The sequence below is a fragment of the Rheinheimera sp. ATLC3 genome, assembly GCF_059429535.1.
Genome location: NZ_CM182103.1, coordinates 2,996,554 through 3,224,522 on the forward strand (window position 1 = coordinate 2,996,554; position 227,969 = coordinate 3,224,522).

224 protein-coding genes (2 of these 224 only partly in view) are annotated in these 227,969 nt (G+C 49.3%); 119 read left to right on the forward strand and 105 right to left on the reverse strand.

The features are described 5' to 3' along the window. The 9 genes from murD to lpxC all read left to right on the forward strand — a co-directional run. Positions 1–524: the 3' end of a UDP-N-acetylmuramoyl-L-alanine--D-glutamate ligase gene (gene murD / locus AC5SV9_RS13775; RefSeq protein WP_475149480.1), read on the forward strand. 820 nt of this gene lie to the left of the window's left edge; the window shows 524 of its 1,344 coding nt (coding positions 821–1,344); the start codon falls outside the window, past its left edge; the stop codon is at positions 522–524. Beyond that, positions 521–1,732 carry a putative lipid II flippase FtsW gene (gene ftsW / locus AC5SV9_RS13780; protein ID WP_134052279.1) on the forward strand — a complete coding sequence of 404 codons (1,212 nt, stop codon included), beginning with the start codon at positions 521–523 and terminating at the stop codon, positions 1,730–1,732. Before murD ends, ftsW begins: the two co-directional genes overlap by 4 nt. After that, positions 1,725–2,825 (forward strand): undecaprenyldiphospho-muramoylpentapeptide beta-N-acetylglucosaminyltransferase, encoded by a 1,101-nt coding sequence (murG, locus tag AC5SV9_RS13785; RefSeq protein ID WP_475149479.1) that lies wholly within the window; start codon positions 1,725–1,727, stop codon positions 2,823–2,825. The genes ftsW and murG overlap by 8 nt, the downstream gene beginning before the upstream one ends. Further along, positions 2,822–4,291, forward strand: coding sequence for a UDP-N-acetylmuramate--L-alanine ligase (murC, locus tag AC5SV9_RS13790; RefSeq protein ID WP_475149476.1), 1,470 nt, complete (start codon positions 2,822–2,824; stop codon positions 4,289–4,291). Before murG ends, murC begins: the two co-directional genes overlap by 4 nt. After that, on the forward strand, positions 4,288–5,217 hold the full coding sequence (locus AC5SV9_RS13795) for a D-alanine--D-alanine ligase (protein WP_475149475.1): 930 nt from the start codon (positions 4,288–4,290) through the stop codon (positions 5,215–5,217). The genes murC and AC5SV9_RS13795 overlap by 4 nt, the downstream gene beginning before the upstream one ends. A gap of 2 nt (positions 5,218–5,219) precedes the next feature. Then, positions 5,220–5,972 (forward strand): cell division protein FtsQ/DivIB, encoded by a 753-nt coding sequence (locus AC5SV9_RS13800; protein ID WP_495473516.1) that lies wholly within the window; start codon positions 5,220–5,222, stop codon positions 5,970–5,972. Further along, positions 5,969–7,204, forward strand: a complete 1,236-nt coding sequence (gene ftsA, locus AC5SV9_RS13805) for a cell division protein FtsA (RefSeq protein ID WP_134052269.1) — start codon at positions 5,969–5,971, stop codon at positions 7,202–7,204. Before AC5SV9_RS13800 ends, ftsA begins: the two co-directional genes overlap by 4 nt. Before the next feature lie 27 nt (positions 7,205–7,231). Then, the gene (ftsZ, locus tag AC5SV9_RS13810) at positions 7,232–8,392 is read left to right on the forward strand and encodes a cell division protein FtsZ (RefSeq protein ID WP_134052267.1); all 1,161 of its coding nucleotides are present in this window, start codon (positions 7,232–7,234) and stop codon (positions 8,390–8,392) included. Positions 8,393–8,535: 143 nt separating this feature from the next. Beyond that, positions 8,536–9,447: a UDP-3-O-acyl-N-acetylglucosamine deacetylase gene (gene lpxC, locus AC5SV9_RS13815; RefSeq protein WP_134052265.1), complete on the forward strand. Its 912-nt coding sequence runs from the start codon at positions 8,536–8,538 to the stop codon at positions 9,445–9,447. Positions 9,448–9,476: 29 nt separating this feature from the next. On the opposite strand, the gene AC5SV9_RS13820 is transcribed toward lpxC, so the two are convergent. Next, positions 9,477–9,950, reverse strand: coding sequence for a DciA family protein (locus AC5SV9_RS13820; protein WP_475151407.1), 474 nt, complete (start codon positions 9,948–9,950; stop codon positions 9,477–9,479). Positions 9,951–10,148: 198 nt separating this feature from the next. Here AC5SV9_RS13820 and secA point away from each other — a divergent pair, with 198 nt between their 5' ends. Next, entirely contained in the window at positions 10,149–12,866 is a 2,718-nt protein-coding gene (secA, locus tag AC5SV9_RS13825; RefSeq protein WP_475151406.1) for a preprotein translocase subunit SecA, read from the forward strand. 65 nt (positions 12,867–12,931) lie between these two features. Continuing rightward, positions 12,932–13,348 carry an 8-oxo-dGTP diphosphatase MutT gene (mutT, locus tag AC5SV9_RS13830; protein WP_475151404.1) on the forward strand — a complete coding sequence of 139 codons (417 nt, stop codon included), beginning with the start codon at positions 12,932–12,934 and terminating at the stop codon, positions 13,346–13,348. 10 nt (positions 13,349–13,358) lie between these two features. Here the strand turns inward: mutT and yacG are convergent, their stop codons facing one another. The 10 genes from yacG to AC5SV9_RS13880 form a co-directional block, all read right to left on the reverse strand. After that, positions 13,359–13,586, reverse strand: a complete 228-nt coding sequence (gene yacG / locus AC5SV9_RS13835) for a DNA gyrase inhibitor YacG (protein ID WP_475151401.1) — start codon at positions 13,584–13,586, stop codon at positions 13,359–13,361. A gap of 29 nt (positions 13,587–13,615) precedes the next feature. Further along, positions 13,616–14,362: a cell division protein ZapD gene (gene zapD, locus AC5SV9_RS13840; protein ID WP_475151399.1), complete on the reverse strand. Its 747-nt coding sequence runs from the start codon at positions 14,360–14,362 to the stop codon at positions 13,616–13,618. Between the two features lie 44 nt (positions 14,363–14,406). Next, positions 14,407–15,015 (reverse strand): dephospho-CoA kinase, encoded by a 609-nt coding sequence (gene coaE / locus AC5SV9_RS13845; protein ID WP_475151397.1) that lies wholly within the window; start codon positions 15,013–15,015, stop codon positions 14,407–14,409. Next, complete coding sequence (locus AC5SV9_RS13850) at positions 15,015–15,890, reverse strand: prepilin peptidase (protein ID WP_475151395.1); 876 nt, start codon at positions 15,888–15,890, stop codon at positions 15,015–15,017. The genes coaE and AC5SV9_RS13850 overlap by 1 nt, the downstream gene beginning before the upstream one ends. Further along, entirely contained in the window at positions 15,890–17,119 is a 1,230-nt protein-coding gene (locus AC5SV9_RS13855; protein WP_475151392.1) for a type II secretion system F family protein, read from the reverse strand. The genes AC5SV9_RS13850 and AC5SV9_RS13855 overlap by 1 nt, the downstream gene beginning before the upstream one ends. A 71-nt stretch (positions 17,120–17,190) precedes the next feature. Further along, entirely contained in the window at positions 17,191–18,888 is a 1,698-nt protein-coding gene (gene pilB, locus AC5SV9_RS13860; RefSeq protein WP_475151389.1) for a type IV-A pilus assembly ATPase PilB, read from the reverse strand. A gap of 222 nt (positions 18,889–19,110) precedes the next feature. Beyond that, positions 19,111–19,548 (reverse strand): pilin, encoded by a 438-nt coding sequence (locus AC5SV9_RS13865; protein WP_475151387.1) that lies wholly within the window; start codon positions 19,546–19,548, stop codon positions 19,111–19,113. Positions 19,549–19,840: 292 nt separating this feature from the next. Then, positions 19,841–20,500, reverse strand: a complete 660-nt coding sequence (locus tag AC5SV9_RS13870; RefSeq protein WP_475151385.1) for a DUF1294 domain-containing protein — start codon at positions 20,498–20,500, stop codon at positions 19,841–19,843. 106 nt (positions 20,501–20,606) lie between these two features. Further along, entirely contained in the window at positions 20,607–21,476 is an 870-nt protein-coding gene (gene nadC / locus AC5SV9_RS13875) for a carboxylating nicotinate-nucleotide diphosphorylase (RefSeq protein ID WP_475151419.1), read from the reverse strand. A 42-nt stretch (positions 21,477–21,518) separates the two neighbouring features. Further along, on the reverse strand, positions 21,519–22,052 hold the full coding sequence (locus AC5SV9_RS13880) for a retropepsin-like aspartic protease family protein (protein ID WP_226766659.1): 534 nt from the start codon (positions 22,050–22,052) through the stop codon (positions 21,519–21,521). A 66-nt stretch (positions 22,053–22,118) separates the two neighbouring features. Between AC5SV9_RS13880 and ampD the strand changes: the two genes are divergently transcribed. The 9 genes from ampD (at position 22,119) to AC5SV9_RS13925 (ending at position 32,414) form a co-directional block, all read left to right on the forward strand. After that, a complete protein-coding gene (ampD, locus tag AC5SV9_RS13885) occupies positions 22,119–22,685 on the forward strand; it encodes a 1,6-anhydro-N-acetylmuramyl-L-alanine amidase AmpD (protein WP_475151384.1) in 567 nt (188 codons plus the stop codon). Positions 22,686–22,697: 12 nt separating this feature from the next. Next, positions 22,698–23,549 carry a regulatory signaling modulator protein AmpE gene (ampE, locus tag AC5SV9_RS13890; protein WP_475151381.1) on the forward strand — a complete coding sequence of 284 codons (852 nt, stop codon included), beginning with the start codon at positions 22,698–22,700 and terminating at the stop codon, positions 23,547–23,549. Positions 23,550–23,881: 332 nt separating this feature from the next. After that, positions 23,882–24,640 (forward strand): pyruvate dehydrogenase complex transcriptional repressor PdhR, encoded by a 759-nt coding sequence (gene pdhR, locus AC5SV9_RS13895; RefSeq protein ID WP_226766665.1) that lies wholly within the window; start codon positions 23,882–23,884, stop codon positions 24,638–24,640. Between the two features lie 61 nt (positions 24,641–24,701). Next, positions 24,702–27,368 (forward strand): pyruvate dehydrogenase (acetyl-transferring), homodimeric type, encoded by a 2,667-nt coding sequence (gene aceE / locus AC5SV9_RS13900; RefSeq protein ID WP_475151378.1) that lies wholly within the window; start codon positions 24,702–24,704, stop codon positions 27,366–27,368. Between the two features lie 11 nt (positions 27,369–27,379). Next, positions 27,380–29,014 carry a pyruvate dehydrogenase complex dihydrolipoyllysine-residue acetyltransferase gene (aceF, locus tag AC5SV9_RS13905; RefSeq protein ID WP_475151377.1) on the forward strand — a complete coding sequence of 545 codons (1,635 nt, stop codon included), beginning with the start codon at positions 27,380–27,382 and terminating at the stop codon, positions 29,012–29,014. A 152-nt stretch (positions 29,015–29,166) separates the two neighbouring features. Further along, complete coding sequence (gene lpdA / locus AC5SV9_RS13910; RefSeq protein ID WP_475151376.1) at positions 29,167–30,579, forward strand: dihydrolipoyl dehydrogenase; 1,413 nt, start codon at positions 29,167–29,169, stop codon at positions 30,577–30,579. Between the two features lie 137 nt (positions 30,580–30,716). After that, on the forward strand, positions 30,717–31,013 hold the full coding sequence (locus tag AC5SV9_RS13915; protein WP_475151374.1) for a hypothetical protein: 297 nt from the start codon (positions 30,717–30,719) through the stop codon (positions 31,011–31,013). Next, positions 31,010–31,555, forward strand: coding sequence for a hypothetical protein (locus tag AC5SV9_RS13920; protein ID WP_475151372.1), 546 nt, complete (start codon positions 31,010–31,012; stop codon positions 31,553–31,555). Before AC5SV9_RS13915 ends, AC5SV9_RS13920 begins: the two co-directional genes overlap by 4 nt. A 481-nt stretch (positions 31,556–32,036) precedes the next feature. Then, positions 32,037–32,414 (forward strand): T6SS amidase immunity protein Tai4 family protein, encoded by a 378-nt coding sequence (locus AC5SV9_RS13925; RefSeq protein ID WP_475151369.1) that lies wholly within the window; start codon positions 32,037–32,039, stop codon positions 32,412–32,414. 182 nt (positions 32,415–32,596) lie between these two features. Here AC5SV9_RS13925 and AC5SV9_RS13930 read toward each other — a convergent pair whose 3' ends face one another. Then, a complete protein-coding gene (locus AC5SV9_RS13930) occupies positions 32,597–33,454 on the reverse strand; it encodes a hypothetical protein (RefSeq protein ID WP_475151366.1) in 858 nt (285 codons plus the stop codon). Positions 33,455–33,863: 409 nt separating this feature from the next. On the opposite strand from AC5SV9_RS13930, the gene AC5SV9_RS13935 reads away from it, so the two are divergent. Further along, the gene (locus tag AC5SV9_RS13935; RefSeq protein WP_475151417.1) at positions 33,864–34,304 is read left to right on the forward strand and encodes a nuclease-related domain-containing protein; all 441 of its coding nucleotides are present in this window, start codon (positions 33,864–33,866) and stop codon (positions 34,302–34,304) included. A gap of 16 nt (positions 34,305–34,320) precedes the next feature. On the opposite strand, the gene AC5SV9_RS13940 is transcribed toward AC5SV9_RS13935, so the two are convergent. Then, on the reverse strand, positions 34,321–34,803 hold the full coding sequence (locus AC5SV9_RS13940; protein ID WP_475151363.1) for a hypothetical protein: 483 nt from the start codon (positions 34,801–34,803) through the stop codon (positions 34,321–34,323). Then, entirely contained in the window at positions 34,773–35,408 is a 636-nt protein-coding gene (locus AC5SV9_RS13945; RefSeq protein ID WP_475151361.1) for a hypothetical protein, read from the reverse strand. Before AC5SV9_RS13945 ends, AC5SV9_RS13940 begins: the two co-directional genes overlap by 31 nt. 199 nt (positions 35,409–35,607) lie before the next feature. Here AC5SV9_RS13945 and AC5SV9_RS13950 point away from each other — a divergent pair, with 199 nt between their 5' ends. Then, a complete protein-coding gene (locus AC5SV9_RS13950; protein ID WP_475151360.1) occupies positions 35,608–35,955 on the forward strand; it encodes a T6SS amidase immunity protein Tai4 family protein in 348 nt (115 codons plus the stop codon). A 47-nt stretch (positions 35,956–36,002) separates the two neighbouring features. On the opposite strand, the gene AC5SV9_RS13955 is transcribed toward AC5SV9_RS13950, so the two are convergent. From AC5SV9_RS13955 to AC5SV9_RS13980, 6 genes are all read right to left on the reverse strand, one after another. Then, entirely contained in the window at positions 36,003–36,548 is a 546-nt protein-coding gene (locus tag AC5SV9_RS13955; RefSeq protein ID WP_475151357.1) for a hypothetical protein, read from the reverse strand. A gap of 235 nt (positions 36,549–36,783) precedes the next feature. Continuing rightward, entirely contained in the window at positions 36,784–37,335 is a 552-nt protein-coding gene (locus tag AC5SV9_RS13960) for a DUF1240 domain-containing protein (protein WP_475151356.1), read from the reverse strand. Positions 37,336–37,347: 12 nt separating this feature from the next. Then, a complete protein-coding gene (locus AC5SV9_RS13965) occupies positions 37,348–37,923 on the reverse strand; it encodes a DUF1240 domain-containing protein (RefSeq protein WP_475151353.1) in 576 nt (191 codons plus the stop codon). Positions 37,924–37,943: 20 nt separating this feature from the next. Further along, positions 37,944–38,378 carry a hypothetical protein gene (locus AC5SV9_RS13970; protein WP_475151350.1) on the reverse strand — a complete coding sequence of 145 codons (435 nt, stop codon included), beginning with the start codon at positions 38,376–38,378 and terminating at the stop codon, positions 37,944–37,946. Positions 38,379–38,431: 53 nt separating this feature from the next. After that, the gene (locus tag AC5SV9_RS13975; protein ID WP_475151348.1) at positions 38,432–38,983 is read right to left on the reverse strand and encodes a DUF6843 domain-containing protein; all 552 of its coding nucleotides are present in this window, start codon (positions 38,981–38,983) and stop codon (positions 38,432–38,434) included. After that, positions 38,983–39,813: a hypothetical protein gene (locus AC5SV9_RS13980; RefSeq protein WP_475151345.1), complete on the reverse strand. Its 831-nt coding sequence runs from the start codon at positions 39,811–39,813 to the stop codon at positions 38,983–38,985. Before AC5SV9_RS13980 ends, AC5SV9_RS13975 begins: the two co-directional genes overlap by 1 nt. A gap of 84 nt (positions 39,814–39,897) precedes the next feature. Between AC5SV9_RS13980 and AC5SV9_RS13985 the strand changes: the two genes are divergently transcribed. From AC5SV9_RS13985 to AC5SV9_RS14000, 4 genes are all read left to right on the forward strand, one after another. Beyond that, the gene (locus AC5SV9_RS13985) at positions 39,898–40,446 is read left to right on the forward strand and encodes a hypothetical protein (RefSeq protein WP_475151344.1); all 549 of its coding nucleotides are present in this window, start codon (positions 39,898–39,900) and stop codon (positions 40,444–40,446) included. A 132-nt stretch (positions 40,447–40,578) separates the two neighbouring features. Continuing rightward, positions 40,579–41,967: an ADP-ribosylglycohydrolase family protein gene (locus AC5SV9_RS13990; protein WP_475151342.1), complete on the forward strand. Its 1,389-nt coding sequence runs from the start codon at positions 40,579–40,581 to the stop codon at positions 41,965–41,967. 124 nt (positions 41,968–42,091) lie between these two features. Continuing rightward, positions 42,092–42,682, forward strand: coding sequence for a YqaA family protein (locus tag AC5SV9_RS13995; protein WP_475151341.1), 591 nt, complete (start codon positions 42,092–42,094; stop codon positions 42,680–42,682). A 92-nt stretch (positions 42,683–42,774) separates the two neighbouring features. Continuing rightward, on the forward strand, positions 42,775–43,959 hold the full coding sequence (locus AC5SV9_RS14000) for an NERD domain-containing protein (RefSeq protein ID WP_475151339.1): 1,185 nt from the start codon (positions 42,775–42,777) through the stop codon (positions 43,957–43,959). An 8-nt stretch (positions 43,960–43,967) separates the two neighbouring features. Here the strand turns inward: AC5SV9_RS14000 and AC5SV9_RS14005 are convergent, their stop codons facing one another. From AC5SV9_RS14005 to AC5SV9_RS14030, 6 genes are all read right to left on the reverse strand, one after another. Beyond that, positions 43,968–44,696 (reverse strand): PepSY domain-containing protein, encoded by a 729-nt coding sequence (locus AC5SV9_RS14005; protein WP_475151338.1) that lies wholly within the window; start codon positions 44,694–44,696, stop codon positions 43,968–43,970. Between the two features lie 106 nt (positions 44,697–44,802). Further along, positions 44,803–45,024, reverse strand: a complete 222-nt coding sequence (locus tag AC5SV9_RS14010) for a hypothetical protein (RefSeq protein ID WP_475151336.1) — start codon at positions 45,022–45,024, stop codon at positions 44,803–44,805. A 175-nt stretch (positions 45,025–45,199) separates the two neighbouring features. Beyond that, a complete protein-coding gene (locus tag AC5SV9_RS14015; RefSeq protein WP_475151334.1) occupies positions 45,200–45,889 on the reverse strand; it encodes a hypothetical protein in 690 nt (229 codons plus the stop codon). 184 nt (positions 45,890–46,073) lie between these two features. Next, positions 46,074–46,802, reverse strand: coding sequence for a carbonic anhydrase (locus tag AC5SV9_RS14020; RefSeq protein WP_475151332.1), 729 nt, complete (start codon positions 46,800–46,802; stop codon positions 46,074–46,076). Between the two features lie 63 nt (positions 46,803–46,865). Beyond that, the gene (locus tag AC5SV9_RS14025; protein WP_475151329.1) at positions 46,866–48,125 is read right to left on the reverse strand and encodes a sensor histidine kinase; all 1,260 of its coding nucleotides are present in this window, start codon (positions 48,123–48,125) and stop codon (positions 46,866–46,868) included. Next, positions 48,103–48,798: a response regulator transcription factor gene (locus AC5SV9_RS14030; protein WP_475151327.1), complete on the reverse strand. Its 696-nt coding sequence runs from the start codon at positions 48,796–48,798 to the stop codon at positions 48,103–48,105. The genes AC5SV9_RS14025 and AC5SV9_RS14030 overlap by 23 nt, the downstream gene beginning before the upstream one ends. A gap of 180 nt (positions 48,799–48,978) precedes the next feature. Between AC5SV9_RS14030 and glsB the strand changes: the two genes are divergently transcribed. Next, positions 48,979–49,905, forward strand: coding sequence for a glutaminase B (glsB, locus tag AC5SV9_RS14035; RefSeq protein ID WP_475151325.1), 927 nt, complete (start codon positions 48,979–48,981; stop codon positions 49,903–49,905). Positions 49,906–49,915: 10 nt separating this feature from the next. Here glsB and AC5SV9_RS14040 read toward each other — a convergent pair whose 3' ends face one another. Further along, positions 49,916–50,416, reverse strand: a complete 501-nt coding sequence (locus AC5SV9_RS14040) for an LURP-one-related/scramblase family protein (RefSeq protein ID WP_475151323.1) — start codon at positions 50,414–50,416, stop codon at positions 49,916–49,918. A gap of 271 nt (positions 50,417–50,687) precedes the next feature. Here AC5SV9_RS14040 and AC5SV9_RS14045 point away from each other — a divergent pair, with 271 nt between their 5' ends. The 5 genes from AC5SV9_RS14045 (at position 50,688) to AC5SV9_RS14065 (ending at position 55,218) form a co-directional block, all read left to right on the forward strand. Next, positions 50,688–51,473, forward strand: coding sequence for a substrate-binding periplasmic protein (locus tag AC5SV9_RS14045; RefSeq protein ID WP_475151321.1), 786 nt, complete (start codon positions 50,688–50,690; stop codon positions 51,471–51,473). A gap of 144 nt (positions 51,474–51,617) precedes the next feature. After that, positions 51,618–52,265: a TetR/AcrR family transcriptional regulator gene (locus AC5SV9_RS14050; RefSeq protein WP_475151318.1), complete on the forward strand. Its 648-nt coding sequence runs from the start codon at positions 51,618–51,620 to the stop codon at positions 52,263–52,265. Then, entirely contained in the window at positions 52,258–53,196 is a 939-nt protein-coding gene (locus AC5SV9_RS14055) for an HlyD family secretion protein (protein ID WP_475151316.1), read from the forward strand. Before AC5SV9_RS14050 ends, AC5SV9_RS14055 begins: the two co-directional genes overlap by 8 nt. Continuing rightward, positions 53,193–54,125 carry an ABC transporter ATP-binding protein gene (locus AC5SV9_RS14060; protein WP_475151313.1) on the forward strand — a complete coding sequence of 311 codons (933 nt, stop codon included), beginning with the start codon at positions 53,193–53,195 and terminating at the stop codon, positions 54,123–54,125. The genes AC5SV9_RS14055 and AC5SV9_RS14060 overlap by 4 nt, the downstream gene beginning before the upstream one ends. Beyond that, on the forward strand, positions 54,103–55,218 hold the full coding sequence (locus AC5SV9_RS14065) for an ABC transporter permease (RefSeq protein WP_475151312.1): 1,116 nt from the start codon (positions 54,103–54,105) through the stop codon (positions 55,216–55,218). The genes AC5SV9_RS14060 and AC5SV9_RS14065 overlap by 23 nt, the downstream gene beginning before the upstream one ends. 36 nt (positions 55,219–55,254) lie before the next feature. Here AC5SV9_RS14065 and AC5SV9_RS14070 read toward each other — a convergent pair whose 3' ends face one another. Both AC5SV9_RS14070 and AC5SV9_RS14075 read right to left on the reverse strand, forming a co-directional pair. Next, positions 55,255–56,412 (reverse strand): GGDEF domain-containing protein, encoded by a 1,158-nt coding sequence (locus AC5SV9_RS14070; RefSeq protein WP_475151310.1) that lies wholly within the window; start codon positions 56,410–56,412, stop codon positions 55,255–55,257. A 106-nt stretch (positions 56,413–56,518) separates the two neighbouring features. Further along, positions 56,519–57,034 carry an aldolase/citrate lyase/malate synthase family protein gene (locus AC5SV9_RS14075; protein WP_134052167.1) on the reverse strand — a complete coding sequence of 172 codons (516 nt, stop codon included), beginning with the start codon at positions 57,032–57,034 and terminating at the stop codon, positions 56,519–56,521. Positions 57,035–57,294: 260 nt separating this feature from the next. On the opposite strand from AC5SV9_RS14075, the gene AC5SV9_RS14080 reads away from it, so the two are divergent. Then, positions 57,295–58,797 carry a DUF3612 domain-containing protein gene (locus AC5SV9_RS14080; RefSeq protein WP_475151308.1) on the forward strand — a complete coding sequence of 501 codons (1,503 nt, stop codon included), beginning with the start codon at positions 57,295–57,297 and terminating at the stop codon, positions 58,795–58,797. 139 nt (positions 58,798–58,936) lie between these two features. On the opposite strand, the gene AC5SV9_RS14085 is transcribed toward AC5SV9_RS14080, so the two are convergent. Genes AC5SV9_RS14085 through AC5SV9_RS14095 form a run of 3 tightly spaced genes read right to left on the reverse strand, consistent with a single transcriptional unit; the run spans position 58,937 to position 61,430 of the window. Next, positions 58,937–59,431, reverse strand: coding sequence for a GDYXXLXY domain-containing protein (locus tag AC5SV9_RS14085; RefSeq protein ID WP_475151306.1), 495 nt, complete (start codon positions 59,429–59,431; stop codon positions 58,937–58,939). Next, a complete protein-coding gene (locus AC5SV9_RS14090; protein WP_475151303.1) occupies positions 59,428–60,459 on the reverse strand; it encodes a DUF4401 domain-containing protein in 1,032 nt (343 codons plus the stop codon). The genes AC5SV9_RS14085 and AC5SV9_RS14090 overlap by 4 nt, the downstream gene beginning before the upstream one ends. Continuing rightward, on the reverse strand, positions 60,456–61,430 hold the full coding sequence (locus AC5SV9_RS14095; RefSeq protein ID WP_475151302.1) for a DUF2157 domain-containing protein: 975 nt from the start codon (positions 61,428–61,430) through the stop codon (positions 60,456–60,458). The genes AC5SV9_RS14090 and AC5SV9_RS14095 overlap by 4 nt, the downstream gene beginning before the upstream one ends. A 153-nt stretch (positions 61,431–61,583) precedes the next feature. On the opposite strand from AC5SV9_RS14095, the gene AC5SV9_RS14100 reads away from it, so the two are divergent. The 3 genes from AC5SV9_RS14100 to AC5SV9_RS14110 all read left to right on the forward strand — a co-directional run bounded on the left by AC5SV9_RS14100 (position 61,584) and on the right by AC5SV9_RS14110 (position 67,152). After that, positions 61,584–63,656, forward strand: a complete 2,073-nt coding sequence (locus AC5SV9_RS14100; RefSeq protein WP_475151301.1) for a M13 family metallopeptidase — start codon at positions 61,584–61,586, stop codon at positions 63,654–63,656. Between the two features lie 400 nt (positions 63,657–64,056). Next, positions 64,057–66,654 carry a bifunctional aconitate hydratase 2/2-methylisocitrate dehydratase gene (acnB, locus tag AC5SV9_RS14105; RefSeq protein WP_134052155.1) on the forward strand — a complete coding sequence of 866 codons (2,598 nt, stop codon included), beginning with the start codon at positions 64,057–64,059 and terminating at the stop codon, positions 66,652–66,654. A gap of 108 nt (positions 66,655–66,762) precedes the next feature. Continuing rightward, positions 66,763–67,152 carry a YacL family protein gene (locus AC5SV9_RS14110; RefSeq protein WP_397471883.1) on the forward strand — a complete coding sequence of 130 codons (390 nt, stop codon included), beginning with the start codon at positions 66,763–66,765 and terminating at the stop codon, positions 67,150–67,152. A 5-nt stretch (positions 67,153–67,157) separates the two neighbouring features. On the opposite strand, the gene AC5SV9_RS14115 is transcribed toward AC5SV9_RS14110, so the two are convergent. Next, entirely contained in the window at positions 67,158–70,472 is a 3,315-nt protein-coding gene (locus AC5SV9_RS14115; RefSeq protein WP_475151298.1) for a two-component regulator propeller domain-containing protein, read from the reverse strand. A 361-nt stretch (positions 70,473–70,833) separates the two neighbouring features. Here AC5SV9_RS14115 and glnK point away from each other — a divergent pair, with 361 nt between their 5' ends. Together glnK and AC5SV9_RS14125 are read left to right on the forward strand one after the other, a co-directional pair. After that, positions 70,834–71,172, forward strand: a complete 339-nt coding sequence (glnK, locus tag AC5SV9_RS14120; RefSeq protein WP_027672351.1) for a P-II family nitrogen regulator — start codon at positions 70,834–70,836, stop codon at positions 71,170–71,172. Positions 71,173–71,184: 12 nt separating this feature from the next. Beyond that, on the forward strand, positions 71,185–72,459 hold the full coding sequence (locus tag AC5SV9_RS14125; protein ID WP_226766717.1) for an ammonium transporter: 1,275 nt from the start codon (positions 71,185–71,187) through the stop codon (positions 72,457–72,459). Positions 72,460–72,641: 182 nt separating this feature from the next. On the opposite strand, the gene AC5SV9_RS14130 is transcribed toward AC5SV9_RS14125, so the two are convergent. From AC5SV9_RS14130 to AC5SV9_RS14160, 7 genes are all read right to left on the reverse strand, one after another. Next, positions 72,642–74,273 carry an amino acid ABC transporter ATP-binding/permease protein gene (locus AC5SV9_RS14130; RefSeq protein ID WP_475151295.1) on the reverse strand — a complete coding sequence of 544 codons (1,632 nt, stop codon included), beginning with the start codon at positions 74,271–74,273 and terminating at the stop codon, positions 72,642–72,644. Further along, positions 74,260–76,020, reverse strand: a complete 1,761-nt coding sequence (gene cydD, locus AC5SV9_RS14135) for a thiol reductant ABC exporter subunit CydD (protein WP_475151292.1) — start codon at positions 76,018–76,020, stop codon at positions 74,260–74,262. Before cydD ends, AC5SV9_RS14130 begins: the two co-directional genes overlap by 14 nt. Beyond that, entirely contained in the window at positions 75,986–76,099 is a 114-nt protein-coding gene (gene cydX, locus AC5SV9_RS14140) for a cytochrome bd-I oxidase subunit CydX (protein ID WP_134052141.1), read from the reverse strand. Before cydX ends, cydD begins: the two co-directional genes overlap by 35 nt. Positions 76,100–76,123: 24 nt before the next feature. Next, a complete protein-coding gene (gene cydB / locus AC5SV9_RS14145; protein ID WP_475151290.1) occupies positions 76,124–77,260 on the reverse strand; it encodes a cytochrome d ubiquinol oxidase subunit II in 1,137 nt (378 codons plus the stop codon). 1 nt (position 77,261) lies between these two features. Further along, complete coding sequence (locus AC5SV9_RS14150) at positions 77,262–78,821, reverse strand: cytochrome ubiquinol oxidase subunit I (RefSeq protein ID WP_475151287.1); 1,560 nt, start codon at positions 78,819–78,821, stop codon at positions 77,262–77,264. A gap of 139 nt (positions 78,822–78,960) precedes the next feature. Further along, positions 78,961–79,821: a MurR/RpiR family transcriptional regulator gene (locus tag AC5SV9_RS14155; RefSeq protein WP_134052135.1), complete on the reverse strand. Its 861-nt coding sequence runs from the start codon at positions 79,819–79,821 to the stop codon at positions 78,961–78,963. 145 nt (positions 79,822–79,966) lie between these two features. Continuing rightward, positions 79,967–82,723 carry a TonB-dependent receptor domain-containing protein gene (locus AC5SV9_RS14160; protein WP_475151285.1) on the reverse strand — a complete coding sequence of 919 codons (2,757 nt, stop codon included), beginning with the start codon at positions 82,721–82,723 and terminating at the stop codon, positions 79,967–79,969. 201 nt (positions 82,724–82,924) lie between these two features. Here AC5SV9_RS14160 and AC5SV9_RS14165 point away from each other — a divergent pair, with 201 nt between their 5' ends. Beyond that, positions 82,925–84,127, forward strand: coding sequence for an anhydro-N-acetylmuramic acid kinase (locus AC5SV9_RS14165; RefSeq protein ID WP_475151283.1), 1,203 nt, complete (start codon positions 82,925–82,927; stop codon positions 84,125–84,127). Positions 84,128–84,210: 83 nt separating this feature from the next. On the opposite strand, the gene AC5SV9_RS14170 is transcribed toward AC5SV9_RS14165, so the two are convergent. Then, on the reverse strand, positions 84,211–84,456 hold the full coding sequence (locus AC5SV9_RS14170) for an EF-hand domain-containing protein (RefSeq protein WP_475151281.1): 246 nt from the start codon (positions 84,454–84,456) through the stop codon (positions 84,211–84,213). A 260-nt stretch (positions 84,457–84,716) separates the two neighbouring features. Between AC5SV9_RS14170 and AC5SV9_RS14175 the strand changes: the two genes are divergently transcribed. Further along, positions 84,717–85,226, forward strand: a complete 510-nt coding sequence (locus AC5SV9_RS14175; protein ID WP_475151279.1) for a cupin domain-containing protein — start codon at positions 84,717–84,719, stop codon at positions 85,224–85,226. A 31-nt stretch (positions 85,227–85,257) separates the two neighbouring features. Here the strand turns inward: AC5SV9_RS14175 and AC5SV9_RS14180 are convergent, their stop codons facing one another. Then, positions 85,258–85,698 carry a helix-turn-helix domain-containing protein gene (locus AC5SV9_RS14180; RefSeq protein ID WP_475151277.1) on the reverse strand — a complete coding sequence of 147 codons (441 nt, stop codon included), beginning with the start codon at positions 85,696–85,698 and terminating at the stop codon, positions 85,258–85,260. A gap of 102 nt (positions 85,699–85,800) precedes the next feature. Here AC5SV9_RS14180 and AC5SV9_RS14185 point away from each other — a divergent pair, with 102 nt between their 5' ends. The 6 genes from AC5SV9_RS14185 (at position 85,801) to AC5SV9_RS14210 (ending at position 89,812) form a co-directional block, all read left to right on the forward strand. Continuing rightward, a complete protein-coding gene (locus AC5SV9_RS14185; protein ID WP_475151275.1) occupies positions 85,801–87,231 on the forward strand; it encodes an MFS transporter in 1,431 nt (476 codons plus the stop codon). Between the two features lie 122 nt (positions 87,232–87,353). Next, positions 87,354–87,587: a hypothetical protein gene (locus AC5SV9_RS14190; RefSeq protein WP_475151273.1), complete on the forward strand. Its 234-nt coding sequence runs from the start codon at positions 87,354–87,356 to the stop codon at positions 87,585–87,587. Positions 87,588–87,618: 31 nt separating this feature from the next. After that, a complete protein-coding gene (locus AC5SV9_RS14195) occupies positions 87,619–88,077 on the forward strand; it encodes a hypothetical protein (RefSeq protein ID WP_475151271.1) in 459 nt (152 codons plus the stop codon). 263 nt (positions 88,078–88,340) lie between these two features. Then, positions 88,341–88,679 carry a YkvA family protein gene (locus tag AC5SV9_RS14200; protein WP_417704003.1) on the forward strand — a complete coding sequence of 113 codons (339 nt, stop codon included), beginning with the start codon at positions 88,341–88,343 and terminating at the stop codon, positions 88,677–88,679. A 126-nt stretch (positions 88,680–88,805) separates the two neighbouring features. Next, positions 88,806–89,477: a hypothetical protein gene (locus AC5SV9_RS14205; RefSeq protein WP_417704005.1), complete on the forward strand. Its 672-nt coding sequence runs from the start codon at positions 88,806–88,808 to the stop codon at positions 89,475–89,477. Continuing rightward, entirely contained in the window at positions 89,477–89,812 is a 336-nt protein-coding gene (locus AC5SV9_RS14210; RefSeq protein ID WP_417704007.1) for a hypothetical protein, read from the forward strand. The genes AC5SV9_RS14205 and AC5SV9_RS14210 overlap by 1 nt, the downstream gene beginning before the upstream one ends. 273 nt (positions 89,813–90,085) lie before the next feature. On the opposite strand, the gene AC5SV9_RS14215 is transcribed toward AC5SV9_RS14210, so the two are convergent. From AC5SV9_RS14215 to AC5SV9_RS14255, 9 genes are all read right to left on the reverse strand, one after another. Further along, positions 90,086–90,565, reverse strand: coding sequence for a hypothetical protein (locus AC5SV9_RS14215; RefSeq protein ID WP_475151269.1), 480 nt, complete (start codon positions 90,563–90,565; stop codon positions 90,086–90,088). Between the two features lie 56 nt (positions 90,566–90,621). Then, positions 90,622–91,002 (reverse strand): hypothetical protein, encoded by a 381-nt coding sequence (locus tag AC5SV9_RS14220; protein WP_475151267.1) that lies wholly within the window; start codon positions 91,000–91,002, stop codon positions 90,622–90,624. Continuing rightward, positions 90,987–91,415: a hypothetical protein gene (locus AC5SV9_RS14225; protein WP_475151265.1), complete on the reverse strand. Its 429-nt coding sequence runs from the start codon at positions 91,413–91,415 to the stop codon at positions 90,987–90,989. The genes AC5SV9_RS14220 and AC5SV9_RS14225 overlap by 16 nt, the downstream gene beginning before the upstream one ends. Before the next feature lie 2 nt (positions 91,416–91,417). Then, positions 91,418–91,837 (reverse strand): hypothetical protein, encoded by a 420-nt coding sequence (locus AC5SV9_RS14230; RefSeq protein WP_475151262.1) that lies wholly within the window; start codon positions 91,835–91,837, stop codon positions 91,418–91,420. 42 nt (positions 91,838–91,879) lie between these two features. After that, positions 91,880–92,182 (reverse strand): hypothetical protein, encoded by a 303-nt coding sequence (locus AC5SV9_RS14235; RefSeq protein WP_475151260.1) that lies wholly within the window; start codon positions 92,180–92,182, stop codon positions 91,880–91,882. Between the two features lie 102 nt (positions 92,183–92,284). Next, complete coding sequence (locus tag AC5SV9_RS14240) at positions 92,285–93,136, reverse strand: ADP-ribosylglycohydrolase family protein (protein ID WP_475151258.1); 852 nt, start codon at positions 93,134–93,136, stop codon at positions 92,285–92,287. Positions 93,137–93,148: 12 nt separating this feature from the next. Further along, a complete protein-coding gene (locus tag AC5SV9_RS14245) occupies positions 93,149–93,853 on the reverse strand; it encodes a hypothetical protein (protein WP_475151256.1) in 705 nt (234 codons plus the stop codon). A gap of 81 nt (positions 93,854–93,934) precedes the next feature. Further along, positions 93,935–94,558, reverse strand: a complete 624-nt coding sequence (locus AC5SV9_RS14250) for a hypothetical protein (RefSeq protein WP_475151254.1) — start codon at positions 94,556–94,558, stop codon at positions 93,935–93,937. 258 nt (positions 94,559–94,816) lie between these two features. Next, positions 94,817–95,095: a hypothetical protein gene (locus tag AC5SV9_RS14255; RefSeq protein ID WP_475151252.1), complete on the reverse strand. Its 279-nt coding sequence runs from the start codon at positions 95,093–95,095 to the stop codon at positions 94,817–94,819. Positions 95,096–95,271: 176 nt separating this feature from the next. Between AC5SV9_RS14255 and AC5SV9_RS14260 the strand changes: the two genes are divergently transcribed. Then, positions 95,272–95,808, forward strand: coding sequence for a YqgE/AlgH family protein (locus AC5SV9_RS14260; RefSeq protein WP_475151250.1), 537 nt, complete (start codon positions 95,272–95,274; stop codon positions 95,806–95,808). Positions 95,809–95,861: 53 nt separating this feature from the next. Here AC5SV9_RS14260 and AC5SV9_RS14265 read toward each other — a convergent pair whose 3' ends face one another. The 3 genes from AC5SV9_RS14265 to AC5SV9_RS14275 all read right to left on the reverse strand — a co-directional run bounded on the left by AC5SV9_RS14265 (position 95,862) and on the right by AC5SV9_RS14275 (position 98,799). Further along, on the reverse strand, positions 95,862–96,386 hold the full coding sequence (locus AC5SV9_RS14265) for a hypothetical protein (RefSeq protein WP_475151247.1): 525 nt from the start codon (positions 96,384–96,386) through the stop codon (positions 95,862–95,864). 2 nt (positions 96,387–96,388) lie between these two features. Then, complete coding sequence (locus AC5SV9_RS14270) at positions 96,389–97,747, reverse strand: hypothetical protein (RefSeq protein WP_475151246.1); 1,359 nt, start codon at positions 97,745–97,747, stop codon at positions 96,389–96,391. A 134-nt stretch (positions 97,748–97,881) separates the two neighbouring features. Beyond that, positions 97,882–98,799, reverse strand: coding sequence for a LysR family transcriptional regulator (locus AC5SV9_RS14275; RefSeq protein WP_475151243.1), 918 nt, complete (start codon positions 98,797–98,799; stop codon positions 97,882–97,884). A gap of 157 nt (positions 98,800–98,956) precedes the next feature. Between AC5SV9_RS14275 and AC5SV9_RS14280 the strand changes: the two genes are divergently transcribed. Continuing rightward, on the forward strand, positions 98,957–100,144 hold the full coding sequence (locus AC5SV9_RS14280; protein WP_475151242.1) for an MFS transporter: 1,188 nt from the start codon (positions 98,957–98,959) through the stop codon (positions 100,142–100,144). Positions 100,145–100,197: 53 nt separating this feature from the next. Here AC5SV9_RS14280 and AC5SV9_RS14285 read toward each other — a convergent pair whose 3' ends face one another. After that, positions 100,198–103,200 carry a di-heme oxidoredictase family protein gene (locus tag AC5SV9_RS14285; RefSeq protein ID WP_475151240.1) on the reverse strand — a complete coding sequence of 1,001 codons (3,003 nt, stop codon included), beginning with the start codon at positions 103,198–103,200 and terminating at the stop codon, positions 100,198–100,200. 265 nt (positions 103,201–103,465) lie between these two features. Between AC5SV9_RS14285 and AC5SV9_RS14290 the strand changes: the two genes are divergently transcribed. From AC5SV9_RS14290 to AC5SV9_RS14305, 4 genes are all read left to right on the forward strand, one after another. After that, complete coding sequence (locus tag AC5SV9_RS14290; protein ID WP_475151237.1) at positions 103,466–104,074, forward strand: LysE family translocator; 609 nt, start codon at positions 103,466–103,468, stop codon at positions 104,072–104,074. Between the two features lie 15 nt (positions 104,075–104,089). Next, positions 104,090–105,538, forward strand: coding sequence for an aminotransferase-like domain-containing protein (locus tag AC5SV9_RS14295; RefSeq protein WP_475151235.1), 1,449 nt, complete (start codon positions 104,090–104,092; stop codon positions 105,536–105,538). Between the two features lie 50 nt (positions 105,539–105,588). Continuing rightward, complete coding sequence (locus AC5SV9_RS14300; RefSeq protein WP_475151232.1) at positions 105,589–106,182, forward strand: TetR/AcrR family transcriptional regulator; 594 nt, start codon at positions 105,589–105,591, stop codon at positions 106,180–106,182. A 95-nt stretch (positions 106,183–106,277) separates the two neighbouring features. Then, positions 106,278–106,982: an SDR family oxidoreductase gene (locus AC5SV9_RS14305; protein WP_475151230.1), complete on the forward strand. Its 705-nt coding sequence runs from the start codon at positions 106,278–106,280 to the stop codon at positions 106,980–106,982. Between the two features lie 29 nt (positions 106,983–107,011). Here the strand turns inward: AC5SV9_RS14305 and AC5SV9_RS14310 are convergent, their stop codons facing one another. The 9 genes from AC5SV9_RS14310 to AC5SV9_RS14350 form a co-directional block, all read right to left on the reverse strand. Continuing rightward, positions 107,012–108,430 carry an NAD(P)(+) transhydrogenase (Re/Si-specific) subunit beta gene (locus AC5SV9_RS14310; RefSeq protein WP_475151228.1) on the reverse strand — a complete coding sequence of 473 codons (1,419 nt, stop codon included), beginning with the start codon at positions 108,428–108,430 and terminating at the stop codon, positions 107,012–107,014. A gap of 3 nt (positions 108,431–108,433) precedes the next feature. Continuing rightward, entirely contained in the window at positions 108,434–108,748 is a 315-nt protein-coding gene (locus AC5SV9_RS14315; RefSeq protein WP_475151225.1) for an NAD(P) transhydrogenase subunit alpha part 2, read from the reverse strand. A 26-nt stretch (positions 108,749–108,774) separates the two neighbouring features. Next, positions 108,775–109,902 carry an NAD(P) transhydrogenase subunit alpha gene (locus tag AC5SV9_RS14320; RefSeq protein WP_475151224.1) on the reverse strand — a complete coding sequence of 376 codons (1,128 nt, stop codon included), beginning with the start codon at positions 109,900–109,902 and terminating at the stop codon, positions 108,775–108,777. A gap of 220 nt (positions 109,903–110,122) precedes the next feature. Then, entirely contained in the window at positions 110,123–111,076 is a 954-nt protein-coding gene (gene dusC / locus AC5SV9_RS14325; protein WP_475151222.1) for a tRNA dihydrouridine(16) synthase DusC, read from the reverse strand. 7 nt (positions 111,077–111,083) lie between these two features. Then, positions 111,084–111,227, reverse strand: a complete 144-nt coding sequence (locus AC5SV9_RS14330; protein ID WP_134052099.1) for a DUF2256 domain-containing protein — start codon at positions 111,225–111,227, stop codon at positions 111,084–111,086. A gap of 2 nt (positions 111,228–111,229) precedes the next feature. Next, positions 111,230–112,102: an HDOD domain-containing protein gene (locus AC5SV9_RS14335; RefSeq protein ID WP_475151218.1), complete on the reverse strand. Its 873-nt coding sequence runs from the start codon at positions 112,100–112,102 to the stop codon at positions 111,230–111,232. A gap of 105 nt (positions 112,103–112,207) precedes the next feature. After that, the gene (locus tag AC5SV9_RS14340) at positions 112,208–112,672 is read right to left on the reverse strand and encodes a hypothetical protein (RefSeq protein ID WP_475151216.1); all 465 of its coding nucleotides are present in this window, start codon (positions 112,670–112,672) and stop codon (positions 112,208–112,210) included. Positions 112,673–112,782: 110 nt separating this feature from the next. Then, complete coding sequence (locus tag AC5SV9_RS14345) at positions 112,783–114,630, reverse strand: M48 family metallopeptidase (protein ID WP_475151213.1); 1,848 nt, start codon at positions 114,628–114,630, stop codon at positions 112,783–112,785. A gap of 10 nt (positions 114,631–114,640) precedes the next feature. Then, positions 114,641–115,231 carry a LemA family protein gene (locus AC5SV9_RS14350; protein ID WP_134052091.1) on the reverse strand — a complete coding sequence of 197 codons (591 nt, stop codon included), beginning with the start codon at positions 115,229–115,231 and terminating at the stop codon, positions 114,641–114,643. A gap of 174 nt (positions 115,232–115,405) precedes the next feature. Between AC5SV9_RS14350 and glpE the strand changes: the two genes are divergently transcribed. Together glpE and glpG are read left to right on the forward strand one after the other, a co-directional pair. Further along, positions 115,406–115,732: a thiosulfate sulfurtransferase GlpE gene (gene glpE, locus AC5SV9_RS14355; RefSeq protein ID WP_475151210.1), complete on the forward strand. Its 327-nt coding sequence runs from the start codon at positions 115,406–115,408 to the stop codon at positions 115,730–115,732. Then, a complete protein-coding gene (gene glpG, locus AC5SV9_RS14360) occupies positions 115,725–116,558 on the forward strand; it encodes a rhomboid family intramembrane serine protease GlpG (RefSeq protein WP_475151208.1) in 834 nt (277 codons plus the stop codon). Before glpE ends, glpG begins: the two co-directional genes overlap by 8 nt. On the opposite strand, the gene AC5SV9_RS14365 is transcribed toward glpG, so the two are convergent. Further along, complete coding sequence (locus tag AC5SV9_RS14365) at positions 116,552–116,962, reverse strand: flagellar basal body-associated protein FliL (protein WP_475151205.1); 411 nt, start codon at positions 116,960–116,962, stop codon at positions 116,552–116,554. The genes glpG and AC5SV9_RS14365 overlap by 7 nt on opposite strands. A gap of 179 nt (positions 116,963–117,141) precedes the next feature. Between AC5SV9_RS14365 and AC5SV9_RS14370 the strand changes: the two genes are divergently transcribed. The 3 genes from AC5SV9_RS14370 to AC5SV9_RS14380 are packed head-to-tail and all read left to right on the forward strand — an operon-like array spanning position 117,142 to position 119,033. After that, entirely contained in the window at positions 117,142–117,666 is a 525-nt protein-coding gene (locus AC5SV9_RS14370; protein WP_475151203.1) for a chorismate--pyruvate lyase family protein, read from the forward strand. After that, a complete protein-coding gene (gene ubiA / locus AC5SV9_RS14375) occupies positions 117,666–118,535 on the forward strand; it encodes a 4-hydroxybenzoate octaprenyltransferase (RefSeq protein WP_475151202.1) in 870 nt (289 codons plus the stop codon). Before AC5SV9_RS14370 ends, ubiA begins: the two co-directional genes overlap by 1 nt. Continuing rightward, entirely contained in the window at positions 118,536–119,033 is a 498-nt protein-coding gene (locus tag AC5SV9_RS14380; protein ID WP_475151199.1) for a DUF192 domain-containing protein, read from the forward strand. It abuts the gene before it with no gap. 57 nt (positions 119,034–119,090) lie between these two features. Here AC5SV9_RS14380 and AC5SV9_RS14385 read toward each other — a convergent pair whose 3' ends face one another. The 7 genes from AC5SV9_RS14385 to AC5SV9_RS14415 all read right to left on the reverse strand — a co-directional run bounded on the left by AC5SV9_RS14385 (position 119,091) and on the right by AC5SV9_RS14415 (position 126,778). Further along, positions 119,091–122,201 (reverse strand): efflux RND transporter permease subunit, encoded by a 3,111-nt coding sequence (locus tag AC5SV9_RS14385; RefSeq protein ID WP_475151197.1) that lies wholly within the window; start codon positions 122,199–122,201, stop codon positions 119,091–119,093. Positions 122,202–122,212: 11 nt separating this feature from the next. Further along, complete coding sequence (locus AC5SV9_RS14390; RefSeq protein ID WP_475151195.1) at positions 122,213–123,478, reverse strand: efflux RND transporter periplasmic adaptor subunit; 1,266 nt, start codon at positions 123,476–123,478, stop codon at positions 122,213–122,215. 64 nt (positions 123,479–123,542) lie between these two features. After that, a complete protein-coding gene (locus AC5SV9_RS14395; protein ID WP_475151193.1) occupies positions 123,543–123,920 on the reverse strand; it encodes a hypothetical protein in 378 nt (125 codons plus the stop codon). 19 nt (positions 123,921–123,939) lie between these two features. Then, on the reverse strand, positions 123,940–124,572 hold the full coding sequence (locus AC5SV9_RS14400; RefSeq protein WP_475151191.1) for a 2OG-Fe(II) oxygenase: 633 nt from the start codon (positions 124,570–124,572) through the stop codon (positions 123,940–123,942). 127 nt (positions 124,573–124,699) lie between these two features. After that, positions 124,700–125,599: a hypothetical protein gene (locus tag AC5SV9_RS14405; RefSeq protein WP_475151188.1), complete on the reverse strand. Its 900-nt coding sequence runs from the start codon at positions 125,597–125,599 to the stop codon at positions 124,700–124,702. Then, entirely contained in the window at positions 125,596–126,243 is a 648-nt protein-coding gene (locus tag AC5SV9_RS14410; protein ID WP_134052068.1) for a hypothetical protein, read from the reverse strand. The genes AC5SV9_RS14405 and AC5SV9_RS14410 overlap by 4 nt, the downstream gene beginning before the upstream one ends. Further along, positions 126,218–126,778: an RNA polymerase sigma factor gene (locus AC5SV9_RS14415; RefSeq protein ID WP_475151186.1), complete on the reverse strand. Its 561-nt coding sequence runs from the start codon at positions 126,776–126,778 to the stop codon at positions 126,218–126,220. The genes AC5SV9_RS14410 and AC5SV9_RS14415 overlap by 26 nt, the downstream gene beginning before the upstream one ends. A 137-nt stretch (positions 126,779–126,915) precedes the next feature. Here AC5SV9_RS14415 and AC5SV9_RS14420 point away from each other — a divergent pair, with 137 nt between their 5' ends. Next, positions 126,916–127,500: a DUF3833 domain-containing protein gene (locus tag AC5SV9_RS14420; RefSeq protein ID WP_475151183.1), complete on the forward strand. Its 585-nt coding sequence runs from the start codon at positions 126,916–126,918 to the stop codon at positions 127,498–127,500. Positions 127,501–127,527: 27 nt separating this feature from the next. Here AC5SV9_RS14420 and AC5SV9_RS14425 read toward each other — a convergent pair whose 3' ends face one another. From AC5SV9_RS14425 to AC5SV9_RS14435, 3 genes are read right to left on the reverse strand one after another with little or no spacing between them, the layout of a single operon-like run. Continuing rightward, positions 127,528–128,121, reverse strand: a complete 594-nt coding sequence (locus AC5SV9_RS14425; RefSeq protein ID WP_475151182.1) for a DUF4136 domain-containing protein — start codon at positions 128,119–128,121, stop codon at positions 127,528–127,530. A gap of 16 nt (positions 128,122–128,137) precedes the next feature. Beyond that, positions 128,138–129,664: a DUF3369 domain-containing protein gene (locus AC5SV9_RS14430; protein ID WP_475151181.1), complete on the reverse strand. Its 1,527-nt coding sequence runs from the start codon at positions 129,662–129,664 to the stop codon at positions 128,138–128,140. Positions 129,665–129,683: 19 nt separating this feature from the next. Then, a complete protein-coding gene (locus AC5SV9_RS14435) occupies positions 129,684–130,073 on the reverse strand; it encodes a DUF2721 domain-containing protein (RefSeq protein WP_319004171.1) in 390 nt (129 codons plus the stop codon). Positions 130,074–130,288: 215 nt separating this feature from the next. On the opposite strand from AC5SV9_RS14435, the gene AC5SV9_RS14440 reads away from it, so the two are divergent. The 3 genes from AC5SV9_RS14440 to AC5SV9_RS14450 are packed head-to-tail and all read left to right on the forward strand — an operon-like array spanning position 130,289 to position 132,519. Next, the gene (locus AC5SV9_RS14440) at positions 130,289–131,572 is read left to right on the forward strand and encodes a coiled-coil domain-containing protein (protein ID WP_475151179.1); all 1,284 of its coding nucleotides are present in this window, start codon (positions 130,289–130,291) and stop codon (positions 131,570–131,572) included. A gap of 1 nt (position 131,573) precedes the next feature. Beyond that, on the forward strand, positions 131,574–131,927 hold the full coding sequence (locus AC5SV9_RS14445; protein ID WP_134052056.1) for a putative signal transducing protein: 354 nt from the start codon (positions 131,574–131,576) through the stop codon (positions 131,925–131,927). Continuing rightward, a complete protein-coding gene (locus tag AC5SV9_RS14450; RefSeq protein ID WP_475151176.1) occupies positions 131,908–132,519 on the forward strand; it encodes a YjaG family protein in 612 nt (203 codons plus the stop codon). The genes AC5SV9_RS14445 and AC5SV9_RS14450 overlap by 20 nt, the downstream gene beginning before the upstream one ends. Positions 132,520–132,536: 17 nt before the next feature. Here the strand turns inward: AC5SV9_RS14450 and rsmD are convergent, their stop codons facing one another. Then, positions 132,537–133,160 carry a 16S rRNA (guanine(966)-N(2))-methyltransferase RsmD gene (rsmD, locus tag AC5SV9_RS14455; protein ID WP_475151174.1) on the reverse strand — a complete coding sequence of 208 codons (624 nt, stop codon included), beginning with the start codon at positions 133,158–133,160 and terminating at the stop codon, positions 132,537–132,539. Positions 133,161–133,242: 82 nt separating this feature from the next. Between rsmD and ftsY the strand changes: the two genes are divergently transcribed. The 4 genes from ftsY to rpoH all read left to right on the forward strand — a co-directional run bounded on the left by ftsY (position 133,243) and on the right by rpoH (position 137,025). Further along, the gene (gene ftsY, locus AC5SV9_RS14460; RefSeq protein ID WP_475151172.1) at positions 133,243–134,379 is read left to right on the forward strand and encodes a signal recognition particle-docking protein FtsY; all 1,137 of its coding nucleotides are present in this window, start codon (positions 133,243–133,245) and stop codon (positions 134,377–134,379) included. Between the two features lie 2 nt (positions 134,380–134,381). Then, the gene (gene ftsE, locus AC5SV9_RS14465) at positions 134,382–135,068 is read left to right on the forward strand and encodes a cell division ATP-binding protein FtsE (protein WP_134052048.1); all 687 of its coding nucleotides are present in this window, start codon (positions 134,382–134,384) and stop codon (positions 135,066–135,068) included. Further along, a complete protein-coding gene (ftsX, locus tag AC5SV9_RS14470) occupies positions 135,065–136,048 on the forward strand; it encodes a permease-like cell division protein FtsX (RefSeq protein WP_475151171.1) in 984 nt (327 codons plus the stop codon). The genes ftsE and ftsX overlap by 4 nt, the downstream gene beginning before the upstream one ends. Before the next feature lie 125 nt (positions 136,049–136,173). Next, complete coding sequence (rpoH, locus tag AC5SV9_RS14475; RefSeq protein ID WP_134052044.1) at positions 136,174–137,025, forward strand: RNA polymerase sigma factor RpoH; 852 nt, start codon at positions 136,174–136,176, stop codon at positions 137,023–137,025. Between the two features lie 60 nt (positions 137,026–137,085). On the opposite strand, the gene metJ is transcribed toward rpoH, so the two are convergent. Continuing rightward, the gene (gene metJ, locus AC5SV9_RS14480; protein ID WP_027670223.1) at positions 137,086–137,421 is read right to left on the reverse strand and encodes a met regulon transcriptional regulator MetJ; all 336 of its coding nucleotides are present in this window, start codon (positions 137,419–137,421) and stop codon (positions 137,086–137,088) included. A gap of 181 nt (positions 137,422–137,602) precedes the next feature. Between metJ and metB the strand changes: the two genes are divergently transcribed. From metB to argH, 9 genes are all read left to right on the forward strand, one after another. Then, positions 137,603–138,862 carry a cystathionine gamma-synthase gene (gene metB, locus AC5SV9_RS14485; protein ID WP_475151168.1) on the forward strand — a complete coding sequence of 420 codons (1,260 nt, stop codon included), beginning with the start codon at positions 137,603–137,605 and terminating at the stop codon, positions 138,860–138,862. A 6-nt stretch (positions 138,863–138,868) separates the two neighbouring features. After that, positions 138,869–141,253, forward strand: coding sequence for a bifunctional aspartate kinase/homoserine dehydrogenase II (gene metL / locus AC5SV9_RS14490; protein WP_475151167.1), 2,385 nt, complete (start codon positions 138,869–138,871; stop codon positions 141,251–141,253). A gap of 13 nt (positions 141,254–141,266) precedes the next feature. Next, positions 141,267–142,166, forward strand: a complete 900-nt coding sequence (metF, locus tag AC5SV9_RS14495; protein ID WP_475151164.1) for a methylenetetrahydrofolate reductase — start codon at positions 141,267–141,269, stop codon at positions 142,164–142,166. Positions 142,167–142,385: 219 nt separating this feature from the next. Beyond that, complete coding sequence (locus AC5SV9_RS14500) at positions 142,386–145,319, forward strand: diguanylate cyclase (protein ID WP_475151162.1); 2,934 nt, start codon at positions 142,386–142,388, stop codon at positions 145,317–145,319. A 123-nt stretch (positions 145,320–145,442) separates the two neighbouring features. Further along, positions 145,443–146,483 carry an N-acetyl-gamma-glutamyl-phosphate reductase gene (argC, locus tag AC5SV9_RS14505; RefSeq protein ID WP_475151159.1) on the forward strand — a complete coding sequence of 347 codons (1,041 nt, stop codon included), beginning with the start codon at positions 145,443–145,445 and terminating at the stop codon, positions 146,481–146,483. Beyond that, a complete protein-coding gene (gene argB / locus AC5SV9_RS14510; RefSeq protein ID WP_475151156.1) occupies positions 146,476–147,246 on the forward strand; it encodes an acetylglutamate kinase in 771 nt (256 codons plus the stop codon). The genes argC and argB overlap by 8 nt, the downstream gene beginning before the upstream one ends. A gap of 45 nt (positions 147,247–147,291) precedes the next feature. Further along, positions 147,292–148,206 carry an ornithine carbamoyltransferase gene (locus AC5SV9_RS14515; protein ID WP_475151154.1) on the forward strand — a complete coding sequence of 305 codons (915 nt, stop codon included), beginning with the start codon at positions 147,292–147,294 and terminating at the stop codon, positions 148,204–148,206. A gap of 7 nt (positions 148,207–148,213) precedes the next feature. Next, positions 148,214–149,422: an argininosuccinate synthase gene (locus AC5SV9_RS14520; RefSeq protein ID WP_475151152.1), complete on the forward strand. Its 1,209-nt coding sequence runs from the start codon at positions 148,214–148,216 to the stop codon at positions 149,420–149,422. Positions 149,423–149,426: 4 nt separating this feature from the next. Then, positions 149,427–150,806: an argininosuccinate lyase gene (argH, locus tag AC5SV9_RS14525; protein ID WP_475151149.1), complete on the forward strand. Its 1,380-nt coding sequence runs from the start codon at positions 149,427–149,429 to the stop codon at positions 150,804–150,806. A gap of 47 nt (positions 150,807–150,853) precedes the next feature. Here the strand turns inward: argH and AC5SV9_RS14530 are convergent, their stop codons facing one another. Continuing rightward, on the reverse strand, positions 150,854–153,331 hold the full coding sequence (locus AC5SV9_RS14530; RefSeq protein WP_475151147.1) for a penicillin-binding protein 1A: 2,478 nt from the start codon (positions 153,329–153,331) through the stop codon (positions 150,854–150,856). 291 nt (positions 153,332–153,622) lie between these two features. Between AC5SV9_RS14530 and AC5SV9_RS14535 the strand changes: the two genes are divergently transcribed. From AC5SV9_RS14535 to AC5SV9_RS14575, 9 genes are all read left to right on the forward strand, one after another. Beyond that, a complete protein-coding gene (locus AC5SV9_RS14535; protein ID WP_475151144.1) occupies positions 153,623–154,702 on the forward strand; it encodes a pilus assembly protein PilM in 1,080 nt (359 codons plus the stop codon). Further along, positions 154,690–155,286, forward strand: a complete 597-nt coding sequence (locus tag AC5SV9_RS14540; RefSeq protein WP_134052022.1) for a PilN domain-containing protein — start codon at positions 154,690–154,692, stop codon at positions 155,284–155,286. Before AC5SV9_RS14535 ends, AC5SV9_RS14540 begins: the two co-directional genes overlap by 13 nt. Next, entirely contained in the window at positions 155,283–155,882 is a 600-nt protein-coding gene (locus AC5SV9_RS14545) for a type IV pilus inner membrane component PilO (protein WP_475151143.1), read from the forward strand. The genes AC5SV9_RS14540 and AC5SV9_RS14545 overlap by 4 nt, the downstream gene beginning before the upstream one ends. Continuing rightward, positions 155,879–156,415 (forward strand): pilus assembly protein PilP, encoded by a 537-nt coding sequence (locus tag AC5SV9_RS14550; RefSeq protein WP_475151142.1) that lies wholly within the window; start codon positions 155,879–155,881, stop codon positions 156,413–156,415. The genes AC5SV9_RS14545 and AC5SV9_RS14550 overlap by 4 nt, the downstream gene beginning before the upstream one ends. An 84-nt stretch (positions 156,416–156,499) precedes the next feature. After that, positions 156,500–158,503 carry a type IV pilus secretin PilQ gene (locus AC5SV9_RS14555; RefSeq protein ID WP_475151141.1) on the forward strand — a complete coding sequence of 668 codons (2,004 nt, stop codon included), beginning with the start codon at positions 156,500–156,502 and terminating at the stop codon, positions 158,501–158,503. A gap of 166 nt (positions 158,504–158,669) precedes the next feature. Continuing rightward, on the forward strand, positions 158,670–159,188 hold the full coding sequence (gene aroK, locus AC5SV9_RS14560; RefSeq protein WP_134052014.1) for a shikimate kinase AroK: 519 nt from the start codon (positions 158,670–158,672) through the stop codon (positions 159,186–159,188). A gap of 24 nt (positions 159,189–159,212) precedes the next feature. After that, a complete protein-coding gene (gene aroB, locus AC5SV9_RS14565) occupies positions 159,213–160,283 on the forward strand; it encodes a 3-dehydroquinate synthase (protein ID WP_475151139.1) in 1,071 nt (356 codons plus the stop codon). Then, entirely contained in the window at positions 160,270–161,619 is a 1,350-nt protein-coding gene (locus tag AC5SV9_RS14570) for an SPOR domain-containing protein (RefSeq protein WP_475151137.1), read from the forward strand. Before aroB ends, AC5SV9_RS14570 begins: the two co-directional genes overlap by 14 nt. 9 nt (positions 161,620–161,628) lie before the next feature. Next, positions 161,629–162,501 (forward strand): Dam family site-specific DNA-(adenine-N6)-methyltransferase, encoded by an 873-nt coding sequence (locus AC5SV9_RS14575; protein ID WP_475151134.1) that lies wholly within the window; start codon positions 161,629–161,631, stop codon positions 162,499–162,501. Here AC5SV9_RS14575 and AC5SV9_RS14580 read toward each other — a convergent pair. From AC5SV9_RS14580 to AC5SV9_RS14590, 3 genes are all read right to left on the reverse strand, one after another. Beyond that, the gene (locus AC5SV9_RS14580; RefSeq protein WP_495473517.1) at positions 162,446–162,640 is read right to left on the reverse strand and encodes a DUF2970 domain-containing protein; all 195 of its coding nucleotides are present in this window, start codon (positions 162,638–162,640) and stop codon (positions 162,446–162,448) included. The genes AC5SV9_RS14575 and AC5SV9_RS14580 overlap by 56 nt on opposite strands. Beyond that, positions 162,640–162,891: a hypothetical protein gene (locus AC5SV9_RS14585; protein ID WP_475151131.1), complete on the reverse strand. Its 252-nt coding sequence runs from the start codon at positions 162,889–162,891 to the stop codon at positions 162,640–162,642. Before AC5SV9_RS14585 ends, AC5SV9_RS14580 begins: the two co-directional genes overlap by 1 nt. A gap of 116 nt (positions 162,892–163,007) precedes the next feature. After that, on the reverse strand, positions 163,008–163,688 hold the full coding sequence (locus tag AC5SV9_RS14590) for a TorF family putative porin (protein WP_134052001.1): 681 nt from the start codon (positions 163,686–163,688) through the stop codon (positions 163,008–163,010). A 233-nt stretch (positions 163,689–163,921) separates the two neighbouring features. Here AC5SV9_RS14590 and rpe point away from each other — a divergent pair, with 233 nt between their 5' ends. The 10 genes from rpe (at position 163,922) to speD (ending at position 173,481) form a co-directional block, all read left to right on the forward strand. Continuing rightward, the gene (rpe, locus tag AC5SV9_RS14595) at positions 163,922–164,596 is read left to right on the forward strand and encodes a ribulose-phosphate 3-epimerase (RefSeq protein ID WP_475151129.1); all 675 of its coding nucleotides are present in this window, start codon (positions 163,922–163,924) and stop codon (positions 164,594–164,596) included. Between the two features lie 102 nt (positions 164,597–164,698). After that, a complete protein-coding gene (gene trpS, locus AC5SV9_RS14600; RefSeq protein ID WP_475151127.1) occupies positions 164,699–165,703 on the forward strand; it encodes a tryptophan--tRNA ligase in 1,005 nt (334 codons plus the stop codon). A 9-nt stretch (positions 165,704–165,712) separates the two neighbouring features. Next, on the forward strand, positions 165,713–166,294 hold the full coding sequence (locus AC5SV9_RS14605) for an anthranilate synthase component II (RefSeq protein ID WP_475151125.1): 582 nt from the start codon (positions 165,713–165,715) through the stop codon (positions 166,292–166,294). Between the two features lie 82 nt (positions 166,295–166,376). Continuing rightward, a complete protein-coding gene (locus AC5SV9_RS14610) occupies positions 166,377–167,507 on the forward strand; it encodes an HDOD domain-containing protein (protein ID WP_475151123.1) in 1,131 nt (376 codons plus the stop codon). A gap of 305 nt (positions 167,508–167,812) precedes the next feature. Continuing rightward, on the forward strand, positions 167,813–169,030 hold the full coding sequence (locus tag AC5SV9_RS14615) for an aspartate aminotransferase family protein (protein WP_475151120.1): 1,218 nt from the start codon (positions 167,813–167,815) through the stop codon (positions 169,028–169,030). A 94-nt stretch (positions 169,031–169,124) separates the two neighbouring features. Beyond that, positions 169,125–170,141, forward strand: a complete 1,017-nt coding sequence (gene astA, locus AC5SV9_RS14620; protein WP_475151118.1) for an arginine N-succinyltransferase — start codon at positions 169,125–169,127, stop codon at positions 170,139–170,141. Positions 170,142–170,172: 31 nt separating this feature from the next. Then, on the forward strand, positions 170,173–171,642 hold the full coding sequence (gene astD, locus AC5SV9_RS14625; RefSeq protein WP_475151117.1) for a succinylglutamate-semialdehyde dehydrogenase: 1,470 nt from the start codon (positions 170,173–170,175) through the stop codon (positions 171,640–171,642). A 118-nt stretch (positions 171,643–171,760) separates the two neighbouring features. Further along, complete coding sequence (locus AC5SV9_RS14630; RefSeq protein WP_475151115.1) at positions 171,761–172,108, forward strand: DUF3802 family protein; 348 nt, start codon at positions 171,761–171,763, stop codon at positions 172,106–172,108. Between the two features lie 83 nt (positions 172,109–172,191). Continuing rightward, positions 172,192–172,623, forward strand: a complete 432-nt coding sequence (locus AC5SV9_RS14635) for an OsmC family protein (protein ID WP_475151414.1) — start codon at positions 172,192–172,194, stop codon at positions 172,621–172,623. A gap of 51 nt (positions 172,624–172,674) precedes the next feature. After that, positions 172,675–173,481 (forward strand): adenosylmethionine decarboxylase, encoded by an 807-nt coding sequence (gene speD, locus AC5SV9_RS14640; protein ID WP_134051985.1) that lies wholly within the window; start codon positions 172,675–172,677, stop codon positions 173,479–173,481. A 22-nt stretch (positions 173,482–173,503) separates the two neighbouring features. Here speD and AC5SV9_RS14645 read toward each other — a convergent pair whose 3' ends face one another. Further along, a complete protein-coding gene (locus tag AC5SV9_RS14645) occupies positions 173,504–174,706 on the reverse strand; it encodes an EAL and HDOD domain-containing protein (RefSeq protein WP_475151114.1) in 1,203 nt (400 codons plus the stop codon). A gap of 173 nt (positions 174,707–174,879) precedes the next feature. On the opposite strand from AC5SV9_RS14645, the gene dusA reads away from it, so the two are divergent. The 7 genes from dusA to AC5SV9_RS14680 all read left to right on the forward strand — a co-directional run bounded on the left by dusA (position 174,880) and on the right by AC5SV9_RS14680 (position 181,340). Then, positions 174,880–175,893: a tRNA dihydrouridine(20/20a) synthase DusA gene (dusA, locus tag AC5SV9_RS14650; RefSeq protein WP_495473518.1), complete on the forward strand. Its 1,014-nt coding sequence runs from the start codon at positions 174,880–174,882 to the stop codon at positions 175,891–175,893. Between the two features lie 177 nt (positions 175,894–176,070). Then, positions 176,071–176,337, forward strand: coding sequence for a hypothetical protein (locus AC5SV9_RS14655; RefSeq protein ID WP_475151110.1), 267 nt, complete (start codon positions 176,071–176,073; stop codon positions 176,335–176,337). Positions 176,338–176,597: 260 nt separating this feature from the next. Further along, positions 176,598–176,795, forward strand: coding sequence for a PspC domain-containing protein (locus tag AC5SV9_RS14660; protein WP_134051977.1), 198 nt, complete (start codon positions 176,598–176,600; stop codon positions 176,793–176,795). A gap of 80 nt (positions 176,796–176,875) precedes the next feature. Continuing rightward, a complete protein-coding gene (locus AC5SV9_RS14665; protein WP_475151107.1) occupies positions 176,876–177,304 on the forward strand; it encodes a copper chaperone PCu(A)C in 429 nt (142 codons plus the stop codon). Between the two features lie 9 nt (positions 177,305–177,313). Further along, on the forward strand, positions 177,314–178,291 hold the full coding sequence (locus tag AC5SV9_RS14670) for a DUF2333 family protein (RefSeq protein WP_475151105.1): 978 nt from the start codon (positions 177,314–177,316) through the stop codon (positions 178,289–178,291). A gap of 5 nt (positions 178,292–178,296) precedes the next feature. Further along, a complete protein-coding gene (locus tag AC5SV9_RS14675; protein WP_475151102.1) occupies positions 178,297–179,058 on the forward strand; it encodes a TIGR04219 family outer membrane beta-barrel protein in 762 nt (253 codons plus the stop codon). A 119-nt stretch (positions 179,059–179,177) separates the two neighbouring features. Beyond that, complete coding sequence (locus tag AC5SV9_RS14680; RefSeq protein ID WP_495473519.1) at positions 179,178–181,340, forward strand: response regulator; 2,163 nt, start codon at positions 179,178–179,180, stop codon at positions 181,338–181,340. On the opposite strand, the gene AC5SV9_RS14685 is transcribed toward AC5SV9_RS14680, so the two are convergent. Further along, the gene (locus AC5SV9_RS14685) at positions 181,311–182,204 is read right to left on the reverse strand and encodes a TIGR03899 family protein (protein ID WP_475151098.1); all 894 of its coding nucleotides are present in this window, start codon (positions 182,202–182,204) and stop codon (positions 181,311–181,313) included. The genes AC5SV9_RS14680 and AC5SV9_RS14685 overlap by 30 nt on opposite strands. A 161-nt stretch (positions 182,205–182,365) precedes the next feature. Between AC5SV9_RS14685 and AC5SV9_RS14690 the strand changes: the two genes are divergently transcribed. Further along, positions 182,366–184,588 carry a two-component system response regulator gene (locus AC5SV9_RS14690; protein ID WP_475151097.1) on the forward strand — a complete coding sequence of 741 codons (2,223 nt, stop codon included), beginning with the start codon at positions 182,366–182,368 and terminating at the stop codon, positions 184,586–184,588. Between the two features lie 36 nt (positions 184,589–184,624). Here the strand turns inward: AC5SV9_RS14690 and AC5SV9_RS14695 are convergent, their stop codons facing one another. The 3 genes from AC5SV9_RS14695 to gpmM all read right to left on the reverse strand — a co-directional run bounded on the left by AC5SV9_RS14695 (position 184,625) and on the right by gpmM (position 188,183). Next, on the reverse strand, positions 184,625–185,401 hold the full coding sequence (locus tag AC5SV9_RS14695) for a divergent polysaccharide deacetylase family protein (RefSeq protein ID WP_230818653.1): 777 nt from the start codon (positions 185,399–185,401) through the stop codon (positions 184,625–184,627). An 89-nt stretch (positions 185,402–185,490) separates the two neighbouring features. Next, entirely contained in the window at positions 185,491–186,636 is a 1,146-nt protein-coding gene (locus tag AC5SV9_RS14700; RefSeq protein ID WP_475151093.1) for a murein hydrolase activator EnvC family protein, read from the reverse strand. A 2-nt stretch (positions 186,637–186,638) separates the two neighbouring features. Next, the gene (gene gpmM / locus AC5SV9_RS14705) at positions 186,639–188,183 is read right to left on the reverse strand and encodes a 2,3-bisphosphoglycerate-independent phosphoglycerate mutase (protein ID WP_475151091.1); all 1,545 of its coding nucleotides are present in this window, start codon (positions 188,181–188,183) and stop codon (positions 186,639–186,641) included. Between the two features lie 169 nt (positions 188,184–188,352). Here gpmM and AC5SV9_RS14710 point away from each other — a divergent pair, with 169 nt between their 5' ends. Genes AC5SV9_RS14710 through gpsA form a run of 4 tightly spaced genes read left to right on the forward strand, consistent with a single transcriptional unit; the run spans position 188,353 to position 190,562 of the window. After that, positions 188,353–188,787: a rhodanese-like domain-containing protein gene (locus AC5SV9_RS14710; RefSeq protein ID WP_226767264.1), complete on the forward strand. Its 435-nt coding sequence runs from the start codon at positions 188,353–188,355 to the stop codon at positions 188,785–188,787. Further along, positions 188,787–189,047, forward strand: coding sequence for a glutaredoxin 3 (gene grxC / locus AC5SV9_RS14715; protein ID WP_431607541.1), 261 nt, complete (start codon positions 188,787–188,789; stop codon positions 189,045–189,047). The genes AC5SV9_RS14710 and grxC overlap by 1 nt, the downstream gene beginning before the upstream one ends. 15 nt (positions 189,048–189,062) lie before the next feature. After that, positions 189,063–189,551 carry a protein-export chaperone SecB gene (secB, locus tag AC5SV9_RS14720; RefSeq protein WP_475151089.1) on the forward strand — a complete coding sequence of 163 codons (489 nt, stop codon included), beginning with the start codon at positions 189,063–189,065 and terminating at the stop codon, positions 189,549–189,551. A gap of 3 nt (positions 189,552–189,554) precedes the next feature. Further along, positions 189,555–190,562: an NAD(P)H-dependent glycerol-3-phosphate dehydrogenase gene (gpsA, locus tag AC5SV9_RS14725; protein WP_475151088.1), complete on the forward strand. Its 1,008-nt coding sequence runs from the start codon at positions 189,555–189,557 to the stop codon at positions 190,560–190,562. Position 190,563: 1 nt separating this feature from the next. On the opposite strand, the gene AC5SV9_RS14730 is transcribed toward gpsA, so the two are convergent. From AC5SV9_RS14730 to AC5SV9_RS14750, 5 genes are all read right to left on the reverse strand, one after another. After that, positions 190,564–192,402, reverse strand: a complete 1,839-nt coding sequence (locus AC5SV9_RS14730; RefSeq protein WP_475151086.1) for a putative bifunctional diguanylate cyclase/phosphodiesterase — start codon at positions 192,400–192,402, stop codon at positions 190,564–190,566. A gap of 83 nt (positions 192,403–192,485) precedes the next feature. Then, entirely contained in the window at positions 192,486–192,953 is a 468-nt protein-coding gene (gene trmL, locus AC5SV9_RS14735; protein ID WP_475151085.1) for a tRNA (uridine(34)/cytosine(34)/5-carboxymethylaminomethyluridine(34)-2'-O)-methyltransferase TrmL, read from the reverse strand. A 40-nt stretch (positions 192,954–192,993) separates the two neighbouring features. Next, complete coding sequence (locus tag AC5SV9_RS14740) at positions 192,994–194,004, reverse strand: alpha/beta fold hydrolase (protein WP_475151082.1); 1,011 nt, start codon at positions 194,002–194,004, stop codon at positions 192,994–192,996. Between the two features lie 31 nt (positions 194,005–194,035). Continuing rightward, complete coding sequence (locus AC5SV9_RS14745; protein WP_475151080.1) at positions 194,036–195,400, reverse strand: ATP-binding protein; 1,365 nt, start codon at positions 195,398–195,400, stop codon at positions 194,036–194,038. Further along, positions 195,397–196,092: a response regulator transcription factor gene (locus AC5SV9_RS14750; protein WP_475151077.1), complete on the reverse strand. Its 696-nt coding sequence runs from the start codon at positions 196,090–196,092 to the stop codon at positions 195,397–195,399. Before AC5SV9_RS14750 ends, AC5SV9_RS14745 begins: the two co-directional genes overlap by 4 nt. 137 nt (positions 196,093–196,229) lie before the next feature. Here AC5SV9_RS14750 and AC5SV9_RS14755 point away from each other — a divergent pair, with 137 nt between their 5' ends. Continuing rightward, positions 196,230–196,688, forward strand: a complete 459-nt coding sequence (locus AC5SV9_RS14755; RefSeq protein WP_475151075.1) for a Spy/CpxP family protein refolding chaperone — start codon at positions 196,230–196,232, stop codon at positions 196,686–196,688. 37 nt (positions 196,689–196,725) lie between these two features. Here AC5SV9_RS14755 and glnG read toward each other — a convergent pair whose 3' ends face one another. The 4 genes from glnG to glnA all read right to left on the reverse strand — a co-directional run bounded on the left by glnG (position 196,726) and on the right by glnA (position 201,347). Beyond that, positions 196,726–198,135 (reverse strand): nitrogen regulation protein NR(I), encoded by a 1,410-nt coding sequence (gene glnG, locus AC5SV9_RS14760; RefSeq protein ID WP_475151073.1) that lies wholly within the window; start codon positions 198,133–198,135, stop codon positions 196,726–196,728. 4 nt (positions 198,136–198,139) lie between these two features. After that, on the reverse strand, positions 198,140–199,216 hold the full coding sequence (glnL, locus tag AC5SV9_RS14765; RefSeq protein ID WP_475151072.1) for a nitrogen regulation protein NR(II): 1,077 nt from the start codon (positions 199,214–199,216) through the stop codon (positions 198,140–198,142). A gap of 78 nt (positions 199,217–199,294) precedes the next feature. Next, positions 199,295–199,813 (reverse strand): DUF4124 domain-containing protein, encoded by a 519-nt coding sequence (locus AC5SV9_RS14770; RefSeq protein WP_475151070.1) that lies wholly within the window; start codon positions 199,811–199,813, stop codon positions 199,295–199,297. 124 nt (positions 199,814–199,937) lie between these two features. Next, positions 199,938–201,347 carry a glutamate--ammonia ligase gene (glnA, locus tag AC5SV9_RS14775; protein ID WP_475151067.1) on the reverse strand — a complete coding sequence of 470 codons (1,410 nt, stop codon included), beginning with the start codon at positions 201,345–201,347 and terminating at the stop codon, positions 199,938–199,940. A gap of 346 nt (positions 201,348–201,693) precedes the next feature. Here glnA and typA point away from each other — a divergent pair, with 346 nt between their 5' ends. The 6 genes from typA to AC5SV9_RS14805 all read left to right on the forward strand — a co-directional run bounded on the left by typA (position 201,694) and on the right by AC5SV9_RS14805 (position 207,464). Continuing rightward, a complete protein-coding gene (typA, locus tag AC5SV9_RS14780; protein ID WP_475151065.1) occupies positions 201,694–203,529 on the forward strand; it encodes a translational GTPase TypA in 1,836 nt (611 codons plus the stop codon). A gap of 124 nt (positions 203,530–203,653) precedes the next feature. Continuing rightward, positions 203,654–204,547, forward strand: coding sequence for a virulence factor BrkB family protein (locus tag AC5SV9_RS14785; protein ID WP_475151063.1), 894 nt, complete (start codon positions 203,654–203,656; stop codon positions 204,545–204,547). Positions 204,548–204,551: 4 nt separating this feature from the next. After that, on the forward strand, positions 204,552–204,989 hold the full coding sequence (dtd, locus tag AC5SV9_RS14790) for a D-aminoacyl-tRNA deacylase (protein ID WP_475151061.1): 438 nt from the start codon (positions 204,552–204,554) through the stop codon (positions 204,987–204,989). A gap of 17 nt (positions 204,990–205,006) precedes the next feature. Further along, positions 205,007–205,930 (forward strand): bifunctional GNAT family N-acetyltransferase/hotdog fold thioesterase, encoded by a 924-nt coding sequence (locus tag AC5SV9_RS14795; RefSeq protein WP_475151058.1) that lies wholly within the window; start codon positions 205,007–205,009, stop codon positions 205,928–205,930. Continuing rightward, positions 205,927–206,736 (forward strand): NAD-dependent epimerase/dehydratase family protein, encoded by an 810-nt coding sequence (locus AC5SV9_RS14800; RefSeq protein WP_475151056.1) that lies wholly within the window; start codon positions 205,927–205,929, stop codon positions 206,734–206,736. Before AC5SV9_RS14795 ends, AC5SV9_RS14800 begins: the two co-directional genes overlap by 4 nt. A 110-nt stretch (positions 206,737–206,846) precedes the next feature. Next, entirely contained in the window at positions 206,847–207,464 is a 618-nt protein-coding gene (locus AC5SV9_RS14805) for a restriction endonuclease (RefSeq protein ID WP_475151054.1), read from the forward strand. Between the two features lie 184 nt (positions 207,465–207,648). Here the strand turns inward: AC5SV9_RS14805 and AC5SV9_RS14810 are convergent, their stop codons facing one another. Beyond that, positions 207,649–209,679, reverse strand: a complete 2,031-nt coding sequence (locus tag AC5SV9_RS14810; protein WP_475151052.1) for a methyl-accepting chemotaxis protein — start codon at positions 209,677–209,679, stop codon at positions 207,649–207,651. A gap of 181 nt (positions 209,680–209,860) precedes the next feature. Beyond that, positions 209,861–210,583 (reverse strand): histidine utilization transcriptional repressor HutC, encoded by a 723-nt coding sequence (hutC, locus tag AC5SV9_RS14815; protein WP_475151051.1) that lies wholly within the window; start codon positions 210,581–210,583, stop codon positions 209,861–209,863. A 99-nt stretch (positions 210,584–210,682) separates the two neighbouring features. Between hutC and hutI the strand changes: the two genes are divergently transcribed. Continuing rightward, complete coding sequence (gene hutI / locus AC5SV9_RS14820; RefSeq protein ID WP_475151049.1) at positions 210,683–211,909, forward strand: imidazolonepropionase; 1,227 nt, start codon at positions 210,683–210,685, stop codon at positions 211,907–211,909. A gap of 62 nt (positions 211,910–211,971) precedes the next feature. Then, the gene (locus AC5SV9_RS14825) at positions 211,972–213,501 is read left to right on the forward strand and encodes a putative bifunctional diguanylate cyclase/phosphodiesterase (protein ID WP_475151046.1); all 1,530 of its coding nucleotides are present in this window, start codon (positions 211,972–211,974) and stop codon (positions 213,499–213,501) included. On the opposite strand, the gene AC5SV9_RS14830 is transcribed toward AC5SV9_RS14825, so the two are convergent. Together AC5SV9_RS14830 and rraA are read right to left on the reverse strand one after the other, a co-directional pair. Then, entirely contained in the window at positions 213,488–214,543 is a 1,056-nt protein-coding gene (locus tag AC5SV9_RS14830) for a formimidoylglutamase (protein ID WP_475151044.1), read from the reverse strand. The two genes, AC5SV9_RS14825 and AC5SV9_RS14830, sit on opposite strands and share 14 nt — an antisense overlap. 14 nt (positions 214,544–214,557) lie before the next feature. Beyond that, a complete protein-coding gene (rraA, locus tag AC5SV9_RS14835) occupies positions 214,558–215,043 on the reverse strand; it encodes a ribonuclease E activity regulator RraA (RefSeq protein WP_475151043.1) in 486 nt (161 codons plus the stop codon). Positions 215,044–215,141: 98 nt separating this feature from the next. On the opposite strand from rraA, the gene AC5SV9_RS14840 reads away from it, so the two are divergent. The 3 genes from AC5SV9_RS14840 to AC5SV9_RS14850 all read left to right on the forward strand — a co-directional run bounded on the left by AC5SV9_RS14840 (position 215,142) and on the right by AC5SV9_RS14850 (position 219,727). Continuing rightward, on the forward strand, positions 215,142–217,208 hold the full coding sequence (locus AC5SV9_RS14840; RefSeq protein ID WP_475151041.1) for a putative bifunctional diguanylate cyclase/phosphodiesterase: 2,067 nt from the start codon (positions 215,142–215,144) through the stop codon (positions 217,206–217,208). A gap of 55 nt (positions 217,209–217,263) precedes the next feature. After that, positions 217,264–217,788 (forward strand): phosphatase PAP2 family protein, encoded by a 525-nt coding sequence (locus AC5SV9_RS14845; protein ID WP_475151039.1) that lies wholly within the window; start codon positions 217,264–217,266, stop codon positions 217,786–217,788. A gap of 79 nt (positions 217,789–217,867) precedes the next feature. Further along, entirely contained in the window at positions 217,868–219,727 is a 1,860-nt protein-coding gene (locus AC5SV9_RS14850; protein ID WP_475151036.1) for a methyl-accepting chemotaxis protein, read from the forward strand. A gap of 9 nt (positions 219,728–219,736) precedes the next feature. Here the strand turns inward: AC5SV9_RS14850 and AC5SV9_RS14855 are convergent, their stop codons facing one another. From AC5SV9_RS14855 to priA, 5 genes are all read right to left on the reverse strand, one after another. Continuing rightward, positions 219,737–220,144, reverse strand: a complete 408-nt coding sequence (locus AC5SV9_RS14855; protein WP_475151034.1) for a gamma-butyrobetaine hydroxylase family protein — start codon at positions 220,142–220,144, stop codon at positions 219,737–219,739. After that, positions 220,144–221,478 carry an ATP-dependent protease ATPase subunit HslU gene (gene hslU / locus AC5SV9_RS14860; protein WP_475151032.1) on the reverse strand — a complete coding sequence of 445 codons (1,335 nt, stop codon included), beginning with the start codon at positions 221,476–221,478 and terminating at the stop codon, positions 220,144–220,146. The genes AC5SV9_RS14855 and hslU overlap by 1 nt, the downstream gene beginning before the upstream one ends. Positions 221,479–221,489: 11 nt before the next feature. Further along, a complete protein-coding gene (gene hslV, locus AC5SV9_RS14865) occupies positions 221,490–222,008 on the reverse strand; it encodes an ATP-dependent protease subunit HslV (protein ID WP_134051901.1) in 519 nt (172 codons plus the stop codon). A 58-nt stretch (positions 222,009–222,066) separates the two neighbouring features. Further along, a complete protein-coding gene (locus AC5SV9_RS14870; protein WP_475151030.1) occupies positions 222,067–222,627 on the reverse strand; it encodes an SPOR domain-containing protein in 561 nt (186 codons plus the stop codon). A gap of 77 nt (positions 222,628–222,704) precedes the next feature. Then, on the reverse strand, positions 222,705–224,879 hold the full coding sequence (priA, locus tag AC5SV9_RS14875) for a primosomal protein N' (RefSeq protein WP_475151027.1): 2,175 nt from the start codon (positions 224,877–224,879) through the stop codon (positions 222,705–222,707). Positions 224,880–225,085: 206 nt separating this feature from the next. On the opposite strand from priA, the gene rpmE reads away from it, so the two are divergent. Both rpmE and AC5SV9_RS14885 read left to right on the forward strand, forming a co-directional pair. Further along, positions 225,086–225,298: a 50S ribosomal protein L31 gene (rpmE, locus tag AC5SV9_RS14880; protein ID WP_008217865.1), complete on the forward strand. Its 213-nt coding sequence runs from the start codon at positions 225,086–225,088 to the stop codon at positions 225,296–225,298. A 513-nt stretch (positions 225,299–225,811) separates the two neighbouring features. Then, positions 225,812–227,056: a malic enzyme-like NAD(P)-binding protein gene (locus AC5SV9_RS14885; protein ID WP_475151026.1), complete on the forward strand. Its 1,245-nt coding sequence runs from the start codon at positions 225,812–225,814 to the stop codon at positions 227,054–227,056. A gap of 38 nt (positions 227,057–227,094) precedes the next feature. Here the strand turns inward: AC5SV9_RS14885 and AC5SV9_RS14890 are convergent, their stop codons facing one another. Then, positions 227,095–227,969 carry the 3' portion of a methyl-accepting chemotaxis protein gene (locus AC5SV9_RS14890; protein WP_475151023.1) on the reverse strand. Its footprint extends 745 nt past the window's final position, so the window shows 875 of its 1,620 coding nt (coding positions 746–1,620); the start codon falls outside the window, past its right edge; it ends in the stop codon at positions 227,095–227,097.

Sequence of the window (227,969 nt, forward strand, 5' to 3'; positions counted from 1 at the left end):
CCCATAACGAGTTTAATGCACTGGTTGCCGGCACGCTGGCACTGGCTGCCGGTGCCAGCCGCGAAGGTTTAATTAAAGCACTGACCACCTTTGAAGCCTTGCCGCATCGTTGCACCTTAGTGGCTGAAAAGCACGGCGTACGCTGGGTTAATGACTCCAAGGCCACCAATATCGGCGCAACCTTAGCGGCTATTGCCGGCTTACGGCCTGGCGTTTCTGGCAGGCTGATTCTGATCGCCGGCGGTGATGCTAAAGGCGCTGATGTAAGCGAACTGAAACCGGTTCTGGATACCGAGGTTCACCAGCTGATTACGCTGGGCCAGGATGGCCCGGCTATCGCCGCGTTAAAAGCTGACAGTGTGCAGGTCAAAACGCTGCAGGATGCGGTAAAAGCCGCAGCGAAAATAGTCAAACCGGGCGATATGGTGCTGCTGTCGCCAGCCTGTGCCAGTCTGGATATGTTTAAAAGCTACACTGACCGCGGCGAGCAGTTTGCCGCCGCTGTCAAAGCGGAGGTGCTATGAAGCAACTTGCGCTTAGTTTACTGAATATGTCCTGGCCGAACCCGTTGCAGGGTATCAGCAACTGGTGGAATGCCGAAGACGGTGCCGCGTACGACAAGCTGTTTTTAACGTTGCTGCTGCTTATTCTGGCGGTGGGTGTGGTGATGGTCACCAGCGCATCGGTGCCGGTAGCTACCCGGCTGTATGACAATGAACTGCATTTCACCATCCGTCACCTGGTTTATCTGGCGCTGGGTTTCTCTGTGGCGCTGTTGGTGCTGAATGTACCGGTACAGTGGTGGCATAACAGCAATATGCTGTTGTTATTCGCGGCATTGGCGCTGTTAGTTGCGGTGTTGTTGTTTGGCCGTAATGTCAACGGTAGTACGCGCTGGCTGGCAATAGGCCCTGTTGGTTTACAAGCGGCTGAGCCTGCCAAGCTGTTTTTCTTCGTTTATCTGGCCAGTTATCTGGTGCGCCGGCACGAAGAAGTGCGTGAAAACTTAAAAGGCTTTATCAAGCCGCTGGTGGTGCTGTTTGCTTTTGCCGTGTTGCTGCTGATGCAGCCGGATTTAGGCACAGTAATAGTGATGTTTGCTACCTCAGTCGCGTTGCTGTTTTTGGCAGGCGCTAAGTTATGGCAGTTCTTTTGTCTGATTTTTACCGGCCTGATGTCAATTGGTGTGCTGATCGTATACAGCGAATACCGCTGGAAACGGGTAACCGCTTTTCTCGATCCCTGGGCAGACCCTTTTGGTAGTGGTTATCAGCTGACACAATCGTTAATGGCATTCGGTCGTGGCGGTTGGTTTGGTCAGGGGCTGGGCAACAGTATTCAGAAGCTGGAATATCTGCCAGAAGCCCATACCGACTTCATTTTGGCCGTGATTGCTGAAGAAACAGGCTTCATTGGCGTCAGTATATTGTTGGCGCTGATTTTTATGCTGGTTTACCGCGCGTTATGGATTGGGCAGCGTGCGCTGGCAAAACAAATGAGTTTCCACGGTTTTCTGGCCTATGCGCTGGCTATATGGATTGGTTTTCAGTCGGCTGTCAATATTGGTGTCGCAACAGGAGCCTTGCCAACCAAGGGGCTGACATTACCTTTTGTCAGCTCAGGCGGTAGTAGCTTAATTATTATGCTCGCCGCGGCAGCGCTGCTACTGCGTATCGACTTTGAAGTCAGGCTTAAAGGTAAACATGCTATCAGTGGGGGCCGCAATGACTAAGCCCCGCATCATGATTATGGCAGGCGGTACAGGTGGGCATATTTTTCCGGCGCAAGCGGTAGCAACGGCGCTAAATGCTGCGGGCTGGCAAATTCACTGGCTGGGCACTGCGACAAGAATGGAAGCAACACTGGTACCGCAGTTTGGCTGGCCATTTCATACTATTGAAGTTGCCGGGCTTAGAGGCAAAGGTGTGTTGTCATTGCTAAAAGCGCCCTGGATGTTACTGAAATCTGTCTGGCAGGCCAGGCAGGTACTCAACACCGTGCAACCTGATGTGGTGCTGGGTTTTGGCGGTTATGCCAGTGGCCCGGGTGGCGTTGCAGCCTGGTTAAAGCGCTTGCCGCTGTTAATCCATGAACAAAATGCCGTTGCCGGTAGCACCAACCGCTTGCTGGCAAGGCTTGCCGATAAAGTGATGGTGGCTTTTCCGGCTGCATTTTCAGCTGAATCAAAGCAGCTGGTGGTGGGTAACCCTGTACGCTCAGAACTGATTAATGTGGCTGCCAAGCATGATTATAGTGGCCAGTTAAAAGTGTTAGTGGTCGGTGGCAGCCTGGGCGCCAGGGTATTGAATGACACTTTACCGGCTATTTTCGCCAAAGCGGCCGCTACAGGTGCTATTGCGGTTCGCCACCAAACCGGTAAAGCGTTGCAGCAGCAGACAGAGCAGGCTTATCAGCAGCAAAGTGCCACGCAGCTAACAGCAAATGTGAGCGCTTTTATTGACGATATGGCACAGGCCTACGCCTGGGCTGACGTTGTCATTTGTCGCGCGGGTGCGCTCACCGTTAGTGAGCTGGCCGCAGCAGGGGTGGCGGCTGTGTTTGTACCCTTGCCAACAGCTATTGATGATCATCAAAGCGCCAATGCACGCTGGTTGACAGAACAAGGTGCGGCACTTTTAGTGGTGCAGCAGGATTTGACAGAACAAAGGTTGTTACCACTGCTTAGCCAGTGGCTGACAGACAAAACACCGTTACAACAGATGGCCGCCAAAGCGCGTGCCTGTGCGCTGGATAACGCCACAGCACAGGTAGTAGCGCAGTGTCAGCATTTTGCCGGCCAACAGGCAGTAGGACAGCATTTATGATTAGTACACCGCAACAGAAAAAACTGGCCATGCGCCGCGTAGAACGTATTCACTTCGTCGGTATCGGCGGTGCTGGTATGGGCGGTATCGCTGAAGTGCTGGTGAATGAAGGTTATAACGTTACCGGCTCGGACATTGCACCTAATGCAGTTACTGAGCGCTTAGCGGGGTTGGGCGCCACTATTTATATTGGCCATAGCGCTGCTAACGTCGAAGCCGCCAGTGTAGTAGTGGTATCCAGTGCGATTAACAGCGCCAACCCAGAGGTTGCCGCAGCCCGCGAAATGCGGATCCCGGTGGTGCGCCGGGCTGAAATGCTGGGCGAGCTGATGCGGTTTCGCCACGGTATTGCGGTAGCTGGCACGCACGGCAAAACCACTACTACCAGCTTGCTGGCGTCTATTTTTGCCGAAGCGGGTACTGATCCAACTTTTGTCATTGGCGGCTTGCTTAACTCAGCAGGCTCTAATGCCCGTCTTGGGGCAGGGCGCTATTTAATTGCCGAAGCCGATGAAAGCGACGCTTCATTTTTGCATTTGCAGCCGCTGGCAACCGTGATCACGAACATTGAAGCTGATCATATGGACACCTATCAGGGCGACTTTGAAAAGCTTAAGTCGACCTATCTGGAGTTTTGCCACAACCTGCCGTTTTATGGCGTGGCGGTGGTATGCATTGACGATCCTGTACTACGTGCGCTGATCCCAAAAATTGGCCGCACTGTGCTGACTTATGGTTTTAGCAGCGACGCTGACTTTATTATCAGTGACTTTAGCCAGAGTGGCACGCAAAGCCGGTTTGTTATTACCGACAATACCGCGGGCGATAGCAGCGGCAACCAGCGCGAAGTGGTACTGAACCTGCCGGGTAAACACAATGCGCTTAACGCAACGGCGGCTTTTGCGCTGGCGCGCGATGAGGGGATCAGTGAGCAAGCGGTCCTGGCCGCTTTTAGTAAATTTGAGGGTATAGGCCGGCGTTTTCAGCAGTATGGTGAGTTTGATACCGGCAACGGCAAAGTGTTATTGCTGGATGATTATGGCCATCACCCGACCGAAGTCGCCGCAACGATAGCGGCAGTGCGCTCTGCCTGGCCAGAGCGGCGTTTAGTCATGGCGTACCAGCCACACCGCTTTACCCGCACGCGGGACCTGTACGAAGACTTTGCCAAAGTGCTGTCAACGGTAGACAAGCTACTGCTGCTTGAGGTGTACAGCGCAGGTGAAGCGCCAATAGCCGGTGCTGACAGCCGCAGTCTGTGTCGCTCTATCCGCGCCCGTGGCACGCTGGACCCGGTATACGTTGCTGAGCCTGATGAGCTGGCGCCCAGCCTGGCTGATGTGCTGCAGGACGGTGATGTCGTGCTGACACAGGGCGCGGGTAATATCGGCGGCCTGGTTAAAAAGCTTGCCGCAATGCAGCTCAATATTAATTTACTCAAAGCCAGTGCAGGAGAAAAAGCATGAGCAGTAACCCCAATGCTTTTGGCAAAGTTGCAGTTATGTTTGGCGGTACTTCTGCAGAACGTGAGGTATCGCTGCGCTCAGGTAATGCGGTACTAAAAGCTCTGCAGTCTGCTGGTGTCGACGCTTTTGCGTTTGACCCGCAAAGCCAGTCTCTGGCACAGCTGGCCGACAGTGGCGCACAGCGCGTGTTTATTGTGCTGCACGGTCGCGGCGGTGAAGACGGCAGTATGCAGGGCGCGCTGCAGCAATTGCAGCTGCCTTATACCGGCAGCGGTGTGCTGGGCTCAGCATTGGCGATGGATAAAATTCGCTGTAAGTGGCTATTCCAGGCGCAACAATTACCCACGGCACCCTTTGCTGTGGTGCATAGCAATGACACTGATTTTGCCGGTTTGTTGGCTGGGTTAGGTGGCAAGGTGATGGTTAAACCTGCCAATGAAGGCTCCAGCATAGGTATGAGTGCCGCCTCAAGTGCCGCAGAGCTGGAGCAGGCGATTCACGCCGCGCTGAAATACGACAGTGAAATTCTGGTCGAACGCTGGATTAATGGCCGCGAGTTTACCGTTGCTATTTTAAACGGCGAAGTACTGCCGGTAGTGGAAATGCGTACACCGCGCGCTTTTTATGATTACGAAGCGAAATATCAGGCCAACAGTACTGAGTATTTATGCCCGGCGCCGCTTAGCGCCGAGCAAACTGCCGCTATGCAGCACACTGCGCTTAAGGCCTTTAATGCCGTTGGTGCATCGGGTTGGGGCCGCGTCGATATCATGCTCGACCAAAGCGGCCAGCACTATTTGCTTGAGGTAAACACGGTTCCTGGTATGACAGAAAAGTCACTGGTGCCGATGGCGGCAAAGGCAGCAGGACTGAGTTTTAACGACCTGGTACTGGCCATTTTGACGCAGGCACAAGAGGCAAGATAACAATGAACTGGCAACTGCCCACCTTACAACTGAAACAACGCCCGGCTTTCTATGCCGGTGTGCTGTTTTTTGTTGTTGCTGTGGCAGGGCTGGTTTGGACCGGGCTGAAAATCAGCGACTGGGTGCAGAGTAAACAGAGTGCGCCGGTGCGTCAGGTTAAGCTGTATGGCGATTTTGTGCATATTGATGCCAGGCAGTTACACCGGCTATTGCAGCATGAGTATGTAGGTAACTTTTTTAGTGTGAACGTGGATCAGGTGCAGCAGTTCCTGTTGCAGCAACCCTGGGTATATCAGGTAGCCGTGCGCAAACAATGGCCTGATGCCCTGGTTGTGGTAGTAACAGAACAACAGCCGGTAGCGATCTGGAATCAGCAGCAACTTCTAAATACACAGGGTGATGTCTTTGTGGCGCCCTTACAGCAGCTGAAAACGGAACTGCCGATGCTAACCGGCCCCGATGGTAGCCAGCAGGATGCGCTGTCCATGTTCCACCATATGCAGGGCTTGCTGGCCCTGCATAAATTTAATGCCGTCGCGCTTGGCTTAACCGAGCGCTTTTCCTGGCAATTAAACCTCAGCAACGGTGTGGCACTGAAACTGGGGCGGGAAGATACATTAAAACGGCTACAGCGCTTTATAGAGCTGTATCCGGTGATCACTAAACACAAAGCAGAAGCCGTAGCCGAAGTGGACTTGCGCTACGACACAGGTGTAGCAGTGCGCTACAGCACTGAACAAAAGAGAAAAGCATGACAAAGTCGTTAGATAGAGATCTGATAGTTGGCCTTGATATCGGTACCGCGCAAATCAAAGCGGTGGTGGGCGAAATTACCGCCGACGACAAGTTGAGTATTGTCGGTGTGGGCACCCATGTCTCCCGTGGTATGGATAAAGGCGGCGTTAACGATTTGAACCTGGTAGTACAGGCGGTACAGCGGGCGATAGATGAAGCTGAGCTGATGGCTGATTGCCGCGTATCGTCAGTGTATTTGGGTATCACCGGTAAGCATATCCGCTGCCAGAACGAAAGCGGTATGGTGCCGATTAACGACACTGAAGTAACAGCTGAAGATGTGTCAAATGTTATCCATGCGGCTAAATCGGTGCCTATTTCTGCCGAGCGACGCATGCTGCATGTACTGCCGCAGGAGTTCTCGGTCGATATGCAGGAAGGCATTAAAAGCCCGGTCGGCATGTCTGGCGTGCGGATGGAGGCGCGGGCGCACATTATTACCTGCGCCAACGATATGGCGAAGAATATCGAAAAATGTGTCGAGCGCTGTGGCCTGCAAGTAGATCAGCTGATTTTTACCTCGCTGGCATCAAGCTTTGCCGTGTTAACTGACGATGAAAAAGAGTTGGGCGTTTGTGTCGTTGATATGGGCGGCGGCACTATCGATATCTCAATTTATACCAATGGCGCGCTGCGTCACACCGCGGTGATCCCGGTCGCCGGTAATCAGGTTACCAGCGATATCGCCAAAATTTTCCGCACCCCAATCAGCCATGCTGAAGAGATTAAAGTGCAGTACGCCTGCGCGCTTCGCAGCATGGTCGGTAAAGAAGAAAGTATAGAAGTACCCAGTGTGGGCGGGCGTCCGGCCCGGTCGATGTCGCGTCACACGCTGGCAGAAGTGGTAGAGCCACGTTATCAGGAATTATTTGAGCTGGTGCTGGAAGAAATTCGCAGCTCTGGCCTGGAAGAGCAGATAGCGGCAGGCGTGGTACTGACAGGCGGCACAGCCAAAATGGAAGGTGCCGTTGAGTTTGCAGAAGACATATTTCAGATGCCGGTGCGCGTAGGTCAGCCTATGCATGTTACCGGCTTAAAAGAATACGTACAGGACCCGGCGTACGCCAGTGTGGTTGGGTTGTTGTTGTACGGCAAAGATGCGCGCACTCAGCAGAAGAAAGTGGCAGATGTGCGTGATTCAGTAGGCAGTTTCGTCAAACGGATCAGCAGCTGGTTCAAAGGCGAATTTTAAACTAAGCGTAGAAACGGAGAGAGAGCTATGTTTGAACTAATGGAAAACCACAGCGAAGAAGCTGTAATTAAAGTAATAGGTGTTGGTGGCGGCGGCGGTAACGCTGTTGAGTATATGGTTGCCAGCAATATTGAAGGTGTAGAGTTTGTTGCGGCGAATACCGACGCTCAGGCACTGCGTAATTCATCAGCCAACATTACGCTGCAGTTAGGCGCTAATGTGACTAAAGGTTTAGGCGCCGGCGCTAACCCGGAGATTGGTCGTCGTTCAGCAGAAGAAGACCGCGAAACCATCAAGAAAACCATTCAGGGTGCTGATATGGTGTTTATCGCTGCCGGTATGGGCGGTGGCACAGGTACCGGTGCAGCGCCAATCGTGGCCGAAGTGGCGCGTGAACTGGGTATTTTAACCGTGGCAGTAGTAACCAAGCCGTTCCCGTTCGAAGGTAAAAAGCGTACTGCGTTTGCCGATGAAGGTATTCTGGAACTGAGCAAGCATGTTGACTCGTTAATCACTATTCCTAACGACAAGCTGTTAAAGGTATTAGGAAAAGGCACCAGCTTACTGGATGCATTCAAAGCGGCGAACAACGTATTGCTTGGCGCGGTACAAGGTATTGCTGAGCTGATTACCCGTCCGGGTTTAATCAACGTTGACTTTGCCGACGTGCGCACTGTTATGTCTGAAATGGGTACTGCGATGATGGGCAGTGGCCGTGCATCAGGTCCTGATCGTGCAGAAGAAGCAGCAGAGCAAGCTATTTCAAGCCCGTTGCTGGAAGATATCGACCTGTCAGGCGCGAAAGGCATACTGGTGAACATCACTGCGGGCCTGGATATCAGCATTGAAGAGTTTGAAACTGTCGGTAACGCGGTTAAAGCTTTTGCCTCTGAAAACGCGACTGTGGTTGTGGGTGCGGTTATTGACCCCAATATGCAGGATGAGCTGCGCGTAACTGTAGTGGCTACCGGTATTGGTGCAGACCGCCGTCCGGATATCAGCCTGGTACCAAACAGCCGCCCTGAGCCGATGCCTGTATACGTGCAGCAAGGTAACACTATGCAAAAAGCTGCTCAGCAGCCCATGCGTGATGAAGCGCCGGCAGTAACAGCTAAAGCGCAGCCAGAGAGCAAAGCGAATATCGATATTTTTGATATTCCAGCGTTTTTACGTAAACAGGCTGACTAAGGCTATACTGGGTATAGCTAAAATCAGCGGCATGGCCGGCAGCAGAGTTAAGCTGCTGTTCAGTGAAATTTGGCATAATTGCCACGTTATGCTATGCTTCGCCGCCATTTTGTGATTGCTTATTATTTGAGCAGGAAGAAATTATGATTAAACAACGTACCATCGACAAGACAGTCAGCTCCATTGGAGTAGGATTGCACAAAGGCGAAAAGGTTACGCTTACTCTCCGACCTGCGCCGGACAACACGGGTATCGTGTTCCGTCGTGTGGACCTGGATCCTGTGGTCGACTTCAAAGTAGCGCCTGAGTTAGTGGGCGATACCGTGATGTGTACCTGTTTAATCAATGAAAATGGCGTGCGGTTATCCACCACTGAACATCTGATGGCGGCCATTGCCGGGCTGGGTATTGATAACCTGGTCGTAGAAGTTGACGCTGCTGAAATTCCCATTATGGATGGCAGCGCAAACCCCTTTGTTTACCTGTTACTGGAAGCGGGGGTTGCCGAGCAGCGCTTAGCGAAAAAATTTATCCGTATCAAGAAAGCTGTGCGGGTAGAAGACGGTGACAAATGGGCCGAATTTAAGCCGCACCATGGTTTTAAAATTGATTTTGCCATTGAGTTTAATCACCCCGTTATCGCTGAAACCACGCAGCATATGCTGATGGACTTCTCTGCCGCCGGCTTTATTAAAGACATCAGCCGGGCCCGTACTTTTGGTTTTCTGCACGAAGTAGAATATCTGCGGGCAAACAATCTGGCACTGGGTGGCAGCTTTGATAATGCCGTCGTGCTGGATGAGTACCGGGTATTAAACCAGGACGGCCTGCGCTACGAAGACGAATTCATCAAGCATAAAATTCTTGATGCCGTCGGCGATTTATATATGGCGGGTTACAGTATTCTGGGCGAATTTAAAGCTTTTAAAACCGGCCATGCACTGAATAACCAGTTGCTGTGTGCGGTATTAGCAAACCAGGAAAACTGGGAATTTGTAACCTTTGAAGATAAAGCGCAAATGCCTATTTCTTATCTGGCGCCGCAACTGGCATAAAGTTGAAGGTTTAACGCAAAACCCGGTTATTACCGGGTTTTGTTGTTTTTAGCGTCTGCGTTTTGGGCCAGTTTCAGCAGCGCCTGTTTTAAGGCACCGTCGGTGTTTTGTGCTACAGACAGCAGGGCCGTCGCGGCAGAATCTGATAATTGATGGCTGTTTTTTTGCGGTATCGGCACATTCGGCTTGTTAATCTGGCCATTGGGAGAGGCTTCAATCTCAATTCCAGCCAAATCAGGCAAGATTTTTCGGCGAAAATTGTCTAGAATGGCGTCGCGCTGCAATTTTAAACGGGTTAGCCAGGGCGCAGAGGCAGATAAAATAACGGCCCGGCCATCGCGGATACAGCTAACCTGACAAAAACTAAGTTGCTCCAGTTGTAATACCTCAGCCAATACCTGATTCAACTGTTGCACCAGGGCAACCTGCTGTTGTTGCGACGCCAGGCTACTGTGCGACAGAACTTTGCTGATATCGAGCGGCTTCTGCGTATAGCGGGCCATTGGCGTTTACTACCTGCTGCGTTGGTAACATAAGCGCAGTGTAGCAGCTTATGTCTGCGACGAGAATGTTGCACCTTGAAAGCGTTAGCATCGGGCACCATATCTGGCGTAATATGCTGGGGTTTTAATATTTGTACTGGCTGAGCCAAGCGCCGCCGGGGCTGCACTGCAGTTTTAACTTAACATGGTATTTGGATAATGTTTGGAAAACTTTTTACCAAATTATTTGGTAGCCGCAACGACCGCTTCTTAAAAAAATTAGAAAAGCAAGTACAGCAGATCAATGCGTTAGAGGCAGAATTTGAAGCCTTATCCGACGACCAGCTGAAACAGAAAACCACCGAATTTAAAAGTATGTTAGCCAGCGGCAAAACGCTGGATGATATTCTGCCACAAGCTTTCGCAACCGTGCGTGAAGCCAGTAAACGTGTATTTGGCATGCGCCATTTCGACGTACAGTTGATGGGCGGTATGGTGTTGCACCAGGGCAAAATTTCCGAAATGCGCACCGGTGAAGGTAAAACCTTAACCGCAACCTTGCCGGCTTACCTGAATGCCTTAAGCGGCGGTGGTGTGCATGTTATTACGGTTAACGACTACCTGGCTCGGCGTGATGCGCAAACCAACGCACCGCTTTTTGCCTTTTTGGGGCTGACTGTTGGCGTTAACGTGCCCGGTATGGCGCACCCGGATAAACAGCAAGCCTATGCTGCCGATATCACCTACGGTACCAACAACGAATTTGGCTTTGATTACCTGCGCGACAATATGGCGTTTTCACCGCAAGATCGTGTCCAGCGCGACCAGGCGTTTGCCATTATCGATGAAGTGGATTCAATTTTAATTGATGAAGCCCGTACACCGCTGATTATTTCCGGCCCGGCTGAAGACAGCTCTGAGCTGTATAAACAGATTAACGTGCTGGTGCCGCAACTGGTAAAACAAGATAAAGAAGACGAAGAGGGCGCACATGGTGATGGCCACTTCACAGTAGATGAAAAGGCGCGTCAGGTATATCTGACCGAAAAAGGCCAGATCAAAGTTGAAGATATGCTGCGTGAGCATGGCTTAATTCAGGAACACGATACATTGTTCTCTGCAGCTAATATTACGCTGTTGCACCACGTTTATGCGGCGCTGCGCGCGCATCAGCTGTTCAAACGCGACGTTGATTATGTTGTTAAAGACGGTGAAATCGTTATTGTTGATGAACACACCGGCCGTACAATGGAAGGCCGGCGCTGGTCAGAAGGTTTACACCAGGCGGTTGAAGCCAAAGAAGGCGTAAAAATTCAGAATGAAAACCAGACATTAGCCTCTATCACCTTCCAGAACTACTTCCGTCTGTATGACAAACTGTCAGGTATGACAGGTACAGCTGACACTGAAGCCTTTGAATTCCAGCAAATTTATGGCCTGGAAACCATAGTCGTGCCTACCAACCGGCCTATGGTGCGTAACGATATGGCCGATCTGGTGTACTTAAACGCGGAAGATAAGTATCAGGCCATTATTGCCGACATTATAGCCACCCGCGATGCCGGCCGTCCGGTGCTGGTAGGTACAGCATCGATTGAAAGCTCTGAGTATTTATCAGGCTTGCTGAATAAAGCCAAGATCAAACATCAGGTGTTAAACGCTAAGTTCCACGCTAACGAAGCACAGATTATTGCTCAGGCCGGTCAGCCGGGTACAGTTACTATTGCCACTAACATGGCGGGCCGTGGTACTGATATCGTGCTGGGAGGTAGTTTGCAGGCTGAACTGGCTGCGCTGGGTGCTGATGCGACTGACGTGCAGAAAGACAAAGTTAAAGCCGACTGGAAAACACGCCACGATGCCGTAATTTCTGCCGGTGGTCTGCATATTATCGGTACCGAGCGTCACGAATCACGCCGTATTGACAACCAGTTACGTGGTCGTTCAGGCCGTCAGGGCGACCCGGGCTCAAGCCGGTTCTACCTGTCGCTGGATGATGCGTTAATGCGTATTTTCGCCTCTGACCGCATGGCCGGTATGATGCGCCGCTTAGGTATGGAAAAAGGCGAGGCAATAGAGCACCCATGGGTAAGCCGTGCTATTGAAAACGCGCAGCGTAAAGTAGAAGCGCGTAACTTCGACATCCGTAAGCAGTTGCTTGAGTTTGACGATGTTGCAAACGATCAGCGTAAAGTGGTGTACGAGCAGCGTAACGAGCTGTTGGATGCCACTGACATCAGTGAAACTATCACGGCTATCCGTACCGACGTTATCGATGGCGTGATCAGCCAGTATATTCCGCCGCAGTCGTTAGATGAAATGTGGGACATACCAGGGCTGGAGCAGCGTTTAAAAGCCGACTACACGCTGGATTTACCTATTTCGCAGTGGCTGGCTGAAGATAAGAAACTGTTTGAAGAGAAGCTGCGCGAGCGCATCCAACAGGAAGCTGAACAGGCCTACGCGCACAAAGAGCAGATGGTTGGGCCACAGGTGCTGCGTCAGTTTGAAAAAGCCATCATGCTGCAAAGCCTGGACACGCACTGGAAAGAACATCTGGCGGCGATGGATCACTTACGTCAGGGTATTAACCTGCGTGGCTATGCACAGAAAAACCCGAAACAGGAATACAAGCGCGAAGCCTTTGAGCTGTTCTCCGTTATGCTGGAAAACCTGAAGATCGATGTAGTTGGCGTATTAGGCCGGGTGCAGGTTAAAGCCGCGGAAGACGTGGATGCCGTAGAGCAACAGCGCCGTAAGGCCGATGCAGTACCGCATGATTATCAGCATGCCGAAGCTGAGCATGTCGGTGGCGACGTACCTGCCGGTATGCCAGCTGGCCCGGTGTTTCGTGACCACGACAAAGTAGGCCGCAATGACCCTTGCCCTTGTGGTTCCGGTAAAAAGTATAAGCAGTGTCACGGTAAGCTGGTATAGACCACTACCTTGTCGCAAAACAAAGTCAGCTTCGGCTGGCTTTGTTGTTTTAGCAGGAGACTAATATGAGTTCAGTTAAGGTTGTGCATGTTGCTGTAGGGGTGATTTTACGCGGCGCTCAGGTGCTGTTGGCACTGCGTAGCAGTAAGCAACATCAGGGCGGAAAATGGGAGTTCCCCGGTGGCAAGGTAGAACAGGGCGAAACGGTAGAGCAGGCGCTGCACCGGGAGTTGTACGAAGAGGTGGCTATTGAGGTGACGGCAAGCAGCGCTTTTATGCAGCTGGAATATGCTTATCCTGAAAAAACCGTGCTGCTGGATATTTATCTGGTGACCGGTTTTGATGGCGAGCCAGAAGGGCGCGAAGGTCAGCCGCTACGCTGGGTCGGCATTGCCGGGCTGGGTGATATTGAATTTCCTGATGCGAATCAACCTATCGTTGAGCGCATTCAGCAGCATTTTCTAACGTCACAGCCCGCTTAATGCGGCGGGCTTAGTGTTTAAAGAAGTCGTTATCCTGTGCGATAAACTCTTGCTCTAACTCAGCCAGGTACTCTTCAGACAGTGCAGTATCTATCGGCGTTGTGTCGGCAATGCGGTGGTTTTCTGCCGCCCAATCACCCAGGTCAATCAATTTACAGCGTTCCGAGCAAAACGGCCTGAACGGTGCGTCACTTGACCATACTACGTCTTTATCACAGGTGGGGCATTTAACTTTCATACTGTCCTCTCAACGGCTAGCAGCGCATTCTAACAGCTAGCCAGCTTAAAGCAGATCGTTTTTTCACTGCTGCAGCGGCCACTGTCATCGCTAAGCTGCATAAAGCGGATGGCATAACGGTATTTGTTGCCGCTGACGGTAGGATAAACGCCAGCCTCCAACGGGTAGCGGATGCGCAACAGTTCGTGCTGGTCAGTATTGCTCTGATAAAAGCCATTGTCAGCGGTAACATCGGTGAACTGGCCTTTTTGCCGGCTAAAACCCAGCACAAAACTTACTGCCTGTTGCAGTAAACTGAACTCAGCACACCACTGCTCAGCCATGTTGCTGCGCTCACTTTGTGGCAGGTTTAGCCAGTAATGCAGTTGTGGTACGTCGAAGTAACAGGTGCCGCCTGGTATTGCAAAGCGCTGGCGTAGCGGCGCTAAAAATTTATCGTCTTTTAAATTACCGACAAACTTATTGCTGCGCAGCAGATCACTTTGCAGCCTGACTGCCTGCTGCAACACTGGTTGGAGTTTATCGTCCGATACCGAGGGGTGATTGGCCCAGGCGACCAGTGCCGTTTCGCAGCGCTCGCAGTCTTTAATCAGGTCCGGGCGGATATCGTTGCGGTCCAGCACTTCAATTAAATCAAACAGCGTATTAAAAAATGCCTGCTGCTGCCATTCGCTGTCCAGTGCCTGCAAGCTGTATAGCTGCGACAGCAGATATTCCAGCCGCAGGTAGGTACGCAGTTTTTCATTTAACGGATGTTCGTAAGTCAGTTCAGTCATTTTTGGGTGCTTCACGCCTGTTACGACAACACACCCTATGCCTGTTAAGTTGCTATATTAGCCTGCTGCAAATATTGCTGGTGCAGTGCTGCAACCTGGGGGGCGAGATCTGCCGGGGTGCTGTCATTGGTAATAATATCATCGGCTTGTTTCAGCCGTTCGCTGCGCGAAAGTTGCGCTGCCATTATGGCTCTAATCTGTTGCTCGTCTGCGTTGTCACGCGCCATGGCGCGCTGCAGTTGCATGTTTTCAGGTAAATCTATCACCAATACGCGCTGTACATACTGGTTGAGCTTGTTTTCTAACAGCAAAGGTGCGACTAATAACGCATAAGGCGATGTCAGCTCCTGTAACTGGCTTAGTATTTGCTGCCGTATTGCCGGGTGTAATAGCTGTTCCAGCCAGGCTTTACTTGCGGCATGGGTAAAAATGCGTTGCCGCAGTTTTGCCCGGTTTAGCTCACCGCCCGGCAGCAGTATTTCAGCACCGAAATACTGCGTCATGGCTTGCAAGCAGGGCGTTCCCGGCATGACTACTTCGCGTGCCACGACATCGGCATCAATATGCTGTACGCCAAGCTTAGCAAATAACGTTGTGGCGGTAGTTTTGCCGCAGCCAATACCACCGGTTAAGCCTACAACAAAAGCCGACACTACAAGCCCAAGTAACGCAGGTAAGCATTGGTCAGTTGCTCACCCCATAGCAGTGCTATCCAGCCGGCTGCCGCAATATAAGGCCCAAACGGAATAGGTGTCGCTTTGTCTTTACCCTGCACACTCAGTAAGGTGATGCCCACTACTGCGCCAACCAGAGACGACAGCAGAATAATCAAGGGTAACTGCGAGGCCCCAAGCAAAGCGCCAAAGACAGCCAGTAATTTAAAATCACCGTAGCCCATACCTTCTTTGCCGGTTAGCAGTTTAAACAGCCAGTAAACGCTCCACAGACTCAGATAACCGGCAGCGGCGCCGACAATAGCCTGGGCGGGATTAACAAAGGCTGAATCGCTAAGGCTAAACAGCAGTGCCAGCCATAATAACGGCAAGGTCAGCTGATCAGGCAGCAGCATTTTATCTATATCGATAAAGGTCAGTGCTATCAGTACCCAGGTGGTAAAAATAATCACAGCGGCAGCTAAACCAAAGCCCAGTTTCCACGCTACCACCGCTGAAAGTACTGCGGTCAGCGCTTCAACTACAGGGTAACGCGCGCTGATGGGCGCACTGCAACTGCGGCATTTTCCCTTTAACAGCAACCAGCTCAGTACCGGCACATTGTCACGCGCCTGCACCGGCGCATTACAAGCCGGGCAGGCAGAACGCGGTACGGCCAGGTTAAACCTGGCAGGTGCTTCAGCCGTATCGGCATTAAAATAGGCCTGGTACTCCTGCTGCCAGTCGTTTTCCATCATTTTCGGTAAGCGGTAAATTACCACATTTAAAAAGCTACCAATCACCAGGCTGAAAATGGCAACCATCACAACAAATAACGCCGGGAAAGTGGTAAGTAATTCGGTAAACTGCTGCATTAAATAATAGAACCTAGCTGGAAGATGGGTAAATACATCGCAATAATTAAGCCGCCTATTACTACACCGAGCACCGCCATAATCATTGGTTCCAGCAGTGCAGTTAAGCCATCTACGGCGTCATCCACTTCCTGCTCATAGATATTGGCTACTTTGCCTAACATACTGTCCAGTGCGCCGGTTTCTTCACCGATAGACACCATCGAAATCACCATTTCCGGAAACTGGTCAGTTTGCTTCATTGCCAGGTGCATCTGGTTACCGGACGATACTTCTTCACGGATAAATAAAATAGCGTTTTTATATACTTCATTGCCTGATGCACCAGCAGCGGATTCCAGCGCTTCTATTAATGGCACACCAGCAGCAAAGGTGGTAGACAAAGTACGGGCATAACGGGCAACAGCGGCTTTATTTAAAATACTACCAATAACTGGCAACCTGATAATTAGTCCATCTGCCCAGGTACGAAATTTCAGGTTACTGGCATAGGTTTTCTTTATAACGAATAATGTAGCAATTATACCGGCCAGTACTACCCACCAATATTGCTGCATCATTTCGGAGATACCAAGCACAAACAAGGTGAAGGCGGGCAATTCTGCACCAAAGCCAGCGAATATTTCGGCAAATTGTGGCACCACAAAAATTAATAAGATTGAGGTTACTATCGCAGCCACGACCAATACAGCAACGGGGTAAAACATGGCTTTTTTAATTTTTGATTTTAGTGCTTCGGCTTTTTCTTTATAGATAGCCAGGCGGTCAAAAATTTGATCGAGCGAACCTGAGGCTTCGCCCGATTTAACTAAGTCGCAATATAACTCATCAAAATACTTCGGGTGTTCACGTAAGGTTTCTGATAGTGGTAAACCAGCCTGTACTTTTACCGAAATTTTCTGCATTAGGGTGCGCAGGCTTTTGTTATCGGCACCATTAGCGATTAAATCAATAGACTGCACCAGCGGTACACCGGCCCCTAGCATGGTAGCAATTTGCCGGGTAACAATAGCAATATCTACCGGTTTGATTTTTTTACCATCACCAAACAGCGATTTTGGCTTTTTCTTGACCCCTGATGGCGTAATGCCTTGCTGGCGCAATAATGCTTTAACCTCGGCAATACTGGTGCCTTTAATTTCACCATCTACCTTTTTACCACGCCGGTTTACGCCTTTATAGGTAAAGGCTTCGAGCTCTTTTATTTTAAATTGTTGTGCCTGAACCATGTGTTTATTTCCTGTTGTGCGCCTTAGCGCCTGCTTTAATACTTAACTTGGTTTAGCTGTTTACTGTCGTATTAGCCTTTTGTCACGCGGTTTACTTCGGCCAGGCTGGTTAAACCGGCGGCGGCCTTAATAAGCCCGGATTGCCGCAGGTTATTTACGCCTTCGGCCTGCGCCTGGGTGGCAATATCCAGCGAGTTACCGCCTTGCATAATAATGTCGGCCATTTTGCTACTTACCGGCATGACTTCATAAATACCCACCCGGCCTTTATAGCCATTGGTACAATGCTCACAACCCACAGGTTTAAACACTTTAATATTCGGCAGCTGTTGTGGGGTAAAACCTTGCCTCAGCAGCTCAGCTTCTGGCAGTACTTCGGGCTGCTTGCATTGGCCACATAACCGTCGCGCCAGGCGCTGTGCAATAATAAGGGATACTGAACTGGCCACGTTATAAGACGGTACTCCCATATTCAGCAAGCGGGTTAAGGTTTCCGGTGCCGAGTTGGTGTGTAGTGTAGATAACACTAAGTGGCCGGTTTGGGCCGCTTTAATGGCGATTTCGGCGGTTTCTAAATCGCGTATCTCACCGACCATGACCACATCAGGGTCTTGTCGCAGAAAGGCTTTTAATGCTGAGGCAAAGGTTAAACCGGCGCGCGGGTTTACCTGTACCTGGTTAACGCCGGGCAAGTTAATTTCTACCGGGTCTTCGGCTGTTGAAATATTGGTTTCGCTGGTGTTTAAAATAGCCAGGCCGGTATAAAGCGATACGGTTTTACCAGAGCCGGTAGGGCCGGTTACCAGGATCATACCCTGCGGCTGTGCTAAGGCATCCAAATACAACTGCTTCTGGTTTTCTTCATAGCCTAAAACATCGATACCTAGCATGGCACTGTCGGAGTCGAGAATACGCATTACAATTTTCTCGCCCCAAAGCGTCGGCAATGTACTTACCCGAAAGTCGATCGATTTTTTTGCCGACAGTTTAAGCTTAATCCGGCCATCCTGTGGCACGCGTTTCTCGGCAATATCCAGCCTGGACATAACTTTTAACCGGGCTGACAGCCGGGTAGACAGTGCCACCGGCGGGCTTGCCATTTCATGCAAAATGCCGTCGATACGAAAGCGGATGCGGTAGCTTTTCTCGTAAGGTTCAAAGTGTAAGTCGGACGCGCCTTTGCGTATGGCATCAAGTAGCATCTTGTTAATAAAGGCAATAATTGGCTGATCTTCTTTATCAACCTGCACGCCCTGGCTTTCTTCCTCTTCTTCCTGGGCGATGCCCATAGAGCCTAAATCCCAGTCGCTCTCGCTAAAGTCGCCACCCATACTGCTATCGAACAGCTTATCAATCAGTCTATGCAGCTTGTCGTATTCAACCACCACCACTTCAGCGTTTAGGCCAGTGTTAAATTCAAAATCTTCAATGGTTTGAATATTGGTCGGGTCTACCACCGCCAAAAACATGGTACGGCCGCGCTTGCCAAGCGGCAGCATATCGGTTTTACGTACCAGCTTTTCGTTGCGTAGCTCTTCCGGCACGTATTCGATATCAAAATGGTCTAAATCCAGGCTAATGGCATGGCTGATACCAGCCGCCGCACGGGCCAGTTCATCAGCTTTAATCAGCTTTTCAGTAATTAACAGCTCAGGCAGGTTTTTAAACTGACCACCTTTATCGGTGACAATTTTAGTGGCCTGGTCGCCATTTAACAGACCGAGCTGTACTAAACGTTTAAATAAGGTGGAGGTAGTGGTTACGGCCATTAAGCTGAAACATCCTGATTTTGCTAATAAGAATTCAATAAAGTTAACTGATTATGCCACTAACTGCTGGTTATTCAAGTTTAAGCAGGCTACCTGTTGAGAACCATTTAAAAAAATACTGACAATTCATGTTAGAGAAACATTTACTAAAAAAGCCAGCGTGGTTAGCTGGCTTTCAAAGCTTCTTTATAAACCTTACTCAAAAGGTCTAGAGCTTACTAATTAGCACAGGTTGGGGATACGTGTTTGTGATGAACACGTACCTGAAACTGCAAAAACATAAGTCGATGGCGGTGGAGCTGCAGGATCGATTGCTGGAGGAGTCAGGATATATGTATAACCTCCCGCGGCTGCAGTGCCAGTTGCTGTAATTGCGCCTGTACCGGCGTCAATTGTAACTGATGCTAAATTGTTGTTAGCTGCAGGGGCGCTGATACCTAATAAAGCATACGAGCTACAAGCTGCGATAGTATTATTGTTTTCCTGCAAACATTGCGCCATAGTCAACTTCACTGATGAGGCAGCTGTTTTAACTTCGGAAAAACGGGATTTTAAAGTGTAGTCTTGATAAGCTGGCAGTGCTACTGCAGCTAAGATACCGATGATCGCTACAACGATCATTAATTCAATTAAGGTAAAACCTTGTTGGTTACGTTTCATTTTAACTTCTCCTGATTTTTTTATTAGCCGCTCGGGCTGCTTATAATTTTGAACTTTTTAACAAGCGGCGCAAGCTAAATGTAACTAAATTTGCAGGGTAATTGCAACTATTTGTAATTTAACGCTATTTTTATCTAAAGTCGGGAATTTTGTTAGTGTTTTTATAGTAAAAAAGTACTAGATTAAGAGCTCTAATAAAGATCTAAAACAGAAACGCCATGTTATTTGTCGTAGCAGGGGTGGTGTTAAGCGCGCTTTTTGCGAGAGTTTAGTGGTAAAAAAATGGCGATTTTCAGGCTGCCCACAGCGACATGCGGGCTAAAAATGCCTGACCCCAGGGCGATAACAGCCAGATAACCAACAAGGCATTACCAAGGATGACAAAACCGAACTCACGGCGGAATGACATTTTGCTGCGCTTATGCGCCAGCTGCTGCTGGGCGAGGTAAGCACCGGGCCAGCCGCCTATTAAGCTAAATAATTGCAGCGTTTCTTCCGTCAGCCGGTTGCCATGGCGGGCTATGGCGGCTTCTTTATCGGCTTTATATAACCAGTAGGTAAAAATGCTGGCTTCTACGTATAGCAGCGGCAGTACATATAACAGCTTGCCAAACAGCAGGGCTATGACTACCGCGATAAAAAAGGCCAGCCGGAACAGCAGAGCAGTGTGGTTGGCATAGGCAATATCGGCAGCGCCCTGCAGCATGCGGGCTGACATTTTTTTAAACTGCGACTCTGCAGGGGCAGTGGCAAAGCGCCAGGGGGCGGCAATGTTGCGCTGCCGTTTGTCTTGGCTGAGGCTAAATTGCAGTTTATCGCCGGGTTTTGGCCGATCACCCACGCCCGCCATATCGCGGATATGGAAAAACAGTTTCTCACCGCTCTGATCGCACAATACAAAGCCAAAGCCTTTATCGTCACGCCAGAATACTACGGTACCGCTTAGCTGCATCGGTTGATCCTTCAGGCAAGTCTGCGATTTATGGTTATCTTCAGACTTAGCTGCGTTGGCAGAAGTTTAACCCGCCGCGCCAGGGCGGCGGTTAACCAGGATGAACTTACTGCTGAATGCTTAAACGCATCGATAAGTCTATCGCCTGTATATGTTTGGTTAAGGCACCACTGGAAATATAGTCAACGCCGGTGGCCGCAAGTTCCGTTAAACGCTCGCTGGTAATATTGCCTGATACTTCCAGCTTGGCTTTACCGGCATTCAGTGCTACGGCCTGCACGATATCGGCCAGGCTAAAGTTATCCAGCATGATAATGTCGGCACCGGCAGCCAGCGCTTGTTGTAACTCTGTCAGGTTTTCGGTTTCTACCTCTACCGGTTTGCCGGGGAAGTTTTGCCGGGCGGTTGCTACGGCATTAGTGATAGAGCCTGCTGCGGCAATATGGTTTTCTTTAATTAAGAAGGCGTCATACAAACCAATGCGGTGATTTTTACCGCCGCCGGTACTGACAGCATACTTTTGCGCGAAGCGCAGGCCCGGAATCGTTTTACGGGTGTCGAGTAAGCGGGTATTACTGCCTTGTAAAAACTGAACGTAGTGTGCTGTGGTGGTAGCTGTTGCACTTAATAGCTGCAGAAAGTTCAGTGCCGTGCGCTCGCCGGTTAGTAATATTCTGGCCGGGCCACGCAGGCTACACAGGGTGCTGTTTGCTGCTAACTTGTCGCCGTCTTCGGCTTGCCAGTTAATACTTACTTCGCCGCCCAGCTGGCGAAATACCTCATCAACAAAGGCACTGCCGCACAACACACACTCTTCGCGGGTAATTATAGTGGCACTGGCCTGCTGCTGTTGCGGAATTAATGACGCCGTAATATCGCCGTCGTTCAGGGCTAAAAAGCCTAAATCTTCGGCCAGGGCGCTGGCCACGGCGCGCTGTATTTCTTGTTGTAACAGCGTGGTAAAGTCGGTTTGCATAGTCATCTGGTTTTCGTCATTCAGTCTGGTTTGTAAGATGTATTAGTTGTGCTGGATAAGGGTAAGCTGATTGCCTTGCTGGTGGAATTCTAACTGTTTTAGCGCGCTCATGCCCAGTAATATCTCGGCGCTGCCATCCAGGTTACCCAGCTGCGGCACGATAACGGCATCGATGTTATACAGCCGGATGTCGCCCAGTTGCAGGCTGTCTACCTGGCTTTGATACGCCTGCGCTATGCCATTGGCGGTGCTTACCTGTACCTCGCGGCCAAAAGGTAAATTTAGCTGGCGTGCCGTGCCAGCATCAATTGCAATAGTGGTGGCGCCTGTATCGAGCATAAAATTAACCGGCGTATTATTAACCAGAGCCGTACCGACGTAGTGGCCGCTTTTGTTGCGGATAAGCACAGTGCGGGTTTCGCCGCTACTGCCGGTGACGCTGCGCAGTTGCTGGTTTGGGTTAAGCTGTTTGCTGATGGTGTCCTGAAAAAATAAAAACAGCAGCACCATCAGAATAAGCCAGGCAATAATAGCGAAGGTCTTACCATATTTGTTTGTTGGCTCAGGTGCTTGCATTAATAACCTCCTGCATTGACAATAACGCTATAGCTTACTGACCCTGCTGGTTAAAGGCAAAACATCATGACTGCTACTCTACCTGTTGTCACAGAGCGTCATAGCCCTCATTACGATGACCGCCCGCACGCGGAAATGGTTAGCCTGTTGGTGATCCACAATATCAGCCTGCCAGCCGGCGAATTTGCCAAAGTACCACAGCACAGTTCTGTTGATGCGCTTTTTATGGGTACGCTGAATTGCACGGCACACCCGAGCTTTGCCGGTCTTACCGGGGTAAGAGTATCGGCGCATTGCGTGATCTGGCGTGACGGCAGCGTTTTTCAGTATGTGCCTTTTGCCAAACGCGCCTGGCATGCCGGTGTCAGCAGTTTTGCTGGCCGCGAGCGCTGTAACGACTTTTCTATCGGCATAGAGTTAGAAGGCACCGATAATTTACCGTATACTGATCAGCAATATAAAAGCCTGATTAACCTGACACTAAATATAATGCAGCAGTATCCTGCCATTACGCCAGAGCGTATAGCCGGGCACTGTGATATAGCGCCAGGGCGTAAAACCGACCCCGGCACGGCGTTTGACTGGATGCGCTATCGCGCCGCAATAAAAAGTGCGCTAAACAAGCCGATTTAAGGAGTTTTCGCTATGACATTAATCAGTATGTTGCTGGCACTTATCATCGAGCGCCTTGCCGTGCGCAGTGATGCCTGGCAAGCCAGCCGCTATGCCCGCGCTTATGTGCGTTTTACCGCACGTTCCGGGCTGAGTAAGCTTGCCGCCAATAGCCTTGGCTGGTATTTGTGGCTGATACTGCCGGGCGCTGTTGTGGCTTTATTGCTGCATCTGGCAGACAGCCATTTGCTTAGCCTGGTGGTCAATACGCTGGTATTGTTGGTGGGCCTTGGCTGTTGGCATTACCGTCAGCTGTATAAGCAGTATTTGAATGCCATGGACAGGGGCGATGAAGAAGCGGCGTTTATTGCGATGCAGCAAATCCGCACCGATATGGGCAGCAACAAAGAGCAGCACAGTTATGGCCAGTTGCTGGTTTGGCTGAATTTTCGTTACTACGCTGCTGTAGTGTTCTGGTTTTTACTGCTGGGTGCTTTTGGTGTTATTACCTATGCCCTGGTGCGGCATTTACAGGAAGCGGTGGCAGAAGAAGATGCGGCCAGCTATGCCGCCTGCAGCAATAGCAAAGCTGTGCCATGTGCAGCGCATTGGGCGAACTGGTTTCCGGCCCGGCTGTTTGGCCTGGGCTTTGCACTGGTGGGGCATTTCTCGCGCGCCTCTACCGCGTTACTGGGCTACTTTCTTGATTTTACCGCCGACAACGAGCAGGTGGTAGTAGATGTAGCAACCGCAGCTGAACCCCTGCCGGCAGACAGTTTAAATACGCTGGAAGATACCAGCTATATGGTGCAGCTGGCTAAACGCAATATGCTGTTTTTCCTCGCCTTTACCGCCATTCTGACACTAAGCGGCTGGTTAGGCTGATGAGTGTTTTGCTATCAAGGCGCCGGCATGGCGCCTTTTTTATCGCTGCCTGTTATCGAGATTACCGCAGGCGGAAAACGCGTTGCCCGGCCTTGTTCGTTAGTGTGTTAAAATCTGGTCAGACCAATTCTAATGGTTTGTTTCATACACTTGTCATCCTGAGTTAATACTCTAACTATTTTGTGTTTTTGCCTTTGCCGGTAATCTCTGCTTTATTTACATGCCGGGCAGAAACTGCTACCTTATCGCCACTAAAATATAATTGGTAAGACCAATTTACAGCGGTGAGTTAACTCTGTAACGGACATTACCAGACAGCAAATTGGCAGCGCATGGCAGATTTTAAAATTAAACCGGCGAAACTCTCTGACCGCATTGTCGAGCAACTGGAAAACATGTTGCTTGAAGGCAGTTTTGCGCCGGGGCAAAAGTTACCGCCAGAGCGCGATTTAGCCGACATGTTTGCGGTATCGCGGCCATCGCTGCGCGAAGCTATTCAGAAGCTGGAAGCCAAAGGCTTAGTCAGCCGCCGTCAGGGTGGTGGCACTTACGTGTGTGACAATCTGGCAGTTGGCCTGACTGACCCGCTGTTTGCGCTGATTGCCCGCCACCCGGAATCACAGTTTGATTTACTGGAGTTTCGCCACGCGCTGGAAGGCATTTGCGCCTATTACGCCGCACTGCGTGGCACAGCCGCCGATTTTGCCCAAATTACCGCGCATTACGATGCAATATGTCAGGCGCAGCAGTTAAACGATATAGACCGCGAAGCCAAAGCGGTCGGCAGTTTTTATCTGGCGGTAGCTGAAGCGTCGCACAATGTGGTGTTGCTGCATTTGGTGCGTGGTTTAACGCCATTGGTGGAGCAGAATATCCGGCTAAACCTGGAAACGCTGCAGCAAAAGGAAGGCATTGTCAGCCAGCTGAATGCTCACCGGCAACGGTTGATGCAGGCTGTTATCAACGGCGAGCCGGAAAAGGCGCGTCAGGCCAGCAATGGCCATTTGGCATTTATTGAAGAAGCACTGCTGGAAGTGGGCAAAGAACGTTCGCGTATTGAACGCTCGTTGCGCCGTACCCAGCAGGGTTAACAACAATTTTAACGCACATGCATGTATAGCACAGGCGTGCATAACCAAAGGAAACCTCGATATGTCTGAAGTCAGTAAAGTTGACATCGACGCTCTGGAAACCAAAGAGTGGCTTGAAGCGCTGGAATCGGTAGTTCGCACTGAAGGGGTCGAGCGGGCACAGTTCCTGCTGGAAAAAGTGCTGGAAGAAGCCCGGTTAGAAGGCGTAGACATGCCAACCGGCGTCACCACCAACTACATTAATACCATTCCTCCGCAGCAAGAACCGGCTTACCCGGGCGATGTTAATCTGGAACGGCGTATTCGTTCGGTGATCCGCTGGAACGCCATCATGATTGTACTGCGTGGCTCGAAAAAAGAGCTGGATTTAGGCGGCCACATGGCGTCATATCAATCTTCTGCTGCGTTTTACGAAACCTGTTTTAACCACTTTTTCCGCGCGCCGAACGATAAAGATGGCGGCGACTTGGTGTATTATCAGGGCCATATTTCTCCGGGTATTTATGCCCGTGCTTTTATTGAAGGCCGCTTAACTGCCGAGCAGCTCGATAGCTTCCGCCAGGAAGTAGACGGCAAAGGCTTATCAAGCTACCCGCACCCGAAATTGATGCCGGAATTCTGGCAGTTCCCAACCGTATCAATGGGCCTTGGCCCTATCGCCTCGATTTACCAGGCGCGGTTCTTAAAGTATTTACACGGCCGTGGTTTAAAAGACACCAGCGCACAGCGCGTTTACGCTTTCTTAGGTGATGGCGAGATGGACGAGCCGGAATCACGCGGTGCGATAAGCTTCGCTGCACGCGAAAAGCTGGGCAACCTGTGTTACCTGATCAACTGTAACCTGCAGCGCCTGGATGGCCCGGTAATGGGTAACGGTAAGATTATCCAGGAACTGGAAGGCTTGTTCCGCGGTGCGGGCTGGAACGTGATTAAAGTGGTGTGGGGCCGTGGCTGGGATAAATTACTGGCTAAAGATACCACCGGTAAGCTGTTACAGCTGATGAACGAAACCATCGACGGTGACTACCAGACCTACAAAGCCAACGACGGTGCCTACGTGCGTAAGCACTTCTTCGGCCGCTACCCGGAAACCGCAGCGCTGGTTGCCGATATGACCGATGAAGAGATTTTTGATTTAAAACGCGGCGGCCACGAGCCTTCTAAACTGTTTGCCGCCTTTAAAGCCGCACAGGAATGTACTGACAAGCCGACTGTTATCCTGGCGAAAACCGTTAAAGGTTACGGCATGGGCGAAGCGGCAGAAGGTAAGAACATTGCGCACCAGGTGAAGAAAATGGACATGACGCACGTGCTGCAACTGCGCAAACGTCTTGGCCTGGAAGACTACATCAGCGAAGAGCAGGTAGCCGACTTACCGTACATCAAGCTGCCGGAAGGCTCGCCAGAGCTGGAATACCTGCACGCGCGCCGCAAAGCGCTGCACGGTTACACGCCGGTACGTCTGCCAAACTTTACTAAAGCGCTGACACTGCCAGAGCTGGGCGCCTTCGATGCCCTGCTGGAAGAGCAAAAGCGTGAAATCTCTACCACTATGGCGTACGTACGTGCACTTAACATTTTGCTGAAAGATGAGCATATCGGTAAGCAAATCGTACCTATTATTGCCGACGAAGCCCGTACCTTTGGTATGGAAGGCCTGTTCCGTCAAATCGGTATTTATAACCCGGGCGGCCAGAACTACACGCCGGAAGACCGTTCAGTAGTGAGTTACTACAAAGAAGACGTGGGTGGCCAGGTATTGCAGGAAGGCATTAACGAACTGGGCGCGATGTCATCCTGGGTGGCGGCGGCAACGTCGTACAGCACCAACGATTTACCGATGATCCCGTTTTATATTTACTACTCGATGTTTGGCTTCCAGCGCGTGGGCGATATGGCTTGGCTGGCAGGCGATCAGCAGGCGCGTGGCTTCTTATTAGGCGCAACTGCTGGCCGTACTACGTTAAACGGTGAAGGTTTACAGCACGAAGACGGCCACAGCCATATTCTGGCCGGTACTGTACCGAACTGTATCTCGTACGACCCGACCTATGCGTTCGAGCTGGCGGTGATTATGCAAGACGGTATCCGCCGCATGTACGGTAAAGATCAGGAAAACATCTATTACTACATCACGGTAATGAACGAAAACTACCACCACCCGGCCATGCCAAAAGGCGCCGAGGAAGGCATTCGCCGTGGTATTTACAAGCTGGAATCGCACAACGGCGATCGCGGCAAAGTACAGCTGATGGGCTCAGGCACTATTTTAAATGAAGTGCGTAAAGCCGCTGACATCTTAAGCAAAGACTACGGTGTAGCATCGGATGTGTACTCTGTTACCTCGTTTAACGAGCTGGCGCGTGATGGCCAGGATGTTGAGCGCTTTAACATGCTAAACCCGGACGCGAAAGAGAAAACGCCATACATTGCTACGGTAATGAACAGCGCACCGGCGATTGCCGCCACCGACTACATGAAAAACTACGCCGATCAGGTTCGTGCTTTCATCCCGGCTAAGTCTTACAAGGTACTGGGTACCGACGGCTTTGGCCGCTCAGACAGCCGTGAGAACCTGCGCCGCCACTTTGAAGTTAACGCCGGCTACATTGTTGTGGCTGCGCTTAGCGAGCTGGTGAAGCAGGGCGAGTTGAAGAAAACCGTGGTCAGCGACGCCATCAAGAAATTTGGCATCGACAGTGGCAAAACCAACCCGCTGTACGCATAAGAGGATTAACCATGACGATTGAAATTCATGTTCCGGATATTGGTGCAGATGAAGTAGAAGTCACCGAAATTCTGGTCAAGGCAGGCGACAAGGTAGCGGTCGATCAGTCACTGCTTAGCGTTGAAGGTGATAAAGCCAGTATGGAAGTACCGGCCAGCGAAGCTGGTGTGGTAAAAATCATCAACGTTAAAGTGGGCGATAAGGTAAAAACCGGCAGCCTGATCATGACCTTTGAAGGCGAGGGCGCAGCGAAAGAAGAAGCCGCACCTGCCAAAGAAGAAGCTAAGAGCGACGCCAAAAGCGAAACCAAAGCAGACAAGCCAAAAAGTGGCGGCACGGCAGTACAGGATGTAAAAGTACCGGATATCGGCGGCGACGCAGTAGAAGTTACTGAAATAATGGTAAAAGTTGGCGATACGGTAAGCGAAGAGCAATCTTTGCTTAGCGTAGAAGGCGACAAAGCCAGTATGGAAGTACCGGCACCTTTTGCCGGTAAGGTTAAAGAAATCAAAATCAGCGTTGGCGATAAAGTATCGACCGGCAGCCTGATCATGGTATTTGAAACCGAAGGCGACGCCAGTGCGGATGACGCCCCGGCAGCTGAGCCAAAAGCCGAAGCCAAAGCTGAAACAAAAACCGAGGCAGCCCCGGCCAAAACTGAAACAGCACCGGCAGCTTCTGCTGCTGCAGGCAGTGACGGCTTTGTTGAAAACAGCGCCTATGCCCACGCGTCGCCGGTGATCCGCCGTTTAGCGCGCGAGTTTGGTATCAACCTGGCGAAGGTAAAAGGCACCGGCCGTAAAGGCCGCGTGGTGAAAGAAGACGTACAAAACTACGTTAAGCAGTTAGTGAAGCAGGTTGAATCTGGCGCAGTAAGCTCTGGCGCTGGCAACAGCATGGGCTTTGACCTGATTGCCTGGCCAAAAGTCGACTTTAGCAAATTTGGCGAAGTTGAAGCCAAGCCACTGTCACGTATTCAGAAGTTATCCGGTGCTAACCTGCACCGTAACTGGGTACGCATTCCGCACGTGACTCAGTTCGATGAAGCTGACATCACCGGCCTGGAAGACTTCCGCAAAGAGCAGAACGCTATTGCCGACAAGAAGAAAATGGGCGTTAAGTACACACCGTTGGTGTTTATTATGAAAGCGGTGGCCAAAGCGTTGGAAGAGTTCCCAACCTTTAACAGCTCATTGTCTGATGACGGCGCAAGCTTAATTCTGAAGAAATACGTGCACTTAGGTATTGCCGTTGATACGCCAAATGGCCTGGTAGTACCAGTAGTGCGCGACGTAAACAAAAAAGGCATTATCGAGCTGTCACGCGAGCTGCAGGACATTTCGGTTAAGGCGCGCGAAGGTAAACTGACTTCCAGCGATATGCAAGGCGGCTGTTTTACGATCTCAAGCCTCGGCGGTATTGGCGGTACGGCGTTTACGCCTATTGTAAATGCGCCTGAAGTCGCCATATTAGGGGTGTCGAAGTCTGACATTAAGCCGAAATGGAATGGCAAAGAGTTTGAGCCAAAGCTGATGCTGCCGCTTAGCGTATCGTACGATCACCGTGTGATTGACGGCGCCCTGGCTGCACGTTTTACCGCCACGCTGGCAGGTTATCTGGCCGATATTCGCCAAATCATTATGTAACACCCTGTAGCTGAGCGAATTTTGTGTCCCGTGCTGAAAAGTTACGGGACATCGCTCAGGCAGAATGTTAAAATTCTGCCACTTTTTTCGCCTGGTAGCCTTGCCCTACATGCTGCTATCAGTCAACCGAACCGATGATAAAAGGTAATACGATGAGCAACGAAATCAAAACCCAAGTAGTGGTGCTGGGCGCAGGCCCTGGCGGTTACTCTGCAGCGTTTCGCGCAGCAGATTTAGGTTTAGAAGTTACCCTGGTTGAAGCGCGCAGCACCTTAGGTGGCGTATGTTTAAACGTAGGTTGTATTCCATCTAAAGCCTTATTACACGTTGCGAAGGTCATTGACGATGCCCGTGATATGGCATCGCACGGTGTTACCTTTGGTGAGCCGAAAATCGATTTAGACAAAATCCGCAGCTGGAAAGACAAAGTAGTTGGTCAGCTGACCAACGGCCTGGCCGGTATGTCGAAAATGCGTAAAGTGAAAGTGGTTACCGGTTACGGTAAATTCACCGGCGCGAACACCTTACAGGTTGGCGACACCACTATTACCTTTGAACAGGCTATTATCGCTGCAGGTTCAGAGCCGGTATCACTGCCGTTTATTCCAAAAGACGACGACCGTATTATCGATTCAACCGGCGCACTGGAATTAAAAGACATTCCGGGCGAAATGCTGGTACTAGGTGGCGGTATCATCGGCCTGGAAATGGGTACTGTATACCGTGCACTGGGTTCTAAAGTATCAGTAGTTGAATTTGCTGATCAGTTAGTACCAGCGGCCGATGCTGATATCGTTAAAGCCTACACCAAGTACAACAAAGACAACTACAACATCATGTTGTCGACCAAAGTAGTTGGCGTAGAAGCGAAAAAAGACGGCTTATACGTAACCTTCGAAGGCAAAAACGCCCCTGAGAAAGCCGTACGTTACGACAAGATCCTGGTTGCGGTTGGCCGTAAGCCAAACGGTAACCTGTTAGACGCGGCAAAAGCCGGTGTTAACGTAGACGAGCGTGGCTTTATCAATGTTGATAAGCAACTGCGCACCAACGTTGGCCATATCTATGCTATCGGTGATGTTATCGGTCAGCCAATGTTAGCGCACAAAGCGGTACACGAAGGCCACGTAGCAGCTGAAGTGATTGCCGGCCAGAAGCACTACTTTGACCCGCGCTGCATTCCATCAGTTGCTTACACCGACCCGGAAATGGCCTGGACAGGTGTAACCGAGAAAGAAGCAAAAGAAAAAGGCATGGCAGTAGAAACCGCTGTGTTCCCATGGGCCGCGTCAGGCCGTGCTATTGCTTCAGCCCGCACTGAAGGCTTCACTAAGCTGATTTTCGACAAAGAAACGCACCGTATCGTTGGTGGCGCTATTGTGGGTATCAACGCCGGTGAAATGCTGGGTGAAATCTGCTTAGCAGTAGAGATGGGTGCAGACGCAGAAGATATCGCGTTAACTATCCACGCTCACCCAACGCTGAACGAGTCTATCGGTTTAGCAGCAGAAGTGTACGAAGGTTCAATCACCGACCTGCCAAACCCGAAAGCGAAGAAGAAGTAAGCTTCTCTTTTCTGAATAAAACAGAAGGCCGCGAATGCGGCCTTTGTTGTTTTTAAATCCTGCACATTTATTGAACTGAGATATTACTTATACTGATAAGAGTTGGAATGTTGCCATATAGTTTTTAAAGTGTAAATATGAATGCCTGTTTGCGAGCTGAGAGATTGGTGCTGTTTTTGAAAACAGAAGCCTCCTTATTAAGAGGGGTTGCCCTGCGACTACTGCGCGATGGTCTAGTTAAGGCAGAAACACCCATTATTATCTCAGGCAAACCGACTGGTGCTGTTGGCATAGTTGCGAAGATATTAGGCCCAACTTTAGTAGCGAATTTCAGCTCAGTTGGAGCGACATTGTGGTGGGATTGTAAGTCTGACTGCCGAATCGAAAGTATTCACTTTACCGATAAAAAGCTAAACAAGGTTTTTAAACCATGAAAAGGATTCTTACCGTTTTAATGCTGATCTCTGCCTGCAGCACCTCAGCAACAACTTATCCTTACCTTGGTTGCGACTGGTTTATACCTTCTGACTACAAGAAAATTTCAGATAACGAATATCGTATTTTCCCTGAATCTGACGAGACAATACGTTCATTTAGCTCGCTACAATTTTCAACTGTTACGCCTGCTCATCTTGATACATATATTGAGATGAACCAGCAGCCTGATACTGAAGTAATGGCATTTTCGCATTCAGACAGCAATGGTTTAAGCTTGAAATCGCTATTTATTAATCGTAAAACCAGGCTTGGTGACACACTGAGCAGCGATATTTTATTGATATCAAAAGATGGATTAGCTGTGTCAATGTTGGACGTGACACAACCTGATAGTTTTCATATCACAAGTGCCTGCTTGCCTGCCCAGGTAATTGAACAGCATTATGCAGTGCAAAAGCAACTGGAGCAGGGGATTAGGCAGTTCCTCAGTACTGAGCATGGCCTCGACATTTTAATACCAGTACAAAAGGGAGACTGATTTAGGTTATACAGAGTATTTCGTCAAGGCTTTTGAACAAATATGCACGGTTCTGAAAACTTCTGGATAAATCGGTTTATCTTTCTAATTACCATTATGACTTTAGCTTCGCGCGCTCAAGCCGACGTAAGCATTAATACTGTGAATGAACGTTGTACAGTAACGAACACAGGCCAGAGTTTGATCCTGCAGCTTACGCCGCCATGTGAACTGGTTAAGGTTGATTATAAAGATCATGATTATTATCAGTACAATGAAGCAAGGTATACATTGTCGCCGGACAAGCTGCGTCTTCATCGCAATTAACAAAATGGTCAGTGACAGAAGAAGACCGCTGCTCATTGCAGTCGCAGGCGGTATTTGTGACTGAGGGGAAAATGCGGCTATCTGCCGTTCTAGAAAACGCATTAACCTGCCCGGACATTGGATTAGATGAAAAGATGTACCGCGATTTTTTTGAAAGCACCAAGGCTAACTAAGCATGCGTTACAGAGCAACTTTGATGTTGAGTGTGATGGTTTTATGTGGCGGGGCCAGGGCAGAAATGGCATTTAAACAGCAGACGGAATTAAAGTTGTTTCAACATTATGCCCAAGCCAGTTGTTTAGCTACCGCTTTCACCGAAGGCGAGATACACCAACAGGCGATAAGTGCATTAAATGGTTATCGCGAATTTGGCGCTATGCCGCTTGAGGCCTATGAAGCATTGATAGAGCCAATACAACAGTGGTTGCAAAAAGACTACGCTACCAAGGCGGGTAAGCAAAATAACCTAATGAAGTGCATCGATTTTGCCGAGTTAGAGCTAGTTACAGGTATTTATCATGAGCATAGCGCCGGATTAGACACCCAACGCTAAACGAGTCTATCGATTTAGTGGCAGAGATTTACGAATGTTCAATCACTGACCTATCAAAACCAAAGAAGAAGTAAGCTTCTTTTATTAAATAAAGAAAAGACCGCAATTGCGGCCTGTGAACCATAATCATTACTTGTTTAAAATAATGATTATAACGGCTCTCTAATACTCTTAGTCCAAAGTTAGGGGATTACGCAATCTTGGCAGGGGGGAATAGTTGCCCCGGGTACAACGATCGTACCAATATTCTCGCCATGAGAATATGTACCGTCATTTACAGTAGCATAAATAGTATATTCTCCGCCTCCGGTTCTTGGTCTTACACTCAGTGTTTGTTGACCACTTGTGGAGGGAGAGTTAATTGACTTCATGGCGAAGTCACTAGTCATCCAAGTTTGGTTTGTTACCGTTATAGCTACACGCAGCGCTGTTTGTGAGTCTTTGTATGCCCTTGAGTATTTATCTATAAGGTAATTCAGATTGACATGAATTTGTCCGCTTGACGTTGAGAAGGTCGCTCCTGCTACTTTAGGTGGTTTTTGCACCCAAACTGACTCTGCTGAGCACATGCCGCCAGCTCTATTTACCCACACCATGCCGACGCCATATGTTTTATCGAATGTCATGTTTAAATAAGCATTAGCATCAAGATTTGATTTGTCGGTACCAATATATCCTGACTCGGAATTATTAAATCGAATATTCGCATACCGATCAAAAAGGTTGGCTTTTGTTCGGAACTCAACTCCTTGCAACACATGCTTGGGTGTTTCTATTCTTAAATAATCGAAGCCTTCAAAGATCTGACGAATACCTTGCACTAATGAAATCCATGCAGAATATTGACTGGGACTAAAGTTTGGATCTTGATAAATATCATACCCAGCTTCAATTGCATTAGCTAAATCTTGACCTGCATGAACATCATATGATTTCACTCGACCATATTGACAGTTGGAAGGCAATTCAAAAGTGTTCGCAATGGAGTTAAACGATAGCACTGCACCGCAAGTTATAACCAAGTTTCTGAAAATTTTCATGAAATTCCCTTATTAATAATTTATCTTCACTTTTGCCCTAACAGGCAAGTTTTTGTAACACTTTTTGTCTTTGGTTTCGCTTTTTGATTGTGATTAATTTGTGATTAATTTGTGATTTTGGCGTGTTGTTTGGCTGGGTGAACGAAAATAATTGCTTCTTCAGACTATTTCTACATCTCTTAAATAAAACTCTTGCCGTTAATTGAAGTTTTAGTTTCTTATAGAATTGATACTTATTGGTTTTCTAGTAAAAACTATCGCTTTATCTTTGGAAGGTGTTTGCCTTGGATTGCACTCCGTGGTGCCAGTATAAAGTTATACTGGCTGAAAAATTTTTGTATAAACTGTGAGTCAGTTACTATCATTACCAGAACTTAGTTATATCGACTGAAAACGTGGTTTAACCGAGATAGATCATCTGGTGGTTAGCGCCTATGGCATTTTTGTGATTGAAGTAAAAAACTACCGTGGCTGGATTTTCGGTGGCGAGAAACAACCTCGCTGGACAGTACAGCGCTTTCGCAGCAAGCATCAGTTTATGAACCCGTTGCACCAGAACTACAAACATACCGAAGCGATAAAGCATGTGCTGGGCTTAAACGGTAAAGACAATGACGCAGTAGTGCATTCGATAGTGGCATTTAGCCAGCGGGCGGAATTTAAAACCGAGATCCCGCTAAATGTAATGTACATCGACTTGGTCGGCGATTACCTGCAGCAGTTTTATCAGCCATGTTTTGATGATGAGCAAATGCGCCAGTTTACCGCAAGGTTAACCCTTGCCCTGGCCAGCAGAAAAGCCCTGAGCAAGCTGCATTTGGCACAGGTTAAAACGCGAAATGCAGCTTAGCCTGTGGCCTGTAGCTTTAATTTAGCAGGGCATAAACCAGCAGTAGGGCTGCCAGAATAATAGCGGCCAACCGCAGCCGGTTAGTTGGTCTACCGACGAAAAACAACGGGTAGTATATAGCGGCAACCGGTATTGCCAGATAAACCAACAGCATCAGCGGTGAGCTGCCAAGCTCATTGCCTGGTTGATTCGCGATATGGTAACTGTAGGCATACAACAATATTACTTGCAGCAGGCCAGCCAGCATATAGCTTTTGCTGCGGCTTAATTTACTAAAGGCATTGATTACTGTTGCCAGCAGGGCCGGTAAAAGGCACCAGAGGCTGAGAAACCCTGCAACTAAGTACCAGTCGTCGCTCGCCAGCGGGTAATGTACATCCTGACTAACACCTCTTAGCAGAGCAATAACGGCAACAGCAACAAATAATATTGCTGTTGTTGAAACCGCGCGAATAAGCGTGTCAGAAACTAGCGATACGCAGGATTTTGTACTGTGCATGGATTGCATAGTCCTTTGAAATACATTTGATGAATACGAACATCGTGCGCCGCATCTGCGCCATTAAAGTCGGCGTGCTGCTGTCTGGCCTTTGAACCGTTGGGTAATTCAGCCGGCACTACGTCAAGTATCGAGTTGGTCCAACTATTACTGTTTTTGCCAAGCCACGGCGGCGGATATGCTATAGGTTGGTTGCTTTCATTAACGATATAGAAATCGATCGCGCTTAGAATAGCCAAGCCTAATTGTGTCTCGGTATAGCCATTTTTTGGCATAACACGCTTTGCTTCAGCCTTTTTATAACCAAATTGACCGGACAGAATTGATGGCGCGCCACCAAAGTACTCTATGGCACAGGAGAAATCTGCACGTTCAAACGGCACAAAGATTAAACGGTTAAACTTTGTTGATGATTGAGCGGAAGATTTTACGTTTTGTGCACCCAACACAAGGCCGTAATGCTGGCCTATTTTACGACTGACTAACGTTTGGTTTGAATGCTGCAGACGAAAGGCTTGCTGTGAGTTTCCTGTCAGAATTACGAAGAACTGATGTCTGCCCACCGGTACGCCGTTTAGATCTCGTGCTAACAAATAGGTTTCCAATGTGGCCTCCTTGCAACCATAAGAAAACATTTAAAGACCGGCAGAGAATAATTTAAGATTGCATAAATGTAAATTAAAGGTTTTCTTTGTGGGCGTGTTATAGAAAAACAGGTCAGATTAGGTTTCACGGAATTGCGATGCTAACGCTAAAAGGGGACTAAGGATGTGGGGTAAAAAGGTTGTAGCTCAGGCAATAGTTATGCTGATTATTTCTGGTTCAGCTCGCGCGGATATGGCGTTTAAGCATCAAAGTGGCGTCAGATTGTTTCAACATTACGCTCAAGCAAGCTGTTTGGCGAGCGCTTACACCAAAGGCGAGATACACCAACAGGCGATCAGTGCATTAAATGGTTATCGCGAATTTGGTGCAATGCCGCTGGAAGCTTACGAAGAATTGAGTACGCCGATACAGCAGTGGTTGCAGAAAGACTACAAAACCCAAGCGGGTAAGCAGAATAACCTGATGAAGTGTATCGATTTTGCCGAGTCAGAACGTGTCGTACAAATCTACCTCGAACATAGTCAAAGAATACGTAGCAAAAACTAAATGTTCGAGACTCGATAATTTGAGATTTTAGATATTTTGGTACTGCTTCAGGGAAATTGTTTTAAGAAAATCGAGTTATGTAACACTTTATCTGACTCGACAGCGTCGATATTTAAAAATTCGCAAATAGCGTTGGTATGAGCCTTCACACCGGATAATGTTAAAGCTGAAATACAGATATTTATTTTATCCTGAGAGCCGACTAATACTGCACAATAAACTGTTAATCCGCCACGATAGCCAAAATTAACTACCTTATAGATTGTAATTTGCCTGAATTTACCAAGTCGCCGACTCAGTCGCTTTGCGCCGAATTGGCGTTTAACTTCTCCATTTGAGCGGTTGAGGCGGATACCTGCAGTCCTAGATTGCCAGTATACTTTAGTCTGAATAAAGGTCGTGCAGCCAATCAGCAATAAAATACAGCCTAGTACGAAGAGAACGCCAGTGTTATCTCCCGGTCGCGCCCGAAATGCAAAGTAGATCAAAAGCATTATGGCAGTGCATATCCAAACTCCAACAGTTAAAAGTAACTGTAAGTTACTACTGAGGCCCCTGATCACTATAATATTATCCGACTGCTCTATTTTCATTTAAAGCTCTCTGTGACTGGCAATAACAGCTCTCAGCGATTATTGCTTGGCTTAGCGTCAGAATCTTCTTCTTACTCTTGTTTATTCTACAGCCAAATTTCTGAGGAATGGCCAAGCCTAACCAATTAATCTAGCTGCTAGGATCGACGGCACCGTTGTTGATACAACAGTATCAAAGCAACTATGGCGGCGCGGCATGTTATCAACACTGGCAAAATGTTGAATAGCTAGAGTCTCAGAACGTTACTGCTTTACCATTAAAATACTGCGGTAACGACTGGCATTTCTGCTTATCAGCATCGCCTTTACACTCTGCAATCGTCATTTCAATACAATGCTCCGGTGTGGCAGTAAACACCATTACTTTGTCGTGCATCCATTGCCGAGATTGCAGCGCGCACTCGGTATAACCTTTTGCTGTTAAATAGCTTTGGATTGGGTAGTGCAGTAACTGCGGCAGCACAATTGTGATTATCAGGCTGAGAACAAAGAACCGGCTGGCCTGTTTGTTCAACTGCGGTGTAACGGGCTTATTGCGAATTTTACGCACACCAAAGTACGACAACATAGCGCCCATCATTGCCGCACCCAAGCAATAAAACGCGCCTTTGTTTAGCGTAATATCTGCCGCTTTGGTGCCTAACCCTTGTAATAAAGCATACAGGTAATAGCTGAAATAGATAATGCCAAAAGAGGTAAGAGCGAAAATCGCCAACAGCCATATGACAAACTGCCACGGTTTTAACATGTCTTCATTTTGCTGTATTTCAAAGGCGGGTTTTTGCATTGGGTTATTACTTTATCCTTGCTGCAGCTTTAACCGTGCTTCGCGCTGTCGCTGCTGTGCCTGCCAGTACTGCTCGACTTGTTTGGTTTCTTCCGCTGTGCCACGGCTGATAATACGGCGGATATCACTGTTGTAACATAGCGCTTCATTCTTCACCCAGGCCGTATAAGTTACGCGGTTTAACAACAAAGTGCCGACCGGGCAGGGCTGGTAGCCTTTATTTATTGCCTGTTTATTCCAATTGTTCGCCAGATAAATTTCTCCGCCAAACACACCGCCTAAGCTTAACAGCACCGCAATGCTACAAAAGCGGATCAGTGCCGATTTGAGTGATTTTGCCTTTTCACCAGCAAACAGCAAAAAGGTGAGGCCAGAAAATAATAGCGCTAGTACCGCCAACCCGGCGATAACACCTGGAATATAGCCGGATGAGTAACTTAGCACGATAAGTTGTTGGCCACTTTGCAGTTGCTCCCGCTGGCTTTGCCAGTCGCTTTGTAAAATCCATAGCAATACTAATGCAAACACACCGCAAAATAGGGTAATGCCGACACCATAGGCGACTGCTTTGGGTTTATTTAAACGCATTGGTCCGTTATTCAGCGCAGTTATTCATAGTGCTGACATTCAAATACGAGCTGGCCCGTGGGATAGGGTCCAGTTTTATCGCCATAATGCAGTAGCTCCAGCCGTGCATGATGTTTACCTATGCCCGGACTGAAATAAGATGCACTGTAAGCTCTTACTGGTGCTGCAGGCGCCGGTGGCTGTATTTCCAGATAGAAATCCATAATAAGCGGAATATCTGTTATGTCTGTACGATTAACGCCAACGATGAAAGTATGATTTTTCAAAGAAAACGCTGATTTAGCAGACGGTGTCTTTGCTTGTAAGGTTGTAGAGTGTTCCTTTATGTCATCCAGACTAAAACCAGGGTAGTCGAGGGGAATAACGTTACAGTTCAATTCCAGCTCTATAGCGCCGCTGGCATTTACTGTCATGCTCAGTAAGCCCAAAAATGCAATACTTAAGATTTTGGACATAACGCAAACGCCCTAGTAAATTCAAAAATACCAAGCCAGATTACATTCTGGGACTAATCACACCTAAGCTCATTCTGCTTAATAAAGCTTTCAATATCGAAGTGATTAACTTCGTCGAGGATCTGGCTTTTGGTGCCAATATGAAAGCCCCTAAAGTGGATGTCGCAACTCAGCTCTGAACTGCTGTATACACCAGGGCCACCGCCAAAAATGTACACAGTATTATCCTGGTAAGCTTGCTCAGCATCGATGCTGGTTTGCCAGCGGGCTGTTATTTCAGTTAACTGCTGTGGCGAATCCTGACGGAAGAAACGTAGCTTGTCGCTGGCAATAATACCTTCGCTAATACTGGCCTGGGTAAGCAGCACGCCACTGTCGGGAATATGGTATTGGCGACTGTCTTGCTCAAACTTTAACGGTTCCCCCTGCGCCTGGTTAAATATCACATAAAAAGCACCGGTATAATTTGCAGGTAAAATATAACGCTCAGCTTCGCGTTGTTGCACAGTCTCACTGCAAGCGGTAACTGAATAACTCAGTATTAATACAGGTATACAGCTTAGCAGCAGCCTTTTGATACCAGACAAAATGGATATTGTTTTCATTAGTTAAAGCATCCGTCCAGCGAAAAGTTTTCTACCACCATACAGCGGCGGTCATTCGGATTCATTGCAAGAAATTTGTGATTCCAAGTGTTTATAGATTGGAATCGCAGAGTTTTACTATGGCTGGCGCGTCTGGCGAGTTCATCACCGACAGTTTCCATAAAGTTACCGTGTACATCAATCGGAATTCTCAACGCACAGACAATCATCGGATAGTCTAAATTTAGCGCCAACGTCACCGGAGCTGCACCTTTTCTAACATGGACACCAATAAAAATTTTTCGGCCGCTGGGGTCAGAAATAAAAGCTTCACAATTGGGGAAACCATCACCGGTGATATATACCACTAGGTCAACATGGCGGTTGAGTCGGTCTATATCCATTTTAATCTGATATTTAACGTTCAATTGAGGCACGTAAGATGTGCCAGTCGATCTCTGTAACTCTTTCGACAGTGGCATAGCGTGATTCACACCCCAGTAGCGACCAATTACAGAGTATTGTTTTACAAACTGGCTACGGTTGGCGTGATTAAACTCGCGCAACTCGTGACGTGGTGCAAGCTCACCTTGGTAATACTCTTTTTCGTTACTCCACGGCGCTTTAGAAGGGTCTGACCGAGTTGTTTGTGTATAGGATGAATTATGTGTATTTAATTGAAATATATGCCATATTCTTGAGGTTATTGCTCCAGTGCCACTAGGTTGTAGGGAGAAACCGCGACTGTCGCCGTCAAACATCATGCCGCTCCATCCAAACGTTTTCTCCGGATGGAATGAGCGAATGTTGAATTTGTATTCCGCTAAGCTGGCCACTGATTGATTTACCATGGCTAAATCCCTTTATGTTGGTAACTTTTGTGTGAATAAATTGTAATTTACAATGGTGGGGTAATTTTGTCTACGGAAAATCAGATGAACAGAATGTTTGTTTTCTCAATATTGCTTATCGCTATGCCATTAATCGATAGCCTGTTTCTGGGTAATGTTTTTGGCATTAACTGGCATAGCCCCAAGTTGATGTATCAGGTAAGTGTGTATCTGGTACCGATAAAGTTATTGTTAACTCTGTTTGGCATAGCGCTATTGCTCAGGGTCCAGACGCGAGCCTGGCGCAAAGCTGGCAAATATAGTGTTGTAACTGCCGGGGTTTTACATAGTTGCCTGCTGGCATTGATCTGTATGTCGTATCTGATTTTTGGTGATAAAACTAAGTTTTATCAGGAAAATGGCAATATTCACCTGTACACCGCGGATACTGGCGCTATGGGTAAGTCGTACCATTATTTTTATTTTATCTGCCGCGGTAAGTTTGGTTTTTTCACACCTATACCTATCAGCCGGGAAGATTGGCTCGGGCAGTTTAGTTTTGAACAAAGCGGTAATCAGTTAGTGATCCGCCAACTTAATAATGACCAGACAAATGTGATTACCCGCGATATACCCTCACAGAGTTGTGGATAAGCTGCGTCATGCTGTTGCCACATTAGACCTGTTGGCTAAGATGTTACAAATAGCCTTGCCCTGCGCTTATTGACGAACAAGTTAATTTACTGCATAAAACCCTACATGTTAGCGCTTACATTGTGGGGTTTTATGCGTTTTATCTGTTTAGTGATAATAAAAGCACTACTGGTATCGGCTGCGGTATCGCCTTTTTATTCTACCGCTGAGGCTGTACAAAGCTGTGAGCAGGTGCCTGCAGGTTTTGCACCGGTGTTTAAGCAGGCTTACGCTGACAAAGTGCATGGCTTTTGGCTTGGGCTGAGTATTGGCAATTGGACTGGCCTGGTTACTGAGATGGATAAAATTGGTGGCGGGGGCAGCGCCGGCGTGTTTTATACCCGTGCCGACTGGCAAGCAAAAGATCAGCCCAGTATCTGGGGCCAGGGTATTCCCAGCCAGTTATCTGACACCATTGACTGGGTGGTTGCAGATGAAGATGAGGTGTGGGGCTCAGACGATGACAGTGATATCGAGTACATTTATCTGCATTTGATGCACGATAGCAAACAACCCCTGCTTAGCGCAGAGCAAATCCGCCAGGGTTGGCTGAAACATATTTACTCTGATGCAGATACTCCGTTTAAAACTGCTGAGGGTAAGCCAGAAAACTTCTTATGGGTGTCGAACCAGCAAGCGTTTGATTTAATGCAGCAGAATATTCTACCGCCTGAAACGGGTATGCCTGCTTATAACCCGCATTACGATATGATAGATGCCCAGCTAACGACGGAAATGTTTGGTATTTTGGCGCCACACCGGCCTGATATTGCGTCAAGGTTAGCTTATTTACCTATTCGCACCACCGCTTATGGCGAAGCGGCAGATATTGCCAATTTTTATGTCGAAATGTATGCGCTGGCCGCCGGGGTTGATGTTAGCAAGCCGGTGCAGCCGCAGATAATCGATATTGCCAGGCAAGCCAGGGGCAATTTACCGCCAAACCAGTATCCGGCCAAGATGTTTGATTTTGTCTTGTCTTTATACCAGTCGGGTATGCGCTGGGAAGAGGCCAGAGATAAGCTGTATCAGCGTTACCAGTTAGACGAAGCTGATGGTTATGAAATAAGCCGAAAACAGCTGTACTGCAATGGCTGTTTCGCTGCAGGCATAAACTTTGCTGCCAGCCTGGTAAGCTTGTTTTATGGGGCAGGCGATATGCAGGAAACACTGAAAATTGCCGTATTAGCGGGCTGGGATTCTGACAACCCGGCAGCAACCTGGGGTGGGCTGTATGGCTTTATTTTAGGTAAAAGTGGTGTGGAGCAGGCGTTTGGCAAAACATTTTCATCAAAGTTTAATATTCATCGTACCCGTAAAGGCTTTGTTAATAATGGTATTGATAGTTTTGACAATATGGCGCAAATGACAACAGCAATTGTTGATCAGGTGGTGAGCCAGCAAATGATGGTGACAAGCGCGCCGGATGCTGCATGCTGGCTTATTCCGGCATGGGTAAAACCAGAGCCCAGCCCTATGTAGCACAGGCAAGCAGAACATTGACCAGCTGAATGCAGTGGTTGTTAGTCTTCGGCAACAGCTTGCCGGTGGTGAGTAATGCTGCGGGCTTCGGGGTTTAAACTAAGATAAGGGTAACCGTATTAATATGCTGAACTCAAAAGCGCTGTCTGCAGACACCTGGCTAGAGCGGCTGGAAAGCTCTAATTACACCTATTTGCTGTTGTTTGCGCTGTCGATGGGCGAAACGCTGATTTTACCTATTCCAATTGAGGCTATTTTAATTCCGTGGATGCTGCGCAAGCCGGAGAAACGCTGGGTGATTGCCGCTGTTGCACTGGCTGGCAATATTACAGCGGCGTCGCTTGGTTACTGGCTGGGGGCGCTGGCAATGGATCAATGGGGCGACAGCCTGATTGAACTGTTTGGTGGCAGCGGGGTATACGACAGTTTTGCCACTGAGCTAAAAGAGAACGGTTTTATGTCGGTACTGGCGGTCGGTATTACCCCGACACCGCTGCAAATTGCTATGCTGGCGGCCGGTGCTACCGGGTTTTCATTTATATTGTTTTTGCTGGCGGTCGCGTTGTCACGTTCGGTACGCTATTTTGGCCTGGCACTGCTGGTACAGTTTGCGGGGGATGCAGCAATGAAGCTGTGGCAACGTTATTCACGGCAGCTTGGCGCAGTGCTGCTGGTACTGGCCGGCGTCTGGGTCTGGTTTACCTTCTTCAGGTAAAATGCCAGTGAGTTCATAGCGTTGTAATATTAATTGATGTTAAATGCTGCAGTTGCTGCTAGCATAAGTTGTTCATAGTTCAGGGATGATTTATGCGCTACCTGTTGTTTACCATAACATTACTGCTAGTCTCATTACCGCTCGCGGCGCAGCAGCAATATACTGACGGTGCCTGTATTTTACTGCAGCAGCAAATAGATCGTTTTGATCAACAGCGGCAGAACAGCAACTACCGCAGTGCCAAACGCGAATACGACCGCTATTGCTTAAAGCCGGTTCAGGCCGTGCCCCGTGGCAGCCAGGCGCGCCAGGCTGTGCCGGTAAACACTACAACCACTGAGCCAGAACAAAACGCCTATACGCCGCCCGCGCCGGTTAAGGTTGTAACAGAAGCAGAAGCGGTGCCCAGCGCCACTGTCACGGCAGAGGCCGGTACGGGCAGTGCTGACAGCATAAAGCCCGCAGAAACCACCTCAGCAGACGTCTCAGCAATAGAAGTGAGCCCAGAGCCGGTGGTCAGCTTACCAGAGCCCGCCAGCAAGGCTCAGCCTGCTAAAGCAGAACCAGTGTCTGCCGAGCCTGAAGCTGAAACGCCTGAGCAGGTTTCGCCAGCTGCTGAAACCGCTGCGCAGCCGCATGCTACTGAGCCGGCAGCGCAGCAAGATATGCTGGGGTTGGTGTTAAACAGCATACCGCTCATTGCAGCCAATATTGTGGCGCTGCTCCTGGTGATATTTTTATTAACCTCGTGGCTTGGCTACAACCTACCGGGGTTTAAAGGGGTGTTTGCCGAATACAAACTAAACCAGCTGCTGCGCTGGCGTTTATCTAAACAGTACCTGCATTTTCGCAAGCTTAAACTGTTTACAGCCAAAGATGAACTCACCGAAATTGACCATCTGGTGCTATGCCCTTTTGGTATCTTTGTTATTGCCGTCAGAAGTAACCGCGGCCGTATCGGTGGCAGTGAAACGGCCGCCAACTGGAGCCAGCACTACTTTGGTGCTACCAAACCGCTGATGAACCCGCTGCATCAGAATTTTAAAAACGTTGAAGCGGTTAAACACCTGTTGCAGTTGCAGGGCACGGATACCGCACAGGTTGTGCATTCAGTAATTGCCTTTAACCGGGTAGCCCAGTTTGCCAGCAGCATGCCGGCCAATGTGATGTTTGTAGATGCGGCGGCAGATTACATAAAGCAATTTAGCGAAGTGGTGTTAACCGATGAGCAGGTAAACCGCTTTGCTGCCGTGCTAAAACAAGCCAGCACGGCATAGTGGTTATGTCAGTGCGTGCCGGCCTTTATCGCCAGCCGGCGTTTACGCGGCCTGAAACGTTGCCACAACAGGATAATGCCGCTTAATGTGAACAGCAGTGCAGAGGCTGAAAAGCTAATCAACAGCGGGTTATTAAAGTTGCTGCGGTCCTGGTAATCCATAATGTGTAACATCCAGAGAAAATCAAACAGCCGCCAGCTGTCGGTGCGAACCCGTGTTACCGCGCCGGTGGCCGGATCCAGATAAAAGCGGCTATGTTCGCTGTCATTAAACTGCAGTTGCCACAGCGGGGCATTCAGATGCTGCACTTCCTGCGGCAATTGCTGCAGCAGCGTAGCGGCGACGATTTCGCTATTGCCGCTGTACTGTGCCAGTGCCAGCTGCCGGATGTCCTGCTCGGATAAGCTTTCAAGCCGCTTACCATTTACCGCACTGTAGCGGGATAAGCTGTTGCCTTCTTCGACCAGATAAACCGGCAGGGCGCTAAGCTGATTGTTTTGCCAGGCTAGGCGCTGGCTTAAGCTTAGGCTGGCGTGTTCAGCATGCTGGCTTAGCACCTGTTGGGGGCTTATTTTTGCCTGCTGCCACTGTACTGCTGTGGTTTTTCGCAGGTGTTCACCGCGTACCTGTTCAATCGGTAAAATGGCCATCACCAGGCCGCTTAAAAACCACAGTGTAATTTGTAATACCAATATAAGGCCCAGCCAGTTATGCAGGGTACGGCACAGTTTTAACATGCGGGGTTGTTCAGCAGATAACAGATACGCTATCAAAACAGAAAAACGCCACCAGTGCAAAGCGACAAATTGCCGCACTGAATGGCGTAATAGGCTACCGAAAGGCTTAGCCGTGATGGCTGCGGCGGTTATCGCGTACCAGCCACCAGATCAGATACGCCAGAATGAGGTAAGGCAATACGCTGAACACCAGTGACACCCCGACACCGAACAGGGTACCGGCAATACCAACGGCTACACCAAAAGCGGTGGCAACCACACCTATTAAGGTGGGAAAGCAGTACAGGCCTAAAGCAATAACTAAGATGATGGCGATGGTTCTGTTCATAACGGGTTCCTTTTAAGTGACGCCCTGGGCGTTTACTTAACACCATCAAATGTTATGCCAGATTTTTTATTGCATTAAATCAATGCTTTGTGGTTTATCTGGGCGCCGACGAGTGTGCCAGCCCCCAGATATTAGTGTTTTTAACCATTAGTTGGTAAAAAAGTGGGCAACGCTGTCAGAGCGGTGTAAAACGCAGCTCCAGTTCGCGGTAATACAGCCGGGTTAAGCCTTCAAAGCCTGAGTCGGTGCCAAGGAATACCCAGATGCTGCCATCGGCATTGCTGGTAAACTGCAAAGGTGTATTGCCTGAGCCGCTGACAATTTTACTGGCAAATTTATCACCATCGCAGCTGATTTCGCCTGAAGCAATATTACCTATTACGCGGGCGTTGCTGCCATCCTGGCTTTGATTGCCTTTATCTACGTTCAGGTAGTAACCGGATTGTTGCGGCTCCTGGCTGGCATAACCAAATTTCAGATAGACTGATTCGCCCGGTGCGCCGCCTACGCCCATGCAGTCGGAAGCGGCATCAGTCAGAAACCGCACTGATACTGACAACTGATAGCGGGTTGCCGGCTCGAGCCCGGTAATTTTGCGTTTAATGTACATAAACAAGTCATCGCTGCGGTTCATGCCCTGCATATAAAAGCCTTGCCCGGTATAGCCTGTTGGCAGATTACGCACGCCGCTTTGCAGCTCATAAATAGTGGCGTTGTCGGTAGGGTAATCTGAAAAGCCTGCTTGCCACTGCTGGTTGCCCTGGCGAAAATCGTAGTAGTGCGCCGGTGAGGTGCCGGTATCTATTTCACAACCATTGAGTAATAACAGGCTGCTGGTTAGCAGCGCAAGCGCTGGTAGTTTCATGCTGCAGGTTTCCTTATTGCGGGTACTGCAGAAAGCTTAACGTTGCAGCAGGCGCCGAAGTGTAACTGATTGCAACCAAATTGAAGTTAAGTGTTAAATGCTGTGCTGATCGCGGCAGCGGGGCACAAAAAAGGCGCCACAGCACAACTGCTGTGGCGCCTTGAGGCAGAGTTACAATGCCAGGTTATTGCAGGATAACGCGGGCATTGACCGCTTGCAGCGGGCGGTTGTTTTCGTGGTGAATATGATGCACCAGCTGTTTCAGCTGAGCGTTGCTGGCGGTGACCGGTTGTTTTAACACTAACCAGCGCACGCCTTCAGAGCACGGCGGCGTAGTCAGCGAACCATTAAAGCGGTAGTAGTCACGGTCAGATGGTAACAGCGCAACGGCTGGCAGATCTGTCGTCAGTGATGCTTTGCCACCGATGTCAGGCGCTTGTTGCCACACTTTGTCCAGCAGCGCATTTGGCTGTCCGGCTTCAAACATTACAGCGACAACGGCCAGATGGTTGTCTTTATCTGCATGAACCAGGTGCGCCTCCATCGGATAAGATTTACCGTTGATATGGTTTTCGCTCGGTACATGAAAGTGAAACTGCTTCAATTCAAAGCTGACACCATCGACCACAATACTGTTGCCGGCTTTGGCATTGACCTGCACGGTGTGGCCATTATTAATAATGTCACTGCTACCCGTGTGGTAGTTAAAGCTGATGGGGGCAAGCTGTGCGTCAACCAAACCGGTCAGATCAACAGGTGACTGGTTACTGCCATTACACATACTGAATTCTGCGCTCAGTTGTGCCCAGTTCGCCGGGCCTTTATCGCCGCTGTAATCCCATTCAGTTGCCTGCACTGATGTTACCAGTGCCGCCGAAGCCAGTATGGCCATAAATGTAGAAGAATTTTTCACGTTGTGTTCCAGGTTGTTGATAGTGTCGGTCAGCAGCATAACGCCGCGGGCGTTAAGAACACGTTAAGACGATACCGGGCCTGATGCTGCAGGAAAAGTAATGACAAAACGACTGCCGCCACTATCTGCATCCTGCAGCACAATGTGCCAGCCGGCATGGTCTGCCACGCGTTTTACAATCGCCAGGCCGAGCCCTGTACCTTCGTGTGGCGGCTGAGTGTCGCCATGCACAAAACGCTCAAACAAACGTGCGCGGATTTGGACTGGTATACCACTGCCGCTGTCTTCAATAATCAGTTGCTGCTGGCTTAACTGCACGCTGATATAGCCCGACTCTGTATGCCGGCAGGCATTACGCAACAGGTTACCAATCATAATGGCGGCCAGTTCCGGGTGTACCGCGACACTGACATTGCTGGTGTCCTGCCGCTGCCAGCTCACCTCTTTTCCAGCCAGCAATGACTGACAACGGCTGATTTCGGCCTCAATAATGGCATTGAGCAAAGTTTGTGGCGCTGACACCGTGTCTGGCGCACGCGATAACAGCAGCAGGGCACTGACACGCTCAGCGGTTTCTGCGGCAACCCGGCGAATGCGCTCTGCCGCCGCATGTTGCATCGGCTGAGCGGCTGGCAATGCCGCGAGTAGTTCAGCCGCGCCTAAAATAATTGTCAAAGGGGTTCTCAGCTCATGGCTGACATCTGCGGTAAATAACTGCTCACGTGCCAGTACTTGCTGTAACGCGTCAGTTCGCCGGGCAAATGCACGTGATAGCACGCCAATTTCATCCGGCGCTTTTAATGATGGCAGGGCGGCAGGGGCAGTATCACGGCGCACGGCATTAGCCAAAGCGGCTACCGGCGCAATGATGCGGCGGCTGCTCCATCTCCCCAGACTAACCGCCAACAGTAAACTGGCGATAAAGCCGCAAGCCAGCGCAATAAAGGCGGCCCGTTCGGTATATTCCAGCTCGCCAAGATCCTGCACAATGGCGTAGCGATGGCCGTCCTGGTGTCGCAGCAGTGCATAAACCTGGTGCTGGTCAATGTCTACTTTGTGTAAGCCATCGGGCAGTTCGCGCAGCGCCGGGGGAATATTGCTATCAGCCAGTAAAGCCGCACCTGCCTGTTCAGCTCTGTGCGGTGCGGTGATCGGTTTGGGCAGTAACTGCCCGGCGATGTTATTCAGCCTGGCCTGAATCACCTGTTGCTCGAAGATATTAATCGTTGTGTACGACACCAGGCTGAACGTCGTAGCCACGGCGAATGCCAGTAGTAGGTAGGTAAAGGCAATTTGCTGCTTAAGTGTCAGTCTTGGTTTCATCGGCAGTGACCAGGCGGTAGCCCACGGCAGGTAAAGTTAACAGCATCGGATAGGTAAAAGGTTTATCCAGTACCCGGCGCAACGAATGAATATGGGTTCTTAACGCATCACTGTCTGGCTGGTTGTCGCCCCATACCTGCAGTACCAGTTCATCACGCGTCAATATCCGTGGTGCTACCCGTAACAGCGCCAGCAGAATTTTATAAGCAGTGGGGGTTAGCTCCAGTATTTGACCATCACGGCTGGCCTGACCCAGGCTGGTGTCCAGTTTCAACCCGGCAAACTGCAGTATGTTCTGCACATGTTCGTTGCGGGCGCGTCTGAGCAATGCTTTGAGCCGGGCATCAAGCTCGGGTAACGAGTATGGCTTTACCAGATAATCATCGGCACCGGCAGCAAAACCACTGACCTTATCCTGCACGGTGTCGCGGGCAGTCAGCATCAGCACCGGTGTGCTGATGTGGTACTGCTGGCGCAGCAGGCGACAGACATCCAGGCCATCGGTACCGGGTAATGACAAGTCCAGTACGATAACATCGTACGAAGCGGATGTGGCGCTACGTAGCCCGGCTGTGCCGCTTCGCGTGACATCCAGGGTGTAGCCGTTCGGCTCCAGATAAGCGTATAAATTAGCGATAATATCCGGGTTATCTTCAATGATCAGTATGTGCATTGCAGACTCAGTGTTGCGGTTGCCGGGTTGTTATAAGGTAAAAACCGGCTGCAGGCAAGGTGAGAACGAAGTAACAGTAGCTAATGCCGGCTTTTCGCTGTCGCAGCGGTACAGCAGGGGCCTGTGATTATGGCATACTGCCGGGCACGGATATCGCCTTAATATCAGAGACAGTTGCCGATGAAACACAGCCCGGATTTAAATGCCTTGTTGCAAAAATTGCTGACGCAATGCCAGCCACTGCACACGCAGGGCAAAGTGGCCGATTATATTCCTGCACTGGCACAGGTGGATGGCCAACAGGCGGCTGTGGCGGTGGCGACGCTGGATGGTCAGGTATTTAGTGCCGGCGCCGCAGAGCAGAGTTTCTCGCTGCAGAGCATCTCTAAAATATTTGGCCTGGTAATGGCGATGAACCGGCTGGGCGATGAGTTATGGCAGCGGGTAAATATGGAGCCATCCGGTCAGCCGTTTAATTCAATTGTGCAGCTGGAATGGGAAAAAGGTATACCACGTAACCCGGTAATTAACGCCGGCGCTATTTTGGTAGCCGATGTACTGGTCAGCCATTACTCAGCCAGTAAAACGGCATTTTTAACCTTTTTACGCCGCCTGACCGGGGTTGAAGCCATTTACGCTGACCCGCTGGTGTACCAATCTGAACTGGAGCACGGCAACCGCAATGCGGCGCTGGCCTACCTGATGAAAAGTTTTGGCAATATAGAAGCCGAAGTGCCGCAGGTACTGGAGCATTATTTTCATCAATGCGCCACAGCTATCAACTGTAAACAGCTGGCGCAGTCGTTGCTGTTTCTGGCCAACCGTGGCGTGCAGCCTGGCTGCAACGAGCAAATATGCAGCCGGCGTGATGCGCACCGCGTGAATGCGATTTTATCCACCAGCGGCATGTATGATCAGTCTGGCGAGTTTGCATTTAAAGTGGGGCTGCCAGCGAAAAGCGGTGTCGGTGGCGCCATAGTGGCGATAGTGCCGCAGTTTGGCGTGATTACCGCCTGGAGCCCGCCACTTAACCGCTTTGGTAACTCTGTGGTGGCGATGCAGCTTATCAGCCAACTGGCGGAGGAGCTGGGCTTGTCATTGTTCTGAGCCGGGAGGTTTAATCGTCGCCGAAGGTTGAATTTTTCTCGCTGTGCTGAATACGGTCTATCACGATAACTGCGGCCAGCAGTTGCGCTGTCCATTGCGGGGCGAAGATGTCTACGCCGTAACTGTCAGACCAGCTGAACCATTTTTTTGAGATACTGGCCAGCAGCTGATCCTGCTGACGGATCTGGTATTCGTGTTGCCAGAAATTGCCAGTCATTTCCAGCATGCCCTCTGGGGTACTGATGCTGAAACGGCTGGTCCAGAATGGCCAGAACTTCTTTTTAATCAGCCACTCGCTACCATCGCTGTTCAGCAGACGACAGGCTGGCATGATGGTTATGTATTTACGCTTTATTTTCAACAGCGCAGTGCCGGTCGCATCTGACAAGGTTTGGCTGCTGGATAAACTGAATAGCTTTCCGCTAACGCTAAAGGCGTTACGGCCATGTTCATCTTCAATTGAAAAGCTGTCAGTTAAGCTGAAAATTTTCTGTTTAATACGGTATTTCATCAGCGAATAGGCCTGTTAGTAATACTCTTTGCCTTCGTCATAGCATATACACCGGTTATTCTCTTAGCTACAACGAACTTTTAAGCAGCATTGTTACACCGTTTATACTCTTTGTTAAAGCGGTTCTGGCTCTAATAGCATACATGTATGCTGGCTGTGTCGGGTCAAGTGATTTTTCTGCACATAAGCGTTGGCATTGATGCAAACAAGTGATGGTGGCCGCTGCGTAAAGAACTATAGTTTAACTAAGTCCTGACAGGAGGTTGTGGCTATGGACAGCAATATTATGCTACAGCGCATATACCGGAGGATCTTTTGGCACAGCGCATTTTTACTGACAGCTTTGTTGCTAATGTTGTGTCAGCTGCAGGCTCAAGCACTGCGTGTTGCCATTTCGGCAGAAGATTACCCGCCTTTTTATTATCAGCATGGTGATACCCTAAGCGGACTTTCTGTAGAGGTACTGCAGGTTGTCGCCGCTGAGTTGGAACTAACGCTGCAGTGGCAGCCTTTGCCCTGGAGCAGGGTGGTACAGCATGTCGTCAGTGGTAAGGCAGACGTGATTAGCGTGTTTTATAAAACTGATGCCAGAGCAGAACAGTTTTATTACAGCAATGAAAGTTATTTACGTGACGCTATAGTGCTGCTGTGTGCCGAGCCTTGCCAACTGCATTTTGACGGCGATCTGTCCAGTCTGATGCAGGAGCCGGTTGCGGTAGTAAGGGATTTCTCGTACGGGACGCTGCTGGACCAAGCTGCATTTAGCAAAATAGCAGTGGCAGAATCGGACCCTATGTTGTTTAAATTGTTGCTTAATCGGCGCTTACCTTTGGGCATCGCCTCATTAACTACGATACAACACTCGGTGGAGTTGCAACAGGCTAAAGATAAGGTCCAGGTTTTGCACCCTCCGCTGGATTATGTCGATATCTATTTTGCTTTTAGCAGGCAAAGCGCGATCACGCCGGAATTTGTGGCTAAGTTTGATCAGGCGCTGCGTCGCTACAAAAGCTCTGCTGCTTACACTGCTTTGTTACAGCGTTATCAATTGCAATGAAATCATAAGGCCTTGTTCACCCCATCTGGTAAAGCCTCAGTGGCTGTTAATCAATAACAGTGTTGGCGGATAATTAATTCGCTGTCGCCTGCCGGTAAATGCCGCTAGGCTATTAATCATCTGGTTAATTAAGATGATGCTGCTATGAAAACTGTATCCGGACGCCCGTCTGCTGCTGATGATACGCAAAGCCGTGAGCGCTTGCTGAGTGCCGCACGTGGCCAATTTAGTAAACGCGGCTATGCGGCAACCACCACCCGTGATATTGCCAGATTAGCCGGCACCAACCCGGCGATGATCCGCTATTACTTTAATAACAAAGCCGGTTTGTTTCAGGCCGTGCTGCACGAGACTATCCAGCCGATGCTGAGCCTGATGCGCTCAGCGCCGATGCAAAGTGACAAGCCTGATATGTTGGCGCTGGTGCAGCAGTATCATCGCATGATGGCGCCGCATCCTGAGCTGCCGCGCATGATATTCCGCGCGTTACACAACCCGGCATCAGCAGAGTATCAGATGGTGAGCGACACCTTCAATGGTGTGATCCGCTCGGCAGTAGAGCATCTGCTGGCACAACTGGCAAAAGGTGCCGGGCAGGCCAGTGCAACCGAGCGCCAGGCGCTGGTTATCAGCGCGCTGGCTCTGGCGGTGTTTCCGTTTTTAATTCCTGATGTGGTGCGGCAGATCTTGCAATTCAGCGCTACACCAGACGAGCTGGCGGCGATAGCCAGCTGCGCCGTGCCGCTGTTTGCCGCCATGGGAACCGACACAGCCGGAGGTCAGCATGCGTAAACTCATTGTCCTGGCTGTTGTCTGCTGCCTGAGCGCTTGCCAGGGACAGGAACCCAAAGCTGCCTTTGGTACCGTAGAGCGCGAGGTGGTGCTGGTCAGTGCCGCCGTTGATGGCTTGATCACTGAGGTGACAGTGAAAAAAGGTGAACCGGTAACGGCAGGGCAGCTGCTGGTGCAGCAGGAAACTACTGAGCAACGGCTATTGCTGACGCAAGTACAGGCTGAGCTTGCGGCAGCGCAAGCGAAACTGGAACTGATGCAACTGGGTAGCCGCACAGAGCAACGTGAACTGGCTAAAGCGAACCTGGCACGGGCTGAGGCAAAACTGGTTGATGCCAGGTTAACCCAGCGGCGCCAGGCTGAGCTATTTGCGCAGCAGTTAAATTCGCAGGCGGCGGTACAACAGGCCGATGCAGCACTTGCGGTAGCGTTGGCGGAACAGCGGGCTGCACAGCAGCAGTTGGCTGAAACACTGGCCGGTAACCGGCAACAGGATATCGAGCAGGTGTCCTGGCAGGTTGCGCAGCTCAAGGCCAGGGAAGAGCAGTTGCAGTGGCAGCTGCAACAAAGCAGTACCTATGCTGGTCGGAATGGTGTTATTGACGATGTGCTGCGTTACCGGGGCGAGCGGGTGCAGCCAGGCAGCACCTTGATGACACTGGCGGTGTCTGATACTGCCTATGCCCGGGTGTATTTACCCGCCAGTGCCATTGCACACTGGCAAGTCGGACAGCAGCTGAGTGTCTGGTTGCAGGGCCGTGAAACTGCGCTTAGTGGTACTGTACGTTATATCAGCACAGAGGCCGCTTTTACGCCGCATTTTGCATTGCATCAGCAAGAGCGCAGCCGGCTGGTGTATCTGACAGAAATCAGCCTGGCAGACAGTAAAGATCTTATCAGTGGTACGCCGGTACGGGTTGAGCTGCCATGACTGATATCGTCATTGAAACCCGCGGCCTGACTAAATACTTCGGCGATTACTGTGCGGTAAATAACCTTGATCTAAGCATTCGCCGTGGCGCTATTTATGGTTTTCTCGGGCCGAACGGCTGCGGCAAGTCGACTACTATGCGGTTATTAACCGGGCTATTAACACCCTGCGCCGGAGAAGTGCGGGTGCTGGGCAATGAACTGCCACAACAGGCTGAAGCACTGCGGCGTAAAATCGGCTATATGACACAGAAATTTTCGCTATACGACAACCTGAGCGTAATGGAAAACCTGCAGTTTGTAGCGCAAATTTATGGCCTGGCAAAGCGGCAAAGCCAGCAGCGGATTGCACAGCTATTAGCGTTATATCATCTTGAAGATAAACAGAAAGTTCGTGCCGGTGCTTTAAGTGGCGGCCAGAAACAGCGTCTGGCGTTGGCTGCTGCCACCTTGCATGAACCACCATTACTGCTGTTGGATGAACCAACATCAGCGGTGGATCCGGAGAACCGGCGTGAATTCTGGGAGCGGTTGTTTGATCTCAGTGACGCGGGTACCACGATATTGGTATCCACGCATTATATGGATGAAGCAGAGCGCTGCCACGGCCTGGCCATTCTTGAGCTTGGCCAAAAGCGCGCTGATGCCAGCCCGCAGCAACTGATGCGCCAGCTTAAAGCCAGTGTGTTTTTATTGCAGGGCGACAACCTGCGCCAGTTTGGCAAACAGCTGGCACCAATGTCTGAGGTGATTTCTACCGCCCAGATTGGCAATACGTTGCGGGTGCTGCTGGCCCCCGGCCTGGCTGACCCCCTGCAGTGGCTGCAGCAGCAACTGCCGGAGACATCGCTGCAACGGGTAGAGCCGAATCTGGAAGATGTGTTTGTTGCGACAACCGGAGTGGGTTATGCCAAGTCTGCGCAGAATTAATGCCATTATGTTTAAAGAGTTGCGCCAGCTTGCCCGCGACAGAATCACCTTTGCCATGATAGTGATGATACCGCTTATTCAACTGGTGCTGTTTGGCTACGCCATTAATACCGACGTGCGGCAGGTACCGTCAGCGGTGGTCGATTTGGCAGGTACAGCACAAAGCCGGCAGCTGATATATGACCTGGAAGCGTCGCAGGTAGTGCAGTTTAGCCACCGCTTCGACAGCGTCGTGCAGGCTGAGCAGGCCATGACCAGCGGCGTGGTGGCCGCCGTACTGGTGTTGCCGGCTGATTTTCAACGCAGGTTGGCACTGCGGCAACAAGGCGTATTTATACAACCTGTTGCGCAGTGGATTACCGATGGCAGCGACCCACTGCTAAGCAGTGCTGTAAGTGCGCTGAGTCAGTTACCACTCACTCTGCAGGGAATCGACAGCAGTAACAATCCTGGCGCAGTCATGCAGGTGGTGCGCTACTTTAACCCTGAGCAGCGTACAGCGGTGAATATTGTGCCGGGATTAATTGCCGTTATCCTGACAATGACAATGGTGCTGTTTACTTCTGCGGCCGTGGTAAGAGAGCGTGAGCAGGGTAATATGGAATTTCTGATCACCACGCCGATGCAACCACTGGAGCTGATGCTGGGGAAAATTGTGCCTTATATTGCCGTGGGCTGCATTCAGACCGGCATTATACTCGGCCTGGGGCATATATTGTTTGCCGTGCCGCTGCCTTTGCACTGGCTGTCGTTGCTGGTGGTAACACTGTTGTTTATTCTGGCCAGCCTGACGTTAGGGTTGATTATTTCTACCCGTGCTACCACACAATTGCAGGCGATGCAGATGACGGTGTTTATTTTATTGCCGTCTATCTTACTGTCGGGCTTTATGTTTCCTTATGCGGCTATGCCGGTGGCAGCACAGTGGCTGGCGGAAGTACTGCCCGCGACACATTTTGTGCGGATGATACGCGCCGTAGTCCTGCGCGATGCACAGTGGTGGACACTTAGTTATGATGTGGCGTATCTGGCAGGCTTTACGCTGGTTGGCTTAATTATCGCTACGCTGCGCTTTAAAAAGCGCCTGGATTAGCCGCGCTGTTATTTAGCTGTGCTCTGGGGTGGCAGGCTATAGCTGGTGAAAACTGACGACAGCGTTACGGCCACTCTGCTTAGCCTGATACAGCGCGGTATCGGCCTGTTCAATCAGATGTTCTGGGTCAGTGAACTGGCTGGTACTGCTAACACCGATACTGACGGTCATCTTTATCGGTTGTTCGGCGGCAAGCGGGTTGACTTCAACCGCTTGCTTTAATCTGTTGGCGATCAGTAAGGCGGCGTCTTTTGATGTGTCCGGCAGGCAAATTAAAAACTCTTCACCGCCATAGCGAAACAGCAGGTCGTAATCACGTAATTGCTGGCTGGCAATGTCTACCACGTGCTGTATTGCTTTGTCGCCAGCTCTGTGGCCAAAGGTATCATTTACCTGTTTGAAATAATCAATATCAAACATCAGTACGCTTAAAGTGGTGTTGTTGCGCTCTGTCCGGTTAAGCTCGGCCGTTAACCGTGGTGATAAAGAGCGGCGGTTCAGCAATCCGGTCAGGGCATCGCGCTCTGAAACATGCAGTAAGGCCAGCCGCTGCTGCGAATGGCTTAACATAATAACGCAGCCAAACACCAGTATGGCAAAAGCAGTCAGGCTGAAATAGCCAATGCTATAAATAAGCGCACTGTAATGGGTCTGCACCAGTTCATAGTGTTCTGCCAGCATGTAAGCCGAGCGCAAAATAAACTGGATGATATTAAAGGAAAACACGCCGATAAATGCCAGATATACTGGCCCAAGCTCAGTATTGCGGTGCTGTGACAACATACGGATGCTCCACAGGTTCAGCATGATAACCGGCGGAATAGCCAACAGCATGCGATTGGCTATAGTTGCAGCGGCAAAGTCACTCAGCTGCGCCAGATAAAGCGGAATAATTGCCAGCAGCAACCACTGCCGTTTTCCCGGTAACTGTAAATGACGGTGAATGCCGCAGGCCAGAGCCAGATGGGCGCCAACACTGCTGGTATTAGACAGCGCCGGGCTAAGCCAGTACGGCACTGCGTGGGTTGTGAAGCTAAAGACACTGATCAGCGCGTTTAGAAGCATGAAGATAGCAGCCAGAATAAAATAACGCTGGTACCTCACTTGACGCTCTGCTTTGTATTGCAGCGCCAGTAAGATAGTAAAAGTGCAGGCAATAAACACATTTACACAGGTAAGCGTCAGTACATCCATTATTTTTTTTATTCTGGCACCGGATAATTGGGGGCAGAAAAATAGCACAAAATTTCAGCAGCGGCAATTACCCTGACAGGCAGTCAGACTGCCTGTCTCAAACCGTTCAAGCCAGAGAGTAGGGTAAACCGTCTTTGCAGGTAAACTGCTTATTACCTTTATGTGCACAGCTGACCTGACGGCCGGTAACCATGCTGAACCAGATGCAATCAGGTTCAGAGGTTTGCAATTGAATATCATCAATGCTGGCCTTATCCTGGCAGCCATTAATGCCGCTACGGTTTAAAATCAGCTCGACATGGCGGCCGTTATTGTTCAGCACGATAGAGCAGGGTGCTTCACGGTGGCCGCTTAATGCCACAAATTGGGCCGGATTTTGTAACCCGCTGGTGCTGCCGTCGGCAAAAAATGCCAGCAGTTGCTGGTAATACACCACGTAGCTGCATACATCTTTGTGCGAACCTTGCTGCAGTGGAAAGGTTTTATCTAAAAAGCCTTTAGAGTAGTCCATCACCTGCTTAACGTGGCGCTGATTCAGCTCGTTAATCACGCTAAGCTCGGTCGCCATCCAGGCGGTTTGGCTCTGTGATGGGGTGCTGTGTTGTTGGGCCAGTGTTGTCATGATGTCATCCTCGTTTTATCAACTCTTGTTGCCAGTAATGGTGTAATACTTCGGTTCGCAACTCCTGCTGTGCTCGCCACAGCAACTCGCTGCCGCTTGCGCGTTCGCTCAGACACTCTGTGGCTGCGCTATCAGGATTCCGAACCTTTGTATCTGCGCTCTGCTAAGAGCGCAGACCAGTTGCTATCGGTTAAAAACTAGTCTAGGCTAAAAATCAGCATAATTTCACAATAGAAATTTCACAGTGTGAATTTTACAAAATGAAACTAAACAAAAGTCTGCTCAGAAAGTCACATTTTCTCGGTACTAAGATCAGAAACCTGAGAAAACGTAATAACTTAACCATGGAAGATCTGTCGACACGCTGCATCAGGGTAAACCCTGAGCAGGCACCGTCGGTGTCTTACTTATCGATGATTGAGCGTGGCAAACGTACACCGGGAATTGAAATGCTGGAGGTCATTGCCGAAGTATTTCAAAAAGAGCTGGACTGGTTTTTAGACGGCGAAGATGCCGGTGAAGACTTAACACCGGAAAAAGGCAGCCGTGGCGGCATCAGCGGCATGGCACTGGAGCCGGGCTTTTTGTTTTCTAACGATATTTTGCAAATTGCTATTCCGGAAATGCTGTCGCAAACCGGTACCAGTGGTAAGCAGTTTGCACAGCTGTTAATCCGTGCCCATCAGGAGCACAACCAAAACCACTTTCCTGAGCTGGAACGAGCCGCTGAAGAGGTAGGTTTAAAGCGCATGCCGCTAAGTGTGGAAGAACTGCTGGCAATAGTGAAACAACTGGGCTTAACACTGCGTTGGTATGACGAAGCTCCCAAGGAGTTACTGGACGAGCTGGGTGTCTTGTCAAAAAATGTCTCAACATCGTTTTTCAGCCCTCCGGCAACATTGCACCTGAACAGTCTGCTAAAGGCTTATCCGACCCGGTTAAAGTATGAGCTGGCGGTACATATCGGCCATGCTGTGCTGCACAATAAAGATGGGGTGAAAAGCAGTATGACGGTGGGCGGCGCCCAGGATGACGAATTATCACAATCTACCGCGCTGCAGCCGCAGGATATACTTCATGCCTGGCGTGATTTTGAATCCAGCTTTTTTGCCGGTGCGCTGCTATGCCCCAAGTTACCGTTTCGCCAACTGCTGGACCGGCAGGGTTATGAAATCAGCTCTCATCTGCAAGCCGGGGTGTCGGCATCAGTCGCCATGCGCCGCATGACCGCTGTGTCGCCTTATACGCACTGGCATTATTTTGATGCTTACACGCCGGGGAAACTTAAAGCCGTGTACCGCGGCAATGGCATTCCGTTGCCGTGGGGTAATATGCGTAAAGTCGAAGATCCCTGCCAGCACTGGGCAGTGTTTCGCATGTTTGATGTTGAAGGCGTAAATAGCAGCGCGCAGTTATCCTTGCTGGATGTAAACGGTGCACCGCGTATTTACTGCTGTGAATCAACTAAAGTGCAGGACTTGGCCGGCAACACCCACGTGCTTTGCGCCGGCATCGACTTAAACCCGGCTTTGCTGGCACAGGGCGTAGATGCCGACAGTATGGCTGGCGAGCTAAAACAGTTATGCGTTGGCAGCAGCGGTGGTACCAAAGTGCCGAAAGCTATTCAAACGGCGCTGACCAGTGTGGCGAATATACTCAATATCAATTGGGTCGCCCGTAGCCTGCAAAAGCCGGCGCAGCTGATTTGCGCCCGTGGCAATAGCTGCCCGAGAAAGCCCAGCTGTTATCAGTGCGAGGGTTAGAATGTGTGCTCACCAGTGGGGCATCAAACCGGTTTACCCACACCAACACGCCGTAAATACATCCCTGTAGGCTCGTTTTCGCCCATCCAGGGCTTCAACGGTTGGCTTAGGGTAATCCGGTTTTCGCTGGGCGTCCGCTTCAGCGTACGTTCTCACCTAATAACTGCAGGTCTTCATCCAATAAGCCGGTCAGTAAGGCTTTACCGCTGCTATCTACCTTAAACTGCCCATAGCGCGCGGCTTCGTAAGCGGCAGCTGTGCCCTCAGCAAAGAAAAAACCATTTGGGGCAACACTGTAAATGCCGTCACGCTGGCGCAGTAACACACCAATCAAACCTTGCTGCTTTGGCAAATCGTAACTCAGGCTATGCAGGCTGGCAATACCCTGGTCAGACAGGCTAAACCAAACATATTTGAACTTACCGGCATCGCCCGGCAGTTCACGATCTATAGCATAAGCCAGCGCCATATAGTCACCCTGCATAATAGAACGCGGGTCTACCGGTGCCAGCTCAAGTATTAGTGTTTGCCCGCTGGCTAATGTTTGTTCAAAGCGCCAGATCGTCAGCGCGCTGACAGCCAGGATCAGCAATACTGCGGCGGTTATTGCCAATTGGCGGATACGGGCAGTCATACTAACCTCCGCTGATAGCGCTGCAGTAACAGCCAGGTAGACAACAGTGCCAGGCTACTTAATGCCAGAATGCCCGCTTTATGCAGCAGTGTAATGTTAAGGCTGTAATAAAACTGACTGATGCTAACCAGCATGCTAAGCAGGCAAACTGCATACCATAGCCTGCTACAACCATAAAAGCACACCAGCATTAATGCTGTGCTAACCAATAAGCCCGACGCGCTGTAAAGCACAACACTTAGTAGCAGCGCCAGGCTAAGCAGCGCCACCCGGCTTGGAACAGTAGCCTGGCGGCTTAGCCAGAATACCGTCAGCATAAACAAGGCTGCACCTGATGTGCTGTAAAACGTCACTGCATAGGCTGTGCTGGTATCAAACCACAACTGACTATCGAACCAGTATAGGCTCTGGCCTGATATTGCCAGCAACAGCGCAGCGGGGGTAACAACATCCAGCAGGCTTTTTATGGTTTGGCCGTAGTGCAAAGCAGCCCATTTAGCCCTGTTGCACCATAACAGTAACGCCGCAGCCGCTAATAGGATGCCACTGACGGCTAGTACTGCTGCCGAGCTGATAAGCGATAACAGACATGCCAGCGCAATACTGATACTCAGCCGCTGATGCAATGGTTTTAGCGGGCTGAACAGCAACAATACCGCGACGACGGCGCAGCTGTATCGTGCCACTTCATCATTAAATAAGTCATAGCTGATGAACACCAGCATGCCCTGACCGGCCAGCGCAACAGCAACAGACATCTGCTGCAAAAACTCCTGTGGTTTAACGGCCAGCCAGATAGCGGCGCTGATTAATAACACGGCAATGACAGCCCTGACCGCGTTGTGATCTGCCAGTGCCAGCACCGGGCCAATAAAAGAGCCGATAATCAGCACTGAGCCTATCCAGGCGGCAACAGCCAGCAAAATTTGTAGCCACCAGGGGCTGGCGCTGTATTGCAGTTGTCCGGCTGTTGCCTGGTCCACAATACCGGCGTGTTGTAACTGGGTTGCCAGTTCAGTCTGATTCATACTGACGCTCCCGTTTGCGGCTGTATTTGCTTTTTCAGCCAGATAGCGGCGGCAACGCTGCTGCCAATGACAAACAGTGCCAGCAGGTTCATCGCGAAAAAGCCATCTGCGAGTTCCAGCAGGCGCGCCAGAATACTGGTTGTTACCGCAATAGCGCTGTAGATCAGCAGCGCCAGCACAAAGATATCGCGCCTGTAGCGGTAGTATCTCAGCGCTAATGCAGCACTCAGTAGCAGGTAACACAGCAGGTTGGCCTGATAGTGGTTATCCCAGGCGCCGAGCATGCCGCCATAAGTATGTGGCACGATAAACATCACAGCGCTAACGCGCAGCAGCAGGTTGTCTGGCTTTACACCAAGCCGCGCCATAGCGAAATCGGCAAACACTAGTAATAACAGATTGAACAGTGTCAGGTTTAGCATCATGGCGGCGCTGGAAAATAGCCAAAACAATTCGGAGCGGGTATGCAGATAACGGCTGGCAGCCAGCTCTATCACGATAAACCACAGCAGATAGCTGGCGCGGCTTTGTGACAATAATACCAGTAGCGTCATCAGCGCAGCCCAACCAGCAAATAGCTGCCAGATATCGGCCCCGGTCTGGTAAGTCTGGCCGATTAACGCCAGCAAAGCGCCGGTTAAAATACTGGCAGCAAGCAGCGCTGAACGTTGCATCAGGCTTTGCGGTGCGCTGCAGACAGCGACCAGGCCAGAGAGTAAAACCGCTGTGCCTGCCAGTGCAAATTTGGCGAAGTAATGCATTAACGGCCAGTTGTAGGCGAAGAAGAAAATCACTGCTGTGCTTAACAATAGCACCGCGCCAAAAAGCAGAATAAGGTTTGCCTGTGCCAGCCAGTCAGCAGGGGCCGGTTGCAGCGGGTAGCGTTCAGAAGCTTGCTGCAACTGGCTAGCGCTTAACTGGTTCTGTTCGCTCCATTGCAGTAGCTGATTGGCGTTGCGCAAATTTTCCATTTACCTGCTCACCCGGATAACCTGAAGTTGGCTAGCATCATAGCGCTTTTATAACTTGTTACAACTTCGTCAGGTTTGATGTTTGTACTCGTGCTAAAGCTCAGGTTAGTATGTACAAGCGTTAAAGTTTGTAACCTTATCAGGAAAACTACAATGAAAAAGCTTACCCTGGCCGCTGCGTCTGTCGCACTGGCTCTTGGCCTTACGGCATGTAACAAGCAGGAACCCGTACAAACAGCTCAACAACCGGTCGCAGCGGAAGTCGCAGCACCATTGGTATCGGGCATTGACCAACAGTATTTCGACCCGGCCGTTAAATTCAGCGAGGACTTTTTCCTGGCGGTAAACGGTAAGTGGCTGGCCGAAACCCCAATTCCGGCTGATAAATCGTCTTATGGCTCATTTAACGTGTTGCGTGACAATTCGCAGCAGGCGGTAAAGGACATTATTGATGAAGTGTCTGCCCGCACAGATTTAGTGCCTGGTTCAGATGAGCAGAAGCTTGGCGACTTATTTAAAAGCTATATGGATGAAGCTAAGGTTGAAAGCCTGGGCCTGACACCACTGCAACCACAACTGGATGCAGTTAAAGCATTACAAGACAAAGAAGGTTTACCTGCATTATTTGCCAGCTTACAGCGCGACGGCGTTTCTATTCCGTTTGGCTGGTATGTAAACAATGATGCGAAAAACTCATCTCAGTACGGTGTTTATCTGTATCAGGCGGGCCTGGGTTTACCAGACCGTGATTATTACTTTAAAGAAGATGAAGCCGGCCAGAAGTTAATTGCTGATTACAAAGCGTATCTGACTGATATGTTTACCATGGCAGGCCATAAAGATGCCGCCGCCGCTGCCGAGCGTGTATTAAAGCTGGAAACTGCTTTGGCAGAACACCACTGGACCCGCGTAGAAAGCCGCAATGCTGATAAAACCTATAACAAAACTGCCGCAAGCGACCTGAACACGCAAATGGGCGCATTTGACTGGGCTACCTTTGCCAAAGGCGTAAAACTGGATGCGGTAAACGATATCATTGTACGTCAGCCAAGTTATTTAACCGGTTTTGCCAAGGTACTGGCAGACTCTGATCTGCAAAGCTGGCAGGACTACCTGACGATTAAGACCATCAGTGCTTACGCCGATAAGCTGAGCAGCAACTTTGCTGATCGCCAGTTCGCGTTTTATGGCACGACATTAAGCGGCACCCAAGAGCAGCAACCACGCTGGAAACAAGCCGTGGATGCGTCAGACGAAGTGCTGGGCGAGCTGACCGGTAAGCTGTATGTTGAGCGTCACTTTAAACCGGAAGCCAAAGCGCGGATGGAAAAACTGGTGGCTAACCTGATTAAAGCTTATGAAGTGTCTATCAATAATCTGGAATGGATGACCGAAGACACCAAAAAAGCAGCACAGGCTAAACTGGCAACCTTTACCCCTAAAATCGGTTACCCGAACAAGTGGAAAGATTATTCTTCGTTAGAAATTAAAGCTGACGATTTAGTTGGTAACTTTGTTCGTGCCACCCATTTTGCCTATGACGAGATGCTGGCAAAACTGGGGCAGCCAATCGATAAAGACGAATGGCACATGACACCGCAAACGGTTAATGCTTACTACAACCCGGTTAACAACGAAATCGTGTTCCCGGCCGCTATTTTACAACCGCCGTTCTTTAATATGGAAGCTGACGATGCGGTGAACTACGGCGGTATCGGCGCAGTTATCGGCCACGAAATCGGCCATGGTTTTGACGATCAGGGCGCGAAATACGATGGCGAGGGTAACTTACGTAACTGGTGGACTGAACAAGACAAATCGCAGTTCCAGGAACGTGGTGCCAAGTTAAGCGCGCACTACAGCCACTACGAGCCGCTGGAAGGCCACCATGTAAATGGTGATCTGACGCTGGGTGAAAACATCGGCGATTTAGGTGGTTTAACGGTAGCACTGAAAGCCTATGAAATTTCACTGGATGGCAAACCTGCGCCGGTGCTGGATGGCTTTACCGGTGAACAGCGCGTGCTGATTAGCTGGGCTCAGGTATGGCGTGCAAAATACCGTGATGAAGCGCTGAAGCAGCGTCTGGCGACAGACCCGCATTCACCGCCATATATCCGTGTTATTGGTTTATTACCGAACATTCCGCAGTTCTACACCGCCTTTGATATTAAAGAAGGTGATGCGATGTACTTAGCGCCGGAAAAACGCGTTAAGATCTGGTAATAAAACTCTGCTAAACTGCACAGGCTGAGTAGGGAACTACTCAGCCTTTTTATTTTCTGGGGTAGCTAACCAGATAGAGGTTGGAACCCCGTTTTGGTCGCCACAGAGTGTCTGAGCCCTGCCGCAGGCAGTAGGGCGAGTTGCTGTGGCGAGCCAGGGCGGGTGTTGCAACCGGTATCGTAGAGCAAACATAGAGTTGCGCTATAGCCGAGGTCTGACCACTATAATAAAGAATATATAACTCCGGGTTTTGTATTCACAAGATTTATACCCACTATAACTGTGGTGCTTAACGGCCCGATGTCAATTTGGCCCGAATTTTCATATAATTGTGCCCATTCATTCTGTTGAATGACGCCGCAGTGGCAAGACTGCAGCTAACGACCAAGAGGATCATACTGTGCTACAACAATATCGCGAACATGTGGCCGAGCGCGCAGCGCAAGGTATCCCGCCAAAACCGCTCAATGCAGAGCAGGTAGCCGCTTTAGTTGAACTGTTAAAGAACCCGCCAAAAGGCGAAGAAGACACCCTGGTTGATTTACTGGTAAACCGCGTACCGCCGGGCGTTGATGAAGCGGCTTACGTTAAAGCCGGCTTTTTAGCGGCAGTTGCCAAAGGTGAAACCAGCTGCAGCCTGATCAGCGCCGAGCGTGCGACTGAACTGTTAGGCACTATGATGGGTGGTTACAACATTGAACCACTGATCAGCCTGTTAGACGATGCTAAGCTGGCGCCTATCGCCGCTAAAGCCTTGTCGCATACCTTACTGATTTTCGATGCCTTCCACGATGTAACCGAAAAAGCTGAAGCCGGCAATCAGTATGCTAAACAAGTGCTGCAAAGCTGGGCCGATGCAGAATGGTTTGAAGCCAAACCAGCACTGGCAGAGAAAATCACTGTTACCGTATTTAAAGTATCAGGCGAAACCAACACTGACGATTTATCGCCAGCACCGGATGCCTGGTCACGCCCGGATATTCCGCTGCACGCCTTAGCGATGCTGAAAAATGACCGCGACGGCATTAAACCGGATCAGCCAGGTACAGTCGGCCCGATTAAGCAACTGGATGAGCTGAACAAAAAAGGCTTTCCACTGGCGTATGTCGGTGACGTAGTAGGTACCGGTTCATCACGTAAATCCGCCACTAACTCAGTGCTGTGGTTTATGGGTGACGACATTCCATACGTGCCAAACAAGCGCGGCGGCGGTTTCGTCTTAGGTGGCAAAATAGCACCTATCTTCTTTAACACCATGGAAGATTCAGGCGCACTGCCAATCGAAGTTGACGTATCTAAGCTGGAAATGGGCGATGTCATCGACATTCTGCCATTTGAAGGCAAAGTCGTGCGTCACGGCTCAGACGAAGTGCTGGCAGAATTTAGCCTGGCAACTGATGTATTAATTGACGAAGTACGTGCCGGTGGCCGTATTCCGTTAATCATCGGCCGTGGTTTAACTGATCGTGCCCGTGAATTCTTAGGTTTAGGTCATTCAGACAAATTCCGTCGCCCACAAGCTAAAGCTGATTCTGGCAAGGGCTTCACGCTGGCACAGAAAATGGTTGGTAAAGCCTGCGGCGTGAAAGGTGTGCGTCCGGGCACTTACTGTGAACCGAAGATGACCACTGTAGGTTCGCAAGATACCACTGGCCCAATGACGCGCGACGAGTTAAAAGACTTAGCCTGTTTAGGTTTCTCTGCCGATTTAACCATGCAATCATTCTGTCACACGGCGGCGTATCCGAAGCCGGTTGACGTTGATACTCACCACACGCTGCCGGATTTCATTATGAACCGTGGCGGTGTCTCACTGCGCCCGGGTGATGGTATTATCCACAGCTGGTTAAACCGTATGTTACTGCCAGATACCGTAGGTACCGGTGGTGACTCGCACACCCGTTTCCCAATTGGTATTTCATTCCCGGCCGGTTCTGGTTTGGTCGCTTTTGCTGCCGCAACAGGTGTTATGCCACTGGATATGCCAGAGTCAGTGCTGGTGCGTTTCAAAGGTGAAATGCAGCCAGGTATTACTCTGCGCGACTTAGTACATGCTATTCCGTATGCGGCAATTCAGAAAGGCCTGTTAACCGTTGATAAGAAGGGTAAGAAGAATATCTTCTCTGGCCGTATTCTGGAAATCGAAGGCTTACCAAACTTAACGGTTGAGCAAGCGTTTGAATTATCTGATGCATCTGCAGAGCGTTCTGCTGCAGGTTGTACCATCAAGCTGTCGCAAGAGTCTATCGCTGAGTACTTAGAATCAAACATCGTGATGCTTAAGTGGATGATTGCTGAAGGCTATGGCGATGTACGTACTATCGAGCGCCGTATCAATGCAATGCAGGCCTGGCTGAAAGATCCGCAGCTGATGTCTGCTGATGCCGATGCTGAATACACTGAAGTGATTGAAATCGACCTGGCTGATATTAAAGAGCCGGTACTGTGTGCACCGAATGACCCGGATGATGCGCGCTTACTGTCTGAAGTGGCAGGCGATAAGATTGACGAAGTGTTTATCGGTTCTTGTATGACTAACATCGGTCACTTCCGTGCAGCCGGTAAGTTGCTGGATAAATACAAAGGCCAGTTACCAACCCGTCTGTGGATTGCACCACCAACCAAGATGGACCAGGCACAGCTAACCGAAGAAGGTTACTACAGCATTTTCGGTAAAGTTGGTGCCCGCACTGAAATGCCAGGCTGTTCACTGTGCATGGGTAACCAGGCGCGCGTAGCCGAGAAGTCAACGGTAGTATCTACCTCTACCCGTAACTTCCCGAACCGTTTAGGTCAGGGTGCTAACGTGTACTTAGCCTCAGCTGAGCTGGCGGCAGTAGCGTCAATTATCGGTAAACTGCCAACCGTGGCGGAGTATCTGGAATACGCTAAGCAAATTGATGCGACCGCAGCCGATACTTACCGTTACCTGAATTTCCACCGTATGCCGCAATACACCAAAAAAGCGGACAATGTGATTATTCAGCAAGCAGTGTAAGTCAGTATCTGCTTAATAAAAGGCCTGCAAATGCAGGCCTTTTTTCTGCGTGCTAATAGCGTTGCAGCAGCTACACTTTCAGTTATATAACGCTAACGGAGCACTAGCGTGGAATACGATTTTACTTATGATCGCAATAGCAATAAATTCGGTATCCGCCTGGCGGAAGAGCATGAAGTGCTGGGGCGGTTTTTACTTGAAGAGTTTGGTCAGCTGGCGGGAGCTTATCAGCCGTTATTGCAGCAATTGTCTGCACTTAATTCGCACCAGAGTATGCAGTATCAGGGCCGCGAATATCTGTTAGAGATTGATGCCGGCGAGGTGACGTTAAGCCACAATACATTGTTTTACACCACAGAGCAGCCATTGCCTGAGCGGCAGCAGCATAAAGTGGCTGACGATGACTTGCAACTGGATGAGCAGGGCATGAGCATGCAATGTGGCCTGGAAGACTTACTAAAACTGCTGCGCGACTGGCAGCAGTTTCTGTCAGAGTAAGCAGTTTATATCTGAAGCGGCAGTAACAGCGTAAAACAGGTACCCTCATTGGGCGCGCTGGTCACGGTAATGCTGCCGCGCAATTTTTGTGTCACCAGGTTATAGACAATATGCAGGCCTAAGCCGGTACCGCCCTGGTGGCGGTTAGTGGTAAAAAACGGGTCGAAAATCCGTTCCAGATTATCTTTGCTGATACCTGCACCGTTGTCAGCAAACACAATTTCAACCTTGTCTTTTAACTGCCGGCAACTGATGCTGATGTTGCCACTGGCGCTGTCTTTAAATGCATGCACCACAGCATTCTGGGTAAAGTTGGTGATGATTTGGCCAATGCTGCCAGGGTAACTGTCCATTTCAATCTCAGGCGGGCAGCTGATATCGAATGTAATATCGCGGTGTTTCCACATCAGGCTAAGGCTTTCCAGCAGCTCGTCCAGATACAGTGCCAGTTTAAAACGGCGCTGATTGTCCGCAGTGCGGTCGACCGATACCTGTTTAAAGTTAGCCACTAACTGTGCTGCACGCTGCAGGTTGCTGTCGAGTAAGCGGGTAGCCTGTTCGAGCTTTTGTAAAAATGTATCCAGTTCCTGGCGGCGGATATTACCGCTGCTGAGTTTTTGTTGCAGTTGGCGGCTTTCTTCGCTGACAACACTGCTGGCCGTCAGCGCCACGCCAAGCGGCGTATTGACTTCATGTGCAACCCCGGCAACCAGTTGCCCGAGCACGGCCATTTTTTCTGTCCGCACCAGCTCTTTCATCGTAGAGGCGAGCTGTTGCAACGTTTGTTCTGCTTTGTTCTTCGACTCTTCCAGTGCACTGGTGCGCTCTTCAACCAGCATCGCCAGTTGACGCTGGCGTTTATGCAGTTGTCTGAGCTGAAATGCGGGCAAACCCGGCAGTAGCGCCACCAGCAACAGCAGTAACAATAATCTGGCCCACCAGGTTTCCCACCATAAGGGCAGCACTCTAACCGCCAGCTGGTATTCATCGCTCCACGGCGATTGCTGCACCCCGGCACGCAGCCGGAACAGATACTGGCCTGGTGGCAGGCGTTCAAAACCTGCTGTGCGTTTGCCGGGGTCCTGTGTGATCCAGTTGCTGTCTAAAGGGTCGAGCCGGTATTGAAATTGTACCTGAGCAGTTTCAATAAACTCACGGGTTGAATAGTGGAGCCTGATACTACGCGCACCCGCAGCTGGTACGGTAAGTTGATGTTTAGCATGTAGTATTTTTGCCAACGCTGCATCGGCCAGCGGGGCGACAGGATCTAGTGGAGCATTATTTACCAGTATGCTCTGAATATGAGGTTCGGCGACAGACGTGGCTTGATATGCTAATACCCGCTCAGGCTGAAACACAGTAAAGCCATCCATACCACCAAAGGCGAGGCTACCGTCGCTAAGCCGGGTAGCCGAGGCATTAATGTAATCGCGTTTTAAGGTGCCGTGGCGGTAGCCAAAGTTACGAAATTGCAAAGTGCCGGGGCTGAACACCGAAATACCAAACGCCGTGCTAAGCCACAGATTGCCTTGATTGTCACTGGCGATGCTCTTTAGCTGGCCACTGTTTAAGCCTTGCTGCTCGCTATATTGCACAAAACGGGCATTTGCCGGCTCTGCGGCATACAGCATTTCATATAAGCCGGAGCCATTACTGGCAAGCCAGTAGCGATTATCGGCGCTGGTGATAAAATCCATCGGTGCGGTTGGCAGGCCCGGCGCGCTCTGGTTGTCGCTAACGCCGGGTGTGTGGGTAAATAACAACGTAGCACTGGCACGATCAAACCAACTTAACCCCAGATAGCTGCCGACCAGTACTTTGTCCTGGCCGAGCGGGCGGATAAAGGTTACCGAGCGGTTCAGCGGGTGTATGGCAATCACCTCTGTCAGCTCGTGGTTGGTGACGACAATACCGAACTGCTCAATGGCCAGCCAGATATGTTGTTCATCGGCCCACATCCGCCTGACCGGGCCTTTAGCCACACTGTCAGGTAAGTGCAGTTGCTGACTGAGTCCTGTTATTTTATCCAGGCTACTGATGCCAAGGGTGTGCCCGAACCACAGCTGAGCCCCTCTGTCCAGTGTACTGTAATAGGTCAGGCTGTTTTGCATATCGCCGGCAGGCACAAAACCGCTTTGCTTCGCCGTTAGCGTAAACAGGCCGTCGGCGGTGCCGGCCCAAAGCTTATCTTGCCAGGCGGCCAGCGTGATTGTCGCCGGGTTACGCACTGCTGCCATCAGGGGCAGGTCGGGTGTAATGCTGGAAAACAGGTTATTTGCCTGGTTCAGCCGCGATACGCCGCCGTTCCAACTGCCAACCCAGATACTGCCTTGGGCATCAGCCAGCACAGAGACGACTTTGCCGCTGCCGAGGCTGGTGGGATTATGGCGCTGATGATAAAACGAGGCGTGCTGCTGCCATTTGCCCTGCTTTAACCTTAACTGGTTCAGACCATGCTGAGTGACAACCCAGATATCAGCGTTGTTGTCCATGGTGATACTGCGGATTTCACGGCTGATAAGATCCTTGTCGTAATTAACCAGCTCAACTGATTGCCAGTTTTGCTGCTCCGGCTCAAACAGCATTAACCCTTTGTGTTCAAGGCCAGCCCAGAGCCGGCCTGCCTTATCATGATACAGCGCCAGCACAGAAGCATATTCAACAGGAAAGGCCATAGTGTCACGTAAGGTTTTGCTGGCGATATCAATACGGTACAACCCCTGGGGTGTGCCAAACCACAGGCTGCCATCGTTGTCGGCAGATATTGCCGTGATATTCTGCGGCTGCGCTGACGGGCCGCTATACCACAGTTGTAATGTCTGGCTGGCATCCTGCCATAGCGCTATGCCCCTGTCAGTACCGACCCAGAGCCGGTTTTGCTGATCCAAATGCAATGACAGCACTATATCATTGCCAGAACTACGCTGCGGCAGTGGCCGAAAACGCTCGAATACACCCGCTTTAGGGTCATAACGGTTCAGGCCGTTCAGGGTGCCTACCCAAAGCACGCCATGCTGGTCTACGACCAGAGACGTAATAAAGTTGTCGCTGATGGTTGTGGCATGTTCACCGGGCATAAACACTTTTACATCGAAGCCGTCATAACGGTTCAACCCGTTCTGGGTGCCAATCCAGATATTGCCGTCATGATCCTGCACCAAAGCGGTTACAGTGTTTTGTGATAACCCTTGCTGAATATCGAGCCGGGAGAAGCGCGAGGTCGATTGGACAGATATTTGTGCTGACGCAGCCCAGGTTACAGTCAGCGTCAGCCACAGCACAGCATAAAGCGCAAGATGTTGTCTTACCTGGCAAAGCATAACGTAGATCCCTGGACACGATGCAGGAACGCCACTACATCTGTTGTAATAACCATAGTAGTACATCTGCCAGCTGCCGACAGTGCAAGCAAAAGTTTTGTTTTTATGCAGTTACTTATCAATCTATGGCAGTGAAAGCCGCTTACCGCTGCCGGGCTTTTAAACACTGAACCTGATGCGTCGCCTGATGAAGGTTAGCTGCACAGACTAAGTGAATAAACGCACCAAATAAGTGCATTTATTCTGTCCAGTATCGTCTAATTTTTATTAAGTTTATGATTTAAAACACTTTTAAAAAGTTGGCACAAGGTTTTCTTAATAAAAGCTGAATCGCTCAGACGACTACTATAGGGAAAACATCATGAAGCTTGTATGTGCCATCATCAAGCCGTTCAAACTGGACGATGTACGCGAAGCCATAGCTGACATTGGGGTAGAAGGTTTAACGGTAACAGAAGTAAAAGGTTTCGGCCGCCAGAAAGGGCACACCGAATTATACCGTGGTGCGGAATACCAGGTTGATTTTCTGCCGAAAGTAAAACTGGAAATTGCCACTTTGGATGACCAGGTTGACCGCCTGATTGAAGCCATCCAAAAAGCGGCTTATACCGGCCGTATCGGCGACGGTAAAATTTTCGTTTATGACCTGGAGCAGGCTGTGCGGATACGCACCGGCGAGTCTGACGCTGAAGCCATATAAGGAGCTGTTATCATGCAAGAGCAAATTTATCACTTACAGTATGCCATGGATACCTTCTACTTCCTGATGTGTGGAGTATTAGTAATGTGGATGGCAGCAGGTTTCTCGATGTTGGAAGCCGGCCTGGTACGGGCGAAAAATACCACTGAAATTCTGACTAAAAACGTCGCGCTTTACTCTATTGCCTGCATCATGTATCTGGTGTGCGGTTACGCCTTCATGTACGGCGGCGAGTATTTCTTAACAGGTATCGGCGCTGTTGATGTTGATGCCACCCTGACCAGCTTTGCCGAGCGTGAAGATGGCTTCACCGGTGGCGCTGTGTATTCAACGGCTTCAGACTTTTTCTTTCAGGTTGTGTTTGTGGCAACCGCAATGTCCATTGTATCGGGTGCTGTAGCAGAACGTATGAAGCTATGGGCATTTCTGGCGTTTTCAGTCGTCATGACCGGCTTTATCTATCCGATGGAAGGTTCATGGACCTGGGGTGGTAATGCGGTATTTGGCCTGTATTCACTGGGCGATGACTTTGGTTTCTCAGACTTTGCCGGTTCAGGCATCGTGCATATGGCAGGTGCGGCAGCGGCGTTGGCAGGTGTGTTACTGCTGGGCGCGCGTAAAGGTAAATACAGCAAAGACGGCAAAGTCAGTGCTATTCCGGGGGCCAATATGCCAATGGCCACGCTGGGTACCTTAATTCTGTGGATGGGTTGGTTCGGTTTTAACGGCGGCTCAGTATTAAAGCTGGGTGATATCAGTAATGCCAACGCCGTCGCTGTGGTGTTCTTAAATACTAATGCTGCGGCCGCAGCCGGCGCGATAGCGGCACTGGCACTGTCAGTGATTTTATTCCGCAAAGCCGACTTAACTATGGCATTAAACGGTGCTCTGGCTGGCCTGGTTGCCATTACCGCTGAGCCTTCAACGCCTACTGCGCTGCAGTCCACGCTGTTCGGCGCCATCGCCGGTGTATTGGTTGTCGCGTCTATTATTGGTCTGGATAAACTGAAAATTGATGACCCGGTTGGTGCTATCTCTGTGCATGGCGTGGTGGGTCTGTTCGGTTTGTTACTGGTACCGCTGTCAAAAGAAGGCACCAGTTTTGTTGGTCAGCTGGTGGGTGCGGCAACCATCTTTGTCTGGGTTTTTGTTACCAGTCTGATTGTCTGGTACGTACTGAAACTGGTAATTGGTATTCGCGTTAGCGAAGAAGCTGAGTACGAAGGCGTTGACGCCTCAGAGTGTGGTATCGAAGCCTACCCTGAGTTCGTCGCGTCGGTAAAGTAAGCAGCCTGGGAAGAGTTGGTGGAACTTCCCGGGAGCGAGTGAGCGAGGGTGAGGCAGTTAATGCCGCAGCCCACGCGAACTGAACGTCCCCACCAAACTACGTCTATCCTTGTCCTTTGTCTTTTTATCTGACACCCCGTGCTAATTAGCGCGGGGTTTTTTTATGGTTGATGCCGTCGCCCTTACTGCCCCTGATGTAGTTGCAGCAGCTGTGCCTGTGGTATATCAAGGCGCTGGTGGCTGACAATAACTAAGATGCCGTTACGCTGGCGCTGCAGTAAAGCGTGCAGCACCTGCTGCGTTGTGTCGGGGTCTAGCCCGGCAAAAGGCTCATCCAGTAACAGTACCGGCCGGTGTGTCAGCAGTAAACGCGCCAGCGCGATACGCCGGGCCTGGCCACCTGATACTGCCGCGCCATATTCCCCCAGTACCGTATCAAGCTGTTGCGGTTGGTTTTGCGCCCAATCTTGTAGCGCGGTGTCTTTAAGCACCTGCCACAGCTGCGCATCACTGGCATCAGGCGCGCCAAGGCGTAGGTTTTGCGCCAGTGTCAGATCAAAAATATCGGCCTGCTGGCTTAAATAACCCAGCGTCTTGCCAAGCTGCCATTCGCTGTAAGGCAGGCCATTCAACTGCAGTGTGCCTGTTACCGCTAGCTGATTGGCCAAGGCTTGCAGTAAGGTGGTTTTACCACTGCCGGAAGCGCCGCTTATCAGCAAAATGCTGCCGCTTTGCAATGTGAAACTGACGTTGTCCGGGCCATACAGCGCACCGTCTTGCCGGGCTGATAACTGTATTGCGGTTAAGGTTAATGCGCCTTGTGGTTCGGGTTTGCCACTTTGTGACTGAACGGCGCGCTCAGCCAGCTGATTTAAACGGTTGCGGGCCGCCAGGCTCATACCAAGCGCAATAAAACTCTGACACAGTGGCAGCATCACTTCGTACAACGCCCACAGCGCCAGGGCGGCAGCCAGCAGCAGAGGCACGGTCAGAGCCTGCGCTGCCAGAAGCTGCGCGCCCTGCCACAGTAGCAGCAGCAGGCTAAGTGCCAGTATGCTTTGCTGCAACAATGCACAGCGGCTACTAAGCTGCTGCTGTTGTAGCTGCAACTCTAGGCAGTGCTGATCCTGGGCGCTAAACTGGCGCGTTTTGTCCTGCCAGCGTTGCCATATCAGCAGTGCCGGCAACATCGTCAAAGGCTCCAGTAGCAGGGTGCGGCGTAACGCAGCAGCGCTGGTTTCGTGCGCCGCCAGTTTGATGGCGCGTTTAAAGGTCAGTACCGGAACAAACAGTGCCAGCAGCAAGGGTAAGCCTGCGGTGTAAAGTAGCGTAGGCGCCAGTAAATACCAGAACAGCAACAATAGTGTGCTCAGGCTCAGCGCCCATAACCAGGGCGCAATAACCTTTAATGGCAGCTGATCCAGTAAATCAATATCGGTGACCAGACGCTGCAGTGTGTCGGCGGAATGGTGGCCGCTGCGGCTGTTTGCTAACGCATTAAAGGTTTTTACCCGTAGGTCTTTTAACAGCCCAAGTGCTGCATAGTGCGAGGTTAAACGCTCGGCGTAGCGCCCGGCCGTGCGGCCTATGGCACACAGCCGGATAATGGCCGCCGGGCGAAAATAGTCAAAGCCATAGGCCGCCGCACTGGCTAAACCCGCCAGCGCAGCCGCGCTGATAAACCAGCCGGACAATGCCAGCAGTGTAATGGCGCATAACAGCGTGACAGCACCGAGCAGCAGTGCCAACAGCCAGCTGCTGCGGCGGCTGGTTAGCAGGGTACGTAAACGGACAACCGGCTCAGGCGCTGACATGCTGTGAACTCTCGTTAAGGCTGGCACTGGGTGCCGGTAACTTTACTACCTGATCAAGCCAGTTCAGGCCATGCAGCTGATGGCTGACAATAATCAGGCTTTTGCCCCGGCTCAGCTTGCCGATTAACTGGTGTAGCCTGTAAGCGGTGGCGCCATCGAGGTGTGCTGTCGGCTCGTCCAGCAGCCAGAGTTTGGTATCCTGCAGTAACAGTTGCGCCAGCGCCAGACGCTGCAACTGACCACCGGATAAACCCAGCCCGCGCTCGCCCAGTTGCGTCTCTAACCCCAGCGGAAGTTGGCACACCAGCGGCCACAGCTCAACCTGTTGCAGAATGTCGATAAGTTGCTCATCGCTGGCTGTGGGGGCAGCCAAACGCAGGTTATCAGCAATAGACGCTGCGGCAATGCTGCTGTGCTGCGCCATATAACCCAGCTGCTGCTGCCAGTGATTGCGCTCAAGCTGCAGCAAGGGGTGCTGATTAACCATAATGCTGCCCTGATAGGGCACAAACCCCAGTAAGGCATGTAACAGGCTGGACTTCCCGGTTCCGCTAGGCCCTTGTAGCGCGATACGTGTACCGGCAGCTAAGGTGAAACTCAGTGGTGCCAGGCGCTGGCGGTTGTCATCGCCGGTGATTTGCAGCTGCTCAATGCTTAACTGCGGGGCACTTTGCAGTATTAGTTGCTGCGTGCCCGGGTGTTGCCAGCTCTGGCTGTGCAGCACGGGTGTCAATTCGCTGATAGCGGCTTCGGCCTGTGCTTTAGCATGATAATCAGTGCCAAGCTGGCGCAGAGGCGCATAAAACTCCGGTGCCAGCAGCAGAATAAACAGCGCGCCCTGGTAAGCTACCGGGATCTCACCTTTGGCCCAGGGCAAAATACCCAATAAGCCAAGCCCCAGATAAAGCGCCAGCAAGGCAATCGCCAGGGCTGAAAAGAATTCCAGCACAGCCGTAGATAAAAATGCCAGTTTTAGTACCTGCATGCTGCTGTCGCGGTAGTGCCCGGCTGCATTGGCTACTGTCGCGCTTGCTCGTTCGGTGGCCTGCAGCTGCTGCAATGTTGGCATGCCGCGCACCAAATCGAGAAAACGGCCACTCATGCGGCTGAGTTTTTGCAACTGGCGCTGACTGGCGGCAGCTGCGGCATTACCGAGTAAAATCATAAATACCGGCACTAAGGGCGCGGTGATAAGCAGAATAACCGCTGCCAATGGGCTGTAAACAAAGGTGGCGGCAACCAGCAATAACGGTGTGATCAACACCAGATAACGCTGCACATAATAACGGCTGATAAAGCCATCCAGCGCATCTACCTGCTCCAGTACAGCACTGCTTAAGCTACCATCACTGCCATACCGGCTCTTACCCGGCCCGGTCTGCGCCAGTTTATCCAGCAAAGTGGCGCGAAGGTTAAGGCGTACCTGCTGACTGGCACGCAGGCTTAGTTGCTCGCGGCCGTATTGCAACAAAGGCCGCCCCAACAGGCATAACGCCAGCCAGGGCAACACTGTCGTTAAAAGTGCCACAGCGTCAGTCGTGCCGGTAGCAGATGGCTGGCTGTCGGTCAGCCAGCGGGCAAATAGCACTGATAGCAGATAACTTTGCAGAATGAACAGCAGGCCGGCTGACACAGCCAGTGCCAGAGCAGCAAACAACTTAGGCTGCTCTGGCCGCAATAGCTGCATCAGCTGTGCATTGGCAGGGGTTGAACTACTCAGCGTCGTTTTCCTCGCCTTCGTAGCCATTTAACTCCAGCCACATGGCATTGATAATGCCAAATGAACAGGCCAGTAATACCCCTAAAATCCAGGCAAAATACCACATAATTGGCTCCTTCTTTATCGGTTATCAGTACAACGAATGGCTGTTATCGCGTATGTGCTGCTCGTTTAAGCGGCCACGCATGACGAAATAACTCCAGGCGGTGTAAGCCAGAATAAGCGGCACAAATATGCAGGCCACCACAAACATGATCATCAGAGTGGTTTCACTGGCTGTTGCATCCCACATGGTCAGGCTGTGTGCCGGAACTGAGCTTGATGGCATCACAAACGGAAACATGCTGATACCTGCAGTCAGGATAACCATCGCCATCGCAAGCGCCGAGCTGACAAAGGCCAATACATGGCGACGGCCTTTACTTGCCAGCGCACACAGTGCAAAGCCCGCTATGCCAAGCGCGGGTACCAGCCATAGCAGCGGCCATTTGCCATAGTTGCTAAACCAGGCAGCACTGACCATTGCCACGGTTTTTTCTGTGGTACGGTTAGCGCCATTAGTATCAATGATGCTGTTTATTACATAACCGTCGATACCCATGTACAGCCAGACACCGGCTAGTACAAACACCACAGCACATATCAGCGAGGTTAAGGTTGCCAGCTTTTCACTGCGCTGTTTTAAACCACCTTCGGTTTTCAGTTGCAGGTAAGTTGCACCGTGATTCACAAACATCAGCAGGCTTAACACCCCGGCCAGCAGTGCGAACGGATTCAGTAGCGCCCAGAAGCTGCCGGTGTAATGCAGGCGTAAAATATCGTCAAAGTGAAACGGCACACCTTGCAGCAGGTTACCAAAGGCCACACCGAAAATCAGTGCCGGTATGGCCGAGCCGGCTGTTAAGGCCCAGTCCCAGCGGCTACGCCAGGTTTCACTGTCTATTTTGGCGCGGTATTCAAAGCCGATAGGCCGTAAGAACAGCGCAAACAACGTCAGCATCAGTGCCAGGTAAAACCCACTGAACGAGGCGGCATAAACGGTAGGCCAGGCAGCAAACAGCGCGCCGCCGGCGGTGATCAGCCACACCTGGTTACCATCCCAGTGCGGCGCTATGGCATTGATCATGACGCGACGCTCATCGTTGCTGTTGCCTATCACTTTGAGCAGCGCAGCAACGCCCATGTCAAAACCGTCGGTGACAGCAAAACCAATCAGTAATACACCAATTAACAGCCACCAGATAAAACGCAGTGCTTCGTAATCCATGTTATGCCTCCTTCGCGCCAGCAGGGGTTTCTAAGTCGTATTTACCGGTATGCAGGCTGGAGGGGCCGAGCCTGGCGTACTTGGTCATTAACCACATTTCAATGATCACAAAGATGGTATACAGCACCACTATAGTGCCTAAGCTGATCCAGATGTCGGTGACTGTCAGCTGTGACACCGCCATATGGGTTGGCAGAATTTCACCTATAGCCCAGGGCTGGCGGCCATATTCAGCAACAAACCAGCCTGCTTCACTGGCCAGCCAGGGCAGGGGTAGGCTAAACAACGCAAATTTGAGCAGCCATTTAGGTTTTTGCACTGTGCGCCGCGCACTGTGCCAGAACGCCAGCGTAAACAGTAGCAACATGGATACACCACAGGCCACCATCAGACGGAAACTCCAGAACAGCGGGCCGACAGCAGGAATAGAGTCTTCCACTGCCTGGGCAATCTGCTCGTTGGTCGCGTTGGCAACGTCGTCAGTGTAGGCTGTCAGTAACATGCCGTAACCCAAATCGTCGCTTACCTCATTAAAACGCTCGACTGTGGCAGGCGACTTATCGCCAGCACGGTATTGCTGCAGCAATACATAGGCTTCTTGGCCGCGGATAATGCGCTCTAGATGTTGCTTTTTCAGATCGGATAAACCGGTAACTTCTTCGTCCAGAGAACGGGTGGCTATCAGCCCCAGTACCGCCGGTATTTTTAACGCGTAGTTGGTCTGTTCGGCTTCGCGGTCAGGGATACCAAACACCGTAAAAGCAGCCGGTGCCGGATGGGTATGCCACTCGGCTTCAACCGCGGCCAGTTTGACTTTTTGCACATCGCCAAGCTCGTAACCGGATTCATCGCCCAGCACGATAACAGACAAGGCGCTGGCCAGGCCAAAAGCCGACGCTATGGCAAAGCTGCGCCGGGCAAAGGCTAAATCGCGGCCTTTTAGCAGATACCAGCTGGATATGGCCAGTACAAAAATGGCGCCGGTGACATAGCCAGCTGATACGGTGTGAACAAATTTCACCTGCGCTACCGGGTTAAGCAGTACATCAGCAAAGCTGGTCAGCTCCATACGCATGGTATCGACATTAAACACTGAGCCGACAGGGTGTTGCATCCAGCCATTGGCGATCAGGATCCACAGCGCAGACAGGTTAGTCGCCAGCGCCATCAGCCAGGTTACCGCTAAGTGTTTTTCTTTACTTAAACGGTCCCAGCCAAAAAAGAACAGGCCAAACAACGTTGATTCAAGAAAGAACGCCATTAGGGCTTCAATGGCCAGCGGTGCGCCAAAAATATCGCCGACATAATGCGAATAATACGACCAGTTGGTACCAAACTGGAACTCCATCGCAATGCCGGTGGTAACCCCCAGCGCAAAGTTAATACCAAACAACTTACCCCAGAACTTGGTCATATCGCGGTAAATGGTTTTACCGGTCATGACATAAACCGATTCCATAATAGCCAGCAAAAATGACAAGCCAAGGGTAAGAGGAACAAACAGGAAGTGGATCATTGCCGTAAAGGCGAACTGAAGTCGGGACAGGTCTACAATATCCATCTGCATACTCCGCGTGCGCAGGTTAATGGGAATCTGTACCTACAAAGTAGTACAGTGATACCACTATACAAGCTAACGCGGTAAACACTTATGCGCTGGATCAAGCTTTTACCGCATTACATTAGCGATTTTGCAAGTACTAGCGTTTTCTGGCTAAGAAGGTATCGACGGCTTTATTCGATGCCGCCAGCTTTTTACGGCCCTGCGGGCAGGTTTGGGTTAACAGAATAAACAGCGTATCGATAACCAGTTCCTGCGCATTGCGGGCCAATATTGACGATAGCCGGGCAGAGCTTTCATCCGCTACCGTATACAAATTCAGCCCGGCCAGTTTGGCCACGCTGTTGCTGCCATAAGCCGTAATACTGATGATTTGCACGCCGTTAGCGGCAGCCTGCTCGGTAATTTTCACACTATCGGGGGTTTCGCCGGATTCACTCAGCACCACCAGTACATCTTCATTGGTGTAATTGGCAATGTTGGCCAACTGGATATGGGTATCAGTTTCGGCCAGTGCCGCCGTGCCGAGCTTTTGCAGTTTGTACGAGAAGTCTTTTGCCACCAGCGCCGAGCCGCCTTTACCACACAATAACACCCGTTTGGCACTGCGCAGCCACAGTGCGGCCTGCTCATAACTGGTTTGCGAGTTAATGGCATGGGTTTTTTGCAGTACATTAATTTTACTGGCCAGCAGTTTTTCCCGCATGGTGCTGAAGGTGTCTTCCAGCGAAATCTCACCATGCAGCTTGTCACCGCTGATAGCAGGTACCTGATGATGCAGGCTGTCGCTTATGGCAAATTTAAAATCAGGGTAGCCTTTGTAACCCAGTTTCTGCGTAAAACGCACCACGCTTGCCTGGCTGATACCCACTGCTTTGGCCAGCATTTGCGAGGGCATATCGCGGATATGGTCCGGGTTTGCCAGAATATAGTCGGCCAGTTGCTGCTCTGCGCGCGGCAGTTTTTCACGTAACGCATTTATTTTATCAAGTACAGACATCCGTTCGTCCTGTGTAGGGTATCAGAGCACTGTTTTAGCTATCGGGCCTGATACAGTAAAAACGATATAGTCAGCAGCTTATTATGACAGGAGCAAATTGAAAAGCCCGGCCTGCAATACAGGCCGGGAAACACCGTGTCCGGGATTAGAACGCGGGGGTGTAGCGCAGTGAAATACCTAAAGTGCGGCCCAGGACCGGGTAGTCACTTACGGTATTAAAGTGGTTAGCACCTGAGGCCGGCAGTGGTGGCTCTTTGTCTAGCAGGTTATCAATACCGGCTGTTACGCTAAGCTCATCCGTTGCCTGCCAGGAGGCGGCCAGATCAATATAGTTTTGCGCGCCGATGCTGATGCTACGGTCTGCGGCATTTTCAACTTCGCCGATACGACGCCAGCCCAGCTGCACACCTACTGTGTCCAGATTCCAGTCCAGTGTCATGCGGTGCTTGTAGTCTGCCTGCAGCACGCTGGCAAAGTCACCCGAACAGGCGCTGCCAAAGGTGCCTTTACAGTCGATAGCCGCGACAGTGGCGTTGTTCTGCCGGGTTTGCTTGGTGATAAGCGTACCCTGGTAGCTCAGCTTCATGGCGCCGCCCATAATTTCAGGGGCGTTAAAGCGGTAGTTTACCGCTAAATCAATACCGTCCTGCTGTACCGCAGCCAGGTTAAAGTCGTTAACGATAGCAGTGCTGATTAAACCGGTTTGCGGGTCACGCAGCACAGCGTCACACAGTGGGTTACCGGCAACAGGGTTATCGATATAGCAGTTTTTCAGTGCAGCAGCTGGCTGGATTTGGCTAACGGCATCGGTAATTTCGATGGTGTAGTAATCCAGCGTAACGTCAAAGCCATTCAGGTAAGACGGTGTATAAACGATACCAACAGTGGTTGATTCTGCCTGCTCTGGTTTGATGTTAGGGTTACCACCATAGGTATAGCTGGCGGTTGAGGCATCAAACGGCGTGCCGACCGGGGCTGCACCATAACGGGCACATTGCTCGGCATTACCGGTACCCAGTAAACACGGGTCGCCATCAAAGCGGCCGGCAAAGCGCGGTACGAACTGATCGCTGGTCTGGTCAAATAACGCCAGTGATAACGCCGTAATCGGGCTGGCAAATTCGCCCAGGTTAGGTGCGCGGAAAGCAGTCTGGTGGCTGGCGCGAATACGCACATCATTGTTGATTGCCCAGTTCAGGCCCAGTTTGTAGGTGTTTTCGGCATCAGTGTTTGAGTACTCTGAAATACGGTAAGCACCTTCAAAATCTAACTGATCAAAGAAAGGCTGATCAAACAGTAACGGCACTAAGACTTCTGCATACACTTCTTTGCTGTCAAAACCGGCATCCATATCAAACACACCAACAGAGGCAAAGCTGGTACCGTTGCGGAACGCATCGCCCGGTGTTTGTTTACCGGTTTCTTTACGGTATTCATAACCCAGTGCATAGCTTACTGCACCGGCTGGCAGTTCAAACAGGGGTGCTGAATCGCCTGACAAGGTTGCCGCTAACACGCTTTGCGTACGTTCGCGGTTTGAATACAGCAATGGCGCACCGAAATTGGTTAAATCCAGCGCCGGGTCAAAAATGTCGCTGCTGTTGGCGATAGCGCCAAAGCGGCTGGCACCGCTGTTATTAATCTTGTAGGCATTGTTATAGATGGTTGAGGTTTCATCGGTACTGCCGTACTGCGCATACACATCGTAGCTTAAGCTGTCGGTTAAAATGCCTTTTAAACCCAGCTGGAACTGGCTGGATTCACGCACGGCAGCGGTGTACTGCAGGCCCAGGCCCAGATTACGCTCAACATTTACCAGTGCATTGCCGTTGGCATCAAAAGTGATCAGATCACGTGCCGCCGCCGGAATATAAGGGTTGTCAGCGGTCAGGGTTACCTGCTCGTTTACGGTAACCGGGGTTTGGCCTGCGGCACCGGCGCCATCTACTTTCACTTTGGCGTACATGCCACGGCCATACAGCTCTGCGTAGTCGCTTAATTCAACACCAAAGAATAAACCGGCTGATAAGCGGTCCATCGGTTGGATCAGGTTACGCTCTCCGGTCACGTTTACTGTGTTACGGCCGGCAGTAACAGCGCCGTTATCGTCGATACCAAAGGTATTGCCTGAGGCAACATCGGTATAAAAACCGCCGGTATTGATAATGCTGCCGCTGTTCTGCATGGCCCAACTACGCTCGCCTGCCAGCAGGTCTTTACGCTCAGAGTAGCCAACGTAACCGGTAATATGACCACGGCCACTGGCAATGTCGCCACCGAAAATCGCTTCGGTATTGAATTTCTCAGCGCCGCCATCTGCGGTTTCATAGCTGGCCGACAGTTCAACACCGTCAAACTTGTCGTCCATAATAAAGTTCACGACGCCAGCTACTGCATCGGCGCCGTATACGGCTGCCGCGCCACCGGTTAACACGTCAACGCGTTTAATCAGGCCGGCAGGGATAATATTCACATCAACTGAGTTGCGGAAACTAAACGGCACGGCGCGGGTGCCATTAATCAGCACCAGAGTGCGGTTCTGGCCTAAGCTACGCAGGTCAATAGTTGATGAACCTAAAGAGTCACCTACCGTTGCGCCTGTAGCGTTAGCACCGCCTGCTGCCTGTGGCAATTTGGCGGTAATGTCTTCTACGTTCACTGCACGGTCAAGCTGGATTTGTACTTCATCTACTGAAGCCACCGGGCTTGATGCTACCAGTTCAGTGCGTGCAATGCGTGAACCGGTAATGGTGATCACTTCGGTTTTTTCCGCACCGGCCTGGGCGTCAGTCTGCTGGGCCAGTGCTAACTGGCTGAATAGAGCCAGGTTTACCGCCAGAGCCAGCTTCGAAGCCTGGCGCAGGTTCAGCCGGGTGTTTTGTTTGCTGAGGTAAGGTGTCATCTGTGTATACTCCCTGTTGCTAGCGCAATAGTGTCGGTTAGGGTTTATGAATTATTTATACATTGTTGTTTGTATTTTTATGAATATATACCCCAGAGTTGCTGGCTTTGCAATTTTATTTAGTTAATATGTATGTATTGTCGGATAAATTATTCATGTTAAAGTCACTGCCCTATCGACAGCAGTGTTTAAGGAATTGTTATGCACAGCCATATTCAGCAGTTATTTGATATTGCCGCTAAACCCAGCCGCAAGGTAATAGGCCTGATGAGCGGAACCTCGCTTGACGGCCTGGACGTTGCCTTGTGCGAGCTTTGCGGTGACGGCCTGGATACCGGCATCAGGCTGTTGCAATTTACTACGGTAGATTACGCCGCTGATTACAAACAACGGGTTAAGGCGGTGTTTTCTAAACGCGATGTCGACTTACAAGCCGTTACGCTGTTAAACCCCTGGATAGGCGTAGAGCATGGCCGGATGATTAACCAGTGCTTAGAGCAGTGGCAGTTAAAAGCCTCAGATGTTGATATTATTGCCAGCCACGGCCAGACCATTTTTCACTGCCCGAAACGCCAGCACAATATCGCTGAATATGGCAACGCGACCTTGCAGATAGGCGATGCTGATCATCTGGCGGTCACCACCGGCATTACCACCATCAGCGACTTTCGCCAAAAGCACATTGCCGCCGGTGGCGAGGGCGCGCCACTGGCAGTGTATGGCGATTACTTGCTGTTTAGCAGCCGCGATGAAAACCGCATTATGCTCAATATCGGTGGCATAGCTAACTTTACCTGGCTGCCACAAACGCTGGACGCTGAAGCGGTATTCAGCAGCGATATCGGCCCGGGCAACACCATGATGGATGCCTTTATTCAAAAACATTACCCGGGTAAATATTTCGACAAAGACTCTGCACTGGCTAAAGCCGGTAGCGTGAGTGAGCCTTTACTTAATGCATTAAAACAAGATGGCTTTTTTGCGCTTAATTTCCCCAAAACCACCGGGCCGGAAGTGTTTAATCTGGGCTATCTTGCCAAAGCGCAGCAGCAGTCGGGCACAGAGGCGTTAAGCCACGGCGATATTATGGCGACGTTAAATCGTTTCTCGGCTGATATGATTATCAGCGCGATACAGCAAACCACCACTAAGCTTGATAACTTTGTGATTTACGCCAGCGGCGGCGGTATTCATAACCCGTTACTGATGAGCCAGATTCAGCAGGCCCTGCCGGATGTCAGCATTAAAACCACCGCCGATCTGGGCATTAACCCCGATGCCAAAGAAGCGGTGTTATTTGCGGTACTGGCTAATGAGTGTTTAGTGGGCGGTAAACAGAAATTCAGTAACGCCCGCGAAGGTATACCGGGTGTCACCATGGGTAAGATCAGTTTTGCGGATTAAGCGATATCGCTAACAGACGGGGCGGTTTGCCTGATATTGCAAAAGCAGCAAACCGCGAACGTTAAACTCAATATTCGAATAACTTAGTATTCGAACCAGCAGTCCTGCCACCAGGCCAGGAACTCCGCAAAGTCGATATAGCCATTATCATTGGTGTCGATAAGTTTAAAACCTTCTTCCACATGGCTGACTTTGGTTTTGGGTGCCAACGTGGTTAGCAGCTCAATAAACTCGGGTAAATCAATACGGCCATTGCCGTCACGGTCGAAAAACTCAAAATGACCTTTTATCTCTGCGATTTGCTGCTGCGACAAACTTTCAGTATTCACGCCTATAACCTTGTTTGTTAATAAATTTACCGCCCCAGTGTACTGCGCAGTGAAAAGCCTGTCTATGGTGCAGGCGGTCTGTTTAGTGTTACACCGGCAGGCGATAGCTTTCTCGTCTTTATTTTCACCCAACAGGTTAGTCACTCAGAGCTAGCGCCAGGGCCATGTTCAAACCAACGTTACTGTTAATTTCTTACTTGACTTAAAGTTAACTTGAAGTCGTATGCTCAGCTGGAATTCAAAATTGATGAGGTGATGATATGCAAAACACGGGATTAGAAATCTTTATTGCTGCAGTAAAGAAGTATTGGTCCGGGCTTAACACCGAAACCATAGAAACCGTTCGGCAGTTGTTAGTTGATTTGACAAAGTCTGCGGCTGATGAACTTTGGCTGAAAGAAATAATTGACGAAAGACCCGCAGCAAAAGAGTTATACAGAGATGCGGAACATGGATTTATTTTACTGGTTCACAGCGAAGATAAGGGCCAGTATCGGCACCCGCATAACCACGGAGCAGGATGGGTGTTCTATGCCGTGCTGTCCGGGGAAATCGAGATGACCACTTTTGCGCAGATCACCAATACTTCCGGTGAAACCAGGCTGGTTTCACGAGGTTCGGATGTAATGAGCGGTGGGCAGTGCAGGGTATTTTTGCCAGGTGATATTCACGATACCCGTTGTCTGACGGAAGGTTTCATTCAGTTTCGGCTGACGAGCACGGATTTTAAAAAAGAAATTCAGGAAGGCCGCATGGTCAGGTTCGGTTAGTAATAGCGCGGCTTTGATGCAGCCGGCGTTCCTAAGGGCGCTTGGCTGCATCAGTTGTCACGGTTTTATGCTTGCGGGCTTGGTCTTTACCAGCAATTCTTAACAGTTTTTGAAACTTGGGGCACTCGCTATGCCTTTCTGCTGTGCATTTTGCTGCATGCTCCAGGCATCTTTGTATTGCAACAAGTTGTTTAACACGCTGAGCAATTTCTTGTGCTCTCGCTGTTAAACTTTCCCGGTTTACTTCGAAGCGGCCCTTGGTTGTTAACATCGACTGTATTTCGTCAAGCGAAAACCCTGCTCTTTGCCCCAAAGCGATAAATTCCAGTTGTTCCAGAACATAAGTATCGAAAGTCCGCTTCAGGCCATTCCTGCCGATGGATTTTATAAGGTTTTTTTCCTCGTAAAACCTAATGGTTGACGCTGGCAGCCCCGACTTTTTTGATAGTTTCGAAATATCTATAGCACCCATTGTTCTGGCCTTGACTTCAAGTTTACTTGAAGTAGTACCTTACAAAAGTTGCCGCGACTGTGCAATGAGACTAAGCAATTGCTGATTATTTTGGAGCCGGAGATGACCGAAGAAACCGCCAATGCAAATGCATGCTGTGATGAAAATAGGAGCTTCTCAAAGGCAGCATTATTTAGCCTGGCTTTAGCACTGCTGATGCCAACGTTAGGCGTGAGTATCACGAATGTCGCCTTGCCTGAATTGGCCGCACGTTTTCATGCGTCGGTCGCGACAGTAAGCTGGGTGGTTATTTCATACCTGGCATCTGTCACAACTTTTATTATCGGTGCAGGCGTTTTGGGTGACATTTGGGGAAGAAAACCTTTGCTGTTGCTGGGAGTGGGCATCTTTTCATTCGCATCATTACTGTGTGCGACATCGGGTAACTTGTGGCTGTTGATCGCAGCACGATTGGTACAAGGCTTTGGTGCGGCATTTATATTGTCACAAACCTTAGCGCTGGCCAGTGCCGCTTTTCCAAAAGCGAAAGTAGGTTCAGCAATGGGGTTATTGAGCACGACTGCCGCGATAGGAACTGCGCTTGGGCCCGTTGTGGGTGGCGCCTTGCTTCATGTGTTTGGCTGGCAGTCGATATTTTGGCTGTTGTTTGTAATGGGCGGCGTTAGTTTTACTATTTGTGCGTTATTTATTCCCAATGAGCAGTTGAAGTTTTCCGCTACGGTTAAACAATACGATGTCATAGGTACGTTATTGCTTGGTTTATCTTGTCTGTTGTATGCGTTATCTGTGACGGCACACAGCACTAAGCTGAGTGTATCGGGCACCGTACTATTTCTGGTGGCGATAGCTGTTCTTAGCATTTTTCTGCTTAGCCAGCGCATGCGCCGATTTCCGTTGATCAATCTGGCTTTTTTTCAGCACAAACTACGTAATATGACATTAGCGACAAACTTTTTGGTTGATGCGGTGGCAATGTCAACACTGGTTGTCGGGCCTTACTATCTGACTTATGGCCTCGGCCTCTCTGTAATGGAGATTGGTATGTTGATGGCGGTAGGCCCTGTGGTAGCTGCATGTTCAGGCTATCCCTCCGGGAAACTTGTCGACCTGATAGGTGTGAAGCGGGTTATGTTTTTAGGGCTTTCACAGCTGATCGTCGGCTTGATGTGTTTTGCCTGGTTACCGGTGCAATTTGGCGTATATGGCTACATAGCCGCACTTTTCATTTTAACGCCCGGACGGCAGCTGTTTCTGACGTCAAATCACACTTTTGTTATGGGCAGTGCTACCAACCAGGAAAAAGGGTTGGCTTCAGGTATTCTCAATCTGGTTAAAAACTTAGGCCTGATGACCGGCGCATCAGTGATGGTTGTAGTGTTTGCCTCACAACTGAAAAATGAAAATATCGCGCTTGCGACGCAACAAGAACTAGGGGCCGCTTTTACGTCAACCTTTCTGTTAGCCGCCGCCGTTATTGGTGTATCCCTTATAAGTATTTATCTGTTTAGCGCGAATAATACTGAATTTAAATAATTGACTGCACTAGACAACATTGAAGTAAATCTTGATGCCAAACCTGCGCTGAGTCAGCTTTGTTTTATCTCGCTGTTTTAGCTTTTATAATCAGACTCTCATGTAAGGATAACGGATTAACAATGAGTGTAATTCTGGCAATACTGGGCGGTAGCGCCGTTGGCTATATGTTGTATAAGCTGTTGTTCGATACGCTGGATGAGTTTATGGACTGCGTCAGGTTTTGGTTTACGCCAGACATTATCAGCCTGTTTCGCGGGCAATATTATGAAGATGCCTGGGCAGAGATGAAGCTGATCCTGTGGCTGGCAATAAGTATCGGCAGTGGTTATGGTATTTACGCTAAGTTAGCGTAACGCTCGGGTGTGATTCATTACGGATAACAACATGGATGTAGTACTGCAAGAAGCCGCTATCAGCGGCAAAAGTAAGTTAACTAAAATTCTGCTGGTCAATATTCTTATCTTCATTGCCGCCTTTCTCGGTTACAAATACCTGCCAGCGATAATAGCGCTGGACCCGAAACACACCGGCCGGTTAATCGCTCTTGTCGGTGTGGCACCAGCAATGGCGCTGCTTGTATCTATTGCGATAGGCATAACCCAACCTAAGCGGTTTAGCGCGAATAATGACGGTATTATGTTTGGTAGTGCTTTAGCCAGCAGTGATTTATACAGCTGGAATGACATCAGCGAATTTAGCCTCAACCCGACAAGCAAAGTGCTTAAGTTTCAGGTTAACAGCCTGCAGTTAAAAGAAACCATACGGTTCAAGCAGTTTGGTATCACACCGCATCAACTTGAGCAGTTGCAACAGTTGACGAAGAATGGGTTGAAGAAAGAATAAAGAGCAGTTGTGTGCCAAAAGCAGACGTTTTGGCACTGTAAAAATATCCTGTCCGAATCAGGGCATCGCCAACGCTTGTTAGACGGATCAATCCGTATTTGTAGCAAAAGCAAATACTGGCTGTACCTAAAACCTATTGTGAGTTATAAAAAACATATGTAATGTTCCAAGCATTAAATATAAAAAGGCGGAAAAGCCCGTGTTTAAACATAGATCTTTCTGCCGAATAAGCGCTACACAATCAATACAAAGGAGAGTCAAAGATGTCAGACAATAAATTCAGCGCTGCTTATTCAGATGGTGGCTTTTGGGAGAAAGTTAAGGGCTATGCAAAAGTTGCAGGTGAAGGAGTCTTGGAGCCAGCATTAAAAATGTATTACGCAGCATTGGATTCAAATACTCCAGCTTGGGCTAAGGCAACAATGATTGGTGCTTTGGGTTATTTTATTTCACCGATTGATGCTATTCCTGATGTTGTGCCAGTAGTCGGCTATTCTGACGATCTCGGCGTTTTGGCGGCAGCACTTGCTACAACAGCTGCACATATTAAAGATGAGCATGTGAAAAGAGCAAAAGAAACATTGGCGCAATGGTTCTCGTAAAGCATCAAACGGCTGTTGTCGCCCCTTCGGGGCTGGAAAGATCTTTTCGCCGCTTCACGGCTACAAGTCCACCCCCAAGCTGAGCATGGCATGCCTAATAGAGTTTGGAGCATTTAGGGATAAATCATGGAAAAAATAGTTAAGTTGCAATTGGCTTTATTCTTTCAAAACCCGATTTCTAGGCCCGATCACCTCATGGGGTTAGTAAATTCATCTATGGGTAACTTGTTTGATGCGATGCCACAGATCTTACCGATTCCTGCAGATGCGCCAGCGGAAATTCCGCGAGTTCAAATGCGTTCTGAAAATGGAAAATACAAATGCAATATTGCATGCTCTAGGGTGGATTTCATACTGAATGGCGACTTTCGCGATGAAACAGTTTGGCTCGACTTAACCAAGGATTTCTTGGCCAAAGTAAAGCTCTTTATCGGAAGTATATTTGAGCAATCCAAAATTATTCGTTTTGGCCTCATTGGTAATTTCTTTATACCGGACAAGTCAGCTACTACTTCAATGACAAAAAAATATTTGAAGATCGATCTTAATTCGGCTGAAGAAATCAATCTACGATTCAATAAAATTACTTCTAGTCACGGATATAATCTTAACAATATTACTTCTATTAACACTGCATTGGCAGAGACTAACGGCCAAGCTGAAAAGGGTATATTCATAGAGCTTGACGTCAATAATATTCCGACCCAAGAGTTAATAAAATCTGAAGCTATGCTTCAGTTGATTGAAAAGCAAATGCCATTATTTTCTCCTGACAAAGTAAAAGGTATGGTGAAATAATGGGGGGGTCATCAACTAGTCAAACAACAATTTCTGCAAGCTCTTCAACACAACCAAATGAATTGCAGGCTTGGCAGCAAAAGGCTTTAGCTGAAGCCTCCAAGCCCAAAACGCCTGCACAAATACGAGCTGCAGGTGACGTAAAAGTTAAGGTTGGTGTGCTTTGGTTGGTCGGAATTACATGCGCAATATTGTCTATCTTTGGCGGTGTTGTTTTTATAAATACCCCAGAACATGCAAAGGATTTCTGGGTAATAATTGCTCCAATTATTACTGCCGGTGTGACTGGTACCATAGCTTTCTTAACCGGAGAAAAAGCTGGTTCCAGCAAGTAAGCATGTAACAGATATGATCTTAATAGGTAAAACTACTCTTCTGGCCGCGTCAGCGGCCAGGCTGTTGTCCATCAGCAAGGCAGGCAGCTTCATCTGTCATCATGGTTGCCAGGCGATAGCCTGCGACAAACAAACATTGAGGCTCTCTTGTCTCATGCTCAATGAGTTTAAAGCCGGCTAGTTTCAGGCTCAAAACAGGTGCAAACCGTCTTACTTGTGGTGGGCGCGGCGACAAGGTGGCTAATCAAGGACTTAACTTTGCATTAAGTAAATTCATTGCAATTTGCGCAGAACATCGAGCAAGCCGCCTTCAGTGAGCAAACGGTCTGAAAACTCGATTTCTTGATAATCCTCGTCAAAATTTACACTTTTACGACTGGCGTTAATCAGTACAAAGCCCTTCTCGCGGGCATCGCCTAATGCCATGGTGCGACGCAAGGTAAGTTTCTCGTCTGCGACGACCTCTGTTACCGAGTTTTTACCAGAAGGCTCGCCGCCTTCGGCAGCTGAACGCCAAAGCCTGTTTTCAATAGTATTCACTATCCAGGCTGCGGCGGCTTTTGGGAATTCTGTTTGAAAAACCAGGAGCCCTGGCTCATGTTCATAATTAGGATAAGGCGAAGGCGTCTTTATAATAAAAACAACGCTATTTTCGGAGCCAACAATGAAGAGTCTTTGCTGCTCATAAAGTATGTAGTTCAATTCAGCGATTTCTTTGTAATCTGACGGTAAGTTACTTGTGTGTAATAACATTTCTTAGCCTTTCAAGGGCTTTGCCAAAAGCATTACCATAGAGAAACCCAGTTTGTTTAGGCCGTCCACCTTTCCAGTAATGCCTGCTGAATGCAGGGCGTCTTCCAAACTTCATAAACGTAAGCCAGATAGTCTTCATCTTTATCCATCTCTGGCTCTACCGGCACAAAATCAGGGATCTCAGCCCACCATGCCGGATAATCGATAGCAAAATCACCAGCCTGCGATGTTATGGCAAAATGGGTTTGCCGCTTTCTCACATCATGGTAAAAGTTTAGCTTTAAATGCGTTGCCGATAATGGCCAGATTTGACTGTCAATTTGCAGCATGAGCTGACCATCCTGTACATAAAGTGCAATCTGATGGCCTGCAACACAATCTGAATTGCCTTTTACAGATAAGTTGGTGGCGCTGAACTTAATTATGTTGTTGTCCACATTTGAAATATTTCACTATCATTCCGTTTGGCTGCAATCCAACTGAACAAGTCTACCGATTCGGCATCTGACCATGGATAGAGGTCGTCCGGTGCAGGTGGTTGATAATCAGCTTTGAGAAGTTCCTTACCATCTTGTTGTACGATAAATTTGTTACTGCCGTTAAGCTTGGCTAGTGTTACAGTCCATGACTGATTAACAAATGGCAGAACAGTTTCGTTAATAAACATGACAGGGCCTTTTCCCGAGGCATAGACACCAATAAATTTGCCTTCATGTTTAATATATGAGGCTTTCTTTCTTGGCTGCTGACCAGGTGGTAATGCATTCACCTCAGACACGGAACCATTAATATTGTCTCGTACTAGAAAGTGACCTGATAAATATTTGTGTTTGATTATTTGAGTGCTCATTTCTATTTTTTGTGCAGCAGCTTCGCTTTATCTATGGCAGCCGCCTCTATCGGATAGGCATGGTTCCCCATGTACTGCATCGCTTCAACAAACACCTCTTTCCAGTATTGTCCACATGAACATTGGTAATAAGCATCTTCAAACCAGCTTTGCCTGACCCCGATCAGCGTGAAAGTACAACCAAGGCTTGTTAATTGCTCAATGCTGCGCGGATACCCTTTGCGTCTGCCTGAAGCCCTGAGGGCTTCAAATTTACATTTACATTGCAGCTGCAAGGGGTTTATGCGCCCAAAGTTAAAGTCCCAGAGCTCATGCCAGTGCCATTCTGCTGATAAGTAACGTTCTAATTCGACAATATCAGTGCCCGTTGTCTCTTTAAACCGGGCAATATCTGCTTTATCTCGTGGTGTTAATTGCCGCATAGTTTGTGTTCCGTGTTCCGTGTTCCGTGTTCTGAGGTTTTGCTATGTGGCAGACTGCTTTTCGCGGATAAGATCTAAGCACTGTTGCAGGTAGTAAAGCTGCATGCCGATTGCCATATGATATTCGCCTGCTATACCGGAATTACCAGCGCCTTGCCGCGCTTTGGCTTCCTCAATTTGTAACTTAGGCATCAGGCTATCTATCGCCGAAATAACCTCATCACGGGTATAAGTTGTCAGCAGTACGTCAAATTCATTAGTAATTCTCTCGGGCAAACCTTCAAATTGCCATAATGAGATGCTGATAATGTCCTTAATTTTCTGTTCCAGCGGCTTCTGATCCATGTATATGTTTCTACTCTTGTTTTAAATGAAGGTTCTAATATCTCTGTACCCTTTCCAAAAGCGTATCTTACATTGTAAGAGTTTGATATTTATCGCATAAAGCTAGGTGGGGGCCAAACTGCTGACCTTTGCCAGAAGCTGTTTATCCAGTTCAGCCAGGTAGGCCAGACCGTATTGCGGCTCATTCAGAGTTTGTTTCAGGTGTTCGGGCAGATTTTTACTGTAACTGGTAAAGCAGCTGGCAATCCCTACAGCGATAGCTGCCACACTGTCGGTGTCCCCCGACAGGGCCACACAACTTTGCAGCAAATCGGCCAGATTATCATGGCGTAACAAACAACTTAATGCGGCGCTTACGGTATCAAAAGCTTCGACTGTGACAGTATGCTGCCAGTGGTAATTCCAGTCGCCAACCTCTTCACTTTGCAGAAAAGCTGGCAACTGTGAGACGTCGCCCAGCTGATACAGGCCAAAATGTGCTGATAAGGCTACGGCTCTGCTACTGGCAATGCCAATTGCCGTATTGTGCGTAATAATGGCTTGTTGCTTCGCATAAGCTAAAAGCTGATGCTTGTCAGCTAAGACTCCTAAAGGAACGGAACGCATGGCTGCACCATTTCGGGTACTGATAGCACGAATGCTATCTAGCAATTGCTGGCCATCTTCAACTTGTGTTAACAGGGAATAGAAACCTTTCGAATATCCCTGTCGAGGATCGCGCTTGAAGCATCTAACGAATTGGTTGGCTATATTCAGTGCTGTCCAATCAGAATTGCTGATTAGTAGTTCTGACAGTGCCAGACTCATTTGTGTGTCATCTGTGTAGTTGCCGAGCATGCCGTACAATTGATGTGGCACATAGTCGTGAAGATTATTATGTGTGGCTATTATTTCTGGTGCGGCAAATTCGAACCCTGCACCGTAGGCATCAGCTATAGCAATTTCTTGTAGCATCAAAACTCTCTTTTATACTAGCTCTGCCAGCTCAATCTTTGTTCTTGCACAGAATGCTGCAAAAATAGGAGTTGCTGCTGTCATTTCCATTCTTGCCAGTTCTGAAAGGATCTCTGGCAATAAATCTATTATGTTGCTATCAATCTCAGTCATGTGCTGTAGTAATTTTGTATTAAAGACACTGTCTAGAGATGCGCCATCTTCTCCGGCATGCCGTCTGATACGATAAAGATACTCGCTCCAATAGTTAATTTTTTCTTGTTTTGTCCAGGAACTGTACTGCATTGGAAATGCTGCTTTTTCCAGTAAATTGGCAATCTCTGTTTTTCTATCTGTTTTAAATGCATTGAAAACAACATATTTTTCATTGGCAACAGGCTCCCCAGTGAAAGAACTATAAACGGTCAGCTCTTCATGAAGTACATCGGTTTCAGGTTCTAACGCATATGAGACTTTAACTTTCACGTTTAAATCGTTGAACTCCAAGGAAAATGGTTTTTCCAAAGACTCCGCTCTCTTGGCGCGATTTAAAAAGTGCATAGTTTTAGTATCAAACTCTAGTTCCTGCTGGCGTTTCGTGGATTCGTTAACTATCCAAGCTATATAGTGTTGAGAGCCTGGTATAAAAAAGCATTTCAGCACTTTCTTATCCGACAGCGCAGTTTTCATTTCCTCAGGCAGGGCGTCAGCACTTATCCTTTTGAAGGAGTTTTTCATATTTTTTGTTCCAACCTCTGCACTCCTTAGATGATTTATATAACTTTTCTTCCCTCATTTTATGAGTAACCTTTCTATAAGCTAACCAGACAAGTTGGCGGAAAAAATTTCTAGGGCGATAGCTTTAACGATATCATCAGCAATACCTGATTTGTCCTGACCTGTTAAGTAAAGTGGTAGGGTAGCTGCAACGCAGGTCATGGTCACTCCCGCAGTAATAGCAGCAGCCCGATTGATGTCTGTTTGTTTATCAAATCCCGACTGGAGAGCAATCATGAGTTTTTTCGTTTTCCTTTCGACATCACGGTGAGTATTGGTTGTTTTAATCTCGGAAAGAAACGCTTCGACAAGATTTGGGTTTGTTGATTTTAATACAAGAAACCGTTTGTAATTGGGGTTAATACTTGTTGAGTCAAGTAGTCTAACAGTTCTAGTGGCAAGAGAGGATATAACGGAATCTTCTGACAGAAGCTCTTCTGTGATGCTAGCTTTAACAAGTTTTTCAGGAGCGTAAGCGCAATACTTGGCTTGGATGGTTTGAATATATGCAGTCTTTTCGACAATTTCATCAAGATTTCTAAAATTTGCAACGCCCTTCAAGTCTTGAGTAATAGCCGTGAAGTGCTCAGGGTCAAGATTGTCGAGTGATTCGACATTGCCACATCCAGCTAAGAAGAATGCGGCCGTAAATAAGAGATACTTCACAGTTATGTCTCCATACAAATGCCGTACATGGTTTGCGCGGCAGTTTGATGAAGATATCTCAGGATGGTTTACCATTCCATCATTAAGTTGAACAGTTAAGATAATTGACAGTAGATCGAATGCGCTAAACTTTAAGTAAAATACTCTGTAAACCATAAACTTGGCTATCATATTGAATGCAGCTAAGTTAGAAGCCAATGAAATGTTCGCAATTTGCTCTAAGCAGTCATTCTAACAGCCCTAAGTTAGCATTAAGAGTTAAGCCTCAATCAAGAGCCTGGTGACTTCGTTTATCTTAGCCTGCAATGTCATCTCATCCGGGCTTGTCAGCTCACGTGATGCCAGCACTGCATAAGTAAATTTAACGCCAGCTGGCAGTTCAACGGATGGGTTATTACCTGCCGCTGCATGCTTACAGATAAACTCCATCTGCCGTTTTATCGACGCCAGTATATCAACACAAATGCTTGCGGGAGCAATCTTATTGATTGCAGTAATAACTTGCTCTGCTGCGAGCTGCAGTGCTTGATAGTTCATAACTTCTCAAAAAAATAACACAAACATGCGTTCTTGTAGTTTTAGCATCAATATGGAATAACGGATATTGTTTAATTAAATGTTTAATTAATGTATATTTTAAGGCTGTTTGGGTCCTGCTGCTCTATATCGGCGGGCTAAACACAAAATCTTCGAGCTAACCTTAAGGACGAAAAATGAGCTTATTTCTTACGGACGGACTTATTATCGCAAATCCGGCACTTTCTGATATTCCCAAGTTTGCCAATATTGCTGGCAAGGCTATCTACATAATTGAACATACTAAGGCCGGAGCAATAGGTATCAGCCTTAATCAAAACTTCAGCAAGCCAATAGATGAAATAGCAGAGAGTTTACCGGTACTAAAGTTGTTAAACGTTGAGAACTTGCTAACCAATAAAGTTATTTCAGGTGGACCTTTGGCAAATGACATACCCTGGATCTTCAGCCGAAAAACTGGCGAATACGATAAACAAGTTTCTAATGATTATCTGGCATTGAATTTTTCAGATTCGGCTTTCGAGCAAAGCAAAAAGCAAGATCGGGTGGTATGTGGTATTGGCTCATTTGGGTGGGGAGCTGGGCAGCTGGAAAACGAACTGGCGAATGGATTGTGGCATTATTTCCCTACTACAGAGGCGGTATTAGATTCAATCCCTTTTGCAAATGCAGTTCGTGGTGCAGCGCAATTGCTATTAACAATGAAGTACTAAGTTTATTTATCAAGTGATTCCATGCTGGCGGGGCTGCCCGCCAGAATTGAATATTACTGGAACTCGCCCTTTTTCTGTCTACTCACGATATCTTTAAACATTGCCCTCGCGTAATCTTGCCAAATGCTTAGTGCAAATGAAAAAGTTTGTGCAGCTTCTCCGGGAAGGATGTAACAATCACGGTTAAAGTTTGTCAGTGTATAGCCACCAACACCCTCTCCGCCGACTGACACACCGTAACGTAATTCGATATATTCATCTGAAAATTGTTTATCAAGGTGTTGCACGTCCTTTGCCAAACCGCCTTGCGATGCTTTACGTTCAAACATGGTTTCTATACAGTTTACTACCCATCCTAGAGCATCTAGGGGCATTTCATATTGAGTTACGCTGTTTATTTTCCCATTGGCCAATCGGCCCTCTTTCCGTACGATGAACAGGTCTTTGGCTACAAAGATGTCATTCACTATTTCTCTCTTTGCTGTAGATAGTGCATTTGGTAATCTACCAATGTATACATAGTATTGGGGGATATTGGAGTAGTCGATTAGCCCCAGATGTTTAAATTTATTCAGCATTGTCAGCCGCCTTTTATAATCGGTATAACTTTTACGCGCCCTTGCTTTTCAAGCGTTGCAATAGTTGGCGGGTTCTTTTGTATTGTTAGCAATTCGGGAGTGCCGAGTTCGCCAGGCTTTTTGTTGAGCTTTATACCGTCAGCTTCTATTGCCCTGGCGTTAGCTTTATTCAAATTGAATTCTGTCGCGCCATTACCGGTAAAATAGGCGTTATTTCCAATTTGCGTTCTGTATAAATGTCTGGAGCGAAAAGTAGCTCTTTCTTCTTTGGAGAAGTTATTTTGACTAAGGAAATCATTGATATCATCATCATTAAATTCTTTCCAATCATTATCTTCGGCCTGACTTCTAAACAGCGCGATATTTTTTGCATATTCTTTTTGCTGTTCGTCCGTCATAACAGATTTCAATAGCTCTTTGTCACGAGCAAGATCGGTAGGATCGTCTTTATGTAATTCTTCGGGCCCATACTTTTGCATATTTTCAAAAGTTGGAACAAAGCATAAAGCTCCATCTATATTGTGATTTGAACCCTGATCGAGAATATACAAATCATACTCTGCATTGGGTTCATAATCTGATCCTAATGCTGCCATAAGCAGCGGTGCAGATAAGTCCTTATCTTTCATCATGTCGAAAGTACTGACCCACATCGTGGTGCGCCCTGTATCCGGACGGCGATACCCAACAGACTCATCTATAGATTTTCTTTTTTGCACACTCACTAGATAGCGTTGATCACCGATATCTCCACTTGCTATGGCTTGCTGAATTTCTGCATCAGTTTTTGGGGTGTAACCGTTAGTCCTAATGTCTTTGCCAATAACTACAAGTTCGGCAGCTAGCTGCTCTAATGCATCATTAGTTGGTTTAAGAGCGGGCTTCGCCTCATGCACCGCTGTTTTAGCGGCAACTGGCTGTTCTGCTGTTGCTCCACCACCTTTTGGTTTGCTGGCCTTAGCCGCTGGTGCCGGGCTTGCGCTGCCGCTGCCTGCTGGTGCTAAGCCGCCGTCACCGATGCCGTTGCCTTCAGGGGCTTTACCCCAGCCGTCGGTTAACTGCCAAATGCGCATTTCGTCGCGGGCGAACATTTGCAGCAGGGCGTCACGTAGCTGAAACTTATTTAGTTTAGATAAATCGGTAGCCCAAGGGCGGGCGTGCTGGTATAGCTGGGCCCAGATATTACGCTGATCCCAACTGGGTTCTAAGTCATGCAGAAAATAACGGCCAAACTCGGTATCTTTTACGTCGCCAAGGCTGTCTTCGCCTAAATCAGCGTAGGCCAGCAGGCAACTGCTGCACAGATAACTTTTGCCCCATTTATCTTCCAGAACTACGCCATCATATTGCTGGTCTTGCATCCTGCCACCTTGTTTATGAAAAGCACTTTTTATAAACAACAAATTTACAACTTGCGCATTTTTACAACCTGGCTGGGTGTTGTCAAACAGTGTTTTGTTATTAGATGCTTTTATTGCAGTGGCAGCGCCCTTTATTAAGCTGCTGAGTTGTCAGCCGCAGTCATTTTTTCGACCAGATAATCAACAAACACGCGGATACGGGCGGGTATATTTTTGCCGCCGATAAACACCGCATGTATCGCTTCTCTGTCTTGCGGGTTGTAGTCTTCAAGCAGCGCAACCAGTTGGCCGCTGGCCAGTGCCTGTTGCACATGAAAGCGGCCAACGCGGGTAATACCAATGCCTTGCTGCGCTAGCTCGACCAGGGTTTCGCCATTGTTAGCAATAACGTTACCGCTAACTGCCATCATAAAATCTTCGCCGTTCTGGCGAAAGGGCCAGCCAGGCTCGAGCCGGCGAAAGTTAAAATCGAGGCAGTTGTGCCGGGCTAAGTCGGCTGGCGTTTGTGGCACGCCGGCTTTAGCCAGATATTCGGGTGAGGCCAGTACCACGCGGCCGGTTTCACCTAACCGGCGGGCATGCAAGCCGCTGTCTGGTAGCTGGCCAAAGCGGATTGCCACGTCAACCTGGCCTGAGGCAACATCGCGGATCTGGTCTGACACATCAATTTCCAGCGTAATGTCGGGGTAGCGCTGCAAAAACTCTTTTAACAGCGGCACTATTGTCAGCCGGCTATGCGCAGTAGCGGTGGTGACCTTGATATTGCCACTGGGGCTACCGCGGTTGGCGATGGTCAGCTCGGTATCGTCTAAGTCTTTTAAAATACGCCGCGCGGCTAACGCGTAAGACTCACCTTCGCTGGTTAACCGCAGGCTACGGGTGCTGCGCACAATAAGGCGCACGCCAAGGCGTTTTTCCAGCCGGGTCATAATGCGGCTGACAGCAGAGGGGGTAAGTTCCAGTTCACGTGCTGCCGCACTTAAACTGCCGGTGCAGGCAACCGATAAAAAGGTTTCCATCTCTGCCGCTCTGTCGGTTTTCGTTAAGCTCATCTGTGGTCTGCCTGTTGGTGATCTGTTGATTTTCGCTCTGGTTATTTGTGACGCAGGCGCAAAGCTGAATGTATCGCATGCTACTTTTTCTTGGTTTGTAACGTGAGTATATTCTGCAGCATCACAAATTGGCGAGATTTAAATCACGAGACACAGTATGAAAATCAATATTCCTTTATTAGCGCTGGCGCTGGGTGCCTTTGGCATCGGCGTGACAGAGTTTTCCCCTATGGGTATGCTGCCGGTGATTGCCACTGATCTTGGCGTATCTATTCCAACAGCCGGTATGCTGATAAGCGCCTATGCCTTTGGTGTATTGCTGGGTGCACCTTTGATGACGCTGGTATTTGCCAATATGGCGCGGCGTAATTTGCTGCTGTTATCGATGGCGATATTTACTGCCGGTAACCTGATTTCGGCCGTGGCCGACAGCTACAACGTGTTGTTGCTGGGGCGCATTATCACATCATTTAACCATGGCGCTTTTTTTGGTGTCGGCGCCATTGTTGCGATGAATGTGGTACCGCCGGAGAAGCGGGCTGGTGCTGTGGCCGCGATGTTTTCCGGCCTGACCCTTGCCACCATAGGGGGCGTGCCGCTGGCATCTTATATTGGTGAACTGATTGGCTGGCGCCCGGCGTTTTATGGTATGGCGGTTATCGGCCTTATTACCATGCTGGCGCTGCGGCTGTCGTTACCGCCTATGGCGAATAAACAAAAAGCCAATGTGCGTAATGAACTGCGGGTGTTGGGCAAAAAGCCGGTGCTGGTGGCGCTGCTGTTAACCGTGGTCAGCTCCAGTGCAATGTTCACCGTGTTTACTTATATAGTGCCTATTTTGCAGCAGGAAACCCAGGCTTCTACTGTGTTTGTTACCTCTATGCTGGTGTTGTACGGTATTGGCCTGGCAGTGGGTAATATTCTTGGCGGCCGCTTTGCCGATCGCTCAATGGATTTAACCCTTATTGCATCGTTAGTTGCGGTTATGCTGCTGCTGGTGGTGTTTGCTGTCACGGTTGCTTTGCCGGTCATGGTAGTGCCGCTGATTTTCCTCTGGGGTATTGCCAGTTTTGCACTGGTGCCACCACTGCAGGCCATGGTTGTGCAGGAGGCAGCAGAAGCGCCCAGCCTCGCATCTGCGATGAATATCGGTGCCTTTAATCTGGGTAATGCGTTAGGCGCTATGCTGGGGGCGCTGATGATCAGTGCTGGTTTTGGCTTAAATGCCGTGCCACTGGCCGGTGCTGCTACCGCTGCAGTGGGGCTGGTAATGGTATTGTGGTTCAGGCGTGGTCGGCAACAAGGGCCTGCGGCTGTTACCGCAGAGCAAAACGTTGCAGGCTAACAGTCATTGATTGTCTGAAAAAAAGCCCGGTGCATTACACCGGGCTTTTGGCGTTACAAAGACTGTAAAAATGCCAGCAGGGCTTCGCGCTCGTCGCTTGGCAGGTTCACAAAACGGTTTTTGATTATTTCGGCTTCACCGCCGTGCCACAAAATGGCTTCGGTAACAGTACGGGCGCGGCCATCATGTAAGTAACCTACCGGCACACCATCAGCAACGTACTCGGTATAGCCCAGCCCCCACAGCGGCGGTGTGCGCCACATACTGCCGGTTGCCAGGCCTTCGGCAAAGTTATCGGCCAGGCCTTCGCCCATATCGTGCAGCAGTAAATCAGTATAGGGCTTAATGCGCTGGTTACGTACTTCAGCAAACTCAGAGCGGTTGCTGGTTTGTACGTCGCTGATATGACAGGCATTACAGCGTATCGTTTTAAATACCTGCTCGCCCCGTGCAATTTTATCCGGTGCTACATCCAGGTAGGGTAGTGGCGATACACCGTTAGGAAAGCCGCTTTGCACGCTGCGCTGCGCCGGTACACCCAGCAATTGCAGGTACTGTGTCATCAGTTGCAGTGCTTCATCCGGCAGGCCGGGTTCGGCATTGCTGGCATCGCAGTGCTCAGGCCCGAACAGGCATAAACGGGTAGGGTACACTGATGAGGTGACAGACATATCCAGCAAGGCGGCATTAGCGACCTGATGGCGCAGGCTGGCTTTGCCGGCCTTCCAGCCGTAACGGCCCAGGCGCACGTCACCGGTTTCGGGGTCGTAAACGTAGTTGGCTGAGCCTACTACGCCATCGGCGTCGGGAATGTCGCGCACCCAGGATAAGATAGTGTCATCGTCAATTGCCTCCAGTAAGCCCATACCGATCAGCGGCTGTGCCGAGCGCACGGAGTAGGCGCCAGGCACGGGGCCGTCAAAGGCAATCTGCGGTTTACGCAGTTCTACCACAGTGCCATCGGCCAGCGTGACATCGTGGCTGTCAAAGCCTGACACCCAGGCACCGTTGCCCCAGTTTTGCCGCGCGCCAGTGCTGGTTGAACGGGCGTTCATTTGCAATGCCTGGCCGTAAACCGGGTGCGGCAGTGCGTTACCGTTACTGTCGGTGCCGGTTTCACCTACCCGCACCGCCATTGTATCAAGCCGCTGGTTTAATGTGGTTGGCGCCACACTGCGGCCATTACCGATATGGCAGTTAAAGCAGGATGACTGGTTAAAATGTTCGCCCTGCAGATGGCGGCCAGCATCATTACGATCATTACCGGACTCGTTATGTTCACCGGTCCACAGATTGGTGTGTAACCAGCGCCGGCCTTCCATAAAGCGCTGAATATTCTGCATGCCGATGGTGTTATGTGGTTGCTGAAACATAAAACCAGGGTTGTCGGCGTAATCATATGAGATTGACCCCAGCCCACCTTGTAAGGTGCTGTCGGGTAGCGGGGCATTCATCAGGCGGGGCTGCACACCGTACCAGGGGCGCAGGCCCTGGCCCATCACATAGGTTAGCTCGTTGGTGTAATAGCGCACACCACCATTGTCACCAATGGCATCCATCACCTGACGGGTAGAGAAAAATGAGCTGGTAAACTCAATAATATCGCCTTTTTTCAGCGGCCGGGCTGCGATACTGCTGTTACCGGGTACCAATACACCGTCGGTATTAGCGGTAAGTGCTCTGTGCCCCGGGTAGGTGTCAAAAACCACGCTACAACCATCATTAGCACCGATTACACCATTAAAACCGCTGTCGGGACGTAGCAGCACGCCATTAGCGGGTTTGTTTATCACCGGGCAGGGAGCGCCGTCACTGAGATAAGTTGAGTCGTCCAGCAGGTCGCCCGGGCTCATCCAGCCAAAGCCGGTAACCCCCGGGTCATCAAAGCGGCGGACAAATGCATGGCCGCCACCTTTTTGCGCTTGCTGAAAATACTGGTTCACAATAATGCGCGGTGCGCTGACACCGGCAACATTGCTGTTATCAATAAATTCGACACCCCAGGTGCGGTTTTTAAAGTAGTTGGCGACAAAGTTTAAATGCGCGCCCGGGCCTTTATCCGCCGGGTTGCCCTGTGCATCCACTGTGTCGTTGGGGCCAAAGCCTATTTCATTCCAGTCTTCGCCGCGCTCGCGGGCATGACGGGAGCGACCTACCATACCAAAGCGGGTCACCAGGGTGCCGTCGGCCAGCGTAAAGCTGATGCTTTCCAGCGGCTCTGCCGGGGTTGGCAGCGGCACACGGCCATTACCACTTAACGGGTATGGAATATAAGATGTAGTGTGCGCCGGCATAACGGTATCGCTGCCGGGAGTTTTAAACTCAACTTCAAACAGTGAGTAACCATACTGAGTATGGCGGCGGATTCCCTGCAGGCGCAGGTAGCGTGCATCAACATTAAGGTTGAAAAACTCTTCTGTGCCACCTTTAGCCGCTGCAACATATCTTAGCTGATACCAGCTTTGTGCATCATCAGACACATACAGTGCATACTCGTCGGCGTAGGCATTTTCCCATTGCAGTTTCATATAACCGATGGCGGTTTTGCTGCCGAAATCAAACTGCAGCCAGGCGGCGTCTGCAGAGGCTTTGTCAGTGTTGCTCCAGGCGCTTTCCCAGCGGGTGTTCAGGTTGCCATCCAGTGCTTTGTCTGCGGTGTTGCCGGCGTTTTCATCACCCGATGAGCTGGCTGTGATATTGCTGATTGGCACCGCGAGGCTTGCCCGGTTGAATGGTGTTTGCAGCATTAACTCTGGCGGTGGTGCCGGAACCCGCGGGCCCTTGGTTGTTGGCAACGGCGCGACGGCGGGAGCCGGTGCGGTTTCAAGCTCTGGCTCGGGCAACTCTGGCGCCGGTGCGGGTTCCGTAACCGGTGGCACGGCGGTATCCGGCAGTGAAACAACCGGGGGAGTGCTGCCCTGAGCATTGTCAGGTGAATCTGCGCTACCACCGCAGCCTGATATCGCTAATGCCAGCAATAGCACTACAGCGTTACTTATCTGCCTGACAGCGCCAGAACCCGCAGCGGGAAGATGATTTATGTAGTAATAATTCATAATGACCATTCCAAATGGATAAAAAAGATGCCATTTATTGATTAAGCGACAACAACTTGGCTTACTATGAGGCAGTAATTGACTATTTTATGTAATTAATTGTTTACCAGATAACAGAATAATTACAATGGCGGTGCGGTTGTACTGCTTCACTGGCTAACTTTTCAAATCTGTACTGCTTTTTTTGTGCCTGACTGTGTATATTTCTATAACATGGTGCGCGTTATTGTCTGCTCTGATCTTTAGCTGATACGGAGTAGATGAGATGGAGCTGTTCTGGACTTTAGTGTTTTTTGCCTTTGCCACCAGTATTACACCGGGGCCGAATAACATTATGATAATGTCATCCGGTGTGAATTATGGTGTGCAAAAAAGCTTGCCGCATATGGCGGGTATCCAGCTTGGTTTTTTACTGATGTTACTGGCGGTGGGGGCCGGTGCCGGTTTGATCCTGCAGCAACAACCCATGTTGCATACGCTGATTAAATTGCTCGGTTCTGTATATCTGTTGTATCTGGCCTGGAAAATTGCCACGGCCAGACCGCAGCAAATTGAAACCGGCAGCAGTAAACCACTCAGTTTTGTTCAGGCGCTGGCGTTTCAGTGGGTTAATGCCAAAGCCTGGGTCATGATTACCGGTGCTATTGCGGCTTTTACCAGTTTACAGGGCGTGTACTGGCAACAACTGGCATTAATTGCGCTGGTGTTTTTGCTGGTTGGTCTGCCTTGTACCGGCAGCTGGTTATTGTTTGGTGCTGCGTTAAAGCGGTTGCTGACAGCACCAGAACACCGCCAGCTGTTCAACCGGGTTATGGGGGCGCTACTGGCATTGTCGGTGTTGCCGCCATTGTGGCAAGCCCTAACTGCGCTGTAACACAGGAGGCTAATAGTGAGCTTTCGTTACCAAAAACTGGCTTCTGAGCTGCAACAGCAGATAGAGCAGGGCCATTACGTCTGTGGTGAACGCCTGCCTGGTGTGCGTGAACTGGCAAAGGTAAGCTCGCTCAGTATTTCTACCGTGGTTGCCGGTTACCGCCAGCTGGAAGCTGATGGCTACGTGCAGGCCAGCCACCGTAGCGGCTATTTTGTTAAAAGCCGGTTTCAGCCCCCGCCATTAAGTAAAGATAGCGCCCCGAAAAGCCTGACGCCGGAGCAGGTGTCTGGCCAGCACATGGCATTGTCACTGTCAAAAGCGGCCGCAGATCCGGGCTACATTCGCCTTGGCGCTGCCGTGCCTGCTGCGCAGTTTTTACCCCAGCATGCGCTGCAAAAAGCCATGCAGCAGGTGATAAAAATGCAACCGGCGCGGCTGATGCAATATGAAGCCAGCCGCGGCGCCTTAGAGCTACGCACGGAAATTGCCAAGCGCATGGCGCTGCAGGGCGCTCTGGTATCGCCACAAGACATTATTATCACCAACGGTTGTCAGGAAGCGCTGATGCTGAGTTTAAAAGCAGTAACAGCGCCCGGTGATATCGTCGCCATTGAATCACCGGCTTTTTATGGTTTGCTGCAGGCGTTGGAGGCAGCCGGTTTGCAGGCGCTGACACTGCCGACAGATCCGCAAACCGGTGTTGTGCCAGAGGCGCTGGAGCAGGCGCTGCAACGCTGGCCGGTAAAAGCCTGTGTGTTGATTAGCAATTTCAGCAACCCGCTTGGTAGCCTGATACCCAACAAAGATAAACAGCGCATTGTGGCGGCATTAAGTGCCAAAGGCGTGCCGCTGATTGAAGATGATACCTATGGCGACCTGGGGTTTACTGTGCCAAGGCCAGCCAGTTGCTTCGCACTGGCACCACAAGCGGATATTTTTTACTGCGGCACCTTTTCTAAAACCATCTCGCCGGATTTACGGCTGGGCTGGGTGATCGCACCTAAGCATACCGCTAAACTGGAATACCTGAAGTTTATCAGCAATATCAGTACTGCAGCGCTGCCACAGTTAGCCGTTAGCCTGTTACTTAAAAGTGGTCAGTATGAGCGGCACTTGCGCCAGGTCAGAGAGCAATACCAGCTGGCGGTAGCCCGCATCAGTAACCAGATTGGACGGATATTTCCTGATGGTACCCGGGTCAGTCAGCCCCAGGGCGGCTTTGTGCTGTGGCTCGAACTGCCGCCTGCTATCGACGGTTACCTGCTGGCTCAGCAGGCCATGGCGCAGCATATCAGTATTGCACCCGGAGCGATTTTTGCGCCGACTCCGGCAGCCGGTAAAGCCGGTTTTAGTCATTTTATCCGGCTTAACTGTGCGGTACAGCAGGATGCCAGGTTGGATCGGGCACTACTTACGCTGGCACAACTTTGCAATGAGCAATTAATGAAAAAGTCGCTTGACTAAAATTTGAACATGTGAAAATATGATGACCATAATATTTTATGGTAATGGCAATGAAAAGCGTAACCACAGGTGATAAAAAAGCCCGCACACATGATTTGATTTTGGACACGGCAGCCAAGGCAATCCGCCGCGGTGGTTATGCCGGCATCAGCGTGGCCGATCTGATGAAAGAAGCCGGGCTGACCCATGGCGGCTTTTATGCGCATTTCGCCTCGCGCAATGCCATGCTGGCAGAAGCGATGGACAGAGCAGCTAAACGCAGCGCTGAAAGCATAGCGCCGAAATTACAGCAGGCCGTAACGCAGGGTAAAACACCGTTCCGTGCTCTGGTAGAACAATACCTCAGCGATGAGCATCTGGCAGATGCTGAGCAAGGCTGCCCGATCGCTGCTCTGGGGTCAGAGATTTGCCGCCAGCCAGATGAAGTCAGAGCAGTGGCAGTGCGGCAGATGCAAAGCTTGCGCGATGCGATTTCGCGCGCGCTACCTGCTGATATCAAAGCAGAGCAGGCAAATGTAGTAATGGCAACCTTGGTGGGCAGCCTGCAGCTGGCGCGCGCTTATGGCGATACGGCAGAAGGGCGCAGTATGCTGGCACAGAGCCGCGCATCATTGCTGCAGCAGTTTGATCACGTTAAGCAGTAAAGCTTCAACAACAGAATGACGTAAACAATGGGCCGGCCCCGGCTTTTTTATTAACAATAAATATGATGACTATCATATTTTGTGGAGATACGATAATGTTATTAACTGATGCAGTTGTGTTTGTTACCGGTGCGAACCGCGGTATAGGTTTAGAATTCGCCAAGGCAGCGTTGGCAGGTGGCGCACGTAAAGTGTACGCTGCCGCGCGTAACCCTGACACTATTACGCTTGAAGGTGTGGTAAAGGTCAGACTGGATGTTACCGATCCGAAACAGGTGGCAGCAATACCGGCGTTGTGCCCGGATGTGACTTTGCTGATTAATAATGCCGGTATCGCCCGTTTTGGTGGTTTTATGGACGACGGCAGTGAGCAAAATGCTTATGAGCATTTTGAAACCAATTTCTTCGGCCCTTTACGCTTGACCAAGGCATTAGCACCGGTGCTTGCTGCGAATGGTGGCGGTGCTGTACTGAATGTGTTATCGGTTGCCAGCTTTTTGAATGGCCCGGCGCTGGCCACTTATGCCGCCAGTAAATCTGCCGCCTGGGCGCTGACTAATGGTTTACGCCAGGAGCTTGCTGCACAGAATACTTTGGTAAGCGCGTTACATATGGGTTTTGTTGATACTGACTTAACCACCGCTATTGATGCCCCCAAAACCAAACCAGCCGATATTGTTGCCCGTGCCTATGCAGGCCTGGCGGCAAGCCAGCTGGAAATACTGGCTGATGAGCTAACGCAGCAGGTGAAAGCAGCCTTATCGTCAGACAAGGCTCACTATCTTGCCGGCGGCCGCTAAGCCGCAATAAAGTTAATAAGCAGGCGGGCTTAGTGCCCGCCGCCAAGTGATTTGATGGCCTGGATCATCGACACCATCACCTTTTGCGCATCGCCATACACCATCTGGGTGTTGTCGGCATAAAACAGCGCATTTTCGACACCCGAGTAACCTTTACCCTGGCCACGTTTTACCACATATACCTGTTTGGCCTGGTCGACATTCAGCACCGGCATGCCATAAATTGGCGAGCTTTTGTTGGTGCGGGCTGCCGGGTTGACCGTGTCGTTGGCACCAATCACGATAGCGACATCGGCTTCTTTAAACTCGCCGTTAATGTCTTCCATGTCATAAATAATGTCATATGGCACACCGGCTTCGGCTAACAGTACGTTCATGTGGCCCGGCATCCGCCCGGCAACCGGGTGAATAGCAAATTTCACCTCAACTCCGGCGTCCTGCAGCAGTTTTACCAGCTCGTATAACTTATGCTGGGCCTGCGCTACCGCCAGGCCATAACCCGGTGCGATGATCACTTTGCCGGCATAGTGTATATTAATACCAGCGTCCGAGGCATCGATCGGCTTTTGGCTGCCGCTGATCTCGCCCTGGGCATCATCGCTGGCGGCACCAAAGTTGGAAAACAACACATTAGCCACAGAGCGGTTCATCGCTTTGGCCATCAGTAAGGTCAGCAAAGAACCGGCCGAGCCAACCACCATACCGGCTATCATCAGCGCCGGGTTATTCAGTACATAACCTTCAAAGCCAACTGCCAGGCCGGTAAAGGCGTTATACAATGAGATCACGACCGGCATATCGGCGCCGCCAATCGGCATCGTCATCATCACGCCGTACAGCAATGCCAGCGCGAAAAATACGGCAAACACCGGCCAGGCGACAGCACCGCTATGCCAGACAATATAAGCACCCAGCGCCAGCAGTAACAGTAACAGGCTGCCATTGACGGCCTGCAGGCCTGAGAAGCGCAATGTTGAGTTGATGCGGCCATCCAGTTTCGCCCAGGCAATCAGTGAGCCTGACAACGACACGGCACCTATCACACCGCCCAACACCGCTAAGGTAAGCGACACGCTGCCATGCGTCTTGTAGCCAATCAGCTCGATGGCGGCAATAGCGGCCGCAGCACCACCGCCCATGCCGTTGTACAGCGCCACCATCTGTGGCATTTCGGTCATCGCCACTTTTTTGCCACTGCGCCAGGCCCAGCCAAGGCCCAGTGCTAATGCAATGACCGCCAACACCAGGTTGGTGGTTAGCTGTGGTTTGGCCGCCGGGCTAACATCAAGCGTATATAAAAAACTGGCCAATACCGCCAGTACCATACCGGCACCGGCAACGACGATACCGGAGCGGGCGGTGAGCGGTGACGACATCCGTTTTAAGCCATATATAAACAAAAAGGCAGCAATAAAGTAGCTGGCGTCTATCAGCAGAGCAGCGTTCATCCGTTACTCCTTATTGCTTTTGTTTGAGGGTTTAAACATCTGTAGCATCCGCTCGGTAACAACATAGCCGCCGGCAGCGTTGCCAGCACCGAGCAGTACGCCAATAAAGCCGATAATTTGCTCCGGCAGCGATGCGGCATTGAGCAATGCCCAAAGCGCACCTACCACAACAATGCCGTGAATAAAGTTGGAGCCTGACATTAGCGGAGTGTGCAAAATAGCCGGTACCCGGCCAATGATTTCAAAACCGGTAAAGGCGGCCAGCATAAAAATATACAGCGCGACAAAGCCGGTCAGTACAGTAGTGGTGTAATCCATGACTATCCCTCAAATCGGTAGCAATATTATTGTTGTTCCAGCGCCGTTTTCACTGCCGCGGGTTTAATTTCGCCGTTATGGGTCAGCACCGTTTTAGCCAGCACTTCGTCGTCCCAGTCAGGCTTGATTTCGCCGTCACTGACAAACAGCTGTAGTAAATTCAGCAAGTTTTTCGCGTACAGCTCAGAGGCATGCTCTGCCAGCATGGACGGCACATTTAATGGTGCAGCAATAGTGATTTGACCCTGGCTGGTGGTTTCGCCCGGTACGCTGTATTCGCAATTACCACCGCCTTCTGCAGCTAAATCGATAATTACAGCACCAAGTTTCATACCATCGACCTGCGCCTTACTGATCAGTTTTGGCGATGGGCGCCCGGGAATGGCTGCAGTAGTAATAACAATATCGGCCTGCTGAATATGTTTGGTTACCACAGCGGCAATTTTGTCTTTTTCATCTGGTGTCAGTTCGCGGGCGTAGCCGCCTTCGCCCCGGGCATCCACGCCGGTGTCGACAAACTTTGCGCCTAAGGATTCTGCCTGCTCTTTGGTTTCAGGCCGCACATCATAGCCTTCGGTAATGGCTCCCAGCCGCCTTGCGGTAGCCAGTGCCTGCAAGCCAGCAACACCGAGGCCCATTACCAGACAACGCGCTGGCCGGATAGATCCAACAGCGGTTGTCATCATCGGTAAAATACGCGACAGTTTCGTGGCACCTAACAGTGCAGCATAGTAGCCGGCCAGAGCCGCCTGGGATGATAAGGCGTCCATCGCCTGGGCGCGGCTGATGCGGGGCACCTGTTCCATTGCAAAGCAGGTAATTTGCTGATCACGCAGCAGCCGGGTAAGTTCAGGTTCTTTATGCGGATAAATAAAACTCAGCAGTATGCTGCCTTTGCGCATCAGCCGGATATCGTCAGCGGCAGGTGGCTGCACCGACAATACGATGTCGGCATCGGCCAGCAAATGTTGCTCGGTGCCGGCAATTTCGACACCTGTGTAAGCGTTATCAGGTAGTTTACTGCCAAGCCCGGCGCCGCTTAGCATGCTGATATTACAACCCAGCTTAGCCAGCTTGTCCGCCACGGCAGGCACCATGGCGACCCGTTTTTCATTTGGCCGGCGCTCCATCAGCACAGCAACCTTTATCGGCATGTCCTTTACTCCTTTTTATAACTGTTTGAGGAGTATAGTCTTTATTTTTCAACTTATTGGATTAGTGCCGGTGATGTCTGGCATTTTTGCCGGTTATTTCCATAGCTGGCATAAAGTGGGTTGTAGAGTCGGTGTATCGCGTCAGGCTTAGCCTGCAATGCTTGATTTGCAGCAAGCAGGCCAGTCTGCATCAGTTTTTTTTGAACAGGAGAATGTTGGATTAAGCCTGTAGCTGGCTGTTATCCAGCGCAAGCTGCAATGTCTGCAGTATTTCCGGGCTTTTACGCAGTATACGCAGTTGCTGGAATAGCTCTGCCGCTTGCGGGTACTGCAGCTTCAGGTAGCTAAACCATTGTTTAATGCGGTTCGCATAGTACTGGCCTTTGTCGCCAGTTATCTCAAACTCTGAATACTGCATCAGCAGTTCAAGCACCTGTGCCCAGGGCATTACTGCACTGCCATCACGTATCGTTTGGGCCAGATTGGGCATCGCCAGCGCACCCCGGCCCAGCATAATATCAGTACAATCTGACTGTTGCTGGCAAAGTAACGCATCGGCGGCGGTCCAGATTTCACCGTTGGCAATCAGCGGGATTTTAACCTGTTGCTTAATTTTGGCTATCCAGGGCCAGTAAGCAGGCGGGCGGTAGCCGTCGCTTTTGGTTCTGGCATGCACGGTGAGCATACTGGCACCGGCTGCGGCAATGGCGGCGGCATTGTCGAGAGTCAGGCTGGTGTCGTCGTAACCGAGACGGATTTTAGCACTTACTGCTACTTCGGCAGGCACAGCGTCACGCACGGCTTTAACGATACGGTATAGCTGCTCGGTTTCTTTTAGTAATACTGCGCCACCGCGGCTTTTATTGACTGCCTTGGCCGGACAGCCAAAGTTTAAGTCGACGCCCGGCGAGCCCAGCTCAACCGCGCGTACAGCATTTTCAGCCAGCCAGTGCGGTTCCTGCCCGAGTAGCTGTACCCGTACCGGGGTACCCGAAGCTGTCTTGCCTGCGTTTAATAATTCCGGGCAAATGCGGGTAAACACCCGTGCTGGAAGTTTTTGATCCACCACCCGGACAAATTCGGTAATACATAAATCGTAACCGCCAATCCGGGTTAACATATCGCGCATCAAGTGATCGACGACACCTTCCATCGGTGCCAGAATAATTTTCATCCGGGAGTTACTCAGCGTTTTTATTGCGGCGGCAGCGCTCAGAGCAGTACAGCACGCTGTGCCAGTTGCGTTGCCATTTTTTACGCCAGCTAAACATCAGGCCACATACCGGACAGCGTTTTTCCGGCAAATGTAGCTTTTGGTGTGCCATGCTCAGACAGAGTAAATGGTACTGATTTGTTGGCGGTGTAACAGCTCGGCCAGTTCTGGCAGCTGCAAAGGCTCAATGTCCAGCACTTCCAGAATGGCGCTTTTATGTTGCTCCCATTCCGGATCCAGGCTCAGCTCAAACAGCTGACGGCTTTCGCCGCTGAAATGCTCGGCCAGTTTCAGCAGCGCAAACAGCTGTTTTTCTGCATCGCTGTCAGACTCCAGCATTAAGGCCGGGCTATGGTGGTATGCAATGACATTACATAATTCCGGGGTCAGGCCCCAGGACTCTGCAATCAGGTAGCCGAGCACTTCATGACAGGTTTGAAAATGCTGCTCTTCAATTTCGCTGTAACCATACTGTGCCAGTAAGCCCTGTTGCATGATCTGCTCGTAGTTCGGCGCCTGTTGGTGTATCAGCGCGATACCGGCGTTATGAAACAGGCCCAGACTGTAACAGTCATCCTGTATCGCCTGCGCAAAGTTAAAGTGCTTTGCCAGTGTCATCGCAATATTGGCCGTTTGCAGCGCGCTCGACCACAGCTTTAAACTGAACTTATCGTCACGGCCTTCGGCCAGTGTGAAGCGCAGCAAAACACTGCGCACCAGTTTCAGTACCCGGTTCACACCAAGAAACTTACAAGCATGCTCAACCGACGTAATTTTTTGCCGCAGGCCAAAAAACGCAGAATTCACCACTTTTAAGGTAAAACCGGCAATGCCGATATCGAGATTAATCAGGGCCGCAATGCGCTTAATATTGGGCTGAGGGGCGTCAAGCTGCTGTTGGATGTGCTGCAGAATTTCCGGCTGTGGCGGAATGGTAAAGCCATTAAGCGCCTGTTCTATTGCTGACATGTCAATGGCCTGCGCCATAAGGCTATCTCCGGAATAAACTGCACAACTGCCCGCTAATAGTAAAGGGCGCCAGCGTGAAATGTAAAACAGTTTTACTGAATAAAATGGCCAGCCAAGCGCCGGTTATGAATCCAGATAGGGCCGGCCAGACATTAATTGCTGCGCAAGCTGTTGCTCGTTTTGCTGTTCATTCAGCTGTAAATCATTGAATTGCACATCAAACTGGATTAACTCTTCATCGTCCAGATGTTGCGCTATCAGACGGTCCGGCACCTGGCTGACCTGACGGTAAGCATTAATAGCAACCTGTGCCGCCTGCTCCATCAGTGACAGAAAATGCCCAAGCGGGAACTGCTGGAAAATGTCGGCGTCCAGGTGTGCCCAACCCAGCAAGTCGCCACTGATACTGCCATCTGCATGGTCGGTGAACAGCATTGACACTGCGGGGCAGGTCGGGTTCTCACCCGCCTGAAACTGTTCGGCATCCTCACTGTTAAATACCAGCACATAACCAAAACCCGGGCTGCCTTCAGCATCCATTTCGTCAAACGATGTATCGTACATCAGAAACAAGCGATTATCAGTCATGACGTTTTCCTGCTGAAAAAATGGGCGCTAATTCTACCTGAAATTCCACCGATGCTAAAGCGCCAAAGGGCAGCTTCTGCAGATTATTGTCAGGTAAACAATATTACCGGTTATATCTCAGGCTGATAGGGAATTTCCAATAACAGCGCCAGAGCGAGCAGCAGTGCCTGTTCGGGAATTTGCAGCAGATTATCTGCCCGCACACAGGCATCAATTGCTTGCCACAATTGTTGCTTTTGTAACGGTGCCAGTGCCAATAGCCGGGGTAAATGTTGCGTTAGCACGGTGAAGTCAACATCAGGGCGCTCGGTAGCTGCGGCAAAAGGTAGCTGTTGCAAGGCTGCATTCCAGGCTTGTTGCTGTGCGTTGTCGTCGCCGGCGGCACTGCTCACTAATGCCAGCAGGGCGCTTACAGCCGTTGCCTGCTGCGCCAGGCCTTGGGTGGAATGGCGGTGGGTGATCCGGTTTGCCTGATAATGCACCGCTACGTTGTGTTCAACAAACTGGCAGCAAAGCCATTGCGTCGGGCCCGGCGAGGCAGTGGCATCACGCAGAGCATGAATGAGCTGCTGAAACTGGACAAAACGCTGCTCCGACAGGGTTTTTAGTGCCGGCATTACCCGTTGTAGTAACTGCACTTGCTGCAGAGCATTAAGGTTGTCGACACTGTCACATAGCTGATCAACCTGCTGCAACAGCGCTGCTGAGCCCATTTCTTTAATCAGTTGCAGTTGACGGCTGCGGGTATCATCTTGTTGGCGCAATAACAGGCAGCAAATCAGCGCGATAGCCGGTTCACTCTGGCGGCTGCTGTGTAGCAGTAACAACGGCAACGCCTGTTGCAAGCGTTCAGTGGTGCTGGCGGTTTTAGGGGTGTTATCAGGCTGTACCACATTGTCTGCCACTGACTGAGCACTACGTGGGGTAGGGAATTTACCGTTCCAGTTTGGCTCAAGCCGCTTAATTCGGGTGGCTAAAGGCGGGTGCGTGGCAAAAATAGCTGCCCAGCGGCTAATGGCTTCAGCAAAAAACAAGTGACTGTTTTCATCAGCATTGCTGTTGCCAATTTTACTGCGCTGATTATGACTGCCTATGATCTTTAGTGCACCGGCAATACCGCGCGGGTTACGGGTAAATTGCACGGCACTGGCATCGGCCAGAAATTCGCGTTGGCGGCTGACGGCGGCTTTAATTAAATTACCAAAAAACGAGCCCAGATAACCAATAATAACCAAGCCCAGTGCCAGTAATAAAATACCACCAGCACCGTTTTTATTATTACCTGAGCGGCTTGAGCTAACTCGCGCGGCACTGGCACCGCGGCTGCCGCGCAGCATGTAATAGCCAATATGGCCAAGAAACAGGATGCCGTTGAGTATCGCAATCAGGCGGATATTCATCCGCATGTCACCGTTTAGGATATGGCTGAATTCATGTGCGACCACACCTTGTAATTCATCGCGGTTTAGCTGCTCAATACAGCCTTGAGTAACGCCTATTACCGCATCTGATGGGCTGTAGCCTGCTGCGAAAGCGTTGATACCGGTTTCCGGCAGCAGATAAACCGGCGGCACAGGGGTATTGGCAGCCAGGGCCATTTCTTCAACAACGTTTAGCAGCCGCCGCTGCAGGGGATCCTGACTGTCGGGAGACAGTCTTATACCACCAAGAGACTCTGCTACTACTTTACCGCCAGCGCGTAACTGCAGCCATTTTATCAGCACAGCGATACCCACCGCACTGAGGACGACTGCGCTGACCGCAACAACCAGATCCCAGGGCAGGGCTTGCCAATGCCAGGGGCCGGATAACTGCTGCGGGTCAACAAAACCCAGGCTGATTAACGCAATGATGTTGGTCAGCAGCAAAAGTAACAACACAGCCAGAGAAAACAGCAGCACCAGAATACGGGTGTTGCGCCGGGCCAAATCCTGCTGCGAGAAGAAGTTACTGCTCATCTGGTGTTAATCAGAAACTGACTTTGGGTGCCGCCTGAATGGCCGCACTGTCGGAAAACTCCAGCAGTTTGGCATCTGCAGCGTGGCCAAAACTGGCAGCGAAAATCACCGGCGGGAAACTCTGCTTATAGCTGTTGTAGTCAGTTACCGCATCATTAAACGCCTGACGCGCAAAGGCAACCCGGTTTTCAGTGCTGGTAAGCTCTTCTGATAATTGCATCATGTTCTGATTCGCTTTTAAGTCAGGGTACGCTTCCATCACCACATTCATCCGGCTCATGGCACTTTGCAATGCACTTTCGGCTCCGGCCAGCTGGCTGATGGCACCCGCATCGCCGGGGTTATTCGCCGCCACTTTCAGGCCAGCCAGCGCGGCATTACGTGCGCTGATCACGGCTTCCAGCGTATCCCGCTCATGTGCCATATAGGCCTTGGCGGTTTCTACCAGGTTCGGGATCAGATCGTAACGGCGTTTCAGCTGTACTTCTATTTGGGCAAAGGCATTCTGAAAGCGGTTTTTCAGTTTAACCAACTGGTTAAAGATACTGATAACCCAGAATACCAGTACAACGAGAATAGCCAGAATAATCAGGCTGGTCATAGTAGCTCCGACAAAACGATATATTTGGTTGCCATTGTTAACAATAGTTTAAACACTGTCCAGCCTTTATTCGCTGAACTCACACTAAAGTACGCTGGCCTGAAGGCTGTATGGTTCGGCTGGTAATTCCCGCTTGCTGAGGTATCATAGCCGGCAGCATTAAACGAGGTTTGTATGAGTGAGTTTCAACATATTTCTGTAGCAGATACCGCTAAGTTGCTGGCAGATAACAAAGTGGTGATTGCTGATATTCGCGATGAGGGCAGTTTTGCCGGTGGTCACATAGAAGGCGCTTATCATCTTACCAACGGCAGCCTGAATAGCTTTATGCAGCAGTTTGAGTTTGACCAGCCTGTGGTGGTGGTGTGCTATCACGGTAATTCGAGCCAGGGCGCAGCGCAATATCTGGTGCAGCAGGGGTTTGAGCAGGTATACAGCATGGATGGTGGCTTTGAAAGCTGGCGTACCCAGTTGCCGTTCGTGAGCGGCGACAGTGCATAAGTTTGCTGAGCTGAATTCAGCGCAGGCGGCACAGCTGTTTGCCGGCTACTGTATGGCGCAGGGGCTGAATGTCAGCGTGGTAGTGCAACGGCATGACTTTGCAGAGCTTTACGGCGACACAGAGCAGCTTGGTGCTATTGAGCAAGAGTTTAACCGGTTTATTCAGCAACCCGGGCACCCGCGTTATCAGGCGGCAGCCTGGCAGCTAAGCCAGCCTTCGGCGACAGCAAGCTCGGCAGCGTTACCAGCACTGAATTTAAGCAGTTGGTGGCAGCAGGCCCCTGTTACTGTCGTGATCTGCGTGTTGTGTTTACTGGTGTCTGTCTGGCAGCAAATTGACTGGCGCAGTAGCAGCGCATTATTGCAACTGACAGAACCTGCACAATTATGGCGTTGGTTTAGCCCGATGCTGCTGCACTTCTCGCTGACCCATCTGGTATTTAATCTGGCATGGTGGCTGTATCTCGGGCGTCAGCTGGAACAGCGGCTCAGTAGTGTCTTGTTGTTGAATATTGCACTCACAGTAGCGTTAGTGTCGAACGCAGCACAGTATTTTATGGTCGGGCCGCATTTTGGTGGCTTGTCCGGTGTAGTGTATGGGCTGTTTGGTTATTTCTGGCTGGCAGGACGGTTAAACCCGGCGCAAGGCCTGCATATCAGTAATGGCCTGGCCGGTTTTATGCTGTTGTGGCTGTTACTGGGCTTTTTTGACCTGTTGTGGGTCAGTATGGCGAACTGGGCACATTTAGGTGGTCTGCTGGCTGGGTTAGTCTGGGCGTGGTTGTTACGCCACCAGGGTGCACGCAGCGCAGCACCAGATCATTGATACAGATATTTGGTAAACAAAATATCGCGGATCATTGTTTCGCCGGCTTCTTTTTTCATCGCCTGCTGCAGCTTTTCCAGAATTGCCAGGCGGATTTCTTCGCGGCCTGTTAATGATTTGATTTTATCTTCCGGCTGTTTGGTAAAAATACCGATGATGATATCGAGGATCAGGGGTTCATGGTGTTCTATTGCCGGTAAAAACGCTTTATCTTCCAGCATCAGTTCTACTGTCACCCGGATGTAGCCCAGGCTGCGGCGATTACCCGAGATATAGTTGGTTACAATGTCCGGGTCGAAGCCGTAATAGACGACTTCCTTTGGCTGTTCCTGTGCGGCGGTATGCGCGGACATCAGTAACAATGGGGCAGAGAATATCAGCACAAGCAGCAGGCGTTTTATCATAACTATCACTTTTGGTTGGTAAAAATAGGCCAGCAGGGACACTAACCATAGCGTCATGGCCGCTATTTTACCAGCTAACATGCTCTGCAGTAAGCCGTTTTTCTCAGCGGATAGCAGCTGAAAATTCAGACGTAACTTGTTATGATGCCGGCAGACTCCTTGCTGGTAGAATTTTCGTTGTGAGCACTCCCGTTATTTCGCTTGATGCACACTGGTATCAGGCTCAAAACTTTTCTATGCCATCTGCGCTGGCGCCCTGGATCCTTGAGCCTGCTTCTCTGACAGCAAGGTTAAAGCGCCACTGCGATAAGTTTCGGGTTCAGGTGCTTAATGAGCAGCGTGCAACTTTGCCTGCATTTCTGCAGCCATTGCTGCCCGGCACTGAGCGGGCACAGCTGCGTGAGGTTATTCTCTGGTGTGATGGTAAACCCTGTGTTTATGGCCAGAGCTGGTTGCCAGAGCAGACAATTAAAACCTTGCGGCCTCTGGCCGATATGGGAGAGCGCCCGTTAGGCGATTATATCTTTCAGCAACCAGGGTTACAGCGTGGCAGTATTGAGGTGACGCAACTACAGCTGACATTACCTGATACCCTTACAGCGCAATGCTACACCCGCCGTTCAGTTTTCAAACTGAATGATTTACCGTTGCTGGTCGCGGAAGCTTTCTTGCCTGCGATGACTGAGCTTAAGGTGTTTGCCTGATGCTGGCACTGAAACAGGCACACTGGCGTTACTATTTACAACTTATGCGGCTGGAAAAGCCGATAGGTACCTACTTGCTGTTGTGGCCAACCTGGTGGGCGTTATGGTTGGCTGCAGAGGGTGTGCCGCCACTACACTTACTGTTGGTGTTTACCGCCGGCGTTATTCTGATGCGGGCGGCGGGTTGTGTGATTAATGACTACGCTGACAGGCATTGGGATGGCGCTGTTGAACGCACCAGGCACAGGCCGCTGGCCAGTGGGGCTGTTAGTGGCGCAGAAGCTATACAATTGTTTGTGCTGTTGCTGTTGTTAAGTGCCAGTCTGCTGCTGTTTTTAAACTGGCAAACGGTGTTGCTGTCATTAGTCGCGGTGGTACTGGCGTCAGTTTACCCCTTTATGAAACGTTATACCCAGTTACCACAGGTGGTACTGGGCGCAGCGTTTAGCTGGGGTATGCCGATGGCCTTTATGGCCATTCAGCTGCAGCTGCCAGCCATACTTTGGCTGTTGTATTTTGCTAATCTGCTCTGGACGGTGGCTTACGATACTTATTATGCGTTGGTAGACCGGCCGGATGATTTGAAAGTAGGCATTAAATCTACCGCCATTTTATTTGGCCGCTATGCATTACCGATTATTGCCTTACTGCAGCTGGTCAGTTTAGTGTTACTGACGTTGGTTGGCATGCTGGCTAAGCTGCATCCGATGTTTTATGCTAGCCTGGCGTTAGCTGCGGGTTGCTTTGTATATCAATATGTTATCGCGAGGCGCAGCCGCGAGGGCTGTTTTGCGGCATTTTTGCATAACCATTATGTCGGCATGCTGGTGTTTGCCGGTATTGCCCTAAGTGACTTGCTCAAAGGATAAATGATGATGAACCTGAACCCGTTGCATAAAGGTGTCTTACCACTGGTATTGAGCCTGCTGGTATTGTGTTCTGTCAGCCAACCGGTGATGGCACAGCAGCCGCCTGAGCAGTATGAATTGGAGCAGTTTGAATTGGTGCCGCTGCAGTTGGCACAGCAAAGGGTGCAGGTGCAACTGGCAGATACACCACAGAAGCGGGCACAGGGCCTGATGTTTCAGCAAAGTGCAGAGCCAGGCATGTTCTTACTGTATCAAAAGCCAACGGCTATTTCGTTGTGGATGGCGAACACCAGTATGGCGCTCGACGTCGCTTACATCACACCTGATTGGACCATAGCTCAACTGGTGCAGCTGCAGCCTTTTGACCAGACACCGGTGCCATCACCGGGGCCGGTAATAGCAGCGCTGGAAATGCCGCGCGGCTGGTTTGCCAGCCACGGCATAAAAGTTGGCGCTAAAGTAGCGATGCCTGATACGAAAACCACTGGCACTGAATAACGATTGCAGCAGCGAATAAGCGCACCGAGCCTCGGGTGCGCTGAAGTTTCTCCGCTGCTACGCCGGCAGACGGCGACGCAACAACAGAAAGTACAACACTGGCATCAGCAGCATAGATACCAGAGGGGCTGCAACCATACCACCGAGCATCGGGGCTGCTATCCGCTGCATCACTTCGTTACCGGCACCGCTGCCAAGCATAATGGGCAACAGGCTGACAATAATCGTCAGCACGGTCATGGCTTTGGGGCGCACCCGCTGCACAGCGCCATGCATAATAGCCTGCCACAGCTGTTCGTGGTTTGCCGGCTTCAGCTCTTCTACCGCCCGTTTTAAATACAGCAGCATGACTACGGCGAATTCCGCCGCCACTCCGCTTAGCGCTATTAGCCCTACCGCGACCGCGACTGATAACTGATAATCCAGCAGATACAGCAGCCATAAGCTGCCACTTAACGCAAACGGCAACGATAGCAATACCAGGGCGACATCACTGAACCGATGGAACGTCAGATAAAGCAGCACGACTATTAGTAACAGGGTGACCGGCACCAGCTGTTGCAAGCGCTTGTTAACGCGTTGCAGGTATTCATATTGACCACCAATACTCACGGTAACCTGAGCGGGGAATTGCTGTTGCGCCAGTAATTGCTGCAAATCATCCAGATACCGGCCAAGCTCGGTGTCAGTCAGCAGGTCGATAAATACCCAACTGGTCAGGCGGGCATTTTCAGCCCGGATCATGACCGGGCCATGATCTACGCTGACATTGGCAACCTGCTCCAGCAATATAAAAGCACCATCCCGGCTTTGCAGTGGTAGTTTGGCAATATCATCGGGGTGGCTACGCAGTTCGCGTGCAAAACGCAGGCTGATATCAAAGCGTTCGCGGCCCTGAATGCTTTGTGCCACCGGCGTGCCGCCAATCGCATTGGCGACATACTGCTGCAGTTCAGTCAGTGTTATGCCATAGCGGGCTAACTGAGCCATGTTTGGCGTGATGTTCAGATAAAGCCCAGATTCTGCGCGCTCGGCAAATACCGAGCGGCTGCCGGGCAGGGTTTTCACTTGCTGTTCCAGTTGCTGTGCGACTTGTGACAGCACCTCCAGATCCGGCCCGCTGACACGAATGCCCACCGGTGTTCTGATACCGGTAGACAACATATCAATGCGGGTTTTAATCGGTGGCAGCCAGGCGTTGGTGAGACCCGGTACCTGCACGACTGCATCAAGTTCAGCAATAATGTCAGCCAGGGTGAAACCGTCGCGCCACTCGCTTTGCGGTTTTAACTTCACGCTGGTTTCAAACATGGTTAGCGGGGCCGGATCGGTAGCCGAATCGGCGCGGCCACTTTTACCCAGCACTGTGTCTACCTCGGGCACGGTTTTAATCAGCCGGTCAGTTTGCTGCAGTAACCTGGCGGCGGTTGCCGGGCTTAGCCCGGGTACTGTAGTAGGCATATACAGCAAATCACCTTCAGCAAAGGCCGGCATAAACTCGCTGGATAAGCGTTGCCACGGCAGGGTTGCCGAGATAAGCGCCAGCAATGAAAGCAACACCAGCGTTTTTGGAAAGTGTAAACACAGGCTAAGCACTGGCCGGTACATGGCAACTAACAAACGGTTAAGCGGGTTAACGCGTTCGGCGGGAATTTTACCGCGCAGTAAGTACAACATCAGCACTGGTATCAGCGTGACTGCCAGTACTGCGGCGGCGGCCATGGCAAAGGTTTTGGTGTAGGCCAGTGGCGCGAACAGCCTGCCTTCTTGCGCCTCAAGCAAAAACACCGGCACAAAGCTAACGGTGATCACCAGTAAAGAGAAAAATAACGCAGGGCCGACTTCGGTACAGGCATCAAGGATCACCTGGCGAAACGCGCTGCGGCTTAGCGTGGCATTGCCCGCACGAGCCTGTTCCAGTTTTTTATGGCCATGCTCTACCATGACAATGGCGGCGTCCACCAGAGCACCAATGGCGATAGCAATACCGCCCAGGCTCATGACATTGGCGCTGATGTTTAGCTGGTTCATCAGTAATATACTGGCCAGCAATGCCAGTGGCAGACTGATCACCGCCACCAGGGCCGAGCGCACATGTAGCAAAAAGGCCAGACACACCAGCGCGACAACGGCCATTTCTTCCAGCAACTTGTCGCTAAGGTTACTAACGGTATTTTCAATCAGTGTGGCGCGGTCATACACCGTAACCATAGCCACACCTGCTGGCAGGCCGCTTTTCAGCTGCGCTATTTTTTGTTTGACGGCGGCGATGGTGCTTAACGCATTTTCACCGTGGCGCATCACTATGATGCCACCGACAACTTCGCCTTCACCGTTTAGCTCCGCTATACCGCGCCGGGCCGCCGGTACGGTTTGCACTGTACCAACATCTGCCAGTGTCAGGGGGTAATCGGCACTGTTGCGCACCCCCAGCGGTACCGCCGCCAGCTGCTGTAGCGATTGAATATAGCCAGAAGACTGCACCAGTAGCTCTGTCTCTGCGACTTCTACCACACTGCCACCTTGCTGCTGGTTGTGGCTGTTAATGGCGCTGATGACCTGCTGCAATGTGATGTTAAAGGAGCGCATCAGCCGCGGATCCAGCTGCAACTGATAGGTTTTTTTCATACCGCCTATGCTGGCTACTTCCGCCACCCCAGGTACGCTTTGTAGCTCTGGCGTCAGGTAAAACTGCTGTAGACTGGTGAGCTGTTCCAATGACTGGCTACCGCTGCTGTCGGTCAGCGCATACTGAAATATCCAGCCAACGCCGCTGGCGTCCGGACCAAGTGTTGCTTTGGCGCCTTCGGGCAGCGTAACCGTTTGCAGGTATTCCAGTACCCGTGAACGGGCCCAGTATGGATCTGTACCATCTTCAAAAATAACGTACAGGTAACTGTCATTTGGCATAGAGAAACTGCGCACGGCTTTGGCTTTGGGCACCGCTAACAGCGCTGTCGATAACGGATAGCTTACCTGTTCTTCTATGGTTTGCGGCGTTTGGCCGGCAAAGCTGGTTTTGATAATAACCTGCACATCAGACAAATCTGGCAGCGCATCCAGTTTGAGCTGCTGACTGGCCTGATAGCCGAACAATGCCAGTGCCAGCGTGCTTATCAGTACCAGCAACGGATTTTGCACCGACCAGCGGATAATAGCTTTAATCATTGATGCGGCTCCTAATGCTGATGCGTAGCGGTGCTGACGGGTAGCTGGCTTAAGCCTGCTTCAGCATCAAGCAGGAACTGACCGGAAACCACCACCTGCTCGCCCTCAGCCAGGCCGGATAATACCTGCACATAGCCCTGAGCGCTGTTGCCGGTGGTGATCTTGCGCACACTGAAATTGTCGCCTTCTTGCACTATCACCCGGCTGCCAGTGCCGGACAGCAGCACTGCGTCACGTGGCACGGCCAGTACATCTTTCAATGCCCCGCCATACAGTCTTACCGGCAGCAACATATTCGGTTGCAGCTGTTGCTGTGGGTTGTCCAGCGTCATTCTGACTTTGCTGGTGCGGCTTTGCGCATCAAGCGCCGGATAGATAAAATCGACCTGAGTTTCAATACCTGAGATATGCTGCGATGGAATATCCACTTCAGCCGCCATACCCTGCCTGAGCCAGCTTTGCTGTGCCTCCGGGACATCGGCCGTGAGCCAGACTTGTTGCAGGCTGGTGATTTCCATCAGGGTATCGCCCGGGCGGATATACATGCCGTCGCGCACATTCAGCATGGTAACAACTCCGTCCTGATGCGCATGTACCGTGATTTGGTATTGGCTCTGGCGGCTTTGCTGCAGTTGTTTAATGTCTTTGTCGGTAAGCCCCAGCAGACGCAAGCGTGTCTCAGCCCGTTGTAGCAGGTTAGCGCTGCGGCTGCCATTTTGCTGGCTAACCGATAAGGCCTGCAGGTAGTCATCCTGTGCCACCAGTAAATCTGGCGCATAGTAACTGAACAGCTTTTCGCCGGCCCGAACACGCTGCCCCAGGCTTCGTACATAAAGCTGTTCTATCCAGCCTTCAGCCCGGATATGGCTGTGGTGAATAGCATCTTCCGGGTACTGCACCTGAGCGAAGGTTTCAATAAAACGCCATAAGGTTCTTGGCCCGGCCGTCGCAGTGCGGATTGCCAGAGCCTGTTGCATGGCGCCGTTCACCTGTACCTGTGCATCCCTGGGGGCTGATTTAGCTACCAGTGTCATACCACATATCGGGCAGCTGCCCGGCTCAGGCAGCTGAATGTGCGGATGCATCGGGCAACTGTAAAGCGGTATTGTTTGGGGTAATACACTGTCAGCTACAGCAGTCTGCTTTGGAGCAAGGCTTGTAGACCCGATGTCCTGTGCAGTATCGAAGTGTGTATCATGTTGATGGTTGTCATGTTGCTGTGCAGACAGACCAATGGCTGACACTGACAACAGCCAGGCGAAATAATGTGCGCGCATAATGTTTCCTGAAACAAGTTAAAACGACTGTGCAGACTGCACAGCGAAACAGAACTTAACGGGATCAGGCGTTTATAGGGGGAGGGGACTCTTCGGCAAACAACCAAAGCGGTAAATCGGCCGTGTGGCGGCTAATGACATTGTCAGGGCGGATATAACGGAACAGCTCGGCGGCGAGCAAAGCACCTGACGTAGCGCAGTGTTTAGCACAACAGTCTGCGCTGCATTGGTGTTGTGTTTGTTTGCAGCAGTTATCGTCATGCGCTGTAGCGACTGCTGCACTGCTGTGGCAGGGCATGTCAGTATCGTCAGCTTCATGCTGTTGCATATTTTGCAGCACTATAGCATCTGCCAGGCTGTCAGCATGCGCCTGCTGCACCGATCCGGTCAGGCCGGATAGTGCCACAGCTAACAGTAACAAATAACACAGTACGCTACGCATGGCGGCTATCATAAGTGTTTTAACTGGCCGGATCCAGCACGCCGTTGATACTGGCATTTTTACGAAACCAGCCAGCTATGCTGTAACGGGTGTCCACAGCGGGCAATACCGCATGCGGGAAGCGTTCGCTTTCAAAGATGATCAGGCTGCCAGCCGTGGGTAAAAAACGATCTATCAGCTGGTCGTGCTCGTTGTACAGCTCGAGTTCGCCACCCTGATTAACGCTGTTTAGGTAGCTGACCGTTGTCAGCACCCGGTTCGAGCGGCCACTGAACGCATCAACATGCTTTTGATAGTAGTCGCCGCTGCGGTAGCGGGCAAAGTGACATTCAAAATCAAATAAGCCGAGAAAACAGCGCCGGTTAAAGACTTGTTGTAACTGTGCCATCAATGCCAGATATTGCTGTTGGGCTGTGCTTTGGCCATCAAACCATTGTGTGGCGTCGCGGCGGATCTGCTGATTAAGCTGAAAATCGTTCTGACGGCCTATACCTGCAGGTGTCAGCTCTGCTTCATACTGAGCCTCATGTAACAGGGCGTTGTTCAATTCCGGGCGCAGGAAGTCAGGTAGCCAAACCCAGCCATGTGCGTAAAAGGCATCGATGATAGTATCGAAATTGAGCATGTCAGAGGTTGGCACAGAAGCTGGCATAAAAGTGTCCGGGTGAAGGTTCCGAACTGGAACCGCGCTATTGTCGCCGAAAAGCTGATAGCAACAAAGTAGAATTTCACTACGCGGCTGGTTTAACTCAACCGCGTAGTGTGATGTCCGCGCTATCTCAGAACTGATAGGTGCTGGCTTTGGTCAGCAGATCTTTGGCTTTGATTTTGCCGGTCATACACTGGTTAATATCCGATTTTCTTACCACCCAGTAATAACGGCCGTCGCTACCGCGGTTGTTAACCTGCAGGCTGACATATTCGGTGTCTGGCATATCGCGCAGGCTGGCGCCATAGTCGCACAGAATTTGGCTGAATTTCTCGCCGACCGTTTTTACCATGGCAGCGGTTTGCTTTTGCTGCTCAGCCAACTGTTTGCTGCGCTGTTCTTCCAATTGTTTACGGCTGGTGGCCGCTTCTTTTTCAACTTCGGCTTGCTTTTCTTTTAATACCTTCGCTTTTTGTTGCAACATGGCCAGTTCCTGTTGCTGCTCTTTGTCCAGTTTACTCATCGATTTATTAAACTCGATGTCCCGCAGGTCACGCTCAACATCGCGTAGCTCACGTTCAATCGCGCGTTGTTTCTCAGCAATGCGGTACGTGTAGCGGTGTTGTTGTTTTACCTGCTCGGCCATCTCCTGAGCCGCTTCAGTCAGCCGTTCAATGTCTTCGTGGTCAACATCAAATTCAAAATCAAAATCAAACTCGCCGTCTGGTTGTGGCGGTACCGGCGGAACGGGTGCTACCGGCGGTATACCTGCACCGCTAAAATGAAATACATGGCGGCCACTTCTCACTGCATTTGCCTGAAACAGTAACCCCTGGCCGGTCAGGTAGCTGTACTGCATTGATGTCAGACGGCTGTTTTCATCTTCCTTAAACGCGGTTTGCAATATTGTTTGCAGGATATCGGCATTTTTCTTCAATGCCGGGCTGATATCTGCTGCCTGGGCCGGCAATATAGTCAAAGCTGCTGCGAGGGCTGTCAGATAAAATGAGGTACGACGTAATGCTTTCATGGTTTTACCGCTCCGGTATTAGTTGGGCTTAAGTAATAGCTGTCAGTTGGGCGATAGCCCGCCTGCATGGGTTGATAGTTTTCCTGCCAGTATTGCCAGTCAGCCTGACGTTGCTGGTTCAGATATTCCACCAGTTGCAGCATGTCGCTGCGCTGATCGCGTTGCAGCTCATCCTGTAGATAGTCTTTGAGCAATATTAATTGCGAGCTGGTGTTCTGTTGCTGAAAATCCAGCTGTTGCGCCAGCCACTGCTGTTGTTCCTGCTGATAACTGACCAACGCTTTGTTGACTGCCGAGTCTATCTCCTGCTGGCTGTTATGCCAGCTCAGTGTCAGGCTGCCATCTTTCAGTTGCAGTTGCGCGGGTGACAGGCTTATCAGCATCGCTGCGCAAGACAGTGCCAGACTTATTTGTGGCCACCAGCTACGCTGTGGTTTTGATCTTTGCCACTGGTTGGCAAAAATGCTGCTGGTATCCACTTGTGGCACCGCATCAAACTCTGGCCTGGCGGCATCTGCACGCAATGCACTGGCGTTATGCATCCGGGCCAGCCAGGTGGCATCGTGCTGTAATAATTCTGCACATTCACCGGTACTGATTTTACCAGCGAGCCAGTCTTCAAAAATTTGCTGATTGTTCGACATGGTCGTCCTCCAACTGCAGGCGCATTTTATCCAGCGCGGCATAAAAACGGGATTTGACGGTATTGCTGGAAACGGCCAGTTGGCTGGCAATTTCGTCAAATGTAAACTGCTGATAAAATTTCAGCTCCAGCACCAGACGTTGCTCCGGCGGCAGGCTACGTAACTGCAGCTGTACCTGACGCTGTTGCTGCTGATTAACCAGCTGCTCTGCCAGAGCAGGGGTTTCGTCTGCGACTTCAGCCAGCGCATCGTCACCATCGCTGTACTTTCTGCGGCGCAACATATCCATGGCGCGGTAATTGGCTATGCCAAACAGCCAGCTTTTAAAGCTGCTGTCGCCCCGGTACTGGCCAAGGTTACGGCAGAGCACCATCAGCACATCCTGTAGCAGGTCATTGGCATCTTCTTTGGAGCCCAGCAGTCGCAAACCAAAATAATACAGGCTGCTCTGGTGGCGGCTAACCAACTGTTGCCAGGCGTGCTGGTCGCCTTGTAGCGCTTTGGCTATCAGGTTTTCATCACTTCGTTTAAACACGATATTGTTGTTCTCTGTGGTATTTGTCTGTTAAGTCGTAGTGGTAGAGAAATTAGTTTGCCAGATTTGAATATTTTTTATTTTATTTGAGCCGGCCACCACATAAATGCGTAGTGTTGATGAAAAGCGGAGGATTTATGCGGAAAAAAACCAATTTAGCGGCGATATTGACATTGCTGCTCAGCGGCTGCAGCCAGTCAGTCACAGAATACCAGAATGAAACCCCGGAGCTTAAGCTGAATCAGTTCTTTCAGGGGACAGCTAAAGCCTGGGGGGTATTACATAACTGGCAAGGTAAACAAAGTGTCCGTTTCAGTGCTGAACTTTGTGGCGAATGGCAGGGCGGGCAAGGCAATTTATATGAGTTGTTTTATTTTAGCGATGGCCGCATAGAACAGCGGCACTGGCAGCTGCAGCAGCAATCCGATGGCAGTGTCAGCGGTACTGCCGGCGATGTGGTTGGGCAGGCAACAGGGCAGTTAGCGGGTAATACGCTGTATTGGCAGTACACATTACGCCTACCCTATGACGGAGATACGCTTGATGTAGCGGTGAAGGATTGGATGTACCTGATAGACGACGACAATCTGATTAATCGAAGTACGTTACACAAGTTTGGCCTGCAGGTGGCTGAACTGACATTATCAATTCAGCGGCAGGACACAAATGCCAGCTGTGGGGCATTACAGCAAAAAATTCAGCAGCAGGTGCCTCAGTCTTAATAAAACTGAGGCAATACGCTTTCAATATCAGGGGTGAATTGTTGCTTTACGGGTAGGGTATTGCTGGAAAATTAACCCCACTACCTCTGAGATAGCCTGTTTAGGGTTATCCAGATCTGACTTTTTCAACGTACCTTCAGAGATCCCTTCCCAAATCAGTTGTTTTTTTGCTGCGTCTACTACGTCAATATTTACCGTGCCATATTTGTAGCGAATGGTGTCTACATCACTGGTATATAACGGGAAACCGGCATAGATACCGCGGCGGTAGCCATAATACCCATACTGGAAAGTGGCACTGGGAGTTGTACGGACATCCGTTCTTGTTTCAACGTTAGAATTAAAATTGATCAGTAAATCAGCGTTATTCTCGCTGTACTGATACCCCAATGCTGTCATCTCTGCACTAATCGCATCTTTAAAATGTTGTGTAACCAAAGTGGCATAACCAGCCTTGTCCGTTGCCGGTTCTGCCATAAAAGAAAAGGTTTTATAGGCTGAAAAGTTGGTATTGGCTGCAGCGTCAGAACGTACTTTAGGCCCTGTTGCACAACCGGCTAACAGCAATGCCGCAGCAGCAGTACAGACCAGTAGTATTTGCTTGATATTTTTGCGTAACATACAGATTTTCCTGTGTTTAATCCGGGTAAGCATCGCGAATAGCGAGAAAAGCATCCAGATTGTTTAACAATATATCCGCCAGAGCCGGGTCAAACTGTTGACCACGTTCCTGGCGAATAAGTTCGATAATGTCTGGTAAAGGCCAGGCTTTTTTGTAGCAGCGGTCACTGCCCAGCGCATCAAATACGTCAGCCAATGCCGTAATACGCCCGGCGATATGAATGTCGTCTTTGGCAAGCCCTTGCGGGTAGCCTTTGCCATTCCACTTTTCATGATGTTGGTGTGCAATGATGGCACCCATCTGCATAATTTCGTTAGTGGAATGTTGTAAAATCTGGTAACCCAGCTCGGCATGTTGCTGCATGATGGCCCATTCCGCAGTGTCATGTTTGCCTGGTTTATTCAATATATGATCCGGAATAGCAATTTTACCCAGGTCGTGCAGTGGTGATGCCAGCTTGATTTTTTCGGCTTCATACTCGGTTAAACCGTAGTGTATCGCCAGTAAGTAACTGTAGTTTGCCACTCTTTTGACGTGACTGCCGGTTTCTTTCGAGCGTTTTTCAACGGCTTCACCGAGTATGTAAGCCAGCTCACGCTGAGATTCCCGCATCAACTCACGCAAACGGATATTTTCATAGGCAATGGCGATATTGTGCGAGAAGTAGCTCAGCAGTTGGTGATCGGTTTGCTCCAGTTTGCTGCCTTTACTGACATACAAAAAATTTTCACTGCCGTTTTGAGTGCTGAAGTAGCCAATAAAACAGTCATCAGCGTAGTAAGATTGTTTATCCCGTTGTACCTGCTGCATTTTTGCCACTATGTCATCTGGCAGGGTGCCACCTTTTACCGGGTTACTGCTGGCGATGACATCCAGCATTAACTGATCTTGCTGGGCAGTATTTATCGCGGCACAGCAGTATATTTGTTCCCGCTCCAGCCCTAGCAAAAAAGCCACTTGCCCAAGGATTAATGACGCAAATTCCCGTAAGGTGCTGCAACGCAAAAAACTGGTCGTACAGCCGATAATTTTTTCCAGGCCGGCCCTGTGCTGTTCAATAAAGCAGATATCACGGTACGATCTTAGCCCGGCATACAACATGGTCTTGAGCTTAATTGCGGTAACTTCAGTTTTGTTTTTATAGTCGTTGATATCGTAGTCACGGATCACATGTTCTTCTGGCGCTTCCCCGGGTTGGCCGGTGCGCAGAATAAGCCGCATACGCTGATTTTTAATATGTTGGCGAATCGTTTTAACCAATTCTAAGCCGGCATGTTGGGTTTCCATCACGACGTCGATAATGGCCAGTGCTATATCAGGGTGTTGCTCTATCAGTTGCTGAGCTTCGCGGGCACTTTTGGCATGCAATAGTTGTAAGGGCCGTTGTTCAAACTCGAAGTTATTCAATACCAGACTGGTGATCTGGTGAATGCTCTCATCATCATCTACCACCAATACCTGCCATGGCACAGCGTTATCATTAGTGCGCAGACTGCTGGTGTCAGCGGTTTCGTCATTGAATAAAAAGTCATTACTACTCATACTTCCGCCCGCCACTCTGTCAGCCGTTTTGTAGTGATTCAAGTTCTATATTTATCGCATCACAGGATATCTGAATTTCATATAAAGAATAGAGCAGACTGACCAATAAGCTAATCAGGCTGATGACAAACAGCAACTGACCTGCAGTCTGCCATAACATAAACAGACAAAACATTGCAGCGGTGCACAACACAAAGCTAAACACACCAAAAGCCTGCATGGTTTTTATCAGCACAATACGTTTGCGCAGATTGGATATCTGCCTTTTCGCCATCTCACGCACGTTTTCGCCTTCGCGTTGATTTAATTCACGAATCAGCTGCGCCAACACCAGAAAGCGGTTGGTGTACGCCAGCAGAAGCAAAGATATTGCCGGGAACAACAGTGCTGGGGTGGTCAGGTTCATCATGTTTAAGTTCCTGTTATGAGAAATTAAATTGCGAAAAGCTCAAAAGTATCAATAGCGTTAGCTATCAGTGACAACTCATATTACACTAAACATCGGCATAGTATGCTACAGCCTGAATAACTGCTAAGGTAGGGCTGTTGACGTACTAATCTGATCACATGTAGCGCCTGTATTTACGAAGCAGAGCCGCTGCCGCAGTATAGCGAGAGCTGATAATGAATGCAGTGAAGAAAAACAATAATAAAAACGAGCAGCAAGTTATTGCCGATCTAACACAGGCGGCACAGCAGCAACTGGAAGCGAGTCTGGTAGACTTTTCCAGCCAGTTATTAAATTTACAACAACAACAATTGCAACAGTTTGCAACCAGTGTGCTGTCTGATTCGCAGAAGCAGTGGCAGCAGCGTTTAATAGAGCAAGAACAGGCTTATCAGAAGCTGTTTAAGGATTGGCAGCAAACTAAACAGCAACTGGATTTGGCAATACCTGTCGCTACTGCTGATAACCAGGAGTTATCTAAGTTACGCCAGCAACACAGTGTAATAAGTGCTGAGCTGGAAAATGCTAACGCGAAACTCAATGCTGCGCAGCAAAACGCCAGCGTACAATCCGAACAGTTGGCAAAAGTGCAGCAGCAACTGGCTGAGCTTCAGCAAAGCGCAGGCACAGATCCCGATGCAGAGGCAATGCTGCAACAGGCCACGCAGACTATTAATCAGTTACAACAAAAATTAGCTGAAGCTGAAGCCGATGCCGAGCAGGCGAAAGCCGCAGTACACGAAATGAAACTGCTGTTGCAGCAAAGTAAAACTGAGCTGAAACTGGCTACTGAGCAACAACAGAAGTTATTACAGCAAGTTAATGGTGTGCAGGCCGACCACGAACAACAATTAACGCAGCTGCAGCAACAACTGGACGCACAAACACAGGCGCTGACAGACGCACAGGAACAGACTCAGGCAGTTGAATCAGCGCAGCAGGAAAAACTGCACGTTATCGCCCAGTTACAACAGGAACTGCAGGACCGTAAAAAAACACACGAGTTACAGCAACAAAAAATTCAGCAGCTGCAACAAGAGCTCGCTACTCAGGCTGAACAGCAGAAAAAATGGCAAGAACAGGTTCAGGCGTCGGAGCAGCAACTTGCTGAAGTGCAGCAACAATTAGCAGCCATGCAGGATGAAACCGGCGGCTTGGGTTCTGAGCTGACCAAACTGCAGGCAGATTATGTCAATCTGAACGAGCAGTATCAGCAAAGCCAAAGCAGGCAGCAGAAGCTTGAGGCCCAGCTTGAGCACGCGCAGAACCGGCAGTTTGCCGCCGAGCAGAAACAACAACAGGAAGCTGACAGCAGCCGGGAGCTAATTCGCACCCTGCGCACCGAGTTGCAGCAACAGCAGGAAGCGCATCAGTTGCAGTTGCAGAGCATGGAAGAGCGTATGATGGAGTTCAAACTGAAGTTTGAATATGCGCAGAAGCAACTGAAGGTTACCAGCTAAATTGGAATTGCTACACCCGTCTGACGTTCAACAATGGCAGCGGGTGTACCTTGCTGCCAATAGTTTTGAAGCCGGTTTGGTAAGAGGCTTGCTGCAAAGCGCAATCATTCTGGTTGATACGCGGGGCGAGTACCTGGCTGGTGCCGCCGGCGAACTACCGTTAAATGATATCGGCGTACAACTTTGGGTGCCACAGCAGCAATTTAGCGCTGCACAGCGTATAATCGCGCAATATCTACAACAATTACAGCATGAACCTGCGCAGTGGCTTTGTCGTTGTGGCGAAGTGAACTACCAGAGTTTTGATATTTGCTGGTCATGCCTTCAGGAAAAAGATGAAATCAAAAGCGAATAACTTTCAGACTATGCGCGAGCTGAGCTTTTATCAGCAAGCTGCGATTGCTGCAACGTTGCTGGAACGTATGCTGCCTAATTATCAATTGTTTGCTGAGGTTACCCAAAGTGGCGATGCTGAACTGCCACGGCATATTCTGACGTTGATTTGGGAGTGGTTGACCGTAAAAAAGGCGAAAATAAACTTCGCCAAGTTGTCAGAAGAGCTTGAGGTTATTACGCCGGAAATCAGCCACTATGACATTTTTGGTGTTTACCCGGCTGTTGATTGCGCCACCGCGCTGGATATGATGTTAAGTGGCATTTCGCAGCAGGATGCCGGCGAGTTTGTTAATGTGGCAAAAATCTCCCAGGCCTCTGTCGCCCGCCTTATCGAGCACGAAAGTATCGATGATGATATTACAACCGAGGCAGAGCTGAAGAAAATTGTGCGTGAGCATCCGCTAATGCAATACGAAATGGATTGCCTAGCTGAGCTTATAGACTTGGTGACACCCCTTAAGCAATTTGGCCGTGAAGAACGACAATTACTGCAAGGTTGGGTAAAAGAGCAGGGACTGACCAATTTGGGCATGGAACTCGAGCAGGATTAACCCAAACGGCGCGGCAGCTAGCCGCGCTGATACAGCCTGTACGCCAGTTGCCCGGCAACTTTCTCCTTCAATAATCGCCAATTAGCAGGCAGTTGCGCTATTGGCAGTTCTTTTTCTGTTTCCAGATAAATCAGCGCATTGTCTGTCAGCCAGTTATATTGTTCCAGTAACTGGCAGCAGGGTAAGGCCAGATCCTTACGAAAGGGTGGATCGATAAAAACCACGTCAAACCGGGCAGAGGCCGCAGTGTTTAAGTAGCTTAAACTGTCCTGCTGAATGACGCTGGCATTATTGCAATTGAGTTTGCTGATGTTGTGCTGCAGTTGTCTGGCCTGCGCCGCTTCACGTTCAATCAGGGTAGCACTAATTGCATGGCGCGATAGCGCTTCAAATGCCAGGCTACCGCTGCCGGCAAAGCAGTCGAGCACCGCTGCGCCGTCGATATCATGCATCAACCAGTTAAACAGGGTTTCTTTCACCCGGTCAGTTGTGGGTCTTAGCCCTTCTGCGTCCAACACTGTTAACTTTCGCCCACGCCATTGCCCGCTAATGATTCTGACTTCGCCAGGCGCACCTGACACAGCGGCCTGCCGCTTGCCCGGGGTGCCGGAACGTTTTGCTGCTGATTTTAGCTGTTTCATCTAATCCGTTTTGCCTTTAACACAAAGGTGTTAGTATAACGGCCAAGTTTACCTGAGTTTTTATCTGCATACACTTGGACTTATGAGCAAAAAAAATAAACTGTTTTCCTGGCTAGGTCTGGGCAAAGACGAACAGCCAGAGCAAACGCCTGCGCCTGAGCAAAATGAACAAGTTGTCAATCCGGTTGAAGAAGCCGCGCAGCATGCTGCTGAACCTGAAGTCACTGCGCCTGAAAGCCCGATTGTTACCACTGAGCCGGCAGAGCAAATAATGCCCGTGGCTGAGCCGGTAAAAAAGGCAGGTTTTTTTTCCCGCTTAAAGCAGGGCCTGGCGAAAACCAGCCTGAACCTCGGCGCCGGTTTAGCGGGCTTGTTCAGCGGGCGCAAGATAGATGAAGATCTGTACGAAGAATTGGAAACCCAACTGTTGTTGGCAGATGTCGGGGTGGACACGACCCAGAAACTGATCCGCCAGTTAGAACAACATGCTGACCGTAAAGCATTAAAAGACTCGGCAATGCTGTTTGATAAGTTGCAGCAAGATATGGCGACACTACTTAATGATGTAGAGCAGCCGCTTACTCCGGTAAACCCGACAGGCCCTTTTGTGATTTTAATGGTTGGCGTAAATGGTGTGGGCAAAACCACCACTATCGGGAAGATGGCACAGCAGTTCAAGCAGCAGGGAAAATCGGTAATGCTGGCAGCCGGAGACACTTTTCGCGCCGCAGCGGTCGAGCAACTGCAGGTATGGGGCGAGCGCAATCATATTCCGGTGATCGCCCAGCACACGGGTGCTGATAGTGCATCGGTGATTTTTGATGCTTACCAGGCGGCTAAAGCGCGTAAGGTTGATGTGTTAATTGCTGATACAGCGGGCCGTTTGCAGAACAAAGCGCATTTGATGGAAGAGCTGAAAAAAATTGTCCGGGTACTGCAGAAAATTGACCCGGCTGCACCGCATGAGGTCATGCTGACATTAGATGCCGGAACCGGCCAGAACGCGTTAAACCAGGCTAAGGTGTTTAATGAAGCTGTACAACTGACCGGTATCAGTTTAACCAAGCTGGATGGTACGGCAAAAGGCGGTGTGATTTTCGCGATTGCTGATCAGTTTAAATTGCCACTGCGCTATATAGGCGTCGGCGAAGGTATTGATGATTTACGCGTATTCAACAGTCAGGACTTTATCCGCGCGTTGTTTAGCAGGGAAGTATAAAGATGCTGGAGTTCGATCAGGTCAGTAAAAGTTATCCGGGTGGCTTTGTTGCGCTGGACAGAGTGAGTTTCAAGCTGGAGAAAGGCGAAATGGCTTTTCTGACCGGGCACTCTGGCGCCGGTAAAAGTACCTTACTTAAACTGATTAGCCTGATTGAACGGCCCAGTGTCGGTAAAGTGTTAATCAATGATGTGGACCTTAGCCGTATCCGTCGCGCGCATATCCCTTATGTGCGTCGGGATATTGGCATTATTTTCCAGAATCACCGCTTATTAATGAACCACACCGTATTTGATAATGTTGCTCTACCGTTGGTGATTGAAGGCTTCAGCGGTAAGGATATGGTTAAAAGGGTACATGCGGCGCTGGATAAAGTGGGGCTGCTGGATAAGGTGCGCTGCCTGCCTCATACTTTATCGGGCGGTGAACAACAGCGTGTTGGTATTGCCCGCGCGGTGGTAAATAAGCCGCCTTTATTACTGGCCGATGAGCCCACCGGTAACCTGGACCCGGATTTATCCAAAGACATTATGCAGGTATTTGAAGCTTTTAATCAGGTTGGGGTGTCGGTATTGGTAGCGACGCACGATTTAGGACTGGTCGCCCGCATGAAGTACCGTACGCTGACACTGCGGCAGGGAAAAATGATTAATGATGGCTTACTGCAGTACGAGGAAGCCCCATTATGAGTATTTTGTTTTCTGGCCGTGTTAGTAGTGGCGCGTCAGAGCATAAAGTAGGGCTTGGCCGGCGCTTTATTATGTTTTGGGTTAACCATGTGCGCCAGGCACTCTTCAGTTTAGGCGAGCTATGGCGTACACCTTCGGCTTCAATACTGACCATAGGCGTACTGGGGGTGAGCCTGACCTTGCCGGCTACGTTGCATTTGCTGGTAAAGAATGTGCAGCAGGTCAGCGACAGTTTTACGCAGGCAGCTGAAATCAGCCTGTTTATACGCGAGGGTACCAATGCTACTCAAATCAGCAGCCTGCAAAAAATTCTGCAGGCTGACAGTGATATTGCCCGCGTAACTCATGTCAGTAAGCAGCAAGCACTGGCGGAATTTGGTGCTGTAAGTGGTTTTGGCGCGGCACTTAATTACCTGACTGACAACCCTTTACCTGATGTGCTATTGGTACTGCCAAAAAATACCAGTGCAGACAGCGCACGTCAGTTGCTGGAGCGGTTATCAAAAGAGCGTATTGTAGAATTTGGCAAACTTGATATTGACTGGCTGACGAGGCTTGATGCGATTGTCAGCCTGTTACGGCAGGCTGTCTTAGTCATAGCAGTGTTGCTGTTAGGAGCAGTGCTGTTAATCATCGGCAACACCATTCGCTTATCTATCATGAATAAGAAAGACGAGATAGAGGTGATGAAGCTGGTAGGCGCAACCGATGCTTTTATTCAGCGGCCCTTTTTGTACAGTGGCATCTGGTATGGCGTGTTTGGCGGTTTACTGGCTTTCCTGATTGTTGAAGCCATGCTGTGGTGGCTGCAGGGCGCTATTGCCAGTGTTACATCGCTGTATGACAGTGAGTTTAATCTGATGTCGCTGAGCATGAGCGAGTTTTTTAGCCTGATGCTACTGGCGGTGCTGCTTGGCCTTTGCGGTTCATACCTGTCAGTGCGGCGCCATATCAGTGCCATTGAACCTACCGGCCCTTAATAGCATTTAATTATTACATCTGAATTTTTAGAATAAGCAGATCTAAAAACTGCCGCAACTAAAATTAGCACTCTCTGTCAAAGAGTGCTAATATCGTTTCACTTAGTTTAGGACAGGACACAAAAATGAGCGATTCAGCAGAAATGATGTCGTTACCGGTAGCCGCCAGCAGCAGTCTGGAAGCTTACACTCATGCTGTCAGTTCCATTGCTATGCTCAGCGCAGAAGAAGAGCGTAGCCTGGCCGAGCGCCTGCATCAGAATGGTGATTTAGAGGCCGCCCGTCAGTTGATTATGTCGCACCTGCGTTTTGTCGTACATATTGCCCGCAGTTATTCTGGTTATGGTTTGCCGGTGAGTGATTTGATTCAGGAAGGTAACATCGGTCTGATGAAAGCGGTTAAACGCTTCGACCCCAGCGTGGGAGTGCGCCTGGTATCGTTTGCTGTGCACTGGATCAAAGCTGAAATTCATGAATATGTGTTGAAGAACTGGCGCATTGTTAAAATTGCCACGACCAAAGCTCAGCGCAAACTGTTCTTTAACCTGCGTAAAGCGAAAAAGCACTTAGGCTGGTTTAATCAGGAAGAAGTGAAAAACGTAGCTGAATCACTGGGTGTGGCAGAGCATGAAGTACGTGAGATGGAAGCACGTATGAGCAACTATGATATGCCGTTTGATGCGCCGGACGAAGATGACGAAGCAGCCTACACTGCACCGGTATATTATCTGGAAGATAAAGCCTCAGACCTGGCGCACCGGGTAGAGGAAGATCAGTGGGACAATGCTGCAACAGACAGGCTGCAGGCGGCTATGCGTACGTTGGATGACCGTAGTCAGGATATTATCCGCGCCCGCTGGTTAGATCATAACAAGTTGACCCTGCAGGAGCTGGCAGATCGTTACAATGTGTCTGCAGAACGTGTGCGTCAGCTTGAGAAAAACGCCATGAAGAAGTTACAAGCGGCGATGAGCTAACATTAATTTATAAAATAAAAAAACCGCCTTCAGGCGGTTTTTTTATGCTCGGTTATCAGCTTATTCTTCATCGCTGTCAGCTTCGATAATAACCGGGATAGGTTTCCCCATACTGGTCAGGATCTGCCGCACTTCTGTCGGAATTTGATGTGGATTGTCTTTGCGTAAATCTTCATCGGCGGGCAGTGGCTGGCCGGTAAAGGCGTGTAAAAACGCTTCGCACAGCAATTCGCTGTTAGTCGCGTGTCGCAGGTTATTTACCTGGCGGCGTGTACGTTCATCGGTCAGTACCTTTAATACGTTCAGCGGAATAGATACGGTGATTTTTTTTACCAGCTCTGATTTTTTACCGTGTTCCGCGTACGGGTGAATATATTCCCCATTCCACTTAGCCATATGGTTACCTTGTATTTAGTCATTATGTTGTATTGCTTGCGCAAGTGCCGAAATTCTATCTTGTTATGCCGCTCAGTCAAATAGTGTGCAGTAAATAATCATTATAGACGGCTAAATGGTTTGACATCTTTATTTCTATCATTATACTTTTAGACGTCTAAACATCTAAATGAGGTTTCCCATGTCAAAGCGTCAAGCCGCGACCATTGCTGCCCGTGCCGGCATAGCCCAGGACACTGCTTTTAGCGCAGTGACGCCGCCACTGTATTTAACCTCAACTTATGAATTAAAAGCCTTTAAACAGCCGGGTCAATATGATTACTCGCGCTCAAATAACCCAACAAGGGATTTACTGGCCGAGACTATAGCTGAACTGGAAGGTGGGGCTAAGGCTATCGTCACCAGCACCGGCATGTCAGCCTGTTTACTGGCGCTGCAGTTGCTGACCCCGGAGGATACTTTGGTTATCCCGCATGATTGCTACGGCGGCAGTTACCGGCTATTTACTAATCTGGCGCAGCGCAAACACGCCTTCAAATTGGTTATTGTTAACTTTCAGCAGCCTGGCTGGGCAGAGCAAATCCGGGCGACAGGGGCAAAGATGATTTGGCTGGAAACGCCATCAAACCCTCTGTTGCAAATTACCGATATTAAAGCTGTCTGTGAACTGGCAAGAAGTTTAGCGGCGCTGGTGGTGGTCGATAACACGTTTTTATCGCCGCTGTTGCAGCAACCGCTGGCGTTAGGGGCTGATATTGTTGTGCATTCAACTACCAAGTATATCAACGGCCATAGTGACATTGTTGGTGGTGTGCTGGTATGCAAAGAGCTGAAACTGGCGGATGAATTTAAGTGGTGGGCAAATTGCCTGGGGATCACAGGTGCACCTTTTGACTGCTATATGACATTGCGCGGTTTACGAACGTTGGAGCCGCGTTTGCGTTTGCAGCAAGATAATACTGCCAAAATTGTGGCGTTTCTGCGCGAGCAGCCGCTGGTTGCCAGAGTGTATTATCCTGGGCTGCAAGATCATCCCGGTCATGCTATTGCTAAGTCTCAGCAAAGCGGTTTTGGTGCTATGTGCAGTTTCGACCTGGCTGCAGATGCCAGTGTGTTACCGGTATTCTTTTCTGCGTTGCGGCTGTTTACGCTGGCGCAGTCATTGGGCGGCATTGAAAGCCTGATATGTCATCCTGGTACTATGACACATGCATCTATGGACGCTGAAGCTCAGCAGACAGCGGGTATTGGCCCGACATTAATCCGGCTTTCTGTCGGGATTGAAAATATCGATGATTTGCTGGCTGATTTACAGCAGGCATTTAATGCGGTGGCCAGCGCTGTCGCGAACACAGCTAACCAGGCAGCGCCTGTCGCAGCAAACTCATCTAATGAACAACAGCAGTTCCGGCTTAATCCGGCACTCAGTGCTTTCTGGTAAAAAACGATGCTTAAAAATGCAACGCAAACGCAGCTAAATACTACGCAGGTTCATAAATTCGGCGGCAGCAGTTTGGCCAGTGCAGCCCGGTTTAGTGCGGTGGCTGATATTATTCAGCAACAGGGAACCGCGCAGCCGTTGTGGGTTGTTGTTTCTGCCCCTGGTGATACAACAGACGCTTTACTGCATATTATTGCCTGTGCGGATGATACTGTCTCACGTGATCAGGCACTTACTGCATTACAAAAACAGTTGCGGCAACTCATTACAGATGCCTTACCTGCTGCTGATGGCGCAGCGGTAAGCCTTAAGCTGAACCATTGGTTAGCCGAGATACCTGATGCGCTGACACAGAAACGCTTTAACGATGTACTGGCGATCGGCGAGCTGGTATCTGCCACGTTATTAAGTGCTGTTTTACAGCAACGGCAGCTTAGTGCTACTGCACTGGATGCTCGTGATTTTTTGCGTTTAAAGCAACATCAGCCAGACTTAACACAATCAACAGCTTTGCTGAGTACATTAACTTTGCCTGGGCGTATACATGTTGTGACCGGTTATATCGCCCGGGATGACAAAGGCCGCAGCATTACCCTCGGCCGCAATGGCAGCGATTATTCCGCGACCCTCGTTGGTGCTTTGGTTAACGCTGCTGAAGTGACTATCTGGACAGATGTGAAGGCTATTTACAGTGCCGATCCTCGTAAAGTGGCTTCAGCCATACCTTACCAACAGGTGAGTTGGCATCAGGCGTGTCAGTTAGCCCGGCTGGGCAATCCGGTTTTACATGCGCGAACGTTATCTCCCCTTAGCGGCACGCAAACAGCGTTAAGGGTTCGCAGTAGCTATGAGCCACAGCTATCAGGTTGTCGGGTAGTGCAACAACATGATGTTAAGCAGAGCTTTATCACTGAACTTAGTAATGTCACCTTGCTGACATTGCATTCCGATGTAGCATTCACTGCCGAACAACTGGCACTTGAACTGCAACAGCCGGTAATCGCATTGCCGCAGCAGGGAGATAATGTCTGTTGGCTGCTGCCTGCTGCATATGCTGAACAAGCACTTAGCTGTTTATCCGAAGCGGATGTTCATGCTGTGTGGGATACGCAGCGCTACTATGCTTTGGCATGGTTAAAGGGTTCAGAATCATTCGCGTCTGCCCAGACAGATAGCATCTTGCAGCCGCATGGCGTGCTGCATCGTTATGAAAATGACCAGCAAGTGATTTGGTTACTGGCACAACCGCTAAGCAGTGATGTATTGCAAAACGTACATCAGCAGCTGAGCAGCCATATCCCGGCATTGCAGATTGTGGTAGCCGGTACCGGCAATGTGGGCGCAGAGTTTCTCTCAATGCTGGCCGGGCAGAAAAGTCGCCTCAGCAACAAGGTAACATTGCAACTGGCTGGTGTACTAAATTCAAATCAGGCGTTGTTGGCAAGTAATCTGGACGTCAGTCAGTGGCAAACGCAGTTGGCGCAAAGTGACAGTTGGAGCCCGGAGCACTTGTCCGCCTATCTGGCTGCTTTATCAGAGCCAAAAGTGTTGATAGATATTACTCCGAGTCAGGACTTCGCCAGGTTGTATCCTGCTTTTATTGCTGCCGGCTGCGACATTATCAGTGCTAACAAACAGGGCGTTACTTTGCCTGAAGCAGAATACCAGCAAATCAGACAAGCCGGGCAGTTACACAACAAGCAATGGCTAACCAATACTACCTGTGGTGCCGGTATTCCGGTGCAACGTACTTTACAGGAACTGATTAGTGCCGGTGATAACATTACTGAAATCAGCGGTATTTTCTCCGGTACGCTGTCCTGGTTACTGTGTCAGTTTGATGGTAGCAAGCCATTTTCTGATTTCGTGCTGGATGCCCGTCAGGCTGGCCTGACAGAACCCGATCCGCGCGATGATTTATCCGGAAAAGATGTGCAGCGTAAATTGCTGGTGTTGGCCCGCGAGCTTGGTATTTCGCTGGAGCTGGATGATATCCGGCTGCAACCTTTACTGCCGGTAGGGCTTGAAAATGGCAGCTGGCAGGACTTTTGGGCCCGGCGCAGCTTACTCGATGCTGAGCTGGCACAGTTGCTAACCCAGGCTAAGGCAGGCGGCAAAGTGCTGCGCTATGTAGCTTGTTTATCGATCCGCAACGGCAGTGTCCGGGCGGATGTTTCGTTACAGCAGGTATCAGCCGGGCATGCACTGGCCGCTATCGCGCCTTGTGACAACGTTTTTGTTATCCGCTCTGACTGGTATAACGACAATCCGTTGGTGCTAAAAGGACCTGGAGCAGGCAAAGTCGTGACAGCCGGCGGTTTGCACACCGATCTTGCTGTGCTGGTTAATCAACTTACTGGCAAAACTAAGCTGCCAGCTGTACTGACGTAAAAAGAGAATGACTATGGCATTTGCAAATGCACAATATTTAGAAGCAATTAACCGCAACCTGCAAGATATCGATGGCAAGGTTAACGTCAGTTTCGAGTTTTTTCCGCCTAAGACCGCACAGATGGAACAAACATTGTGGCAGTCTATTGAGCGCTTAGCACCGTTAGCGCCGTCTTTTGTATCGGTAACCTATGGTGCAAACTCCGGTGAGCGGGATAGAACCCATGACATTATCAAATCAATAAAGCAGCGTACCGGCTTAATTGCCGCGCCGCATTTGACATGCGTCGATGCAACGAAAGAGGCTCTTACCGACATAGCCAAAGATTACTGGCAGAACGGTATCCGGCATATCGTAGCGCTACGTGGCGACTTGCCACCGGGCAATACCGAAAAGCCGGCGCTATATGCCGCGGATCTGGTAGAAATACTGCGCTCTGTCGCTGATTTTGATATCTCGGTGGCAGCTTACCCTGAAATACATCCGGAAGCGCCGAATGCCCAGTTCGATTTGCTTAACTTAAAGCGCAAGGTGGATGCCGGCGCGTCGCGTGCCATTACGCAATTTTTCTTCGATACAGAAAAGTTTTTACGTTATCGCGATCGCTGTGCGGCAATTGGCATTGATGTCGACATTATTCCGGGCATTTTACCCGTGACCAATTTTCAGCAGCTGCAGAAGTTTGCCGCATTGACCAATGTGGCGGTGCCGCAATGGATGCACAAAGCCTATGAAGGGTTAGAGAACGATGCGGCTACCCGAAACCTGGTGGGGGCTAATATTGCGATGGAAATGGTGAAAGTGTTGAGCCGGGAAGGAATAAGTCACTTTCATTTTTATACGTTAAACCGCAGTGAGTTAAGCTACGCTATCTGTCATTTGCTTGGTGTCAGGCCACAAATCGCCGTTTAAGGTTTATCAGAACAGTAAATGCCCGCTTTATTGCGGGCTTTTTTGTTAGCAAGGCGACTTTCGTCGACTTGGCGCTTAAACATATTTCGGGTAATCTGGGCAATGATATTGCTTTAGCAATTGCTTAATCAACAGGGATGCGTTGCAATGTTTGAAGTACCGGGACGCGGCTTTTATCTGCAGAATTACTCGAGCCTTGCGCTAAAGCGCAGGCAACTCATGGCAGTTCTTAATACATTTCTGTTACTGATCGCGTTTAGCAGCAGCGCCGGTCAAGCCAAACTCAGCCATTATTTCCAGGAAAGCTGGACAACCCGCGACGGCTTGCCTCACAACACCATCAATAGCATTACCCAAAGTAAAGATGGCTACTTGTGGCTCGGAACCTGGGAGGGGGCAGTCCGTTTTAATGGACGCAAGTTTGATGTGTTTGGCCGCGGCCCCCTTACGGGGCTGCCTGACTCTGGTATCCGGTATCTTGATACCGACAATGCAGGCAACGTGTTGCTTGCCGGTGCAAGAGGTGGCGTAAGTAAACGCACTGAAACCGGTTGGCTTAGCTGGCCGCCCTACAACGTGCTGTTAAATGCGATAACGGAAGATCAGCACGGCGCTTTATGGCTGGCCAGTGAAGGTCAGGGCTTGTTCCGGCAACAGGTGGATGGCAGTCGCCAGCAATATACTCAAGTGCAAGGTTTGGGCAGTGATGTCGTACATAGCCTTCTGCTTGATGAGCAAGGCCTGCTGTGGGTAGGAACCGGCCGCGGGTTATTTTGGCTGGATACAAATTTGGCAGAGCCTCAAATACATAAAGTTGCAGATTTGCCTGCTGTACCGGTATTCGTATTGCGCCAGTATGACGACAGCATGTTGATCGGCACAGAGCGCGGATTGTTTACTCTGAATCAGGGCGCGACCCGCCTTTTCTCTGCGGCTTTGGCAAATATGCCGGTATCGGCGCTACTGGTACAAAATAAATACGTCTGGATAGGTACCACCGATCGCGGGTTGCTGCGCTTTGGTGAACAGGGGCTTGAAACACTGAGCATGGCGGGTGGTTTACCCAATAACCGTATTTTGTCGTTGTTCCTCGATCGTGAAAAAAGCATTTGGGTTGGCACCAATGGTGGTCTGTTTCGTCTCAGAGACGCCCCTTTTGTTACCTACACCGCCGAAAATGGCCTGGCAGGGGATTATGTCAGGGCCGTGCTGGCGCACTCTGATAACACCTTATGGGTTGGCACTAGTCAAGGACTCACGGTACGTGATGAAACGGGTTTTACCACTCTGGACTTGACCGGATCAAGCAAAGGACAGTCTGTGCTGAGTCTGACAGAGGCTCAGGATGGGGCGGTCTGGATTGGGACTTATACGGATGGTGTGCTGCGCTACCAGAACGGTGTTGTAACGCACAAGTATGACCGTAACACGGGCTTGCTGGCGAACGAGGTGCGGGCAGTTTTACCTGAGACAGATGGCAGTCTCTGGGTAGGAACCGGGCAGGGCCTAAACTTCATCAGTGCCAGTGGAGTGCGTAGTTTCGCAAAAGAAGATGGCTTACCCACCCCTTTTGTTATGGCGCTGTATAAACACAGTGATGGCAGACTGTTTATCGGTACCGGCGGCGGTGTCGCAATAATGCAGCCTTCTGGCACGATCAGCGCGCTGGATTTTAGCGGACTGGACGGTGCTGAGTATGCTTTTGGCTTCGCCTCTGATCCGCTAAGCGATATTTTGTGGATGACAACAGATAGAGGGTTGGTGGCTTATCATCTTAACTCAGGACGGCTGCAAATCATCGGACGCGAAGCAGGCCTACCCTTTGATAAGGTGTTTCAGGCTGTGGTAGACCGCGATAATAACATCTGGCTTAGCAGCAATAGGGGCGTGATACGGCTGTTAAGGGCGAAAGTGGACCAATTTCTTGCCGGTGAGCGACCGACGGTGGATTACGAGTTGTTTGGCGAAAGTGATGGTATGCAAAGTGCCCAAACAAATGGTGGTTCGATGCAGGCTGCTACGTTGTCAGCCGATGGCAGCATTGTGTTCGCGACATCAAAAGGTGTCAGCGTTATAAAACCAGATGATTTAAAGCGTTTTGCTGTCAATGTTCCTCCTGTTGTCGTTGAAGGATTAAAAGTCGATGGCAGTCCGGTACCACTGCAGCAGGAAATACAACTGCCTGCGGGTACCCACAGGCTGGAGCTGCAGTTTGCCGGCCTCGGATTTATCATGCCGCAACGTATACAATACAGCACTAAGCTAAATGGCTTTGATGACAACTGGGTCGAACGGGGCAGTAACAATACAGCTGAGTATACCAATTTGCCTCCCGGGCACTACCGGTTTTCCGTAAGGGCTGCATATCCACAAGGCAGCTGGAGCGAACATGACGCCAGGTTTAGCTTTGTGATCCTGCCACACTTCTGGCAACGGGCAGATTTTTGGACTGTTGCTATTCTGGCCGTCATATTACTGACCGGGCTTTTAGTGCGCTGGCGCTTGCAGGCTCTGCGCAGGCGTGAACAAAGGTTGCTGTGGCAAGTGGCAGAAAAAACTGTAGAGTTGCAGCAGCAAACTGATCATCTGCGCGCTGTGGACAAACAACGTTCTGAACTAATGCTGCAAATTAAGCAGCAGGCCGAGGAGTTTGAACAGCAGGCACGATTGGATGCGTTAACGGGGTTAGCAAACCGCAGGGCTTTTGATGAAGCGCTGACAAGAGAATGTGCCCGCTCACGCAGAAGCGCCCAGCCTTTGTGTCTGGTGCTGCTGGACATCGATCACTTCAAGTTGGTAAATGATACTTTTAGCCATAGCATTGGTGATGAAATACTAAAAATGGTCGCCCGGGTAATATGCGGGCTTTGCCGGGCAAATGATACTGTTGCCCGGTGGGGAGGGGAAGAGTTTGCTATTTTGTTGCCAGACACCGACCTAAAAGCAGCGGCAGAGATTTGTGAACGGATAAGGCTGGCAGTCATGCAAATAGATTGCTCTGAGTTTTCCGCCGATTTACATATTACCGCCAGCATGGGCATTGCTTGCTACGCCGGTGAGGTTCATCACGATAAATTATTGTCGCGTTCCGATGCGGCTTTGTACTGTGCGAAGCAAGAAGGCCGAAACAGGATAAATATCACACAGCAATAAATTTCTGTATAAAAATTCACAAAAACAGAATAATAATTCTTGAAACTGCATGAGGGCCGTTCTACACTAGCGGCTGTTTCGTGCTATACCTATAGGTTATTTAGTTCCTGAGAGTCGTATTCAATGTTATCAACTGATAAATCTGTTTCTTTAGTTCGTAGTATCGTATTGGGCGCAGCAGGCTACAGCGGGGCTGAGCTGGCTGTGATATTGGCACGTAACCCTTATTTTCAGCTGGTCGGGGCTTATGCATCTGCAGGCCGCACCGCTGAGCCGTTTTCCGCGTTATATCCACGTTATAAGCAGCAGCTCGATATGTTGGTGCAGCCCTGGACTGATGAACTCGCACCAGGGTTAAAAGATAAAGTAGATGTTGCATTTCTGGCGTTACCACATGAGGCCAGTGAGGCGGTGACGCCATTATTGTTGGCGCAGAATATCGATGTTGTCGATTTATCCGGTGCCTTTCGCCTGAAGCAACCGCAGCTGTACCCTAAATATTATGGTTATGAACATCAGCACCCAGAATTGCTGGAAGAAGCCGTTTATTCATTGATGGAGTGGCAACACACGCCATTGCCGCGGTTGATTTCAGTACCAGGTTGTTACCCTACAGCATGTTCACTGGCATTGCTGCCGTTGATTAAAGCAGGCTTAATTGCAGACGGCTGTGTTCCGGTAATTAATGCTACCAGCGGTGTATCAGGCGCAGGCCGTAAAGCCGCACTTAACACCTCATTTTGCGAAGTTGGCTTAAATGCCTATGGTTTTTTTAAGCACCGTCACCGTCCGGAGATTGAACAGAACCTTGGACGCAAAGTTGTATTTACGCCACATCTGGGTAATTTTAAACGTGGCATTCTGGCCACCAGCGTGGTGACGCTAAAAGCGGGCGTTGACGCCGCTCAGGTGAATGCGGCCTTTAACGATGCTTATACCGGTAAACCTCTGGTCAGGCTGGTGTCGCACTCCCCGAATGTCGCAGACGTTGCCGGTACGCCATATTGTGATATTTACTGGCAGCAGGACGGTGAGCAATTAGTTGTTGTATCCGCAATTGATAACTTACTTAAAGGTGCCGCCGCCCAGGCGATGCAGGCCGCCAACGTGCGATTTGGTAAGCCTGAAACAGCAGGTTTATTCAGCGGGGTGGCACATGAATAAGACGCCACTGGTGTTAAAAATGGGTGGTCGCCTGTTGCAGGATGACACAGCACTGGATGCATTATTGGCAGTCTGCGCTGAACTTAAACAGCAGTATCCGTTGGTGCTGGTGCATGGCGGTGGTGATCAGGTTGATCAGTGGTTGGCAAAATTTGGGTTTCATACCGAGAAGCTCGACGGCCAGCGCGTGTCTCCGTCTGAACAAATGCCGGTTATTGCCGGGGCACTGGCCGGCGCAGTGAATGCACATATGGTGGCAAGAGCTTCATTACAGGCGTTGAACCCTGTTGGCCTGACTTTGTCGGCGGGTAACAGTTGTCGTTTTGAACTTAATACGAAGTTAGGTGCCGTTGGCGTAGCAAAACCACAGGATGGCACTTTACTACAAAGCCTGTTGCAGGAAGGGTTTACCCCGGTATTTTGCTCTATTGGTCATGGTGAAGAAGCGCAGTTACTTAACGTTAACGCTGATTTAGCCGCCGCTGCGATTTGCCAGTTGGTGCAAGGTCAGCTGGTGTTGTTAACAGATGTTCCTGGCATTCTCGATGGTTCAGGTAAGCTGATTAATGAACTAAATAGCGCCCAGGCTGCTGAATTAGTGCGGCAAGGCGTGATAAAAGGCGGTATGAAGGTAAAGCTTGATGCCGCTTTGGACACCGCGCAGGCGCTGCGACGAAGTATTACCGTAGCGGGCTGGCAACACCCGCAGGATTTGTTAAATCTGATGCGACAGCAAGCAGTAGGCACGCGCATCGTCTGTTAGTCCCTTAAACAAGGATGCCGCACTGGCGGCAGGTCGATCGAAAAAATGAGTAAACTGAAACAACTATTGAGTCTGGCTGAATTAAGCCCGGCAGCGTTAAATGATTTACTGAATTTAGCGCTGGATGTAAAACAACACCCGGAAAAATACACTCAGGCCCTAGCGGGTAAAAGTATTGCGCTGATTTTTGAGAAGCCATCACTTCGTACCCGTGTCAGTTTCGATGTTGGTATTTATAAACTGGGTGGGCACAGTGTTTATCTGGACCAACAAAATGGCGCCATGGGAAAACGCGAAACGGTTGCTGATTTTGGCCGTAATCTGGCCTGTTGGACTGACGCTATCGTCGCGCGGGTGTTTTCTCAGCAAACACTGGAACAACTTGCGCAAGCCAGCCATAAGCCGGTGATTAACGCGTTAAGCGATTTATATCATCCGTGTCAGGCGCTGGCCGACCTGCTGGCATTAAAAGAGCGCTTTGGTGAGTTAAATCAGGTGCATCTGGCCTATGTCGGTGATGGCAATAATGTATGCCACTCGTTAATGATTGGTGCTGCGCTTAGCGGTATGCGCATGACAGTGGTGACACCGCAGGGGTTCTCACCGGACGCACAAGTATTGCTGCAGGTACAGAAAATAGCGGCAACTACCGGTGCTGTGCTGGAACTTAGCCCGCACTTATCTGCCGCAGCCGGTGCAGATGCAATTTATACCGATACTTGGCTATCAATGGGCGATAAGGCTGATCCTGCCGAAATAGAACGTATATTCAAACCATACCAAATTAACACTGCCGTTATGCAGCGCCTAGCAGTGAGGTATTTTATGCATTGTTTACCCGCGCATCGTGAGCATGAAGTGACCAGTGAAGTGCTCGACAGTGACGCGTCTCTTGTTTTACTGCAGGCGGAAAACCGCATGCATGCCCAGAATGCCGTATTAATCAGTTTATTTGCGTGAGGATATCATGAGTATTAAAAAAGTTGTTTTAGCCTATTCCGGCGGTCTGGATACTTCGGCTATCGTGCCTTGGTTAAAAGATAACTATAACTGTGAAGTTATCGCCTTTGTTGCCAACGTTGGCCAGGGAGATGAAGAGCTGGCAGGTGTAGAAGAGAAGGCCATCAAGTCTGGCGCCAGCAGCTGTCATATCGTCGATTTACGCGAAGAGTTTGTCAAAGAGGTTATTTACCCGACATTAAAAACCGGTGCTGTGTATGAAGGCCAGTATTTACTGGGTACCTCAATGGCGCGTCCTGTTATAGCTCGTGCTCAGGTAAAGCTGGCGCTGGAATTAGGTGCTGATGCGCTGTGTCATGGCTGTACTGGTAAGGGTAATGATCAGGTACGGTTCGAAGGGGCTTTTGCTGCTTTGGCTCCGCAGCTGAAAGTGATTGCACCTTGGCGTGAGTGGCAATTTAACTCCCGTCAGTCACTGCTTAACTATCTGGCAGAAAAGAACGTGCCCACTACAGCATCTGCTACCAAGATCTACAGCCGAGATGCGAACCTGTGGCATATTTCGCACGAAGGTGGCGAGTTGGAAAACCCATGGTGCGAGCCATCTGAACAGGTTTGGATGTGGACTAAATCACCAGAGCAGGCACCGGATCACGCGGCCTATGTTGAACTGAGTTTTGTTAAAGGTGAACTGACTCAAATCAATGGCAATGCCATTGCGCCTGTCGCTGCTATTGAGCTGCTGAATGAGATTGGCTCGGAGCATGGCGTCGGCCGTATTGATATCGTCGAAAACCGTCTGGTTGGCATGAAATCACGCGGTTGTTATGAAACACCCGGTGGCACTATCCTGATGGCAGCATTAAAAGGGCTGGAAGCGTTGGTATATGACCGCACTTCTTTGAAATACCGTGAAGAAGTTGGTCTGGAGTTTGCCCAGCTGGTCTATGACGGCCGCTGGTTCACACCGCTGAAAGACGCGTTACTGGCAGCCGCCACCTCGTTAGCAGAACAGCTGACCGGTGATGTAGTGATCAAGCTGTATAAAGGCAATGTGGCTGTAGCTAAACGCCGCTCTCCTAACTCACTGTACTCAGAGGCCTTTGCGACTTTTGAAGGTGATGAGGTGTATAACCAGAAAGATGCAGCAGGCTTTATCCGGTTGTACAGTCTGGCCAGCCGGATCCGCGCGCTACACCAGCAACAAAAGGATTAATGTTATGGCGATGTGGGGCGGACGTTTTCAGGAAGCAACACTGGCTGAGTTTCGTGATTTTAACGACTCACTTAGCTTTGACTATCTGTTGGCGCAGCAGGATATTCAGGCATCGCGTGCCTGGGCGCAGCAACTGGCACAGGCCGGCATCATCTCTCAGAGTGAAGCTGACCAGCTGGATTCGGCGCTGGCTGATTTAGCGGTTGCAATAGATGCTGATCCTAAACTACCGCTGCAAACCAGCGAAGAAGACATTCACAGCTGGGTTGAGGCTCAGCTGACAGCCAAGCTCGGGGCGGTTGCCAAGAAATTGCATACCGGGCGTAGCCGTAATGACCTGGTTGCAACAGATTTACGCTTATGGAGCAAGCTGAATGCACAAACCGTGCGTCAGTCATTGCTTGGCGCTATTGCTGCGTTACTGAGTTTTGCCGAACGTGCCGGCACTGATGTCATGCCGGGTTATACCCACCTGCAGCGGGCGCAGCCAGTGCTGGTTGCGCACTGGGCATTGGCGTATGTCGAAATGTTCAAGCGCGATGTGAGCCGGCTGGACGACGCGCTAGCACGTATGGATGTTTGTCCATTGGGGTGTGGTGCTTTAGCCGGTACAGGTGTTGCGGTTGACCGTGTGGCGTTAGCGCAGAGTTTGGGGTTTGCCAGCGCGGCATTAAACAGCCTGGATGCGGTGTCTGACCGCGACTATGTAGTAGAGTTATCGGCTGCGGCCAGTATCTGCATGACGCATTTATCACGCTTATCTGAAGATGTGATTTTTTTCTGCTCAGGCGAGGCGGGCTTTTTTAAACTCGGCGATGCAATAAGCTCCGGCTCGTCGCTGATGCCGCAGAAGAAGAACCCGGATGTGTTCGAACTGCTGCGCGGTAAAACCGGTCGTGTACTGGGCCATCTGGTTGCTATTTTACATGTACTGAAAGGCTTACCCTTAGCTTACAACAAGGACATGCAGGAAGATAAGCAAGGCTTTTTCGACCTGATGCTAACCTGGCAGAAATCATTATTGGTGCTTGCGACTGTACTGCCGCATTTGAGTATTAATGCTCAGCAGTGCCGTCAGGCCGCCGAACTGGGCTACAGCAATGCAACCGATCTGGCAGACTATCTGGTGAGCAAGGGCATGCCATTTCGTGATGCGCATGAAGTGGTAGGTGAGTTGGTGGTGTATGCGGCAAAACAACAGCAGGCACTCGAAGCCTTAACGCTTGATGAGTTTACACAGTTTAGCTCGCTAATCAGCGAAGATGTTTACCCGGCGTTACAACTTGATGCGGGTTTACTGAAGCGTGCCGCACTTGGTGGTACCGCACCACAACAGGTTCTGTCTGCGTTGCAGCAGGCTAAACAGTGGTTCGAATCTGTTTAAACAATGAGTATGCTTAAACAAAAAAGCCCGCTAAGCGGGCTTTTTTATCAGAATAATTCGACTTCCTGTTGTTTCTCTTCAGGCTTTTTTTCCTGAGCTTTGTCGAAACTTATCTGCTGAACATCAGTGCCAGCATATTGTGTGGGCTCAGTGCCTGGCTTGAAGTATTCAAAGGTGCTGGTGTAATCAGTACGGCGGCTGAGTAAACCACTTTGTAAATCAATCCGCACCGATGCCAGACCAACGGGTGGTGGCACTGGCTGTTCCGGTATATTCTCTAGCGCTGTCTGCATATAATCAAGCCACGCCGGTAAAGCGGTGCGGGCACCGGATTCAGCACCGGCACTTTGTTGCTGACCCATATTAGCATGCCACTGAGCGCGGCCAAGGCTGCGGTTAGCATCATCAAAACCAACCCAGACAGTTACGGCCAAATCAGGTGTAAAGCCGGAAAACCAGGTATCTTTTGAATCGTTAGTTGTACCGGTTTTTGCCGACAGATCGCGTCGTTTCAGTTTTTGCAGACGCCATGCAGTGCCGTTCCAGCCGGTGCCATGCTGCCAGCTGCCTCCACCCCAAACACTGCTTTTAAGGGCATCAGCAATCAGAAAACTATTTTGCTGTGAGATCACCCGTTCAGCCTGGCGCGGTTCGGCTTGGGTTAACGAAATATTATTCTCAGAAGCTGATTTATCCTGTGCCAGCTCATTAAACAGCTGCCCCAGCTGGGCTTCTGCGTCTTCGGCAACGGGTTCAGCTGCTTTTGGCTCAGAAGCCATACAATCCTGGCATACTGTTGCCGGATTATGCTGATACAGGACATTTTGCTCGTCATCGACGACTTTATCTATCACATATGGTGTCACCAGAAAACCACCGTTAGCAAAAGTGGCATAGCCTGTTACCAATTCCAGTGGGGTCAGTGATGCAGACCCTAAAGCTAAGGTTTCATTGCGTGGCAAATCGCTGGCAGCAAAACCAAAGCGCTGAAGATGCTGAATAGTATTGTCAATACCGACTCCGCGCAATAATCTGATAGACACTACGTTTTTAGATTTAGCCAGCGCCTCTCTGATGCGAATTGGACCATCGTAAACAGCGGGCGAATTCTTTGGCCGCCAGGCAATACCGGCGTTGTCGTCCCATTGATGGATGGGAGCATCGTTCATTATTGAAGCGAGGGTGTAGCCGTTTTCCAGTGCCGCTGAGTAAACAAAGGGTTTTATGTTAGATCCAACCTGACGTTTTGCCTGGGTAACCCGGTTAAACTGGCTCTGACTGAAGCTGTATCCACCTACCAGCGAGCGCAGTGCGCCATTATGTGGATCGATAGCAACAATGGCACTGCTGGCTTCAGGTATCTGGGACAGGCGCCAGTCATCATTGTGCTTACGGACCAGTACATGCATGCCGGGTGCTACAATGGCAAATGCTGCTTTAGGTGCCGTACCCTGACGTTCGTCATTGATAAAACGCCGCGCCCACTTGAGGCCTTCCCAGTTCAGTGTTATTTCCTGGCCACCTGCCATCAGTAAGGTGGCACTTTGCGCTTGAACAGCCGTGACAACAGCCGGACGCAAATCTTCCAGGCTGCTTTGTGTATCCAGATACGCGAGTATCTCTTCACGTGACAGGGGATCTGTTTCGTTAAACCGCGGTTCTGCGTCTTCAGCTTCGTTGAGCTGTGCCTGCCACAATTGTGCGACTGGTCCTCGGTAGCCGTGGCGTTCATCATAGTCGTACAGGTTTTGCTGTAACGCCAGCTTTGCGGCAGCCTGCTGCTTACTGTTGATTGTGGTATATACTTTCAGCCCGGCTGAATAGGCTGTTTCTTCACCAAACTGGTTAACGACTTCCTGCCGCACCATTTCAGCGATATAGGGCGCAGATGCGGTTATCTGAGCACCGTGTAACCGGCTGGTAACAGGCGCCTCGATAGCCTGCTGATAAGCCGCTTTATCAATAACGCCTATATCCAGCATACGGCCAAGTACGACATTGCGTCGGGCGCGGGCGTTGCTTGCTGAACGAACAGGATTGAGTGTCGATGGGGCCTTAGGTAAACCGGCTATAATGGCTATTTCGTCGACTGTCAGGTCATGAACCGTTTTGCCAAAGTAAACCTGAGCTGCGGCACCAACACCGAAAGAGCGTTGCCCCAATTCGATTTTATTTAGATAAAGTTCGAGGATCTGATCTTTCGTTAACAGCTGCTCAATATGAATTGCTAGAAATATTTCTTTGATTTTTCTTACAATTTTTTTCTCACGGCTTAAAAAGAAATTACGGGCCAGCTGCTGCGTAATGGTGCTGGCACCCTGACTGAAATCGCCTGATGAGGCTACGACCGTCATCGCCCGGAAAATACCAATAATATCGATGCCGGGGTGTTCATAAAATCTAGTATCTTCAACAGCTAAAAATGCCTGAACTAATAAAGGAGGCATTTCTTCCAATTTGAGAGGGATACGGCGTTTTTCACCAAACTGAGAAATAAGTTCTCCATCAGCGGTAAAAACCTGCATTGGCGTCTGCAATCTGACATCCAGTAAGGTTGTAACGTCTGGGAGATCATCTTTCAGGTAAAAATAGATCCCAGAGATCGTTACTACACCAAGAAGGATCATGGATAGACAGAGTATTAAAAGTTTTTTAACCCAAGACACTGAATAACCCCAATTTTTACTCCCAATTCCTTTACAACGCTGCTAGTATATATTTATTAGCTTTAGATTAAACGCTTTTTCTTGCCAAAAATTAGCGACTAAGCTATCAATGAGACAATAATCATAACTATAAAATGGCCGCAGGAAGCTATGATAAATCGCCTGTTCAGTAAACAAACACCGATGATGGTGGGGATCGATGTCGGTGCACACTCTGTGAAGGCTGTATTACTCAGTCAGCACAGCGGCGTATGCAAAGTTGAAGCATTCGCTGTAGAGCCCATGGTCAAGGGAGCAATGTCAGATCGTGAGATCCAGGACATTGAAGCCGTTGGTAATGTGCTCAGTAAGATCCGTAAGAAGATCCCCCGCTCAGTTAAATTCGCCGCCGCTGCTGTTTCCGGATCTACCGTGATCAGCAAAGTCATTTTCATGGATGTGTCCTTAACCGATGCTGAACTTGAAAGTCAGATTGAAGTTGAAGCAGATACGCTGATACCGTATCCGCTGAACGAAGTCAGTCTCGATTTTGAAAAGCTTGATGTTAACGATGCAGATCCCTCAAAAGTAAATGTATTACTCAGTGCAGCCCGCACTGAAAGTATAGAAGCCAGAGTTGCATCGCTGGATAACGGTGGTTTTACGGCCAAGGTCGTTGACATTGAAAGCTATGCGTTAAGCCGTGCAGCCGAGCTATGCCTTAAACAGTTACCAGATGATGCAGCAAATAAAGTCGTAGCGATGGTTGATATCGGTGCTACGATGACTCTGCTTAGTATCATCGAAAATGGTAAGACCCTCTACACACGTGACCAGGTGTTTGGTGGCGATCAATATACCCGCAGCATTCTGTCTTATTACAACAAGAGTTATGAAGAAGCGGAGTTAGCTAAGGTAAATGGTGATTTACCGCCTAACTATACCTTTGAAGTATTGGCGCCTTTTCAGACGATGCTGTTACAACAGGTTCGCCGTGGTATTCAGATGTATCTAACCAGTAGCGGTAGAGACGCTGTTGATTATCTGGTTATTTCCGGCGGCACTGCACTAATTGAAGGTATTGATAAACTACTGATTGACGAGTTGGGTATCCATACTGTTGTTGCCAATCCTTTCAAGTCGATGGAGGTGGCTACGTCGGTTGATCGTGAGCAACTCAATCGCCACGCTTCACAGTTGATGGTTGCCAGTGGTTTGGCGTTAAGGAGTTTTTCGTCATGGCATATATAAACCTACTGCCGTGGCGTGATGCTGCGCGCAAAGAACGGCAGAAACAATACCTGACAATACTCACCGCCACGGCTGTGCTGAGTTTTTTACTGGTTTTTCTGGTGAATATGGTATATAGCGCCCGTGTTGAAGGGCAGCTACAGCGTAATAACTTTCTGCAAAACGAGATCAAAATTCTCGATCAGCGTATTGCTGAGATACGCACGCTAAATGATACGAAAAAGAGTCTGCAACAGCGCATGGCGCTGATTTCTCAGTTACAAGGCAGCCGGAATCTGGGTACTCAGATAATGGACGAAATTGCCAGCGCTGTACCGGCCGGTGTGTATCTGACTCAATTAGAGAAAAAAGGTACTTCTTTGCTGTTAATCGGTAAGAGTGAATCGAATAACCGTTTGTCGAATATGCTGAGGGAAGCGGAAGAGTCTGAACTGTTATCAGAGCCTTATCTTGAGTTTATTGAAGCAGGTAAAGATTCTGTCAGTTTACTCAGTAATTTTAAAATGCACCTGACTGTTAAAGGCTATGAGGCTGTGCAGGGAGCTGATACTCCGGCTAAACCTGCAAACGGAGGTGCAAAATGAGTTTGAATATTAATTTGTCCGAGATCGATATTAATGATCTCGACCTCGAGAATATGGGGTCTTGGCCGGCGGGCGCAAAGATTATATTCGCAGTTATTCTGGCGATTTTGGTTTCTGTTTTAAGCTATTTTATGCTGGTCGATAGCAAAATTGATGAGCTGACTGTGGCCGAAAGTAAAGAAGTTGAGTTGCGCCAGGTGTATCGCACTAAGTATGCCCAGGCAGTAAATCTGGATTTGTATAAACAGCAAATGGTCGAAATGGAGCAGACGTTCTCATTTTTACTGAAACAGCTGCCAACAACCCATGAAACCCCGGGATTACTGGATGATATTACCTATGTTGGTACAACCAGCGGTTTAACTTTCATCCGTATCAACTGGGAGCCAGAGATTGAGAAGGAGTTTTATACCGAGCTGCCAATAAAAATTGAGGTAATTGGTGATTATCACCAGTTCGGTAATTTTGTTAGTGAGGTAGCCAAACTTCCACGTATTGTTAGTTTGCACGATTTTTCTATTACAACCGAAAAAGATGAACGTCTTCGTTTCAATGTTGTGGCCAAAACCTACCGCTACAAGGAGGTTCAGCCATGAACAGGCGTTTAACTGTAATTGCACTGACGTTGATGTTGACCGGTTGTTTTAACGATATAAGTGATGTGCAGAATTACATCGCTGAGGTCAAAGCGAACACCAAAGCTCGCGTAGAGCCTTTACCCGAAGTTCAGGAGTTTGAGCATATACCTTATCGCTCTCAGGATGCCCGCAGCCCATTTTCAGCTCCGCGGCCAGAAGCGATACAGGATAAATTTTTACAGGTGCAGGATTGTTTACACCCTGATCCTCGTCGCAGGAAGGAACCGCTGGAAAAGTACGCCGTTGATAATTTAAAGATGCGCGGTACTTTGGGCGATATAGGTAATATCTGGGCATTGATAGAAGCATCAGATAAAACATTGCACAGAGTAACGCTGAATAATCACGTTGGGTTATTTCATGGCCGTGTTATTAACGTAGAGCCGACTCATATAGAGTTACTTGAGTTAATTCCGGACGGCGCGGGTTGCTGGAAAGAGCGGACGACAATGTTGCAGATGGCCGATGCGTCTTCTGCTGCAAGTAATTGATAGGTATGCGAGTAAATCATGGATAAAATAATCAAAATAATGTCTGGCACAATCCAGCGCACAGTACTGTGCTTTGCAGCCTTAATGCTATATTCAATACCTGCGTCAGCAGTACCACTGTTATACGATGTGCGGTATAACCCGTTATTAACTGGTGAGACAGAAATAGAGTTCATCTTTGATGAAGAGCTGTATGCTGACCCGAGCATTCAGGTGTTTAATGAACCTGCAAGGATTGAGCTGTTCTTTAACGAATCTGATTATGAAGAAAAGCTGAGCGAGGTTCTGATCGATAAATCCGGTGTAAAACGAGTGACTTCAGAGTTTGAAGGTGATGGTTTTAAAACTGTGATCTATCTGGATTATCTGAAAATTTACCGTACCCGGGTTCGTGGTAACGTGTTTTACATCCACATATCAGATAACCCCACGTCTGATGCGGTAGGCCAAGCCGCAGACGTTAAACCGACTTACATCAACCGTGTCAACGCGATAGATTTCCGTCGTGGAGATAAAGGTGAAGGCAGGGTGCTGGTGTTTCTGCGCGACAATACCGCAGCGGTTGACGTGAGCGAGCGTTTAGGCAAGCTAGAAGTTGAGTTTCACAATACAGACATTTTGGATGAGTTATTGTATCAGCTTGATGTTGTTGATTTCGGTACCGTTGTTAAGGGAATTGAAACCTTTAAAGAAGGGGCTTCAACCAGGCTTGTGATAGACACAACAGCTGAATTCACTTTTACCTATCAGCAAATTGATAATATTTTCACGCTGAATGTAGAACGCGACACCACAAACCGCAGCATTTTGGGCGGTGGTAAAGAGTATAAAGGCCGCGCGATATCGCTGAACTTTCAGGATATCCCTGTCAGGACAGTGTTGCAGATTATCGCCGACTACAATGGTTTTAATCTGGTGACCAGTGATTCGGTAACCGGGAACATTACTCTGCGGTTAGACGGTACGCCTTGGGACCAGGCACTTGACATTGTTCTACGCGTCAAAGGTCTGGACAAGCGGATGGAAGGCAATATCCTGATGGTTGCGCCGACAGATGAACTGGCAGCCAGAGAAGCCCGGGAATTGGAAGCAAAGCAAACAGTTGCTGACCTGGAGCCGCTGTATTCAGACTTCCTGGCGGTGAATTATGCTAAAGCAGCCGATATTACCAAACTGCTGAGCAATAAAGATGCAACTTTGCTGTCATCACGTGGCTCAGTTAACGTAGACGACCGTACCAATACTATTTTGATAAAAGATACTGCGGCGAATATTGAGAACGTCCGTAAACTGATTGAAAGACTTGATATTCCGGTACGTCAGGTGCTAATAGAATCGCGCATGGTTACCGTACGTGACAGTGTTGCGGATGAATTAGGCATTCGGTGGGGCTTTAGTGATCAGCAAAGTAGCGGTAGCTCTAATCAGGGGACATCTGGTACCGCGGGCGGCGCCAATACTATTGCTAATGGCTCAATACCATCTTTGGATGATCGCTGGAATGTTAATTTGCCAACCACAAGTGCTGCGGCAGGTAGCATCGCCTTTCACATAGCCCGTTTAGCCGATGGTACCTTGCTGGATTTAGAGCTGTCAGCATTGGAGCAAGAGAATAAAGGTGAGATTATTGCCAGCCCGCGTATTACCACCGCTAACCAAAAAGAAGCCCGTATCGAGCAAGGTGTTGAGATACCTTATGTTCAGGCGGCATCCAGCGGTGCAACAACTGTTGAGTTTAAAAAAGCTGTACTGAGCCTGACGGTAACGCCACAGATCACACCTGACAACAAGATTATTCTGGACTTGGTGATTACTCAGAACACCAAAGGCGAAACGGTACAAACCCCTACGGGGCCCGCTACAGCAATTGATACCCAACAGATCCAAACTCAGGTTCTGGTTGATAATGGTGAAACCATAGTGCTTGGTGGTATTTACCAGCAGCAGATACTATCGACAGTGACTAAAGTACCTTTCTTTGGCGATATCCCCTATGTTGGAACGCTATTCAGAACTACCCGTGATGTGAATGAAAAGAATGAATTATTAATTTTTGTCACACCGAGAATTATTTCTGACGGGCTTTAACATCTATGGCAGTGGTTGCTGCGTTCGCTGCAGCAACCACTGGTTCAGAATTAGCTTGCCAACAAAAGGCTATTCCTGACATAATTCAGCGCTTCAAATTTTCGTGGGAGCCTTTTGGTCCTTGAATTTAACTTTTCACTGAGTTAGCTGATTAGTAATACAACTTATGGCAGAAAAACGTAATATCTTCCTCGTCGGCCCCATGGGTGCTGGTAAAAGCACAATAGGCCGGCACTTAGCAGACATGCTTCACCTTGAATTCTACGATTCAGATCAGGAAATTGAACGCCGCACTGGTGCAGATATAGCGTGGGTGTTTGATTTGGAAGGTGAAGAAGGCTTTCGCGTACGTGAAGAAAATGTCATCCAGGATCTGACAGAGTTGCAAGGTATCGTGCTCGCAACAGGCGGTGGTTCTGTTTTGAGCAAGGAAACCAGAAATCGTCTGTCTGCCAGAGGTATAGTGGTTTACCTGGAAACACCGATAGAAAAACAGGTAGCACGTACACAGCGCGATAAAAGACGCCCTTTGCTGCAGACTGAAGAAGCACCGAAAGAAGTACTGGAAAGATTGGCTGCAGAGCGTAACCCACTGTATGCTGAGATAGCTGATTTTACTGTGCGCACTGATGAGCAGAGTGCACGTGCTGTAGCCAGCCAAATTATCGACCAACTGGGTTTTTGATTTTATTTCGACAGGGGGCTGCTGATGCAAAAAGTTGAAGTACAACTTGGCGAACGCAGCTATACCATCTCTATAGATGACAACTTTCTTGGCCTTGACCCTGCGTTGGCAGCAAAGCAGCAAGTTGTCATTATTTCTAACCCAACAGTCGCTCCTCTTTATTTATCAAAGGTTGAGGCGTTGTTTCACTCAGCTTCTGTACAACACTTTCTGCTGCCCGATGGTGAAGCATACAAAACACTAAGTTCTTTTGAACAAGTATTAGGTTTTCTGCTAGAGCAGCGGATGTCACGTGATGTACTGCTGGTCGCCCTTGGTGGCGGTGTAATCGGTGATCTGACCGGCTTTGTTGCTGCTTGTTATCAGCGAGGCGTAGCGTTTCTACAAATCCCAACGACATTGTTGTCTCAGGTTGACTCTTCAGTAGGTGGCAAAACGGCGGTGAACCACCCGCTTGGCAAAAACATGATTGGTGCCTTCAAGCAGCCGGCACAGGTGCTGATTAATACAGCAGCTTTGTCGACGCTGCCACCGCGCGAGTTTGCAGCAGGCATGGCAGAAGTCATTAAGTACGCCCTTATCAGTGACGCAGCCTTTTTTGACTGGCTTGAACAACATCAGAAAGATATCGTCGGGTTGAACCCTGAGACGCTGGCACAGATGATACAGCATTGCTGCCAGATGAAGGCTGATATCGTCAGTCGGGATGAGACTGAGCAGGGTGATAGGGCGCTGCTTAATCTCGGGCATACTTTCGGCCATGCTATCGAAGCATGGCTGGGCTACGGTGAATGGCTACATGGAGAGGCCGTATCGGCAGGTATGGTGATGGCTGCAAAATTGGCATTATCCCGTGATTCCATTAATGAGCAGCAGCTGCAGAAAATCTGTGCTTTGTTAACTGCATTTGATTTACCGATAGCGCCACCTGCCAATATGAAAATTGATGATTTTATGCCTTTTATGAAGACAGACAAAAAGGTACGTAACGGCAGTATGCGATTCGTGTTGCCGACGGCTTTCGGTAGCACGGCGGTAGTAGATGATGTATCTGAAGCTGAACTAATAAGGGTGTTTGCCGATGGATATAACTGATTTACAGGCTCGTCTGGCGCAATTGGATCATTTATTACCGTCACAGCGTGAATGGTTGGACAGGCTGCTGTTCCAGTTGGCGTTTAATGATAATCAGCAGATCAATATACTGGGGGCTTCCGGCAGTGGAAAGTCAACCTTAGCACTTGCTATCGCCGAGCTACTGTCTGGGCAGTACAACATTGCTTTACTTGATGCCTCGGTTAACACAGCTTCAGTAATTCAGCAGCTAATGCAGCAGTGGTTTGGGCAGCCTGGTGATGCTTCGATCCCTATCACTGAGCAAGTTGCTCTTACTGAAGATCAATCGCCACTGGCCGTGATCATCGACGATGCAGAGCGTTTCCCGCCAGAGCTTATTCAGCAGTTAAGTTCATTACCAAGCCTGGTGCTGTGTTTCTCAGCCCAGAGTTTAGATGCAGCCGGGCTGACGTTAACATTGAATCGTATAACCACAGATGATGCTGAGCAGTTGCTGCGCCATGACGCCTTAAACAGCATTGAAATAACCGAGCGCCTGGCAAGGGCTGACGGTAATATGCATCAGCTGCTACAGCCAGTCGAAATTGAGCACCGAGATGAAACAACGGATGTTGTGGCTGAAAAGCATACAGCGCTTAAAAAGCCGGTTCTTTTGGCATCGTCAATTGCCGTGTTGCTGGTGTTGCTGGTAATTGTTTTCTGGCCATCACAGAGACAACCTGAGTCGCCGGTACGTATGCCGGTAGAACGTGCGCCGGCTCCAGCATTACCGGTTGAACTTCCCGATTCAGAAGCGAATATTGAACGTACTGCTATAGATAGCACAATTAACCCTGACACAGAGCAAGCTGAAGCTGAAGTTTCTGCTGAAACTACCACTGAGCAGGGCTCTGATTTAGGAACGCCAGCGTTGCAGGAGCCTGTGGTTGATACTACACAGAACCAGACTGCGGGCACAGCGATAGCGTCAGCAGAAACAGTCTCTTCGCCAGAAGTACCTGACACAGAGGGTTCTGACAGCACGACATTTGCGTACGATGAAGATACATTGTTGTCGTTACAAAAGTCGGAAGTTGCAGTTCAATTAGCTGTGCTGTCCAGTGATGCGGCATTAGCTCGCTTTAAACGTGCATACCCTACGCTTGAAACATTAAGCTACCAGCGTAGCTGGCAAGGTAAGATGCAGCTTGTCCTGGTATTAGCCCCGTTTGATAATGCCTCGGAAGCCAAGGCTAAAATGTCGGAGTTGCCTGCTGCACTGCGTGCATCGGGTCCTTTTACAAAAACAATTAAAGCCATTCAAAGTGAAATTAACGCCAGGCAGTTAAGTTTGCAATCAGGCCAACAGGATTGATTGCTTAGGATGGCAACTGGACAGAAGTGTCGTGCCTTTTTGAAGTGGGCAGGCGGCAAATATAATCTGGTACAAGCGATATCGGCTCACCTGCCGGGCAGTTCCGTATTAATAGAGCCTTTTGTTGGAGCCGGTTCAGTGTTTCTAAACACTGATTATCCCCGTTATCATTTAAACGACATCAATGCAGATCTGATTGGCCTGTACCAGCTGTTGAAAACAGAGCACAATCGTTTTATTGCTGACGCCAGAAGTTTGTTTTCGGCACAGACTAACCAACGCGACGCGTATCTGCAGTTGCGTCAGCAGTTTAACCAGAGTTCCGACAATTATGAACGGGCTTTATTGTTCCTATATTTGAATCGGCATGGCTATAACGGTCTGTGCCGCTACAATTTGTCGGGAAAATTTAATGTTCCGTTCGGCAGTTATAAAAAGCCTTATTTCCCAGAAGCAGAATTATTGTTTTTTGCTGAAAAAGCACAGAAAGCTGAGTTTAGTTGTATGAGTTACCAGGAAGTTATGTTGCAGGCTAAAGCTGGCGATGTAATTTACTGTGATCCACCTTATGTGCCTCTTAGCAAAACGGCTAGTTTTACCAGTTACGCCAGCCAGGGATTCGATTTGAACGATCAGGCTCAGCTGGCAAATCTGGCAGAGCAGGCGCAAAACCGCGGCGTGGCTGTGGTTATCAGTAATCACGATACTACCTGGACCAGAAAAATATATCAGCAAGCGATACTACACAGTGTGCAGGTTGGCCGGTCTATCAGCCAGAAAGGGTCAAGCAGAGGCAAGGTTGCTGAGTTGTTTGCAGTTTACCAGGCTATGCCAGTGCCCAGGTTACAACAGCTAGCAGTAACGCCACAAAAAGCAGGGTGAAGATTACACCAGCTATAATAAAGGGTAATGGCGAAGTGGCAGAAAAGTCGCGCTGACGCTGTTGCTCTGACTGTACACCCACCATAGCGCCTAACACTGCTTTAATGACTTGTATCAGACCAGGCTTATGCTCAGGCATTAGCTTTTTTGCGTTGGAGATAGTCTGCTTAGCAGTTCAAGCAGATCAATAAAATGGAACTGAGTAGAACGGCTTTTGCCCTGAAACCAACTGTACCAGTTTTGCTGGCCAGAACTTATACATTCCTGTATTGATGCCGTTTCAGCATGACACTGACTACCGTGCAATGCGGAGGGTAAGACAAAACAAATGGTACCGGCGGTGAAACCAGCTGAAATAAATACTGCTTTTAATAGCTTGGTAAATTTCATGTTAAATCCATTTGTTTTTTAAAACGCTTAAATAGTAAAACAATCAGCTTGTTGATACAAGCTGATTGTTTATTAAACAGATAAAAATGTTCTAGCCGGTACAAAAGCTCTTTAGATCAGAAACTTTTTGAAATAGAAAAGATAACGCGACTATCTGCCAGATAAGAACCGTCGATATCGGTATCTACATAGGCAAGACTTAAGCCGGCGCCTAGAACTTCAGTACTGACACCTACACTCCAGTCCAGATAACTGGCGCTGCTGTCATCATATTCATTCTGACCAACATGCAGATCAAGGCTTAGATTATCCATTAACGCATAGCTGTAGTTTGCATAAATATAAAAGAAGTCTCCGCTGTTGGCATAGTAATCATCGCTGTATGCCAGGCCGAAAGTGAGGTCTTTGTATGACAATGAACCATACACTTCCCAAAAGTTCGAACCATCGATTTCAGTGTTGGGGTAACCATAACGCATAATACCGACATCGGTTGACCAGTCTTCGTTGATAGAACCGCTCCAACCCAGCAGAACATCCAGCTCCAGGGTGCCTTCAGCAAGAAAATCTACGTTAGAACCCCATACCGAAAGATAAAAGCCTGACTCATCGGTCAATGACAAACCGCCTTGCAGCGCAGGTGCTTCTTCTGTTTGAGAAATACCGCGGAATGCATAATCTGAGGTAATCGTTATGTCTCCGCCCAGTTCAATGGCACTCGCAGTAAAACTGCTGACTGACAGTCCAAGTAAAAACATACTACTTACTAACGTTTTCATTTTTGTTGATGTTTTCATTTTATTTGCCTTTTTCTCTGTTCCCTGTCGATCGTATTCCAAGATATATGCCAGCTGAAATACTATAGATTAATCATTTACTTATGATTATTGACTACGTTCGTTACAAATAGGTTGGGCTGAGTTGGTGCGGTTTTGCTCGTTTTTTGTGCAGGGGGCGCAACTAGTGTCTCCGTGCTTTTTTATGACAAATTCAGTACAGTCTGCAGCTGGCTAACTATAGGAAAGACGCTATGCAACCGTATCTAATTGCCCCTTCGATTCTGTCTGCTGATTTCGCCCGGCTGGGAGAAGATGTTGCCGCAGTTATACAGGCTGGTGGTGATGTAGTGCACTTTGATGTCATGGATAACCACTATGTGCCTAACCTGACCATGGGGCCTATGGTATGCCAGGCACTGCGAAACTATGGCATATCAGCACCAATAGACGTACACCTGATGGTGGAGCCGGTGGATACGCTGGTGCCACAATTTGCTGCGGCCGGAGCGAATATCATTAGTTTTCATCCGGAGGCTTCGCGCCATGTTGACCGAACTTTACAGCTTATCAGACAACATGGGTGTCAGGCTGGTCTGGTGTTTAATCCGGCAACGCCACTTAGCTATCTGGACTATGTACTGGACAAAGTTGATGTAGTGCTGTTGATGTCGGTCAATCCTGGTTTTGGCGGGCAAAAGTTTATTGCACAGACTCTCGATAAAATTGCCGCAGCACGCAGCATTATTGACCGGAGTGGCTTTTCTATCAGACTGGAAGTCGATGGTGGTATTACTGCTGATAATATTGCAGATATTGCCGCCGCGGGGGCTGATATGTTTGTTGCTGGCTCAGCCATATTCAATGCTGATAATTATTCGGTTGCAATAGATGACATGCGGCAGCAACTGGCAAAAGTCGTCCGCTGAGCTGCTTTTTTACTGTTGCAAAAGAATGATGTGGTTATAATGCAGCACTTATTCCCGGCTGCTGCCGGCTAATCGATATAAATGTCTTAAATGGATACAACTATGAGCAACAAGCCAATTGTACTAAGTGGCGCACAGCCGTCCGGCCAACTGACGATAGGAAATTATCTGGGCGCTTTGCGGCAGTGGGACAAAATGCAGGATGACTATGATTGCTTATATTGTATCGTTGATTTGCATGCCATTACGGTGCGCCAGGATCCGGCTGCGCTGCGCTCAGCGTCACTGGATAGCCTGGCACTGTATTTAGCTTGTGGTATCGATCCTAACCGCTCAGCAGTATTTATGCAGTCTCATGTGCCGGAGCACAGCCAACTGGCCTGGGTGCTGAACTGTTACACCCAGTTTGGTGAGCTCAGCCGGATGACGCAGTTTAAAGATAAGTCCGAGCGTCATACGCATAATGTTAATGCGGGTTTGTTTACTTATCCGGTGTTAATGGCGGCAGATATTTTACTGTATCAGGCGAATCAGATCCCGGTTGGGCATGATCAAAAACAACATCTTGAATTAGCCCGTGATGTGGCCATGCGTTTTAATGCACTGCATGGCGATATTTTCACAGTACCAGAGCCGTTTATTCCACCAGTAGCCGCGCGGGTGATGAGCTTGCAGGACCCGACCAAGAAAATGTCAAAGTCGGATGAAAACCCGTGGAACTTCGTCGGCTTGTTGGAAGATCCGAAGATGATCAGCAAGAAGTTTAAAAAGGCGATGACAGATTCCGAAGATCCACCAAGGGTACGTTTTGACCTGGATGCGAAACCGGGTGTAGCCAATCTGCTTAGCATTTTAAGCGGTGTAACCGGCAAAACTATTGCCGCATTGGAAGCTGAGTATGAAGGAAAGATGTACGGCCATCTAAAAGGTGATGTCGCCGATGCGGTAATTGCTTTACTGGAGCCGGTGCAAAAAACCTTTGCAGAATTACGTGCCGATCAGACGACCTTAACCACGGTTATGCGCGCTGGTGCGGATAAAGCCCGTAGCCGCGCGGCAGCCACGTTGGCACGTGTTAATGAAGCTGTGGGTTTTGTTCTGCCTTGATAAAATATCATGTTGTTATTGATTGATAATTACGATTCTTTTACCTACAACCTGATGCAGTACTTTGCTGCATTAGGGCAGCAGGTTATGGTGAGGCGCAATGACGATATCAGCATTGCACAGATAAAAGCATTAGCTCCGCAATATCTGGTTATTTCTCCGGGCCCCAAGACACCTGACGCCGCCGGTATATCACTGGATGCGATTGAACAGTTTGCCGGTAAATTACCTATTTTGGGTGTTTGTTTGGGGCATCAGGCTATTGCACAAGTGTTTGGCGCAAAAGTTGTACCTTCCAACAAGGTTATGCACGGTAAGAATAGCCTGATAAGGCACAACAATACGTCAGTATTTCAGGGGCTTGCCAACCCGTTGGATGTGACCCGTTACCACTCTTTGGTTGCCGAGCGTCACTCTATACCTGCAGAGCTTGAAATGACGGCTTGGACGGTCGCGGATGATAACCCTGATGAAGTGATGGGGCTGAAACACCGGACCATGGCGTTGCACGGTGTACAATTTCACCCGGAAGCTATTCTCAGCCAGCAGGGCAAACAATTGCTGGCAAATTTTCTGCACTTTGCTAACTGACGTCATGCTGTTATTGACTGCATGTGCAAGGCACCGCAGTATGACGCTGTATTTGGTAATAAACTAACGGAACTAACTGAACGTGATACCTTCTTCAATGCCAGTCACTGATAGCCTCGTGCAACGCTTTTTCGATCAGCTCATTGGCGTTAACCCGGAAAAAAAGCGGCTGGGGTACCAGATCCGGGCGGGCCAGCCGCAATCCGGGCGTACCTTATTGGACATTGAGGCTCAGGCCCAAAAGCAGCGTATGGCAGGTGCTCAGGCCAAAGCACAGTTTACTGAATTTGCCCAGGCTCATTTGCACGACGAAGTATCAGACGAGTTGGTGCGCCGTTTACATAATATTGAACATGTAATGGCGTCGTTGTTTGACCCGACAGATGCATATTATCAGGTGTTGGATGTACTAAGCGGCAAAGCAGTCACAGTAAATAAACTGGATTCTCTGGTGAGTCGGGTGCCATGGTTAGTTGAAGATTTGCTGCGCTTGGTTAATCAGCCTCAGTACCGTAACCGCACGTCGTCAGGCGCAATGGTGAAGGATATTAAAACAGCATTGCGCTTTCTCGGTGTTGAAAGTTTGCAGCTTATTTTACCGGTGTATGCCATGAAACGTATGATGCCGCACTCTACTGACCCTTTTACCGGCCTGAAAAGCCGGTTATGGGATTATTCACTTGCGGTGGCGATTGCTGCTAAGCGGCTGGCAGAAGACAGCCCGGAGCATCCTTATAGCGCTTTTTGCGTTGGGTTGTTTCATACACTGGGACATGCGGTTGTGACCCGTAATTACTTACGCACCTACCAGCAGGTCAGGCAGCAGCAGTTATTGCACGCTCGTGAAAGTCGGGATGTACAGCTGACCGATGCCCTTGACAGTCTCGAACCGGATGGCAGTTTTTTGTCTGAAAGCTTCCATGAGTTTGCTGCGGTACTTAGCGCGGACATCACTTCGCGTTGGCAGCTCGACACGTTGCCGCTTTGCCAGACCCTGGATCAGCTGGCAGAAGGGGCCGGTTTTGCTGGTAGTAGTCCGCTGGCGCGTCTGGTGCAACAGGCTCAGGTTTACGTGCAATGCCGTGATTTAAAACAGCGCCAGCAAGTCAGTGAGGATGAAGCTAAAGTCTGGTTTGCTAGTGTGCAGCTTAGTTCCGACAGTATTCAGATACTCAGACAGACTAATCTGAAACGGCTGGGCGTTGAAATTTAATAAAAAAATCTGTGCCATAAACATGCAACTGTCAGTGTTAACCAGTTAATCATCATTTTACGGCTAAATGTCGGGTGAGGTATCACTTCAGAGAGGCTTGGCAAAAAGCTGGAGTGTATTGTTGCTGCGTACTTATTCAATTCACATGCAAATCTATCTGTAGCCCTTGTTTTTTCAGGCTTTGGGCACTTTTTATCCGCAAGACAACATCAATTTAATCTGCAATAATGCTGTTCACTTAGGTTTAATAAACAGCTGATGATTCAGTTTAGAACAATATCCCAGGCGGGGAAGAGGAGTGAAAAATGACCGGTGAGCTACAGGTAAATCGCGCTTTATTTGATGAGGTAATGGTTCCTAATTACGCCCCTGCAGGGGTTATCCCGGTTAAAGGTAAAGGCTCCCGTGTATGGGATCAGCAAGGCCGTGAATATGTTGATTTTGCCGGTGGCATTGCAGTGAGCAGCCTCGGGCATTGCCATCCGGCTCTTGTCGGTGCATTAACGTCTCAGGCCGGCAAGCTGTGGCATTTAAGTAACGTCATGACGAATGAGCCAGCGCTGCGCCTGGCAAAAAAGCTGGTTGATGCAACGTTTGCTGAAAAGGTCTATTTTGCCAACTCGGGGGCAGAGGCCAATGAAGCTGCATTTAAACTGGCCCGGCGTTGGGCGCTGGAGCAATATAGTGCAGAAAAAGACCAGATCATTTCGTTTGGTAAAAGCTTTCATGGCCGCACGTTTTTCACCGTCACAGTCGGCGGGCAAGCTGCGTATTCAGACGGTTTTGGCCCTAAACCCGGTGCTGTACTACATGCAGAGTTTAATAATCTGGATAGTGTCAAGGCGCTGATGTCAGATAAAACTTGTGCCGTGGTATTGGAACCTATTCAGGGGGAAGGCGGTATTATTCCCGCGACAAAAGAGTTTATTGAAGGGGTACGCGCACTTTGCGACCAGCACAAGGCGCTGCTGATAATGGATGAGGTGCAGACGGGTGTTGGCCGCACGGGTAAGTTGTATGCCTATATGCATTATGGTGTCACGCCCGATATTCTGACGACAGCAAAATCGCTTGGTGGTGGTTTTCCTGTCGGCGCCATGTTGACCACTACAGATATTGCTAAGCATCTTAAGGTTGGCACCCATGGCAGTACTTATGGGGGAAACCCTCTGGCCTGTGCGGTAGCAGAGGCGGTAATTGATACTGTTAATCAGCCGGAAGTTTTGGCTAAGGTGCTACAAAGTGAAAAGTTATTCCGACAGCATCTGGCGGCAATAAACGAGAAATACCAGGTGTTTAGTGAAATTCGCGGCCAGGGGATGCTGCTTGGTGCTGTGCTGAACGACAAGTTCAAAGGCCGTTCACGTGAGTTTTTCCTGGCATCAGCGGATCAGGGGCTGATGGCGCTGGTCGCTGGCCCGGATGTAGTGCGCTTTGCACCGTCTCTGGTTATTACAGAGGCTGATATTGCTGAAGGCATGCAACGTTTTGAGCAAGCGGTAAAACAGGTCGCTGCTGCGTGATTTAACAGAAGTTAAGCAGCGTTAAGACTGCATAAAATGAAGCTACGGGGCGAAAGCCCCGAAAAACTATAAAGCAAAAATGGAGTAAGCGACGATGATGGTGATTCGCCCAATCCGTGCGGATGATTACCCGGCGCTGTATGATATTGCAGTGGAGTCAGGCCACGGTTTTACTTCACTGCCGGTAAACGATGAGCTGCTGATGCGAAAAATCAGTCGCTCAGAGCAGTCATTCAGTAAGAATGTCAGCGGTCCCGGTGATGAGGGTTACTTATTTGTTCTTGAGGACACCGAAACCGGCGAAATTTGTGGTACCAGTGCCCTGGAAGCAGCGGTAGGTCTGGATGACGCTTTTTATCATTATCATTTGGGCAAGGTTGTTCACAGTTCACGTTCCCTTGGTGTGTACAAAACAGTAGACATTCTGACGCTGTGCAATGATTACACTGGTGTTAGTGAATTATGTACATTGTTCCTGCGTGAAAAGCGCCGGGAAAAAAACAATGGCCGCTTGCTGTCAAAAATGCGTTTTTTGTTTTTAGCAGAATTCTCACAGCGTTTTTCTGAGCGGATCATTGCCGAAATGCGTGGCGTATCAAATACCGATGGCAGTTCGCCATTCTGGCAGTGGTTGCAGGAACACTTCTTCAGCGTCGATTTTCCTACCGCAGATTATCTGACTGGCATTGGCCAGAAGGTATTCATCGCGGAGCTGATGCCGAAGTACCCTATTTATGTTAGTTTGCTGAGCAAACAGGCACAGGCCGTTATTGGTCAGGTACACGAAAAAACAAAACCTGCGTTGGCCTTGTTACAGGCTGAGGGTTTTTCCAGCCGGGGATATGTTGACATTTTTGATGCCGGCCCGACGGTTGAAGCGCGGGTAGAGCATATTCGCTCAGTGCGAAACAGCAAGCGTTTACAAGTGCTTATCGGTGAAGTGAAACCAGGCCAACCTTATATGATTAGTAATACGCAACTTGAAGGCTTCCGGGCAACCTGGCTGGAGCTGGATATTAACGAACATAGCGAGCACGTCACTTTACCTGCTGCAGTTGCTGCTGCACTGGATGTTAATGCGGGTGACTGGGTGAGGGTGAGCCGTATTTGAGCGGTCAGCCAGGGTTTAACAGGGGTATATAATGAAACACGCGGAACAGTTTATTAATGGTCAATGGGTACACGGAGATGGCGCGCAATTTAACTCCCTTGACCCGGCAAAAAATGTACAGATTTGGCAGGGTAATGCGGCGACCGTGCAGCAGGTTGAGCAGGCCGTCGAGAGTGCGCGTCAGGCTCAGTACCACTGGGCCGGCTTGAGCTTTGAGCAGCGCGTTGACGTGGTTAAAAAGTTCGCCGGGTTGTTAAGTGACAATAAAGAAGCCATGGCACTGTCAATTGCACAGGAAACCGGTAAAGCACTGTGGGAAGCCCGCACGGAAGTGGCGGCTATGGTTGGCAAAATAGATATATCTGTACGGGCTTATCAGGAAAGAACAGGTAATAAAGAGAATCCGATGCCACAAGGCCGGGCTTTTATCCGCCACAAGCCACACGGCGTAGTGGCCGTTTTCGGGCCTTATAATTTTCCTGGCCACCTGCCTAACGGTCACATAGTACCCGCCTTACTGGCAGGTAATGCTGTGTTGTTTAAACCTTCAGAGCTGACACCTAAAGTGGCTGAAGATACAGTGAAGCTGTGGCAGCAGGCCGGTATTCCTGCCGGCGTGTTAAGTTTGTTACAAGGTGAAGTTGACACCGGTAAAGCCATTGCAGGCCATGACGGAATTGACGGTATTTTCTTTACCGGTAGCTCCCGCACCGGACATTATCTGCACCAGCAGTTTGCTGGCCGGCCTGATAAAATCCTGGCGCTGGAAATGGGCGGTAACAACCCACTGCTGGTACAAGATGTCAGTAACATTGATGCAGCTGTACACGATATCGTGCAATCAGCGTTTATCTCTGCTGGTCAGCGCTGCACTTGCGCACGCAAACTTTATTTGCCTGTTGGTGAGCAGGGCGACGCTATTCTGGCGCGGTTACTGGAAGTGAGCCGTAATATTAAAGTGGGAGTGTATGACGCGCAGGAGCAACCTTTCATGGGTTCTATGATTTCTGTCGCCGCAGCCAACGCCATGTTGTCAGTGCAGCAGCAATTGGTTTCGCTTGGTGGCAAGGTGCTGCTGGAAATGCAACAGCCCAATCCGGAAACTGCGATGGTGACGCCTGGCATTATAGAATGTACAGCAGTAAAAGATTTTCCGGACGATGAACACTTTGGCCCACTATTGAAGGTTTTCCGTTTTAGTGACTTTGATCAGGCTATCGACAGTGCTAACAGTACTAAGTTTGGTTTGTCTGCGGGCTTGCTCAGTGACAGTGCAGAGTTGTATCAGCATTTCTTCCGACGCATTCGTGCTGGTATTGTTAACTGGAATAGACCTATTACCGGAGCCAGCTCTGCCGCACCTTTTGGTGGTATAGGTGCCAGCGGCAACCACAGAGCAAGCGCATATTATGCTGCCGATTATTGTGCGTATCCGGTTGCTTCAGTCGAACTGGAGCAGGTGGTGATGCCGGAGCAATTGTCGCCCGGGTTAAGTTTCTAAGCAGACTCAAAATAAATCTTATCGGGGCTTTCGCCCCGATTTGTTTTCTGAGCTGCTTTTTGCTTAAATAACTAAAACTTATTGGTGTTCCTACCAGCAGCCAGGTGTAAAACAACTTATGGTCACAGACAAACCCGGATATGAGCATTTGATCCAGTTTCTGACAGAGCATTTATCGTTGTTTGAGCAAAGCGGTAGTGGGGAAACGGATAAGACGATAGGTGTGATACTCGAAGAATCTATTGCCGAACAGATCATTAATCTTTGTACGCAGCACACTGAGCTGGAAATGAATCACCGCAGTATGATTATCCGCGAAGTTGATGGCATCATGTATGACTTTCAGGAGGTATTGTCGGGCGTGCTGGAAAAAAAAGCTACAGTCCAACAAGCTGAACTCATCAACGAAATTTCGCTATTAATCAAAAACCTGTTTGATAACGCCATCGCCGATTTACTCGATTAACCACGATACATCAGCAAATTTGCTAGATACCTGCCTCGCTTTTACGTAGAATGTCGGCCTTATTTTTCTGGCCGGGGGCTATGATGGAAGCGAAAGTCAAGTGGCACGACAATAATACCTTTATCGGTCATTCTGGTAGCGGGCACGCTGTCGTTTTTGACGGTAATAAAGATGACAGTGTTGCGCCCAGCCCAATGGAAATGGTGTTAATGGCTGCCGGTGCCTGTTCCTCAGTGGATGTGGTCAGTATTTTACAAAAAGCCCGGCAGCAGGTAGTTGATTGTGAAGTGCAATTGCGTGCGGAGCGTGCTGAAACCATACCCAAAGTGTTTACCAAGTTGCACCTGCATTTTGAGGTAACTGGCTTTGGCGTCAGTGAAAAACAGGTCGAACGTGCGGTTCAGCTATCTGCAGAAAAGTACTGTTCGGTATCTATCATGTTATCTGGCAGTGTTGCGGTGACGCATTCTTTTAGTGTGAAAGAATCAGCGCTAAAACCAGCAGCACAGCAATAGTTGTTATTTAGTTTACAACCGGCAAGCGGTTTTTTGCGGAGACAATGTTAAGTGGTTAAACCTTTTGAAAAATTGAAACTACACGGGTTCAATAACCTGACGAAAAGCCTGAGTTTCAGTCTTTATGACATTTGCTATGCTAAAACTGAACAGCACCGGCAAGAGTACATTGAATACATTGATGAACAATATAATGCAGACCGCCTGACGGACATTCTGACTGAGGTGACCGATATTATCGGCGCTAACATTTTGAATGTGGCTCGACAGGATTATGATCCGCAGGGTGCGAGCGTAACAATACTGGTTAGTGAAGAGCCGGTATTGGTTGATCCGGATAACTCTGAAAACCCGGGGCCGCGTCCAGATGCTGTTGTTGCGCATCTGGATAAAAGTCATATCTGTGTACACACCTACCCTGAAGTGCATCCACATGATGGCATCTGTACTTTCCGGGCTGATATCGAGGTATCAACCTGCGGTATTATATCGCCCCTGAAAGCACTGAACTTTTTGATCCACAGTTTTGAGTCTGACATTGTTACTATCGATTATCGGGTAAGGGGCTTTACCCGCGATATCAGCGGTACCAAGCATTATATCGATCATCCTATTACGTCGATACAGAACTTTATGGATGACGATACCAAGCGAGCGTTCCAGATGATCGACGTTAACGTTTATCAGGAAAACCTTTTCCATACCAAGATGATGCTTAAGGAAGCCGATCTGAATAACTATCTTTTCGGTATGGGCACGGATTCGATGACGGCTGAAGAGCAGAAAACGATCAGTAAAAAAGTGTTCCGCGAAATGCGTGAGATTTTTTACGGTCGCAATCTGCCTGATATGAAGTAAATTGTGTTTATGGGCAGCTGTTTTAAGGCAGCTGCTCTTCTGCCCACTGCACCGCCGAGTTATAGCACTGGGCGATCGAAATTTCCTGAGTCGTTGTTAGTGGAATACAGTCCTGCCAGTTGCCTTTTTCATAGTTATTAACCATCGTAAGAAAATTAGCCAATAGCCCGCAATTGTCATTCAGGGCTTGCAGTATTTCGTCAGACAGCGGCAGCTTGGCGGTGATCTTTGCCATAGGCATATCGAAAATGGCATCTAGTAGTGACAGTATGCCTGTTAGAAATGCAGCGTCGCTCAGTTGCGGGTAAGCGTTAATACACAGTAGCTCGCAAAACCTGCCGCGTACCAGCGACAATCTGGCCAGCTCCAGTGGTTTGTCTTCACTCATTTGTGTGACAAATAGCAATGACATAAATTTATAAAGCTCTTTTTTGCCGAGTAAGACGACCGCTTTCTTAATTGAATCAATAGGTTTTACCCGTTTAAACTTTGCTGAATTCGCGTAATGCAGCAGCCGGAAAGCCAGTTTGATATCATGCTCAAGAATTTTTGTTACTTTGTCAAAGTCAGGTTCTGGTACCATCAGTGTCTGCATTAGCTGCAGTACAACCAGCTGCGGAGCAGAGAAAGCTCGGCTTTTCAGAACTTCAGGTCTGGCAAAAAAGTAGCCCTGAAAATAACTAAAACCCAGTGCTTTATAGTGTTGAAACTGTTCATGGGTTTCAACCCGCTCAGCAAGCAGTTTAATCTTTGGATAAGGCTGTATGGCTTTTATCAGCTCGGCGATATGTACGTCACTGATTTGCTGAATATCTACCTTTATAATGGCGATGTACGGAAAAAAATTTACCCAGTCCGGGTGTGGGATATAATCGTCCAGCGCAATCTGATAGCCCTGTTTATGCAACTCAATACACTCTGCCAGCAGTTTTTTACCAGGGCGTAGCGTTTCCAATACTTCAATTACCAACGTTTCTGTAGGTAGTAAACTTGGATATTTTTTTACCAGGCTGTCGAAAGTGAAGTTGATAAAGCACTTTTTACCGGCTGTCAGGTCTTCTACTACCCCGCCGATGAAACTGCCATCAATTAACCGGCTTGTCGCTTCATTAGGGCACACCTCCGGAAAGACGTTTTCCTGGCTATCACGAAACAGTAGTTCATAGGCGAACAGCGTGTTATCAGCATTGAAAATCGGTTGTCTCGCAACGTAAAAGTCCCGCATTCAGGCCTCACATATTTTGTCTTGTCTGGCACTAATTAAAGCAGAGATTTCTTATATAACATTAAAACAATATGCAATGAGCCTGATCATACTGAATAAGCTGATATAATGCCGACTTGGTAAGTCGACGTTGTATATCATGGACGGTAGGGGCTGAGCTCAGATGCCGTTAGATGCTAAAGGTAATAATAGATTTGAATAATACAGTGCTGGACCACAAATTTTCGATTGCGCCGATGCTGGATTGGACTGACAAGCACTGCCGTTATTTCCATCGCTTGCTGACTCAGCATGCAGTGCTCTATACCGAGATGGTCACAACCGGTGCGATCTTGCACGGCAGTGGCGATTATCTTGATTTTAATCAGGAAGAGCATCCCGTTGTACTGCAGTTGGGAGGCTCTGATCCTCTGCAAATGGCGCAATGCGCCAAACTGGCAGAGCAACGTGGTTACGATGCAGTCAATATTAATGTTGGCTGCCCGTCAGATAGGGTACAAAACGGTATGTTTGGCGCTTGCCTGATGGCCCAGCCTGCGCTGGTAGCCGACTGCATTAAAGCGATGCAAGATGCAGTCAGTATTCCTGTTACGGTGAAAACCCGTATTGGTATTGACGACTCTGATGATTACCAATTTTTACAGGACTTTGTGCAGGCCGTAGCGGATGCCGGTTGTACACAGTTGATTGTGCATGCCCGCAAAGCCTGGTTAAAAGGGTTGAGCCCAAAAGAAAACCGGGAAGTGCCGCCGCTTAACTATCAGCGGGTACACCAGCTAAAACGTGAATTTCCACAACTGGATATTAGTTTAAACGGTGGTGTTAAAAGCCTGCAGCAGGCAAAAGAGCAATTAAATTATTTGGATGGCGTGATGGTTGGGCGTGAAGCATATAGCAATCCCATGCTGTTAAGCGAAGTTGATCATTTAATTTATGCGCAAACAACAGTATCACGTACGGCTCAGCAGGTGGTAACCGAAATGCTGCCGTACATTGAACGGCAGATGACGCAGGGCACGCGGTTATGGCATATCGTACGTCACATGCTTGGTCTATTTCAGGGGATGCCCGGTGCCCGGCAATGGCGGCGTCTGCTCAGCGAGCAAGGCCACTTACCTGATGCTAAACCTGAACTACTGTTGCAGGCAATGGCAAATATTCAGCCAGTTGATAAATTGACCATTTGATTAGTTAATTTCACTATTTTTTAGTTTTTGTAAGGGCGAACACGGTTAACTGTGTTCGCCTTTTTTTGATTTTTTTATATTTATCAACACCATACGCTTTTGATTCTAAATGGCATAGCACTTGTAATAGGTTTAGCGACGTTGTAGTACAGACTAACTAACTTCAAGGATATGATCATGAAAACACTTACTGCATTTGTTGTAACTGCTGGCCTGATTGCCGGTTTACATACCACCGCTGTTAACGCAGATGAATTAGCCGCACAACTACGCTCAGATGCGCAAACCCAGTTGGCTGTTTTAGCTGAACTCAATCAAATACATGCCAGAGAGGCGTTGCAGAAAACCGTCATTGACCTGATTGCCAAACAGACTGCGCAGCAGGATGTTGCAGCTTTAATAGCATTTCGGCCAACCTCACAGCTTGTTCGCGAGGCGGAGTAAATGATGTTTGTGTCTTCAGCCTGGTTGTTGCTGGCGTATCTGAGCCCGGTACTGAGTATGGTGCCAGTGATGTTGATATGGCAATGCCTCAGCCCGCGGGTGGCAATGTGGCAGAAATAACGTTTCAGACATAAAACGGGGAAAAGTTTTTATGAGCTGGGTAGGTAGCGAAATTTTGGCATTTTCAGTATTCAGTATGCTGATACTGATAGTAAAGCAATACGTTTGTAAACATGACAACAGAGCAGGAGATTAGATTTATGGCCACTTATGACACCGATCGTTGGTACTGTGCACGGGCATACCGCAAAATCTCTGGGGTATGTGCAGGTCTTGCCGGTTACTATCAGCAGCCACGTTGGCTGGTTCGTTTACTGGCAGTGATTTTGCTACTGATGTTTCCGTTGGCGGTGATAGTCGCCTACTTGGTTGCGGCTGCCGTTCTGCCAGATCGTTAAGCTGACACCTGTAAAGTTACAGGCTGTGAACCAGATGAAACTGGTGTAAGATAACGCTGTGACTTTAAAGGAGAAACAGAATGAAATGGTTTTTTACTGCTTTAATGCTGCTAAGTGCGCAGCTATTTGCAGCTCAGGCTGTAGTAACCTTGGATAATGGGCAAATCCGTTTGCCAATGCCCGGACGCTCTGTCAGCGCGGGGTATTTCACGCTAAAAAACAGTTCTGAGCAGCAAATGGTACTGACGGCGGTAAGTAGCGATGTGTTTAAGCGTATTGAATTACATCAGCATAGCCATAAGGATGGCATGATGCGGATGGAGCAAATCGAGCAAATCGTTATCGCACCAGGAGAAAGCACTGAGCTTGCCCCGGGTGGTTTACATTTGATGCTGTTTGAACCGACAACAGCGCTTCAGGTTGGTCAATCGGTAGAGCTGATATTACACTTTGCTGATGGGCAGCAGCTGGCAGCATCACTGCCTGTCGTGGCGATGCCAAAACGCTAAGGGGCAAAGATGTTAAATACAAAGTGGATTAGCTCATTATTGGGCCTGGTGCTATTTGTTATGTATCTGACGGGCTGGTGGGTTAGCCGTGAGCCCGATCTGCTGGTCGCCGAGATAAAACAGAGCCGGCAGCAGCTTGGAGATGCCGCTATCGTCGGTTACAGTACAACGACGGCATTAATCCGGGTAAGTGAAACCTTGCTGGACAAAAGCGGCGGTTATTTAGCCAATGATATTATGCCCCCCTTTGTGATGCTGGATAACATGCCGGCATGGGAGTTGGGGGTGCTGGAAATGTCACGTGATTTAGCGCTGGCACTTCGCAAAGACTTTAGCCGATCGCAGTCTCAGTCTACCGAAAACACTTATCTGAAAGTTGCCCAGCCGATGTTCAACATTGACCATCGTAGCTGGGCAATCCCTAGCGCCGAATCTGAATACCGTAAAGCGATAGCACAGTTATATCTGTACCGTGCTGAACTTATGGACCCGGCAAAACCTGACAGCCAGTTTTATGCCAGAGCAGATAACCTGAGGGACTGGCTCAAGGCTGTAGAAAAAAGGCTGGGCAGTTATTCGCAGCGTTTAAGTGCCAGTGTGGGACAGGATAGGGTAAACACTGACCTGGCAGGTGATGCTTCCGCCCGGCAGTCAACTGATTCGCCTGGCAGTAAAGTGATAAAAACCAGCTGGTGGAAGCTTGATGATGAATTTTACGAGGCAAGAGGTGCCAGTTGGGCATTACTGCATTTTCTCAAAGCAGTTGAGGCTGACTTCGCCGATGTGTTGAAACGAAAAAATGCGATGATTAGTTTGCGGCAAATCATCCGCGAACTGGAAGCAACGCAGCAGGCCGTCTGGAGCCCTATGGTGCTCAATGGCAGTGGGTTTGGTTTAATGGCGAATCATAGTCTGGTTATGGCAAATTATATTTCGCGGGCAAACGCAGCATTGATAGATCTGTCAGAATTATTAACTCAAGGGTAAAACGCATGAAAAAAACAGCATTGTTGTTATCGCTAAGCTGCGCAATATTAAGTAGCGCAGCTCAAGCTGATACTTTGCTTGGCCTCTATTTAGGTGCAGATGGTTGGCGCACCTCCGTCGACGGAAGTTTTGCTAATACTGATCAGCTGCAGGCATTCAATTTTGATGATAAAACGCAGACGTCATATTACGTGGCGTTGGAGCATCCGTTACCACTAATCCCGAATATTCGCATACAGCGTAATAAGCTGGAGTCATCGGGTAGTACTTTGCTAGGCGATGACTTTAGTTTTGATGGCAGTGTTTTTACAAATGGCACTCAGGTGCAGAATCAGACCGATATTACCAGCACTGACTATGTTCTGTATTACGAAGTTCTGGACAATGAATTATTTAGCGTGGATCTTGGCATCAATGGCAAATATCTGGACGGTAGTATAGCGGTGTCAGAGGCGGCTATCGCCGATGGTATTGCTGTTCAGCACGACTTTTCTCAGTGGGTACCTATGTTGTATGGCGCTGTACGAGTCGGGTTACCACTTACTGGCTTTGATGTATTTGCTCAGGGTAGCTTTGTTTCTTATGACGGTAGTCAGTTATATGATGCTCAGGCGGGTATTGCATATGCACTGCTGGACAATCTGGCAGTCGATATGACACTGAAACTAGGGTACCGCCAGGTAGACTTGCAAATGGATGATGTTGACAACGTGTATACCGATCTTAGTTTCAAAGGCCTTTTTGCCGGCGTCGAAGTCCATTTTTAATGTTGTCTTGCGATGCCGTTGCTGGCATCGCCATTAATGTTATTCCTCTGTTGTATCCTTGTTAGCCGGATAGAATAGCTTTATAGTTACCGTACCTTTAAATCAGTCTGGGCTCGCTTTTGACAAACTATTTCAGGCAGTTAACGTTGCCATGGCTGATAGCAGTGATAGTGATGATGGCGTTCAGTGCTATTTGGTTCCACCTTGAGTCAAAAGCACAGCAACGTATTCAGATTGAACAGACCGCAACCATGTTGCAATTTAGCGTTCGGCCTATACTAAAAGATAAAGATACCGACGTTTTAAAAGCACAGCTAAACAACATACGCTTAACCAGCGTAGTGCCTTTAGCTGCTATAGCGGTTTATTCCCAACAACACCGCTTGTTGGTTGTTGCCGGCGCGGCAGAGCTGGTAGCTGAAGGCAAGCCGGAGAACGCGGTAACCAGTTACACCGCACAAGTGCAGACTGACGGGATATTGGTATATCAGCCGTTAACTGCTGATAGCAGCATGCAAGTTGCGGCGGAACAGCAATATTACATGGCGCTGCTGTTCACGCCTGTTAATGGTATCAGTGAATGGTTTTTACCCGCAGTAATAGTGGGGCTGATTGGTATTGTTGTGCTGATGATATTGCATAATAATCTACAGCATGTTGCACAGCGGCAGCATACAGATGTCAGCTTGCTGACACATAAGCTGAATCAGCTACGTCATGGTCAGTTAAATGTCAGTATTACCGAAGAGCTGGTGCCAGAGCTGCAGCCTCTTAAAGCGGCATTGAATGAACTTACACACTATTTGACAGAAAATGCCAACCAGCTCGGAACAGAGCTACAGCAAATGCAGCAGAAGACAGCACAGCAATTACAGCAGTTGTCGGAATTGCAGCAACAGTACAATAAGTCTGAGTTACGCCACACGCAGTTCGCCCAACTGGTACAAAGCCGCCTGACTAATTTACATCAGATGCAACAGCAGCAGACAGAGCTTGAAGAAACCGAATTTTTATCTGCGATGGAGGCTCAGATAGCGTTGCTGAAGCTGGAGCTTGGTGGCGCTGACGATGTGCCAGCTTCGCTTAATTTAACCCAGTGGTTTTCAGAACAGCTTCCACAGATACGGCAGTATTTTAAAAACAAAGATATTGAATTGCAGGTGTTTGAGGGCGGCGATAATATCTGCCATGAGGTTTGTTTGCCAGCGCAGCAACTGTCGTTATTATTGCACACAATAATGCAGGTTGGCGGGCGGGTGGGCGCTGTCTCTGAACTCACCTTGCGACTGGCGTTGAATGTACGTCCGTCAGAGACCAATCTTCAAATCAGTGTCACAGGAAATGGTGATGGCATTCCACCTCGGGTAAAGCAGCTTTTAAACAGCGACGACACCAGAACATTACAGTGGCATGAGAGTGATATTGGCATTCTGCTGGTATTAAAACGCTGTTTGCAGGGCGTTTTAACTGTACAGTCACTCGACGGGCTTGGCTGCACCGTAACACTGACATTACCTGTGGCAGAGTGTTTGCCGCTTGTGGCGCCCAGAAAGATGCCTCATCTACTGCTATTTGACAGTCAGTCAAATAGCTTGACTGAGCGTAGCCAGGTGCTAAACACACTGACAGATTACCTGGCTAAGTGCTCAGATCTGAACGAGCTGGCAAGAAAAAGTAAGCAGTTTGCCTACGATGTGGCGATAGTGATGTTACCCGAGCCGGCAGATTTAGCTAGCTGGTGCAGCGAAATACAACACTTAAAGGCGCGAAGCAGGGTGCTGTGTTATGCAGCAAAAAGTCAGCAGGCGGTGTGGCAGGAGGCACTCCAGTATACCGTACATGAAATGCCTTTTTGCCTGAACGATATGTTATCTGAGGCACCGGCGCAGGCTGAACTACCGCAGTTGCTGGTTGTTGATGATAACGCAACTAACCTGGCTTTTATTCAGGTACTGCTAAAGGATCAGCCGGTAAAATTGCATACTGCAACCTGTGGTGTCGAAGCGTTGAAGTTGTGCCAGCAGCAGACTTTTGATGTGGTTTTACTGGATATTCAGCTGCCTGACATCGCAGGCACTGAAGTGGCCAGGAGATTACGTCAGTTAACGGAGTATCAGCATATACCTATTCTGGCGTTTACTGCGCATGCCCTTGATGAAGAAGTCAGTAGCTTCCTCAGTGCAGGAATGAATGACGTCATCTTTAAACCATTTGAAGCTGCTAAGCTGGATATCATTCTGCGCTGGTGCTCTTCAGCCAAAGCTGATCACATCAGCCAGTAATAGTTTCAGTGCGTCCAGATATTGCTGGTTTGGCTGGGTGCTGAGCAGAGGCAGCAACTCAGCACCGCTGGCTGTGTACTTGTAATACTGCAGCACAACATTTTTGCTGGTTATACTTCCGTTTACACTCAGTTGTTGATATTGCCAGTTTATTTGGTGACCCGCCGGCAATTCTCCGCTTTCTATTTCTGAGCTATGTAACAAACCAATGTCTACCAGGCTGAGTATTTGAGTGTAACTTAGCCCAAACTGGCTTAGATTCAGCACTGCCCTGTTGCGGCCTGTCAGGACCCGCCACAGTGAAGGCCGGTGGATGTAGCCAAAGTATATCCTTGCTGTAGGGTCCTGGCGCGGGCGGCAGCTCAAATTTGCCGCCTGCTGCAGTGCCATTGCTTCTTTGTAGCTCATACGCTTTAGTGTGTGTAACGTTTTAAGAGAAAATTTTCCGGGCGTGGCGATTTCACCGGCCAAAATTTTTGCCCACAGTTGTTGCATACTGTGATTGGAAATATCCAGAATTAGCTCACAAAACTGTTGAAACCAGTCTGGATCAATATCCTGCGCAGAAACGTGCTCCGGGCAGTACTCAAGTGCCAGCGCCATGACCCGCTCAAGGTTGTGTTGCTGACGTTCACGCTGCATCTGTAAACGTCGTTCTGCCCGCTGAGCCAGCGTTAATCCAGCTTGACCTGATGCAGCACCTGAGCGGGCGGCTAACTGTTGGTGCTTGTCTGCGAAGTGACCCTGCTGCTGATTGGTATTGCTAGCGGGAGCATTGTCAGCAGGCATGACACCGGAGCCAAACTGATTTCTGGCAAGTTGCAGTAATCGTTGCTGGCCACTTAATGAGTGAATCTTGGTCATGGGGTGCATTGCCAGTTGTAATGAATGCCGTTATCTTGGCATCTGATAAAATTTGCGGCAAGTCGGCCGATAACCTTTGCGCAAAATAAAATCTGTTATAACTTACTCTTATACATATTAAGCATGTATATTTAAACGGAAACATTTAATAAGGCTGAGCGATGGTGTCAAAGGAAACAGATGAGGATTTTCTGTTTTTAGCAGAAGACGAGCCAGTAGGACCCGCTAAGGAAAACACGCTTGGAGAATGGCACCTGCTTATCGTTGATGACGATGAAGAGATCCATACCGTAACCAAGCTGGCGCTTAATGATCTGACTGTGATGGGGAAACAATTAGTATTCCACCATGCATATTCAGGCAAAGAAGCGGTAGAGTTTTTGCGGCAAAACCCACAAACAGCCTTAGTTCTGCTTGATGTTGTGATGGAGTCTGATGACGCCGGACTGAAAGTAGTGCAGCAGATCCGTGATGAGCTCGGTATGGATGAACTGAGGATTGTCCTGAGGACAGGACAACCAGGATATGCTCCCGAAGAGAGTGTCATCAAAGAGTACGACATCAACGATTACAAAACTAAAACTGAGCTGACCCGCAGTAAACTGGTCACATCGATTATTGCCTCCTTACGCTCTTATCAGCAAATCCGCACCATCAATCAAAGCAGGCGAGGTTTGCAGAAAATAATTAATGCCGGCGCGAACTTGCTTGAACAACACTCCTTGCATGAGTTTTCAGAAGGCGTTGTTACGCAAATCTCATCGTTGATCGGGTTGCATGCAGAAGGGGTGTTGTGTGCACAGATAGAAGACGATGGCAGTACCAGTGAGAATATTTATGTGCTTGGCGCGGCCGGGCACTATGCACCTTATATTAAATGTCAGTTAGAACGACTTGACAATCAGCGTATTGTCAGTCAGATCACGCAGTGTTTGCATACCAGAGAGCATCAGTTTACCGATTTGGATACTGTGCTGTATCTGGGCAATGACACACATAGCGCAGCGGTGTACATAGAAACAAACCGACCAATAGAAGCGTTGGACCGCCAACTTATAGAAGTATTTCTTAGCAATATCTCAATCGGATATGAAAACGTCACGTTATTTCAGCAGCTTAAGCATGCTGCCTATATAGATCCGTTAACCAAAACGCCGAATCGTAATGAATTCATCCAGATCTTACAGGATACGCGGCGCTACGAAGCCGAGCATAACGTCGCGGTACTTATTGATATTGATCACTTTTCTGACGTAAATGATGGCTTAGGGCAGGATGTCGGCAATGAACTGCTGATCGCTGTCACCATGCGCCTGATTGAACATTTTGGTATATCGGCGCAGCTGGGGCGTATTGGCGCTGACGTTTTTGGCTTGGTCGGGCCGGAGAGCGAGCTGACGCCAGAGCGCTTACAAGCTGTGTTTGAAGAGCCCTTTCATGCTTCTGAGCATGCGCTGCAGGTGAATGCAACCTTTGGTCTGTGTCGCCTGACTGACACAGCGGAGCAGGGGCTGACGATTCTTAAACATGTTTATATCGCACTTAATAAAGCGAAAAAGCAGCTAAGCCAGAACTACCAGTACTATAAAGCTGATATGGAAGATGAAATGTCAGAGCGGCTTGCAATGTTACGCATGCTGCGACAGGACTTTTCTCATGACCGCCTCGAGCTGTGGTATCAACCCCAGATATCTCTGGCTGACAAGCGCGTTGTCGGGATGGAAGCGTTATTACGCTGGCCACTTGGTAACGGGCAGTTTGTCTCGCCTGCAGTTTTTATACCCTTGGCTGAATATTCCGGCCTGATTGTTGAGATTGGCAGCTGGGTGCTGGAGCAGGCCTGCTTGCAGATTAAAAAATTAGAGAAACAGGGCTTCAGTGGTTTAAGGGTGGCAGTTAACGTGTCTATGCCACAGTTCAGGAATCATGGCTTTGTGCAATCAGTGATTGATTGTGTGCGGCAACATCAGATTAGCCCGCAACTATTGGAGCTGGAAATTACAGAATCTGTTGTAATGGACGAGCCAAAGATAGTTATCGAAGCCCTGCATAAGCTGAAAAGCTTTGGTATTAAGGTTGCTATCGATGATTTTGGTATTGGCTTCTCCTCTCTGAGTTATCTGCAGCAATTGCCGCTGGACAGGATAAAAGTCGATCGGGCATTTATACGTGACATTGATAAAGCCGCGGGTGAGGTGATAGCAGAAACTATCATCAACCTCGGGAAACGACTGCATTTATCGACCATAGCAGAAGGGGTTGAAAACGAAGCTCAGGAGTTAGCTGTGAAAGCCATGGGCTGCGACGAAGTGCAGGGCTTTCTGTATGCTAAACCTATGCCGCAAGCAGAGCTGTTAAAGTATTTACAGCAGGCTTCTGCATAACACATCAACTCGCCCGGCACAGTGGCTTTGCATGTTTTATTCTTGTGGAGCCGACACTGCCGGGGCGGTAAAACCTGCAGCTACAACATCATGGTTTTGTGGCAGCAGCTCAGTGATACCTACTAGAGCGATACCTTGTTGCTGCAACTTAGGCAGGTACTTATATAGAAACTTATAGGTTTCCGGGTAGGGGTGAGCTATGGCAATGGCGGTTTTGCGTTTTCGCGCAATGCGTAGCAAGGTGTCGAGCTGTTTGCTCATTGCCGCTTCCGTTTGTTCGTTATCCAAAAATACCTGGCGGCTCAAGTTAGTCACACCAAATTGTCTGGCATACTTGCCTGCTTTGCTATGCGCCGTGGTTAAGCTATCAACAAAAAACAAATGCCTTTTGCTCAGGTATTCCATTGTCCATGCCATGGGCTCTTCCTGCTCAGTGTAAAAGCTACCCATATGGTTATTGATACCTATAGCATAAGGAATGTCGGCCAACGCAAGCTGCAACGTTAGTTGTACCTGTTGTTTTGACATATCACCGGTTAAAGCGCCTGGGCCTGGTGCTTTACCATTGCTGGCCTGCATTGGCATATGTAACATCACATCGCGCTGCAACTGAAAAGCATGACGTGCAGCGCGATTGCCATAAGGGGTATGAGGCAGCACGGCAAAAGTTAGTGCAAAAGGTAAGTCGATAAGTTTCAGATCTGATTTCTGGTAACCAATATCATCAATAATGATAGCGATACGTGGTTTGTCCTCACTGGCCAGCAAATTAACGCTGGTCAGCAGCAGACTTAGTATAAGTATTATCCGCACGTTTTTATTATTCTCTTTTATAGCGCTTAAGCACTGAGTAAATCAGTTGCTAAAAGTATAAACATAACAGTTTATGTCCGATATGCTTTTTAGCGTTTGTTCTGCATTAACCACTGCATGGGGTTAACGGCTTCGCCTTTTTCTCTGATTTCAAAATACAGCCCGGCGGACGCCTGGCCGCCACTCATACCCGCCAATGCAATCGTTTCCCCCGCGTTGATACGGGCTCCGGGTTGTTTAAGCAGGTTTTGATTGTGTCCATACAGGCTCATAAAACCTGCACCATGATCCAGTACAATAACCCAGCCATAGCCCTTAAGCCAATCAGCATAAATAACCTGGCCATCCGCAATAGCTTTTACTGCGTCGCCTTCACTACCCTGAATTAAGATGCCGCGTGATGATATTCCACCCTGGCGGCTTTGTCCGAAACGCTGCATCAGGCTGCCATTTAAAGGCCAAATCAAATGACCTTTTTGTTTAGCAAGGCCGCCCAGCTCACGGGCTTGCTCGGCCAGTTTTCGCAGGTTATCTAGCGTAGTTTGTAAACTTGCTTCGTTCTGGCGCAGGTAGTCGAGCTGACGGCCTTGCTGTTTTAACGTATCTTGTAACCGCGCTACTGCTTGCTGTTGTTCGGCTTTTGCCTGAACCAACAACTGCTGCTGCTGCTGTAATTTTTTTAAAGTCGCAGCCAGTTGCTGCTGCTTTTCTGTCAGCTCACTCAGCACTTGTTGTAACTGGGTAATGGTTTGATTCAATGCCGCAAGCTGACGTAATCTGGCCCGGTTGAAGTACTGATAATAACTTAGCACCCGTTCCAGCTTTGCCGCATCTTGCTGATTCAGCAGCATTTTGCTGTAATCGTGTTGCCCCAGGCTATAGGCGCTTTTCAGTTGTGACGCCAGCAGACTTTGTTGCTGTTGCAGCGTTTGTTCCAGTGTTGTTTGCTCTTGCAATAACTGCTGCTCTCTGGCTGCAAGCTGTTGCCTTTCCTGTTCAGTGGCGCGGGTTGCTGCTGACGCTTCTGCCAGTTCGCGGTCAGAGCGTTGCAGTTTTTGTTCTGCTTGCTCAAGTTGCTGCTGCTGTTGCTTAACTTGTTGTTCTGTCAGCTGGATTTGTTGTTTTAGCTCTGCCAGTTCCTGTTCCTGCTGTTGCTGAGCAGAGGCGGAAGATACACAGAGCAGCAGCAAGCATAACGCTGACTGCTGCAGTTTTTTACGAGACAACAGCTGCATTGTTATTTGGGCTGCATCAGAATTTTACCGGTCATCTCGGTTGGGATAGGCATGTCCATCAGGTGAAGCATAGTTGGTGCAATATCACTTAGCACACCGCCTTCGGTAACACTGGCCTGCCGGCCAACATATATCAAAGGAACCGGCCCGCTGGTATGGGCGGTATGGGCCTGACCGGAGTCGGTATCCAGCATCATCTCAGCGTTACCATGATCTGCCGTGATTAGGCACTCTCCACCAACTTGCTGTAGCGCGTCAATGACACGGCCAATACAATGATCAACGGCTTCGACAGCTTTAATGGCGGCACTCATCACGCCGGTGTGACCTACCATGTCACCGTTCGGGTAGTTACAAATAATCACATCAAAATCAGCGCTTTGTATCGCGTTAACCAACTTGTCAGTCAGCTCAGCTGAGCTCATTTCCGGCTGCAGGTCGTAGGTAGCCACCTTCGGTGAGTCAATTAAAATTCGTTGCTCGCCATCAAACAGTTCTTCACGACCGCCACTGAAGAAAAAGGTGACATGGGCATATTTCTCGGTCTCAGAGATACGCAATTGTGTTTTGTGATGCTTTGCCAGCCATTCACCCAACACGTTGTTCAGGCTCTCTGGCGGGTAAGCACAAGGTGCTTTTATATCAGCCGCATATTCTGTCAGCATGACAAAGCTGCTAAGGGCCGGGCGATGCTGGCGTGCAAAGCCACTAAACTCGCTGTCAACAAAAGCTCGGCTAAACTGGCGTGCTCTGTCTGCACGGAAGTTCATAAAAATCAGCGCATCGCCATCTTGCATCTGCACCGGTTTGTTGTGTTCAGACAGTATGGCAGTTGCTTTAACAAACTCATCATTTTCATCGCGCTGATACGCCATCTCCAGCGCCTGCAATGCATCTTGGGCCTGGAATTCAGCTTTACCCTGAGTTAGTAAGTCATATGCCTGTTGCACCCGATCCCAGCGTTTGTCCCTGTCCATTGCAAAGTAACGGCCGACAACAGATGCTATCTGGCCGCTACCTGTTTGCTTAAAGTGCGCCTGAATTTTTTCCAGTGAATTTTTAGCGCTGCGCGGTGGTGTATCGCGTCCATCGAGGAAAGCGTGCAGGTATATAGGGCTGGCGCCTTGCTGCTCTGCCAGTTTGATCATGGCCAATATATGGTCTTCATGGCTATGTACACCGCCTGGCGACAACAGGCCCATAATGTGTACCGCTTTTTGTTGTTGTTTGGCTTTATCTACTGCATTGACGAGTACAGGATTGGTAAAGAAGTCACCGTCATCGATCGCTTTGGTGATACGGGTAAAATCCTGATATACGATGCGCCCTGATCCCAGGTTAACATGACCCACCTCAGAATTGCCCATCTGGCCATCTGGCAAGCCCACATCAAGGCCTGAGCCTGAGATCAGAGTATGCGGATAGTCGCGCCATAGTCTGTCCATTACCGGCGTATTGGCCTGAGCAATAGCATTATTATCTTTTTCTTCCCGGTAGCCCCAGCCATCAAGAATTAACAATACCAAAGGTTTTTTGCGACTGGTCATGTGAGCTCCGTGTTTTAAGCGAGAAGGAGGAAAATGCAAGCAGCTATCTTACCGAAATTTGTGCAATTCTCCAGCCCTGATATTCATAGCTGCCAAGCACAGGGCTGCTTTCTGTTATGAAACTCAGTATACTCAGCGCGGAAATTTATCAGTGATAAGCAGAGTGAATATGCAGCAGTATATAGAGTTTGCAACAAACCATCCTATTTTAAGTGCCGTTTGGGTAGTGTTATTTGTGCTGTTAATCGCCAGCTGGGTGAAATCAAAGTTCTCGCCTATCCGGCAGATCACGCCAACTGAACTGACCATGCTGGTTAACCGGCAGAATGCAACAGTGGTTGATATTCGTACAGAAGCTGATTTCAGTAAGGGCCATATTACCGGTGCCCGTCATGTGCAAATGGCAGATATTGAAAAACAGCAGCTATCAGGGCTTGAAAAGCTGAAAGCCGAACCCATTATCGTGGTATGTCAGGCTGGTATGACGGCGCAAAAAGCGGCAGCCAGTTTATTAAAGCAGGGGTTTAGTTCGGTTTCTGTACTTCAGGGCGGTATGGCAAGCTGGACCGGAGCCAGTCTGCCTGTCGTTAAAACCAGGAGGTAATGATGTCGCAAGTGACTATTTACACCAAAGCATATTGTCCTTATTGTGTTCGCGCTAAGTCTGTATTGGACAACAAGGGTGTCAGCTATCAGGAAATCAGGATTGACGAGAAGCCAGAGTTGCGTCCTGAAATGATTGAGCGCGCAGGCGGGCGGAGCACGGTTCCGCAGATATTTATTGATTCCCGCCACATCGGTGGCTGCGACGATATGCTGGCACTTGATGCAAGCGGACAACTTGACCCTTTATTAAACCTTTAAATATTAGGAATTATCATGGCCGAACAACAAGCAAACGGCGTTGCAACAGAAGAGCAGGGCTTACATTTCGCTATTCAGCGTATTTTTGTGAAAGACATTTCTTTTGAAGCGCCAAATGCTCCGGCAATTTTCCGCAAAGAATGGAAGCCGGAAGTTAAGCTTGATTTAGATACCCGCAGCGAAAAGCTGGATGATAATGTGTATCAGGTTATTCTATCTCTGACAGTCACCACCACTGTTGAAGGTGAGACAGCGTTTTTATGTGAAGTGCAGCAGGCAGGTATATTTTCTATCGGTCCTATGGAAGATGCACAGATGGCACACATGCTGGCCTCATTCTGCCCGAATACACTGTTCCCGTATGCTCGTGAGGCAGTGTCTAATTTGGTTAACCGCGGTACTTTCCCACAGCTGAATCTGGCACCGGTTAACTTTGATGCCTTATTTGCCCAATATGTGCAGAAGCGTCAGGCTGAAGCTCAGGGCGTGAAAGCAGACGCTTAATCGATGCAGCCTTCTGCTATTGCTGTGCTAGGGGCGGGCTCCTACGGAACCGCTCTTGCTATTTGTCTGGCCCGAAACGGCAACACTATCAGTTTGTGGGGCCGTAACGCAGAGGACATGGCGCAAATGGCGCAGCAGCGCCTGAACCAAAAATATTTGCCGGATATCCGTTTGCCTGACACCTTACAGGTGACGGCTGATCTGGCAGAAGCGGTTGCAAGTAGCAGAGATATTCTGTTGGTTGTACCTAGCCATGCCTTTGCCGACACCTTACGGCAGATAAAGCCTTTGCTTCAACCGGATGCCCGTCTAGCCTGGGCTACAAAAGGTCTGGAGCCGGAAACAGGTCGTTTGTTGCAAGATGTTGCCCGGGATATTCTCGGTGATGATGTCTCGCTGGCAGTGTTTTCCGGGCCTACATTTGCCAAAGAAATGGCTGTAGGCATGCCGACCGCCATTTCACTCTCTTCATCTGACGCCGAGTTTATTAACAGATTGTCAGACTTGCTGCATTGTGCCAAAAGCTTCCGCGTCTATACCAACCCGGACTTTATTGGTGTTCAGCTTGGCGGAGCGGTCAAGAATGTGATTGCTATAGGTGCTGGTATGGCCGATGGCATAGGCTTTGGAGCGAATGCGCGCACGGCATTGATCACCCGGGGGTTGACGGAGATGTGTCGTCTTGGCTGTGCAATGGGTGCCAAAAAAGACACTTTCATGGGAATGGCGGGGCTTGGCGATCTTGTGCTGACGTGTACTGACAACCAATCGCGCAACCGGCGCTTTGGTTTGCTGTTGGGGCAGGGGAAAGCTGTCGACGCGGCAATGGACAGTATAGGGCAGGTCGTAGAAGGATATCGCAACGCCAAAGAAGTGTATAACCTGGCGCAACGTGTCGGTGTTGAGATGCCAATAACTGAACAGATCTATCAGGTTCTGTATCAGGGGAAAGACGTTAAATTGGCAGCTTTAGACCTGCTGGGCCGTGAAAAACGAGATGAGGTGAGCTGATTTAGCCCACCTCTTTGCGTAATAGCTTGTTTTCTCTGGCAAGAAGTGCTGGAATTTCCGCGGCCGGTAGCGCTTTGCTGAACATGTGCCCCTGCAGAATGTCACACCCCATTACATGAAGTAAGTAAGCCTGCATTTCGTTTTCAATACCTGATGCAATAACATCCAGTTGTAAGTACGATGCCAGCCTGATCAGACTGGCCGTAATGTTACGCTGTTGTTCGTTGTGTTCCATATCTTTGATGAAAGCAGGTGCTATTTTCAGACCATGTAGTGGAAAGCTCTGTAATGCAGACAACGATGACACCCCTGTACCAAAATTATCCAGAGTCAGATGAAAGCCTAACGCCGTAAGTTGCAGCAGTTTTTTCTCGGTAGATGAGTCTGCCTGTAACAGGATATCTTCTTGTAACTCCAGTTCGAACTGGTCCGCGTTAATACCAGACTTTGTCAGTTGTTCAGCTAACTGCTCGACAAAGTCGTTCTGTCTGAAACTCTCAATGGCGACATTTAATGAGATACGGCCCCGGTTCATTCCTGTTTGCTGCCAATACTGTAACTGGTCACAACACTTCTTAAATACCAGTTTGTCTAACTGAACACTAAGCCCGGTGTCATCTGCAACGCTGATAAAATGCTGTGGCATCAAAGTGCCCCGCTTAGGGCTATGCCAGCGCAGCAGCGCTTCGTAACCGATAACACGATTGCTTGCGATGCTGACTCTTGGCTGATAATAAACGTCAAACTCACCTTGTAGCAGAGCCTTTTGCAACTCTGTTTCAAGAGCAAGGTATTCGGGGGCTCTTTGCTGAATACTGACATCGGCAAATTGTAACCCGTTGTGGCCCATACGCGCTGCATATTGAAGCGCGTTTTGCGCAGCCAGCATCAGCTCGGCAGGGCTTTTACCATCGGCGGGATAAATGCTGATGCCAACAGTGGTTTGAAAAGTCTTTTTGTTACCGGCAGAGGGGACTCTGTCTGTCAGTGATAACAATTGGCAGCCAAGGCGGTTCAGGTTAATTTCTGGCTGGCGTTGGTTGCATAAATGCGGCGGCACTATTACGGCGAAAGTATCAATACCACAGCGGCCCAGAATATAGCCATTGTTAGTCATCAGTTTGAGCTGTTCGCTCAGCGGTTGGAGCAGGTTGTGCAAAGACTCTGCCGGTTTATCACTTTGCGAGGTTAATAACTTACTGAACTTCAACAGCAACAGAGCAAAGCGCGGTTGATGCTCATTACTGAAATCTATGCAGGTTTGCAGGTGCTCAGTTAGCAAAGCCTGGCTCTGCAAGCCGGTTTGCTGATCACGCATAGAGCCGTGCTCGGTTTGTTGCTGCAGTAACTGCCACTTACTGATATCCCTGCCTAGCAGTAAATAGCTTTGTTCATCTTGTTGCTGTGGGGTAATGGCAAGTGATAACGGTATACTGGTCCCATCTGATGCTTTTAGCCAGGCTTCGCCCTGCCAGTTCTGCGTCAGTTCCAGCTTCGGCAGTAATAACTGGGTACATTGCTTATCAAGGAAAAGGGGAAGCTGTTTTATATCCGTCAATTTATCGGAAAACTGCGGATTCAGATAAACAGCCTGGCGTTCGCTGTTTAGGATCGCGATCACATCGTCAGATTGCTGCAGAAAATGTTGCAGAGTTTGCTGTTCGCTTAGCAACATTGCATTATTGCGCTGCAGTTTTCGGCTATATATTGTTAATGCTATCACTAACAGCAGTAAACAAACTAAAGGGATCCCAGAGGTCCATATCAGATCTGCTGTACTGGCATAAACCGGTACAGCAGGGATTGACCCGGCCATCAGCAACCAGCTTAACGGGCGCATAATTATCAACATCCTTGTAATCAAGCTTGACGCTGTTAAATATAGTTGTATGTAGAACCTTTATGCAACCGGGAGTATACTTTTTAGCTTCTTGCTCCGCTGTAATCCAGTTGACGCCAGGACTCATAAACAAATACAGCAACAGCATTGGATAAGTTCATTGAACGGCTGTTTGCTGTCATTGGAATTCTCAGCCAATGCCCGGCTGGTAACTGCTGTAGTACGTCGGCAGGTAAGCCGCGACTTTCTGGCCCAAATATCAGGGCATCACCACTTTGGTAATTAACGTCACTGTGTCGTGTTTTCCCTTTTGTCGTGCAGGCAAACATTCTTACAGGTGCGACTGCAGAAACAAAATCAGCGAAACCGGCATGGCGTTGTACCTGGGCGAACTCATGATAGTCCAGCCCGGCACGCTTTATCCGCTTGTCATCCCAGGCAAATCCTAACGGTTCGATTAGATGCAACATGTAGCCGGTATTGGCACACAGACGGATAATATTACCGGTATTGGGCGGGATTTCAGGTTCAAATAGCACGATATGCAGCATAGTTTACTCCGTTCAGACAGCCAGCAAGTGTAACAAATCATTAGGCTGGCGGCAGCTGAGCAAGGAAATTATTCATGGCGAAGATAGCGTGTTGTCTGATGCTATCTTGCTCCATAAAAATTTCATGTCGGGCTCCTTGCAACACAAGTTTATGATGTAACACTGCAGCAGGGAGTTGCTGATACCAGTTATTTTGCGCATGGTTACTGACCACTTTGTCGCTTGCTGCCTGTAACAGCAAAACCGGCGTGTGCCATTTGGCCGCGTTTTGCTGCACTTTGCGCATAGCATAAATGGCTGCCTTAACCCAATAGGCAGTGACACCACCCAGTTGAGTCTCGGGGTATTCGCGGTAAAGCTGATTCAGCCACTGGTAGCGCTGTATGCAGCTAGTCAGAGGGTTATTGACGAAGTCTTTCTCTTTGTAGTTTCCCTGCCCGGGGAAATACCATGGTGTTTTGCTTAACCTTTGATTGATTGCACCAAACCCCAGCGCTATTGCTTCTGCCACTCTGGCAGGCACCAATCCTGTATAGATACCGAACATCGGTGACGCCAAAATAGCTGCTCTAAAAGGGTTAGGTTTTTGCAGATAACCGGCAAGAATGGCGCAACCCATAGAGTGCCCCAGCGCAATGTGGCTTTGATGTCCGGTTGGTAGCACAATTTGCTGCACAAACTGCGCTATGTCCTGTTCGTATAAGCTGAAGTCCAGGATATAGCCTTTGTGGGGGTTGGTAAGCTCGCGCTGCGATAGCCCCTGGCCACGATGATCCAGCAGGAATACACTATAACCGGCCTGTACCAGTTCAAAGCACAGCTCAGCATATTTGACGGCCATTTCAACTCTGCCACTACTAATAACTACAGCATGTGAGGCGCCTTCAACCTTATGGTATACATAGTGCAATGCAATATTATCAGTGCTGGTTAACACACCTGAATGCATGTTCTGCCAAAATGGCTTTAGCTGCGTTAACCAGTTAGCTGCTAACTCCGCAGCCTGGTTAAGCGGTTCTATTTTAGGATAGTCGGCGGTGGTCGCGGCCAAAATACACTCTGTGCTGTTATCGATAAAGCAGTTAGTTTACCGGTAAGTGCACAGTGATACAAAGTCCACCTTCCGGGCTGTTTTCTGCCCGAACCTTCCCCCCGTGTTGGCGCACTATCTGAGCAACGATTGCAAGCCCAAGACCTGTTCCGCCGGTATTGCTATTACGGCTGTTTGATACCCGGTAAAAAGGTTCGAAGATCGCCTCCAGTTGCTCAGGCGCAATACCCGGGCCCTGGTCCCTGATAGTGAGTACTAACTGGTTCACTTGTTGGAAAAGACTGATATTAATCAGGCTTGCTGCCGGGCTGTATTTTATTGCATTGCGTAAAACGTTTTCTACCGCTCTGGCCAGCAAGCGGCTATCAGCGCATATCTGGATGCCTGACGAAGTATGCAGATTGATTGTTTGCTGTCTGGCATCTGCCTCAACCTGGTTTACCTCAATGATGTCGGTTAACAGCTCCGGCAGGTCAAAGGGCTGTTTGTGCAGTTGGTACTGTCCTGCATCCAGTTTACTGAATGTTAAAAGCTCATCCAGCATTGCATCCAGCCGGTCCAGCTCCTGCTTTAACCGTGGCACTTGCTCCAGGTTTTGCTGCCGCTCGGCCAGGCCAAGCGCTAGCTGCGCCCTTGCCAGCGGCGAGCGAAGCTCGTGCGAGATATCACGTAGCAGGCGCTGCTGATTGGTCAGCAATGCACTTATCCGCTCCGCCATGGTATTGAAGCTGCGTCCCAGCTGACCAAGTTCATCCTGGCGTTGGCTCAGATGGGTTACCCGGCTTTGTAATTGCCCGTCGGCGAATTGCAGGTTGCGCTGCAGCAGTTCACGCAGCGGGCGGGATATAGACACTGCCAGTATAAAACTGGCAATCGCAGAAACAAGTAAAGTAAGACCCAGCAGCACATGCTGTGGCATTTCACTAAGCCGCCACCACGGCTGGGGCGGGCGCTGTCTTTTTTGATACAACGCCAGAGTTTCATTACCCAGTTGTAAGACAAAAGGCCCCGCCAGCGACATATTATGGTGTTTTAACCAGCGCGCGCGTGATAGCTGTGACAACTCGGTCAACCAGTGCTGATCAAAATCACGCGGCAGCAGCTCTGGGGTCAGCACCGTATTGGTGTCGGCATTAACCAATAACCAGCGGCCCGGTTTGTCCTGCTGCAGTCTGGCCAGTAATTGCTGGCTGTCTGTACTATTGGCAAATTGATCCACTTGCTGTTGCAACTGTTGGATAATACTATGAGGTAACCGGCGGATCTCCGTTTGCTCAACCAGCGCGCGCGACAACGCCAGTGTGCCAAACACTGCAATCAGTAATACCAGCCAGAACCACAGAAAGATGCGGCCTGCCAGATAATGAAACGGATTTAATCTGCTCAGCCAGCTCATATCTCACCTGTCAGAAACAAATAACCACTGCCGCGCAATGTTTGAATTTTGTCATCGGCACAGTAAGGTGCGATTTTCTTGCGGATATTACTGACATGCATATCCAGACTGCGGTCATACATTTGCAAGCGTTTTCCCAGTACTTCCCGGCTGAGCTCGTCTTTGGTGATGACTTCACCGGCGCGGCGCATTAATTGCTCAAGCAGTTGAAACTCGGTAGCCGTAAGGCTAACGGCTTGACCGTTGCAGTGCAGTTGCCGGTTATGCGGGTTAAGTTCAAGGCCGTTTACTAACAGCACTGTGTTTTGCCCGGTTTGCGGAGTTCTGGTGAGTTCAACACGGCGAAGTATGGCTTTAATTCGGGCTACCAGCTCGCGTGGGTTAAAAGGTTTAGCCAGATAATCGTCGGCGCCGAGCTCTAACCCCACTATGCGGTCGACATCATCGCCGCGTGCTGTCAGCATTAAAACAGGGCAATAGCGGCCACCGCGCAGTTCTTTGAGTACTGAAAGGCCATCCATACCCGGTAACATAATGTCCAGCAGGATAAGCTGATAGTCTCCCGACTGCGCCATGGCCAAGCCCTGTTTGCCATCATGAGCGGCAGTGAACTGATAGCCATCCAACGCCAGATACTCAGCAACGAGTTCACACAGGCCGGTATCATCATCGATCATCAGAATTGCAGGCATAAACACTCCTTCTTTAAGCAGAGTTTACCTAATGTCAGTGCTGTGCAATACACCTTTACCGAATCTTTACCCGGGCTTTGCGTTGCTTTGCATTCGCTGTTTTAAGCTTAGGCTGTCTCAAAACAGGAGAGTATCCGATGAAATTAGCTAAACTGATTTTCGCAATAAGTGTTATGACAATGAGCAGTCTTTCTGGCAACGCGATGGCACACGAGCATAAAACCGGCAGACACGATGGTGCGCGTTATGAACACCATCAGCCAATGAAGCGCATGCTGGCAGGGCTGGATTTGACTGACAGCCAGCGTGAGCAGATTAAACAGATAATGCAACAACAGCGCCAGGAAGCCAAAGGCAAGCGCCGGGATGGCTCAGCGCATCAGCAAATGCAGGCTTTATTAATGGCTGAGCAGTTTGACGAAAGTGCCGCCCGACAATTGTTGGAACAGCAGCAACAGCAGGCCCTGGAAAAAAGGTTGATGATGTTGAAGCTGCAGCACCAGGTATTACAGGTGCTAACAGAAGAGCAGCGCCAACAACTGGCTGAAAAACATCAGCAATGGCAGCAGAAAAAACTACAGCGGCAGTCTTCTTAATTGCCATGGTGGCAAATATAGAGTAGCGGCGTTATCGCTACTCTATATTTAACTCTTTGAGTTTACGGGTCAGGGTATTACGCCCCCAACCAAGCCGCTTAGCGGCTTCCTGCTTATGGCCATGGGTAAAATGCAAAGCCTGCTGCAATACAGTGCGCTCAAATTCCGGACCTGCCTCTGCCAGAATATTTTCTTCGCCAGCGTTAAGTTTATGGCTGATCCAGCCCGCCAGCATATCCTGCCAGCTACCATCTTTCTGGCTGATAGACAAAGCACTGCTTTTAGGTGGTGTGGTCAACTCCGGGGGTAAGTCTGTGACGACTATATGTTTACCGCTGGCCATTACGGTTAACCAGCGGCACGTATTCTCCAACTGGCGTACGTTGCCTGGCCAGTCAAGCTGTGTAAGGAACTGTTCGGCTTCTTTGGTTAATATTTTTGCTTCTACATTCAGTTCTTTCGCCGCTAATTGTAAAAAATGCTGCGCCAGTTTCGGTATATCTTGCTTGCGTTCTTTCAATTGCGGCAAATGTACTCTGATAACATTCAGGCGATGAAACAAATCTTCACGAAATTTACCTTCACTGACCAGTTGCTCCAGGTTCTGGTGTGTCGCAGCTATGATCCTTACGTCTACGCCAATAGCCTGATGGCCGCCGACCCGGTAAAACTGGCCATCGGCCAGCACGCGCAATAAGCGAGTCTGTACATCAAGCGGCATATCACCTATTTCGTCGAGAAATAAAGTGCCGCCGTCGGCTTGTTCAAACCTGCCTTTACGCAGATTATTTGCACCGGTAAAAGCCCCTTTTTCATGGCCAAACAATTCAGATTCAATCAGATCTTTAGGGATCGCAGCCATATTCAGAGCGATAAAAGGGTGCTCTGCCCGAGGGCTGTGCTTATGCAGTGCGCCGGCGACTAACTCTTTACCGGTACCGGATTGACCATTTATCAGTACACTGATACTGGAGCGGGCCAGACGGCCAATGGCGCGAAATACTTCCTGCATCGCTGGCGCTTCGCCAATGATTTCCGGCGACAGGGACGGCGCAGCAGATTTATGTTTGGGTTGCCTTGCCAGCGCATGTTCCAGTGCCCGGCTAATCAATGCAACTGCGTCATTGACATCAAAGGGTTTGGGCAAATATTCAAAGGCGCCACGCTTAAATGCATTTACCGCGCTGTCCAGATCGGAATGGGCTGTCATGATGATGACCGGTAGCTCAGGCGCCAGCTCCTGCAGTCTGCTCAAAAGTGCCATGCCGTCGGTGCCCGGCATCCGGATATCGGATACCACCACAGCAGGTTGATCGTATTCCAGCCTTTGCAGCATCAAATCTGCAGATGCATAGCTCTCGCATAAAATATCCGCCCGGGCCAGGGCTTTTTCCAGAACCCAACGGATGGAATTGTCGTCATCAATAATCCAGACAGTATGACTCATCAGTTCAATCCTCAGTGTCTGCAATAGGCAGGTATAAAGTAAATTCGGTGTGGCCAGGCCAACTGTCACAGTCTATCCAGCCACCATGTTGATGGATAAGGGTTTGCGCAATGGAAAGCCCCAGACCGGTACCGCCGGCTTTACCACTAACCATCGGGTAAAACAGCGTGTCTTTTATCTCTGTTGGTATACCGGGGCCATTGTCGATTACCCTGATCAGTGCCACCAGTTTATAGCGTTTACCATGCAGCGTATGCTGATGCAGTACTCTGCTCTGCAGGCTGATAACTGGGTTCTCAGTGTGATCCAGGGCTTGCTGGGCATTGCGAACAATGTTTAGTAGCGCTTGCTCCAGCAGCTCAGGGTCGAATGCAAAATCCGGAATGCTCGGATCGTAGTCCCGGTAAAATTGCACTTGTCCGGCGTTGTCCATAATAGCCAGTTGACGCACTTGTTCTATCATCTGGTGTAGGTTGCTGCGGGTTCTCTGAGCCGGGCGGTAGGGGCCGAGCAGGCGATCAACCAGGTTTCGCAGCCGGTCCGCCTGGGCAATAATTAACTGGGTATACTCGGTCAGTTCTTCCGGCAAAGACTCTTCCAGCAGCTGGGCTGCGCCACGTAAGCCACCCAGTGGGTTTTTTATTTCGTGGGCCAGGCCCCGTATCAACTCACGCGCCGCAAGGTGCTGATGCTGTTGCAAGTTTTCAAGGCTTATCTTGCGTTGCTGGTCTACCTGGCGTAGCTCTAATAACAGATGTTCCACCGGTGTTTCGCACAGTGTTACTGAGATATCCAGCAACAAATGGCGGCCATCAGCCAGTACGGCCTGCACATCGCTGACGCCAAACCCCTGCTTACTGCTTAATGCGCTGGTAAAGTGTTGCGCTGTAATATCGCAGTGCAAAAACAGATCCGGAAAATACTGCTCGCTAAGACGTTTTTCACCTAGTCCGAGCACAGCACAGCAGGCAGTATTGAAATAGCGTACGGTCAGCTGCGCATCGAGCAGCATGACCGCAGTCGTTAAATGTTCACTGATATGGATATGTAATTGTTCTGTGCTTATCACGGTATTGGCCACTGTTTTATCCTTTGCACCAAACTGGTGCGAAGCTAAAACAGTGTAATTCAGCTTAGACTGAATTGCATAGCGTATGCACTAATTTGGTGAAATTACCGAAGCTCTATGTAAATAGAAGGTCGTTACAGGACTTGTTGCAATAAGCTTGCCGCTTTGGTCAAAAAGCTCCATCTGCAGTTTATGTTCGCCACGTTCTATATCCCGCAAGATAAATACTGCGTTGTTCTGCGGCTCTGCCTGGGGTTTACCATCTAACAGTAAACGTACGCGCAAACCACGTTCGAACATTGGGCTGATTTTGCCAGATACGTACACTGAGCCAGTGTTGTCACGTACTGTACCCTGATCTTCGGGTTGTGCAATTTCAACCTTGAACGGCTCTTTCGCCGGCTGTTTACGGGAAGGAAGGGTTGGATCTGTTGCTTCCATGATATTGGCCCGGCTTGACAGGTTCACTTCTTCTGCACCGGGTTGTGGGCTGTCAGAAAACACCAGAACGCCGTTTGCATCCCGGGTGACGAAAACTTTCTTACTTTCCTGCGCTTGTAATAAGTTGGCTGAAAACAATACTAGCAAGGTAAACAACACTTTATTCATGCATTAATCCATTTATATTTTATTATTATTCTGTTGTTCTAAATGGCTACTCTAGCCTGCTTTGTATTGTTTTTCTACAAAAAAAAAAGCTCACCGAAGTGAGCTTTTATCAATCAGACTGTTGTTACACGCTGTAGTACAGTTCAAATTCAAGCGGATGAACAGCAACTGCAACCTTGCGGGCTTCAGCACGTTTAATATCGATGTAGGCATCGATCATCGCATCAGACATTACGCCGCCTTTGGTGAAGATTGCACGGTTTTTATCCAGCTCATTCAGTGACTCTTCTAATGAAGTAGACACCTGAGGAATATTCGCTGCTTCTTCAGCTGGTAAGTCGTAAAGATCTTTATCCATTGCATCGCCTGGGTGGATCTTGTTCTGGATACCGTCTAAACCCGCCATCAACTGAGCAGTGAATGCCAGGTAAGGGTTAGCTGCAGGATCCGGGAAGCGACATTCAATGCGGCGTGCTTTAGCACTTGGTACCAACGGAATACGGATAGAAGCAGAACGGTTACGTGCAGAATAAGCCAGCATTACCGGTGCTTCAAAGTGCGGCACTAAACGCTTGTACGAGTTAGTTGATGGGTTGGTAAAAGCATTGATGGCTTTTGCATGCTTAATGATACCGCCAATATAGTACAGAGCCAGTTCTGACAAACCTGCGTATTTATCACCTGCAAACAGGTTAACGCCGTCTTTTGCCAGTGACTGGTGGCAGTGCATACCTGAACCGTTATCACCAACCAGTGGTTTTGGCATGAAGGTAACGGTTTTGCCATACAGATGAGCTACGTTATGGATAACGTATTTTAACTGCTGAACTTCGTCCGCTTTTTTAGTTAAGCTGTTGAATTTAGTTGCAATTTCATTCTGGCCAGCGGTCGCTACTTCATGGTGGTGCGCTTCAACTGTCTGACCCATTTCTTCCAGCACCATACACATGGCGCTACGGATATCATGGCCTGAATCTACTGGTGGCAATGGGAAGTAACCGCCTTTGATGCCAGGGCGGTGGCCTTTGTTGCCATCTTCATAGCTGGTGCCTGAGTTCCAGGCTGCTTCTGTTGAGTTAATTTTGAAGAATGAACCAGACATGTTTGTTTCAAACCGGATGTCATCAAACATGAAGAATTCTGGTTCAGGGCCAAATAAAACAGTGTCCGCAATACCGGTTGATTTAAGGTATTCTTCTGCACGTTTTGCAATTGAACGTGGGTCACGCTCGTAGCCTTGCATGGTGCTTGGTTCGATAACATCACAAGTAATGTTTAGCGTTGTTTCTTCAAAGAAAGGATCCAGTACGGCAGTTGAGGCGTCTGGCATCAGGATCATGTCTGAGTCATTAATGCCTTTCCAGCCCAGAATAGATGAACCGTCGAACATTTTGCCGTCTTCAAAGAAATCTTCGGTAATCTGGTTTGCAGGAACTGTCACGTGCTGCTCTTTACCTTTGGTATCAGTAAAACGTAAATCTACAAACTTCACTTCATTTTCTTTAATTAAACTCAGTACAGATGATGCAGACATGCATTCCTCCAATTAATCTGTTTTGAACTGATTTAGCGGTGTTGCTCCAATAAATGCCAGATATGTGCCAAAGCTTTAACACCATGAAATATATGTACTTTACCTAAGTATATTGGGCTATTAATTTTGAAGTTGCACCAATTAGGTGCCTATGTGCATCTTGATGGTGCATTGGTTGCAGGGTTAAGTCTAGTCATTGATTTACTGTTCGCTAAAAAAATTTGCCTAATTCTCAGTTGCAGTTTTTCTTTCCTTGTAAAAACAGAGTAGAATGTGCGCCCTTTCGTTTCAGTTAGTTTTGCCTGGTGGTCATTATGGTCATCTAGTGCCACAGAGGATAGTTCACATGAGCGTCACTGCAACAAATTTAGATAAGCTGCGCAACGTTGCCATTATTGCGCACGTTGACCATGGTAAAACCACTTTGGTTGACAAACTGCTGCAGCAGTCTGGCACCTTCGATGCCCGCGCAAAAATGCAGGAGCGCGTCATGGACTCCAACGCGCAGGAGTCTGAGCGCGGTATTACTATTCTGGCGAAAAATACGTCAGTACGCTGGAACGGCTACCATATTAATATTCTGGATACGCCGGGCCACGCTGATTTCGGTGGTGAGGTAGAGCGTGTTCTGTCTATGGCCGACTCGGTGTTATTGCTGGTAGACGCAGTAGACGGCCCGATGCCGCAGACCCGTTTTGTTACGCAAAAAGCTTTTGCTCATGGCTTAAAACCGATTGTTGTTGTAAATAAAATTGACCGCCCGGGTGCACGTCCGGATTGGGTTATTGACCAGGTGTTTGACCTGTTCGATAACTTAGGCGCTACCGATGAGCAGTTGGACTTCCCGATTGTGTATGCCTCTGCGCTAAATGGCTGGGCAACGCTGGATCACAACGAGCCTAAAGCGGATATTACTGACTTGTTCCAGGCGATTGTGGATCATGTTGCACCACCAGCGGTTGAGCTCGATGGCGAAACGCAGTTGCAGGTATCGCAGCTGGATTACTCAAGCTATTTAGGCATCATCGGTATCGGCCGTATTAAACGTGGTGCCTTAAAACCTAACCAGCAGGTAACAATCGTCGGTGCAGACGGCAGCAAGCGCAACGGTAAAGTGGGTCAGGTATTTGGTTATTTAGGCTTAGAGCGTGTTGAAACAACAGAAGCTTCTGCCGGTGATATCGTTGCCTTTACCGGCCTTGGTGAACTAAAAATCTCTGATACCATCTGTGCAACCACTAAAGTTGAAGCTTTACCGGCGCTGCAGGTAGATGAACCTACTGTTACGATGACCTTCCAGGTAAACACCTCTCCGTTTGCCGGTAAAGAAGGTAAGTTTGTTACGTCACGCCAGATTTTAGAACGCTTAAATAACGAACTGAAACATAACGTGGCACTGCGGGTTGAAGAAACCGATGACGGTGACAAATTTAAAGTATCAGGCCGTGGTGAACTGCACCTTGGCGTATTGATTGAGAACATGCGCCGTGAAGGTTTCGAATTAGCGGTATCACGCCCGGAAGTGATCATGAAAGTGGTTGATGGCGTGAAAATGGAACCAATGGAGAACGTGACCATTGACTGTGAGGAGCCTCATCAGGGGTCGATCATGGAGAAAATGGGTGAGCGTAAAGCCGAAATGACCAATATGCAGCCAGATGGTAAAGGCCGTATCCGTATGGACTTCCTGATGCCAAGCCGTGGTCTGATTGGTTTCCGTACCGAGTTCATGACAATCACCTCAGGTACGGGTTTGATGTATCATAGCTTTGATCACTACGGTGAGCATAAAGGCGGTACTATCGGTCAGCGTCAAAATGGCGTAATGATTTCAAATGCGATGGGTAAAGCAGCGGGTTACGCGATTTTCTCACTGCAGGAGCGTGGCCGCATGTTTATTAGCCACGCAGAAGAAGTGTACGAAGGTCAGGTTATCGGTATTCACAGCCGCAGTAATGACTTAACTGTTAACTGTTTGAAAGGTAAGCAGTTGACTAACGTACGGGCTTCAGGCACTGATGAGGCGATTAACCTGGTGCCACCAGTTCGCTATACGTTGGAGCAGGCACTGGAGTTTATTGATGATGACGAGCTGGTAGAGGTAACGCCAAAGTCAATCCGTATCCGTAAGCGTCATTTAACCGAAAATGACCGTAAACGTGCCAGCCGTAGTGCTGACTGATACAGCTTAGATTAAAAAAGCCGGTAATTTACCGGCTTTTTTGTTTGTACAGACTTCCGTTCGGCGCTGGTTGCTTCTCTGCTTTTCTTGTATCCTCAAACTGTAAGCACTACTTGGAGACATTATGAAACCAGACTGGCGACATTATTTTGATACCGCAAAACGATTTATCAGGTTGTATGCTCAGCGCTGTCAGCAAGATCAGATCACTGTAATAGGTGGGTATCTGGCCTATATTTCCTTGTTGTCACTGGTTCCTTTTATCGCTGTCATATTTTCAATGCTGCGTGCATTCCCAATGTTTAGCCAGTTCAGACAAAGTATCGAAACTTTTGTGTACGCCAATGTAATTCCATCCCGTGGAGAGGAAATTCAAACTTATATCAGCCAGTTTATTGGTAATACCGGTGGCATGACGGCTGTAGGTATTATGGCGCTGGTGATAGTGGCGCTGCTGCTGATTTACAATATCGATAAGACGCTGAATAAGATCTGGCGGGTGACAAAACGGCCCAGGCCGATTATTTCGTTTTCCATCTACTGGATGATACTGACACTGGGGCCAATATTATTCGGCTCATCTATCGTACTGAGTTCATATCTGGTTGGGCTGACCCGTTTTGCGGAGAACTATACGCCGGGCTTATCGACATTCGCGCTGGGGATAGTGCCTTACCTTATTTCGATGCTGGCATTTTTTATCCTGTATGTTGTGGTACCCAACATTAAAGTGCGCTCACGCCATGCTTTTTATGGTGCGTTACTGGCAACTCTGCTGTTTGAGTTATCTAAACGCGGCTTCGGCTTCTACATCGCCCATTTTCCTTCATACGACACTATTTATGGCGCACTTGCTCTGGTGCCTATTTTATTTGTCTGGATATATTTGTGCTGGTTGGTAGTACTGCTGGGAGCGGAACTGACAGCGCTACTGCAGCAAATAGCCGCAGACACTGAACCTGCTGATGCCGATGATCCGGATCAAATCAGCCCAGAGCCAGAAGTGAAGACGGATTGATAATTTGAAAGCATTAATACAAAGAGTAAAGCAAGCATCGGTAAGTGTTGATGAGCGTTGTATTGCACAAATCGACAACGGCATTCTGGTATTGCTGGGGGTTGAAGCAGAAGACACCGAGGCAGACATAGGGAAACTGGCACATAAAGTGTGTCACTATCGGATGTTTGCTGATGCTCAAGGTAAAATGAATCTGAATGTGCAGCAAGCCGGTGGCAGCGTTCTGGTTGTGTCGCAGTTTACACTGGCAGCGGATACGCAATCCGGTCTGCGTCCGAGTTTTACGCCAGCTGCGCAGCCACAGAAGGCTCTGCAGTATTACCAGCAGTTTGTTGTTTGTTGTCAGGCACTGGGTATTAATACCGTTACCGGACAATTCGGCGCTGATATGCAGGTTAGTCTCGTTAATGACGGGCCTGTAACCTTTTTATTAAAGATTTAGTATCCGGAGTAGTACCTATGTGGCATTGGCAATTACGCTCGCCCGATACAGAGCAGGAGCGGAATGACTACTATCAGCTGCGCTGGCAGATACTACGTGAACCCTGGCAGCAGCCGTTAGGGTCTGAGCGGGATGATTTAGAAGATACTGCTTATCATCTTATGCTGGTTGATGAGCATAACACTATCGCGGCAGCAGGCAGGCTGCATAAAATAGATGTTACTACAGCGCAGGTCAGATATATGGCGGTTGCGACAGCGCATCAGGGAAAAGGAGCCGGCAGCCGGATCCTGGCTGGTCTTGAGGCGCAGGCGGCGGCGTGGGGCTGTACCCATGTTCAGCTGAATGCCCGTGATACCGCTCTGGCTTTTTATCAGCGCTCTGGCTATCACAGCATGTCACCTGCTCCTGAGCAGTTTGGCATTCGTCACTATGTTATGCGTAAAACGGTACGTCTGAGCAAAGACGACGCTCAGTTCAGATTATGGTGTGATGAGCTCAGCAAGACCTGGCTGCAAACTATCCCGGTCAGTCAGTTTATGCAGCTGAATATCGATAATTTCGATGGCAATAAATTTCAATGCACAGCGCCGATGGCGCCAAATATCAATCTGCATAAGACGATGTTCGCTGGCAGTATTTATACCTTGGCGACGTTAACAGGTTGGGGGATGCTGTATCTGCAATTGAGAGCGCTTGGTTTGCAGGGCGATCAGGTACTGGCAAATGCGGATATCCGGTATATAAAGCCGGTGACTGCTGAACCTGTTGCACGTTGCGTTTTGCAGCATTGCGTTGGTGATTTGATGCCTCTTGCGGAAGGACGCAAAGCTGTCCAGAAAATTAAGGTGCAGGTTCTGTGCGCCGGCGAGATTTGCGCTGAGTTTCATGGCCGTTATGCAGTGTTGCCTGTAACAGGCAAGGCAGATCATAAAGCGTGAAGATTGTAATAGTGGGCTACGGTTGGCTAGGGCGACAACTGGCCTTGCCGTTGGCGCGGGAAGGCCATCAATTGCTTGTTACCCGCCGTTCTTCTGACGTTCTGGCTAAGCTCCCTGCAACGATATCTGGCCAGGTACTGAACCTGGAGCTGTCAGATTTCACAGAGAATAAGCAGTTGCTTGAGTTATTCAATGCTGCGTTGGTGGTATGTGCAATCCCGCCTGGGCGCGGTGAGGCAGGCAATAATTATCAGACATCCCTGCAAAATTTGTATCAGTTGATGGTACGGGCAAAAAGTACGGCAGTAATTCATTGCAGTTCGACGGGCATATATCAGGGAAATACCGGACAGGTCGACGAGAGCAGTGAGTTATTTAGCCTGCATCCGAGAGTGCAGCTGTTATACGCTGGAGAGCAGGCGTTACAGCAATTTCCGCATTGCATTACGCTACGTTTGGCCGGATTGATGGGGCCTGGCAGACACCCTGGGCACAGCGTGGCAGGTAAAACGTTGTCCAACCCTAATGGTGCTGTGAATATGGTACATGCCTTGGATATTCTGTCTGCGGTTAAGACGCTGATAGCTGATAATGCCTGGTCGTCAGGGCTGTACAATCTTAGCTGCCCTGTACTGATAACACGTGAAGAATTCTATTTGCAGGCTGCAGAATTGGCGCAAACAGAGGTAACATTTGTGCAGGACGCTACGCCATCGCGCCATGTATTGGCAGAAGAGTTTTGTCGTAAGTTTGATTTCAAGTATCGCTTTTCGTCAGCCGCTGATGCTTTAACATACTGTTTTTGAGTGTTATTTGTTCTGTCATAGCTTTTATAAAGCATTTATCAGCTTCTTATTAAGAAAATATATTTCTGCCGCCTGATACTCTTCACTCAACAGATGGAGTTGAGGGTGTTATGAAAAATAAATGGTTGGTCATTTCTTCAGTCAGTACTGCCCTTGGTATTATTGCCGGCGCTATTTATCTACTGTTTGCCGAACATTCGTTACTGCTTAGCAATAATAACTGGGTGCTGTCGGCATTCTGGTCAGCTTTTATGCTGTGGACTTTTGTTCTGATGTTTGTTGTCGCGTTAATATTTAATGTCATGGCATTCTTTGAGCTAGACGAACAGCATCGCCTGTTTGGCTTTCCTATGCCGCTGCGTACTTTATTGTCATCTAAAGACAAACAGAATCAATTTTTGCAGGAGGCTGAGCAGTTTTTGTTGCGCCAGGGCAAGCTGTGCAATTCTTCCCGTGTAAGCCCAGAGTATAAATGCCTGCAAGGTACAGATACCGAAAAGTTGGTATTGCTACAACAAAAAGAGCAAGCGGTTGATATTAATCAGATAAGAGCGCTGTTTCAGCAAATGCTGGCTGCTGATTTTACCAGTGGTGTGGTGGTTAGCTTCGCTGGTTTTAGCAGCCAGGCCTGGATTTTCGCCCGTGAAGCCAATATTGAGTTACTTGATGCGAAAAGCCTGAAAAAGCAACAAAAATTGCAGCGTGTGCAACAATTTGCCATGGTTTGAGCTGATATCATATTTTCATCGGGTTTTTTTAAGAATATTTGGCACTATGAAGTGCGAAAGGAATCGATAAAAACAACAGGACATAAAATACTTCCTGCCTGGCTGGACATTGTCCAGCCTTTTTCTGCGTATAGGAATAAACCTGGCGGCAGGATGCCGCCACCTCATTTTACCTAAGTGTTAGTCAGGATATTTTAAATGCACTGGCAGCTTGCTGTAAGGCTGCTGCCAGCTCGGATACACCATCACTGTGCTGTAACGTGCGCTGCGCTTTCTCGCTACTGACCTGAGCTACGTCGATCATTTGCTGCATGTTATCGTCGATGGTGTTGCCTAGAGCAAGCTGAGTTTCAGTGGCAGCATGGACCCTATTGCTGATAGTTTGAGTTTGCGCGATAGCTGCTGTTACCAGGCTCAAGGCTGATACTAATTCCAGAGTTTGCGCAACACAGAGATCGGCATCTGTTTTACCGTCTGTTATTTCGGATACTGCCTGTTTGCTTTGCAATTGCAGAGTTTCAATCATCTGCCGGATTTCATCAGTAGCTTGTTGGGTTCTGCTAGCCAGAGACCTGACCTCATCTGCCACAACAGCAAACCCGCGACCTTGTTCGCCAGCTCGTGCGGCTTCTATAGCGGCATTTAGCGCCAGTAAGTTTGTTTGCTCAGCGATGCCTCTGATTGTCGCCAAGATACCGCCAATATTGTTAGCTTCATCATTGACGCGACTCATCGCATTACTGGTGGTGGTTAACTGCTGTGCCAGACGGTTAATCAGTTCATTATTTTTCCCGGCAATTAAATCTATCTGCTTGCCTTGCTCTAAGGCCTGGTGCATCGCAGTGGTCGATTCAGTAGATTGGCGGGCAATATCCCTTGTACTGTCAGCGAGTTGACGGGTGATGTGGTTAACTTCGGCAATCTGTTGTTGTTGATGCTGCAATGAATCATTAATTTCACCAACTTCATAAGCTGATTGGCTGGCGTTCTGACTCAGATCGCTGGCATTCTGCTGAATATTGACAATCAGCGCACTTAGCGAATTGATCAGGCTGTTTACTTTAGCTGCGAGGGCGCCAAATTCGTCCTGGTTTGTTATGTTGAGTTTACGGGTAAGATTACCGCCAGCGATGTCACCTAACACTTTATTGATGCCGGCCAGTGGGCGCAACATAGCATTAATGGTCAGGTAAGCGGCGGCCACTGCTAAAATAACAAGAATTAACATCAGACCGAGTGTGCGGGCGCTTCCTGAGCTGACGGTATCAGATACTTTTTGCTGTAGCAGACTAAACTGGGTATCAGCATCTGTCAGCAGTGTATCAAGCGCTGTTACCACTTGTTCAACCCTTGTCTCGGACAAATTAAGCTGTATCCGCGCGTCTTGTTGCGCTTTAACTTGTTGCAGTTTCAGTTGTGACAGGCCGGTATCGGCTTCTAATTTTTCTGTTAAGTTTGCTAATTGTTCAGTGACTGCCTGCCATAAGCCATCAGTATTCTGCCTGGCAACAAGATTAGCCATATAGTCAATATTGGCCTGCATATCACTTAAGGCAAAACTTATGTTTTCGCCTGCAGCTTCGGCTGCGGTCAATTCTGTATATCCGGCGACTTCTTTTAGCGTGTTGAGTAGCCCGAGCAATTGTCCGTCGATACGGTTTGCACTGCCGGCGATCAGTTCCATCTGTTGTTCGCCGCCAGGCAGCTCCAGATAGGAAATATCCAGTAAGTTTGCCCCGATATTGTCAATAAGCTGCTCAAGCTGTTTTAACTCATCACTGACCTGCCGCTGCAAAGCAATGCTGTTCAGATGACTACTAAACATACCACTTACTGCAGAAGCGTACTGCTGATAGTGATTGTCAATGGTACTGAGTGTTTGAGTGAAAGAAGGTTCGTTGCGGGTAAGCTGTGTCAGGCTGGCTAGCTGTACACGCAGAGCATCACTGCCAATGTTAAACTGTTGCTGATACTGGCTGATGGCAGCTGCATTGTCAGCGGTGTAACCTAACGCTGATAATTTTGCCAGTTTCAGCAGTTGTATCTGCGCCATATTGCTTTGTTGTTGCACCGGCACAGCCTGCTGATTTACCAGTTCACTGGACCGGCTAACTGCAGAAAAGCTGACTAATGCCGAGCCGCTGGAAAGTAACAGTAGCAGAGCAATAAAACCAAAGCCAATGATGACCTTATGGGCAACTTTTAATGTAAACACTCAGGCAAACTCCGCACTGTTACAGTGTCTTAAACATAGACACCAGACGCTTTGGAAACAACCTGAAATTAACAAAGAAAGTTATACTGGTCTAGCCAGTAAATCGGTACATGAACAAATTTGGGGCAACGGCACTAAAATGGTGCTGCGTTCTCGCAGCGTAAACGACTGTGTTAGTCAATCAGTTTGAGTTTCGCTGCAGAGACAAATTCAGCTGACCGCCTAAACGATAACGGCTACCGGGCGATGTTAAGTAAGCCAGGCTGACTGCGCCTTCACGGCTAAAAGTGCGGCGGGTGAGTCTAAGGCAGGGTTCTGCCTTTTTTAGCATCAGATGTTTACAGGTAAAATCATCTGGCCATATCGCTTCTACCGTGTGCTCGGCTTCTGTCAGTGGCGCAATGAAACTCAAATACTGGTGTGGGGTTTGTTGATTAAAGTCCTGCTTTACATAGTCCGGTATCAGTCGCGGGTTGACATAACGTGCTTCCAACTGCAGCGGCTGATTATCCTCCAGGTGCACAATCAACGAGAAGTACACCGCATCATTGCGGCGCAGCCCCAGTGCGCTTGCCACTATTGTCGGGCAGGGCAGTTCCGTAAGCTGCAGCAGGCGAGCACTGTAAGCATGCCCCCGGCTGTGTATTTCGTCAGCAATATTACGAATTTCCAGCAAAGAAGATTGAGATTTCAGTGCGGCCACAAAGCTGCCAACGCCTTGCGTGCGGTATAAAATGCCTTGCTCTGTTAGCTCCTGCAGCGCCCGACGCGCAGTCATCCTGCTTACGCTGAACTGTTCAGCCAGTTCATTTTCAGAGGGCACCCTGCTATGCTCTGGCCAGGCGGCTATTTCAATCTGGCCCAGTATGAATTCCTTTATTTCCGCAAATTTGGCAGTCGCCATAACACCTCCTGTTTGGTTGGATAAAAAATACTGCAGCTTTGTTGTATATACAAGTTGGTGGTGTAGAATAATTTTAATACCGCAGTCAGGAGAGCCGCTATGCAACAGTTCGATGCTATCTGGATAAATGCCAGTATTGCCACCATGACCGATAATGGAGAGCCTTATGGCAGTATTGAAGATGCCGTGTTGGCGGTAAAAGATGGCTTAATTGCTTTTGTCGGAAAACGTAACGACCTGCCCGCGTTCGACAGTTTAACTACCCCTATGTATGACGCCAGAGGGCAGTGGATATTGCCCGGCTTTATCGACTGTCATACTCATCTGATATATGCCGGTAGCCGGGCCAATGAGTTTGAAATGCGGCTAAACGGTGCTGACTATCAACAAATTGCAGCAGCTGGCGGCGGCATTAGATCAACTGTGGCAGCAACCCGCTTAGCCAGCCACGAGCAGCTGTTTGTGCTGGCGAAAGAGCGTCTTAATATGCTGTTGTCGCAAGGTGTGACGACGGTTGAGATTAAATCTGGCTATGGACTGGATTTAGCGACAGAGCAGAAAATTCTTGAGGTTGCAGCCGAGCTAGAGCGGTGTCACCCTGTCTCAGTGCAAAAAACCTTTTTAGGCGCACATGCGTTGCCTGCCGAGTTTACAGACAATTCAGATGGCTACATAGATGCAGTGTGTCAGATGATGCCGGTATTGCATAAGCAAAAACTGATCGATGCGGTAGACGTATTTTGCGAGGGTATAGGGTTTAGCACTGAGCAAAGCCGTAGAGTGTTTTCTGCAGCCCATAAGCTTGGGTTACCAGTGAAAGCTCACGCTGAGCAGCTGTCGAATATCGGAGGCAGCTCACTGGTTGCAGAGTTTGGCGGCTTATCAGCCGATCATATTGAGTTTCTGGATGAGGCTGGTGTTACCGCTATGGCAAAGGCGGGTACGGTTGCCGTATTGTTGCCGGGAGCTTATTACTTTTTACGGGAAACTCAATTGCCTCCTATTGAGTTGTTAAGGCAGTATCGGGTTCCGATGGCTGTAGCGACAGATCTGAACCCTGGCACATCACCACTATGCTCATTACCTTTAATGCTGAATATGGCTTGCACGTTGTTTCGCTTAACGCCACAAGAGGCGTTGTTGGGGGTAACCCGGTATGCGGCATTAGCGCTGGGGTTAAAGGATAGGGGGACGCTGGCTGTCGGCCAGAAAGCGGATTTTGTCTGCTATGGCATCAGTCAGCCTGCGGAGCTATGCTACCAGTTTGGTGTTAATCAACTTAAGCAGCTGATTATTAATGGTAAAGAAGTTAACTACAGGGTGTGAATTGCTTTACTTCGGGGTGATTTAGATTAAGCTATTAGCATAAATTGCACTGGAGTAACGCGGTGTCTTTTCGCTGTTGTAGTCTGTTTTTAATAAGTTTTCCGGTAGCTGCGCAAGCTGATCTGGCATTATACAGCGCTATTGGAATGCTAAGCATTGCATTAGCTCTGGCCGTTATCAGCATCTTTGCGCTGAAATACCGCCTGAGCAAACTGCTCAAGGCACACAAGGCTGCAGAAAAAGCCGTGTTGGGGTTTTATGCTTTGCATGATGATATCAGCGGCTTCCCAAATAAATTTTTTCTGCAGCAGCAGTTAGATAAACTGCTAAAAAGGGCACCTGAGCAGTCATTCTCGCTGTTGCTGATGAAAATCAGTCAGTTTGAGAAGGTTAATCAGCTGCTTGGACACAGCAACAGTAATCTGGTTTTAGCGCAATTAGCCCAGCGCATTAACGATCAGCTGAGTACGGCCGAAGAGGCACTGACATTCGAGTTTCGAAAGCAAATGCCTGTACGCCTCTGTCACCTGGGAGGTGTTGATTTTGCTGTGTGGATAGCGTGCAACGGCAAGCCCCATCTGGCAGAGTATCTGGCTGACAATCTGGAGAAAACAGTACCTGAGCCAATGATAGTGCATGGCTGCACTATTGATTATCAGTTGCATTCCGGTATTGCCCATTATCCTCAGCATGGCACACAGCTAAGTGAATTGCTGGAGCGGGCGTATCTGGCCCTGCAGCATCACAGTTGGTTACAAGGGCAGAGCCAGGTATTCAATGCTGAAATGCTGCACTATTCTACCGATAAGCTGACACTGATGGCGGAGCTGCGTCAAGCGATAGAACAGCAGCAATTGGCATTGTACGTGCAGCCGCAGGTAGACATGCAAAGCCGCGAGGTGCTTGCAGGAGAAGTGTTTGTAAGATGGCGGCATCCAAGCCGTGGGCTGATGACACCTGATAGTTTTCTGGCTCTGGCAGAGGAAACCGGAGTGATATATCCACTGACACAGTGGGTGTTGAGCGAAGCTATTGCGACAATAGCCCAGCTTAATAAAGCTGGCCTGGACGGTAAAATTGCGGTGAATATTTCCAGTCAGGATCTACTGCAGGATGAGCTGATTGACAGCCTGGATATTCTGTTTACAAAGCATCATGTCCAACCACAGCAGTTGATCCTGGAAATAAAAGAAGGTGCCTTTGCCGCTAAACCCTCGCAGTCTATCAGTATGATGCAGCGTCTGCACAAAATGGGCGTTGAGTTGATGCTGGATGATTTTGGCACTGGCTTATCCTCGCTATCACATTTACGGCAACTGCCTGTTCAGTCTGTGAAAGTTGACTGCTCTTTTATCAACGATCTGCATAAGTCTGATGTCCATACCGCTATTACGGGAGCTATTATTGATATGGCACGTAATCTTGGGTTGGGTGTCATAGCTGAAGGCGTCGAAGAAAAAGAGGTTGAGCAAAAATTGCTGCGTATGGGGTGTAACCTTGGGCAGGGTTTTTTGTATTCCAGGCCTTTTGAGCTAAGCGGTTTTGCTGTATGGCTGAAGCACTGGCAGCAGCAACATACTAAATCGCAGTAGCCTGATGCTGCTTGCCCTGAATAAACGCTACTACCAGCGCAGCCAACACTTGCCCGGCTTCATTAAGCCCGGCGGATAACCCTGCAGGATGCTGAACTGGCGCCGCCTCCGCCAGATGCAAATAACGGCTACGCGGCAGTTTGGCAAGCTTAAATACGAATTGCTCGGCATTGTGCACAGTTAAGCCGCAGTTGGTAAAGGCGCTGACGGGCATCAGGCTGATACTGTCGGTATCCAGTTCAATACCAATATCGCCCTGACCGCGTACAACGTGCTCAATGCATAAATCCAGCGCTTGCTGGTAGTGCAGTTCCTGCCGGACAAAGATCCGCTGATAGCTGCAGTATTCTGCGCCGGCGTCACGTAACTGTGTTAAGGTTGCGGCGGAGTTTTTCAGCTCATGCAACCCCAATACAAAATAGTGCTCTAAATAACCAGCATTATGGGCATAACTGAAGCCATTACCGCTGTGCCGCCCTTCCAATGGTCTGAAATCTGAATGAGGATCCAGATTAGCGCTGTTTGCCTTTTGTCCACTGCTTAAACTGAGTGCTTTTAACAGCGGGTAGCTGTTGTTATGGCCACCACCGATTACTAGCGGATACAAACCAGCGTCAAATATCGCCTGGACGACTGTTGCGACACGCTCATCTAACATAGAAACCAGCTGGCGCAACTGCTCAACTGATGCGCCCTCAGTGTTATTTACGTCGGCTTGCTGCTGCAGGTCTGTACATTCAATGTTACCAAGCAGCAGGATTTGCTTTGCCGGAATAAAGTCATTTGACTGCAGGTTTAAAAACTTAGTTAAAAATGCCTGCCAGCCTTTATCTGCGCCAGCCAGGCCCAGGTTCGCCCTCGGTCCGATATCTTCCGGTATGCCCAGTAATACATAACGGCAGCCGGCAACTGCAGCCTGATTAAGTTGCTGTGGCCAATCTGCGTCAGGGACGGGCAGAGTGATGCTCTGGCCTAAACGGGTTTCCCCGCTGCGAACGGAGCAAAAAAGAGATAATTGCGAACTGGTAAAAAGGTTAAGCATCAGGCTGTATCGTCTTATTCAATATCCAACGCATCCGGTGACATAATAATGCCGGTGCTGTCGGCGTAGAGATGGTCGCCCGGTAAAAAGGTCACACCAGCAAAATTGACCGGTACTTCCGTTTCGCCAAAGCCTTTATCATCAGCACCAACCGGAATAGCATTAACCGCCTGAATGCCAATGTCGAAATCTTCCAGTAAATCTAAATCGCGCACGCTGCCGTAGCAGACAATGCCTTCCCAGCCATTTGTGGCGGCTATTGAAGCCAGCTCAGCATCAATGATGGCACGTCGGGCAGAGCCGCCGGCATCGATCAGCAGCACTTTACCAACGCCTGGCTCACTGAGCATTTGCCTGACCAGGCCGTTGTCTTCAAAGCACTTAACAGTATGGATTTGGCCGCCAAATGACCGCCGGCCACCATAGCTGGCAAATAATGGCTCCACCACATCAACTAAATCGGCATAAAGATCACATAACTCTGATGTGTTGTATTCCATAACTGGCTCCGGCAGGGAAGAAACGTCTGTTCACAGTATAGCGCCGACTCAGGCAAGCTCAAACTATTATTATTACTGGGTTTTCGCAGATTTGAACGATGCATGTTGTCGAGCAGACAGGTTATTTGTTACTGTGTATTGAGACGACTCAACCGGTATATGCCGTGGCGCCAGAAATATTTTCCAGACTTGCTATCTACCTGACAGAGATGGGGGTCGCTTTACTGATCAGTTATCTGCTGTGGCGCCTTAGTCTGGTTTACAAACAAAGTTATATCCGGTCCTGGTTTTTTGCCTTACTGGCATTTGGCATCTACCAGTTGATGATTTTGCTGCAATGGGCAACGCCATCCAGCCTTGTGCCGACTTCAATTATGCAGTTTACTGTCGTGTTTTGCAGCTACGGTTTTGCCGTTTATCTGCTACGGGGGATGGTGCAGACACGGGGAAGTGAAGCACATTTACTGGGCCGGGTATCTAACACTACGCTGATAGTGCTGCTGTGTACCGCAGCGGTTGTTAGCATAGCGCCGTTTGGCTGGAGTGAGGCTATTGACGCCTGGCAGCGCTATTTTCAACTTTATTTCCGCTTATTACTGATGGGTATCTTGCTGCTAACTGCTGCAGTCAGTTTGTTGCAGCGCACAGATAATGCTCTGGGGCAACGCCTCGCGGTTTTTAGTATGTCACTGTGGGGCGTGCTTTATATTGCCTATACCATCTGGCAAGTGCTCAGTACGCGCCAGCCTGCTGATATCCAACTGTTACTGATTTATAAATGCATAGAGCTATTTTTATTAAGTTGCCTAGGGTTGGCACTGCTGATTTGGTTACATGAACACGAGCGAAATACCAACCGACAGTTAAGTGAAAAAGCGTTGTATCTGGATCGTTATGATCAGCTCACCGGCGCGCTGAACCGTGATGCGTTGCTTACGATGCTGCAAGAGAAACTGCAACAATCCGTCTCTGCTTCAACTTATTTATTGATGCTTGGGCTGGATAAATTCAAAACAATTAACGAGTCGGTAGGTTTAAAACAAGGCGATATTTTGCTGCGCCAGCTTAATCAGCGGCTTGAGGCTAGCATCTTAAAACCGGCTCTGGTTGCCCGCACCGGCGGCGATATTTTCGCGTTGGCACTAACCGACATCAAAACCGCTACTCAGCTCCAGTTTGCATTAAGACATTTACAGCAATTGGTTGAGAAAAGCTTTGATCTGGCGGGCGGCCCGTTGCAGCTTAGTTGCACTATAGGCATTGCCAGTGCACCGGAAGATGCAATTACTGCAGAAAGCTTGCTGCAAAAAGCCAATATTGCCTATCACCAGGCCAAAAGGCTGCAGCAGCGTAGCTTGGCTTATAAAGCCGGTATGGAAGATGAATCCGCCCGGTTGATTGGCTGGGAAACCGAGTTACTGTCAGCCATGCGTAACGATGAGCTGGTATTGTATTTCCAGCCTCAGATCAATTTACGCGACGATAAGCTTGAAGCTTTTGAAGTATTAATACGCTGGCAGCATCCGACAAAAGGCTTTCTGATGCCAGGGCAGTTTTTACCCTTTGTTGAACAACTGGGATTAAGCCGGCAACTTGATTTCTGGATTTTGCACAAGGCGGTGAAAACCATCAGCGAATGGCGCAAGCAGCAGTTACACATACCGCTGGCAGTGAATATGTCGCCATTACATTTTCAGCAGGATGGCCTGAAACAAAAAATTCAGCAGCTGTTGCTGCAATACAAAATCTCTCCGGATTTACTTGAGCTGGAAATCACAGAAAATACCGCAATGCATGATATGGAAAAAGGCTCTAACCATGTGCTGGAGCTGCAGCAGATGGGCATTCGGGTATCTATTGATGACTTCGGTACCGGCTACTCGTCACTGGCTTATTTACGTCGTATGCCGATTGAGAAAATTAAAATCGACCGTAGCTTTGTTATGGATATGGCAGGCAATGACTCAGACATGATTATCGTAAAAACAATGATTAAACTGGCGCATGGCCTGGGTAAACGTATTCTCGCGGAAGGGGTTGAAACGGCAATGCAACTGCAGTTGCTGCGCAACTTGTCCTGCGACACTGTGCAGGGTTACTACTTCGCTAAACCTCTGTCAGAGCAAGATGCGATCAATTTCGCCCGTCAGCCGGTGTCATTATAGCGTCATAAAGCAAGGTTAGTCTGAGTTCAGTCAACGCTGATGACGGGGCTGGACCATGTTACTAAAACGTCTTGAACAGTGGGATCAAGCGTCTTTCTGCCGGTTGTTTAACCGCAGCTCTTCGCGGTTTATGTTTACTACCAGTTACTGGCTGTCAAAAACGGCCGACGGTCCCTTGTATCTGCTATTAGCAGCAATGCTGTTGGTGCTGGAAATAAATGCGGCCCCTTCCTTTGGCCAGTTGTTGTTATACAGCTTTGCGCTTGAACTACCGCTTTATCTGCTGTTGAAAAACGCTATTAAACGTCCTCGACCTGCGGATGTACTCAGTGCTTTTATTCATGCGCATATTATTCCTTCTGATCGCTTCAGTTTACCATCAGGTCACACCGCGGGTGCTTTTGTAGTCGCGACGGCAGTCGCTATCTATTATCCTCTATTTTGGCCGCTGGCGTTAAGCTGGGCACTGTGTATAGGCCTGTCCCGCATTATGCTGGGCGTGCACTTTCCGCTGGATGTCATTGCCGGCGCGCTGCTGGGGACTCTGTGTACATTGTGTTCCTACATACTGTACATCTGAGATTTCTGTCGCAAAATTCCGAATTTTTATTTTGTAGTGCGCTATCCTCAAAAGAGTTGTTAACAAACGGGATTGCATTATGAGCCAGTTAAGAAAATTGTCGATAAAACAGCGGTTATTTATCAATGGTGGCGCTCTGGTTATCGCTATGGCGATAATGTTGCTTATTCTGTTTTATCAGGGCGCTCAGTTAACCAGTCTGGCAAGAACGCAGCAGTTGGTTGAGCAGATCAGCGCGGACGTGCTGATGTTCCGCCGCCATGAGAAAGATTTTATGGCACGCACTGAGCTGAAATATCAGCAGCGCTTGAATGACCATTATCAGCTGATGCTGCAGCATACCGAAGAGCTTGATACATTACTGCAGCGTCATGGTATAGACCAGACACCATTGCGCACTTTTTCGGGCTATACCTCAAGCTATCAACAAAAGTTCAATCAGCTGGTTGAGTCACAGCAGCGCCTGGGGCTGGATGCGCAGTCAGGTCTGATGGGAGAACTACGGCAAACGGTACAGCAGCTGGAGGAGCGGCTGGATCAACTAGGGCAGGATAACCTGACCATACTGGTGTTGCAGTTACGCCGTGCTGAAAAGGACTTTTTGTTACGCAAAGATATGGCTTATGCAGAGCGGTTTAATGCGCTGTTTCCACAGCTTTTGCTGCAGACAGGCTCAGATGCTGCCAGCAAAGCCCTGGCAGAGCGTTATAACCAGAGTTTCACTGCACTGGTAAATGCGATGCGCCAGATGGGGCTGAGCGAAACAGAAGGCGCCACCGGTGAGATGCGCGCCGCTATTCACAGCACCGAAACCAGCTTGAAGGAGCTGGAGCAGCAAACAACCAAGGCCATAAGCGACTCTGTCAGTGCTACTCAGCAGCTGGCACTGGCCATTTTTGTCATCGTACTTGCTACCGTGCTGCTGCTGGTTGCGCTGACCAGCCGCAGTATTTTGCGCCCTGTGATGGAGGTATGCCAGGCAATTGGTCTGATCCGTGCCAACAATGATTTTCGCATGCGTGTTGCGGTGGCTGGCAATGACGAGATGACCACGCTGGCGGTAGATTTTAATGCCATGTTAGGTGATTTTCAGGATTTGATCAAAACGGTTAATCAGGCGCTGGAAATGCTCGACACCGCAACCAATGAGCTGGCGCGCTCTACCGCTGATACCAGCCGGGGCATGCAGCAGCAACAAAACGAAACTGATATGGTGGCAACGGCCGTTACTGAAATGGGCGCGACCATTAATGAAATTGCCGGCAATACCGAAATGACAGCAGCAAAGGCCGAAGCGACAAATCAAAATGCCCAGAGTGGCCGAGGCGAAGTGCAGCAGACGGTGCAGCGTATTAATGCTTTGTCAGACCGCTTACAAGAGGCGACGAATGTGGTGGCTGAGCTGGAGAAAGACAGTAAAACGATAGGCTCGGTGCTGGATGTGATCCGTGGCATTGCAGAACAAACTAACCTGTTGGCGCTAAATGCGGCGATAGAAGCGGCGCGTGCAGGCGAGCAAGGCAGAGGTTTTGCTGTCGTTGCCGATGAAGTGCGTAACCTCGCGATGCGTACTCAGGAGTCAACCCGGCAGATCGAGGCCATAGTGCACGGTTTGCAGGGCCGGACGTCTAATATAGTGCAGGTAATACAGGGCTGCCGGCAGGATGGCAGCGACAGTGCGCAGCAAGCCAATGTTGCCATGCAGCTGCTAACTGAGATTACCCAGGATGTAACTAACATTATGGATATGACAACGCAAATTGCCGCAGCAATTGAAGAGCAGAGCCATGTAGCCGCCGAGGTAAATAAAAACGTAGTGAAAATCCGTGATTTATCAGACGAAACCTATGGTCATGCGCGGCATAATGCAGCCATAAGCGAGGAAGTTGCCCAGCAAGCCGCGAATCTGCATCAGTCAGTAGACCGGTTCCAGGCCTGAAAAATCGGCTTACGGTTGAATTTTAACCGCGATAAGACTATCGCGGTTAGCGTTAGCTTCAGATAGCTGCATAAGATACTGTTGCCACAGACTGTGTTGCTGCGTATGTAGCTGTTTTAAGTAAATCCAGCTGTAAATACCGCTGTCGTGGCCATCGTCAAACACCAGTTTCACAGCATAATGCCCAACCGGCAATATCTTGCTGATAGCAACCTGCTTTTTATTGCTGACCAGTTTGGGCTTACCGTGACCGCGTACTTCTGCAGAAGGTGAAAATACGCGCAGAAACTCCGCACTGAATACCGCCTTTTCGCCATCGCTGAAAACCACATCCAGTTCATGGCGCTTGCGGTGATAGTGCAGAGTACTGACTTTAACGTCAGTACCTGCAGCCTTTGCAGTGCGTAGTTCAGCCATTACAGAATAAACCGGCTTAGGTCGTCATCTTTAACCAGTGCGCCTAAATGTTTTTCCACATAGGCGGCATTGATTTCTATCTGTTCACCGGCATGATCAGCTGCATCGTAGGATATTTCTTCGAGCAGTCTTTCCATCACGGTATATAGTCTGCGCGCGCCGATATTCTCGGTGGTTTCGTTAACCTGCCAGGCTGCTGCTGCCAGGCTTTTAATACCATCTTCGCTAAAACTCAGGTTAACGCCCTCTGTTGCCAGCATGGCTTTGGCCTGCTCAGTCAGCGACGCTTTTGGCTCGGTCAGGATGCGCTCAAAGTCGGCTGCACTTAGTGCTTCCAGTTCCACACGGATTGGCAGACGGCCTTGCAACTCTGGCACCAAATCTGACGGTTTGCTCATCTGGAAGGCGCCGGAGGCAATAAACAGGATATGGTCAGTTTTGACCATGCCATGTTTAGTGTTTACGGTGCAACCTTCAATCAGCGGCAGTAAATCACGCTGCACACCTTCGCGCGATACATCAGGGCCACTGGTTTCGCCGCGTTTACAAATCTTGTCTATCTCATCCAGAAACACGATGCCGTTTTGCTCAACTGCTTCAAGTGCCTGGGCTTTTAGTTCTTCCGGGTTCACCAGCTTAGCGGCTTCTTCTTCGATCAGCTGCTTCATGGCATCTTTGATTTTCAGTTTGCGCTTTTTCTTTTTCTCGCTGCCAAGGCTTTGAAACATGCTTTGCAGCTGCGATGTCATTTCTTCCATCCCCGGCGGCGCCATAATTTCCACACCAATATTCGGCTGGGCTAAATCAAGTTCGATGTCTTTGTCATCTAACTGACCCTCGCGCAGTTTTTTGCGAAATACCTGGCGGGTATTGCTGTCTGATGCCGGTTTGTTATCAGCATCGCCCCAGCCATCTTTGGCAGGTGGCAGTAAGACATCAAGAATGCGTTCTTCGGCGGCTTCTTCAGCGCGAAAGCGGTTTTTCTCAATTGCCTGCTCGCGGTACATTTTCACGGCGCTGTCAGCCAGGTCGCGAATAATACTCTCCACTTCTTTGCCGACATAACCTACTTCGGTGAATTTTGTCGCTTCAACTTTGATAAAAGGCGCATTCGCCAGTTTTGCCAGACGACGGGCTATCTCGGTTTTACCAACCCCAGTGGGGCCAATCATCAGAATGTTTTTCGGTGTGACTTCCTGGCGCAATGCCGCGTCCAATTGCATGCGGCGCCAGCGGTTACGCAGTGCAATAGCTACCGCGCGTTTGGCTTTGTTCTGGCCGATAATATGGCGGTCCAGTTCATGTACAATTTCTCTTGGGGTCATATCAGACATAGGATACCTGCTTATAATTCTTCAATGGTCTGATGGTGATTGGTATAGACACAGATATCACCGGCGATAGTCAGACTCTTCTCAACAATGTCACGGGCGCTGAGGTCAGTGTTATTCAGTAAGGCGGTTGCAGCAGCCTGGGCATAAGGTCCGCCGCTACCTATAGCAATAAGATCCTGCTCTGGCTGCACAACATCGCCATTGCCGGTAATAATCAGTGAGGTATTGGCGTCAGCTACGGCTAGCAGGGCTTCGAGCTTACGCAGCATACGGTCTGTGCGCCAGTCTTTCGCCAGCTCAACAGCCGCGCGCATCAGATGGCCCTGATGTAGTTCTAATTTCGCTTCAAAACGCTCGAACAACGTAAATGCATCAGCTGTGCCGCCGGCAAAGCCGGCAATCACTTTGTTGTTGTACAGACGGCGTACTTTTCGGGCGTTGCCCTTCATTACGGTATTACCAAGTGAAACCTGGCCATCACCGCCGATGGCGACATGGCCATCGCGGCGAACAGAAACAATAGTAGTCATGAATTAGCCCTGTGGCGTGATTAACTTAGGGCATAAGTGTGGCTGCGTCAGTGCGATTTCAAGACCAGTTCCAGATCCGGCAGGTATTAATATTTTGCTGACGCAGGCGGTTGTTATCAGCCGTTGCTTGTCGCTTCGACTCATACGGGCCCAAAACAACCCGGTACCAGACACCATTGCTACCTTCAGTACGACGGATTTGCGAAGCAAAACCGGCAAAGGCAATTTGGGCTTTCATCGTTTCTGCCTGATGTTCGGCCCGGAATGATCCACACTGCATCTGATAGGGGCCACCTGATTTTTGCTCGGTCACTTCAACTTTCACCTCTTTGTTTTCCAGCTCTTTTATGTACTGGTACGGCTCGGTTGTCGGTTTGGCGGGCAATTCATCCTTCTTCACGGTTTTTTCAGGTTTAGCGACGGGAGTGGGGGCAGCAGGTTGCTGATTTAAAAACCACAAAAAGTAAATAAAGCCACTAATCAGGGCAAAGGTAACGATCAGCAGCAGCCACGGCTTAGCCGGCGCTGGCGCAGCGGCTTTACGACTGTTACGGGCATTACTGGCTCTGGCCGGCTTTGCTTTAGGCCGGCTGGCTCTGACATAGTCTTTCTGAGGCATAGATAGCGGGTACTGTTACTTCCTGATTGAGCGCTATTCTACAAGGTTAAGCAGAAAAAGAAACACAAGCAGCGGCGTCAGGTCAGATCTGTCGGGTCTACGTCGAGCTGCCATTTTACCTTGCGGCTAAGTGGCCAGCTGCTGACAAGGCGCAATATATGCTCTAAAGCCTGATGCATGCTGCTGCGGTTGGCGCTATATAATTGCAGCTGCCAGCGATATTTGCCCGCCCGCCTTTCCATTGGCGCAGGAATAGGGCCAAGTAATTGCACAGTGGCAAAAGCGGCTATGCCGTCGGCAACCTGTTGTAACCATTGCTGGCACAGGTCAGTTTGATGCGCCTCTGCGCTGAACATCGCCAGGTGCTGATACGGTGGTAAACAGGTTTGCTGGCGCTCCAGCAGCGCACTGCGGGCAAAAGAAGCATAACCGTTATTGATAATATCCTGTAGTAATGCGTGTTCAGGATAATGCGTTTGCAGCAACACTGTACCCCCGCTGCTGCCACGGCCTGCACGACCTGCAACCTGAGTCAACAGCTGTGCCAGCTGTTCCGGCGCGCGAAAATCGCTGCTGTATAAGGCACCGTCTACGTCAACAATCACTACCAGGCTGACATTGGGGAAGTGATGCCCCTTAGCCAGCATTTGGGTACCGACTATCAACCTTGCACCGCTGCCGTGGATATCCTCCAGCGCTTGATGCAATGCCCCTTTACGCCTTGTACTATCCCGATCTAAGCGGGTAATAGCGACATCGGGAAAGAGCTGCTGTAGATTTTCTTCCAGCTGCTCTGTGCCCTGACCCAGAGGCTTGAGTTGGGTGCTGCCACAACCACCACACTGACGCGGTATGGCTTTACTGGCACCGCAGTGGTGGCACACCAGCTGGCGGCTTTGTTTGTGGTAGGTGGTAAAAGCGCTGCAGCGGTGGCACTCTGTCAACCAGCCGCATTCCTGGCAGCTGAGGGCCGGTGCAAAACCCCGCCGGTTTAAAAACAGCATTACCTGACTTCCCTGAGCAAGCTGCTGTTTAATTTTTGCCAGTGTCTGGCTGGCCAAACCAAACTGCAACACCTGCTGTTTTAAGTCGACCAGCTCAAACTGAGGCAAGGCTTGCCCGGCAGCGCGATCCGGCAGAGGTAAGTGGATAAAGCGTTTGCTTAGCGCGTTATGCAGGCTTTCCAGACTTGGAGTGGCAGAGCCAAGCAGAATAGGGCAGTGATGCAGTGCTGCTCTTTTAATGGCTAAGTCACGGGCATGATAACGAAAGCCATCCTGCTGTTTAAGAGACTGATCATGTTCCTCATCAATGATAATCAGCCCCAGGCGCCAAAACGGCAAAAACAACGCAGAGCGGGTGCCGATAATAATGGCAGCTGCACCGGTACTGGCCTGCAGCCAGCAATGTAACCGCTCGCTATCTGTTAGCGCTGAATGCCAGCACAACACCGGTACATCAAAACGGGCTTGAAAGCGTGCCAGCGTTTGCGGCGTTAAGCCAATTTCAGGCACTATTACCAGCACCTGTTGTTGCTGACTTAGCAGGCTGGCAATACTCTGCAGGTACACTTCTGTTTTGCCAGAGCCGGTGACCCCTTCGAGCAGCAAACGTTCAAAGCGACCAAAGGCCTGGGTTACCGCAGTTACGGCCATGGCCTGCGCAGCGGTTAGCTTTAAGCCTTTAGCTGCTATTTGCGGGGCTGAAAAAGGTTGTGGAGGGACTATTATCTCTTCAGCCAGTTGTTTGTCGATAAGTTGCTTTAACGTGGCGCGACTGTATTGTTGTAGTAAGGCCGATTCGGTCAGCTGATGGCGCAGCAATGTCTGCCATAATGCCAGTTGTTTCGCTGAGCGCTTTAATGTGCTGGCATCAAGTTGTTTACCATTATCGGTCAGCTGATAAGCCTTTGGCTGATAATCCGCCAGGTTACGGCCTTCGCGCAGCAAGGCTGGCAGGGCACTTATCAGCACTTCGCCCAGCGGGTAATGATAATAATCGGCTGCGAAGCTAAGTAGCTGGCACAGCAATGCCGGTAATACCGGGTTGGTATCAAGCACTGCAACCACGGGCTTTAGCTTATTGCTGTCAAAACTGTCGTTTGGGTCTAATTGCCAGACGATACCCACCAGTTTGCGGTTACCAAAAGACACTAACACGCGGCAGCCAACCTGAACCTGCGCATTAGCCTCAATAAGATAGTCGAAATGTTGTCTCAGCGGCACCGGCAGGGCCACACGCACTACAGTCACAGCAGAATTCCAGTTAAAAGCAGTTTTCAAGTGTAAGGACAGGGTACAAGAATGCCAAGCAAAACAAAAAATATCAGCATAAAGGCAGAAGCTGTTGCAACTTAAGCGGCTATCAATTAAGCTACGCGCCCTAAATTAACTGTAATTACGTATGGTGTCTGGCAAATTGTTTGACCAGATAGCGATACGGCCTAACGAGGTAACCCATGAAACCAGGTATTCACCCAGAATATAAAGAAATTACGGCAACCTGTACTTGCGGTAATTCTTTCAAAACTAAATCTGCACTGTGCAAAGACATCCACCTGGACGTTTGCTCAGCTTGCCACCCTTTCTACACCGGTAAGCAGAAAGTGTTGGACGTAGGCGGCCGTGTAGATCGCTTCAAAAAACGTTTCTCTGTTCTGGGCAGCCGTTAATCGGTTTTACCAGGTTCAGCAAAAAAGCACCCGAGGGTGCTTTTTTTGTTTCTGTGTTTTGAGTGTTTTTTGTACAAATAGCCGTTATTTAGCGAAAAAATATTTTTATGAGTTTTCCTCTTTAGCAGTGCGGTTGTCAGGCTGCCTGTTTAATATGAGTTTTTAGTTTTATTTCATGGGTTTATCTAAAAGCATTCATCAATAACCCTATCGCCAGGCTGCTGGCAGTGCACATTGCGTGGCATCTTTATGCGTAGGATTACGCATTGGTATGCAGTAACAGCGCTCATTTGTTATTTGGGTGGCCGGACGTCTCTTGGCTGCACTCTGTTTAGTTGTTATAACGAACAACGTTACGACTAAAGTGTTATGGCATTACAAGCAGATTTGCGCTGGTACGATCAGACTGATTCCGTTTCTCTTATCGGTTGGTGCTCATTAGAATAAGCCTCTTTTGCGTAACGACATCACAATAAAAATACGCTTAGCCCTACAGACAGCAGGATAGAACCGATGGCAGATTTCAAACAACAGGCGCTGCGTTATCACGCAGAACCCACCCCCGGCAAAATCAGTATCGAGATCAGTAAGCCGGCAGAAACCGTAACCGACCTGGCGCTAGCGTATAGCCCGGGTGTTGCCGAGCCCGTGCGGGAAATTGCTGCCGATGTCGACAATGTCTACAAATACACAGCTAAGGGCAACCTGGTGGCGGTAATCAGCAATGGCACTGCTATTCTGGGACTGGGTAATCTGGGGCCTATGGCGTCCAAACCCGTGATGGAAGGCAAGGCTTTGCTGTTTAAGCGTTTTGCCAATATTGACTCAATTGATATCGAAGTAACACACCGCTCAACAGAAGAGTTTATCAACACCGTTGCCAATATAGCTGATACCTTTGGTGGTATTAATCTGGAAGATATTAAAGCGCCAGAGTGCTTTGAGATAGAAAAAGAGCTGATTAAGCGCTGTAAAATACCGGTGTTTCATGATGATCAGCACGGCACAGCCATCGTGACGGCTGCAGGGATGTTAAATGCGTTGGAAATCCAGGGCAAAGACATCAGAAAAGCGATTATTGTTTGCATGGGCGCTGGCGCAGCAGCGATTGCCTGTATGGAACTACTGATTAAATGCGGCGCTCAGCGCGAGCATATCTACATGCTGGATACCAAAGGGGTGATCCACACCCGCCGTAACGACCTCAACCAGTATAAACAGCTGTTTGCCAACAATACCGATAAGCGCACGCTGGAAGATGCATTAACCGGGGCTGATGTATTTGTTGGTGTATCCGGGCCGGACGTATTGCCTGCCGAAGCATTACAACTGATGGCTGAAAAGCCGGTTATCTTTGCCTGCTCTAACCCCGATCCGGAAATTAAACCGGAGCTGGCGCATGCAGCCCGTCATGACATCATTATGGCTACCGGTCGTTCAGATTACCCGAATCAGGTGAACAACGTGCTGTGCTTTCCGTTTATCTTCCGCGGTGCGTTGGACGTACGCGCCAGCGTAATTAATGATGAGATGAAACTGGCAGCAGTGCATGCCATCCGTGCTATCGCGAAAGAGCCGGTACCGCAGGAAGTGCTGACTGCCGCTAAAGTCGGTGAACTGAGCTTTGGTAGCAGCTATATTATCCCTAAACCGATGGATCCGAGATTACTGCCAAGGGTTGCCCGTGCTGTGGCAGAAGCCGCAGTGGCCTCGGGGGTGGCGAAACTGAACGTGCCGGATGGATACTACGCTGAGTAATTAATAAAAAGCCGGCTTAAGCCGGCTTTTTCCTGTCATCAGACCCGGAACAGGCGGGTGATGTTTTCCAGATTATGTGCAAGTGTCGCCAGTTCACTACTGGCTTTAGCAATATGGCCAGCGCTCTGTGAGCTGTGCTCGGTATTTTTGAAAATCGCATCCACATGACCAACAATGTCGCTGGCCATTTTTTGCTGGTCGTCTGTTGCATCGGCAATTTGCTGATTCATCAGGCGGATTTGGGCAATGCTTTGTGTGATTAGCTGCAGCGCATCACCGGCCTGATTGGCCGATTGCACACTATTGCCGGCCTGGGCCGTACTTTGCTGCATTTTCTGCACTGACAGGCGTGCGGCCGATTGCAGCTGTTCAATCGTGCGTTGTATTTCTTCGGTCGATTTTTGCGTCCGTGATGCCAGAGTGCGCACTTCATCCGCCACCACTGCAAAGCCGCGGCCCTGTTCACCGGCACGGGCCGCTTCTATGGCGGCATTTAATGCCAGCAGGTTGGTTTGTTCAGCAATCCCTTTGATAACACTTAGCACAGTGCCAACCTGATTGGCATCTTTTTCCAGCTGGGTAATGACTTCAGATGCTTCCTGCACGTTGCCCGCCAGCTGCTGAATGTTCTCTACCGTCAGTATCACCGTTTTCTGTCCCTGATCGGCTGCATCGCTGGACTGGTTTGCTGCGGCCGCGGCTTCGTTTGCGCTGGCTACTTCAGCGACGACACTGGCACTCATATCATCTACCGCATGTTTAGCATGGTTAGCTGCACTGCGCTGGTCTGAAATAGTTTTGTTGGTATCGTCAGTAAGCTGGTGCAGGTCTTTTGCCAGTTTTGACAATGGCACCGCAGTGTTAATGATGTCTGTGACTACATGCTGCAGCTTTTGCATAAATGTATTAAACC

What these genes read in the sequence shown, in the direction of transcription:
- ftsW (WP_134052279.1), top strand. Translation starts at nt 521, where the DNA reads ATGAAGCAACTTGCGCTTAGTTTACTGAATATGTCCTGGCCGAACCCG.
- murG (WP_475149479.1), top strand. Translation starts at nt 1,725, where the DNA reads ATGACTAAGCCCCGCATCATGATTATGGCAGGCGGTACAGGTGGGCAT.
- murC (WP_475149476.1), top strand. Translation starts at nt 2,822, where the DNA reads ATGATTAGTACACCGCAACAGAAAAAACTGGCCATGCGCCGCGTAGAA.
- AC5SV9_RS13795 (WP_475149475.1), top strand. Translation starts at nt 4,288, where the DNA reads ATGAGCAGTAACCCCAATGCTTTTGGCAAAGTTGCAGTTATGTTTGGC.
- AC5SV9_RS13800 (WP_495473516.1), top strand. Translation starts at nt 5,220, where the DNA reads ATGAACTGGCAACTGCCCACCTTACAACTGAAACAACGCCCGGCTTTC.
- ftsA (WP_134052269.1), top strand. Translation starts at nt 5,969, where the DNA reads ATGACAAAGTCGTTAGATAGAGATCTGATAGTTGGCCTTGATATCGGT.
- ftsZ (WP_134052267.1), top strand. Translation starts at nt 7,232, where the DNA reads ATGTTTGAACTAATGGAAAACCACAGCGAAGAAGCTGTAATTAAAGTA.
- lpxC (WP_134052265.1), top strand. Translation starts at nt 8,536, where the DNA reads ATGATTAAACAACGTACCATCGACAAGACAGTCAGCTCCATTGGAGTA.
- AC5SV9_RS13820 (WP_475151407.1), bottom strand. Translation starts at nt 9,950, where the DNA reads ATGGCCCGCTATACGCAGAAGCCGCTCGATATCAGCAAAGTTCTGTCG.
- secA (WP_475151406.1), top strand. Translation starts at nt 10,149, where the DNA reads ATGTTTGGAAAACTTTTTACCAAATTATTTGGTAGCCGCAACGACCGC.
- mutT (WP_475151404.1), top strand. Translation starts at nt 12,932, where the DNA reads ATGAGTTCAGTTAAGGTTGTGCATGTTGCTGTAGGGGTGATTTTACGC.
- yacG (WP_475151401.1), bottom strand. Translation starts at nt 13,586, where the DNA reads ATGAAAGTTAAATGCCCCACCTGTGATAAAGACGTAGTATGGTCAAGT.
- zapD (WP_475151399.1), bottom strand. Translation starts at nt 14,362, where the DNA reads ATGACTGAACTGACTTACGAACATCCGTTAAATGAAAAACTGCGTACC.
- AC5SV9_RS13850 (WP_475151395.1), bottom strand. Translation starts at nt 15,890, where the DNA reads ATGCAGCAGTTTACCGAATTACTTACCACTTTCCCGGCGTTATTTGTT.
- AC5SV9_RS13855 (WP_475151392.1), bottom strand. Translation starts at nt 17,119, where the DNA reads ATGGTTCAGGCACAACAATTTAAAATAAAAGAGCTCGAAGCCTTTACC.
- pilB (WP_475151389.1), bottom strand. Translation starts at nt 18,888, where the DNA reads ATGGCCGTAACCACTACCTCCACCTTATTTAAACGTTTAGTACAGCTC.
- AC5SV9_RS13865 (WP_475151387.1), bottom strand. Translation starts at nt 19,548, where the DNA reads ATGAAACGTAACCAACAAGGTTTTACCTTAATTGAATTAATGATCGTT.
- AC5SV9_RS13870 (WP_475151385.1), bottom strand. Translation starts at nt 20,500, where the DNA reads ATGCAGCTAAGCGGTACCGTAGTATTCTGGCGTGACGATAAAGGCTTT.
- nadC (WP_475151419.1), bottom strand. Translation starts at nt 21,476, where the DNA reads ATGCAAACCGACTTTACCACGCTGTTACAACAAGAAATACAGCGCGCC.
- AC5SV9_RS13880 (WP_226766659.1), bottom strand. Translation starts at nt 22,052, where the DNA reads ATGCAAGCACCTGAGCCAACAAACAAATATGGTAAGACCTTCGCTATT.
- ampD (WP_475151384.1), top strand. Translation starts at nt 22,119, where the DNA reads ATGACTGCTACTCTACCTGTTGTCACAGAGCGTCATAGCCCTCATTAC.
- ampE (WP_475151381.1), top strand. Translation starts at nt 22,698, where the DNA reads ATGACATTAATCAGTATGTTGCTGGCACTTATCATCGAGCGCCTTGCC.
- pdhR (WP_226766665.1), top strand. Translation starts at nt 23,882, where the DNA reads ATGGCAGATTTTAAAATTAAACCGGCGAAACTCTCTGACCGCATTGTC.
- aceE (WP_475151378.1), top strand. Translation starts at nt 24,702, where the DNA reads ATGTCTGAAGTCAGTAAAGTTGACATCGACGCTCTGGAAACCAAAGAG.
- aceF (WP_475151377.1), top strand. Translation starts at nt 27,380, where the DNA reads ATGACGATTGAAATTCATGTTCCGGATATTGGTGCAGATGAAGTAGAA.
- lpdA (WP_475151376.1), top strand. Translation starts at nt 29,167, where the DNA reads ATGAGCAACGAAATCAAAACCCAAGTAGTGGTGCTGGGCGCAGGCCCT.
- AC5SV9_RS13915 (WP_475151374.1), top strand. Translation starts at nt 30,717, where the DNA reads ATGAATGCCTGTTTGCGAGCTGAGAGATTGGTGCTGTTTTTGAAAACA.
- AC5SV9_RS13920 (WP_475151372.1), top strand. Translation starts at nt 31,010, where the DNA reads ATGAAAAGGATTCTTACCGTTTTAATGCTGATCTCTGCCTGCAGCACC.
- AC5SV9_RS13925 (WP_475151369.1), top strand. Translation starts at nt 32,037, where the DNA reads ATGCGTTACAGAGCAACTTTGATGTTGAGTGTGATGGTTTTATGTGGC.
- AC5SV9_RS13930 (WP_475151366.1), bottom strand. Translation starts at nt 33,454, where the DNA reads ATGAAAATTTTCAGAAACTTGGTTATAACTTGCGGTGCAGTGCTATCG.
- AC5SV9_RS13940 (WP_475151363.1), bottom strand. Translation starts at nt 34,803, where the DNA reads ATGCACAGTACAAAATCCTGCGTATCGCTAGTTTCTGACACGCTTATT.
- AC5SV9_RS13950 (WP_475151360.1), top strand. Translation starts at nt 35,608, where the DNA reads ATGCTGATTATTTCTGGTTCAGCTCGCGCGGATATGGCGTTTAAGCAT.
- AC5SV9_RS13955 (WP_475151357.1), bottom strand. Translation starts at nt 36,548, where the DNA reads ATGAAAATAGAGCAGTCGGATAATATTATAGTGATCAGGGGCCTCAGT.
- AC5SV9_RS13960 (WP_475151356.1), bottom strand. Translation starts at nt 37,335, where the DNA reads ATGCAAAAACCCGCCTTTGAAATACAGCAAAATGAAGACATGTTAAAA.
- AC5SV9_RS13965 (WP_475151353.1), bottom strand. Translation starts at nt 37,923, where the DNA reads ATGCGTTTAAATAAACCCAAAGCAGTCGCCTATGGTGTCGGCATTACC.
- AC5SV9_RS13970 (WP_475151350.1), bottom strand. Translation starts at nt 38,378, where the DNA reads ATGTCCAAAATCTTAAGTATTGCATTTTTGGGCTTACTGAGCATGACA.
- AC5SV9_RS13975 (WP_475151348.1), bottom strand. Translation starts at nt 38,983, where the DNA reads ATGAAAACAATATCCATTTTGTCTGGTATCAAAAGGCTGCTGCTAAGC.
- AC5SV9_RS13980 (WP_475151345.1), bottom strand. Translation starts at nt 39,813, where the DNA reads ATGGTAAATCAATCAGTGGCCAGCTTAGCGGAATACAAATTCAACATT.
- AC5SV9_RS13985 (WP_475151344.1), top strand. Translation starts at nt 39,898, where the DNA reads ATGAACAGAATGTTTGTTTTCTCAATATTGCTTATCGCTATGCCATTA.
- AC5SV9_RS13990 (WP_475151342.1), top strand. Translation starts at nt 40,579, where the DNA reads ATGCGTTTTATCTGTTTAGTGATAATAAAAGCACTACTGGTATCGGCT.
- AC5SV9_RS13995 (WP_475151341.1), top strand. Translation starts at nt 42,092, where the DNA reads ATGCTGAACTCAAAAGCGCTGTCTGCAGACACCTGGCTAGAGCGGCTG.
- AC5SV9_RS14000 (WP_475151339.1), top strand. Translation starts at nt 42,775, where the DNA reads ATGCGCTACCTGTTGTTTACCATAACATTACTGCTAGTCTCATTACCG.
- AC5SV9_RS14005 (WP_475151338.1), bottom strand. Translation starts at nt 44,696, where the DNA reads ATGTTAAAACTGTGCCGTACCCTGCATAACTGGCTGGGCCTTATATTG.
- AC5SV9_RS14010 (WP_475151336.1), bottom strand. Translation starts at nt 45,024, where the DNA reads ATGAACAGAACCATCGCCATCATCTTAGTTATTGCTTTAGGCCTGTAC.
- AC5SV9_RS14015 (WP_475151334.1), bottom strand. Translation starts at nt 45,889, where the DNA reads ATGAAACTACCAGCGCTTGCGCTGCTAACCAGCAGCCTGTTATTACTC.
- AC5SV9_RS14025 (WP_475151329.1), bottom strand. Translation starts at nt 48,125, where the DNA reads ATGAAACCAAGACTGACACTTAAGCAGCAAATTGCCTTTACCTACCTA.
- AC5SV9_RS14030 (WP_475151327.1), bottom strand. Translation starts at nt 48,798, where the DNA reads ATGCACATACTGATCATTGAAGATAACCCGGATATTATCGCTAATTTA.
- glsB (WP_475151325.1), top strand. Translation starts at nt 48,979, where the DNA reads ATGAAACACAGCCCGGATTTAAATGCCTTGTTGCAAAAATTGCTGACG.
- AC5SV9_RS14040 (WP_475151323.1), bottom strand. Translation starts at nt 50,416, where the DNA reads ATGAAATACCGTATTAAACAGAAAATTTTCAGCTTAACTGACAGCTTT.
- AC5SV9_RS14045 (WP_475151321.1), top strand. Translation starts at nt 50,688, where the DNA reads ATGGACAGCAATATTATGCTACAGCGCATATACCGGAGGATCTTTTGG.
- AC5SV9_RS14050 (WP_475151318.1), top strand. Translation starts at nt 51,618, where the DNA reads ATGAAAACTGTATCCGGACGCCCGTCTGCTGCTGATGATACGCAAAGC.
- AC5SV9_RS14055 (WP_475151316.1), top strand. Translation starts at nt 52,258, where the DNA reads ATGCGTAAACTCATTGTCCTGGCTGTTGTCTGCTGCCTGAGCGCTTGC.
- AC5SV9_RS14060 (WP_475151313.1), top strand. Translation starts at nt 53,193, where the DNA reads ATGACTGATATCGTCATTGAAACCCGCGGCCTGACTAAATACTTCGGC.
- AC5SV9_RS14065 (WP_475151312.1), top strand. Translation starts at nt 54,103, where the DNA reads ATGCCAAGTCTGCGCAGAATTAATGCCATTATGTTTAAAGAGTTGCGC.
- AC5SV9_RS14070 (WP_475151310.1), bottom strand. Translation starts at nt 56,412, where the DNA reads ATGGATGTACTGACGCTTACCTGTGTAAATGTGTTTATTGCCTGCACT.
- AC5SV9_RS14075 (WP_134052167.1), bottom strand. Translation starts at nt 57,034, where the DNA reads ATGACAACACTGGCCCAACAACACAGCACCCCATCACAGAGCCAAACC.
- AC5SV9_RS14080 (WP_475151308.1), top strand. Translation starts at nt 57,295, where the DNA reads ATGAAACTAAACAAAAGTCTGCTCAGAAAGTCACATTTTCTCGGTACT.
- AC5SV9_RS14085 (WP_475151306.1), bottom strand. Translation starts at nt 59,431, where the DNA reads ATGACTGCCCGTATCCGCCAATTGGCAATAACCGCCGCAGTATTGCTG.
- AC5SV9_RS14090 (WP_475151303.1), bottom strand. Translation starts at nt 60,459, where the DNA reads ATGAATCAGACTGAACTGGCAACCCAGTTACAACACGCCGGTATTGTG.
- AC5SV9_RS14095 (WP_475151302.1), bottom strand. Translation starts at nt 61,430, where the DNA reads ATGGAAAATTTGCGCAACGCCAATCAGCTACTGCAATGGAGCGAACAG.
- AC5SV9_RS14100 (WP_475151301.1), top strand. Translation starts at nt 61,584, where the DNA reads ATGAAAAAGCTTACCCTGGCCGCTGCGTCTGTCGCACTGGCTCTTGGC.
- AC5SV9_RS14115 (WP_475151298.1), bottom strand. Translation starts at nt 70,472, where the DNA reads ATGCTTTGCCAGGTAAGACAACATCTTGCGCTTTATGCTGTGCTGTGG.
- glnK (WP_027672351.1), top strand. Translation starts at nt 70,834, where the DNA reads ATGAAGCTTGTATGTGCCATCATCAAGCCGTTCAAACTGGACGATGTA.
- AC5SV9_RS14125 (WP_226766717.1), top strand. Translation starts at nt 71,185, where the DNA reads ATGCAAGAGCAAATTTATCACTTACAGTATGCCATGGATACCTTCTAC.
- AC5SV9_RS14130 (WP_475151295.1), bottom strand. Translation starts at nt 74,273, where the DNA reads ATGTCAGCGCCTGAGCCGGTTGTCCGTTTACGTACCCTGCTAACCAGC.
- cydD (WP_475151292.1), bottom strand. Translation starts at nt 76,020, where the DNA reads ATGGCTACGAAGGCGAGGAAAACGACGCTGAGTAGTTCAACCCCTGCC.
- cydX (WP_134052141.1), bottom strand. Translation starts at nt 76,099, where the DNA reads ATGTGGTATTTTGCCTGGATTTTAGGGGTATTACTGGCCTGTTCATTT.
- cydB (WP_475151290.1), bottom strand. Translation starts at nt 77,260, where the DNA reads ATGGATTACGAAGCACTGCGTTTTATCTGGTGGCTGTTAATTGGTGTA.
- AC5SV9_RS14150 (WP_475151287.1), bottom strand. Translation starts at nt 78,821, where the DNA reads ATGGATATTGTAGACCTGTCCCGACTTCAGTTCGCCTTTACGGCAATG.
- AC5SV9_RS14155 (WP_134052135.1), bottom strand. Translation starts at nt 79,821, where the DNA reads ATGTCTGTACTTGATAAAATAAATGCGTTACGTGAAAAACTGCCGCGC.
- AC5SV9_RS14160 (WP_475151285.1), bottom strand. Translation starts at nt 82,723, where the DNA reads ATGACACCTTACCTCAGCAAACAAAACACCCGGCTGAACCTGCGCCAG.
- AC5SV9_RS14165 (WP_475151283.1), top strand. Translation starts at nt 82,925, where the DNA reads ATGCACAGCCATATTCAGCAGTTATTTGATATTGCCGCTAAACCCAGC.
- AC5SV9_RS14175 (WP_475151279.1), top strand. Translation starts at nt 84,717, where the DNA reads ATGCAAAACACGGGATTAGAAATCTTTATTGCTGCAGTAAAGAAGTAT.
- AC5SV9_RS14180 (WP_475151277.1), bottom strand. Translation starts at nt 85,698, where the DNA reads ATGGGTGCTATAGATATTTCGAAACTATCAAAAAAGTCGGGGCTGCCA.
- AC5SV9_RS14185 (WP_475151275.1), top strand. Translation starts at nt 85,801, where the DNA reads ATGACCGAAGAAACCGCCAATGCAAATGCATGCTGTGATGAAAATAGG.
- AC5SV9_RS14190 (WP_475151273.1), top strand. Translation starts at nt 87,354, where the DNA reads ATGAGTGTAATTCTGGCAATACTGGGCGGTAGCGCCGTTGGCTATATG.
- AC5SV9_RS14195 (WP_475151271.1), top strand. Translation starts at nt 87,619, where the DNA reads ATGGATGTAGTACTGCAAGAAGCCGCTATCAGCGGCAAAAGTAAGTTA.
- AC5SV9_RS14200 (WP_417704003.1), top strand. Translation starts at nt 88,341, where the DNA reads ATGTCAGACAATAAATTCAGCGCTGCTTATTCAGATGGTGGCTTTTGG.
- AC5SV9_RS14205 (WP_417704005.1), top strand. Translation starts at nt 88,806, where the DNA reads ATGGAAAAAATAGTTAAGTTGCAATTGGCTTTATTCTTTCAAAACCCG.
- AC5SV9_RS14210 (WP_417704007.1), top strand. Translation starts at nt 89,477, where the DNA reads ATGGGGGGGTCATCAACTAGTCAAACAACAATTTCTGCAAGCTCTTCA.
- AC5SV9_RS14215 (WP_475151269.1), bottom strand. Translation starts at nt 90,565, where the DNA reads ATGTTATTACACACAAGTAACTTACCGTCAGATTACAAAGAAATCGCT.
- AC5SV9_RS14225 (WP_475151265.1), bottom strand. Translation starts at nt 91,415, where the DNA reads ATGAGCACTCAAATAATCAAACACAAATATTTATCAGGTCACTTTCTA.
- AC5SV9_RS14230 (WP_475151262.1), bottom strand. Translation starts at nt 91,837, where the DNA reads ATGCGGCAATTAACACCACGAGATAAAGCAGATATTGCCCGGTTTAAA.
- AC5SV9_RS14235 (WP_475151260.1), bottom strand. Translation starts at nt 92,182, where the DNA reads ATGGATCAGAAGCCGCTGGAACAGAAAATTAAGGACATTATCAGCATC.
- AC5SV9_RS14240 (WP_475151258.1), bottom strand. Translation starts at nt 93,136, where the DNA reads ATGCTACAAGAAATTGCTATAGCTGATGCCTACGGTGCAGGGTTCGAA.
- AC5SV9_RS14245 (WP_475151256.1), bottom strand. Translation starts at nt 93,853, where the DNA reads ATGAAAAACTCCTTCAAAAGGATAAGTGCTGACGCCCTGCCTGAGGAA.
- AC5SV9_RS14255 (WP_475151252.1), bottom strand. Translation starts at nt 95,095, where the DNA reads ATGAACTATCAAGCACTGCAGCTCGCAGCAGAGCAAGTTATTACTGCA.
- AC5SV9_RS14260 (WP_475151250.1), top strand. Translation starts at nt 95,272, where the DNA reads ATGAGCTTATTTCTTACGGACGGACTTATTATCGCAAATCCGGCACTT.
- AC5SV9_RS14265 (WP_475151247.1), bottom strand. Translation starts at nt 96,386, where the DNA reads ATGCTGAATAAATTTAAACATCTGGGGCTAATCGACTACTCCAATATC.
- AC5SV9_RS14270 (WP_475151246.1), bottom strand. Translation starts at nt 97,747, where the DNA reads ATGCAAGACCAGCAATATGATGGCGTAGTTCTGGAAGATAAATGGGGC.
- AC5SV9_RS14275 (WP_475151243.1), bottom strand. Translation starts at nt 98,799, where the DNA reads ATGAGCTTAACGAAAACCGACAGAGCGGCAGAGATGGAAACCTTTTTA.
- AC5SV9_RS14280 (WP_475151242.1), top strand. Translation starts at nt 98,957, where the DNA reads ATGAAAATCAATATTCCTTTATTAGCGCTGGCGCTGGGTGCCTTTGGC.
- AC5SV9_RS14285 (WP_475151240.1), bottom strand. Translation starts at nt 103,200, where the DNA reads ATGAATTATTACTACATAAATCATCTTCCCGCTGCGGGTTCTGGCGCT.
- AC5SV9_RS14290 (WP_475151237.1), top strand. Translation starts at nt 103,466, where the DNA reads ATGGAGCTGTTCTGGACTTTAGTGTTTTTTGCCTTTGCCACCAGTATT.
- AC5SV9_RS14300 (WP_475151232.1), top strand. Translation starts at nt 105,589, where the DNA reads ATGAAAAGCGTAACCACAGGTGATAAAAAAGCCCGCACACATGATTTG.
- AC5SV9_RS14305 (WP_475151230.1), top strand. Translation starts at nt 106,278, where the DNA reads ATGTTATTAACTGATGCAGTTGTGTTTGTTACCGGTGCGAACCGCGGT.
- AC5SV9_RS14310 (WP_475151228.1), bottom strand. Translation starts at nt 108,430, where the DNA reads ATGAACGCTGCTCTGCTGATAGACGCCAGCTACTTTATTGCTGCCTTT.
- AC5SV9_RS14315 (WP_475151225.1), bottom strand. Translation starts at nt 108,748, where the DNA reads ATGGATTACACCACTACTGTACTGACCGGCTTTGTCGCGCTGTATATT.
- AC5SV9_RS14320 (WP_475151224.1), bottom strand. Translation starts at nt 109,902, where the DNA reads ATGCCGATAAAGGTTGCTGTGCTGATGGAGCGCCGGCCAAATGAAAAA.
- dusC (WP_475151222.1), bottom strand. Translation starts at nt 111,076, where the DNA reads ATGAAAATTATTCTGGCACCGATGGAAGGTGTCGTCGATCACTTGATG.
- AC5SV9_RS14330 (WP_134052099.1), bottom strand. Translation starts at nt 111,227, where the DNA reads ATGGCACACCAAAAGCTACATTTGCCGGAAAAACGCTGTCCGGTATGT.
- AC5SV9_RS14335 (WP_475151218.1), bottom strand. Translation starts at nt 112,102, where the DNA reads ATGGCGCAGGCCATTGACATGTCAGCAATAGAACAGGCGCTTAATGGC.
- AC5SV9_RS14340 (WP_475151216.1), bottom strand. Translation starts at nt 112,672, where the DNA reads ATGACTGATAATCGCTTGTTTCTGATGTACGATACATCGTTTGACGAA.
- AC5SV9_RS14345 (WP_475151213.1), bottom strand. Translation starts at nt 114,630, where the DNA reads ATGAGCAGTAACTTCTTCTCGCAGCAGGATTTGGCCCGGCGCAACACC.
- AC5SV9_RS14350 (WP_134052091.1), bottom strand. Translation starts at nt 115,231, where the DNA reads ATGACCAGCCTGATTATTCTGGCTATTCTCGTTGTACTGGTATTCTGG.
- glpE (WP_475151210.1), top strand. Translation starts at nt 115,406, where the DNA reads ATGAGTGAGTTTCAACATATTTCTGTAGCAGATACCGCTAAGTTGCTG.
- AC5SV9_RS14365 (WP_475151205.1), bottom strand. Translation starts at nt 116,962, where the DNA reads ATGATAAAACGCCTGCTGCTTGTGCTGATATTCTCTGCCCCATTGTTA.
- ubiA (WP_475151202.1), top strand. Translation starts at nt 117,666, where the DNA reads ATGCTGGCACTGAAACAGGCACACTGGCGTTACTATTTACAACTTATG.
- AC5SV9_RS14380 (WP_475151199.1), top strand. Translation starts at nt 118,536, where the DNA reads ATGATGATGAACCTGAACCCGTTGCATAAAGGTGTCTTACCACTGGTA.
- AC5SV9_RS14385 (WP_475151197.1), bottom strand. Translation starts at nt 122,201, where the DNA reads ATGATTAAAGCTATTATCCGCTGGTCGGTGCAAAATCCGTTGCTGGTA.
- AC5SV9_RS14390 (WP_475151195.1), bottom strand. Translation starts at nt 123,478, where the DNA reads ATGCGCGCACATTATTTCGCCTGGCTGTTGTCAGTGTCAGCCATTGGT.
- AC5SV9_RS14395 (WP_475151193.1), bottom strand. Translation starts at nt 123,920, where the DNA reads ATGCGTAGCGTACTGTGTTATTTGTTACTGTTAGCTGTGGCACTATCC.
- AC5SV9_RS14400 (WP_475151191.1), bottom strand. Translation starts at nt 124,572, where the DNA reads ATGCCAGCTTCTGTGCCAACCTCTGACATGCTCAATTTCGATACTATC.
- AC5SV9_RS14405 (WP_475151188.1), bottom strand. Translation starts at nt 125,599, where the DNA reads ATGAAAGCATTACGTCGTACCTCATTTTATCTGACAGCCCTCGCAGCA.
- AC5SV9_RS14410 (WP_134052068.1), bottom strand. Translation starts at nt 126,243, where the DNA reads ATGTCGAACAATCAGCAAATTTTTGAAGACTGGCTCGCTGGTAAAATC.
- AC5SV9_RS14420 (WP_475151183.1), top strand. Translation starts at nt 126,916, where the DNA reads ATGCGGAAAAAAACCAATTTAGCGGCGATATTGACATTGCTGCTCAGC.
- AC5SV9_RS14425 (WP_475151182.1), bottom strand. Translation starts at nt 128,121, where the DNA reads ATGTTACGCAAAAATATCAAGCAAATACTACTGGTCTGTACTGCTGCT.
- AC5SV9_RS14430 (WP_475151181.1), bottom strand. Translation starts at nt 129,664, where the DNA reads ATGAGTAGTAATGACTTTTTATTCAATGACGAAACCGCTGACACCAGC.
- AC5SV9_RS14435 (WP_319004171.1), bottom strand. Translation starts at nt 130,073, where the DNA reads ATGATGAACCTGACCACCCCAGCACTGTTGTTCCCGGCAATATCTTTG.
- AC5SV9_RS14440 (WP_475151179.1), top strand. Translation starts at nt 130,289, where the DNA reads ATGAATGCAGTGAAGAAAAACAATAATAAAAACGAGCAGCAAGTTATT.
- AC5SV9_RS14450 (WP_475151176.1), top strand. Translation starts at nt 131,908, where the DNA reads ATGAAATCAAAAGCGAATAACTTTCAGACTATGCGCGAGCTGAGCTTT.
- rsmD (WP_475151174.1), bottom strand. Translation starts at nt 133,160, where the DNA reads ATGAAACAGCTAAAATCAGCAGCAAAACGTTCCGGCACCCCGGGCAAG.
- ftsY (WP_475151172.1), top strand. Translation starts at nt 133,243, where the DNA reads ATGAGCAAAAAAAATAAACTGTTTTCCTGGCTAGGTCTGGGCAAAGAC.
- ftsE (WP_134052048.1), top strand. Translation starts at nt 134,382, where the DNA reads ATGCTGGAGTTCGATCAGGTCAGTAAAAGTTATCCGGGTGGCTTTGTT.
- ftsX (WP_475151171.1), top strand. Translation starts at nt 135,065, where the DNA reads ATGAGTATTTTGTTTTCTGGCCGTGTTAGTAGTGGCGCGTCAGAGCAT.
- rpoH (WP_134052044.1), top strand. Translation starts at nt 136,174, where the DNA reads ATGAGCGATTCAGCAGAAATGATGTCGTTACCGGTAGCCGCCAGCAGC.
- metJ (WP_027670223.1), bottom strand. Translation starts at nt 137,421, where the DNA reads ATGGCTAAGTGGAATGGGGAATATATTCACCCGTACGCGGAACACGGT.
- metB (WP_475151168.1), top strand. Translation starts at nt 137,603, where the DNA reads ATGTCAAAGCGTCAAGCCGCGACCATTGCTGCCCGTGCCGGCATAGCC.
- metL (WP_475151167.1), top strand. Translation starts at nt 138,869, where the DNA reads ATGCTTAAAAATGCAACGCAAACGCAGCTAAATACTACGCAGGTTCAT.
- metF (WP_475151164.1), top strand. Translation starts at nt 141,267, where the DNA reads ATGGCATTTGCAAATGCACAATATTTAGAAGCAATTAACCGCAACCTG.
- AC5SV9_RS14500 (WP_475151162.1), top strand. Translation starts at nt 142,386, where the DNA reads ATGGCAGTTCTTAATACATTTCTGTTACTGATCGCGTTTAGCAGCAGC.
- argC (WP_475151159.1), top strand. Translation starts at nt 145,443, where the DNA reads ATGTTATCAACTGATAAATCTGTTTCTTTAGTTCGTAGTATCGTATTG.
- argB (WP_475151156.1), top strand. Translation starts at nt 146,476, where the DNA reads ATGAATAAGACGCCACTGGTGTTAAAAATGGGTGGTCGCCTGTTGCAG.
- AC5SV9_RS14515 (WP_475151154.1), top strand. Translation starts at nt 147,292, where the DNA reads ATGAGTAAACTGAAACAACTATTGAGTCTGGCTGAATTAAGCCCGGCA.
- AC5SV9_RS14520 (WP_475151152.1), top strand. Translation starts at nt 148,214, where the DNA reads ATGAGTATTAAAAAAGTTGTTTTAGCCTATTCCGGCGGTCTGGATACT.
- argH (WP_475151149.1), top strand. Translation starts at nt 149,427, where the DNA reads ATGGCGATGTGGGGCGGACGTTTTCAGGAAGCAACACTGGCTGAGTTT.
- AC5SV9_RS14530 (WP_475151147.1), bottom strand. Translation starts at nt 153,331, where the DNA reads ATGCAGGTTTTTACCGCTGATGGAGAACTTATTTCTCAGTTTGGTGAA.
- AC5SV9_RS14535 (WP_475151144.1), top strand. Translation starts at nt 153,623, where the DNA reads ATGATAAATCGCCTGTTCAGTAAACAAACACCGATGATGGTGGGGATC.
- AC5SV9_RS14540 (WP_134052022.1), top strand. Translation starts at nt 154,690, where the DNA reads ATGGCATATATAAACCTACTGCCGTGGCGTGATGCTGCGCGCAAAGAA.
- AC5SV9_RS14545 (WP_475151143.1), top strand. Translation starts at nt 155,283, where the DNA reads ATGAGTTTGAATATTAATTTGTCCGAGATCGATATTAATGATCTCGAC.
- AC5SV9_RS14550 (WP_475151142.1), top strand. Translation starts at nt 155,879, where the DNA reads ATGAACAGGCGTTTAACTGTAATTGCACTGACGTTGATGTTGACCGGT.
- AC5SV9_RS14555 (WP_475151141.1), top strand. Translation starts at nt 156,500, where the DNA reads ATGCTATATTCAATACCTGCGTCAGCAGTACCACTGTTATACGATGTG.
- aroK (WP_134052014.1), top strand. Translation starts at nt 158,670, where the DNA reads ATGGCAGAAAAACGTAATATCTTCCTCGTCGGCCCCATGGGTGCTGGT.
- aroB (WP_475151139.1), top strand. Translation starts at nt 159,213, where the DNA reads ATGCAAAAAGTTGAAGTACAACTTGGCGAACGCAGCTATACCATCTCT.
- AC5SV9_RS14570 (WP_475151137.1), top strand. Translation starts at nt 160,270, where the DNA reads ATGGATATAACTGATTTACAGGCTCGTCTGGCGCAATTGGATCATTTA.
- AC5SV9_RS14575 (WP_475151134.1), top strand. Translation starts at nt 161,629, where the DNA reads ATGGCAACTGGACAGAAGTGTCGTGCCTTTTTGAAGTGGGCAGGCGGC.
- AC5SV9_RS14580 (WP_495473517.1), bottom strand. Translation starts at nt 162,640, where the DNA reads ATGCCTGAGCATAAGCCTGGTCTGATACAAGTCATTAAAGCAGTGTTA.
- AC5SV9_RS14585 (WP_475151131.1), bottom strand. Translation starts at nt 162,891, where the DNA reads ATGAAATTTACCAAGCTATTAAAAGCAGTATTTATTTCAGCTGGTTTC.
- AC5SV9_RS14590 (WP_134052001.1), bottom strand. Translation starts at nt 163,688, where the DNA reads ATGAAAACATCAACAAAAATGAAAACGTTAGTAAGTAGTATGTTTTTA.
- rpe (WP_475151129.1), top strand. Translation starts at nt 163,922, where the DNA reads ATGCAACCGTATCTAATTGCCCCTTCGATTCTGTCTGCTGATTTCGCC.
- trpS (WP_475151127.1), top strand. Translation starts at nt 164,699, where the DNA reads ATGAGCAACAAGCCAATTGTACTAAGTGGCGCACAGCCGTCCGGCCAA.
- AC5SV9_RS14605 (WP_475151125.1), top strand. Translation starts at nt 165,713, where the DNA reads ATGTTGTTATTGATTGATAATTACGATTCTTTTACCTACAACCTGATG.
- AC5SV9_RS14615 (WP_475151120.1), top strand. Translation starts at nt 167,813, where the DNA reads ATGACCGGTGAGCTACAGGTAAATCGCGCTTTATTTGATGAGGTAATG.
- astA (WP_475151118.1), top strand. Translation starts at nt 169,125, where the DNA reads ATGATGGTGATTCGCCCAATCCGTGCGGATGATTACCCGGCGCTGTAT.
- astD (WP_475151117.1), top strand. Translation starts at nt 170,173, where the DNA reads ATGAAACACGCGGAACAGTTTATTAATGGTCAATGGGTACACGGAGAT.
- AC5SV9_RS14630 (WP_475151115.1), top strand. Translation starts at nt 171,761, where the DNA reads ATGGTCACAGACAAACCCGGATATGAGCATTTGATCCAGTTTCTGACA.
- AC5SV9_RS14635 (WP_475151414.1), top strand. Translation starts at nt 172,192, where the DNA reads ATGGAAGCGAAAGTCAAGTGGCACGACAATAATACCTTTATCGGTCAT.
- AC5SV9_RS14645 (WP_475151114.1), bottom strand. Translation starts at nt 174,706, where the DNA reads ATGCGGGACTTTTACGTTGCGAGACAACCGATTTTCAATGCTGATAAC.
- dusA (WP_495473518.1), top strand. Translation starts at nt 174,880, where the DNA reads ATGCTAAAGGTAATAATAGATTTGAATAATACAGTGCTGGACCACAAA.
- AC5SV9_RS14655 (WP_475151110.1), top strand. Translation starts at nt 176,071, where the DNA reads ATGAAAACACTTACTGCATTTGTTGTAACTGCTGGCCTGATTGCCGGT.
- AC5SV9_RS14660 (WP_134051977.1), top strand. Translation starts at nt 176,598, where the DNA reads ATGGCCACTTATGACACCGATCGTTGGTACTGTGCACGGGCATACCGC.
- AC5SV9_RS14665 (WP_475151107.1), top strand. Translation starts at nt 176,876, where the DNA reads ATGAAATGGTTTTTTACTGCTTTAATGCTGCTAAGTGCGCAGCTATTT.
- AC5SV9_RS14670 (WP_475151105.1), top strand. Translation starts at nt 177,314, where the DNA reads ATGTTAAATACAAAGTGGATTAGCTCATTATTGGGCCTGGTGCTATTT.
- AC5SV9_RS14675 (WP_475151102.1), top strand. Translation starts at nt 178,297, where the DNA reads ATGAAAAAAACAGCATTGTTGTTATCGCTAAGCTGCGCAATATTAAGT.
- AC5SV9_RS14685 (WP_475151098.1), bottom strand. Translation starts at nt 182,204, where the DNA reads ATGACCAAGATTCACTCATTAAGTGGCCAGCAACGATTACTGCAACTT.
- AC5SV9_RS14690 (WP_475151097.1), top strand. Translation starts at nt 182,366, where the DNA reads ATGGTGTCAAAGGAAACAGATGAGGATTTTCTGTTTTTAGCAGAAGAC.
- AC5SV9_RS14700 (WP_475151093.1), bottom strand. Translation starts at nt 186,636, where the DNA reads ATGCAGCTGTTGTCTCGTAAAAAACTGCAGCAGTCAGCGTTATGCTTG.
- gpmM (WP_475151091.1), bottom strand. Translation starts at nt 188,183, where the DNA reads ATGACCAGTCGCAAAAAACCTTTGGTATTGTTAATTCTTGATGGCTGG.
- AC5SV9_RS14710 (WP_226767264.1), top strand. Translation starts at nt 188,353, where the DNA reads ATGCAGCAGTATATAGAGTTTGCAACAAACCATCCTATTTTAAGTGCC.
- grxC (WP_431607541.1), top strand. Translation starts at nt 188,787, where the DNA reads ATGATGTCGCAAGTGACTATTTACACCAAAGCATATTGTCCTTATTGT.
- secB (WP_475151089.1), top strand. Translation starts at nt 189,063, where the DNA reads ATGGCCGAACAACAAGCAAACGGCGTTGCAACAGAAGAGCAGGGCTTA.
- gpsA (WP_475151088.1), top strand. Translation starts at nt 189,555, where the DNA reads ATGCAGCCTTCTGCTATTGCTGTGCTAGGGGCGGGCTCCTACGGAACC.
- AC5SV9_RS14730 (WP_475151086.1), bottom strand. Translation starts at nt 192,402, where the DNA reads ATGCGCCCGTTAAGCTGGTTGCTGATGGCCGGGTCAATCCCTGCTGTA.
- trmL (WP_475151085.1), bottom strand. Translation starts at nt 192,953, where the DNA reads ATGCTGCATATCGTGCTATTTGAACCTGAAATCCCGCCCAATACCGGT.
- AC5SV9_RS14745 (WP_475151080.1), bottom strand. Translation starts at nt 195,400, where the DNA reads ATGAGCTGGCTGAGCAGATTAAATCCGTTTCATTATCTGGCAGGCCGC.
- AC5SV9_RS14750 (WP_475151077.1), bottom strand. Translation starts at nt 196,092, where the DNA reads ATGCCTGCAATTCTGATGATCGATGATGATACCGGCCTGTGTGAACTC.
- AC5SV9_RS14755 (WP_475151075.1), top strand. Translation starts at nt 196,230, where the DNA reads ATGAAATTAGCTAAACTGATTTTCGCAATAAGTGTTATGACAATGAGC.
- glnG (WP_475151073.1), bottom strand. Translation starts at nt 198,135, where the DNA reads ATGAGTCATACTGTCTGGATTATTGATGACGACAATTCCATCCGTTGG.
- AC5SV9_RS14770 (WP_475151070.1), bottom strand. Translation starts at nt 199,813, where the DNA reads ATGAATAAAGTGTTGTTTACCTTGCTAGTATTGTTTTCAGCCAACTTA.
- glnA (WP_475151067.1), bottom strand. Translation starts at nt 201,347, where the DNA reads ATGTCTGCATCATCTGTACTGAGTTTAATTAAAGAAAATGAAGTGAAG.
- typA (WP_475151065.1), top strand. Translation starts at nt 201,694, where the DNA reads ATGAGCGTCACTGCAACAAATTTAGATAAGCTGCGCAACGTTGCCATT.
- AC5SV9_RS14785 (WP_475151063.1), top strand. Translation starts at nt 203,654, where the DNA reads ATGAAACCAGACTGGCGACATTATTTTGATACCGCAAAACGATTTATC.
- AC5SV9_RS14795 (WP_475151058.1), top strand. Translation starts at nt 205,007, where the DNA reads ATGTGGCATTGGCAATTACGCTCGCCCGATACAGAGCAGGAGCGGAAT.
- AC5SV9_RS14805 (WP_475151054.1), top strand. Translation starts at nt 206,847, where the DNA reads ATGAAAAATAAATGGTTGGTCATTTCTTCAGTCAGTACTGCCCTTGGT.
- hutC (WP_475151051.1), bottom strand. Translation starts at nt 210,583, where the DNA reads ATGGCGACTGCCAAATTTGCGGAAATAAAGGAATTCATACTGGGCCAG.
- hutI (WP_475151049.1), top strand. Translation starts at nt 210,683, where the DNA reads ATGCAACAGTTCGATGCTATCTGGATAAATGCCAGTATTGCCACCATG.
- AC5SV9_RS14830 (WP_475151044.1), bottom strand. Translation starts at nt 214,543, where the DNA reads ATGCTTAACCTTTTTACCAGTTCGCAATTATCTCTTTTTTGCTCCGTT.
- rraA (WP_475151043.1), bottom strand. Translation starts at nt 215,043, where the DNA reads ATGGAATACAACACATCAGAGTTATGTGATCTTTATGCCGATTTAGTT.
- AC5SV9_RS14840 (WP_475151041.1), top strand. Translation starts at nt 215,142, where the DNA reads ATGCATGTTGTCGAGCAGACAGGTTATTTGTTACTGTGTATTGAGACG.
- AC5SV9_RS14845 (WP_475151039.1), top strand. Translation starts at nt 217,264, where the DNA reads ATGTTACTAAAACGTCTTGAACAGTGGGATCAAGCGTCTTTCTGCCGG.
- AC5SV9_RS14850 (WP_475151036.1), top strand. Translation starts at nt 217,868, where the DNA reads ATGAGCCAGTTAAGAAAATTGTCGATAAAACAGCGGTTATTTATCAAT.
- AC5SV9_RS14855 (WP_475151034.1), bottom strand. Translation starts at nt 220,144, where the DNA reads ATGGCTGAACTACGCACTGCAAAGGCTGCAGGTACTGACGTTAAAGTC.
- hslU (WP_475151032.1), bottom strand. Translation starts at nt 221,478, where the DNA reads ATGTCTGATATGACCCCAAGAGAAATTGTACATGAACTGGACCGCCAT.
- hslV (WP_134051901.1), bottom strand. Translation starts at nt 222,008, where the DNA reads ATGACTACTATTGTTTCTGTTCGCCGCGATGGCCATGTCGCCATCGGC.
- AC5SV9_RS14870 (WP_475151030.1), bottom strand. Translation starts at nt 222,627, where the DNA reads ATGCCTCAGAAAGACTATGTCAGAGCCAGCCGGCCTAAAGCAAAGCCG.
- rpmE (WP_008217865.1), top strand. Translation starts at nt 225,086, where the DNA reads ATGAAACCAGGTATTCACCCAGAATATAAAGAAATTACGGCAACCTGT.
- AC5SV9_RS14885 (WP_475151026.1), top strand. Translation starts at nt 225,812, where the DNA reads ATGGCAGATTTCAAACAACAGGCGCTGCGTTATCACGCAGAACCCACC.